188 protein-coding genes, 2 tRNA genes, 1 other RNA gene and 2 pseudogenes are annotated in these 213,930 nt (G+C 66.6%); 77 read left to right on the plus strand and 116 right to left on the minus strand.

Annotated features, from left to right (window positions below; all coding sequences use genetic code 11):
- Window positions 1-46: 46 nt before the first annotated feature.
- Window positions 47-625, plus strand: coding sequence for a YbaB/EbfC family nucleoid-associated protein (locus ACT86A_RS16375; protein WP_445093000.1), 579 nt, complete (start codon window positions 47-49; stop codon window positions 623-625).
- Between the two features lie 57 nt (window positions 626-682).
- Here the strand turns inward: ACT86A_RS16375 and ACT86A_RS16380 are convergent, their stop codons facing one another.
- Window positions 683-1,459 (minus strand): transposase family protein, encoded by a 777-nt coding sequence (locus ACT86A_RS16380; RefSeq protein WP_445093001.1) that lies wholly within the window; start codon window positions 1,457-1,459, stop codon window positions 683-685.
- A gap of 188 nt (window positions 1,460-1,647) precedes the next feature.
- Between ACT86A_RS16380 and ACT86A_RS16385 the strand changes: the two genes are divergently transcribed.
- The gene (locus ACT86A_RS16385) at window positions 1,648-2,823 is read left to right on the plus strand and encodes a coiled-coil domain-containing protein (protein ID WP_445093002.1); all 1,176 of its coding nucleotides are present in this window, start codon (window positions 1,648-1,650) and stop codon (window positions 2,821-2,823) included.
- 110 nt (window positions 2,824-2,933) lie between these two features.
- Here ACT86A_RS16385 and ACT86A_RS16390 read toward each other — a convergent pair whose 3' ends face one another.
- Entirely contained in the window at window positions 2,934-3,347 is a 414-nt protein-coding gene (locus ACT86A_RS16390; RefSeq protein ID WP_445093003.1) for a hypothetical protein, read from the minus strand.
- Window positions 3,348-3,439: 92 nt separating this feature from the next.
- Here ACT86A_RS16390 and ACT86A_RS16395 point away from each other — a divergent pair, with 92 nt between their 5' ends.
- The 4 genes from ACT86A_RS16395 (at window position 3,440) to ACT86A_RS16410 (ending at window position 8,100) form a co-directional block, all read left to right on the plus strand.
- Complete coding sequence (locus ACT86A_RS16395; protein ID WP_445093004.1) at window positions 3,440-4,441, plus strand: nucleoside hydrolase; 1,002 nt, start codon at window positions 3,440-3,442, stop codon at window positions 4,439-4,441.
- A 397-nt stretch (window positions 4,442-4,838) separates the two neighbouring features.
- Window positions 4,839-6,317: a serine/threonine-protein kinase gene (locus ACT86A_RS16400; RefSeq protein ID WP_445093005.1), complete on the plus strand. Its 1,479-nt coding sequence runs from the start codon at window positions 4,839-4,841 to the stop codon at window positions 6,315-6,317.
- Between the two features lie 357 nt (window positions 6,318-6,674).
- On the plus strand, window positions 6,675-7,421 hold the full coding sequence (locus tag ACT86A_RS16405) for a WGR domain-containing protein (protein WP_445093006.1): 747 nt from the start codon (window positions 6,675-6,677) through the stop codon (window positions 7,419-7,421).
- Complete coding sequence (locus ACT86A_RS16410) at window positions 7,303-8,100, plus strand: outer membrane protein assembly factor BamB family protein (RefSeq protein ID WP_445093178.1); 798 nt, start codon at window positions 7,303-7,305, stop codon at window positions 8,098-8,100. The genes ACT86A_RS16405 and ACT86A_RS16410 overlap by 119 nt, the downstream gene beginning before the upstream one ends.
- Before the next feature lie 203 nt (window positions 8,101-8,303).
- On the opposite strand, the gene ACT86A_RS16415 is transcribed toward ACT86A_RS16410, so the two are convergent.
- Entirely contained in the window at window positions 8,304-9,083 is a 780-nt protein-coding gene (locus tag ACT86A_RS16415; protein WP_445093007.1) for an SDR family oxidoreductase, read from the minus strand.
- Window positions 9,084-9,464: 381 nt separating this feature from the next.
- On the opposite strand from ACT86A_RS16415, the gene ACT86A_RS16420 reads away from it, so the two are divergent.
- From ACT86A_RS16420 to ACT86A_RS16430, 3 genes are all read left to right on the plus strand, one after another.
- On the plus strand, window positions 9,465-11,657 hold the full coding sequence (locus tag ACT86A_RS16420) for an elongation factor G-like protein EF-G2 (protein ID WP_445093008.1): 2,193 nt from the start codon (window positions 9,465-9,467) through the stop codon (window positions 11,655-11,657).
- Between the two features lie 2,206 nt (window positions 11,658-13,863).
- Window positions 13,864-14,649, plus strand: a complete 786-nt coding sequence (locus ACT86A_RS16425) for a hypothetical protein (protein ID WP_445093009.1) — start codon at window positions 13,864-13,866, stop codon at window positions 14,647-14,649.
- A 204-nt stretch (window positions 14,650-14,853) separates the two neighbouring features.
- Complete coding sequence (locus tag ACT86A_RS16430) at window positions 14,854-15,324, plus strand: tyrosine-type recombinase/integrase (RefSeq protein WP_445093010.1); 471 nt, start codon at window positions 14,854-14,856, stop codon at window positions 15,322-15,324.
- A gap of 33 nt (window positions 15,325-15,357) precedes the next feature.
- Here the strand turns inward: ACT86A_RS16430 and glnA are convergent, their stop codons facing one another.
- The gene (gene glnA / locus ACT86A_RS16435) at window positions 15,358-16,794 is read right to left on the minus strand and encodes a type I glutamate--ammonia ligase (RefSeq protein ID WP_445093011.1); all 1,437 of its coding nucleotides are present in this window, start codon (window positions 16,792-16,794) and stop codon (window positions 15,358-15,360) included.
- A 252-nt stretch (window positions 16,795-17,046) separates the two neighbouring features.
- Here glnA and ACT86A_RS16440 point away from each other — a divergent pair, with 252 nt between their 5' ends.
- On the plus strand, window positions 17,047-17,502 hold the full coding sequence (locus tag ACT86A_RS16440) for an RDD family protein (RefSeq protein WP_445093012.1): 456 nt from the start codon (window positions 17,047-17,049) through the stop codon (window positions 17,500-17,502).
- Between the two features lie 93 nt (window positions 17,503-17,595).
- On the opposite strand, the gene ACT86A_RS16445 is transcribed toward ACT86A_RS16440, so the two are convergent.
- A complete protein-coding gene (locus ACT86A_RS16445) occupies window positions 17,596-18,330 on the minus strand; it encodes a DUF4191 domain-containing protein (protein WP_445093013.1) in 735 nt (244 codons plus the stop codon).
- A 56-nt stretch (window positions 18,331-18,386) separates the two neighbouring features.
- On the minus strand, window positions 18,387-18,836 hold the full coding sequence (locus tag ACT86A_RS16450) for a TY-Chap domain-containing protein (RefSeq protein WP_445093014.1): 450 nt from the start codon (window positions 18,834-18,836) through the stop codon (window positions 18,387-18,389).
- A 326-nt stretch (window positions 18,837-19,162) separates the two neighbouring features.
- On the opposite strand from ACT86A_RS16450, the gene ACT86A_RS16455 reads away from it, so the two are divergent.
- The 3 genes from ACT86A_RS16455 (at window position 19,163) to ACT86A_RS16465 (ending at window position 22,640) form a co-directional block, all read left to right on the plus strand.
- Window positions 19,163-20,704 carry a serine/threonine-protein kinase gene (locus tag ACT86A_RS16455; protein ID WP_445093015.1) on the plus strand — a complete coding sequence of 514 codons (1,542 nt, stop codon included), beginning with the start codon at window positions 19,163-19,165 and terminating at the stop codon, window positions 20,702-20,704.
- Between the two features lie 83 nt (window positions 20,705-20,787).
- Window positions 20,788-21,528, plus strand: a complete 741-nt coding sequence (locus tag ACT86A_RS16460) for a DUF2334 domain-containing protein (protein WP_445093016.1) — start codon at window positions 20,788-20,790, stop codon at window positions 21,526-21,528.
- A complete protein-coding gene (locus ACT86A_RS16465) occupies window positions 21,528-22,640 on the plus strand; it encodes a glycosyltransferase (RefSeq protein WP_445093017.1) in 1,113 nt (370 codons plus the stop codon). The genes ACT86A_RS16460 and ACT86A_RS16465 overlap by 1 nt, the downstream gene beginning before the upstream one ends.
- 109 nt (window positions 22,641-22,749) lie before the next feature.
- Here ACT86A_RS16465 and ACT86A_RS16470 read toward each other — a convergent pair whose 3' ends face one another.
- Window positions 22,750-23,670 carry a DMT family transporter gene (locus tag ACT86A_RS16470; RefSeq protein WP_445093018.1) on the minus strand — a complete coding sequence of 307 codons (921 nt, stop codon included), beginning with the start codon at window positions 23,668-23,670 and terminating at the stop codon, window positions 22,750-22,752.
- Window positions 23,671-23,799: 129 nt separating this feature from the next.
- On the opposite strand from ACT86A_RS16470, the gene ACT86A_RS16475 reads away from it, so the two are divergent.
- Genes ACT86A_RS16475 through ACT86A_RS16490 form a run of 4 tightly spaced genes read left to right on the plus strand, consistent with a single transcriptional unit; the run spans window position 23,800 to window position 28,201 of the window.
- Window positions 23,800-25,500: a CocE/NonD family hydrolase gene (locus ACT86A_RS16475; RefSeq protein WP_445093179.1), complete on the plus strand. Its 1,701-nt coding sequence runs from the start codon at window positions 23,800-23,802 to the stop codon at window positions 25,498-25,500.
- Window positions 25,497-26,867 carry a M20/M25/M40 family metallo-hydrolase gene (locus ACT86A_RS16480; protein ID WP_445093019.1) on the plus strand — a complete coding sequence of 457 codons (1,371 nt, stop codon included), beginning with the start codon at window positions 25,497-25,499 and terminating at the stop codon, window positions 26,865-26,867. The genes ACT86A_RS16475 and ACT86A_RS16480 overlap by 4 nt, the downstream gene beginning before the upstream one ends.
- Window positions 26,864-27,739 carry an alpha/beta hydrolase gene (locus ACT86A_RS16485; protein WP_445093020.1) on the plus strand — a complete coding sequence of 292 codons (876 nt, stop codon included), beginning with the start codon at window positions 26,864-26,866 and terminating at the stop codon, window positions 27,737-27,739. Before ACT86A_RS16480 ends, ACT86A_RS16485 begins: the two co-directional genes overlap by 4 nt.
- A gap of 9 nt (window positions 27,740-27,748) precedes the next feature.
- Window positions 27,749-28,201, plus strand: a complete 453-nt coding sequence (locus ACT86A_RS16490) for a 6,7-dimethyl-8-ribityllumazine synthase (RefSeq protein ID WP_445093021.1) — start codon at window positions 27,749-27,751, stop codon at window positions 28,199-28,201.
- A 64-nt stretch (window positions 28,202-28,265) separates the two neighbouring features.
- On the opposite strand, the gene ACT86A_RS16495 is transcribed toward ACT86A_RS16490, so the two are convergent.
- The 21 genes from ACT86A_RS16495 to ACT86A_RS16595 all read right to left on the minus strand — a co-directional run bounded on the left by ACT86A_RS16495 (window position 28,266) and on the right by ACT86A_RS16595 (window position 54,328).
- Window positions 28,266-28,958, minus strand: a complete 693-nt coding sequence (locus ACT86A_RS16495; protein WP_445093022.1) for a class I SAM-dependent methyltransferase — start codon at window positions 28,956-28,958, stop codon at window positions 28,266-28,268.
- Window positions 28,959-29,227: 269 nt separating this feature from the next.
- Complete coding sequence (locus ACT86A_RS16500) at window positions 29,228-30,172, minus strand: endonuclease/exonuclease/phosphatase family protein (RefSeq protein ID WP_445093023.1); 945 nt, start codon at window positions 30,170-30,172, stop codon at window positions 29,228-29,230.
- Between the two features lie 69 nt (window positions 30,173-30,241).
- A complete protein-coding gene (locus ACT86A_RS16505) occupies window positions 30,242-31,819 on the minus strand; it encodes an AAA family ATPase (protein ID WP_445093024.1) in 1,578 nt (525 codons plus the stop codon).
- A 188-nt stretch (window positions 31,820-32,007) separates the two neighbouring features.
- Entirely contained in the window at window positions 32,008-32,766 is a 759-nt protein-coding gene (locus ACT86A_RS16510; RefSeq protein WP_445093025.1) for an ESX secretion-associated protein EspG, read from the minus strand.
- Window positions 32,767-32,871: 105 nt separating this feature from the next.
- A complete protein-coding gene (locus tag ACT86A_RS16515; protein WP_445093026.1) occupies window positions 32,872-34,041 on the minus strand; it encodes a WXG100 family type VII secretion target in 1,170 nt (389 codons plus the stop codon).
- 299 nt (window positions 34,042-34,340) lie between these two features.
- Window positions 34,341-36,428, minus strand: coding sequence for a BREX system Lon protease-like protein BrxL (brxL, locus tag ACT86A_RS16520; RefSeq protein ID WP_445093027.1), 2,088 nt, complete (start codon window positions 36,426-36,428; stop codon window positions 34,341-34,343).
- A complete protein-coding gene (locus ACT86A_RS16525) occupies window positions 36,425-37,204 on the minus strand; it encodes a nucleotidyl transferase AbiEii/AbiGii toxin family protein (RefSeq protein ID WP_445093028.1) in 780 nt (259 codons plus the stop codon). The genes brxL and ACT86A_RS16525 overlap by 4 nt, the downstream gene beginning before the upstream one ends.
- The gene (locus ACT86A_RS16530; RefSeq protein ID WP_445093029.1) at window positions 37,201-37,848 is read right to left on the minus strand and encodes a type IV toxin-antitoxin system AbiEi family antitoxin domain-containing protein; all 648 of its coding nucleotides are present in this window, start codon (window positions 37,846-37,848) and stop codon (window positions 37,201-37,203) included. Before ACT86A_RS16530 ends, ACT86A_RS16525 begins: the two co-directional genes overlap by 4 nt.
- Before the next feature lie 62 nt (window positions 37,849-37,910).
- Window positions 37,911-40,448 (minus strand): BREX-1 system phosphatase PglZ type A, encoded by a 2,538-nt coding sequence (pglZ, locus tag ACT86A_RS16535; RefSeq protein WP_445093030.1) that lies wholly within the window; start codon window positions 40,446-40,448, stop codon window positions 37,911-37,913.
- Window positions 40,445-43,990 (minus strand): BREX-1 system adenine-specific DNA-methyltransferase PglX, encoded by a 3,546-nt coding sequence (gene pglX / locus ACT86A_RS16540; protein ID WP_445093031.1) that lies wholly within the window; start codon window positions 43,988-43,990, stop codon window positions 40,445-40,447. Before pglX ends, pglZ begins: the two co-directional genes overlap by 4 nt.
- A 43-nt stretch (window positions 43,991-44,033) precedes the next feature.
- Window positions 44,034-47,582, minus strand: coding sequence for a BREX system P-loop protein BrxC (gene brxC, locus ACT86A_RS16545; protein ID WP_445093032.1), 3,549 nt, complete (start codon window positions 47,580-47,582; stop codon window positions 44,034-44,036).
- Window positions 47,582-48,205, minus strand: a complete 624-nt coding sequence (locus ACT86A_RS16550) for a DUF1788 domain-containing protein (RefSeq protein WP_445093033.1) — start codon at window positions 48,203-48,205, stop codon at window positions 47,582-47,584. The genes brxC and ACT86A_RS16550 overlap by 1 nt, the downstream gene beginning before the upstream one ends.
- A complete protein-coding gene (locus ACT86A_RS16555) occupies window positions 48,202-48,831 on the minus strand; it encodes a DUF1819 family protein (RefSeq protein WP_445093034.1) in 630 nt (209 codons plus the stop codon). The genes ACT86A_RS16550 and ACT86A_RS16555 overlap by 4 nt, the downstream gene beginning before the upstream one ends.
- Window positions 48,832-49,162: 331 nt before the next feature.
- Window positions 49,163-49,579: a hypothetical protein gene (locus ACT86A_RS16560; protein ID WP_445093035.1), complete on the minus strand. Its 417-nt coding sequence runs from the start codon at window positions 49,577-49,579 to the stop codon at window positions 49,163-49,165.
- Window positions 49,576-50,931 (minus strand): hypothetical protein, encoded by a 1,356-nt coding sequence (locus tag ACT86A_RS16565; RefSeq protein ID WP_445093036.1) that lies wholly within the window; start codon window positions 50,929-50,931, stop codon window positions 49,576-49,578. Before ACT86A_RS16565 ends, ACT86A_RS16560 begins: the two co-directional genes overlap by 4 nt.
- Window positions 50,928-51,233, minus strand: coding sequence for a WXG100 family type VII secretion target (locus ACT86A_RS16570; protein ID WP_445093037.1), 306 nt, complete (start codon window positions 51,231-51,233; stop codon window positions 50,928-50,930). The genes ACT86A_RS16565 and ACT86A_RS16570 overlap by 4 nt, the downstream gene beginning before the upstream one ends.
- On the minus strand, window positions 51,230-51,571 hold the full coding sequence (locus ACT86A_RS16575; RefSeq protein WP_445093038.1) for a WXG100 family type VII secretion target: 342 nt from the start codon (window positions 51,569-51,571) through the stop codon (window positions 51,230-51,232). The genes ACT86A_RS16570 and ACT86A_RS16575 overlap by 4 nt, the downstream gene beginning before the upstream one ends.
- A 10-nt stretch (window positions 51,572-51,581) precedes the next feature.
- Entirely contained in the window at window positions 51,582-52,058 is a 477-nt protein-coding gene (locus ACT86A_RS16580; RefSeq protein ID WP_445093039.1) for a hypothetical protein, read from the minus strand.
- A gap of 43 nt (window positions 52,059-52,101) precedes the next feature.
- Window positions 52,102-52,671 (minus strand): DUF3558 domain-containing protein, encoded by a 570-nt coding sequence (locus tag ACT86A_RS16585; RefSeq protein WP_445093040.1) that lies wholly within the window; start codon window positions 52,669-52,671, stop codon window positions 52,102-52,104.
- 365 nt (window positions 52,672-53,036) lie between these two features.
- The gene (locus tag ACT86A_RS16590) at window positions 53,037-53,444 is read right to left on the minus strand and encodes a DUF397 domain-containing protein (RefSeq protein WP_445093041.1); all 408 of its coding nucleotides are present in this window, start codon (window positions 53,442-53,444) and stop codon (window positions 53,037-53,039) included.
- An 8-nt stretch (window positions 53,445-53,452) separates the two neighbouring features.
- A complete protein-coding gene (locus ACT86A_RS16595; protein WP_445093042.1) occupies window positions 53,453-54,328 on the minus strand; it encodes a helix-turn-helix domain-containing protein in 876 nt (291 codons plus the stop codon).
- A gap of 226 nt (window positions 54,329-54,554) precedes the next feature.
- Here ACT86A_RS16595 and ACT86A_RS16600 point away from each other — a divergent pair, with 226 nt between their 5' ends.
- The 4 genes from ACT86A_RS16600 to ACT86A_RS16615 all read left to right on the plus strand — a co-directional run bounded on the left by ACT86A_RS16600 (window position 54,555) and on the right by ACT86A_RS16615 (window position 57,104).
- A complete protein-coding gene (locus ACT86A_RS16600) occupies window positions 54,555-54,998 on the plus strand; it encodes a hypothetical protein (RefSeq protein ID WP_445093043.1) in 444 nt (147 codons plus the stop codon).
- Entirely contained in the window at window positions 54,995-55,900 is a 906-nt protein-coding gene (locus ACT86A_RS16605) for a hypothetical protein (RefSeq protein ID WP_445093044.1), read from the plus strand. Before ACT86A_RS16600 ends, ACT86A_RS16605 begins: the two co-directional genes overlap by 4 nt.
- Window positions 55,901-56,147: 247 nt before the next feature.
- Window positions 56,148-56,384 carry a hypothetical protein gene (locus ACT86A_RS16610; RefSeq protein WP_445093045.1) on the plus strand — a complete coding sequence of 79 codons (237 nt, stop codon included), beginning with the start codon at window positions 56,148-56,150 and terminating at the stop codon, window positions 56,382-56,384.
- 129 nt (window positions 56,385-56,513) lie between these two features.
- Window positions 56,514-57,104 carry a Uma2 family endonuclease gene (locus ACT86A_RS16615; protein ID WP_445093046.1) on the plus strand — a complete coding sequence of 197 codons (591 nt, stop codon included), beginning with the start codon at window positions 56,514-56,516 and terminating at the stop codon, window positions 57,102-57,104.
- A 205-nt stretch (window positions 57,105-57,309) separates the two neighbouring features.
- Here ACT86A_RS16615 and ACT86A_RS16620 read toward each other — a convergent pair whose 3' ends face one another.
- The 3 genes from ACT86A_RS16620 to ACT86A_RS16630 all read right to left on the minus strand — a co-directional run bounded on the left by ACT86A_RS16620 (window position 57,310) and on the right by ACT86A_RS16630 (window position 63,423).
- Complete coding sequence (locus tag ACT86A_RS16620) at window positions 57,310-60,321, minus strand: bifunctional [glutamine synthetase] adenylyltransferase/[glutamine synthetase]-adenylyl-L-tyrosine phosphorylase (RefSeq protein WP_445093047.1); 3,012 nt, start codon at window positions 60,319-60,321, stop codon at window positions 57,310-57,312.
- A 57-nt stretch (window positions 60,322-60,378) separates the two neighbouring features.
- Window positions 60,379-61,719, minus strand: coding sequence for a glutamine synthetase family protein (locus ACT86A_RS16625; protein ID WP_445093048.1), 1,341 nt, complete (start codon window positions 61,717-61,719; stop codon window positions 60,379-60,381).
- Between the two features lie 159 nt (window positions 61,720-61,878).
- Window positions 61,879-63,423, minus strand: a complete 1,545-nt coding sequence (locus ACT86A_RS16630) for an alpha/beta hydrolase (protein WP_445093049.1) — start codon at window positions 63,421-63,423, stop codon at window positions 61,879-61,881.
- Window positions 63,424-63,610: 187 nt separating this feature from the next.
- Here ACT86A_RS16630 and panB point away from each other — a divergent pair, with 187 nt between their 5' ends.
- From panB to ACT86A_RS16660, 6 genes are all read left to right on the plus strand, one after another.
- Entirely contained in the window at window positions 63,611-64,471 is an 861-nt protein-coding gene (gene panB, locus ACT86A_RS16635; protein WP_445093050.1) for a 3-methyl-2-oxobutanoate hydroxymethyltransferase, read from the plus strand.
- A gap of 57 nt (window positions 64,472-64,528) precedes the next feature.
- Complete coding sequence (locus ACT86A_RS16640) at window positions 64,529-64,744, plus strand: type II toxin-antitoxin system VapB family antitoxin (protein ID WP_445093051.1); 216 nt, start codon at window positions 64,529-64,531, stop codon at window positions 64,742-64,744.
- Window positions 64,741-65,148 (plus strand): PIN domain nuclease, encoded by a 408-nt coding sequence (locus ACT86A_RS16645; RefSeq protein ID WP_445093052.1) that lies wholly within the window; start codon window positions 64,741-64,743, stop codon window positions 65,146-65,148. The genes ACT86A_RS16640 and ACT86A_RS16645 overlap by 4 nt, the downstream gene beginning before the upstream one ends.
- Window positions 65,149-65,280: 132 nt before the next feature.
- Entirely contained in the window at window positions 65,281-65,751 is a 471-nt protein-coding gene (locus tag ACT86A_RS16650) for a hypothetical protein (RefSeq protein ID WP_445093053.1), read from the plus strand.
- 17 nt (window positions 65,752-65,768) lie between these two features.
- On the plus strand, window positions 65,769-66,731 hold the full coding sequence (gene pip / locus ACT86A_RS16655) for a prolyl aminopeptidase (protein WP_445093054.1): 963 nt from the start codon (window positions 65,769-65,771) through the stop codon (window positions 66,729-66,731).
- On the plus strand, window positions 66,728-67,603 hold the full coding sequence (locus ACT86A_RS16660; RefSeq protein ID WP_445093055.1) for a CHAD domain-containing protein: 876 nt from the start codon (window positions 66,728-66,730) through the stop codon (window positions 67,601-67,603). The genes pip and ACT86A_RS16660 overlap by 4 nt, the downstream gene beginning before the upstream one ends.
- A gap of 172 nt (window positions 67,604-67,775) precedes the next feature.
- Here the strand turns inward: ACT86A_RS16660 and ACT86A_RS16665 are convergent, their stop codons facing one another.
- Together ACT86A_RS16665 and ACT86A_RS16670 are read right to left on the minus strand one after the other, a co-directional pair.
- Entirely contained in the window at window positions 67,776-69,227 is a 1,452-nt protein-coding gene (locus tag ACT86A_RS16665; protein ID WP_445093056.1) for an RNB domain-containing ribonuclease, read from the minus strand.
- Window positions 69,228-69,242: 15 nt separating this feature from the next.
- On the minus strand, window positions 69,243-69,575 hold the full coding sequence (locus ACT86A_RS16670) for a hypothetical protein (RefSeq protein ID WP_445093057.1): 333 nt from the start codon (window positions 69,573-69,575) through the stop codon (window positions 69,243-69,245).
- Between the two features lie 432 nt (window positions 69,576-70,007).
- Between ACT86A_RS16670 and ACT86A_RS16675 the strand changes: the two genes are divergently transcribed.
- Window positions 70,008-70,367 carry a hypothetical protein gene (locus tag ACT86A_RS16675; protein WP_445093058.1) on the plus strand — a complete coding sequence of 120 codons (360 nt, stop codon included), beginning with the start codon at window positions 70,008-70,010 and terminating at the stop codon, window positions 70,365-70,367.
- A gap of 173 nt (window positions 70,368-70,540) precedes the next feature.
- On the opposite strand, the gene rnpB is transcribed toward ACT86A_RS16675, so the two are convergent.
- Window positions 70,541-70,955: RNase P RNA component class A (gene rnpB / locus ACT86A_RS16680), an RNA gene on the minus strand.
- A gap of 36 nt (window positions 70,956-70,991) precedes the next feature.
- On the opposite strand from rnpB, the gene ACT86A_RS16685 reads away from it, so the two are divergent.
- Window positions 70,992-71,879, plus strand: a complete 888-nt coding sequence (locus ACT86A_RS16685; RefSeq protein WP_445093059.1) for an alpha/beta hydrolase — start codon at window positions 70,992-70,994, stop codon at window positions 71,877-71,879.
- Between the two features lie 61 nt (window positions 71,880-71,940).
- A complete protein-coding gene (locus tag ACT86A_RS16690; RefSeq protein ID WP_445093060.1) occupies window positions 71,941-72,507 on the plus strand; it encodes an NUDIX domain-containing protein in 567 nt (188 codons plus the stop codon).
- A gap of 217 nt (window positions 72,508-72,724) precedes the next feature.
- Here ACT86A_RS16690 and ACT86A_RS16695 read toward each other — a convergent pair whose 3' ends face one another.
- From ACT86A_RS16695 to cobC, 7 genes are all read right to left on the minus strand, one after another.
- Window positions 72,725-79,960: a non-ribosomal peptide synthetase gene (locus ACT86A_RS16695; RefSeq protein ID WP_445093061.1), complete on the minus strand. Its 7,236-nt coding sequence runs from the start codon at window positions 79,958-79,960 to the stop codon at window positions 72,725-72,727.
- A gap of 171 nt (window positions 79,961-80,131) precedes the next feature.
- Complete coding sequence (locus ACT86A_RS16700) at window positions 80,132-82,603, minus strand: FAD-dependent monooxygenase (protein ID WP_445093062.1); 2,472 nt, start codon at window positions 82,601-82,603, stop codon at window positions 80,132-80,134.
- 284 nt (window positions 82,604-82,887) lie between these two features.
- Window positions 82,888-84,108: a bifunctional RNase H/acid phosphatase gene (locus tag ACT86A_RS16705; RefSeq protein ID WP_445093063.1), complete on the minus strand. Its 1,221-nt coding sequence runs from the start codon at window positions 84,106-84,108 to the stop codon at window positions 82,888-82,890.
- 34 nt (window positions 84,109-84,142) lie between these two features.
- On the minus strand, window positions 84,143-84,880 hold the full coding sequence (locus ACT86A_RS16710; RefSeq protein ID WP_445093064.1) for a zinc ribbon domain-containing protein: 738 nt from the start codon (window positions 84,878-84,880) through the stop codon (window positions 84,143-84,145).
- A gap of 197 nt (window positions 84,881-85,077) precedes the next feature.
- Window positions 85,078-85,722, minus strand: coding sequence for a hypothetical protein (locus tag ACT86A_RS16715; protein ID WP_445093065.1), 645 nt, complete (start codon window positions 85,720-85,722; stop codon window positions 85,078-85,080).
- Window positions 85,723-86,009: 287 nt separating this feature from the next.
- The gene (locus ACT86A_RS16720; RefSeq protein ID WP_445093066.1) at window positions 86,010-87,128 is read right to left on the minus strand and encodes a Nif3-like dinuclear metal center hexameric protein; all 1,119 of its coding nucleotides are present in this window, start codon (window positions 87,126-87,128) and stop codon (window positions 86,010-86,012) included.
- 115 nt (window positions 87,129-87,243) lie between these two features.
- The gene (cobC, locus tag ACT86A_RS16725; RefSeq protein WP_445093067.1) at window positions 87,244-88,281 is read right to left on the minus strand and encodes an Rv2231c family histidinol phosphate aminotransferase CobC; all 1,038 of its coding nucleotides are present in this window, start codon (window positions 88,279-88,281) and stop codon (window positions 87,244-87,246) included.
- A gap of 44 nt (window positions 88,282-88,325) precedes the next feature.
- Between cobC and ACT86A_RS16730 the strand changes: the two genes are divergently transcribed.
- Window positions 88,326-88,847 (plus strand): low molecular weight protein-tyrosine-phosphatase, encoded by a 522-nt coding sequence (locus ACT86A_RS16730; protein ID WP_445093068.1) that lies wholly within the window; start codon window positions 88,326-88,328, stop codon window positions 88,845-88,847.
- A complete protein-coding gene (locus tag ACT86A_RS16735; RefSeq protein WP_445093069.1) occupies window positions 88,847-89,728 on the plus strand; it encodes an SURF1 family cytochrome oxidase biogenesis protein in 882 nt (293 codons plus the stop codon). Before ACT86A_RS16730 ends, ACT86A_RS16735 begins: the two co-directional genes overlap by 1 nt.
- Window positions 89,729-90,006: 278 nt before the next feature.
- On the opposite strand, the gene ACT86A_RS16740 is transcribed toward ACT86A_RS16735, so the two are convergent.
- Entirely contained in the window at window positions 90,007-90,924 is a 918-nt protein-coding gene (locus ACT86A_RS16740) for a cobalamin biosynthesis protein (protein WP_445093070.1), read from the minus strand.
- Window positions 90,925-91,056: 132 nt separating this feature from the next.
- Between ACT86A_RS16740 and sigJ the strand changes: the two genes are divergently transcribed.
- Entirely contained in the window at window positions 91,057-92,013 is a 957-nt protein-coding gene (gene sigJ / locus ACT86A_RS16745; RefSeq protein ID WP_445093071.1) for an RNA polymerase sigma factor SigJ, read from the plus strand.
- A 183-nt stretch (window positions 92,014-92,196) separates the two neighbouring features.
- Here the strand turns inward: sigJ and ald are convergent, their stop codons facing one another.
- Entirely contained in the window at window positions 92,197-93,306 is a 1,110-nt protein-coding gene (gene ald / locus ACT86A_RS16750) for an alanine dehydrogenase (protein ID WP_445093072.1), read from the minus strand.
- A 200-nt stretch (window positions 93,307-93,506) separates the two neighbouring features.
- Here ald and ACT86A_RS16755 point away from each other — a divergent pair, with 200 nt between their 5' ends.
- The 3 genes from ACT86A_RS16755 to ACT86A_RS16765 all read left to right on the plus strand — a co-directional run bounded on the left by ACT86A_RS16755 (window position 93,507) and on the right by ACT86A_RS16765 (window position 95,103).
- On the plus strand, window positions 93,507-93,734 hold the full coding sequence (locus ACT86A_RS16755; protein ID WP_445093180.1) for a helix-turn-helix domain-containing protein: 228 nt from the start codon (window positions 93,507-93,509) through the stop codon (window positions 93,732-93,734).
- Window positions 93,735-93,946: 212 nt separating this feature from the next.
- Complete coding sequence (locus ACT86A_RS16760; protein WP_445093073.1) at window positions 93,947-94,132, plus strand: hypothetical protein; 186 nt, start codon at window positions 93,947-93,949, stop codon at window positions 94,130-94,132.
- 347 nt (window positions 94,133-94,479) lie between these two features.
- On the plus strand, window positions 94,480-95,103 hold the full coding sequence (locus tag ACT86A_RS16765; protein WP_445093074.1) for a TetR/AcrR family transcriptional regulator: 624 nt from the start codon (window positions 94,480-94,482) through the stop codon (window positions 95,101-95,103).
- On the opposite strand, the gene ACT86A_RS16770 is transcribed toward ACT86A_RS16765, so the two are convergent.
- The 8 genes from ACT86A_RS16770 to aceE form a co-directional block, all read right to left on the minus strand.
- Complete coding sequence (locus tag ACT86A_RS16770) at window positions 94,996-96,891, minus strand: Eco57I restriction-modification methylase domain-containing protein (RefSeq protein WP_445093075.1); 1,896 nt, start codon at window positions 96,889-96,891, stop codon at window positions 94,996-94,998. The two genes, ACT86A_RS16765 and ACT86A_RS16770, sit on opposite strands and share 108 nt — an antisense overlap.
- 299 nt (window positions 96,892-97,190) lie before the next feature.
- Entirely contained in the window at window positions 97,191-97,676 is a 486-nt protein-coding gene (locus tag ACT86A_RS16775; RefSeq protein ID WP_445093076.1) for a winged helix-turn-helix transcriptional regulator, read from the minus strand.
- Between the two features lie 185 nt (window positions 97,677-97,861).
- On the minus strand, window positions 97,862-99,295 hold the full coding sequence (locus ACT86A_RS16780) for an acyl-CoA carboxylase subunit beta (protein WP_445093077.1): 1,434 nt from the start codon (window positions 99,293-99,295) through the stop codon (window positions 97,862-97,864).
- A gap of 141 nt (window positions 99,296-99,436) precedes the next feature.
- Window positions 99,437-100,687 carry a KasA/KasB family beta-ketoacyl-ACP synthase gene (locus ACT86A_RS16785; RefSeq protein ID WP_445093078.1) on the minus strand — a complete coding sequence of 417 codons (1,251 nt, stop codon included), beginning with the start codon at window positions 100,685-100,687 and terminating at the stop codon, window positions 99,437-99,439.
- A gap of 10 nt (window positions 100,688-100,697) precedes the next feature.
- Window positions 100,698-101,000, minus strand: a complete 303-nt coding sequence (acpM, locus tag ACT86A_RS16790) for a meromycolate extension acyl carrier protein AcpM (protein ID WP_445093079.1) — start codon at window positions 100,998-101,000, stop codon at window positions 100,698-100,700.
- A 121-nt stretch (window positions 101,001-101,121) separates the two neighbouring features.
- Complete coding sequence (locus ACT86A_RS16795) at window positions 101,122-102,036, minus strand: ACP S-malonyltransferase (RefSeq protein WP_445093080.1); 915 nt, start codon at window positions 102,034-102,036, stop codon at window positions 101,122-101,124.
- Between the two features lie 128 nt (window positions 102,037-102,164).
- A complete protein-coding gene (locus tag ACT86A_RS16800; protein ID WP_445093081.1) occupies window positions 102,165-103,499 on the minus strand; it encodes a PucR family transcriptional regulator in 1,335 nt (444 codons plus the stop codon).
- 11 nt (window positions 103,500-103,510) lie between these two features.
- Entirely contained in the window at window positions 103,511-106,339 is a 2,829-nt protein-coding gene (aceE, locus tag ACT86A_RS16805; protein ID WP_445093181.1) for a pyruvate dehydrogenase (acetyl-transferring), homodimeric type, read from the minus strand.
- A 306-nt stretch (window positions 106,340-106,645) separates the two neighbouring features.
- Between aceE and ACT86A_RS16810 the strand changes: the two genes are divergently transcribed.
- The 4 genes from ACT86A_RS16810 (at window position 106,646) to ACT86A_RS16825 (ending at window position 108,382) form a co-directional block, all read left to right on the plus strand.
- The gene (locus ACT86A_RS16810) at window positions 106,646-107,203 is read left to right on the plus strand and encodes an Rv2240c family protein (protein ID WP_445093082.1); all 558 of its coding nucleotides are present in this window, start codon (window positions 106,646-106,648) and stop codon (window positions 107,201-107,203) included.
- Window positions 107,204-107,330: 127 nt separating this feature from the next.
- Entirely contained in the window at window positions 107,331-107,753 is a 423-nt protein-coding gene (locus ACT86A_RS16815; protein ID WP_445093182.1) for a DUF3052 domain-containing protein, read from the plus strand.
- Between the two features lie 75 nt (window positions 107,754-107,828).
- Entirely contained in the window at window positions 107,829-108,293 is a 465-nt protein-coding gene (locus ACT86A_RS16820; RefSeq protein WP_445093083.1) for a peroxiredoxin, read from the plus strand.
- 17 nt (window positions 108,294-108,310) lie between these two features.
- Window positions 108,311-108,382: transfer RNA gene (locus ACT86A_RS16825), tRNA-Val, on the plus strand.
- Window positions 108,383-108,477: 95 nt separating this feature from the next.
- Here ACT86A_RS16825 and ACT86A_RS16830 read toward each other — a convergent pair.
- Together ACT86A_RS16830 and ACT86A_RS16835 are read right to left on the minus strand one after the other, a co-directional pair.
- Window positions 108,478-108,798, minus strand: a complete 321-nt coding sequence (locus ACT86A_RS16830) for a tyrosine-type recombinase/integrase (RefSeq protein WP_445093183.1) — start codon at window positions 108,796-108,798, stop codon at window positions 108,478-108,480.
- A gap of 42 nt (window positions 108,799-108,840) precedes the next feature.
- The gene (locus ACT86A_RS16835; RefSeq protein ID WP_445093084.1) at window positions 108,841-109,281 is read right to left on the minus strand and encodes a site-specific integrase; all 441 of its coding nucleotides are present in this window, start codon (window positions 109,279-109,281) and stop codon (window positions 108,841-108,843) included.
- Between the two features lie 432 nt (window positions 109,282-109,713).
- On the opposite strand from ACT86A_RS16835, the gene ACT86A_RS16840 reads away from it, so the two are divergent.
- From ACT86A_RS16840 to ACT86A_RS16850, 3 genes are all read left to right on the plus strand, one after another.
- Window positions 109,714-110,445, plus strand: a complete 732-nt coding sequence (locus tag ACT86A_RS16840) for a hypothetical protein (RefSeq protein WP_445093085.1) — start codon at window positions 109,714-109,716, stop codon at window positions 110,443-110,445.
- 42 nt (window positions 110,446-110,487) lie between these two features.
- The gene (locus ACT86A_RS16845; RefSeq protein WP_445093086.1) at window positions 110,488-111,219 is read left to right on the plus strand and encodes a hypothetical protein; all 732 of its coding nucleotides are present in this window, start codon (window positions 110,488-110,490) and stop codon (window positions 111,217-111,219) included.
- A 982-nt stretch (window positions 111,220-112,201) separates the two neighbouring features.
- Window positions 112,202-112,513, plus strand: a complete 312-nt coding sequence (locus ACT86A_RS16850) for a DUF3303 domain-containing protein (protein WP_445093087.1) — start codon at window positions 112,202-112,204, stop codon at window positions 112,511-112,513.
- Window positions 112,514-112,622: 109 nt separating this feature from the next.
- Here the strand turns inward: ACT86A_RS16850 and ACT86A_RS16855 are convergent, their stop codons facing one another.
- Window positions 112,623-113,156 carry a DUF3145 domain-containing protein gene (locus ACT86A_RS16855; RefSeq protein ID WP_445093088.1) on the minus strand — a complete coding sequence of 178 codons (534 nt, stop codon included), beginning with the start codon at window positions 113,154-113,156 and terminating at the stop codon, window positions 112,623-112,625.
- Between the two features lie 95 nt (window positions 113,157-113,251).
- Window positions 113,252-114,085 carry a serine hydrolase domain-containing protein gene (locus tag ACT86A_RS16860; RefSeq protein ID WP_445093089.1) on the minus strand — a complete coding sequence of 278 codons (834 nt, stop codon included), beginning with the start codon at window positions 114,083-114,085 and terminating at the stop codon, window positions 113,252-113,254.
- Between the two features lie 330 nt (window positions 114,086-114,415).
- Here ACT86A_RS16860 and ACT86A_RS16865 point away from each other — a divergent pair, with 330 nt between their 5' ends.
- The gene (locus ACT86A_RS16865; protein WP_445093090.1) at window positions 114,416-114,769 is read left to right on the plus strand and encodes an iron chaperone; all 354 of its coding nucleotides are present in this window, start codon (window positions 114,416-114,418) and stop codon (window positions 114,767-114,769) included.
- A 42-nt stretch (window positions 114,770-114,811) separates the two neighbouring features.
- On the opposite strand, the gene ACT86A_RS16870 is transcribed toward ACT86A_RS16865, so the two are convergent.
- Both ACT86A_RS16870 and ACT86A_RS16875 read right to left on the minus strand, forming a co-directional pair.
- Window positions 114,812-115,942 carry an NDMA-dependent alcohol dehydrogenase gene (locus ACT86A_RS16870; protein WP_445093091.1) on the minus strand — a complete coding sequence of 377 codons (1,131 nt, stop codon included), beginning with the start codon at window positions 115,940-115,942 and terminating at the stop codon, window positions 114,812-114,814.
- A gap of 83 nt (window positions 115,943-116,025) precedes the next feature.
- The gene (locus ACT86A_RS16875) at window positions 116,026-117,075 is read right to left on the minus strand and encodes a phosphotransferase family protein (protein WP_445093184.1); all 1,050 of its coding nucleotides are present in this window, start codon (window positions 117,073-117,075) and stop codon (window positions 116,026-116,028) included.
- A gap of 95 nt (window positions 117,076-117,170) precedes the next feature.
- Here ACT86A_RS16875 and pabB point away from each other — a divergent pair, with 95 nt between their 5' ends.
- Complete coding sequence (pabB, locus tag ACT86A_RS16880) at window positions 117,171-119,411, plus strand: aminodeoxychorismate synthase component I (protein ID WP_445093092.1); 2,241 nt, start codon at window positions 117,171-117,173, stop codon at window positions 119,409-119,411.
- Between the two features lie 15 nt (window positions 119,412-119,426).
- On the opposite strand, the gene ACT86A_RS16885 is transcribed toward pabB, so the two are convergent.
- Entirely contained in the window at window positions 119,427-119,906 is a 480-nt protein-coding gene (locus ACT86A_RS16885) for a hypothetical protein (protein WP_445093093.1), read from the minus strand.
- Window positions 119,907-120,067: 161 nt separating this feature from the next.
- Between ACT86A_RS16885 and ACT86A_RS16890 the strand changes: the two genes are divergently transcribed.
- The gene (locus ACT86A_RS16890; RefSeq protein WP_445093094.1) at window positions 120,068-122,119 is read left to right on the plus strand and encodes a TerD family protein; all 2,052 of its coding nucleotides are present in this window, start codon (window positions 120,068-120,070) and stop codon (window positions 122,117-122,119) included.
- Window positions 122,120-122,184: 65 nt separating this feature from the next.
- On the opposite strand, the gene ACT86A_RS16895 is transcribed toward ACT86A_RS16890, so the two are convergent.
- Window positions 122,185-123,591 (minus strand): DUF1254 domain-containing protein, encoded by a 1,407-nt coding sequence (locus ACT86A_RS16895; RefSeq protein ID WP_445093095.1) that lies wholly within the window; start codon window positions 123,589-123,591, stop codon window positions 122,185-122,187.
- 427 nt (window positions 123,592-124,018) lie between these two features.
- Window positions 124,019-124,312, minus strand: a complete 294-nt coding sequence (locus ACT86A_RS16900) for a hypothetical protein (protein WP_445093096.1) — start codon at window positions 124,310-124,312, stop codon at window positions 124,019-124,021.
- Window positions 124,313-124,733: 421 nt separating this feature from the next.
- Between ACT86A_RS16900 and ACT86A_RS16905 the strand changes: the two genes are divergently transcribed.
- Window positions 124,734-125,009, plus strand: coding sequence for a hypothetical protein (locus ACT86A_RS16905; RefSeq protein WP_445093097.1), 276 nt, complete (start codon window positions 124,734-124,736; stop codon window positions 125,007-125,009).
- 171 nt (window positions 125,010-125,180) lie between these two features.
- Here the strand turns inward: ACT86A_RS16905 and ACT86A_RS16910 are convergent, their stop codons facing one another.
- Window positions 125,181-125,567: a VWA domain-containing protein gene (locus ACT86A_RS16910; RefSeq protein ID WP_445093098.1), complete on the minus strand. Its 387-nt coding sequence runs from the start codon at window positions 125,565-125,567 to the stop codon at window positions 125,181-125,183.
- On the opposite strand from ACT86A_RS16910, the gene ACT86A_RS16915 reads away from it, so the two are divergent.
- From ACT86A_RS16915 to ACT86A_RS16925, 3 genes are all read left to right on the plus strand, one after another.
- Window positions 125,514-126,812 carry a bifunctional o-acetylhomoserine/o-acetylserine sulfhydrylase gene (locus tag ACT86A_RS16915; RefSeq protein ID WP_445093099.1) on the plus strand — a complete coding sequence of 433 codons (1,299 nt, stop codon included), beginning with the start codon at window positions 125,514-125,516 and terminating at the stop codon, window positions 126,810-126,812. The genes ACT86A_RS16910 and ACT86A_RS16915 overlap by 54 nt on opposite strands.
- 308 nt (window positions 126,813-127,120) lie before the next feature.
- Window positions 127,121-127,945: a hypothetical protein gene (locus ACT86A_RS16920; protein ID WP_445093100.1), complete on the plus strand. Its 825-nt coding sequence runs from the start codon at window positions 127,121-127,123 to the stop codon at window positions 127,943-127,945.
- A gap of 214 nt (window positions 127,946-128,159) precedes the next feature.
- Window positions 128,160-128,333 (plus strand): CsbD family protein, encoded by a 174-nt coding sequence (locus ACT86A_RS16925; protein ID WP_445093101.1) that lies wholly within the window; start codon window positions 128,160-128,162, stop codon window positions 128,331-128,333.
- A 13-nt stretch (window positions 128,334-128,346) separates the two neighbouring features.
- On the opposite strand, the gene ACT86A_RS16930 is transcribed toward ACT86A_RS16925, so the two are convergent.
- The 5 genes and pseudogenes from ACT86A_RS16930 to ACT86A_RS16950 all read right to left on the minus strand — a co-directional run bounded on the left by ACT86A_RS16930 (window position 128,347) and on the right by ACT86A_RS16950 (window position 132,944).
- A complete protein-coding gene (locus tag ACT86A_RS16930) occupies window positions 128,347-130,491 on the minus strand; it encodes an MMPL family transporter (protein WP_445093102.1) in 2,145 nt (714 codons plus the stop codon).
- A 69-nt stretch (window positions 130,492-130,560) separates the two neighbouring features.
- On the minus strand, window positions 130,561-131,370 hold the full coding sequence (locus tag ACT86A_RS16935) for an RNA polymerase sigma factor SigF (RefSeq protein WP_445093103.1): 810 nt from the start codon (window positions 131,368-131,370) through the stop codon (window positions 130,561-130,563).
- A complete protein-coding gene (locus ACT86A_RS16940) occupies window positions 131,363-131,797 on the minus strand; it encodes an ATP-binding protein (RefSeq protein ID WP_445093104.1) in 435 nt (144 codons plus the stop codon). Before ACT86A_RS16940 ends, ACT86A_RS16935 begins: the two co-directional genes overlap by 8 nt.
- Before the next feature lie 130 nt (window positions 131,798-131,927).
- Window positions 131,928-132,374: a DUF4254 domain-containing protein gene (locus ACT86A_RS16945; protein ID WP_445093105.1), complete on the minus strand. Its 447-nt coding sequence runs from the start codon at window positions 132,372-132,374 to the stop codon at window positions 131,928-131,930.
- A 148-nt stretch (window positions 132,375-132,522) separates the two neighbouring features.
- Window positions 132,523-132,944: pseudogene (locus ACT86A_RS16950) on the minus strand (VOC family protein).
- A 112-nt stretch (window positions 132,945-133,056) separates the two neighbouring features.
- On the opposite strand from ACT86A_RS16950, the gene ACT86A_RS16955 reads away from it, so the two are divergent.
- The gene (locus tag ACT86A_RS16955) at window positions 133,057-134,061 is read left to right on the plus strand and encodes a GlxA family transcriptional regulator (protein ID WP_445093106.1); all 1,005 of its coding nucleotides are present in this window, start codon (window positions 133,057-133,059) and stop codon (window positions 134,059-134,061) included.
- A gap of 524 nt (window positions 134,062-134,585) precedes the next feature.
- Window positions 134,586-136,541 (plus strand): potassium transporter Kup, encoded by a 1,956-nt coding sequence (locus ACT86A_RS16960; protein ID WP_445093107.1) that lies wholly within the window; start codon window positions 134,586-134,588, stop codon window positions 136,539-136,541.
- A gap of 243 nt (window positions 136,542-136,784) precedes the next feature.
- Here the strand turns inward: ACT86A_RS16960 and ACT86A_RS16965 are convergent, their stop codons facing one another.
- The 5 genes from ACT86A_RS16965 to ACT86A_RS16985 form a co-directional block, all read right to left on the minus strand.
- Complete coding sequence (locus ACT86A_RS16965) at window positions 136,785-138,161, minus strand: MDR family MFS transporter (protein WP_445093108.1); 1,377 nt, start codon at window positions 138,159-138,161, stop codon at window positions 136,785-136,787.
- Window positions 138,158-139,285, minus strand: coding sequence for a PLP-dependent cysteine synthase family protein (locus ACT86A_RS16970; protein WP_445093109.1), 1,128 nt, complete (start codon window positions 139,283-139,285; stop codon window positions 138,158-138,160). The genes ACT86A_RS16965 and ACT86A_RS16970 overlap by 4 nt, the downstream gene beginning before the upstream one ends.
- Before the next feature lie 101 nt (window positions 139,286-139,386).
- Entirely contained in the window at window positions 139,387-139,806 is a 420-nt protein-coding gene (gene lpqS, locus ACT86A_RS16975; RefSeq protein WP_508104365.1) for a putative copper homeostasis (lipo)protein LpqS, read from the minus strand.
- A 394-nt stretch (window positions 139,807-140,200) separates the two neighbouring features.
- Window positions 140,201-140,446 carry a heavy-metal-associated domain-containing protein gene (locus ACT86A_RS16980; RefSeq protein WP_445093111.1) on the minus strand — a complete coding sequence of 82 codons (246 nt, stop codon included), beginning with the start codon at window positions 140,444-140,446 and terminating at the stop codon, window positions 140,201-140,203.
- A gap of 245 nt (window positions 140,447-140,691) precedes the next feature.
- A complete protein-coding gene (locus ACT86A_RS16985) occupies window positions 140,692-141,882 on the minus strand; it encodes a lipase family protein (RefSeq protein ID WP_445093185.1) in 1,191 nt (396 codons plus the stop codon).
- 916 nt (window positions 141,883-142,798) lie between these two features.
- Here ACT86A_RS16985 and ACT86A_RS16990 point away from each other — a divergent pair.
- Together ACT86A_RS16990 and ACT86A_RS16995 are read left to right on the plus strand one after the other, a co-directional pair.
- Window positions 142,799-143,167, plus strand: coding sequence for a roadblock/LC7 domain-containing protein (locus ACT86A_RS16990; RefSeq protein WP_445093112.1), 369 nt, complete (start codon window positions 142,799-142,801; stop codon window positions 143,165-143,167).
- The gene (locus tag ACT86A_RS16995) at window positions 143,164-143,586 is read left to right on the plus strand and encodes a roadblock/LC7 domain-containing protein (protein ID WP_445093113.1); all 423 of its coding nucleotides are present in this window, start codon (window positions 143,164-143,166) and stop codon (window positions 143,584-143,586) included. Before ACT86A_RS16990 ends, ACT86A_RS16995 begins: the two co-directional genes overlap by 4 nt.
- Window positions 143,587-143,628: 42 nt before the next feature.
- Here the strand turns inward: ACT86A_RS16995 and ACT86A_RS17000 are convergent, their stop codons facing one another.
- The 11 genes from ACT86A_RS17000 to ACT86A_RS17050 all read right to left on the minus strand — a co-directional run bounded on the left by ACT86A_RS17000 (window position 143,629) and on the right by ACT86A_RS17050 (window position 154,109).
- Window positions 143,629-143,880 (minus strand): DUF2726 domain-containing protein, encoded by a 252-nt coding sequence (locus ACT86A_RS17000; protein ID WP_445093186.1) that lies wholly within the window; start codon window positions 143,878-143,880, stop codon window positions 143,629-143,631.
- Window positions 143,781-144,125 carry an AAA domain-containing protein gene (locus ACT86A_RS17005; RefSeq protein WP_445093114.1) on the minus strand — a complete coding sequence of 115 codons (345 nt, stop codon included), beginning with the start codon at window positions 144,123-144,125 and terminating at the stop codon, window positions 143,781-143,783. Before ACT86A_RS17005 ends, ACT86A_RS17000 begins: the two co-directional genes overlap by 100 nt.
- 57 nt (window positions 144,126-144,182) lie before the next feature.
- Complete coding sequence (locus tag ACT86A_RS17010; RefSeq protein WP_445093115.1) at window positions 144,183-144,368, minus strand: hypothetical protein; 186 nt, start codon at window positions 144,366-144,368, stop codon at window positions 144,183-144,185.
- 166 nt (window positions 144,369-144,534) lie between these two features.
- Window positions 144,535-145,548 (minus strand): hypothetical protein, encoded by a 1,014-nt coding sequence (locus tag ACT86A_RS17015; protein ID WP_445093116.1) that lies wholly within the window; start codon window positions 145,546-145,548, stop codon window positions 144,535-144,537.
- A gap of 219 nt (window positions 145,549-145,767) precedes the next feature.
- On the minus strand, window positions 145,768-146,850 hold the full coding sequence (locus ACT86A_RS17020) for a Vgb family protein (RefSeq protein WP_445093117.1): 1,083 nt from the start codon (window positions 146,848-146,850) through the stop codon (window positions 145,768-145,770).
- A 61-nt stretch (window positions 146,851-146,911) separates the two neighbouring features.
- On the minus strand, window positions 146,912-147,703 hold the full coding sequence (locus tag ACT86A_RS17025; protein WP_445093118.1) for a hypothetical protein: 792 nt from the start codon (window positions 147,701-147,703) through the stop codon (window positions 146,912-146,914).
- Window positions 147,704-148,274: 571 nt separating this feature from the next.
- Complete coding sequence (locus ACT86A_RS17030; RefSeq protein ID WP_445093119.1) at window positions 148,275-149,798, minus strand: AMP-binding protein; 1,524 nt, start codon at window positions 149,796-149,798, stop codon at window positions 148,275-148,277.
- A gap of 138 nt (window positions 149,799-149,936) precedes the next feature.
- A complete protein-coding gene (locus tag ACT86A_RS17035; RefSeq protein ID WP_445093120.1) occupies window positions 149,937-150,620 on the minus strand; it encodes a hypothetical protein in 684 nt (227 codons plus the stop codon).
- A gap of 616 nt (window positions 150,621-151,236) precedes the next feature.
- Complete coding sequence (locus ACT86A_RS17040; protein WP_445093121.1) at window positions 151,237-152,637, minus strand: aspartate aminotransferase family protein; 1,401 nt, start codon at window positions 152,635-152,637, stop codon at window positions 151,237-151,239.
- Between the two features lie 108 nt (window positions 152,638-152,745).
- Window positions 152,746-153,891 carry a Gfo/Idh/MocA family protein gene (locus tag ACT86A_RS17045; RefSeq protein ID WP_445093122.1) on the minus strand — a complete coding sequence of 382 codons (1,146 nt, stop codon included), beginning with the start codon at window positions 153,889-153,891 and terminating at the stop codon, window positions 152,746-152,748.
- The gene (locus ACT86A_RS17050; protein ID WP_445093123.1) at window positions 153,888-154,109 is read right to left on the minus strand and encodes a hypothetical protein; all 222 of its coding nucleotides are present in this window, start codon (window positions 154,107-154,109) and stop codon (window positions 153,888-153,890) included. Before ACT86A_RS17050 ends, ACT86A_RS17045 begins: the two co-directional genes overlap by 4 nt.
- A gap of 143 nt (window positions 154,110-154,252) precedes the next feature.
- On the opposite strand from ACT86A_RS17050, the pseudogene ACT86A_RS17055 reads away from it, so the two are divergent.
- Together ACT86A_RS17055 and ACT86A_RS17060 are read left to right on the plus strand one after the other, a co-directional pair.
- A pseudogene (locus ACT86A_RS17055) lies at window positions 154,253-154,923 on the plus strand (thiolase family protein).
- A 353-nt stretch (window positions 154,924-155,276) separates the two neighbouring features.
- Complete coding sequence (locus ACT86A_RS17060; RefSeq protein ID WP_445093124.1) at window positions 155,277-155,840, plus strand: MarR family winged helix-turn-helix transcriptional regulator; 564 nt, start codon at window positions 155,277-155,279, stop codon at window positions 155,838-155,840.
- A gap of 128 nt (window positions 155,841-155,968) precedes the next feature.
- Here ACT86A_RS17060 and ACT86A_RS17065 read toward each other — a convergent pair whose 3' ends face one another.
- Window positions 155,969-157,708, minus strand: coding sequence for a PEP-utilizing enzyme (locus ACT86A_RS17065; protein ID WP_445093125.1), 1,740 nt, complete (start codon window positions 157,706-157,708; stop codon window positions 155,969-155,971).
- Between the two features lie 667 nt (window positions 157,709-158,375).
- Window positions 158,376-159,734, minus strand: a complete 1,359-nt coding sequence (locus ACT86A_RS17070; RefSeq protein WP_445093126.1) for an FAD-dependent oxidoreductase — start codon at window positions 159,732-159,734, stop codon at window positions 158,376-158,378.
- Between the two features lie 107 nt (window positions 159,735-159,841).
- On the opposite strand from ACT86A_RS17070, the gene ACT86A_RS17075 reads away from it, so the two are divergent.
- The 5 genes from ACT86A_RS17075 to ACT86A_RS17095 all read left to right on the plus strand — a co-directional run bounded on the left by ACT86A_RS17075 (window position 159,842) and on the right by ACT86A_RS17095 (window position 164,060).
- Window positions 159,842-160,273 carry a limonene-1,2-epoxide hydrolase family protein gene (locus ACT86A_RS17075; protein WP_445093127.1) on the plus strand — a complete coding sequence of 144 codons (432 nt, stop codon included), beginning with the start codon at window positions 159,842-159,844 and terminating at the stop codon, window positions 160,271-160,273.
- A 39-nt stretch (window positions 160,274-160,312) separates the two neighbouring features.
- Window positions 160,313-160,783 carry a nuclear transport factor 2 family protein gene (locus ACT86A_RS17080; RefSeq protein ID WP_445093128.1) on the plus strand — a complete coding sequence of 157 codons (471 nt, stop codon included), beginning with the start codon at window positions 160,313-160,315 and terminating at the stop codon, window positions 160,781-160,783.
- Window positions 160,780-161,676: a TIGR03619 family F420-dependent LLM class oxidoreductase gene (locus ACT86A_RS17085; protein ID WP_445093129.1), complete on the plus strand. Its 897-nt coding sequence runs from the start codon at window positions 160,780-160,782 to the stop codon at window positions 161,674-161,676. Before ACT86A_RS17080 ends, ACT86A_RS17085 begins: the two co-directional genes overlap by 4 nt.
- A complete protein-coding gene (locus ACT86A_RS17090; RefSeq protein WP_445093130.1) occupies window positions 161,669-162,664 on the plus strand; it encodes a PDR/VanB family oxidoreductase in 996 nt (331 codons plus the stop codon). The genes ACT86A_RS17085 and ACT86A_RS17090 overlap by 8 nt, the downstream gene beginning before the upstream one ends.
- 97 nt (window positions 162,665-162,761) lie before the next feature.
- A complete protein-coding gene (locus ACT86A_RS17095; protein WP_445093131.1) occupies window positions 162,762-164,060 on the plus strand; it encodes a cytochrome P450 in 1,299 nt (432 codons plus the stop codon).
- A 241-nt stretch (window positions 164,061-164,301) separates the two neighbouring features.
- Here ACT86A_RS17095 and ACT86A_RS17100 read toward each other — a convergent pair whose 3' ends face one another.
- From ACT86A_RS17100 to ACT86A_RS17180, 17 genes are all read right to left on the minus strand, one after another.
- The gene (locus tag ACT86A_RS17100; RefSeq protein ID WP_445093132.1) at window positions 164,302-165,111 is read right to left on the minus strand and encodes a tyrosine-protein phosphatase; all 810 of its coding nucleotides are present in this window, start codon (window positions 165,109-165,111) and stop codon (window positions 164,302-164,304) included.
- Window positions 165,112-165,223: 112 nt separating this feature from the next.
- Window positions 165,224-166,000, minus strand: coding sequence for an enoyl-CoA hydratase/isomerase family protein (locus ACT86A_RS17105; RefSeq protein ID WP_445093133.1), 777 nt, complete (start codon window positions 165,998-166,000; stop codon window positions 165,224-165,226).
- The gene (locus tag ACT86A_RS17110; RefSeq protein WP_445093134.1) at window positions 165,993-167,123 is read right to left on the minus strand and encodes an acyl-CoA dehydrogenase family protein; all 1,131 of its coding nucleotides are present in this window, start codon (window positions 167,121-167,123) and stop codon (window positions 165,993-165,995) included. The genes ACT86A_RS17105 and ACT86A_RS17110 overlap by 8 nt, the downstream gene beginning before the upstream one ends.
- A gap of 9 nt (window positions 167,124-167,132) precedes the next feature.
- Window positions 167,133-168,356 (minus strand): FAS1-like dehydratase domain-containing protein, encoded by a 1,224-nt coding sequence (locus ACT86A_RS17115; RefSeq protein WP_445093135.1) that lies wholly within the window; start codon window positions 168,354-168,356, stop codon window positions 167,133-167,135.
- A complete protein-coding gene (locus ACT86A_RS17120) occupies window positions 168,353-169,273 on the minus strand; it encodes an SDR family oxidoreductase (RefSeq protein ID WP_445093136.1) in 921 nt (306 codons plus the stop codon). Before ACT86A_RS17120 ends, ACT86A_RS17115 begins: the two co-directional genes overlap by 4 nt.
- A gap of 73 nt (window positions 169,274-169,346) precedes the next feature.
- The gene (locus tag ACT86A_RS17125) at window positions 169,347-170,549 is read right to left on the minus strand and encodes an acyl-CoA dehydrogenase family protein (protein ID WP_445093137.1); all 1,203 of its coding nucleotides are present in this window, start codon (window positions 170,547-170,549) and stop codon (window positions 169,347-169,349) included.
- A gap of 81 nt (window positions 170,550-170,630) precedes the next feature.
- Window positions 170,631-171,014: a hypothetical protein gene (locus ACT86A_RS17130; RefSeq protein ID WP_445093138.1), complete on the minus strand. Its 384-nt coding sequence runs from the start codon at window positions 171,012-171,014 to the stop codon at window positions 170,631-170,633.
- On the minus strand, window positions 171,011-172,027 hold the full coding sequence (locus ACT86A_RS17135; RefSeq protein WP_445093139.1) for a phosphotransferase family protein: 1,017 nt from the start codon (window positions 172,025-172,027) through the stop codon (window positions 171,011-171,013). Before ACT86A_RS17135 ends, ACT86A_RS17130 begins: the two co-directional genes overlap by 4 nt.
- A complete protein-coding gene (locus tag ACT86A_RS17140; RefSeq protein ID WP_445093140.1) occupies window positions 172,024-173,160 on the minus strand; it encodes an Rv3169 family protein in 1,137 nt (378 codons plus the stop codon). The genes ACT86A_RS17135 and ACT86A_RS17140 overlap by 4 nt, the downstream gene beginning before the upstream one ends.
- 2 nt (window positions 173,161-173,162) lie before the next feature.
- Window positions 173,163-174,767 (minus strand): class I adenylate-forming enzyme family protein, encoded by a 1,605-nt coding sequence (locus tag ACT86A_RS17145; RefSeq protein ID WP_445093141.1) that lies wholly within the window; start codon window positions 174,765-174,767, stop codon window positions 173,163-173,165.
- Window positions 174,764-175,552: an enoyl-CoA hydratase/isomerase family protein gene (locus ACT86A_RS17150; RefSeq protein ID WP_445093142.1), complete on the minus strand. Its 789-nt coding sequence runs from the start codon at window positions 175,550-175,552 to the stop codon at window positions 174,764-174,766. The genes ACT86A_RS17145 and ACT86A_RS17150 overlap by 4 nt, the downstream gene beginning before the upstream one ends.
- Before the next feature lie 29 nt (window positions 175,553-175,581).
- Entirely contained in the window at window positions 175,582-176,781 is a 1,200-nt protein-coding gene (locus ACT86A_RS17155) for an acetyl-CoA C-acyltransferase (RefSeq protein WP_445093187.1), read from the minus strand.
- Between the two features lie 7 nt (window positions 176,782-176,788).
- Entirely contained in the window at window positions 176,789-177,805 is a 1,017-nt protein-coding gene (locus tag ACT86A_RS17160) for an acyl-CoA dehydrogenase family protein (protein ID WP_445093143.1), read from the minus strand.
- Window positions 177,806-177,824: 19 nt separating this feature from the next.
- Window positions 177,825-178,979 (minus strand): acyl-CoA dehydrogenase family protein, encoded by a 1,155-nt coding sequence (locus ACT86A_RS17165; RefSeq protein WP_445093144.1) that lies wholly within the window; start codon window positions 178,977-178,979, stop codon window positions 177,825-177,827.
- Entirely contained in the window at window positions 178,976-180,136 is a 1,161-nt protein-coding gene (locus tag ACT86A_RS17170; protein WP_445093145.1) for a CaiB/BaiF CoA transferase family protein, read from the minus strand. The genes ACT86A_RS17165 and ACT86A_RS17170 overlap by 4 nt, the downstream gene beginning before the upstream one ends.
- Window positions 180,133-181,335 carry a thiolase family protein gene (locus ACT86A_RS17175; protein WP_445093146.1) on the minus strand — a complete coding sequence of 401 codons (1,203 nt, stop codon included), beginning with the start codon at window positions 181,333-181,335 and terminating at the stop codon, window positions 180,133-180,135. The genes ACT86A_RS17170 and ACT86A_RS17175 overlap by 4 nt, the downstream gene beginning before the upstream one ends.
- A gap of 1 nt (window position 181,336) precedes the next feature.
- Window positions 181,337-181,729 (minus strand): Zn-ribbon domain-containing OB-fold protein, encoded by a 393-nt coding sequence (locus ACT86A_RS17180; protein ID WP_445093147.1) that lies wholly within the window; start codon window positions 181,727-181,729, stop codon window positions 181,337-181,339.
- A gap of 133 nt (window positions 181,730-181,862) precedes the next feature.
- Here ACT86A_RS17180 and ACT86A_RS17185 point away from each other — a divergent pair, with 133 nt between their 5' ends.
- The 3 genes from ACT86A_RS17185 to ACT86A_RS17195 are packed head-to-tail and all read left to right on the plus strand — an operon-like array spanning window position 181,863 to window position 183,708.
- Window positions 181,863-182,735, plus strand: coding sequence for a MaoC/PaaZ C-terminal domain-containing protein (locus ACT86A_RS17185; protein WP_445093148.1), 873 nt, complete (start codon window positions 181,863-181,865; stop codon window positions 182,733-182,735).
- Window positions 182,732-183,313 (plus strand): nuclear transport factor 2 family protein, encoded by a 582-nt coding sequence (locus tag ACT86A_RS17190; protein WP_445093149.1) that lies wholly within the window; start codon window positions 182,732-182,734, stop codon window positions 183,311-183,313. Before ACT86A_RS17185 ends, ACT86A_RS17190 begins: the two co-directional genes overlap by 4 nt.
- Complete coding sequence (locus ACT86A_RS17195; protein WP_445093150.1) at window positions 183,313-183,708, plus strand: nuclear transport factor 2 family protein; 396 nt, start codon at window positions 183,313-183,315, stop codon at window positions 183,706-183,708. Before ACT86A_RS17190 ends, ACT86A_RS17195 begins: the two co-directional genes overlap by 1 nt.
- Before the next feature lie 102 nt (window positions 183,709-183,810).
- Here the strand turns inward: ACT86A_RS17195 and ACT86A_RS17200 are convergent, their stop codons facing one another.
- The 8 genes from ACT86A_RS17200 to ACT86A_RS17235 all read right to left on the minus strand — a co-directional run bounded on the left by ACT86A_RS17200 (window position 183,811) and on the right by ACT86A_RS17235 (window position 190,992).
- The gene (locus ACT86A_RS17200; RefSeq protein WP_445093151.1) at window positions 183,811-184,791 is read right to left on the minus strand and encodes an NAD(P)H-dependent flavin oxidoreductase; all 981 of its coding nucleotides are present in this window, start codon (window positions 184,789-184,791) and stop codon (window positions 183,811-183,813) included.
- Window positions 184,792-184,881: 90 nt separating this feature from the next.
- A complete protein-coding gene (locus ACT86A_RS17205) occupies window positions 184,882-185,100 on the minus strand; it encodes a hypothetical protein (RefSeq protein WP_445093152.1) in 219 nt (72 codons plus the stop codon).
- Complete coding sequence (locus ACT86A_RS17210; protein WP_445093153.1) at window positions 185,097-186,446, minus strand: aromatic ring-hydroxylating oxygenase subunit alpha; 1,350 nt, start codon at window positions 186,444-186,446, stop codon at window positions 185,097-185,099. Before ACT86A_RS17210 ends, ACT86A_RS17205 begins: the two co-directional genes overlap by 4 nt.
- A 23-nt stretch (window positions 186,447-186,469) precedes the next feature.
- Entirely contained in the window at window positions 186,470-187,480 is a 1,011-nt protein-coding gene (locus ACT86A_RS17215; protein WP_445093154.1) for an alpha-ketoacid dehydrogenase subunit beta, read from the minus strand.
- Window positions 187,473-188,501: a thiamine pyrophosphate-dependent dehydrogenase E1 component subunit alpha gene (locus ACT86A_RS17220; RefSeq protein ID WP_445093155.1), complete on the minus strand. Its 1,029-nt coding sequence runs from the start codon at window positions 188,499-188,501 to the stop codon at window positions 187,473-187,475. The genes ACT86A_RS17215 and ACT86A_RS17220 overlap by 8 nt, the downstream gene beginning before the upstream one ends.
- Window positions 188,498-189,940, minus strand: coding sequence for an FAD-dependent oxidoreductase (locus ACT86A_RS17225; protein WP_445093156.1), 1,443 nt, complete (start codon window positions 189,938-189,940; stop codon window positions 188,498-188,500). The genes ACT86A_RS17220 and ACT86A_RS17225 overlap by 4 nt, the downstream gene beginning before the upstream one ends.
- Window positions 189,937-190,368 (minus strand): hypothetical protein, encoded by a 432-nt coding sequence (locus tag ACT86A_RS17230; RefSeq protein ID WP_445093157.1) that lies wholly within the window; start codon window positions 190,366-190,368, stop codon window positions 189,937-189,939. Before ACT86A_RS17230 ends, ACT86A_RS17225 begins: the two co-directional genes overlap by 4 nt.
- Before the next feature lie 39 nt (window positions 190,369-190,407).
- Window positions 190,408-190,992 carry a histidine phosphatase family protein gene (locus ACT86A_RS17235; RefSeq protein WP_445093158.1) on the minus strand — a complete coding sequence of 195 codons (585 nt, stop codon included), beginning with the start codon at window positions 190,990-190,992 and terminating at the stop codon, window positions 190,408-190,410.
- Between the two features lie 113 nt (window positions 190,993-191,105).
- Here ACT86A_RS17235 and ACT86A_RS17240 point away from each other — a divergent pair, with 113 nt between their 5' ends.
- Genes ACT86A_RS17240 through ACT86A_RS17255 form a run of 4 tightly spaced genes read left to right on the plus strand, consistent with a single transcriptional unit; the run spans window position 191,106 to window position 195,456 of the window.
- The gene (locus tag ACT86A_RS17240; protein WP_445093159.1) at window positions 191,106-191,714 is read left to right on the plus strand and encodes a hypothetical protein; all 609 of its coding nucleotides are present in this window, start codon (window positions 191,106-191,108) and stop codon (window positions 191,712-191,714) included.
- A gap of 12 nt (window positions 191,715-191,726) precedes the next feature.
- Complete coding sequence (locus ACT86A_RS17245) at window positions 191,727-193,160, plus strand: pyruvate, phosphate dikinase (protein WP_445093160.1); 1,434 nt, start codon at window positions 191,727-191,729, stop codon at window positions 193,158-193,160.
- Window positions 193,157-194,701: an AMP-binding protein gene (locus ACT86A_RS17250; RefSeq protein ID WP_445093161.1), complete on the plus strand. Its 1,545-nt coding sequence runs from the start codon at window positions 193,157-193,159 to the stop codon at window positions 194,699-194,701. Before ACT86A_RS17245 ends, ACT86A_RS17250 begins: the two co-directional genes overlap by 4 nt.
- Complete coding sequence (locus ACT86A_RS17255) at window positions 194,698-195,456, plus strand: SDR family NAD(P)-dependent oxidoreductase (RefSeq protein ID WP_445093162.1); 759 nt, start codon at window positions 194,698-194,700, stop codon at window positions 195,454-195,456. The genes ACT86A_RS17250 and ACT86A_RS17255 overlap by 4 nt, the downstream gene beginning before the upstream one ends.
- A gap of 87 nt (window positions 195,457-195,543) precedes the next feature.
- Here the strand turns inward: ACT86A_RS17255 and ACT86A_RS17260 are convergent, their stop codons facing one another.
- Window positions 195,544-197,175 carry a PEP-utilizing enzyme gene (locus ACT86A_RS17260; protein WP_445093163.1) on the minus strand — a complete coding sequence of 544 codons (1,632 nt, stop codon included), beginning with the start codon at window positions 197,173-197,175 and terminating at the stop codon, window positions 195,544-195,546.
- 266 nt (window positions 197,176-197,441) lie between these two features.
- Between ACT86A_RS17260 and ACT86A_RS17265 the strand changes: the two genes are divergently transcribed.
- From ACT86A_RS17265 to ACT86A_RS17280, 4 genes are all read left to right on the plus strand, one after another.
- Window positions 197,442-197,957 carry a MarR family winged helix-turn-helix transcriptional regulator gene (locus ACT86A_RS17265; RefSeq protein ID WP_445093164.1) on the plus strand — a complete coding sequence of 172 codons (516 nt, stop codon included), beginning with the start codon at window positions 197,442-197,444 and terminating at the stop codon, window positions 197,955-197,957.
- A 17-nt stretch (window positions 197,958-197,974) separates the two neighbouring features.
- Window positions 197,975-198,304 carry a hypothetical protein gene (locus tag ACT86A_RS17270; protein ID WP_445093165.1) on the plus strand — a complete coding sequence of 110 codons (330 nt, stop codon included), beginning with the start codon at window positions 197,975-197,977 and terminating at the stop codon, window positions 198,302-198,304.
- Window positions 198,305-198,503: 199 nt separating this feature from the next.
- Window positions 198,504-199,541, plus strand: a complete 1,038-nt coding sequence (locus ACT86A_RS17275; RefSeq protein ID WP_445093166.1) for a porin PorA family protein — start codon at window positions 198,504-198,506, stop codon at window positions 199,539-199,541.
- Window positions 199,542-200,231: 690 nt separating this feature from the next.
- Window positions 200,232-201,065, plus strand: coding sequence for an SDR family NAD(P)-dependent oxidoreductase (locus tag ACT86A_RS17280; protein WP_445093167.1), 834 nt, complete (start codon window positions 200,232-200,234; stop codon window positions 201,063-201,065).
- A gap of 70 nt (window positions 201,066-201,135) precedes the next feature.
- Here the strand turns inward: ACT86A_RS17280 and ACT86A_RS17285 are convergent, their stop codons facing one another.
- Window positions 201,136-202,242 carry an Rv3169 family protein gene (locus tag ACT86A_RS17285; RefSeq protein ID WP_445093168.1) on the minus strand — a complete coding sequence of 369 codons (1,107 nt, stop codon included), beginning with the start codon at window positions 202,240-202,242 and terminating at the stop codon, window positions 201,136-201,138.
- Window positions 202,239-203,633, minus strand: coding sequence for a phosphotransferase family protein (locus tag ACT86A_RS17290; protein ID WP_445093169.1), 1,395 nt, complete (start codon window positions 203,631-203,633; stop codon window positions 202,239-202,241). Before ACT86A_RS17290 ends, ACT86A_RS17285 begins: the two co-directional genes overlap by 4 nt.
- Before the next feature lie 377 nt (window positions 203,634-204,010).
- On the opposite strand from ACT86A_RS17290, the gene ACT86A_RS17295 reads away from it, so the two are divergent.
- The 3 genes from ACT86A_RS17295 (at window position 204,011) to ACT86A_RS17305 (ending at window position 206,484) form a co-directional block, all read left to right on the plus strand.
- A complete protein-coding gene (locus tag ACT86A_RS17295; protein ID WP_445093170.1) occupies window positions 204,011-204,715 on the plus strand; it encodes a histidine phosphatase family protein in 705 nt (234 codons plus the stop codon).
- Window positions 204,716-205,167: 452 nt separating this feature from the next.
- Window positions 205,168-205,926: a histidine phosphatase family protein gene (locus ACT86A_RS17300; protein WP_445093171.1), complete on the plus strand. Its 759-nt coding sequence runs from the start codon at window positions 205,168-205,170 to the stop codon at window positions 205,924-205,926.
- Window positions 205,927-206,061: 135 nt separating this feature from the next.
- A complete protein-coding gene (locus ACT86A_RS17305) occupies window positions 206,062-206,484 on the plus strand; it encodes a roadblock/LC7 domain-containing protein (protein ID WP_445093172.1) in 423 nt (140 codons plus the stop codon).
- Between the two features lie 184 nt (window positions 206,485-206,668).
- Here the strand turns inward: ACT86A_RS17305 and ACT86A_RS17310 are convergent, their stop codons facing one another.
- Both ACT86A_RS17310 and ACT86A_RS17315 read right to left on the minus strand, forming a co-directional pair.
- Complete coding sequence (locus tag ACT86A_RS17310) at window positions 206,669-209,449, minus strand: AAA domain-containing protein (RefSeq protein WP_445093173.1); 2,781 nt, start codon at window positions 209,447-209,449, stop codon at window positions 206,669-206,671.
- Window positions 209,450-209,752: 303 nt separating this feature from the next.
- Window positions 209,753-209,829, minus strand: a tRNA-Ala gene (locus ACT86A_RS17315).
- A gap of 671 nt (window positions 209,830-210,500) precedes the next feature.
- Here ACT86A_RS17315 and ACT86A_RS17320 point away from each other — a divergent pair.
- Together ACT86A_RS17320 and ACT86A_RS17325 are read left to right on the plus strand one after the other, a co-directional pair.
- Window positions 210,501-211,088, plus strand: coding sequence for a hypothetical protein (locus ACT86A_RS17320; protein ID WP_445093174.1), 588 nt, complete (start codon window positions 210,501-210,503; stop codon window positions 211,086-211,088).
- Window positions 211,085-211,519, plus strand: coding sequence for a hypothetical protein (locus ACT86A_RS17325; protein WP_445093175.1), 435 nt, complete (start codon window positions 211,085-211,087; stop codon window positions 211,517-211,519). The genes ACT86A_RS17320 and ACT86A_RS17325 overlap by 4 nt, the downstream gene beginning before the upstream one ends.
- On the opposite strand, the gene ACT86A_RS17330 is transcribed toward ACT86A_RS17325, so the two are convergent.
- Window positions 211,494-212,897 carry a cytochrome P450 gene (locus ACT86A_RS17330; protein WP_445093176.1) on the minus strand — a complete coding sequence of 468 codons (1,404 nt, stop codon included), beginning with the start codon at window positions 212,895-212,897 and terminating at the stop codon, window positions 211,494-211,496. The genes ACT86A_RS17325 and ACT86A_RS17330 overlap by 26 nt on opposite strands.
- A complete protein-coding gene (locus ACT86A_RS17335) occupies window positions 212,894-213,790 on the minus strand; it encodes a DUF6545 domain-containing protein (RefSeq protein WP_445093177.1) in 897 nt (298 codons plus the stop codon). The genes ACT86A_RS17330 and ACT86A_RS17335 overlap by 4 nt, the downstream gene beginning before the upstream one ends.
- Window positions 213,791-213,930 lie beyond the last annotated feature (140 nt).

Here is a 213,930-nt window from a genome sequence, read left to right on the forward strand (position 1 = left end):
TTGTGGCTGCCGCGCCCGCACAGCCGGTGATGGAATCTGACATTCGATGGAACCGATCGCTGGACTGCTGCGTCAGATTCAGCGACGGACCGAATTCTCGGAAGTGGGGTTGCAGGTGGAAGACCGCGGACGCGACGCGACGCAGGAACACAACAAGGCGTTACGCGACCAAATCGATTCGCTGCTGGAGGTCTTCGAGCAACAGCGCAATGATTTGGCCGAGGCACAGTCCACGCTGGCAACCACCACCGTCACGGCATGGTCCTCGAACAACCTGATACGCGTGGTCAGCAACGCCGCAGGCGTTCCGGTGGAAGTCCACGTCGAACCGGAGGCGTTCAAGCGTTCCACCCCGGAGAAGCTCGGCCACTCCATCACCGAGGCCGTCCAGGCCGCCGCCCGGCTGGCACTGGAGGCGACCCAACAGGCCGTTGCACCTGTCCAAGCGTCAGCAGGTGGAATTCCCGATCTCTCCGATCTGGTGCCCGGCGCCCCGAGCATCCGTGACCTGGTGCGCACGATGTTTCCTGAGCCTCCCGCCGCACAGGACGAACCCGAATCACCGGATGACGAATCCGAGGACGAGTACTACCGCAACCGCTCCTACCTGCGTGACCGTCCATGATCCATTCGATAAGCGCTGAAAACCTCGGCCAGGCTGTGAACGACCAGTGAGCCTTTTTCATCCTTGTCGGGCGGCTTGAAGTTCGCGGTTTTGTAGCACGTGGATCGCCTTGACGAGTCGTCCGGCCTTATCGGGGCAGCACCGGAGTTTCCGCAGTACTCGCCAGGTTTTGAGCTGGGCGTTCGCTCGTTCGCCGCGGCCACGCAGCTTCGCATGAGCACGGTTGGCGACTTTCTGCGATTCCGGCTTGTTCCTGCCCTTGTACGGGGTCAGCAGCGCGTTTGCGCCTTGATATCCTTTGTCGGCCAGGGTGATCCACCCGCCCTGCTCGAGCTCGTAGAGGATCCGCCGGATCCAGGCCGCTTTCAGATCGTGCACACTGCCGGGCAACGCGCCCGACACCCACACGATGTCACCGTCGGCAGCCGCAATGACCTGCACGTTCATTCCGTGGTGGCGGTGTTTCCCCGAGAAGTAGGGGCGGTCGGCGGCCACCCGGTCGATCGGGATCAGCGTGCCGTCGAGGATCAGGTAGGCATGCCCGTCGGTCTTCGCACGCCGCAAAGCCTTTCGCAGATCCGGTGATCGTGCGGCCAGCAGTTCGACGGCTTCTTCGACGTAGCGCCACGCGGTCGTGGTGGAGACCTCGAAACCCGCACCCAAGTCGCCGAAGGTTTCACCCTTGCGCAGGTAGGCCAGGACGAGCAGGGCTTGTCGGCCCGGGTTGAGCCGCCGCCACACCGACCCGATCGCGGCGCGGTGTCGCCGGATAACGCCGGCGACGTAGTCGAGGGTCTGGCGTGACAACGGCAGCGCGGCACGGTAGAAAAGCATCGAAGCCCTTGGTGTTCGGAGGTTGTGGTAAACACCGATCTACCAGGGGCTTCGCCATACGTCCAGCCGAACTACCCTGCAGAGCAACAGATCTCACGGCCACCCATCAAGCAGGATGAAAAAGGCTCACTGGCAGGTGGCGTATTCGAAAGATTGCGGAGCTCAATCGCCAGGAAATCGATAAAGACATGGCAAAGCTCGAGCAGGACGTGCTCGATTTGATTCGCGGGGAAGGGTTCAACCCTCATCACTATGAGGCGTGGGTGGGTGATAGCGAGAAGATACCCATTGATGTGAAGCGTGGATACCAGGAGTACGAGCGAGTCACCTTCATCCGCGGCGACCGGCCGGATGAGGGAATTTTGGCTAAAGCGTATTCTCCCGAACACGCTGTTGCGTATATTGTTCAAAACGCGAATGATGCGATGAGCGTCGAACACCTTGAGAGAGATACACTTAGTAGACTGGAGCGTGGGCGTGCTGCGATTGTTGTAAAGAGCGAAGCGGACGCTCTGGCCTTCGGTCTCGGACAGGACGTACTACCATGGGCTCCTGACGACGACAGTGTTCTTGCCGAAAGGCTTGCAGCACGCACCGACTCATCGACGGTAAGCGGCCAACGTATAACGCAAGAGCCAGAATTGGCAGTTTCTCCTCGTGCTAATCCGGACATTCCGCCGCCAACGATGTGGGATCCGCGCGAACGAGCAGAAATGACACTCGCCGGCCGCGAAGATGCGAGGAATGAAGCGGCTCGTGATCGCCAGGAGCGCAAGGAGGCAATCGAGTATCGCGAGCTGGAACGTAAACAGCGTCACCCGATAGCACGTGATGGATTCGACCGGCAGATCGACGCCCGTCAGCTCGCACGCGACGAGCTCGAGAGAAAACTGGATGTCCGCGAACATAATCGGGACCTGAGGGAGCGGAATGGACGCATTCCCGAAGAATTTGCACGCGACCATCAAGAACGTGAATGGGACGACCGGGCAAGAGCCAACTTGCAGCGAGAATGGCTTCGAGACGAGCGCGCGCAAGATCGCTACGACCGCATGGCGAACGAGCAGGACACCCCAAAGCGTGTGCACGAACTAGACGAACGCGTGCGGCAGCTGGACGAAAGAGAGGCGCTGCTCGATCGAAACGAGCTTGCGCGACTCGAGCGGGAGCGTGCACTGGCCGAAGAGGGGCGCGGTCTCGACGCTGAAGAGTTGCGTCAGAGGGAGCTCGATGACCGTGCACGTGTAGTTCTCGAGACTAGCCGGGCTCGCCTGATGCGTGTGGCGGAGTTGGGCCGCGAGGCACCCGAGCGCGTGCGGGAGCTGGATGCCCGCTTGTTGGAGCTGGAAGGCAGAGAAATATAATAGTTCGGATCGAACGCGAACGCCAGGGCCTCGAACCGACTGCCGAGCAACAGCGCGAGCGTGAACTCGATAAGCGTGAACGTGCGGCGCGTGCACGGGAGCGTGACCAGCTAATTCGAGTCGCTGAGTTGGAGCGAGACGGTCGTCGGATCCCTGACCGTGTACGATATCGAGACGCCCGTGAGCTGGAGCTCAATAATCAAGAGCTTGATCGAATCAAAGAAGGGCGTGTCATTCTTCGCGCAAGGAATGAGTTGAGCCCCTTGCAACACCAAGCGCTTGAATTGGATCGACGTCATCGAGAGGAGGAACTGGCTCGAATCGCTGAAGAGCGAGCGCGTGAAAGGGACATTCACGATCCGGTCGCTCGATTGCTGCAGGAGAGGGGACTGAATTCGCTCGCGATCGAGTACGAGAATCGGATGCGAGCAGAACGCGAGCGTTTGGCACGTGAACGCGCTGCGCGAGAACGAAACAGAGGGCGGGAGCGGGACTTTGGACGTGATTTTTGGTAAGAAAATCATGGGATATATACTATTCACTATTGCACACGCGGCAGCTCGTTTGGAGAATATCAGGACTCACCCAATGGAACGATTATCGAAAGGATATTTCTGTGGCGTATGAAACCAGTGGGGCAGTCAACTCGCTAAAGAGGATCATTCCCGGAGCGGGAATCGATGACGCATTGCCGAACGTTGAGTGGTTTCCGGAGCCATCCAGAGTCCCGTTGATCATCGATACCGATATCGGCGGCGAACCCGACGATGCAATCGCACTTATTGTTGCCGCCGGGCTCCCCAGCCTATCGCTCGTGGTCACCAGCGACGAGCACGATGGTCGGCGAGCCCGGTTGGCGCGATACGTGCTGGACCTGATCGGTCGCTCCGATGTTCCAGTCGTCGCAGGTGCACAGCTAGGTAATGAAAATAATTGGGCTGCAGAGGAATTAGTGCCCAACTACATTTCCACCCAGTCGACCGATGTCCTGACGGCAGTACGCCGCGTGGTCGACGAGCATGACGGTCTGATCAGCTGGGTCGGACTCGGGCCGATGTCGAACCTAGCCGCGGTTCTCGCCGACAATCCTGCCCTTGGCGAGCGGCTTGTCATCACTCAGCAGGAGGCCGCGGTGCGGTTCGCTTCTGACGGCGGGCAGCGGAACTTCAAGCTGGATGTGGACGCGGTGCGAAGGGTTCTCGCGGCAGGAGCCGCGCCATGGATCATACCGGCCGACATAACCTTTCAGCTGACGAACTCTTTGTCCAAAGATTCGCTGGGGTACGAAATCCTCAGGAATGGCCAGGATCCAGCTCGTGAGCTGATTCGCGATCACCTGGATCAGTGGTTCGAGGACTTCGGTCCTTTCGCCGGGCTGCATGCAGTACCGACCCTCGCACTCGGGATCGGAATGCCCTATTTAACCTCCATATCGGCCACCATCGGTCTGGACGAAGCCGGTCGCATCGTCGCCGGTGACAATGCCGTACACATTGCTCAGACCGTCGACTACAGCCGGCTGCGCGCATGGCTCGTCCGTCGCCTGGAGTTGGTTCGATCCAAGCTCGACGTCCACCCTGCCGCCGACTACACCGATTTGCGTAGCTCGGAGAGATAAACCTGCGACAAGGAGATCGACCGATGGCACTCTACGCGGAGATTCGAAAACTGGAAGAGCACGAGCAACAGATCTGATACGCATACACCGATGTGTCGGGGTTGAGCACTCCTTCGTCTCGACAAACCATCGGCGCCAGGCTTGAGTCAGTTGTTCGGTGTAGCGGCCGTCGTGGGTGACGCCGCGCCACCGCAGCACCTTCAGCGACAGGGCCCAGTGGTTGAACGGCGGGCGCACGCTCTCCGCAAGCTGGACCAGCTCTATGGATTCCCGTTAGCCCCAAACGCGGTCGTCCTGCGCGCGATCTTCCACTGCCGTGGGCTCCGCCGGTGCTGGTCGAGAAGCGGAGTTATGCTGCCCTTCGGTCCGGGTGGGTCGATCGAGAGAGGGGCCATGGGTGCTGAGGCAGCATGATTCGTTCGCCGGCTACCTGATCGAGGGCGTCCTCGGGCAAGGCGGCATGGGCACGGTTTACCTGGCCCGGCACCCGCGCCTACCGCGCCTGGTGGCGCTCAAACTGCTCAACCGCGCGGTGTCCGAGGACGAGGAATTGCGGCGGCGTTTCGAGCAGGAAGCCAATGTTGTTGCGCGCCTCGAACATCCGGGCATCGTCGGCATCTACGATCGCGGCACACAGGACGGGCACCTGTGGATCTCCATGCAGTACATTCGCGGCACCGACGCGGCGCGGCTCGATTCCCGCGCAGCGCAGCCGGGCCATATCATGCAGATCGTCACGGACACCGCGAACGCCCTCGACTACGCCCACAACCGCGGTGTGCTGCATCGTGACATCAAGCCTGCCAACATTCTGATCGCCGAGCCGCAAGCCGGACGCGAAAGACATGCCGTTCTCACTGATTTCGGCATTGCCCGACTCCTGGACGCGGACACCAAACTGACCGCCACCGGGACATTCACCGCCACACTCGCGTACGCTTCGCCGGAGCAGCTCTCCGGCCAGCCGGTCGATCACCGTGCCGATCAATATTCCCTCGGCTGCACCCTTTTCACACTCCTGGCGGGGCAACCACCGTATTCTTCGACCAATCCCGGTCAGATCGTCACCGGACACCTCGCCAAGCCGGTCCCACGGCTCAGCGATGCCCGCCCGGACCTGCCACCGCAGCTCGACAGCGTGATCGCACGCGCGATGGCCAAGCATCGGGACGAACGATTCGCTACCTGCGGCGAATTCGCGGCAGCCGCGACGGCGGCTCTGCGCGGCGAAGCCGCCGTAGCCCTACGCGGCGAAGCCGCCGTCGCGCGATCCGCTCCGGCCGCGACCGTCGTTAACCAGCGTTCCGCCCACCCCGCTACATCGGTCGCCCCGTGGCCGCTTTCAGCTCCGGCGATCCCGAATCAGCCTCCGAGCCCGATCCGGCGCTACAACCCCGAACCCGATCCGTGGCCGATAGCTCGAGTCGTCGATCAGCCACAGCCGTCCGGTGTCATCGCCAGAACCGCCGCCCTTGTCGCATTCGCTTTCGGCCTGCTCACCTCCTTGATCGCCGTCGGAACGGTTGCCGAAATGGCAAACAGGCGCGGCAGGAGCCAGATCCGAGCACCGCGCGACGTCGTCCTCGAGTTTCTCGCCCCAATTTCGATCACATCTGCGATGTCGCTGCTGCTGCTCGGTGGGTCTATCGCGCTTTTCGCGCGTCGGCGCGGCGGCCGCATCGCAGTGGCCCTGGGCACCGGAATCATCACACTGATCGCCCTGATCGCTATTGGAGCAAGCCTCGGCGACAGCAGCCGCGCCGACGTGGTGTTCTTCGGCGTGATCCTGATATTCGCCTTCACGGGACTGGCGGCCGCCATATCCCCCTCGACCGGCCGATGGCTCGCACACAGGCGTGCCAGGGGGCGGTCATGACAAGAGGCGTCTATCCGCCCCTTCGTTCACCATCGGTCGAGCCCACGAGGTGATGCGGGTGGACGTGGCCTGCCACACAAGACTCAGTCCGCTTGAAACGGCGGCAGGGCAGGTGCTGATCGACAGCGGGCAGACGGTGCCGGACAACAGCAAGCCGCGGTGAAACCCGCAGTGCGAACAGAACCACGGGACTGACGCCGAATCCGTCACATCCGTGTCGAATCCGGTGCACTGCGCGGAACCTGCCGATCACATCAGCGCCTTCGCGGCCGGTTCGCCCGTCCGAGACGCACCGAATGTCAGTGGCCCCTGCTAACTTTCGTCCCGTTCTGATCTGACGAAAACAGCGAGGCGCACATGACAATCGGGGGAACAACCTATCTCGAACTGTCCGAGGACAGTGGTTCCACGCACAAGTTCTACGAGGTTGCCGTCGCGGGGACGCAGGTGAGCGTCCGGTTCGGCCGCATCGGGGAGCATGGGCAGACGAAGGTCAGTTCGTTCGCCACCGAGGAGAAGGCGCAGGCGGCCGCGGCGAAGAAGATCGGCGAGAAGGTTCGCAAGGGCTACGCGCCCGCCGTGCTGGGTGCGCGGGCCAGGCGTCCGGTGACCCGGCGGGCGATCAGCAGCAACCGCTCCACCGCGAAGTCCGCGCCCACGCTCTGGAGCTTCGACTCCGGCGCGGCCGCCTTCGGCATCTTCGTCGACGAGCGTCGCTGCTGGGTCGGCAACGAGAACGGTGACGTGTACACCCTGAGCCCAGAGGGCACGGTCACCGGACGCTACCGTTTGCCGGATTCGGTGAAATGCATTGTCGCCGACGACTTCTGGATCTACGCCGGTTGCGACGACGGCCGGGTCTACGACCTGTCCGGCAAGGTGCCGCGGGCTGCCTACGACATCGCGGCCGATGTCGACATCTACTGGCTGGACATCCACGACGGCATTCTCGGTTGTCTCCGACCGCCAAGGCGGCATCACGGTGATCGATTACGAAGAAGAGTCGCTGTGGAGCCGCCGCAGCACCGGCGACTCCGGATGGATGGTCCGCATCGACGGAAGCGGCGTCTATCACGGACATTCCGCCGGTGTAACCACATATGACCTGGACAGCGGAAACACGTTGTGGCAAACCGATACCGGCGGCGACGTACTGTTCGGTTGGCAGGAATCCGATGCGGTATACGCCGGTACCGGCCGCCGCCAGGTCCGCATGGTCACCAAGAGCGGCCGCGCCGAGCAGACCTACCAGTGCGACGCCGCGGTGTTCTCCTGCGCCACCTCACCCGACGGGCGCTATGTCTTCGCGGGCGACAACTACTCGTCGGTGTACTGCTTCGATGCCGCCGGAAACCGGCTATGGAAGCTGGCCACCGGTTGCGGCTCGGCGTATTCCATGCAGTACCGCGATGACAAGCTCTACCTGGTGACGACCACCGGCACGCTGGCCTGTCTCGATGTCAGCGAAGCCGCGATCCGCGACGCGGAACAGGGTGTGCTGCCCGAGACGGTGTCGGTGAAGGCGCCCGAGATCTCCGCCGTACTGCCCAGCAACAGTGTCGAGGTGACGTCCGACGCCGGAACCGGTGTCATTGTGGAATGCGTGGATCACGACGGTGCCCTGCGCGTTCGGGTCGTCTCCCCCGGATTTCAGCACGGATGGAATGTGCAGTTCCCCAAGGATATTCGCCGTGTCGGCGCCCGCTATGTGGTCGACGGGGTAGCCGAGTCCGTGCGTGGCGGTTTCTACCGGGTACGGGGCGATATCCGGCAACTGAACTGACCGGGACGGCATCGAGTCGTGGCGGCGGCATGGGTAGGGCCGGCAGGAGTTCGCCCCGCTTCCTCTGTTCGGCCCTATCGAACGTCGTGTGCGGCTCGAGCGCTCTGCGCCGACTCAGCTCGAGATCGAGCCGGTGATGACGCCGTCGGCAGCACACGGAACGTGGCGCGACAGCTTCAGGAGACAACCGGCCGAACCCGGCGTTATCGATGCCGAGCCGTGCGCCGGTAGGCGTTCGCGGGATCCGAAGCGACGAACTGCGCCCATGTTTGTCCGTCGTGGACGTGATCGGGGCAGGTGTTCTCCCCGGCCCGGAAAGCGCGGCCGATCTTTCCTGGCACCGGGATCCGGAAAACCCGTCGCGGACGCTGCCGAGCGGCCCGCCAAACCTCTGCCAATTGCGCCAACGTCTGAACCTCTGGACCGCCGAAGTCAGGAGCACGACCCACGGGCCCACTCTTGACCAGCTCGGCGATCCTTCGCGCGACATCGGCGGCGGCGACGGGCTGGAAGCGAAAGTCCAACGGCAACGGCGCAACCGGCCACCCTTCGACGGTCTGCAACACGGACCCGAGCAACTCATGGAACTGCGTCGCCCGCAGGATCGTATGCGGCACACCGCTGTCGATGATCCTCTGCTCGCAGGCCAGCTTGTTGCGGTAATACCGGAACGGGATGCGATCGATCCCCACGATCGACACGTACAGCAGCTGCTCGACGCCCCGCGCGACACGAAGCAGATTCTCGGTGTGCGCGATATCGGGACCACCCCACCGTCGGACGTCGGAGGCGGCATGCACGATCACGTCGATCCCTGCGGCAGCCTCCGATATGCCCTCACCTGTCCGCAGGTCACCGACGTGTGTACCCGCCCCGGAACGCCGGGAAAGGACCCGAACGTCGTGGCCCTGTTCGCGTAACCGACCGACCACCAGCCTGCCCAACGCGCCGGTTCCGCCTGTGACGAGAATGCGATCGACCATCTGTTGCTCCTTCCACATCGGCAACCCTCAATGTCGGACACTCGAGTCGCACCGATGGTTGCGGTAATACCTCGGTGGCTACCGCATCAAAGATCCGGCAAACCCGGCCGACCGGCACCTTGCGTGCCCTTCGCTGTCGACCAGTTCACCAGAACCCCCTCGGGCGGGCTCGGTCGCCGCCACGATCTGGCTCGGCGTTGCCACCTCCTGCGGGCAGGCCGGATATCCGGCAACTGAGCCGGCCGGCCCGGGCGGCTGACCTGCGTCCGGCACCGACCGTGATCGCGTCTGCGCGCATTCTGATCTGCCGATTCGTAGACGGGAGGTGACGCCCGGTGGGAAGGTGGATGTACCGCAGGTGTCGGCAAAGGAGCGAGACGCATGGTGGACAAAACCAACGGAGCGCCCGCAGGCAACGGCGTGGTGACGGCGGAGCGTCCCGAGCAGATCCGCAACGTGGTCCTGGTCGGGCACAGCGGATCGGGAAAGACCACGCTGGTGGAGGCCATGGCGCTCACCGCGCGGGCGGTGAATCGCGCCGGACGGGTCGAGGACGGCACGTCGCTGTCGGACTACGACGAGATCGAACACCGCCAGCACCGCTCGGTGCAGCTGTCCGTGGTGCCGGTGACGTGGGCCGGAGTGAAGATCAACTTGCTGGACACGCCCGGGTACGCGGACTTCGTCGGCGAGCTGCGAGCCGGACTGCGCGCAGCGGATGCGGCGCTGTTCGTCATCTCCGCGGCCGAGGGAGCCGCCGGAATCCCGGGGGCGACCCGCGCGCTGTGGGAGGAGTGCGCCGCGGTCGGGATGCCGCGCGCGATCGTGATCACCCACCTGGACACGGCGCGCGACGAGTACGACGTGATGACCGAGGCCTGCCAAACCGCGCTGGGCGGCGGATCAACCGAAAGCATTCTGCCGCTTCATCTTCCGGTTTACGGCCCGAAGAATCCGGACGGCCACCGACCGGTCACCGGGATGGTGGAGCTGCTGCCGCACTGCGTGGGCGACTACTCCTCCGGCGCCGAGGTTCAGGGCGAGCCCTCGCCCGAGCAGGTGCCGGCGCTCGAGGAGGCACGCAACCGCCTCATCGAGGGCATCATCGCCGAGAGCGAAGACGAAAGCCTGATGGAACGCTACCTGGAGGGCGCGGAGATCAGCCTGGCGACACTGGTCGCCTCCCTGGAGCGAGCCGTCGCACGCGGGAGCTTCCATCCGGTCCTTTTCGCCGCGCCGGCGCCCGAAGGCGCCAAGCAAGGCTTGGGCACCGTCGAACTGCTCGAGCTCATCACCGGCGGGTTTCCGACGCCGGTCGAGCACGTCATCAGCGCCGGCAACGGCGCCGGGCCGCAGCCGCTGCGCTGCGACCCGAACGGGGAGTTGGCCGCCGAGGTCATCCGCACCGCGTCGGACCCGTACGTCGGCCGGGTCTGCTTGGTCCGTGTTTTCTCGGGCACGCTGCACGCCGATGACACGGTGCACGTCAGCGGTCATGGCCTGGAGGACCGGGGTCACGATAGTCACGAGGTGGACGAGCGCGCCGGCGCTATCTCCGCCCCCTTCGGCAAACAGCAACGTCCGCTCGGGCAGGCCATCGCGGGCGACATCGCCTACGTCACCAAACTCGGTCACGCCGAGACCGGCGACACCCTGTCGTCCGCCGATAATCCACTGCGGATCGAGCCATGGCCGATGCCGGACCCCTTGCTACCGATTGCGATTCGTGCTCATAGTAAGGCCGACGAGGACAAACTCTCCCAGAGCCTGGCCCGGTTGGCCGCCGAGGATCCGGCCCTGCGGCTCGAGCACAACAGGCAGACGCATCAGCTAGTGCTGTGGTGTCTCGGTGAAGCGCATCGCGATGTCGCCCTGGAGCGGTTGCGGACGCGGTTCGGGGTGCAGGTCGACGTGATAGACCACGCGGTCGCGTTGCGCGAGACGTTCGCGGGCACGGCGACCGGACGCGGAAGGCATGTGAAGCAGTCCGGCGGGCACGGGCAGTATGCCGTGTGCGAGATCGAGGTCGAACCGCTGCCGGAAGGGTCGGGGATCGAGTTCGTGGACAAAGTGGTGGGTGGAGTTGTTCCGCGCCAGTTCATTCCGTCGGTGGAGAAGGGTGTGCGCTCGCAAGCGTCGCGTGGGCTCACCGCCGGATATCCGCTCGTCGATGTCCGGGTGACCCTGTTCGACGGGAAGGCCCACTCGGTCGACTCCTCCGATGCCGCCTTCCAGACCGCGGGCGCGCTCGCCCTCCGTGAGGCGGCGGCTGCCGCCGGAATCCGAGTACTCGAGCCGCTGGCCGACATCTGGGTGCTGGTCTCCGACGAGTACGTCGGACCGGTGCTGAGCGATCTGTCCAGTCGGCGCGGGCGGGTTCTCGGCACCGAACCGCACGGCAGCGGGCGAACCCGGATTCATGCCGAAGTACCGGAACTGGAACTCAGTCGCTACGCCATCGACCTACGGTCGATCTCGCACGGCACCGGTGATTTCACGCGCGCGTACGCGCGCCATGAACCGATGCCGAATCAACTGGCGGCCGCGAGGCGCGGGGAGAAAGCGCGCGCTTAGCGGACCGCACCGCACCCGACCGCCCTCATTTCCAAGGGCGCCGACATCAAGACCGTGCCGGCGAGCGTCCGCCACGCCACCGTGAAAACCACGCTCGGCACCTATGGGCACCTGTGGCCCGGATGCAGACGAGTCCACCCGTTCGGCAATCGGTGAAGTGATCGCCGAACGGATGGACTCGCGGGAACCTGCTGCGGACGGAGGACCTTGGTTAGATGCTCCGCCGCAGGTCAGAAGCCTGGAATGGCTTACACGTCGAAGTACAGCTCGAATTGCCTGCTGGGTGTTTGTGATCGTTGACAGTGACGGCACGGTGCGCTGACCAGCGAGTTTCTGCGTTGGCAACGTTGGCAGTTGTCGGCTGCACTCTGGCCTCCTGCGGACGGGTTGCGGACGGTCGAGCCATGACCGCACTCGGTCCTACCCAAACCACTTGACCCCCAGAACAGCCCGGGCGATGAATTGCCTGTTCACAGAGGCCTTTTGAGGGTGTGCGGCAAGTCAATGACGTGGGGCTTGTTCGCCTGCGTTCCTATCATGTGGTCCCGTTCTGGTCCCGCTGGCCACCTGTACGAACCGCCCCTTCTGCTCCACACCGCTCGGCGCGGGCTGCGTCACCAACTAGGCTGTTTCGCCACTCAGGCGGTGGGTCGGGCAGGACTTCTGACAGTGGAGTCGGTCAGTCGGGCGGTCGGTCGGTCAGTCGGATTGTTGGCAGCGGCTTGAGGCGGTCCGTGCTGCATGTCATCCAGGTAGATGATTCGACGGTGGCCCGTGGTAGATAATATGTGGATTCGCTTCAGGGTAGGTGAGATGATCACCTCCACGGTTCCAGCGGCGAAAAAATTGATCAACCGAGGGGTTCAGTTAAATGTCCGATCATATATTTTGGTCGTATGCACTTAATTGCGAGATTGCATGTGAAGCGGAAGCCTCCTCGGCGATCATAGAAACAGTAATCGCAGACCGCAAAGTTTCTCTACATTTTCCTGTACTGCCGGGACTTGACGGAGGAGGTGCAGGAGCGGCGCATGACGTAATTGATTCGTGGAAACTACTTCCGCCGCAATTTGCAATTGCCGCTATGGAAAACCACGAAGCTGCGGGCTATCGAACGGATAGAACGAAGAATTGGGGCACGCTATCAAGATCCCCAGTACACGACATTCGAGTACAAAGGATAGGCTTCTCCTCGCGAGTACCGGCACACGCGTCTGAGGCGGAGATACGAGCTATTCCGCCACAGATAGAGGAATCAATTGATCATTGGTGGGATATCTTCAGTTCATGGATTGAAACTGTCACCGGCCAGTGCCTTACGGCCTTGGGTCATGACCGAGTTCGTGAATCGGAACTCTCGTTCTGGCATCTGCCCGAGGACGACTCGGCCGTACTATTTGCAGTACGAACGAGAGTTAGAGCCGGCCACTATTCCGTTCGTCCACACTTGGCCACCCTTAGCATCATAGTCAAATGTCTGAAGCTCGCAGAAGCGGGGGTCTATCCACCCGTGCCATGGATGTTGATACGAGACGCGCGCTCGCTCGTTATAGGCGGCCACCCCCGCCGAGCGGTGATTGACGCGGGAAGCGCCGCAGAGATTGCGGTGAAGGAATTGATCGCGGAGCGTCTACCGTCGACCCTTACCGAAGAGCTATGCCAGAGACTTACACGAGGAACCTTGGGGCAAAGTGGCTCCATCTTGAAAGACGCCGGGTATAGTCTATCCGCGACGTTCAGCTCCAATCTTGTCAACGTCAGAAATCGGGTAACTCACATCAACTCTGCGAGGCCATCCGTCACAGCTGAGGAAGCTAGATTGGCGATTAGCGAGGCAGCCTTCCTCGTAGATTCCGCCTTCCCTCTGCCTGATGGCTTGACGCGTCTGTGGCGATGACCCTGCGTTTGGCTCCAGCTCAATTACGAAAAAGGTCCTGAACAATTTGGGCCTCCGTAAGCCATCGCCAGGTTGGCCCTGCTGGGTGGTGGTCTGCGCATGTCAGGGCTGGCTTCCCCGCCTGTCCCATAGGGCCTGCCTTTCTCGCGTAGAGGCTCCGCGGTCAAGGGTGGCGATAGCCATCGGCGGAGCTGACGCCGCAGGCGCCCTTGAGGGTGGAGGGGCGCGGGAACACAATGCAGGCCACCAGTCAGCAGGGCCACGCGGCCGGAGGTCGCGCAACTAGATGCCATGATGTAAAAATGCTGCGTGCCAGATGATTCCGAAGATCGGAACACCGCCGAAGAGCGGGATGACGCCCTTGAGCCTTGGGCTCCCCTGAAAGCATGGGAACGTTGGCTCGCTGCTGTCCTAGGCGTGGCGACTGCGGTCTCCGGTACGGTGGCCGTCTTCTTATCGGACAATCAGGCCGGGACTGCCGCGTTGTTCATTCTGGCTGCTGCCCTGTTGCTGATGGGTATACAGGGCACGCCACTCTCCAGCTTCGGCTCGGGGGAGCATGGCATGCGATTTATGCAACGTCGACTCGGTGAGCAGTTGTTGCGGATCGGAAAGAGCCAGGACAACGAGGAGGCTGCCCGGGCCTACGTGGATGCGGCTGCGATCGTTGCGCCGAGCGTCGGGGGTAGCGCGGCAGGAAGGGCGATCCTGTACGAGGCGGCTCTAGCTGAGGCGTTAGCTCGTCTGTCGGGCGTTCCTGTGCGAAAAATCGAGGCTGATGGGCATGTCGACTTCGAGGTGGATTTCCCGGATCGGCCGGTCGGGATTATCGCGAAGTACCTGCGCAATCCCATGTCGGTTTCGATGTTCTTGAAGATCACGCGTCACGCTCCGAGGCTCGTTCCGCAGCTCGTGGTTGTTAACCGGGCGAGTCAGGCGCTACGGGCGGAGATGTCGAGACCTGATGCGGCCAACCTCTTCGGGAACGTGAGGGTTGTCGAGTGGGGAGGGCCAATGGAAGACCATGATCTTCAGGTCGCGCTGCGGGAGCTGACCGCCGATCAGGGGGAAAGCGACGGAACCACGGCCGGTTGACCGGGCAGGGCGCCGGCCGATTCGTGGGCGGCTGCGGGAGGTAGGTCGGGTACGGCTCTCGTCGTGCCCACACTTCTCGGTTATCGAAAATCAACCATCTCGGATCAGCGGCTATGGCGCCAGCCGCGCCGCTGTCGGCCGACGCGCCGCGCTGGCCAAGCCTGCGCCGGTCTGCGCGGTTGCGTGGCGGACGGCGGCGGGGGTGTGGTCCACCCGAAGCGTCAGTGGCCGGCCGAACCGTTGAAGACCGAGTGCAGCGAGACACCGATTCCGATCCCGCGTGAGCTGACTTTGCTGCTGTCGGCGGCGGTCCAGAAATGGCCGAGTGAGTACATGGTCACCAACGGGGAAGGCAAGCCCGCTCCCCCGTGGCAGATCGAACGGCGAATCCGGGAGCTCCGGACGGCGGGCACCGTGCCGGGGTTACCCGAGGCATTCACCTTCCACGATCTGCGGCACTACTTCGCGTCGCTGCTGATCGCGAAGGGCGCCGATATCAAGACGGTGCAGGCCCGGCTGCGTCATGCCAGCGCCAAGACGACCTTGGATACCTACGGGCATCTGTGGCCGGACGCAGACGAGTCCACCCGGACCGCAATCGGTGGAGTGATCGCGGAGTGGGTGGACTCGGCTACAGCTGTTGCGGACGTATTGCGGACGGAAGGCGGTTCGTGAATGCTCCGCCGCAGGTCAGGCCGCTATGGCGGCTTACACGTCGAAGTACAGCTCGAACTCGTACGGGTGCGGGCGCAGGTTCACCGGCGCGATCTCGTTTTCGCGCTTGAGGGTGATCCAGGTCTCGATCAGGTCCTCGGTGAAGACGTTGCCTTCGGTGAGGTAGTCGTGGTCCTGCTCGAGGCGGTCGATGACCGAGGCCAGGCTGGTGGGGGCCTGCGGGATGTTCTTGGCCTCCTCCGGCGGGAGCTCGTAGAGGTCCTTGTCGACCGGGGCCAACGGCTCGATCTTCTTCTTGATGCCATCCAGGCCGGCCATCATCATGGCGGCGAAGGCCAGGTACGGGTTGCCCGAGGAGTCCGGCGCGCGGAACTCGAGACGCTTGGCCTTCGGGTTGTTGCCGGTGACCGGGATGCGGACCGCGGCGGAGCGGTTGCGCTGCGAGTACACCAGGTTGATCGGGGCCTCGTAGCCGGGGACCAGGCGGTGGTAGGAGTTCACCGTCGGGTTGGTGAAGGCCAGCAGCGACGGCGCGTGGTGCAGGATGCCGCCGATGTAGTGACGCGCCAGGTCCGACAGGCCGCCGTAGCCGGCCTCGTCGTGGAACAGCGGAATGCCGTCCTTCCACAGCGACTGGTGCACGTGCATGCCCGAGCCGTTGTCACCGAAGAGCGGCTTCGGCATGAAGGTGACGGTCTTGCCCTCCTGCCACGCGGTGTTCTTGACGATGTACTTGAACAGCTGCAGGTCGTCGGCCGCGGCGAGCAGGGTGCTGAACTTGTAGTTGATCTCGGCCTGGCCCGCGGTGCCGACCTCGTGGTGGCCGCGCTCCAGCTCGAAGCCGGAGTTCTGCAGGTTGGTCGAGATCTTGTCGCGCAGGTCGACGTAGTGGTCGTACGGCGCGACGGGGAAGTAGCCGCCCTTGTTGCGGACCTTGTAGCCGCGGTTGCGGGTGCCGTCCGGGTTGAACTCCTTGCCGGTGTTCCAGGAACCCGAGACCGACTCGATCTCGTAGAACGCGCTGTTCATGCCGGAGTCGTAGCGGATCGAGTCGAAGATGTAGAACTCCGCCTCGGGACCGAAGTACGCGAGATCGGCGATACCGGTCGAGCGCAGGTACTCCTCCGCCTTGCGCGCGACGTTACGCGGGTCGCGGCTGTAGGCCTCCCGGGTGAACGGGTCGTGCACGAAGAAGTTCATGTTCAGCGTCTTGGCGGCCCGGAAGGGGTCGATCCGCGCCGTGCTGTAGTCGGGCAGCAGCAGCATGTCCGACTCGTCGATGGACTGGAAGCCACGGACGGAGGAGCCGTCGAACGCTAGCCCTTCCTCGGCGAGGTCGGTGGTGAAGGCCTTCGCCGGGATCGAGAAGTGCTGCTGCACACCGGGAAGATCGCTGAATCGGATGTCGACATACTCGATGTCCTCATCAGCGATGTACTTGATGACCTCGTCGGCCGTGCTGAACGTCACTTGTTCTCCTTACGGATCGGTTCCCAGCCAGTGTCGATTGCGTGGGTTCGTCGCGACCAGACGCTATGGATGCCGTGTTTCCCTGCCGTCAAGCCCGTGTTTCGCCAGTGTTACACGTGCGTCTGGACGGGTGGCGCTGACCACCCGGGCTCGAACAGCATGGTAGTCCTGCCCCAGTACACCGTGCCCGCCGACCTGAACTCCGCATATGCGGCATCCGGCGGCTGACGGCGCGAGCCTATTCTGGATTCCATGGCACGCATCACCGGCTCCTGGCTTTCCGGCCCGCCGGCCGACCCCGGCGATCACGCAACCTCCGAGTTCCCCGGTGAACTCCTCGGTCTGCCGAAAACCGGTGCGGGCTCGCTGGCGGGCATGGGCCGCCGGATCGCCGCCCTGTTCGTGGACTGGCTGATCGCGCTCGGTATCGCGACACTGCTCGCGCGCACTAGTTCGGCGTCGAGTCTGACCCTGCTGATCTGGTTCGTTATCGGCGTCACCGCGGTGTCACTGTTCGGCTTCACACCGGGGCAGTACTTCCTGCGGCTGCGGACGGTCCGCATCGACGGGCCGGTGCCGGTCGGCTTCGTTCGTGCGCTGGCCAGGCAGGTCTTGCTGCTGTTCGTGGTGCCCGCGTTGTTCACCGACGCCGACGGTCGCGGCATGCACGACCGGGCAACCGGCACCGCGCTGGCGAATTCGCGCTGAAGCACCCCGGCCTCGACTGACGGGTGGGCTTGGGCCGAAGAAACACGAGAGCCCGCGTCCGTCGAGAAACGCGGGCCCCACACGTAGCCGCGGTCAGCGGCGGCGGATGGTTCGCTGCACGCCACGCATCTTGGCGCCGGCCGGCATCGGCCCCTTCGGCAGCGCGGGCCCGCTGCGCGCGCTGAGCGCGGACAGGCGGCCTTCGATGAGCTCCATGCGTTTGGTGTCGATATTGCGGGGCAGCTTGGTCAGGTAGCGCTGCAGGTCCTTGATCGGAACCTGGCCCTCGTCGTTGCCGATCACGACGTCATAGATCGGCGTGTCGCCGATCAGCCGTGCGGTGCGCTTCTTCTCCTGGGCAAGCAGTGATTTCACCCGCTGCGGCGCGCCCTCGGCGACCAGCACCACACCGGGCAGGCCGACCACCCGATGCACCGCGTCCAGCTGCGTGGTGGCGGCGACACCGTTGCTCACCCGCCACTTGCCCTGCAAGTTGTCCAGGACCCACGCCGCCGCACCCGCCTGGCCCTCGGCCTTGCGGTAGACGCTCTTCTGCACCCGGCGGCCGAAGATGATGAACGCGACCAGCGCGCCGAGCACCACGCCGAGCGGCACGAGGAACCAGGTCAACCCGAAAATCAGGCCGATCACGACGGCGAGGGCGGTGATCCCGACCAGCGCGCCGATCATCAGCGGCAGCAGCAGCTTGTCTTCCTTGCGCTGCATCTGGAACGCCTGCCACAGTTGCCTGCGGCGTTCACGCGACTGCTGCTTGCGGGCCGCCTTCGCCGCGGCCTTCGCTTCCTTGGTGGGCTTACCTGCTGCCATGATTCTCAGGATAGTGCCCAGGTAGTCGCCGCTTTGCTCTGGGCGAGCGGCGTCGATCAATTCCAGCCGCGCCGGCCGATCGACCCGAGCGCAGTGAGATCCAGATCACCGGACGCCTCGGTCCAGCCCATGGCGCGCAGTTCCACCGGGGCGGCCACGCCGAGGGCTTCGTGCAGGCCGACGGCGACCGAGCGGGCGAACTCGAGCAGGCTGTTCGGCGCGATCGGCCAGAACAGGGTTCTGGTCCAGTTTCCCGCGTCGTGTCGTGGCGGCGGCTCGTGCCAGCCGAGTGCGCGCAACTCCTGCGCGGCGGTGTCCGGTATCGGCTGACTCAGGTAGTTGTTACCGGCCAGCTCAGCGGACAACTTGATGTCGTATTGGACGAATTGGACGAAGCGGTTGCCGGGCGCGGCGATGATCAGCGTGGCACGAGAAGGCAGCTCGGAAAGACAGCGAGCCAGCGCTTGCACGAACCCATCCCAGTCCGCGGTCACCTGCTCGCTCATTCCTTCCCGCGGACGTCAGCACTGGCCCGATCATACGCTGCCCCGCAAAGTACATGACGCGAATTGCATTGCGCCCCGGCCGAGTTCACCAATGTTATAGCCATCCCAAATGACAGCTTTCCGAAATTACTCTGCGGCATCGCCATTATCCGGCCGGGACCTGCGGTTTCTCGGGCGACAATCGGTGCCGGCAGAGCCCGGCGAGACGATTCGGCTCGACCGGACGCATCATCCCGGTCACGACAGCGGATGTCGGGTCCAGGATCGGGTCGATGATGTCCAGAACCGCTCGTCTTGCCGCGAGCCGTGAGCGATACGGTCGGGGTATGTCTGTGCGGAGTTCCAGCGGTTCGTTCGGGGACTATTCCCTCGAACGTCTGCTGGGTCGCGGCGGTATGGGTGAAGTGTGGCTGGCCCACGACAACACCGGCAGCACCGTTGCGCTGAAGGTGTTGTCCGCGGCGTACTCCGCTGATCCCGGCTATCGGCGGCGCTTCGAGCAGGAGGCGCGGCTGGGTGCACAGGTGCACAACGCTCACGTCGTGCCGATTCACGCTTTCGGCGAGGTCGACGGGCATCTGTTCTTGGAGATGGCCTACATCGAGGGTGTCGACCTGGCCACCCGGCTACGTGCGGGCGCTCTGGCGCCGGCCCGAGCGGTCGAGGTCATCTCCCAGGCCGCCGAAGCGCTCGACGCCGCGCATGCGGCGGGGCTCGTGCACCGGGACGTGAAGCCGGGCAATATCCTCGAGCACCGCAGCGGTTTCGTATACCTGATCGATTTCGGTATCGCCCGCGCCGCCGACGGCACCGCACTCACGCAGACCGGTGTGGTCGTCGGCACGCTGGGGTACATGGCGCCCGAGCGCTTCACCGGCGCGGCCGATGCGCGATCCGACGTCTATTCCCTGGCCTGCGTGCTCTACGAATCCCTCACCGGAAACCCGCCCTACGGCGACGGCGACCCGGCACAGCAGATGCACGCACACCTGATGTCGGATCCCCCGTGCGCCTCACAAGCCGCCCACGGCGTCCCGCCCGCGCTCGACGCCGTCATCACGCGCGGCATGGCCAAGGAACCCGAGGCACGGTACGCCAGCGCAGGAGAATTCGCCGCGGCGGCGCGTGCGGCCTCGAGTCGGCCGGCATCGGCGCAACCGACTCCAACGGTCGTGATTCCCACGGTTTCGGACACCGCGGTATCTCGTGGTGGACCGCCGACCCGCGTCCTGACCGGCGCCGGCTCCGGGGGGCCGCGACCGGCTTCGCGTCCCGCTTCCCGGCGGAACGCTCTCCTGCGCAGGTGGGTGCCGGTCGCGGCCGGGGCAGCACTTGTCGCCGTGGCGGCGCTGTGGTTGCTGGGCGGCATCGGGTCGGGCCCCGTTCCGGATACGACCACGCGCGGTGCCTCCGCCACGGCATGGACCACTTCCCCGCTGCCATCGGGCGGCGCGCAGCCCGCAGAGACGAACCATGCGATCCGCGACGGGAACTTGGCTTTCACCGTGACCGATGTGGTTTCCAACGCGCATATCACCGGCCCCGCGACCACGGGCGGTGCCTACACGATCGTGACACTGACGATCACCAACATGTCCGCCGGCAAACAAGCCTTCAGCGTCGCCGACCAACGCCTGGTCACGACCGACGGCCGAGCCGTCGCCCCCGACGCGGGCGCGACCACCGAACTCAACTCGTCCCGCAACGACTTCGGCCAGATCGATCCCGGCCACACCAGCACCGCCCGGCTGGCCTTCGGCCTGCCCGCCAAGAACAAGAAGAACGACAAGAAGCCCGATGCCGTCCCGAGCCATCTCGTCCTCCACGACAGCCCGTCGTCACCCGGCGTGATCCTCCCGATCCGCTGACCGGCCGCCGGTGTGCCGATCTTTCAGACGACCGCACCGCGCAGTTCAGCTCACGGCTACCGGGCGGTGTTACCTTCCGGAGCATGTGTGCGCGGTTGGTGGTGAGCGTCCATGACGTCGCACCGGCGAGTGCGGCGGAGACGGCGCGCTGGTGCTCCGACGCCGACCGGTTCGGAATTCCGGTCTCGCTGTTGGTGGTTCCCGGCCCGTGGCGGGGGATGCGGCTGTCCGGCGATCCGGACTACGCGGCCTTCCTGCGGGAGCGGCGGCGAAGCGGCGACGACATCCTGGTGCACGGGTGGTCGCATCGGGCGGGGCCGGAAGGCGGATGGCCCCGCCGCGTGGTCGGGCAGGTGGTGGCCCGCGGTGCGGCCGAATTCGCCGCGCTGAACGTCGCCCAGGCCACGGAAAAGCTGCGCGCCGCCACCGAGGTCATGACCGAGGCGGGGCTATCCACAACGGGTTTCACTCCGCCGGGCTGGCTTGCCTCGCCGGGCGCCGAGCAGGCGCTGCGTGCGGCGGGCTTCACCTACACCACCTCGCATTTCGGGGCGAAGCAGCTGCGCACCGGGCAGCGACACCTCGGGTTCGCGCTCTCGCACCGGCCGGGCGGCGGCTGGCCGGAGCGATTCGGCGCGACGATGGTCGACACCCTGGCGCGCCGGACCGCCGAACGTGGCGGGCTGGTCCGATTGGCGCTGCATCCGGACGACCTGCACCGGCCGAATCTGCGCGACGTCACGCTGCGCGCCATCGACGCGGTGCTGCGCACCGGTGCGCGCGCGACCACCTATGCCGAACTGGTCGGATCGGCGGTCGGCTAGTGCGGATCGTGCAGATCGCGAACTTCTACACACCCGCCTCCGGTGGCCTGCGCACCTGCCTCGACGAGATAGGGCGCGGCTATTCGGCAGCGGGACACGACCGTGTGCTCGTCGTGCCCGGCCCGCGCGACGCGGACGAGCACACTCCGTCCGGGCGTCGAATCACGGTGCGCAGCCCGAAGTTCGGCGACGCGGGTTACCACGTGCTCACCGCCCGCCGCACCCGCGCGGTGCTCGATCGCCTCACCCCGGACGTGCTCGAGTGCAGCGATAAACTCAGCGTCCGCTGGCTCGCCTCGTGGGCGCGTGGCACCGGTGTCCCGTTGGTGTTGTTCTCACACGAACGGATCGATGCCATCCTGCGCTCCCGGGTTCCGCGCGGCTTTCCGCTCACCACCGCCGCCGATCTGGCCAACCGCCGCCTCTCGGTGCGTGCCGAAAAGGTGGTGGTCACCTCGAGTTTCGCGACCGCCGAATTCGATCGCGTCGGTGCGCGCAACGTACGCCGGGTGCCGCTCGGCGTAGACCTCGCCACCTTTCACCCCGGAAACCGACGCGGCACAACGAATTCCGCTGATCCGATCCGCCTCGTGCTGGTGAGCAGGCTGTCGCGCGAGAAGCGCGCCGAACGCGCCATCGAGGCGGTACGCGTCCTGGTCGACTCCGGTCTGCGTTGTGCGCTGTCCATCGTCGGTGACGGCCCGCTGCGTGCCAGCCTGGAACAGCTGGCAACTGGGCTCCCCGTCGTCTTTCATGGTCACCTCACCGACCGGCCCGCCCTGGCCGCGCTGATCGCCGACGCCGACATCGCGGTCTTCCCGTCACCTGCCGAGACTTTCGGCCTCGCCGTCCTGGAAACGCTGGCCTGCGGCACACCCGTGGTGGTCCCCGTCGCGGGCGCCGCGCGCGAGCTCATCGACGGTCCCGGCTCCGGCGTCATCTGCGACGGTTCACCGCAGGGGCTCGCCGAGGGGGTTCGGCAACTGCTCGCCCTGCCCACGGCACAGCGCCGCCGTGCGGCCCGGGCTGCCGCGGAACGCTTTCCGTGGTCGGCGACGGTCGAGAGCATGCTGGCCCTCTACGCCGACTACGAGACCGCTCGCTCCGCCTGACATCGGCCGTGCTCCGCACAAACGGAGCCGGCAGGCACAGCGAACGGGATCACCGGGCGCGAAGTACGCGCCGGCCAGGCGACAATTGGGCCGGCACCGCGGGATGGGACTATGCGACCTTCGCCGGCATTATTTTCTCGACCCCGGACGTGTCCCGTTCGTCGTGCAGCGTCGGCGAGTTCGCCAGTAGCGCGACACCCGCGATCACCAGCGTGGCCGCGCAAGCCAGCAGCGGCAGTCGCAGTTGCACCTGCGCCGTGAAGAGGATCGTCCCGACCAGATAGCTGAGTACCGGGTCGGTGATGGTCATCGCCGTCAGCGCCGTGGGCAGCGACCCGCGGGCATATGCTTCCTGCGTCAGGACACCGCCGACGAACGTCGACACCGGGATACCCAGTAGCGCCCAGCTCGGTTCCGGCAGCCTGCTCGTCGCCAGCACGACCAGGACTGCCGTGGTGACGAAACAGCATCCGGCGGCTACCGCCACCAGCGCGGAGCGCAGCTGCGTGGAACGGACCGACCTGGACGCGCCGAACAGCAGCACGACCGCGACCACCACGCCGGCACCCGCCTGCGGCAACAGGGATGTCTTCACCTCGGAGTGCACGGAAACGCCCTGTGCGACGAGCAGTATCAGGCCCGCGCACACCGCCGTCGTCCCGGCCCAGTCCCGCGCGAGCAGCGTACGACCACGCCGCAAGGCAGCCAAGGGCAGAGCGAACAGCAATTGCACGACCAACAACGCCTGCACCACCGCGATGCCGCCGAAACTCAGCGCTACCGCGTGGACGACGAACCCCGCCACGTTCGCGCCCTGCCCCGCCAGCCAGCGCCGGTCGGTGACCACCCGACGGGCAACCGCTGCGATCAGCAGCAACCGGCCCTGCCCGGCGTGGGTTGCCGCTTGCCGCGCAGCGCCCTGTTGCAGCGCCGCGGACACCGCGAACAGAAACGCGGCGAGCAGTGCCAGAGTCACCGCCGCCACGGCGCCGCCGGACCCGGCATCGAGTTCGTCCACCGCGTCCTGCACCGTGCCGATGCTGGCCTACCTGGATGAACGCAGGATGGCGGGCGGACGACGGCTCGCCGCCGACCACCCCGGTTCCGGGGGCTGAACACCGATCGGGGCAAACTCGATAGTCCTATGGTGAGTAGTCCTATGGTGAGTGAACGATCCGTGCTGTTACGCGCCTTGTGCGGGCTGCTGCTCCTGCTGGGAGCTATCACCCCGGCAACGGCGAGCGCTGAGCCACTCGAGGTGCCCTTCCAGTGGACCCAGGCGTTCATCGACGGCACCGACGGCACCCGGCTGCACGCGGACATCTTGCGCCCGGCCGGTGTCTCCGAGGACACCCGAACTCCCGTCATCCTCACCGTCAGCCCGTATCGTGCGCATCTGGCGTACCTGAGCGAACCGCGCCCGACCGGCGGACCGTCCACCGACAACCTCAGCGCCGAATTGTTTCTCACCGCGGGCTACACCTATGTCATCGTGGACCTGCGCGGGTTCGGCGGGTCCAGCGGCTGCCCGGATTTCGGCGGCCCCGGCGAACGCGCGGACGTGGCCTCCGCGGTGGAATGGGCGGCCCGACAGCCGTGGTCCACCGGGAAGGTGGGCATGTTCGGCGTCTCATACGAAGCGTGGACCGGGCTGATGGGCCTGGCCACCAAGCCGGCGGGCCTCGCGGCGGTCGCCGCGTTCGAGCCGGTCGTCGACCCCTATTCCTACCTGTATATGCAGGGCGTCGCGTGGAAGTTCTCCGGCAAGCCGATCACCGAAAGCGGCGTACGGCCGGCCGACCTCGCCGGGCTGGAGCATCTGCTCATCGCCTCCACTCCGCCGCGACCCGAGGACAGCGGCGAATATCAGTCCAACGCAACGCAATTGCCGTGGCAGTGCTATCAGCACTACCTGACCGAGATCGCCGGGCACAACCCGGACACTGCCTTCTGGCACGATCGCGATCTCGTCGCCCCCTTGCACGGCAACACGATTCCACTGTTCCTCGGTCAAGGCTTCCTCGACGCCAACACCAGGGCCTACCGGGTATTCGACCTGTGGAACGGCCTCGGACCCGGAGCACACCGGGCCTGGTTCGGTCAGTGGGGCCACCGCACCTGTCACGACAGCTGCGGCACACCGCAGTTCGACACCGAACTGCTCGCCTTCTTCGACAAGCACGTGGCGGGCCGCGACGTCGAGATTCCCGGGCCGCGGATCACGGTCGGCCAGTTCGACGGCCGCTGGCGCGCGGAGACCGCGTGGCCGCCCGCCGACGCGCAGCGGGTCCCGGTCGAGTTGCGGCCCGGCCGGTATATCGACCGCGGGCTGGTTCCCGGACCCGACCGCGAAGTCTGGTCGGTGTCCGCGCCGCTGGACCAGGACCAGCACCTGTCCGGTATCCCGACCGCGACGCTGCGCCTGAGCGGCCCGCCCACCGCCACCGTCGTCGTCGAGCTCTACGACATCGCGCCCGACCTGCGCGCCACCGTCATCACCCGGGGCATCGCCCCCGTCGCAGACACCGCCGAGGTGCGGCTACTCGCTCAGGACTGGCCGATCTCGGCCGGACACCGGATCGGCGTGCGCGTCACCGACGTGCTCGACGACGTGTGGTCGCACTCCCCGGCCTTCGCCCCGGTCACGGTGACGGCGGCGAGTGTCGAGCTGCCGTTGCTGACCGGCGAGCGTCAACCCGACCTGACCGGCGGGCTCGCCGAGGGCATTGTGAAGTGGCGAAATGCGAAGACGATCGCCCTCGATCCCGGCATGTTGAACAATGCAATGGTGTCCAACCTGCCGAAGTCCATGAACCTGCCGGAGCCCATGGACCCGCCGAACCGCACGGCTGTCCGATGACCGAACCGGTCGACGACCCGACGGCCGAACGCCTCGCTGCCGCGTTGCGCTGCGCGACCGTGTCCACCGACGACCCGGGTGACGCCGACGATGCCGCGTTCGAGCGCCTCGACGCCCACCTGGAACGGTCCTTCCCGCGGGTACACGCCGAACTGGAACTGCAGCGCTTCGGGCACAGCAGGCTGTACCGGTGGCCGGGCAGCGAGCCCGGCCGGGTCGCCGCGATCCTGCTCGCGCATCAAGATGTGGTGCCGGTGGACGACCCGCAGCGCTGGACTCATCCGCCGTTCGCGGGCGTGGTCGATGACGAATACATCTGGGGCCGCGGCGCGATCGACGACAAGAGCCGGGTGCTCGCCATTTTGGAAGCGGTCGAGTCGGCGCTGGCCAGGGGCCTGCGGCCGCGGCACACGGTGTATCTGGCGTTCGGGCACGACGAGGAGGTTGTCGGCGGGCAGGGCGCCGAGCGCATGGCCGAGCATCTGCGCCAGGCGGGCGTGCACGCGGACCTGCTGCTCGACGAGGGCGGTGTGATCACCGCCGGCATCGTCGAGGGTGTGCGGCAACCGGTGGCCACGATCATGCTCGGCGAGAAGGGCTTCGCGACGGTGCGGCTCTCGGTCAGCGAGGTGGGCGGGCATTCATCGATGCCGGGCAAGCACACCGCGGTCGGCCGGATCGCGCGGGCGGTGGGCAGGATCCAGGACCATCCGATGCCGCTGCGCATGACGCCGGTGATCGCGGACATGCTGGCGCGGTTGCGGGACGTCCTGCCCGAGCCACGCCGTCGCCTGCTCGGGCTCGCCCGCGTCGCGGCGCCGGTGATCGCCCGGGTGATGGCGGCGCAGCCGCAGGCCGAGGCGATGGTGCGCACCACCGCCGCCCCCACCGTGATCCGCGGCGGGGTGAAGGCGAACGTCTTGCCGCAGCACGCCGAGGCGTTGGTGAACTTCCGTATCCTGCCGGGCGACTCGGTGGCAGCGGTGCTGGCACACTGCCGGAAGGTGGTGCGCGACAATGGTATTCGAATCGAATTGGTGGGCGTCTCGACAGAGCCGTCGGATATCACCGGCCCGGGTCCCGCCTTCGGCTCGATCGCCGATCTCGCGCGCGCCGTCGTCCCGGGGATCGCGGTGACCACCGGAATCGTTCCGGGCGCGACCGATTCCAGGCACTACCACGACCTGGCCGGCACCCGGTGCAACTTCGCCCCGATCGTGCTGGACAAGGGCGATCTGGCATCGATTCACGGAACCGATGAGCGGCTGTCCCGAGTCAACTACGCTCGTCTCATCGAGTTCAACCGGCGCCTGATCGAGCGCTTCGCGGCGAGCGGCGCGCCACTGACGTCAGGAGCCGATGCATGACGACCGAGCCACCCGAGCCACCCGCCGCGCTCGCGCTGCGCACCGCGTCGGGCGAATTCGACGGCATCGGCAGCGAGGTCGCGTGGCGCGCGTGGCTGCCCGACGGGCCTGCGCGTGGCGTGATCGTCCTGGTGCACGGTGTCGCCGAGCACTCCGGGCGCTACGCTCACGTCGGCCGGCGCCTGGTCACCGCCGGTTTCGCGGTCTATGCGCTGGACCACATCGGCCACGGCAAGTCGGCGGGCGGCAAGGCCAATATCGGTTCGATGGAGGGCGCCGCCGACAACGTCGCCGCCATGCTGGCCATCGCGGGCCGGGAACAGCCCGGCATCCCGCGTCTGCTGCTCGCGCATTCGATGGGCAGCCTGATCGTCCTGTATCTGGCCACCAGGGCGCCGATCGACGTGGCGGGAATCGTGCTGTCCGCGCCGCCGCTGGACATTCCGGTGGGCAACCGGCTACAGCGTATGCTCGCACCGGTGCTGAGCCGGCTCGCCCCGAACCTCGGTGTGCTGAAACTGGATTCCGCGCAGATCAGCCGTGATCCTGCGGTAGTCGCGGCCTACGACAACGATCCGCTGGTCTACCGGGGGATGCTGCCCGCCCGCACCGGCGCCGAGATGCTGAAAGCGACCGATACGGTCAAGGCTCGACTCGCGAAGCTCACCGTGCCGCTGCTGGTGCTGCACGGCACCGCCGACGCGATCGCCGCGCCGTCCAGCTCGGATCTCATCGAGCGTGGAGCGGGCTCGAAGGACCTCACCGTGATCCGCTACGAAGGTCTCTACCACGAGGTGTTCAACGAGCCCGAGCAGCAGCAGGTGCTCGACGATGTGGTCGGTTGGCTGGAAGCGCATCTTACCGAACAGTAGTATCCCGGCATGAGAACTACCGGATCCATCGCGTTCATCCGTGCCGGCTGGCACAGCTCGATCGTCGGCAAGGCGTACGAGGGCTTTCTCGCCGAATACACCGACCTCGGCTTCGACCCCGCCACCGTAGACGGGTACGAGGTGCCGGGCGCCTTCGAGATCCCCCTGCATGCCAAGCGTCTCGCCCACTCCGGCCGGTACGCCGCGATCGTAGCGGCCGCCCTGGTCGTCGATGGCGGGATCTACCGGCACGACTTCGTCGCCTCGGCGGTGATCGACGGGCTGATGCGAGTCCAACTGGACACCGACGTGCCGGTGTTCTCGGTCGTGCTCACCCCGCACCACTTCCACGAGCACAGCGAGCACATCACGTACTTCACCGAGCACTTCGTGACCAAAGGCGCCGAAGCGGCCCGGGCCCTCGCGGGGACGCTGCGCTCGCTGGGGTCCCTTCCGGTGTAAGCGGCTACCGGACACTCGTCAGGCGCGCATTCTCCCCGGCACGCGATCTCGTGGCGTGGCCGGATCAGCCCAGATGGGCCGACAGTAGCCAGGCCGGGACCGACTTGCGGCCGTTGGGCTCGTCGCGGATGCCCTCGAACCGGAAACCCGTGTCCGCAGGCAAGTCCGCGGGGATGTCGCCGTGGATTCGCGCCGGCTTGATCTCGTCGATCACCCAGTACTTCGACACCGCCGCACGCAGTTCGTCGGCGGTGACCGGCGAGGGGCCCGGTTCGGGTGCGTCGGGCAAGGCAGCCCGGTCGAACACCAGCACGAAATACGACGCGCCCGGCGCGGCGGCACGCGCGATCGACTGGAGGTAGCCCTCCCGCGAGTCGACCGGGATCGAATGGAACAGCGTGCTGTCGACGATGGTGCCGAAGCGACCGTCGTAGCCGGTGAAGGAACTGATGTCGGCGACCTCGAAGGAGGCGCTGGCCAGGCCGCGCCGGGTAGCCTCGGCGCGGGCCAGCTCGATCGCGGTCGGTGAGAGGTCCAGGCCCACGGTGGTGTAGCCCCGCTCGGCCAGATACAGCGAGATCGCCGCCTCGCCGCATCCGACATCGAGCACATCGCCATGGAATTTGCCCTGCTCGATCAATGTGGCGAGTTCCGGCTGGGGTTCCCCGATACTCCACGGCGGTTTGCCACCCGGCCCGAATGGGCCCCCTGCGCCTCGATAGATGGCGTCGAATTCGAAATCGCCCGGTGTAGTCATAACCCACGAATATCAGGGCACCCGACACATTTCTGGGACCTGGGCCGCGACGCGCCCGGCCTGCTCAGGGCCGGTGCGCCGGTGTGGGCGACGCAGGCACTGTTCCGGTCGCGACTGTCCGGCCCGACCGCTCAGTTCGTCGCCTTGCGATGGTGACCTGCCACGACTCCGCGGCATGGTGATGGACTGTGCGCTGCCCAGGGCGCCACAGGGTTTGCGGTCCTCGCGCAGATCGTCGTCTGCGCCAGGACGGGTAGCTGCGGGCCGGTTCAGTGCAGGCGGATTCGGGCGATGAGGGCTCGATGGTCGGAGCCGGGGACGGTGAGGCTGTGCAATTCTTCGGCGGTGGCGTCGGCCAGCAGGATGTGGTCGATGCCGATCACCGGGCCCCAGGCGCGGTCTTCCGGGAACGTGAGCAGCAGGCCCGCGCCGGTCTGATCGGCGGCCGAGGCGAAGCGGCCGCGCAGCAGGTCACGGTAGGCGGTGTGGTCGCGGGTCGCGTTGAAATCGGCGCCCACGATCGCGGGGCCGTGCTGCGCGTCGAGGATTTCCCGGGTCTTGCGCATCTCCGCAGACCAGGCGGGGAAATCGAACGGCGGTGGAACCGGATGGAACGCGAAGACGGCGATCGGCCCCCGTTCGGGGTGATCCATCGTCGAAGCGATGTTCGCGAGGATGTATCCGTCGTATTTCTTGTTGTCGCGCAACGGATATCGACTGTAAATCCCAGTACCACCACCGCCGTCGCGGGTGGGCTCGGTGTAGTGGTAGGGCAGTTCATCGAGCAGGCCCGCACCCGCCAGCCGCTCGACAGCCTCGTTGGTCAGTTCGTCGACGGTCAGCACGTCCACCCGGTTGTCCCGCACCGCGCGGACCACGGCAGTCGAATCCGCCTTGCCGAACAGCAGATTCGATTGCATCACCGTCATCGGCGCCCCGCTCGCGGCCCGCCCCTCCGGCACGAACGCGGGCACCAGCGTCCACAGCACCGCCACCGCCAGCGCCCCGGCCACCGCCGCACTGCGCCACCCGCGCGCGGTCAGCAACAAGACGACACCGACCACCGCCCCGATCATCAGGTACGACGCCCCGGAGGCCAGCAACACCAGCCACCGGCGCTCCCACGCTCCGAAATGCAACACGATCCCGACGGCGCCCACGACAACAGCGCACCACCCCACACCGAGCAAAGCCCGGTCCATCCAATTACGCATGCGGCCGAGCCTAGGCAACACCGGCGCAGCCCTGGCGTCCGGCATGTGTGGACGTTCTCGCCGCGCCGATCAGGCGCGGAGAAGGGTTATTCGGTGTCCGGCCGGGCTGGTGGTGTCACCGAATCGGGTGCGTTCGGTGATAGGGGCGGCTTCGGTGCGGCAGTCGAAGATCACCAAAACCCCGGTGGACAAACCGATACGGTCGAGATATCCGTCCAACTGGACCAGCCCCTCCTCCAGTGGATCCGCGCGGCTATCTCGCCACACCTTCAATTCGAGGGCTTCCCGCTGCTCGGCGCGGTGCCCGTCCGCATCGGTGTAGGGCTGCCGGACCAGCAGGTCTATTCGACCTCGCCCCACCCCGTATTCACGGTCGACATACCCGCCACCGTTCACGATCCGGTGCAGGAACGCCATCAACACCAATTGGGGCGCGACCTCGCGATAACTCTGTTTCGACGCCAGGATCTCCCCGTGCAGCTTCCAGAACGAAGCGAACTCCTCCAATAGCCGGGGAAAATCCAGTCGGCCGTCATCGAACCGGAAACGGTGCGGCTCGGCGGTGATGTTCTCCTCGATCCCCGAACCCAACCCCCGGACGATCACCTCGTTATAGATCGGGTTCGCCACCCGCACCGGCTTGTCCCGCGCGATCAACCCCAGATCCCGGACATAGGACAACGCATCGGTGAATTCGATATCACCGTCCACATCTCTGCCCGCCAGCAGTGGTTCGATCACTTGACGCACCCGGGGCTCGGTGAGCTTGTCCACCAGCGAATCCAGATGGGTGGCACGAGCCACGATCAACCGCTCCTTGGCCTGGTCGATGTGCTCGTCGGTGATGGTGGTCTCGACTCCCATCTTGTCGATGACCTCGGCGGCAAGGGCATTGACCAGCCACGGCTGGCCCTGCGTGTAGTGGTAGGCCAGGTCCAGCGCGCGGGAGCTGAATTCCTGCCGGGTTTCGGCAGTGTGCTGGGCATACAGGGCGGTTACTTCGTCGCGGGTGAAATCGCCGAGGCGGATGGATTCGATCTTGATATTGAAGGGGCTCGCGGTGCCGAGCCGGGTGGGATCTACCCCGGAGGCAACCTTGTAGTCACGCACATCCCGCAGCCCGCACAGAATGATGGAGTGCACGAAGCCGTCTCGGTTGGTGGTGAAACCGTCCCGCAATTGACGCAACACACTGACCAAACTCGCATCCCGAAGTGCATCGATCTCGTCGAAGAACAGCACTAACGGTCGAGGACACTGGTCGACCCACGCACTGAGGGCATTGCCCAGCATGGTCCCCGGTGCGGCATCCGGCCAGGATGACGGGGGAAGCAGATCCGAAGGAAGCTCCGCGATCCTAGCGGCATTTCGAATCCGGTCCAGGATCGCCCGCTCCGCGGCGGCGATATCGTCGCCGAACGGGCTGGCCACCTCACACGAGAAATGCAGTGCCAGATACTCACCTTCTGCGGTGAGCCGTCGAGCGAGTTCGGCTAAGACAGTGGTTTTTCCGGTCTGCCGTGGGGCATATACCACGAAGTACTGGCCGCGGGCGATATACCGATAGGCTCCAGGAAGTCGGTCGCTCGTGGGCACCATATAGTGCATATCCGGATCGCACGGTCCGGTGGTGTTGAAGTACTTCATGTGTCCCTCCCTGACTTACTGCAAGCAGCCCGATGCGAGCTCTCCGGCAGCCTACTCAGGACGTAACTACTCAGGAGGGCACGCCGAGCCGACGACTCACGATGTTCGCCACGACCCGCGTCGCGTCCGTGTGTCCAACGGAAGCCGAACGAGCATCCGATACCACTGCACCCGGCCGAACCATACGGCTACCAGGTGTCCACTTCCAATCGCTGGAGGGCGGCGTCGACCCACGTGGTGAATCGGGTCACGAGGTCGGTAGGGGTTGCGGGATAGATCGAGATGTGCCGACCCCGGACTTCGGTGTAGCGACCGTCGTCGGCGATGTCGTACCACTGGAGGACGTTCCACGGGCGGGACATGGTGTTGATCGAGCCGGTGAGCAAGCCGGCGCTGCCGCCGCCGTCGGCTGGGCGCTGTAGGAGGCGCTGATATCGCTCGCGCGGGGTGTTGCGGGCGACGTCTTCGAAGTAGTCGCCGCGAGGGCGCAGGTCGTCGGGGTGGAAAGTGGCGGGCGATTGGGTGCCCGGCGGCCGGGCGGGGATCGATTTCACCAGACGGGTAGGCAGGTTCTCAGGACTGTGCAGCTGCAGTCTGATGGCACCGTCTCGAGCGAGGGTAGCGGACTGGAACAGGGTCACCGCGTGATACGAAGTACGCGCGCCGAGGATGCGATACATGCGGACGCTGCCGTCGCCGCCTTTGTGTTTCGTTGTGCCACCGAGTATTTCGATCCTCAAATCCGAGGTGGACAGCGTGTGTAAGGCGAGCTGGATTCGTTCGAGCTCATCGACCGGGTAGCGTGCGCGCACCGTGTTCCGGTGCGCGTCGAACTCGTCGCGTAGCGCGAATCTGCTGCGGTAATGCAGCGGATTCGGGAAGCGGTCGTTGGCGTCGCCGTACCAGAGGGCGGCGAAATCGTCAGGGTCGAACGTCCATTCATCCATTCCAAGGTCCGATCGGTTCGTGCCGAAGGCCGATAAGTAAGGCCGGTAACTTTCTGCTGCGCTGCAAGGCAATTCATGCAGCAGCGAGCCGACATGCGCGGTTGATCAGGTGGGGTTGCGGTCTCCGCCGATCACGCCGCCCGGCACCGTTCTCGGCATCTCCCCGATCAGTTCGTCGGTGTTCTCCTGGGTGATCAGGTAGTCGGGAATCTTGTGCCCGGACTCGTCCTCGGACTTGCCGCCCCTGGCCCCACCCATCCCCGGAGCCATCATGCCCGGCATACCGGACGCGGCGCGACTCGCTGACGCGGCCGCCGCGGCGGGTGCGCCGCTGGGTGTGCCCGGCACGCCGGGAACACTGCGTCCCGGTGCGCCGCTGCGGTTTTCGGGGCTACCCGGAACTCCCGGACCGTGCGGGGCGCCGGGGTTCGTCCCGGTCGGTGCCATGCCTGCCGGTGCCGTCTTGGCCGGGTCTGTCGGGCTGGGCGTGCCCGGGTCGGCGGCCATGGGGTTGTAGCCGGTCGGTGTGGTCTGCGGACCGGCCGGGCTCTGCTGTGTGGACTGGTCTCCCTGGTTTTCCGCGGGCTTGTCTCCCGGGTTTTCCGCTGGCTGGTCCGGCTTGCCCGCAGCGTTCTTGTCGTCCAAATCCAGCGGGCTCGATGGCGCACCGAGACTCGCGCCCGTCGGATTACCGCTGGTACTGATACCCGGGCTACCCGGACCCGGCGCCGAAGCATCCAGCGGCTGGGTCGGATTCACACCAACCGGCAGCACCGGAACTTTCGCATCAAAGTCGGAGAAGCGCGTCACGTAGATGTTGTTCATGGCGTCCCGCGCGCCCTGCTCGGCCTCGTTGCGGGAGCGCTCCTCCTCCGTGGCGCGCGGCGGCCAGAAATTCGCCGTCCACGAATGCGCAGCGTAGCCCGGAATCGCATTGCGGGTGTCCACGATCGCGCCCGCGGACTCGTTGATCTGGTTGGACAACTGCGTCAGCCTCGGCTCGAGCTTCCGCGCGTCATCGGTGTACCGCTTGATCGCGTCCTTCGCCGCCTCCGCAGCCACACCCTCCCACGCCTGCGAAATCGAAGCGATCACCGACCGCGCGAACGTCTCCACCCCCTGATCCCACAGCGTGGCGGCATTCGAGTACTGCACGGCAGCGTTGTAGGTGTTGTGGGTATTCAGCCCCTCGAAGGCATTCTTGATCTCCACATGCGACCACGCCCCCACATACTCCCCGCTGCCAGGAATCTGCTTCGGTTCGTTCTCCTGCATCCGGCCGCCTTCATTCCTTCGCGAACGGCATTCCCGCTGGTCGCCATACCGTCCCTCGTAGCCGGTGCGCCTGCGATGAAGATCAGGGCCGGACCGGCTCCCCCGCCCCCTTCAGCTGCTACCGACCGTATCCTGAAGCCCGGTCCGCAAGCAACGTGAACGGAACGCCTACGTCTTCCATCCCACCGGGCTCCGCAACCCTCTTGTCGACCTGGCGAAAGCCTGCACATGTCCGCCTCGAGATACCCCACCCGCCGACTTACACGGACGCCACCACAACCACAACATTCAGTTCCGGGTCAATTCGACCTCAGGTACGTGATTGTGCATGCTCTCATCCGTCGTCGGTCCTGCCGTTTCAGCCGGACGTCGAAATTGTTCTTCTTCGTGAACGGCTGGAAGATATCGAGACCGCGCCCGAGCTGGATGCGCCATCCGGTATCGGTGGTGATTTGACGATCGTGCAGGCCCTTTTCGAAGACGCACGTGAACTCTACGCCGACCTCCTCGACGGCGTCCTTGATGTCGGACAGCCCTAGGAGCTGAACCTTCCGAACTTCCGCTCGGTCGGGTTCTTCGGCCGTGCGTAGGCGCACCGCGACTGTCTCCTCCGCGGGCTTAGCAGCGACGATCTCGACGAGTAATTCATAGAAGTTGCGCAGCTGGTGTGATGTGCGAATGTACGGGTCGACGATCTCGATGGACTTGGCTCCCTTGAGATGTGGAATGAGCAGCGTCTCGAAGGAATAGCCCAACGCATTGTCCGGAATGTCAAGTGCGCCAGTACGCAGCGGCTCTACCGGTGGTCGGGTGTCGGACAAGGGCTGCGTTCCGCCCGGCAATTCGGTTGCATTCGGCTCCGGTGCGGCACCGTCTCCTGTCGTGCGGTGGTACAGGTGCGGAAAATCGAGTTCCTCCTGGGTGGGCACGGCCTTCCAGGTGCCCGCAACATCCTTGTACCCGAAGCGGACGGCGTCCATGGTCCGGTCGATGCGCAGGATCTGGTCCTTGACTCGCTTGCGTCCTTCGATCGCGAACCGGAGCAACTCCTCTACCTCGGCAGTCGTCGCGTTACGATGCGGATGAATCAGCTTCATCAGGCCTGAGAACGTCTTGCGGACGCCGTCGCGGTCACGGGTCGAGATGTCCTCGGACAGCACGAAGTGAGGCGTGTACGCGTCGGAGAAGTCTTGGGTCCGCAGGTGGCGCAACGCCTCGGCGAGGTAGTCGACGACAAATCCGTACCCGTCGGTGAACAGTTCTCGCCGGATGATCTCGACCTCCCAGCCAGGAAGGTAGCAATGGAGTCGATCGAGATATGCGGCGTCGTAATAGGACTCCGGCAGCACCTCGAACAGATCCGAGTGCGCGAGCATCGTCGGTGCCGGCCGGGAGGTGTTACCGATGAACACCATCGACGCCTCCGCGGGAATGGTTTCGACGCCGCGAGAGAACGTCTTGTTCGCCATGTAGTTCTTCATGATGTCGACGAGTGCCTTGTCGACGCGCTTCTGCCCGGCGAACTCGTCGAACGCCACTACGTCCCAGAACCCCACGAGACCGATGCGTCCGTTGGCATTGTTGACGAACAGCTTCGGAACGGTGACCTCACCGCCGGAGATGAGCATTCCGTGCGGGGAGAACTCCGAATAGACGTGCGATTTGCCGGTGCCCTTGGGGCCGAGCTCGACCAGGTTGTAGTTGCGCTCGACAAAGGGAATCAGCCGGATCAGCTGCAGCAGCTTGCCGCGCGGCGAGAGCCGGTCCGGGTCGAACCCGATGCTCTGCACGAGTAGGTCGATCCATTCCTCGGTGGTGAAACGAGCGCGGGCGGCGAGGTAGCGGTCGACATCGAATTGGCCGAGCTGAATCGGCTTGAGCCCCGCGATGATCCAGCGGTCATCGTGCGAATCGCCGGATGAATACTCGATGTCGACCATGCACCACACACCGCCGGTGAGGAGCTTGCGATGCTGTTTGACTGTCCGGTCGTCGATGGGCACCGCCTTCAAGCCCAGGTTGGAGAAGGATGCGGTGTGGATGTCCTTACGGTCGTCGAGAACGACCGAAACCTTGTCGATCACTCTGTGCCTGCCACGGTCGCGGATCGTCGACTTCACGAGCTCCGCTTCGCCGCGATGCACATAGTGCTGGGCGAGGATGTTGCGCACGCTCTCGATGCCGGCGTCGATCGTCGCATCGTCATCGGTGGCGCAGTACTGGGCGAGGAGGAACTCGAGTACGTAGCCGGGGACGACGGCGTTGCCGCGCACACGGCCTACCAGGTCTTTACGGACCACCAGTCCGGGGAACTCGGTGTTGGCCTTGCTGTCCAGAGCGGTGAACCGGGGCTGCGCGGCTGGTGTGTCCTCTGCGGGGTCGGTCACAGTTCTTCATCTTCCTGCTTGAAATCGCGGTCGGTTACGCGTGCCCACGCCTCCCGGACCGTCGTGAGTGCCGTTATCGCTGTCACTGTCAGGCGGGTTTGACCGGCCAGCTGTGAAACCCAGTCGTCCTCGCTCGGCGGCCGATCGAACAGGTAACCACCGGGCGGCCTGTTGGTCGGCCCGTATCGCTTGTACAGGTGAGAGGCCTCCGTGTCGATGGCCCCGATTCCGGCGAGCGCCCACAGGTCCCACAAGTCACGCGACGCGCGCCGATCGTGCCACGTCGCGGTCTTCGCGGCGGCGAAGGCGGGCAGCGTGGGCACCAGCAACCGTGCCGGTGGAGCGCCGCTGTAGCGCTGTTCAACTGCGCGAAGCTCGGTGGGCCACACCGATCTATCCCGAGAGGACAGCAACTGAATTTTGACGGAGAGCCCACTGCCGGTGCGGAGGTTGGCTGGCTCGGTGTCACGAACAGCAGCAAGCCTCGGCTCCCATGACAACCGACCGTGACTGCGCGCAACCGCTCTGGGGAGCGCAGCGTCGATTTCGGCGGCCAGCTCGATACGGTTACCGAGGGCGACGAGGTCGATGTCCTCGCTGAGGCGGCCGTCCGCAAGGTGGGTGCGTGCGAGCGCGGTGCCACCGATGAAGTGGAGTCGATCCGCGAAGCGGTCGGAGAGCGCCGCGAGAAGGTGGGAGATGAGGTGGTCACGTTCCACCTGCTCCGGCGATACCCCGAACCGTGCGGCGGCGGTGTCTCGTTCGTCGAGATTCACGACTGCACTCCCGCCCAGGTCTCGGCTCGGCGCAACGCGGCGACGAGACGCTGCGGCTCCGCAAGCTCAGCCAGCCGTTCCGGGTCACTACGACGGTAGAGAGCAGCGACCGCGGCGGGGACCTCCGTCTCCGCATTGCCGAGAAGCGGCCGTCGAGCAAGGTCGAGCACGGTTTGTTCGGGTGTCGTGGCCAAAACAGGGCCCAACGATGTCTCCACGCGTTCGGCATCGAGCGCCTCGGTGTCGCGTTGCACAAACCGAACGGAGGCGCGGCGGTCGGACAATGCGATCGGTTTGTGCTGACTGGGAACCGCGACCACTGCGGTGGCCAGTGCCCGGGGGATCGCACCGAGCAGGCGGGCCGCACTGACGCCCATCACTACTGCACGGTCGACCCCATAGATCGCCGACGCAATCCCCGCAGCAGCAGCTTCGAGGCCGGGCAGCCACGGGCGCCCCACCTGAGCCTGCGGTACGACGATGTAGTAGCCGTGGGCCACTCGGTGCAGGATGCCCCGGTCGGCGAGTCGCGACAGCTCGGGACGAGGATAGGCGTACACGTGGGCAGCGTCCTGTGGGCGGACCGTCCGCAGCGGTAACCGCGCCAGCTCGGCTGGCAATGGTGTCCCGCGCGTCTGCTCCACAACTCCCCTTTACTACGCATTTCGTAGGCCCCTACCCTACGAACCGAGTACTGAATCGGCAATCATAGCGGGTCGAAGAAGCCGCCGAACCCGCGCTGCAGGGACGCGGTGGTGTGGCGGTACTCGGTTCGGGTGCCGTTGGTGAGTTCGTCGGCGCGGACGTACACCGGCTTTCCGTTGAACTGCTCGGCGGCCTCGTTCAGCACGAGCTCGACGGTGAAGTTCCGATCCCGAAGGTCCTCGGCTGTGCTGTCCACAATTACCGTCCGCTCCCCCGACAGCGCCGTGCCGTCCTGGCCATACACGCCAACGATCAGAGACCGCCCTCGACGCTTGCCCGTGACCACTTCCCGCTGCAGCAGCGTAACGAGCACGGTGCTGGAAGTGATGGTGGGGCTGCTGACGTTGACGTCGACGGTGACCTTGCTGGTTTCCTTACTGCGGGACTGGGTCAGTGTCACCAGCGGCACCACAATCTCCTGCAGAGTGGCACCACCGTGCACGTACTGATAGCCGGCGCCCTGCATCCGTAGCCGGTGCACCGCCCGCGGCACCTGCACCTGCAGGTCGCCGTCCAGTCCGAGTTGCGCGGCAGACCACGTCGTGAACGCTGGGTGCTCCCGCAGGCCGCGGCCGAGGACGTAGCGACGGGCCCGGGCGACGATCTGCTCGCCGTGCGCAGCTTCGCTGAGATAGTCGCCGGGTTCGAGGTCCGAGTCCTGGTAAAGGAAGCCGTGATCGGCAGTGACAAGCACGCGGCTGGCCCGGGACTTGCCACTTCCGAAACGTTTGATCACTCGCACGATCTCGTCGATGGCGCGATCGCACGCCTCCGGTGTCTGGTACGGCGCCTTGTGGCCGACCGCATCGATGGCGTCGTGGTAAACGACGACAGAGTCGTGAGCGGACCACAAAGCAGCCCGGTCGGCGGCGGTCATCGACATCACGGCCGCGTAGTCGACAGCCGCTGCGTTCACGCTTGCCCACCGTGCGTTACGTGCGGGCAGCCCGGAAGTCTGGGCCCCGTCGGCTCGCACCGTACCGTCGTCATCCAACTCGAGCCGGGCGTGCGGCAGCATCGCTGCCATACCAAGTTGGGTGTAGGACGGAAGCGGAGCGAGCCGAGGTTCGATGGTCGCGCTGAACCAGTCGTCGCCGTTCATGCGGGCGGCGAGTTCGGCGCCGACCTCGTAGCGCAGTGCGTCGGAGACGACGACGAGGGTCTTCGCCTTGGCGGGCAGGTCGTAGCGGGCGAACCCGCGGAGCCGCTCGATGCCGGGGACGTCCCAGCTGTCGAGGGTGTCGAGCTGTTGTTGCCAGGCTTGCGCGAGGGGGCGCTGGTAGTCGTGGACGTACCGGTGCTCGACGTGGTCGGCGAGGCCCGCGGGCAGATCGGTCTCGGCACGGTTGAGATGGTGGCGGAACCTCCGGTAGGCGCCGTCGACGCTCGACCAGGTGTCGGCGTAGCTGCGGATGCCGTCGGCGGGGTCGGCGATGATGGGCGCGAATGTTTCGATCTGGCTGAGGCAGTCGGACGCCGCGGCAAGCGCCAGGTAGCCGTGCCGGTGTTCGTCGTACCAGGTGGCGGTCGAGCGAATACGGACCAGTTCGGCAATCCGATCGGGAGGAAGTCCACGGTCGAGAATGGCGGCGGCGAGGGAATGGATGACGGCCTCGTCGACGAGCGGAAACACGTCGCGAGCGGCGAGGTCCTCGACGGGCGGCGGGTCGGCGCGGAGTCGTTCGCCGATGTTGAGATCGGCCTGGGCGCGCTGGGCGAGCTCGGTGAAGATACGGCGCAGCTGGCGGTCGTCGCGGAGGCGTTCGAAGTCGATGCGCGCAGGGTTGCGCGCATCGGGCCAGTCACGCCATGCCTGGTCGAACAGCCAGGTGACGAGGCCGGCGACGGAAGGTTCGGCGGCGGTGTAGCCGTAGATCTTCGCGCACCCCGTCCACAGGTAGTCGGTGAGCCCATGCTTCCGCAGTGCCTCGTATCCCTCGGACCGGTCGGCGACGTGCTCGTCGAGCAAGTCCTCGACGATGCGGTGCAATCGGTGCCCACCTGGGCCGTCGAGGTCGAGGACAGCGGCACTCATGAAGGCTCGCAGCACATCGGACAGCTTGTCCACCGACAGATCCTGTGGCAAGCCCGCGAGTTGCTCGCGGATGCGGTCGGCCCGGCGAGTGTCGTCGAAGACGCTCAGGTGAGCGGCGATGACATCTGTGACGCCGCGGTCGGCGAGCCCGAGGTCGTGGACAAGGATCGCGGTGGTGTCGGCGGTGAAAATGCCGTAGCCGACTTCGAGGTCGAGCAGCCAATTCTCGCGTAGTTCCGGTGGCCAGCCGGTGCGGTATACGAGGTGGCGCACAGTTTCGGACGTTCTGGTGTCGAGCGCGGTGTAAACGCTGTGTTTGACACCGAGCTCGTTGCCTTCAACGCGGTGCACGCTCAGGTCGAGACCGTGTTCGGCGATCGCGTCGGCGATCGTATCGAGGTGAGGTGCGTAGTCGCCGTCGATGTCACGCCAGGTGAGCACCGGGGTGTTGGTGAAGCGATCGACGAGCAGTTCGGCGATGCGCGCTGCGGATGCGGCGCTCACAGTCCGCTGACCTTCCGCAGCACGTCCTGCAACTTCGGGTAGTTCTTCTTCACGCCGTCGTCGAGGTCGAGCTCCACTTCCGCGGTCGACAGCGGAAACAGCTTGGTGTTGATCCATTCCCGGATCTCGCGGCGCTGGGTGGTGAGCAGGTCCCGTTCCTTGCTCAGCTTCGTCGCCTCTGCCTTGCCGGCGGTGGGCAGGGCGTGCTCGATGGTTTCGAGGCGGGCCTGCTGTTTGTCGGTCATCTGGTTGGCGTAGTTCTCACGGATCAAGCCGAGAGTGGCGGGCGTATAGCGATGCAGGTAGAAGAGAGCGTTGAAGCCCTTCTCAGTCTTGCTGTTCGACGACACCTGCCAGTAGATGGGCCGCTTGGAGTACATCTTGACGTGGTCGTTGTAGAAGTCCTTGAGAAAGTAGTCGCGCAGCAACTTTCGCTTCCCGGAGCCGAGTGCGTACTCGAGCCATGCAACGTTCGCTTCGACGTTCTCCTTGCCGAATGCGACGGCGAGGAACTCGCGCATCCGGGCGACGATATCGTCCTCGAAGTAGTGCTCGGCGGTGATGGGGATGATGCCGTCGGCGTCGGGCCGGAACCGCGCGGTCGGCACAATCTCATCGAAGTCGGCTATGGTCGCGCCGGCGTCAGCGAGAATCAGGCCGGGCTTGTCGAGGCTGTAGCGGCCCATCATGCAGCCCACCGCGTAGGAGACGAGCTCACGCGCGAGGTCGAGGTCGAACAGTGTCCGATACTCGTCCTCGGTGCGCGTCGCGCCCTTCGTCGGCGCGTACCGGAAATACGGGTTCTGGATCAAAGAGATGCGACTGAGGGGAACCTCGCACTCAACCTCGTCTTCGAGTTTGTAGAGCTCCGCGAAGTAGCGGTTGTTCGCCACCTCCAGTTCTTTGGCGCGCTTCGTGTTTGCAAGGGCATCGTCCCAACGGGACTTGGCGTGAGCTTCGAGAGCGCCTGGGCCTATTGCGACCATCGGGCTGGCTTCAAAGTCCCAGGAGTGCACGAAATCGTTCCAGTCTATTCGGAACAGCGATATGAGCTCGCTGACGATTGGTTCAACCAATGCCGAGTCAGATGGAACTACCGGAAGGTTCGAGATGTGCCCCACCTCGAAGTGCATCGCTGGCGACAGCACCCCCAACAATCGCTCGCTCACTGCTGAGTTCAAGAAGCCAATCAGCGCGGGCAGTTCATGCTGGTGAGCGAAGGCAGCCTGCCCGACATGACTAAAGATAAACTGCGAACCATAGAAGCGAAACGCTGGCGCCCCGGTCGATACGTTTGACCATGACACACATGGCTTGAAGAAAAAATCCGGGTTACGGATCACGGATCGTGGACGGAAATCCCACAATTCCTTACCATCATCCTCCCAGTTGACGACGTAGTCCTGGTTTCCATGCCATTTGCGGAATGATCCACCCTTGTTGTGCGGGAACCACTTTCGGCCTGACTCGCTGGCTTCCTCACGGCTGGACATGCCAAAGCCCGTGCGGTCCCCCGACACCTCGAACCACTGCCGGAGGAAGCGATCATTATCGGCGGTCGCAGGCCCCTGCCGCGGCGCCGCTACCTCCGCCAGTCGCGTTCCCTTCGAGAACGCAGCCTTCATCCCGCTTGACAGCCAGTAGACGATGGGCGAGTCCGGTACTACCGCAAAGTCGTCCATCGATGCCGTGAAGAGCAGTGGCTCTCGGACCGAGCACACGAGACTTCTAAGCCGGTCAGCTTTCTCCAGCTCGTTTCGTCCCTCGACGAGTCGCACGAAGCGACCCAACTGGGTGGTACGCGCTTCGACATCGATTACGAAGGCCGTCGTCTGTACCACCTCGCCCCCGATCGAGTCGAATCCCCGGGTGCCGAGGTGTGCCATTGAGGAGAGGTGGCCCCACTCAGGGAGATTCGCCCGGAACTTCTTGTAGGAGGTCAGGAACATCCACGAGTGCATGGTCACCATCGCGACAGATCCGGTCGGCGTCGCGAGTTCGGTGTTGCGTTCGATGAACATGGCGTACAGGTCGGGCTTGGTGTCGGGAAACTGCTTCTGCGCGAACGAGGCCAGTTCCGCGCCCATATTGTTGTAGCCCAAGTACGGCGGGTTGGCCACCACCACGTGGTATTGATTGTCCGCCAGTGCCCTCGCCTGACGTCCAAGTACACGAGTCTTCTCCATCAGTTCAAATTCGAGCTCGCTGGCGATCCCCTGCTCAGCGTCAGGCTCTTCGTAGCCCTCGATAGCGTCGACGAGGAAGGCTAGCGCATCTGGGTCGACGCGGATGAGTGAGCCGCAGGTGTCCGCATACTTGAAAGAGTGGACCAGTCGTGCCAGCTTGTCCCGCTTTTCGGGCGCAACAGCGCCGGTGATCAACTTCGCCTCCAGCTCGTCGAATTCGAGCGGCGTGACTCGCACGATGTCTGGCTGCACTGGCTGATCATCGCTATTACGGCGAGCGAAAAACCGGCGATCCTTGTCTCGCGCTTTTATCGCCAGTGCGAAAGATGCGAGTTGTGCCGCGCGTTCGTCGATCTCAAGTCCGCGCAGGTTGTGAGTGAGAATTAGCTGCGGGATGGAGCTCGGGGTGTAGCCCTCCTCCTCGTAGATCCGGAACAGCAGATCGAACGCATAGGTGAGCATGTGGCCAGACCCGCATGCGGGGTCTAGCACCCGGATCTCCTCCGGTGACGAGACAGTGACGCCGGTGTCCTCCTGTCCCGCAACGGGTTCGATGTAATACTCCATGTGTTCGCGTAGGCCGCTGGAGGGGCGCGAGCGCAGCCACAGCCGACCAAGGGAGTTCTGCACCAGGTACCGCACGATGTACTCGGGCGTGAACAGCTGTGTGACGGCTGGCAGTTCCGCGGCATCGATCGCGACGTTGGAGTCGTTGATCTGGTCCTTGAGTTCGGAGTTGTAAAACTGGTACAGCCAGCCCACCACTTCCACGTTCTCACAGGCGGCGGCATCCATCACCTCGACGGCGCGGGCGCGCACCGATGTCGGCGCCAGCATGTCCAGCGGCGTGAGCAGCCGAATCCAGTCCACTGCGGCCGGGAACACCTCCGGCATCGGCTTGTGCCACGACGCGAACATTGCACTCAGCAACAGCGCGTACGCCTCAGCGTCCGGGTCGGTGGACGTCCGCCTCCCGGTCAGCAGATCCACCACAGACGCTTGCACGTGCGGCGCCACCTCGTCTGGGAACTCCCCCGCCTGTGCACGGGTGAGGATCTCCGGCAGCGTGGACGCGGACCCAGCGGCCGGGGATACGACCCCGAACGGCCCCGAGAATCCGTTCGCGTCCATATAGCGAGCGGCGGTCAGTCGGTTGAACCAGGTGTAGGCAGCAGTGTCCGCCACCCAGGCCAGCCCGTGCTCGTTGACGGCATTCCGCAACGCCCGCACGTCGTGCGGGTACTCGGCCTCGGCCTTCGGGTTGTCGAGGAGCTGTTTGACCCGTCCCCGCATCTGCTCGATCAGCGTGGTTCGCGACGAGGTGGCGAAGGTCTTCAATGCGGCGGTGTTCTTCATCGTGTGCTTTCTCGAGCAGTAAGGGGTGTCTCTGGTGCGCGGGTCACAGGACGATGGTCTTTCCGTCGTCGAGCGCAGCCAGCAAGCTGGCCCGCAGCCGCTGCACGTACAGGTCGACCTGGTCAGGGCTGGTGAGCATCGCTGGAACACCGTCGACTTCCACCGCGCTCAGCCGCACCGTCGCCTTCGCAGTGCTCTTCGCGCTGGTCGTTCCAGCGCCACTGATACCGCTGGAAGCGTGACCGCCTTCCTGCTCGCCTTCTGCTGTGCCCTCCGGCGCCGCTGCGGGCGAGTTGATCAGCACCTCGATCGCCGACTGGTACGCGGTGTCGAACGACCTTCGCGCCAGTGCCACCTGCCCTCGGGTCGTATGTGCCCCGAGGCCGTCCAGAACGGACCGCAGCGCGTTTCGGGCCTGCTCCTGCGCCTTGTCCGTGGAGTCGAGGAACACCTGCTCCCGCAGCAGCGATTTCAGGCGTTCCTCGACGAGGCTGCGCAACGCGTCCCGATCAGACGTGACCGCAGTATCGAGGCGCTCGACCAGACGCAGATGCAGCTGCTTGATCTGCGGGACACCGCGGTAGAACGTGGGACTGTCGAGTGCAGACCGCAGGGCGTCGATATCGCTACTATCGACATCGTCGACCTCTGCGCCACGACGTTCCAGGAACATGCGGGCATCGTCGACGATGCCGCATTGCTGTCCGCGCAGGAAGCCGCGGATCGGGTCCAGCAAGTCTTCCTTGAGGTCGAGCAGCTTGTCGGAGTCGGTTAGGAAGCCGCCGAGGTACCAGTCCTCATCGTTGCCTATCGCGGACCGGATGGCAGCCGAGGCGTCCGCGACGGCTGCGGCGAACGGGTAGGGAAGCTTCGCCCAGTCGTCGAGTTCGGCCACGTCCTCATTGAGCGCTGCCCGCACGCGGCTCACCAATTCCTCGGGTGTGGAGGGCGTTTCGGAGGTGTCGCGGTAGTCGCCCAGGAACGCCTGGAGTTTGCGCACCTTCGCCGGATCCTGTGCACGCACTTCCTCCACCGCGATCAGGCGGTGCTTCTTGGTGTTGCGCAACTCCTCAGCGATCTCGGTGCGCACCAGGAGCCGGCTGTCGAGTTTCAGGCGCGCCGAACCGGTCTTCGTCCCGTGCGCGATCGCGGCCAGGACTGTTGTCATCGACCAACCGAACGGCGGGCCTGCGAAATCGTCCACGAGAGAGCCGACCGTCGATGCGGTCTGACGCACCTTCGCGTTGCGCACGGACACCACGATCGACCCGGCGAGGGTGTCGAGCGTCGAGATGACGTCGAAATCGAGGGTGACCTCATCCCGGAGTATTCGCCCGAGATCGGTCTCCTTGAGGGTGGAAACTCCCCGCGCCTCGTTGATCCGCGTGTACCGGCACTCGATGGCCACCTGCAGCGCCGCATGGACACGCTCCTTCGCGGGTCCGCCGCCGATGTCGAGCACGCTTCCGTTGTGTACCAGATCTGCGGCCGCGACGGCTTTCCGTATCTCACCGAGCACCTCGCGCTGGCGTTCCACGTTGGCGCGCTCGTGGGAGTCCAGAATCCGCCTACGCGACTCCGGCAGCGTCGATTTCATCTGCAGCCGCACGTAGTCACGTGTCCGCACGTACAGGTCGATGTCGTCGCGGGTGCGCTGGCTCAGGTCCAGCACCACGAACACCGCCCCGGCATGGCCGATCGAGTGGTGTTTGACGTCCTCGAGCGGATGCCCGCTGTACGGGGTGACGAAACGAACGCTCAACTCCTCCGAGCGTCCCTGCCGCTCCCCATCGAGCATCCGTTCCAGGCCCAGATCGACGCCCGTGGCCTCGTGCCGCACCTTCGCGCCGACGCCCGACACGTTCACGATTTCTTCGTTGAGCAGCTTCCTGATCGCGGAGTCGTTGCGCTCATGGTTCTTGATCGCCTTCTCGACGTCCTGTTCCTCGTTGGTGAGATAGGCGTAGGTCGAGCCAGTGCGCTGGACGTAGGTATTGGACTCGAGCAGCCGCAGGGCCCGCTCGATGTCCTCGTGGAGTGCCGCGACGTTCGTCTCGATCGCCGATGTGAGCAGCACCGACAGGGACTCCGGGGTGGCATCGAACTGCTCGATGTACTTGGTCATCAGCAGTGCCTTGAGTACGCGCAGTGCGAGGTCCCTGTCCGGCCCATCCAGGTTGCGGGCTGCGGTGGCGACGTTCTGTTTGACAGATGCGTTCACCGACTTCTCGATGCCGTCGTAGAACATGTCGAACGTGGCGAGCGCACCGACGTCGGTTGCTTTCATCACCGAACCGATGTCCCTTGTCACGCCGAGCAGCGATCTCTCACCCACCGATGCGTGCCGACCGGTGAAGGCGTTGAAGTCCGACAGTCCCCGCATCGCGTCGTGGAAGAGTTCGAACTGGTAGTCGACGAACGGGTAGGTGCCGACGAAGTCCTCGACGGTCGAGTAGTTCTTGTAGGTCCGCTGATCCTGGAAGGCGAACAGCGAACGGAAACGGTCCTCGTTGGCCGCGTAGACCTTACCGAGCCGGGTGACCCCATCCGGGGTCTTTTCGAGCAGGCGCTTCGAGACCACCTCACGCACGTTCTTCGAATCCAGCTTCAGCTGAATCGCGAAGCGCGCCTGAATCTTCGAGAAGTCCTGCTGCTGCTCCTTAGTACGGTCCCCGATGATCGAATCCATAACCTCCTGCGAGGTAACCATCACCCATGCGCGGCCTCGGCATTTGACGTAGAGAGACTCGGCGATCGTCTGCAAACTCAACATCAGCTTCGTGTCCTGGCCGATGAACTGACCGATCTCGTCCACATAGAAGCCCATCCTGGCCAGCGGTTCGGGCTGCTTGTCGAGCCACTCTGCGACCTCTTCCGCGAAGGACTCGATCGACACGCTGTAGTTCTCCCGGTAGGCCGTCAGTGGTCGCTCGAGCGACGTGCCGGTGGCTTCCGCGTATGCCTTCTCCACTGCGGGCTCGACGAGGACCGCGAGCTCGCGTCCCTGCTCCCACGGCTTTCCATAGATGCCCGCGAACGCCTCCTTGAACCGATCGAACACACCCAGCCCGGCGAGGTCCCGCTCGAAACGCGCGATGTACGGCGTTTTACCGAAGTAGCCAGCAGCCTCGTAGAAGACCTGCACGAACACCTTCAACAGCGCGTCGGGCTGGTTCTTCTCGTTCTTGTCGACCTTCTCGTCGATATTGAACAGTAGTGACCGGGCCGGGATCGCCGCAGAGCGCTCCAGCGCTCCCCGCAGGATCGCCGCGTGCGTCGGTACCTTGTCGAGGAAGGCCGCGACTACATCCGTCCGGGCGATCCCGGCGCCGTCCACATCACCGAGCAGATAAGCCAGCATTTTGAGCAGATGCGACTTACCGGAGCCGAAGAAACCGGCAATCCACACGCCGTTGGACTCCGGTTCGCCCGGATACGTGTACGCCTCCAGCAGGTCGGTCAGGTGCTTCGCCACTTCATCGGTGACGACGTACTCACGCACTTCGGTCTCGAGCTGAGCGGAACTCGACGCCTTGACGACACCATCGAGCGGCCGATCGATGTCCCTCGCGAGGATCTGCTCGATGTGCATCAGGAGTTCTCCAATTCCAGTAGATCGAAAGCGCGGTAGTAATCGTCATCGGTGAGCCGATCGAACAGGACCAGCGATGACCCCTGCGTGGGTGACTGCCGGTAGGTGCCCGGGAACACGAGAACCACGGGTAGGTCGGCCAGCAGGGGTTGCAGGGTGTTCAGAACGGTGTGCGCCCGTACCAGCGGGTACAGTCGGCCGACATTCGACAGCATGACGACCTGCGGCCGAGGCTGCTGCTCCTCGACGACCCGGGTGATGCGGGGTGACAGGTGCTCCCGCGGTGAGATCACATTGCCGACCGCCTCGCCGAACATCTCCTTCGGCAGTGCGGTCTCCTGTTCGATGATCTGCGCCCATACACCGGTCTCGGACCACAATTCGGTCGCCAAGTGCCACAGATCGATGTCACAGACCTCGATGCCGTCCTTGCGCAGCCGCGTCACCAGCCGACGGTGTTCACCAGCGACATTCGGCTCGTCGGACGGCCGATACGCCAGTACGAAGTAAGGTACCTCGCCGATTTGTCCCTTCATCTCCAGGAAGCTCGGCGTCCGCATCACCCGGTATGCGAGTTCGAACCGCTCTGTGAGCGAAAGTTGATCCGACAGTCGAGTGGTCACCGTGCTCCGTCCCGGCCGGCGAGCGCGGCCACCTGTGCATCATGGATCGGGAAGCTCAGCAGAAGTTCGTCACCCACGGCGGCGACTACTGCCGACACTCCCGGCGCGGGATTTATCGGCAGCACCCGATCTTCGTTATCGAGCAGTCCGGCCTCACGCAGCATTCGGAACGTGTTCTGACGCAACTTGCCTCTCGTGGAGTCGGCCGCGTCCCGAAGCGCGTCCACCCAGGACGACTGCAGGTTCCAAAAGGTGTCGAAATCGGCATAGCCGACGACATCGCGTCCCGACACAAGTCGGTCGCGGACCACCTCCCGACCAAAGTCGCGCAGGAAGCGATAGCGCAGGCATGCCGCCAGCCACATCAGTTGCCGTGAATCGTCTACCGATCCGTGCGCTATCAGTTCCACGCCCGCAGGAGGCAGTTCGCCGAGCCTCTGCACGACTTCACGCGTCACCCGTAGGGTCGATGCCATGGTGCGTTGTTGAACGAGATTCAACTCGACCGCCTGAGCGCGCGCAGTCGCCGCGTCAGGCGTCGTGACCAGCAGTCCCGCCATCGCAACTGCTTCAGCGCGCAGCAAGCCGCCCGTCGTGAACGACAAGCGGTAAGTGCCGTTGGTCACGAACACCCTTCCAATCGACTGGTCACGGCCGCGTCGCGGAGACGCGCCGCAGCATGATCGTAGGCAGCACAGGAACCTGATTCTGCCGAGCCGTACGACACTAGTCGATAGGACTGACGAGTCCCGATCGACCGTGCCATCGTGGAACAGGTCGAACGGCGGGAAGGACGCCATCCACGAGCAGATGACATTCCCTCGGGATCGAGAAGGACGCTCTCACCGGAAGCGGTGTCTTTGTCGACCTCATCCCAGTGAACGCTTCGTGCGCCTGCGTGCTACCCGAACACCTCATTGACCATGGGAAGGCGTCAACGTCCCGAGGTTCGATCATTCAATTACGGACACGCCTGGGTGTATCGGCCCACGGATCGCCATATTTTTCGTACGGGTTACCGAGTTCAGCTAGCCGCTGCTCACCTCGCTCTACGAGATCAGCACGGAAAACCTCATTGGATCCGATTTCATTCTCAGATATATCGAGGTAGCCGACGATATGGTTATGTCCGTGAGCGACTCGCTGAAGTGCTTCATCGATCGTAACGTACCAGGGTTCCCATGACCGCCCGCGACCAGGGAAAGCGCCGAACCGGATATAACCCTTGGTGGCAAGCTCCCGGATTACATCGAGGACAAATCCGCGCGAATAACTCGCGGGGACAATTTTGGCCACCATTCCATCGAAGGTGCCGATTGGGGTCCAATCATCGGACAGCTCATGCAGGAGGAAGTGCTCAAGTTTCTCGTTCATCGCTTCGGCAGATGCACTTTCACTGGTTCGGGGTTTCCGGGATACTTGATGTCGATCGTAACACCACCCGACTTGCTGCCGTCTCTGATTCTGATCTCCGTGCCATCGGGAAGCCTACTACCTTTTCCTGGATAATTTCCGACATCCATCGGCTCACCCTTTTTACTGAGGTCTTCGTAGAGCTGACGAATTTCCTTATCAGTTTCCACCTGTCGGTGCGGCTCAGTATTGCCAGGTTGCGTGCGGGAATTGACAAGAGATTCGACCTCAGCGGCTTTGCTCGGCCCACTTGCGCCTGCACTTGCGGTGTCGTTGGAGTTGCTCGTACCTGCGTTTGAATCGCCATCGATGAGGACCCGCATGGCAATGATGGTGGCGAGGGAGGTGGAGATGGAGGTGAGGTCAGGGACCTTGTCGAAGGCGCTGATGACGCCGATGGCGCCGGCTGCGGCGGCGGTGAGGCCGACGACTCGGATGAGGTTGCTGGCCTGGTAGAGACTGCGGATGGTTGTGATGGTTTCGGCGACAGCGACGGCGACGCCTCCTCCGCCTGCGGCGAGGCTGCCACCGAAGCTGAGCAAGGCGGTGGCAGCCGCCGCTACCACGATGAGTCCGATCGCCCACTCAGCGGTGGTGATCGCGGACTGGATGCCTCGGCTGACGTCAAGGGTTCCGGTGTGGTAGCTCGAGACAGGTGCGGCGACGTTGAGCGATGCCGCAGCGACCTGGTCGGCGCCGGTCCGCAAGACATTCAACTGGTCTTGGATCATTTGCCGATTCAGCGGATCGTCCATGCCGTCGAACATGTCGGCGATCGCGCTGATACGGGCAGCTGCACCAGTGATGGTTTCGTTCTTGGCGAAGGTATCCCAGGTGCTGGACGCCTTGGCCAGTTTATCGACATCTCCGTTGGGCAGCTTGCCGAATTCTTCCAGGATCTTCGAAACGAGCACAGCGAAGAATTCCTCGACACCCCCGCGGTGTTTCACACCGGTCCCGTTGTCGTGCACCGATGTCGGGATCGTGACCTTGTATTCGGTCATCGCACGCACATCTGGCCGCGGCGGCGGTGGCTTGCTCTTGTTCCTTATCCCGTAGTTGTAGCCGTTCGCGGCGAGGACGTAACCGTAGTTGGTGAGCGCGTCGGCCAGATTCGTGCACGTCTGCATCGTGCTTTGCGCGACGTGATCGTATCTTTCGCCCCACTGCTTGCAGCCGGGTGCGTCACCGGCCATACCCGCGTATTCGCCTTTCACGGCATCGTGCACCGGTTTGTCGGCTCGTCGGAGGTCGGCGGCGAGATCATGGCATTTCTTGGCCGCGTCGTAGTAGACCTGCCAGTCGACGTTCACGGCTGTCCGCCGCGCAGCATCTTGCGGTTGAGCTCGATGGCGTGCGTGTAATCTTCGTGCGCTCGGCGGGCGGCGTCGCTCAGGTCGCGGACGCCTTCGGCGAACTCTCGTGCACCAGTGAGCCATTGGCGGTGGGCGTCGGCGTACGCCTGTGCGGCAACGCCTTCCCAGCCACTGCCTCGGAGGGTGGCCACTTTGTCATCGATCTCGTCGAGGTGGTCGGCGACGAATCCGGCCAGGCCGGAGAGGCGGGCGACGATCTGGTCGAGATGGTCGAGGTCGACCGAGAACTCCGAACTCATGGCAGGTCCAGGCTGGAGGTACGGAGGGCGGCGGCAGTATTCTCGTCGCGGGCTCGGTAGGTGTCGGCGGTTATGCCGAGTTTTTCGGCCATACCGGTAAGTGCGGTGATGATCCGGATTCCGCCGTCGCGGACTTCGGTCCATCCGTGACCGAACTCGGTTGACGAGTCGCCGGTCCAACTGCCGTTGACCAGCGAATCCACGTCTTTAGCTGCGGAATCCAGTGCCGAGCGCAGTGCTTCGGCCAAGTCGTAGACGTACTGTCCGACCTCGCGCACCTGCTCTGGCACCACCGAAATGGCATTACCTGAGGTGTTTTTCGGTTCGTTCTCCGACATCTGTCTGCCCTCAGTCTTTCGCGAACGGCATCGAGAAGACTCGTTGCTGGGCCGGGGGCTGCTGCGGCAGAGACGCCTCCAGATCGCGATACCGCGCAGCCCATTCGGCGTCCTGCTGGGCGTAGCGGTCGCGGATCGTACGGAACAGGTTCTGGATGTCCTCTACGACCTGGTAGTGCGACTCCATCACCTCGTAGACGCCGTTCTGCGAACCACGGGCCTTCTCGCGGTAACGCTTCACCATCGTCTTTCCAGAGACGAGTTCCTTGCCGTCCTTGCCCCTGTAGTCTTCACCCATACCCCAGTAGGGTTGCTGCGAAATCTCAGTCATAGTTCGCTGAATATTCCGGATCTGATCCTTGAAGAACTCGCAGTCACGGTCGACATAGACGAACTGCTCTGGATCCATCCGCACCCTCAGTCGGCCCTCTTTCGCCTCGTTGATCAGATTCGTCATCGGACGGGGTGAGTCGTTGCCCTCACTCATAATGCCTCTCCCTCCCAGTGAGATTCGCCAGATGCCGTCTTGGTCATGCAGTAGGCGGAATCGTGGGCACGACTTTCTCCGCTAGTGCCCGTGCAAGCTCACATGAATCGATGCTTCCGGTGTCCCGGTTCGACGGCGGATTGTTCAGATTGAATTCGAGGCTGCCGCCCTTCATCTCCACATCGACCGTACATGCTTCCTTGATGTGGGGACCCTCGAACTGACGCGTGGAGATCGCGCGGCGCGTGCCGACAGTGAATTCCTGAGAATCCGGAAATTTCTTGGCCCGCACAACGTCAACTGTCAAATTCGTGGTTCGGATACTCACTGCGTATCCGTTCGAGCGGACCCAGGCACAGCCGCGCCACTTGACGCCACCATCCGCATCGCTGTTCGCCGTCTGCTGGCCGTGCAACTTCTCCGAGGCCAAAACGCTCTCCGGCACGTCCCTACACGGGTCGTACGTGCGCGGCACATCAGCTGGCAGCGAGGGTCCCGACTTGCTAGTGGTAGAGCCCGAAGAGTTGTTATCGCCCGACCCACACCCAGTCAGTAGAATAACGGCACCGAAAGTCAAGCCGACAGCACGAAACACGTTGCTGCTGGGCAGCATGCGATCCCCTCACAGCCGGTGCCACGAAACTTCGGGGCCGGACCGGCGCCTCCGCCCCTGCTCATTTGGTGACCGTACCGGGCCGGTGATCGGGCCCGCAAGCTGGTGAAGTTGCGCTCGCTGTCCGCCGCGCCCGCGATGAAGGCCGCCGATTCTCCACTGTTGAACCGAAGATCGCCGCGCTTTCGTGGACTTGATGAGGATGCCGGCGCCCTTCGACGGCGGCCGCGGAACCTATAGCGCCGCGCCCGGCCGAGCGGCGTGGGGGATGTTGCCCCAGCCCAGAAGGCCGAACGCGATCGTGGTTGCGTCGGGCCACCCATGTGTCCGCCGCTCCCAGCGATCGGCAGTGGTGCTGATCACTCCTATTTCGCCGCAGCGGAACGGAAGGCGAACTCGCCGTCGTCTGCTCCGGCGAGGAAGGCTGTCCACTCGGCTTCGTTGAAACGGAGCTGGACGTCGGGGGACGTGACAAGAGTGTCCGTGCCGTCCTGCGCGACTACGACAGAGCCGACGTTGCCCATGGCCTTAGCGTGGGCAGCGTCGACGAAGCATGCCCACTCAGCGAGATCGAATGCAATCGTCCCCGCATCGGGGTGCTTGCTGTGCCTAACGTAGACAACGGTGCTGCTCGGGACCAGTTCGACGCACCCCTCCCCATTGCTGCTGTGGCTCGATGTTCGCCAACCGGCGGAAGGCGCAACCTCCACGCATTGCTCGCTGTTGCCGCTGTAGCTGGATTTCCGCCACTCGAGGCGGTCGCCGGTTGTCACCGATACTCCTAGTCTGCGTGGAAGCTGTTGATACGGCCTCTGATGAGTTCAGCAGAGTCAGAGATTGACAGTGCTGCATCACAGAGCCGATCTGCAGCCATCTTATACAGTGCGACCTGATCCTGTTCCTGCACGTAGAGTGCCCCAGCTGGGTACTCGATGTATCCGATCGACTGTGCCTGATCGAAATGCAGCAGCATGAAATCGCCGTCGAGACCATCATGGACTGTGACGCCCACAGGCATCACGTGCAACTCGACGTTCTCGAGTTCCATCAACACCAGCAGGTGTTCGAGTTGTGATCGCATCACTGCCGGACCGCCGACGATCCGATCGAGCACATATTGCTCGATCACGGCGCGGAAGGGTAAGGGGTTCGAGTCCCAGACAATTCGCTGGCGGGCCATCCGAGCGGCGACTACCTGCGGGGCGTCCATCGGCGGTACCCGCAGATGTCCCTCAAGAAGCGCGGTCGCGTACTCCGCTGTCTGAAGTTGTCCCGGCAAGAGCATGGAGTCGTATGTGAAAACGGAAGCCGCTAATCCCTCCAGTCCCACAAAGATCTTGAACCAGTTCGGGAAAACCTCACCGAACGGTGCCCACCAAGTGGACTGATCCGCCTGACCCGCAAGGGATGCTACTCGCTCGATGTGGACCGGATCAGCGCCGTAGAACTTGAGCAGGGCCGTCACCTCGGCCCGCTGCTGTTGGTTTCGTCCTGATTCGAGGTAGTTGATCTTCGTCTGCGTGCAGTCGAGTTCTCCGGCCGCCTCGCGCTGCGACTTCTTCGCACGTTCGCGGGCATCGCGCAGCTCACGACCGATGAGGAACCGCAAGGCATTTGGGTCGGCTCTGCGGTCGATGTCGGCGCGGCGGTCAGTCATATCGGCCTCCCTGTCTACCACCTGCCGCAGCACTCTATCCCTTGCACCCATGCACATTGCGATCGGTATTGCACCTGGTATGTATACCGACTATTGTTCCTTCAAGCTTCGAGGCACGGCATACATGATTACCAACCACTCGGGGTAGCCCGAGGTCACCAGGGGGTGATGACCATGCTCGTTCTCAGGTCGAATCCAGGTCACGCGATCGACAGGCGGGTGCGCCATGTCGGATGACACCACCAGCCCGGTGGAAACCGCTGTTCAGCGCTGTCATCGCTATCGGCGGGAGTTGGGCTTGCCTGCCGTGCTCACGCCGAATTCGCGACGGATCGTCCTGCACGCGGACCTGATCGGCGCGGTGGTGATGCCCGAGCAGCTCGGCACGCGAGTGGCCGAACGGCTGACAGGGCGCGGGTTGCTCGGCCCCGTGATCGCGCATCGGGAGTCTGGTCGGACGACGGTGTTGTGTGGCCCGCCGGACGGGTACGAGCACGAGGTGTCCGGTGTTCTGCTGCGGCTGAATGTCGGTGTCGCGACGCGATGCATCGTGCTGCCGTCTCCCGCTGACGAGCGGACCGGGTACCGGCAATGGAGTTATCTGCCCCGCAACAGTTTTCGGCCCTCGATGCGTGTTGTGCTCGACGCGGTTGTGGAGGACGCGCGGTGACAGCTCAGATGTACGCCTATCTGCGGCTGCCGCTGGTGGGTAATCGGCGGAACGAGATCGTTCGGGAGATAACAGAGTTCGCGGCCGGTCATGGGTTCGGTGTGCGGCGGGTGTTCTGTGAGGCCGGGCCGCCCGCGAGCGTGCTGTGGTCGCTGGTGCAGGAGCTGGATCGCAGGTCAGGGAATCATCTCGTCTCGGAGCTGACGATGTCCGCGCATCAGGAAGGCATCGACTTGGATCGGCTGCTGGCCGCGACCCCGACGCCGAACGGCGCGCTCCGGGCGCTGTTCGCCGAGTTGGACAGCAACGGCGGGTATGTGGTCGTGCCGTCACCGGAACATCTCGACGGCCTGGATGTGCCGAGACATGTTCCGCTGCGGCGCTTGTCGGAGCTGCGGCCGGCCGCGAGCGTGCTGTACCTGCGTCCCGGACCCGGCCCGCGGGAAAGACGGCCGGACATCGCCCCGCGCAGCGGCGGCGTCCTCGGTGAGTTCAAGGTCAATGCGTTCGGGCTGGCGGTCGAGGTCGCGCGGTCGAACACCCATGTCTACTTGTCGCGGGCCGGACTGGGTGAGCTGATCGAGCAATGCGACGCGGTGGTCAGCGAATTCGTGCGCGACGCGATCTGTGCCGCGGAGGCGTCGGGTGCGGCGAACGAACTGCGAGTGCGGCTGATCTGTCACCCGGAAGCGCTGGCGGTGGAGTTCGACGAGACACGGGAACATGCCGACGAACCGGTCAGCGAGGAGATCCGCGCCCGCTGCGCTCGCGTGCATCGGTCGCCTTCGGCCGCTGGGGGAACTGTCACGTGGTGCGAACTTCCCTTGCCGCGAGTCGATCCGGGCGTCGCGGAGCTGGCACAGGCCATTCGCGACTACCAAAGCCGGATCGAGCGCCGATGAGGCCGAGGGCATACGGGATCGTCCGGTGTGATCGTTCTGGTCGGCGGACCTCAGCGCACGTGGTGAAGATCCGCGCGTTGGCCCGGCGTCACGGCTTCGACCTGCATGGGGTCGTCGTCCGGGATTCCGACGCGCGGTTCGGGACGCTGCTGGCGATACTGAGCGCGTCAGGTGTCCGGGCTTTGGTGATCCCCTCGGTCGGGGATGTCACCGGCTGGTTGGATGCGCTACGCCAGGGCGCGGATGTGTGGACGCTGATTCCGCCGGGCTGCCGGCCTCGTCGCCCAGTTCCGGAGTCGTGATGGAATGCCGCCTGACCATCGAGTTCGCGCACGGCGTGGTGCTGCGCTATTGCGCCGAAGAGTGCGTCGCATACGCTTTCGCGCGGGCGGCGCACTCGCACCAGCTGGCACAAGTGACGATCGACCATCTGGTGGATCCGGATCTGCCGCCGCTCCCCTGCGCTCGACTGTGGCTGCCATGACCGGGAGCTTGTGGCCGCACCGAATCGAGGTCGGCGAGGATCTCCGCCACGTTGCGCAACGGCGGCCTACCTGGCCCGCCACAAGCTACCCTGTGGGTGTCGGCGAGTCGGCTGGGAAGGAAGGATGCCGTGAGTGTTGCGCACGACCACACCTTCGGGCCGTACACGATCTATGACCTCGACGCGCTGCCGGATGAGGGCAAGGGCTACGAGCTGGCTGACGGGTGGCTGATCCCGTTGTCACCGAGCCCCCGGCACGATATGGCCGCCGATATCCTCCGGGATCGACTCCGCGAAGCAGCCCGCGCGGCAGCGGCCAAGGTCCATGTTCAGGCGCCGATGGATATGTCGACTCCCGCTGGGGTACGCAAGCCTGACGTGGGCGTGATCGATCGAGACGCCGCCCGCGCCGCGCATGAGGCGAACATGCGCACCTTCTATGGACGCGATGTCCTGCTGGTTGCCGAGGTGGTGTCCCGTCGTAGCGGCAGCGAACCCGTCGACCGTGTCGACAAACTGTATGACTACGCGGCCGCCGGAATCCCGCAGTACTGGATCATCGACCTCGAGCCCCACCCGCAGATCGCGGTCCACACGCTCATCGACGGCGTCTATGTGTGCACGGCGAGGGCACATGCCGGCGAGGTTGTCCGAATCAAGTCGCCGTTCCCCTTCGACATCGATCCCGCAGATCTGCTGGACCCGGACAACGCCTGGTGATCACCCTCAGTCCCGAGCTCGACTCAGCGCGATGAGCACGCCGAGCGGTGGCCTGGCGAAAGGGCGGCGGGCCCTGCTGTGGGCCGAGGACGGGGCCGAACGCCGCCGCGTACTGATCGAAGCGCGGGCGCCAGGGCGCGGGCTCGAGACTCGCGAGCTGATCCAGACAAGCGTCCACAGCGAGGCCCGTGCGAGAAAAGCCGCGTCAGGCGCCGAAGACGCGTTCGACCACCGCTTTGGCGCGGCGGGTGACGCGCAGGTAGTGGTCGAGGAATTCGCTGCCGGCACCCAACGGCCAGCCCGCGACGCGCGCGACTGCGGAGAGGAGGCGGCCGGGGCCGGGGAGTTGATCGGTGGGCTTGCCGCGCACCAGAACCAAGGCATTACGCGCCCCGGTCGCGGTCAGCCATGCGTCGCGCAGCAGCGCCACATCGGCCGCGTCCAGCAGTTCGGTCTGCTCGATCACGTCCAGCGACTCCAGGGTGGAGGTGTTGTGCAGGCCGGGTACCTCGTGGGCGTGGCGCAGCTGCATCAGCTGGACTGTCCATTCGATGTCGGTCAGACCGCCGCGCCCCAGCTTGGTGTGGGTGGCCGGGTCCGCGCCGCGGGGCAGGCGCTCCGCGTCCACCCGGGCCTTGATCCGCCGGATCTCGCGCACCGCGTCGGCGGATACGCCGCCCTCCGGATACCGCACTTTGTCGATGACGTGCAGGAAGCGCACCCCGAGGTCCTGATCGCCCGCCACCTGGTGGGCCCGCAGCAACGCCTGTACCTCCCAAGGCTGCGCCCACTGCTCGTAATAGGCGGCGTAGGCGGCCAGCGTGCGCACCAGTGCCCCGTTGCGGCCCTCCGGGCGCAACCCGGCGTCGACCAGCAGCGGCGGATCGGTACTCGGCGCCCCGAGTAGCTGCTGCACCCGGTCGGCCACTCCGATCGCCCATTTGACGGCCTTGGTCTCGTCTTCACCCGGGCGCGGGTCGCAGACGAACAGTACGTCGGCGTCGGAGCCGTAGCCGAGCTCCATGCCGCCGAGCCTACCCATACCGATCACCGCCATGTCGGCCGGGGCAGCCGATCCACGCTCGGCTTCACTCGCCCGGATCACGGCCCGCAACGACGCCTCCAGCACCGCCACCCACACCGACGACAACGCCCGGCACACCTGCGGCACGTCGAGCATCCCGAGCAGATCGGCCGACGCCACCCGCGCCAGTTCGTGCCTGCGCAGCGAACGCGCCGCGGCCACAGCGCGTTTCGGGTCCTCGTAGCGGGCCGCAGCGGTGAGGATGCCGCGGGCCACCTCCTCGGGCTGCGGACCGAGCAACTGCGGCCCGCCGGGTCCGTCGGCATACATCCGAATCGTCTCGGGTGCGTTGATCAGCAGGTCGGGCAGATACTGCGAGGAGCCGAGCACGATCATGAGCCGCTGCGCGATGGCCCCCTCGTCGCGCAACTCACGCAGGAACCAGGTCTGGTCGGTGAGCCCCTCCGAGACCCGCCGGTAGGCCAGCAGGCCCGCGTCAGGATCCGGTGTGTCGCTGAGCCATTCGAGCAGCGTCGGCAGCAGCAGAGCTTGGATGCGCCCCTTGCGGGAGACCCCGCCGGTCAGCGCCTTCAGATGTCCGAGCGCGTGTTCCGGCGCCGCGTAGCCGAGCGCGGCCAGCTGCCGGATCGCGGCTTCCGGGCTCAGCCGCAGCGCGTCGGGCTCCAGCCGGACCACCGATTCCAGCAGCGGGCGGTAGAACAGTTTGGCGTGTAACCGCCGCACCCGCACCGCGTTGCGGCGGATTTCGCTGGTCAGCACGCCCACCGCGTCCTGCCTGCCGTCGGGGCGGATATGTGCGGCGCGGGCCAGCCAGCGCATCCCCTCCTCGTCATCGGCGGCGGGCAACGTGTGCGTGCGACGCAGCCGCTGCAGTTGCAACCGATGCTCGAGCAGCCGCAAAAACTCGTACGACGCGGTGAGATTCGCCGCGTCGTCGCGGCCGACGTATCCGCCCGCGGCCAGGGCGGTCAACGCCTCGACGGTTTCCTGCACGTGCAAGGTCTCGTCCACCCGCCCGTGCACCAATTGCAGTAGCTGCACGGCGAATTCGACGTCGCGCAGGCTGCCGTGCCCGAGTTTGAGTTCGCGTTCACGCAGGTCGGCGGGCACCAGATCCTCAACCCGCCGCCGCATCGCCTGGACATCGGCGACGAAATCAGGGCGCTGCGAGGCCGACCAGACCAGCGGCATCAGCGCGTCGCGGTACTGCCGGCCGAGCCCGAGATCACCGGTCGCCGGACGGTTCTTCAGCAGCGCCTGGAACTCCCAGGTGCGTGCCCAGCGCTTGTAGTAGGCGAGGTGCGAATCCAGCGTGCGGACCAGGGCACCGGCCTTGCCCTCCGGCCGCAACGCCGCGTCGACCTCGAAGAACGCTTGATTGGCCACGGTCATCAGCTCGGCCGCCAACCGTGTGGCGCAGGCGTCGGCGGGCTCGGCGACGAACACCACGTCGACATCGCTGACGTAGTTCAGCTCGTACGCACCGCATTTGCCCATCGCGATCACACCGAGACGCACCGGCACCGGCCCGTCTTTGCACACCCGTGCGACCGCGACCGCCAGCGCCGCGGTCAATGCGGCATCGGCCAGGTCGGTGAGTTGTCTGCCGACCACCCGATACGGCAGCACCGGCTCGTTCTCCACGGTGGCCGCCAGGTCGAGCGCGGCCAGCAGCATCAACTGGTCGCGGTACCGCTGACGCAGCAGCGCAACCGCCTCGGAACCCGGGATCCCGGCGCGAAACAGCATCGGCCCCGCATGGGGTCCCTGCTCGGGTTCGGCGTCGATGACCGACAGCAGGTCGGCGATCAACTCGTCACGATGCGGCAAATCCTTGCGGCGCAAGATCTCCCACACCGACGGCCGGGCCACCAGGTGATCGCCGAACGCGCTGGACGAGCCGACCAACGCGAACAGCCTGCCGCGCAACGACGTGTCCGTGCGAATCGCCGAATCGACCGCGTCCCAACCGTCTCCGATGCTCTCGCGCAGCCGCATGAGCGTGGACAGCGCGAGATCGGCGTCCGGTGCGCGCGACAGCGCCCACAGCACGGGAATACTCTCGATGTTGTCCCAGCCCAGCTCGCGCAGTGACGCGGCAGCGGACGGCTCGAGCAACCCGAGCCGACCGACACCTGGGACAGCGGAGCGGGCAGACGGTGGCCGGACCATGGTTCTCAAATTACATGGCCCGGACCGCGGGCACGCCGCCGAAGGACCTACCGCGGGCTACAACCCCAGGTATTCCTTGAGCTCGAACGGCGTCACCTGGCTGCGGTAGTCCGCCCACTCCCGGCGCTTGTTGCGCAAGAAGAAGTCGAACACGTGCTCGCCGAGCGTCTCGGCGACCAACTCGGAGCGCTCCATCGCGTGCAACGCCTCGTCCAGCGTGCCGGGCAGCTCACGGAAGCCCATCGCGCGCCGCTCGGCGGTGGTCAGCGACCACACGTCGTCCTCCGCCTCCGGCGGCAGGGTGTAGCCCTTCTCGACGCCCCGCAGACCGGCGGCGAGCAGCACGGCGAAGGCCAGGTAGGGATTGCACGCGGAATCGGGGCTGCGGATCTCGACGCGGCGCGAGGACGACTTGTTCGGCGTGTACATGGGCACCCGTACCAGAGCGGAGCGGTTGGACCGGCCCCAGGAGGCCGCCGTGGGCGCCTCGCCGCCGTGGATGAGGCGCTTGTAGGAGTTCACCCATTGGTTGGTGACCGCGCTGATCTCGGGGGCGTGCTCGAGAATGCCCGCGATGAACGCCCGCGCCGTCTCCGACAGGTTGATCGGGTCGTCCGGGTCGTGGAAGGCGTTCGTCTCGCCCTCGAACAGGCTCATATGCGTGTGCATCGCCGAGCCGGGATACTGGGCGAACGGCTTGGGCATGAACGTCGCGCGCACGCCCTCGTCGATGGCGACTTCCTTGATCAGGTAGCGGAAGGTCATCACGTTGTCGGCCATGGACAGCGCGTCGGCGTAGCGCAGGTCGATCTCCTGCTGCCCAGGGGCGCCCTCGTGGTGGCTGAACTCGACCGAGATGCCCATGGACTCCAGCGCATCGATGGCGTGGCGACGGAAGTTCGGCGCCGAATCGTGCACCGCCTGGTCGAAGAAGCCACCGGTGTCGGCCGGAATCGGCGGGGTGCCGTCGTGCGGACCGTTCTCCAGCAGGAAAAACTCGATCTCGGGGTGCACATAGCAGCTGAAACCGACATCGCCGGCCTTGTTCAACTGGCGGCGCAGCACGTGGCGCGGGTCGGCCCAGGATGGCGAGCCGTCGGGCATGGTGATGTCGCAGAACATGCGCGCGGAGTGCTGGTGTCCCTTGCTGGTGGCCCAGGGCAGCACCTGGAAGGTCGACGGATCCGGCCGGGCGACCATGTCGGCCTCCGACACGCGCGCGAAGCCCTCGATGGCCGAGCCGTCGAAGCCGATACCCTCCTCGAACGCGCCTTCCAGCTCTGCCGGAGCGATCGCCACGGACTTCAGATAGCCCAAGACGTCGGTGAACCAGAGACGTACGAAGCGGATGTCCCGCTCTTCGAGCGTCCGCAGCACGAATTCCTTCTGGCGATCCATGCCCGCGAGCGTAAGCATGCGGCGTTAAATCCGTGTTACATACACGCTTAAGATCCTGAGCAGGTTTTTTTCGGAAGACACCGCACCGCCGGATAGTCCGGTTTGTGAGCTTTCCCGGCGCGGACCGTCCAAGGGCCACCGGTCAGGAACCGGTCGAGCTCAGCAGGTGAGTCCCGGCGCGGGTTCGGTCACGTCGACCAGATAGTTGATCACCGCGTCGTCCACGCATTGCACGCCACCCGCCAGCGCCACCGTGTGCCGGTTTCCCCGGTAGGTGATGAGCGCGGCGCCCAATTGGTCGGCCAAATCGACACCGGCCCGGTACGGCGTCGCCGGGTCATCGGTGGTGGAGACCACCACCGTCTTCGGCAGGTCGGTCACCGAAATCCGATGCGGTTCGATCGTATTCGGTACGGGCCAGGCAGAGCACAGCTCCAACGGCGCCGCACCTGTGCCGCGGCCGTCATCCAGGAACGGCGCCGCTTTGCGATACTCGGCGTCCTGCCGTCCGGTCACGGCGCGGTCGGTGATGCGCGGATCGTCGACGCATCGAATGGCGTTGAACGCGTCGGTGGTGTTGCTGTAGCTGCCGTCGTCGCGGCGACCGTCATACAGGTCGGCCAGCAGCAGGAGCGTGTCACCGTGTCCGTCGCGCAGTTCGGACAACCCGACGGTCAGCGCCTTCCACAGCTCGTCGGTGTAGAGCGCTTGGCGCACGCCCGTGAGCGCGTCCTCGTAGTTCAGCCCGCGCGGGTCGGTGGTCGGCGCGGGCTTGTCCCACAGCGGGTTCACCAGCTGACGGAACCGCGGCACAGCCTGCGCCGGATCGGTGCCCAGCGGGCAATCCGCCTGCTGGGCGCATTTCACGGCGTAGGCGTCGAAAACCTTCTGAAAGCCCGCCGCCTGCCGCAACGACTCCTGTACCGGATCCTGCGAGGAATCGATGGCGCCATCGAGCACGAGGGCGCGCACATGGGTGGGGAATTTCTCCGCATACGCGGAGCCGATCTTGGTGCCGTAGGAATAACCGACATAGCTGAGCTTGGCGTCGCCCAATGCGGCACGTATGACATCGAGGTCCTGTACCACCTCGCGAGTACCCACGTGTGCGAGGAAGTCCTTGCCGGTCCGTTCGGAGCAGCGGTCGGCGTAGCGGCGGTTTTCCGCCTCGGCGTCGGCGATTCCCTCGGGTGAGTACTCCTGCTGCGGCTCCGCGCGCTCGGCGTCTTGCTCCTGCGCGGTTTGGCAGACGATCGACGGGGTCGAGGAGCCGACACCGCGCGGGTCGAAACCGACCCGGTCGAAGCGCTCGGCCAGCGGTGTCTTGTTACCCAGCGACGACATGCCGAGCCCCGACTCCCCCGGCCCGCCCGGATTCATCACCAGCGAACCGATGCGGCGACCGGTCGCGCGGACCCGGGACAGCGCGAGTTGCGCGGTCGGCCCGTCCGGTGCCGCGTAGTCCACCGGAACGGTGATCCGCGCGCATTCGGTGTTGGGTGGAAGGTGATCGTCCGGGCCCCCGAATCCGGTGCAGTCGCCCCACCGAACAGCCTGTCCGTAGAACTTTTCCAGTCCGGCGGGCGGTGTGGGCATCGGTTGCCCCGATTCGGTGCGGGTGACAGCGCACCCCCCGACCAGCACCGCGACCACAGCAAGCACCGCCACCACGAGCGCACCGCGCCCACTCCGCACCGTCGACATCCCTCGATATTGCCAGCAAACATCGACACCCCCGCGGGCAAACCCCGCTCGCTGTCGTGACCAGTCGCGCTGTGACCAATCGCACCGGTCGGCGGCCTCGATCCGCCCTGGCAGGTGGCACACTGGGGTTCGTCAAACAATCCCGGGGACCCGGACGGGCCCCGAGGCGACACAGACGAAAGGGACGATGATGTCCGTATCCGGTTCGGAAACCCCTGCCTACGGTGCGGCGCCCGCCGAGTCCGAGAAGCTCACACGCAAGATCCGGGTGCACCATCTGCAGCAGATGAAAGCCGATGGCGAGCGCTGGGCGATGCTCACCGCCTACGACTACTCCACGGCGCGCTTGTTCGAAGCGGCAGGCATTCCCGTGCTGCTGGTCGGCGACTCGGCGGCCAACGTCGTGTACGGCTACGACACCACCGTGCCGATCACCGTGGACGAGCTCATCCCACTGGTACGCGGTGTGGTCCGCGGCGCACCGCACGCGCTGGTGGTGGCCGACCTGCCGTTCGGCACCTACGAATCCTCGCCGCAGCAGGCGCTGGCCACGGCGACCCAGTTCCTGAAAGAGGGCGCGGCGCACGCGGTGAAGCTGGAAGGCGGTGAGCGCGTCGCCGAGCAGATCGCGGTGGTCACCGCGGCGGGTATCCCGGTGATGGCGCACATCGGCTTCACTCCGCAGAGCGTGAACAACTTGGGCGGTTTCCGCGTGCAGGGCCGCGGCGACGGCGCCGAGCAGCTGATCGCCGACGCGATCGCGGTTCAGGAGGCGGGCGCGTTCTCCGTGGTCCTGGAGATGGTGCCAGCCGAGCTGGCCGGACAGGTCACCCGGAAGCTGACCATCCCGACCATCGGCATCGGCGCGGGCGCCGACACCGACGCCCAGGTCCTGGTCTGGCAGGACATGGCCGGCTTCAGCATCGGCAAGACCGCGAAGTTCGTCAAGCGCTTCGGCCACATCGGGGACGAATTGCGCTCCGCGGCAGCCACTTACGCACACGAAGTGCGCCAAGGCACCTTCCCCGGACCCGAGCACAGCTTCTGACGCCCACAGTTCTTGATATACTGACGTATATCTGTATATCAAGAAAGGTATGGGGCCATGGCGCGAACCGTAATCGATGTAGACGATGCCACGCTGGCCCTTGCTCAGCAGCAGTTGGGCACTGGGACCAAACGTGACACGATCAATCGCGCATTGGCGATCGCGGCAGGTCTGAGCGCGGACGATCGTGCCCGCGGTTTGGCGTGGCTGCAGGCCAATGCCGAAGAAATCCTGGACTTCGATGTACTGGCGGATGGGGAACGGGCCGAGTGACCTACCTCGCCGACACCTCAGCCGTGTGGCGACTGCTTCGCGATCAGGCGGATAACCCGTGGCCACGCGAGGTGGCGCGGGGACTGGTCGCGATCTGCCCGCCGGTCGAATCCGAGCTCATGGTTTCCGTTAGGTCGGGCAAGGACTTCGAACCGTTCTTCGCGGTTCTCGGACGCACGTTCGGCTGGTACCCCGCGCCCGAAGATCCGTGGCGCCACGTACTGGCGGTGCAGCGTGACCTGATTCGAATCGGTCATCACCGTGGGCCGTCGCCGATGGACATCATCATTGCCGTCACCGCCCTCGAACACCGCCTGACGCTCATCCACGCGGACGCCGACTTCGACTCCATCGCCAAAGTGCGACCCGAGATCCCGATGATTCGCGTCGATCGATCGGCCTGAGTGGCACCGAGCGTCCCGCAACATAAGAGAACCTCGGCGCGATCGCGGGATCTCGCGCCGATGACCGGCGGCCAAGCGCTGGGAATAATGGCAGACTCGATGCCGACAATACCGACACGAGCAGAGGTACCGATGCCGTACAGCCGTTGGATTTCACGCAGCTCCCTGCTGATCGCGGGCGTTTTCGCCGCCGCGGCCCTGACCGCGTGCGGCACGGGGTCGAGCCCCGCCCCCACCGGCACCTCGACCTCGACCTCGACCTCGGCGTCGACTTCGGCCACCGCATCCGCGACGCCGGGCGCGACCGCCGGCCGCACTACGCCCCCCGCCGCCCCGGAGATCTCCGCCGCCGCCGCGACCCGGCTGTGCGACATGATCCGGCCGGAGCTGTCCAACTGGCGGGTGCAGGGACCGACGTTGGGCAAGATCGGGCTCAACGCACTCGTGCACGAGTGGGCACTGCGCAACGGCGGCATCAATGCCGCGGTGCTGGCCGACAAACCGATCATCGATCGCACCACCATCAAGAGCTGCCCCGATGTGCATCAGCAGGCCGTGGAGGCTCTGGAGATCCCGGATCTGGCCTCCGGGCTCGCATTCTGATCCCGGAGCGGTCGGCGATGCGCACTCTCTACCCCGAGATCGAACCGTACGCCTGCGGCATGCTGGCGGTCGGCGACGGCCAGTCGGTGTATTGGGAAGTCAGCGGTAATCCGGATGGCAAGCCGGTGGTGTTCCTGCACGGCGGTCCCGGCGGCGGCACCGCGCCGGCGCACCGGCGGTTCTTCGACCCGGCCGCGTACCGGATCGTGCTGTTCGACCAGCGCGGCTGCGGCCGCTCCACCCCGCACCTGGCCGACGGCGCCGGCCTGGAGCACAACACCACCTGGCACCTGATCGCCGACATGGAGGCGCTGCGCGAGCATCTCGACATCCAGCGGTGGCAGGTGTTCGGCGGGTCGTGGGGTTCCACGCTGGCGCTGGCCTACGCGCAGCGGTATCCCGACCGCGTGACCGAATTGGTGTTGCGCGGCATCTTCCTGTTGCGCCGCAAGGAAATCGACTGGTACTACAACGGCAGCGCCGGTTACGTCTACCCGGACGAGTGGGCGAAGTTCCTCGCGCCGGTGCCGCAGGACGAACGCGACCAGGATCTCGTCGAGGTCTATCACCGGCTGCTGCACTCGCCCGACGAGCAGCTCGCCCGCGCCGCCGCGATCGCCTGGTCCACCTGGGAGGGCGCGACCAGTTCGCTGCTGCCGCAACCGGATCGGGTCGCCGAAACGGCCGAGCCCCGGTTCGCACTGGCCTTCGCCAGGATCGAGAACCACTACTTCCGCCACGGCGGATTCCTGGACGAGGGCCAGCTGTTGCGCGACATCGGCGCCATCACGCACATTCCCGCCGTGATCGTGCAGGGCCGCCACGACATCGTCTGCCCGGCGGTGAGCGCGTGGCAGTTGCATCAGGCGTGGCCCGGCTCCGTCCTGCACATCGTCGACGACGCCGGGCACTCGGCGAACGAGCCCGGCATCACCCATCACCTGGTCGAAGCCACCGACCGGTTCGCGAAGGAAGGATGAGTACGGTGACCAAGGCCGAAGACGCCCTTATCGCCGCACTGCGCGACGACATCGACCGGCTACTGGCCGCAGAGCCCGAGGTCCGTTCCGACGCACCGGATTCCGTGCATCAGATGCGGGTGGCCACCCGGAGGTTGCGCAGCGTGCTGCGGTCCTATCGCAGGCTTTTCGCCAAGGGGCCGGGCGCCGCGATGGGCACCGAGCTCAAGTGGCTGGCCGGACTGCTGGGGGAAGCCCGCGACGCGGAAGTACGCGCCGACCGGTTCGCCACCCTCGTGGCCGACCATGCCGGGCGGACCTCGCCCGCCGACCTCGGCCCCGTCACCGCTCGGCTGGTAATCGCCGAGCGCGAGCGCTACCGCCTCGCCCACGACGAGATCCTCTCCGCCTTGGACGGCGAACGCTACCGCACGCTGCGTGACGAACTGTCCGCCTGGCGAACCGCTCCCCCGCTGCGGCACTCCCGCGTCGCGGCGGACGCAGCCGACGTCTTCGCCGCGGTGCTGCACGGCGACCTGGCCCGGGTGGAATCCCTCGTCCGCGCCGAGCCGACCGTCGCCGCCGGCGAACGCATCGAGCTGCTGCACGATATCCGCAAGAGCGCCAAGCGTTTACGGTACTCCTGCGAGGCGGCGGCGCCAGAAGTGAGCGACGCCGCCGATCTGGGCAGTCGCGCGAAGAAGTTGCAGACGGTGCTCGGCGATCACCGGGACGCGGTGGAATCCCACCGGGCGATCCTCGATCGAGCGGCCGAGGCCACCGCCGCGGGCGAACATACGGCCCTCTACGAGATCCTGGCCGACGCCGAGGACGCCGCGGCCGGTCGCGAACTGAGCCGCTATCCGGCCACCGCCGCGGCACTGTTCGGGTAGCTCACCGCTGGTCAGCCAGCGCGTGCCCAGCGGCGCGCAGCCCACCCGATCCAGCGGCCGGCGTTGCGAATTGAGCGCGCCCACCCGTTCGGGTCGACCATTGCGGCGGCTCGGCCGGGTAGCCGATTCGCCCGGGCGCGCCGCGCTCAGGGCCGCGTGGAACGCCTCATATTCACGCCGGATACGTGAAGCTCACGCGCCGCTGCCTCGGGTCCGCCGACAACAGGCGCACCCGCACCGCCGCCCCTTCCGGCGGCTCGCCCAGGCACGGCCCGAGCACTGGTGGATCGGCGATGAAGATCACGGCGGGGCGGCTGCCGTTGGCCTCGCGTACCACAATGGCGGCGAATTCGGTGCCGGTCCGCCGGGCCAGCAGCGTCGACTCGGTCAGATCGATGCAGGCACGCTCGATCTTGCTCGCGATGCCATCGCTGCGCCGCATGGTGTCGGCCGCGCGCACCAGCCCGTCCGGTACCCACCGCGGTATCGTCGTGCCCGCGCACCGGGCCAGGCAGATCTCGGTCGCGAACCGGTCCGACAGCCGCCGCAGCGGAGCGGTGACGTGCGCGTACGGCGCGCCGATACCACTGTGCCGCAAAGCCTCCGGCGTGGGCGGCAGCTCGGCGCCGCCGGCGACCACGGTGTAGGACGCGCCGCGCAGCAGTGTTGTCGCCTCGGACATCAGCACCAGCGCGGCAGGCGTGCTGGGGTCCAGCCGCGCCAGCATCCGCCCGACCGCCTCCTCGGCGGGCCAGGTCACCCCCAGGGCGTGCGCGGTCCGGCGCATGGAATCGATCGCGGATTCGGCCGGGGGCGGCATGGTGCGCAGCAGCGCGACCCGCTGCTCGGCGGGTGTGTTCCCGTCCAGCATGATCCGCGCCGCGCACATGCCGGTCAGCAGCGAGACCTGCTCGTTCCAGTCGTCGGCGGCGGTGCGCGGTTCGAGGGCCAATCGCCAGTGTCCGTCGGCGCGCCGGTCCTGGACGACGGTTTGCACCGGCAACCGCAACCCGATCGCGCCGCGCGCCAGTCCCGCCTCGATGCGCCGCGCGCCGAACTCCGGCAGGGCCGCGATCGAGGGATGCAGCCGCCCGGCCTCGGCGTCGGCCTGCACGCCGGAATAGTCGAGCCGGGCGCGGGAACGCACCAAGGCCCGCGCCACCGTGAAACGCTGCGGTTCGGCGTGCTCGTCCAGCTCGATGGTCCACAACGCGGCCGGGCGGGTTCGCTCGGGCAGCAGACTCGCGGCCCCTTCCGACAGACTCGGCGGGTGCAGCGGCACCGTGCCGTCGGGGAGATAGAACGTCTGCCCCCTGGCCCCGGACTCCTGGGCGAGCGCGCCGTCGGGGGCGATCACGGCACCGATGTCGGCGATGGCGTAGTGCAGGAGGAAGCCGCTGGGGGTACGCACGAGATGCAGGGCTTGGTCCAGATCCATGGCCCCGGGCGGGTCGATCGTCACGAACGGGATGTCCGTGCGATCGACCCGGCTGCCCGCGAACGCGTCGACCGCGTCGCGGGCCTCGGCGCTGGCCTCGGCGGGATACGCCGAGGCCAGGCCGAATTCGGAACGAACGGCGCCGAAATCTACCGGTGCCGAGACGATCCGCTGGTGGAGTTCCACGCTGTGGCGCCGGTCCTACTGCAGGGCCAGCATCGTGCCGTTCAGCTGATCGAACGGACCGTAGACGGTGAAGGTGACCCGGCCACCAGGCACCGCGGACGACACCTGTGCCGCGGCGTCCAGCGCCTCGCCGAAGGAGGCGGCGGACGGATGCGGCAGCCCGGCGACAGCCAGGCCGACATGATTCTGATGCACCCACACGGTGTCGGCGGGGCTCAGGTCGACCTGGATCCCACCCGGCAGCGGCGTCACCGCGACCGCATTGGCGGAACCGGCGCCCAGCACCGCGCAAACCGAGGCGGCGCCCGCGACCAATGCGCCGGCGACTATGGAGCGAATTACTCGCATGTGTGTTGAGACCTGCTTTCCCGCGATCGAAGTGTGAATGGCCCGGCGCTGCCCCGCACCGGGCCTTGCCAACGGCGACTACTTTATGACGTCGATCACGGCTACGGCCAGTGCCGCACGAATCGGGTCGGTGAAATCTCGCACAGCGACACGGCCGCGCCGAGCGCTGCTGACGGGACCCGCCAGACGGGCGTCGATATTCGCCCGCTTTCGGAAATATATCCTGTACGTCGACAATTGGGAGCTCCGCAGGTATGTCATCGATTCTGTTCGACCACCTCCTGCCGCTGCTCGGTCCTGAGCAGTCCGCCTACTGGGCTCGGGTCCTGCTGATCAACCCGCCCTGACCGCGCGCTTGTTCTCTCCCACTCGTTGCCTCCCGTTAACCTGACTGGGGGCGGCAGTGGATCATGGGCCGCTACCATCCCGCGCGTGAAAAGAACTACCGCCGCGCTCGCGGCCAGCGTCACCCTCCTCGCCCTGCTCCTCACCGGTTGCGGGGACGACAAGTCCAGCAGCGCCACCTCGTCCACCACCACGGCCGCCGCCCCGGTCGACACGGTGAAGGCGGGCGCATTCGTCGTCAGCTTCCGCGGCGCGTTCCCGAAACTCGCCGAAGGCAAGGACGACGCGAAGATCGCGAGCATCCTGTCCGAGACCTGCGCGGACACCAAGGCGGGCAAGTCCGAGGACGACGTGGTCAAGAGCATCACCAAGCGGGCGGGCGGCAACGTCCAGCCCACCGCGGAGGAAGCCAAGGCCATCTATCAGATGGCCAAGTTGCTGTGCTGATGTTGCTGCGCTGATCCTGCTGCGCTGAGGACGCACACTCGTCGAAGTCGGCGGCGGTAGCCGCGCCCGCTACCCGGCGGCGATGCGCTGGCCGGATCACGAGATCCGGTATGCCGCCGACGACGGGAACATCTCGCGAACGCGAACTCGGCGAGGGCGCTGATTGCTTGCGGCGGACGAGTTGGTCTGTAAGCCGGATCCTGTCCCCGGTTCGCACCGGGGGGCGGCCATCCATCTGGGCACTCCGTTGCCGGGTACCTCGAGCGGTCCACCCGCAGGCTCGGGCGAGCAGCCCTCGAACGCCTCCGCAGCCGCACCGCGAACGGTGCGGCCTTCGACCTTGCTCCGGGCGGGGTTTACCGAGCCGCCCCGGTCACCCGGGGCGCTGGTGCGCTCTTACCGCACCGTTTCACCCTCACCGCACGGCCTCGACGGCCGTGGGCGGTCTGTTTTCTGTGGCACTTTCCCGCGGGTCACCCCGGGTTGCCGTTAGCAACCGCCCTGCTCTGTGGAGTCCGGACTTTCCTCGGCGCCGGGCGGCAGCACAACCGTGCCCGTTCCCTGCGCCGCGGCCGCCCGACCAACTCGTCCGCGACAACAGGATACTAGGTACGGTTAGTGGCCATGGAACGTGTCGAGGTCGGCTTCTCTTCCGGAAGTGAGCAGTGCGCGGCGTGGCTCTATCGCCCGGACGGCGCACCCAAACCCCGCCCGCTGGTGGTGCTGGGGCACGGCCTCGGGGCCAATCGAGAAATGGGATTGGACCGGTACGCGCGGCGTTTCGCGGCCGCGGGCATCGCGGCCCTGGTGTTCGACTATCGGCATTTCGGCGCCAGTCAGGGCACGCCGCGCCAACTGCTGAGCATCGCGCGCCAGCGTGCGGACTGGCATGCCGCCATCGCGTACGCACGCACCCTGCGCGGCATCGATGCCACCCGAATCGCCTTGTGGGGCACCTCATTCGGCGGCGGGCACGTCCTCTCGGTGGCGCCGGACGACGCCTACATCGCGGCCGTGGTCGCGCAGGTGCCGTTCACCAGCGGCTTCGCCGCGGCACTGGCGAAGGGACCGATCAGTGTGACCAAGGTCGCCACCATCGCGGCCACCGATCTGCTGCTGGGGACCATCCGGCGCAATCCCGTCCGCATCCGGCTGTCCGGAGGCAAGCACGCCGCTGCGCTGATGAGCGCGCCCGATGTACCCGAGGGTTACCGCAGGCTGACCGACGAGAGCGAGACCTACGAGCCGAAGGTAGCTGCGCGCGTGGCGCTGTCGGCGCTGTTCGACGCGCCGGGCCGACGCGCGAAGGCGCTGAAGATGCCGGTGCTGTACGCACTGTGCGACGACGACTCCATCGCTCCGGTCGCATCGGCGCTGCGTGCCGCCGAACGCACCAAACATGCGGTCGTAAAGCGCTATCCCGCCCGACATTTCGACATCTACTTCGATGAAGTCTTCGAAAAGGCGGTGTCCGACCAGACCGAATTCCTGGTATCGGTGCTGCGGCCCTGAACGGATCGCCTCCGCAGGCGGGCACGGATCCTGTCGGTGGGCGCCGCTACAGTCCGGTGCCATGAATTCCGCTGCCGTCGCAGAAATCGTGCAAGGGATCGCGCCGCTCGACGGGCTCGAGCAGGAGCACATCGATACGACGCTGGCCTGGCTCGCGTCGACCGAGGACGTATTCCGGCGCGTCAAACCGGCGACGCCGCCGCGGCACCTGGTCGCCTACGTCGTGCTGGTCGATCCGCAGGCGCGCGTGGTGCTCCTCGGCAGGCATCGCCTCGCCGGGCTGTGGCTGCCGGCCGGAGGGCACGTCGATCCGGGTGAGCATCCGCACGATACCGCGCGGCGCGAGGCGGCCGAAGAACTGGCGATCGAGGCGCGGTTCGACGTCGTCGGCACCGCTCCGCTGTTCCTCACCGTCACCACCACTGTCGGCACCGGCGCCGGCCACGAGGACGTGAGCCTTTGGTATGTCGTCCGTGGCGACCGCGCGCACCACTACACCCTCGACCCGCGCGAGTTCGACGGGGAACGGTGGTGGGATATCGACAGATTCGCCCACCCCGACTCCGACCCCCATTTCGGCCGCTTCCTCACGAAACTCGACATCGCCCTGCAAGTGGCCGCCGATTGAGGCCGAGGTCAGGAGTCGATCGCCGGTGACCTACGAACGATCGGACCAACCGGACCCGGATGGACGCCACTCCATCTCGAATTCCCTGCGCGGGTCGCCGAGCGCCATGGGCCCGCTCACGCCTGTCCGGACGAAGCCGTTACGCAGGTACAGCCCCTCGGCATAGGTATTGCGGCCGCAACGCGGGGGTGGCGGCCGTGGCGAATTCGCGTGTTGCTCAGGCGTCCAGCATGGATTCGTCCCACTCCCGGTCCAGGTCTGGATCGGCGGCGGTCAGCACCTCGTCCAGGCGTAGCCCCACCTCGCCGATGTTCGGTTCGGTCATCATGTTCAGGTGATCGCCGGGCACCGTGATCAGCGTGAACCGGCGGGCCGCGTACTGCTTCCAGCCGTTGTCCGCGCTGTCGAACATGGTGCCGATGGTCTGGTGTGCCAGGTCGATGCCCGGCGGCAGTCCCTCGGTGGCCCGCAACAGCGTGATATCCCGCTCGTAGGGCTCGAGCTCGTAGTCCAGCATCGCCGCGTAGTTGGCGTAGAACACCTCGTAGAGCCGCCGGATCGCCTGCGGCGAGCTAGCGGCCGGCAGGATCTCCGATCGCACCGCCTCGGCGAGCATCGCCGCGAACAGCTCCTCGGAGCCGTGCACGTCGGGCTCGAAATCGACCAGAGCGGATTGGCTTCCGCGCGCATACCACAGCAGCTCGAGGAAGAACCACCGGATCAGTTTCTCCTCGGGGATCGGCGTGCGCGCCTGCGCGCGCAGCGCCATGGTGTCCAGCAGCGTCACGCTGGCAGCTTCGGGTTCGGGGAGCCGGCGTGCCATCTCCAGGGCCACATAGCCGCCGAACGACCAGCCCGCCAGGTGATACGGACCGTTCGGATGCACGCGGCGTATCGCTTCCAGATACGACTCGGTCATCGCGGCTATCGACTTCTCCGGCGTGCTGCCCGGGTCCGCGCCCGCCGCCTGCAGTCCGTACACCGGGCGATCCGGATCCAGATACCGCACCAGGGTCAAGTAGCACAGCACATTTCCGCCGATCGGATGCACCAGGAACAGCGGCGGCTTGGTGCCACCCGCATTGAGCGGCACCAGCGGGTCGAAGGTGCGGCGGGCATCGCCGCCCGCTCGCACCAGGGTGGCCAGCCCGGCCGCGGTGGGCGCGCTGATGAACGCGTCCAGCGGCACTTCGACGCCCCAGCGCCGCGACAGCGCCATCACCACGCGCATCGCCCCGATCGATGTCCCGCCCGCGGCGAAGAAATCGTCGTCCACCCCGATCGCGCGCAGACCAGCGTATTCGGCGAGCAACTGCACCGCGGACCGTTCGTACTCGTCGGTCGGTTCGCGCTGCGCCGCAACCGAATCCGCGACTCGCTCACCATGAGCGCGCAAGGCCGCGTCGTCGCGTTTGCCGCTGGGCGTGCGGGGCAGCTCATCGAGCCAGACGAATCGTGCCGGCACCATGTGCGCGGGCAGCGCGGCGCGCAAGTCGTGCCGCAGCGCGGCCAGGTCGGTCTGTTCCGCCGAGCCGACCAGGAACGCGATCAGCGACCCGTCGATACCGCCGAAGCCGCGGGCCACCACGGCCGCTTCGGTGATGCCGGGAAACTTCTCCACCAGGCTCAGGATGCACAATTCCACTTCGGCCGGCTCGACCCGGAAGCCCCGGATCTTCACCTGGCTGTCGCTGCGGCCCAGGCAAACGATATCGCCGGAGAACAGCCGGACGCCCAGATCGCCGGTGCGGTAGCGGATTGCGCCCGCATGGGTGGCCACGAACCGCGCAGCGGTGAGCGCGGGCCTGCCCTCGTAACCGCGCGCGAGGGAGGGTCCGCCGAGGTAGATCTCGCCGATCACGCCGTCCGGCACCGGACGCAACGCGCCGTCGAGCAACTCCACGATGCCGCCGTCAATGGCTCGGCCGATAGGCGGCAGCGCGGGAAACTCGTCCGCCCGTCCGCGCAGGGTGAATGCGGTAGCGACATGGGATTCCGTGGGACCGTACTGGTTTTCCAGCACCAAACCCGGCACCACCTTGCACAGCGCGCGGATCTCGTCGGTGATGCGCAGCTGCTCACCCGAGGAGATCAGTACTTTGAGCTCGGTGGGGAACACCCGCCGCGCCACGACCGCCTCGGCGAATGCCTGCAACGCGACATACGGCAGGAACAGTCGTTCGATGCCTTCGTCCACCACGGTGCTGAGTAACTGCTCGACATTCGACCGCAGGTCGGCCGAACTCACCCGCAGGGTCGATCCGGCCGCCAGCGTGGTGAAGATCTCTTGAAACGACACGTCGAAGCTCAACGGCGCCAATTGCAGCGTGCTGCGCAGGCCGGTGCCGGTCGCCGCGCGGATCTGCCAATCCACCAGCGCGGTCAAACCACGACGCGGCATCGCGACGCCCTTGGGCTCGCCGGTCGACCCGGAGGTGAACAGCACGTAGGCCACCGCGTCCGGCGAAACATGGTCGGGTAGCGCGACATCCGCGTCATCCGTCGAATCGTCGAAGAGCGAAGTGGTGTCGAGGATCAAAGCCGCGTCGTCGACGATGTCGCGATAGTCGGCGTCGGCGACCACACGGTGCGGGCGGGCGCGCTCGATCATCAGGTTCAGTCGTGCCCGGGGGTAGCTGACGTCCAAGGGAACGCACGCGGCACCGATTCTGGTCAGCGCCAGCACGAGCAGCACGAGTCCCGGGCGGCGTCCCATCAGGATGCCGATCCGATCGCCCGGCGCGACCCCGAGCCCGACCAGGCGACGCGCCAGCAGATCGGATCGTTCGATCAGTTCGTCGTAGGTGACCGACTCGTCGTCGCCCGCCACGGCGATGCCCGCCGGGTTGAGCGCGGCGGCCTCGGCCACCAGCGTGCTCACATCGCGGGCGGCCGCCGGGCCGACGCCGCCGTCGATCTGCCCGTCGGCGTCGGCCACGATCTCGGCGAGCATGCGTAACTGCGTGAGCGCCACGGTCTCGCACTGCTCGGCGGTCAGCGTCTGATCGCCATTGACCCGCAGCCACATCCGGCCATCGCGCGGATCGGTCGCCGCGGTCACCAGCAGCTGGAAGTTGGTCTCCTCGCGTACTTCGAAGTCCAGCAGCCGCACGCCGTCCAACCTCAGCATCGGCTGGAAGACGTGGTAGTTGACATAGTTGAACGCCGTCTCGAACACCGGCCCGCCGTCGGCGAGGATCGACCGCAGCGGGTAGCGGCGGTGGGGGTAGGCGGCACGCTCCCAGCGCGCGATCTGCTCCACCGCCGCGCGCCATGTGGTCGCGGTGCCGTCCAGCCGTACGGGCAGAGTATTGAGGAACAGCCCGGCCACCTGCTCAGCGCCCGCGCGGTCCGGCCGACCGTGGGTGACCACACCGGTGGTGACGTCCGTGCGCCCGGTCAGCACCCGCAGCGCCAGGCAATGCGCGGCCAGGTAGACCGACTTCTCCGGAAGCTGGTGGCGGGTGGCGAAAGCCGTAACCCGCTGGGCCAAGCGTCGCGGCACGAGCGCTTTCGCTTGCGGGACCTCGGCGACCACCGGCCGGTGCGCGCCGAGCGCGGTGAGCGCGGTCGGTTCCGCTCCGGCGAGCGCGGTCAGCCAGTACTCGCGAGCCGCGGTGTCGTGCGTGCTGCGCTGTTCGAGCTGCGCGTACTCGGCCAGCACGGTCGCGGAGTTCGGGGTGGGTTCGATCCGGGTGTGTGTCACGCCGAGGTGGCTCAGATAGTCCAGCAGCAGTTCCAGTACCGACGTAGCGACACTCCAGCCGTCCAGGATGGCGTGGTGGAAGCTCAGGACCAGGTCCACGGTGCCCACCGCGTCCGGAGAGCCCGGGCGGACGAACACCCGGATGGCGAACAGCGCGGCGACCGAGATGTCGTACTGGGCGTGCGTACGGTCCTGGAGATAGCACTCGATCAGTTCCGCGCCGTCCCATTCGTCGGTATCGCCGAGATCGACGACGTCCAGCTGGTAGAGCGGTTCGGCGTGCACGATCTGCAGCGGAATCGAGTACTTGCTCAGTTCGAACGACGACCGCAGCGTCGGCTGGCGTCGCACCAGCCGGGCCACGGCGGCGCGGAATTCCGGCTCATCCCAAGGTATTTCGAGCCGGTACCGGAACACGTCCTGGTAGGTGACGGAGTCGGCGCGCTCGATGCTGTGGTAGAGCATGCCCAGTTGCAGCGCCGTGGCCGGGAACGCGTCTTCCACTTGGTGCAGCGCGGCGCGGTCGATCAGCGGCACCGTCTCCAGCGCCGCCACGACGCGTTCGCGCTCGCCGCCCCGGCCGTCGCGCACGACGCGCGCCAGTTCGGCGATGGTCGGTGCCTGATAGAAGACGTCCACATCGAAGGCGAGGCCGGCACGCTCGGCGGCCGTACGCACGGCCAGCGCGAGAATGGAATCGCCGCCGTGGGTGAAGAAGTTGTCGTAGATGCCGATCGACTCGACACCCAGCACAGCGCTCCAGACTCGCACCAGCCGCGCCTCGATGTCGCTGCGCGGTTCACCACTGGCGACCTGCTGCCCGCCGTCTCCGCGGACGAGCTGTTCGGCGAGCGCGCGCCGGTCGAGTTTGCCGTTGCGGGTCAGCGGGATGCGGTCGACCCGGATCAGCCGGGTGGGCACCATGTAGCGCGGCAGCCTGGCCGCGATCTGCTCGGCGATCTCCTCGCCGGTCACCTCGGTTCCGACGAAATAGCCCACCAGCTGTACGCCGTGCGCCTCGGACCGTTCGTCCACCACCGCCGCCGCGCGCACCCCGGGGCAACCGAGCATGGCGTTGTGCACCTCGCCGAGCGTGATCCGGTTGCCGCGGATCTTCACCTGGTCGTCGAAGCGGCCCAGATATTCCAGGTTGCCGTCGGGCAACCAGCGCGCGAGGTCGCCGGTGCGGTAGCGCCGTCGGCCGGGCACCGCGCGATCGTCGACAAAGGCTGCCGCGGTCAGCTCGGGCCTGCCGTAGTATCCGCGGGCCACGCCGACACCCGCGATGTTCAACTCGCCCGGTACCCCGACCGGCACGCGGCGGCCGGTTTCATCCAGCACGAGCAGGTCGATGTTGTCGATCGGGCGACCGATCGGCACCAGGTCGAGCGCACCGTCGCGGGGGCAGTCGAAATAGGAGACGTCGACCGTGGCCTCGGTCGGACCGTAGAGGTTCACCAGTTCCGGCGCCGTCGCTCCGGCGGCGGTGAAGGCCGCGTGGAATCGGCGTACCAGTGCCGGAGGCAGTGCCTCGCCGCTGCAGAACACCCGGCGCAGGCTGCCGATTCGCGCGACTGTCGCGGTATCGGTGGCCAACTCGTCGACGAAGGCAGCCAGCATGGACGGCACGAAGTGCAGCACGGTCACCGTGTGCGCGGCGATCGCGTCGACGATGCGGCGCGGATCGCGCTCCCCGCCCGGCTCCAGCAACGCCAACCTGGCGCCCGTGATCGCCCACCAGAACAGCTCCCACACCGAGACGTCGAAGGTGACCGGCGTCTTCTGCAGGATCACGTCGTCGGCGTGCAACGGGTAGCGCCGCTGCATCCAGGTCAGCCGGTTCACTACCGACCGATGCTCGATCATGACGCCTTTGGGCACGCCGGTGGAACCGGAGGTGTAGATGAGATAGCTCAGATCCGCCGGGTGCGAGACGTTTTCGATGCCGTGAGCGGGCTCGAGGTCGGCCACCGTGATTCGGGTGACGCCCAGCTTGTCGAACACCGGTTGGTGCTGCGTCCCGGCCACCACGAAGCGCGCCCCACAGTCGGCGAGCACGGTTTCGATGCGCGTGGCCGGAAAGTCCGGGTCCAACGGCACATACGCGCAACCCGCGCGCAGCGTGCCGAAAATCGCGATGAGCAGCTCCGTCGAGCGCGTCAGCACCACCGGGACGCATTCGTTGCCGGAGACGCCCAGCGCGTGCAGCTGGGCGGCGAATGCGTCGGCCAGGGCGGACAGTTCGCGGTAGCTCAGCGTCTGCTCCCCCGAGTCCGCGGCCGGCTCGATCGCCACCCGGTTCGGGTGCCCGGCGGCCGTCTCGGCGAACAAGCGGTCGATCGTGGTGTACGGGAACTGTTCGCGCGGACCGGCTTCGAAAGCGGCGATGGCGGCGAGCTCTCGGGCGGGCATCAGCGGTAGCGCCGAGATCGGGGTATCCGGCAGATCCAGCGCCGCCACCAAGAGCGCGCTGATACTGCGCACGACCGATTCGAACGGAAAGTTTTCGTCGAAGACGTCTCGGTCGTAGTAGAGCTGCAAATTCAGCGAGCCGTCGCGCGCGTGCTCGACGGCGAGGATGTTCAGCGCCTCGAGTACCGTGCCCGGATTGGCGATATCGATGGTGCCGAGAATCTTGTCGAGGTGATCCGACGACGGCATCTTGATGTAGGAATACGCCACGTCGAACAGCGGCGGCGCCGTAGGGTCGCTGCTGAGCGCGCGAGCCAGGTCACCGTACGGAAAGCGCTCGTAGCGTTTGAGTTCCCGGATCTGTGCGGTCACCTCGGCCGCGACCGCCGACAGTGGCGCGGACGGATCGACCCGGATGCGCAGCGGCACCACATTCGTCCGGTGTCCGGCGGTGCGGAAAGTTTCGGCGCTGTGCCGATTCAGCATCGGGACCCCGATCACCACTTCCGCGCAGCGATGGACGGAGGTCAGGTAGGCGGCCAGCGCCGAGACGCTGAACGCGAAGACGGAGAAGCCGGTCCCGCGAATCCGGTCCAGGAATGCGGGTTCCACCACCACGCGCCGGCGTCCGCGATCCACGTTCGGGGTGCTCGCCCGGCCCGGGAAGAGCGCCGGAACCACGCCTTCGAACCGGCGCACGAGCGCGTCGCGGTCGGCGACCCACTGCGGAGACGACAGATATTCCTCGTCCTCGGCCGCGATCTTGCGGTAGGTGGCTACGCCGCGGTCGGTGTGGTCGGTGACCGGCTCCGGTTCGGCGAGCAGTTCGAGCGGCAGATCCGAGCGGCTGTAGTTGTCCACGAGGGCGGCCCACAGCGCGTTGACACCCCACCCGTCGATCATCGCGTGGTGCATCGCCACGTACAGGTAGAAGTGGTCGGGTCGGTCGACCAGCGCGGCGATCCGGAACGGCTGACCCGGCGGGGAGGGCGTCAGGTTGGCCCGGTTCACCCATTCCCGGCGCGCCGCGGCCGGGTCCGATGCCCAGCTCAGGTCGATCAGCTCGACGTCGGGCAGTTCGTCGGAAATCCATTGCCAGAAGCGTCCTTCGGAGAACTCGAAACGCAGCCGCAACGCGTCGTCACCGAGCAGTGCCCGACGAACCACCGCTCGCAACCGGGCCATATCGAAGGGTTCGTTTATGAACGTGCAATAGGCGTTCCTGGTGACCGGCGCGGGCGCGTACCGGAAGGCCACGGACAACACATCTCGTTGATACGCGCTGACCGGCCACGCCTCGGGCCTATCGGGAGTGGCACTCGGTTCGGATGTCACAGTAACTCCTATCCGACACCCGCGGCACCGGCTGTGCGCGGATCTAACCAAGCCCACCCTGATCTGTGACACGCAAAGCTGCTACCGCAGTTATCCGGTTATCGATATCGCGAATCACGGCATCGACTTTGTCGATGCCGGGATTCCGCTGTTGTCTTGTGGTGTAGGGGGTCAGCAGGCCGACAGCAGTGCGCGCACACTCTCATCGGCGAGACGTTCGGCTCGATCCCTCGACACTGCGGGTTCGACGTAGCCGACGTTCAGGGACAACTCGTTGTGGGTCGCATTGGCCGTGGCCATGATGAAACCGCTCACCGACATGCCGGAGACGAATTGCGCGCCTTCCAACTGCCAGGCGCCGATCTTGTCCGGGAACCGATAGCTGCCCAGGTAGGTCATACAGAGATGACCGGGACCGCGGGTATCCATCAGTTTGACGGTCGACGCGCTGGCGGCCACCGACTTCGGCGCGGCCACCTTCAGCAGGTTGAGGGCGGAGAGATGATCGCGCCGATCCATCCGCGCGCCGTATTCGCGCTCGATCTCCGTGGCGATCTCCCACAGCGCGGCCCACGGGGCATACTTCGCCGGCGTGGCGATCATGCCCTGATAGGTGCCGACCTCGGTGTCGGCGACGGCGCCGTCGAGGTGGTCACGGAAGTTGACCGAACTGCCCACGGTGTACCAGGTCGCCTTGTCGGTGCCGGCCTCCCTGGCCGCCGCCATCAGCAGCGCCGCGGACAGGGCGGCCTGCAGACCGACGCCGTGGCGGGCGCAGCCCGCGGTGAGCGCCTCGAGCTGGTCGGTGCCGAGGCTGCGATGCACCACCCGGCTGCGCCGCTCGGCGGGCGGGGCCAGCGAGGTGGGCTCCAGTCTGCGCGGCCTGCGCAGCTGCGACTTCTGGTCGCGCAGCAGCGAACCCGCGGTGCGCACAGCGCCGCCGCCACCCTGGAAGCGCGGTGGGAAGAGATCTTCCGGACCTGGGCGAACCGGGGCGGGCGGGAACTCGCCCGCTTCCCCGGCGGCCGCGTACAGCACCTGCTTCGCCACCGACAACGCGCTCTCGCCATCCGCGATGGCGTAGTGCAGCGTGACGATCAGCTCATTGGTGCCGTCGGTCTCCTTGATCAACACCGCCCGGGCCAGCGGCCCGGTGCGCCAGTCGAAGGGCTCGCGCAGCTCGACCTCATCGACCTCGGTCAACCACGTTGTGCTGTCCTCGGATTCGATCACGCGCAGCGGGATCTGCGCCTGCACCGGAACGAAACGTGGTGCACTGCCATCGGATTCGGCGGCCACGGCGACCCGCAACAGCGGATGCCTGCGCTGCACTTCGTCCAGACCGGCCCGGATCTGTTCGACCTCGACCGGACCGCGGATCCGTACGCGGGACAGGATGTGCAGCGGCGCAAGCTGATCGGCGATCCAGTGCCAGCGTTCGACCGGCGACAGTGGGCGCGGCAGCGCGGCGGTCGGCCCCTCCAGCGGCGGGAACGACATCGGCTTGGCGAGCTCGCGCAGGAAGAATTCGGTGGGCGCGTGCCGGAAGTAGGTGTCGCGCACCCGTACCAAACGTGGGTCGGTGGCCTGTTCGACCTTGGCGAGCGACGCCGAACCGTTGACGAACATGGCGGTGCGATCGGCTCGCAGCTGTTCGTAACGGCGCAGGCCCGCAACCGGATCCAGGGCCGTGCGCAGCGTGTCGGCCAGCACCACCGCATCTTCGATCGCGGCGTTGGCGCCCTGGCCGAGGCTGGGCAGCATCGGGTGCGCCGCGTCACCGAGCAGCGTCACCCGCCCGCGGCCCCACCCCGCCAGCGGCGGCCGGTCCTGGGCGGGCACGGCGAGGATCGCGGACTCGTCGGTCAGCTCGATGCAGGCGCGCACCTCCGGCGCCCAGTCGGCGTACAGGCGCAGCAGATCTTCCTTGCCGCCCTGCCAGTTCGCGGCCTCGTCGGCGGGCAAAGTCCGGGTGCCCCACCAGTACACCCGGCCGTGACCGATGTCGTGGATGCCGAAACGCATTCCGGTGCCCCAGAAGTGCGCCGACAGACCGCGCGTGACATTGCGATGCTCGAACGGAATGCAGGCCAGCCAGCACACGAAGTTGCCCGGGCGCGGTTCGGCCCGACCGTGCAGTTGGGCGCGCACGATGGAGTGGATACCGTCGGCGCCGACGAGGAGATCGCCCTCGGCGACGCGGCCGTCGGCGAATTCCACCCGCACGTGCTCCCCGTCATCGACGAACCGAGTGGCCTGCGCGGCAACGAAAGTCGGCGTATCGCCGATCGCGTGCAGCAGTACGTCGTGCAGATCGGTGCGGTGCAACGCCACAGCGGGCGCGCCGAGCTGGGCATCGAGCCGGTGCACCGGAAGCACCCGGATCACGGTGCCGTCCGGGTCGCAGAAGCGGAAGGTCTCCACCCGGCCACCGCGTTCGAGCAGCTGCTCATCGATGCCGAGGCCGAGGGTGCGCAACGCGTTGATGCCGTTGGCCTGCACCGAAAGACCGAAACCTTGCCCACGCAGCTCGGGGCCCGCTTCGTACAGCTCGACGGCGAAACCCGCCTGCCGCAGCGCGGCCGCGGTGGTGAGTCCTCCGATCCCCGCCCCCAGAACGACAACCTTGATCGGACTGCTCATCGAACCTGCACTCTCTCGAACTACCCGACAGCACAGACGCTGCCCGCGAACCACCGTCCCCCTGGGTTATCCCGATCGAGGACACTGCGTCGGCTTCGACCGGACAGGGGAGGGTAGGACGCCTGTGCCTGACCGTCCGGAAGCCTACCGCTACTCGGCACGCTGGGCCGAGTCGAAGTGAGATTCACCGCATCCGGCGAATGTGAAACGCAAACATGTTGCAATGAGGCATAATTCGTCCTTCGCGCATCGCATTCGCCCTCGTCGCCGGGTCCGCGGCGAGCTCACAGATAGGACGTGTCGTTCACCAGGCGCACAGATGCTCCGCCATCGGGATAGAACTCCGCTATGGATAGCGACGCCAGATCCAGATGTAACCGGTACAGCAGCGACGGCCCGCAGTCGAGCGCCAGTTGCAGCAGCGTCTTGATCGGGGTCACGTGACTGACCACAACCACATTCGCGCCGGGATACCGTTCGATCAGATCGCGACGGGCCGCGTCCACGCGGTCCCGGACCTGATCGAAGCTTTCCCCGCCGGGGGCGGGGGTGGTCGTGTCACCGATCCAGCGGGCGTGCAGATCGGGGTCGCGCCGCGCCGCCTCGGCGAAGGTCAGGCCCTCCCACGCGCCGAAATCGGTCTCGATCAGACCGTCGTGTATCTCGACCTGCACATCGAGCGCGGTCGCCGCGGCCTCCGCCGTCTCCTTGGCCCGACCGAGCGGGGAGCAGACCACAGCGGCGATATCACCTTTGACGGCAAGCATTTTCGCGGCCCGTGCCGCCTGCTCCCGGCCCAGCGTGGTGAGCGGGGGATTGCCGCGACCGGAGTAGCGGCGCTCCACCGACAGCTCGGTCTGGCCGTGACGCAACAGCAACAGCCGGGTGGGCCGGCCGATAGCACGGGTCCAGCCGGGAGCCTGCGGCGCTGATTCGGGCCGCTGGGCGGCCGGCCCGACTTCATCGATCCCACTCGATCGATCGTGCTCGGCGACCACGAGTGCCGGATCGGCGGCCTCGGTCGACCGCGCGGACTCGGATGTCGCCCGTGCCGCGCCGACCAGGGTGCCGTCATCCATGGCCTCGTTCGCCAGCCGATCGGCGTGCGCGTTCTGAGCACGGGGGATCCAGGTGAAGCGCACCCGCCCGAACCCGGCAGCCAGCCTGCGCGCCCGGTCGGCGAGCGGAATCATGGACGCGTGCTTGACTTTCCAGCGGCCGCTCATCTGCTCGATGACCAGCTTGGAATCCATCCGCACGTCGACCGATTCGGCGCCGAGCTCCGCCGCCGCCTCCAATCCAGCGATCAGGCCGCGGTATTCGGCGACGTTGTTGGTGGCGGTGCCGAGGAACTCCCGGCGCTCGGCGAGCAACCGGATGTGGTCGGCGTCGTAGACCACCGCGCCATAGCCGGCCGGACCTGGATTGCCGCGCGAGCCACCGTCGGCCTCGACGATCACCTCAGGAACGATCCCCTCCGGGACGATCACCTCGGGAGAGCTCATCGCCGCACTCGTTCGACGCCCGGCCGGCGTGCGCTCACAGTCCCGATTCCTTCGTCCGGACCAGAATGGCCCCGCACTCCGGGCAGCGCACGACCACATCAGGGGCGGTCTTGGCGATCCGCGCGATCTCGCCGCGGTCGAGTTCGATGCGGCACGCGCCGCAGCGGCGGGCCTGCAACAGCGCGGCGCCCACACCGTGCTGCGCGCGCTGGCGGTCGTAGATCGCGAGCACGTCGTCGGGCAACTTCGCGACCACCCCGTCGCGATCGGTGTCGCAGCGGGCCTGCGCCACATCCAGATCCGCGAGCGCCTCGTCACGTTGCCGCAGCGCGGCAGCCAGATCTTCCTCGGACTTGCTCAGCCGGGCCCCCGCGTGGTCGTGGTCGGCAGCGGATGCCTCGCGCCGCTCCATCACCTCGAGCAGTTCGTCCTCCAGCACCGAGCGGCGGCGCTCCAGACTGCCCAGTTCGTGCTGGATCTCCGAAAGCTGTTTGGCGTTCACCGTTCCCGCGGTGAGCATTCCTTGGTCGCGGTCCTCGCGCTTGCGCACCGATTCGATCTCGCCCTCCAGCTTTCGGATATCGCGGTCGAGGTCGTCCAGCACGATCTCCACGGCGACTGCGGCGTCGGAGTGGGTGTTGCGCTCGGCCTCCAGCCGAACGACCTCCTGCTGCTCGGGCAGCACGGTGCGGCGGTGCGCGATCCGGGTCAGCTCGGCATCGATGGCGGCGAGCCGGAGCAGCCCGGCTTGGATCGTGGGTTCGACATTCAACGCGGACAAACTCCTGGATGGGTGGGCGGGACTGGCGTTCAACCGTACCGCGCCGTACCGGCGCCCACGCGTAATGGGCGTCGGCCGGACGAAGTCCGTCCCGCCCGCACACCGCACGGGCAGCCGCATACCGAGGCGCAGCGGGTCGAGGTTCGCCCACGGCCGACGCCTGCGGGAGCGGAAGCCGAGGTAACCGATCAGCGGCCGACGGCGCGGGACTTGATGGCGTCCCGGGAGATGTAGACGTCGTATTCGCCGGGCAGCGAAATGGTCGCGTTGCCGTACGCGGACCGCACAAATGGCTGGGTCCACCAGCGGCCCGCGCGCATATCGGCGAAGAAGTCCTGGTCGCCACCGTTGAGGAAGATTTGGTTCTGCCTGGTGGCGATGCCGTCGAGGCGCTGTCCGTACAAACGGCTGATCCGGTAGCCGGAGTGGAAGCCGAGGGCGTTCACCCACGGCTGCAGCTCGACGATGCCCGCCTGCAGCACCCACATGTCCCCCTCGACCCGATAGGTACTGCGCTGTTCGGCGTGGTCGTCGTCACCGTAGAGGGTGAGCTGGACGTCCAGTTGGTGCTCCTGCCCCGCCACCGGCTCGGCCACCACATGCGCCGCCTTGATCTCCCCGGTCAGTCCCAGATACGTCTGCAGCAGGGTCGCGATCCACAGCAGCAACGCCGCGACCAGCACCAGCGCGAGCCCGCCTGCCCCGCGCGCGAGCAGGGCCCGCATCCCCACCCGGCGCACCCCGATCAGACCGGAAACGATCAGCGCGACACCGACCACCAGCAACAGGATCAGGCCGATCTGCACGAGCCCGAAATCAACCGGGAAGTTCATGAGGAAGTTGTACCCCGGGCGAACTGTCCGGTTCACCCGAACCGGCCGGCACATTCCGCATCGGCGCCGACACGCCCCGACACGCTGGGATCGTGGCCGTTTCATCGCCGGGACAACGACATTGGATGCGAGCGTGCCGAGCAGGTTGGACAGAGCTGCTGGTCCTTGGGTGACGAGGCGAGCTACAGCATCCGGGAAGGTCGCTTACGGCCACAGGCGTTGGACCGCGCCCCTGGCCGTTCAGTGCCGCTGCGAGCTATCGTCCCCGGACCGCCACTCGCAGTGGGTCAGCCGGACGCGCCCACCGTCCACGGGTCGGTACGCAGGGTGGACACCCTCGTCTCGAGGTCGGGCAGCGCGGCGCGGACCAGGGATTGCGCCTGTGCGCACCAAGGGAATTCGGTCGCCCAATGCGCGGCGTCGATCAGCGCGGGACCGCCCCGGCGCAGATGTTCGTCCACCGGGTGGTGCCGCAGGTCGGCCGTGACGTAGGCATCGACGCCGAGGCGGGTGGCTGCGTCCAGATAGGAGTCGCCCGCCCCGCCGCACACCGCGACGGTATAGATGGTGCGGTCCGGGTCGCCCGCGGCGCGCACACCCCACGCGGTGGGCGGGAGCGCGCCGGCCACACGATCGGTGAAGGCGCGCAACGATTCCGGCTCCGGCAGCGTGCCGATCCGGCCGATGCCCAGCGACGAGGGCAGCGAGGCCCGTTCGCTGATGTGATAGGCCGGGTCCGCATCAGGATAGGCTGCCAGCAGCGCGGCGAGCACCGCCGAGCGCGCCGCGGGCGGGGCGAGCACCTCGACGCGGTCCTGCTCGAGGCTCTGGAGTTCACCGACCGCACCGGGTGCCGCAGACACCTCGGCCATCGGGCGGAAATCTGTCGCAGGTACCCGCAGCGCGCGATCGCGATGGTTCCCGCTACCGCCCGCGCCTGCGGCGAACAGCGCGGCAAGCACGGCGTCGGTATGCGTGCGCGGCACCTGGACCACCCAGTTGTCCACGGCAGGCTCTGGTTTGGCGTCCAGCGGCCCGGTGACCGTGAGCCCGAGTGCCGCGGCGAGCGCGTCGGAGACGCCGGGGGCGGCGGAGTCGGCGTTGGTGTGCGCGGTGAACAGCGCGCACCCGGAACGGATGAGCCGGTGCAGCAGCGCGCCCTTCGGCGTGTTCGCCGCTACGGTGTCGACACCGCGAAGCAGCAGCGGATGGTGCACCACCAGGGCTCGCGCGCGCCACTCGATCGCCTCGTCGACAACCGCCGCGGTCGCGTCGACCGCGAACAGCACGCGGGTCAGTTCCTCGGCCGGATCGCCGCAGACCAGACCCACCGAGTCCCACGACTCGGCCAGTGCGGGCGGGTAGGCCGCGTCGAGCACCGCGATGAGATCCGCGAGCGTGGTCATCGTCCACCTTCCTTCGCTTCGGTCATCCCCTGCCGAATTCGGTTTCGTTCCCGGTCGAGCGGTTCGGGCCCGGCCAGGCGTTCACGCCACCGCCCGCGCCCGCGCGTCGCGCACATCACACACATGCCGATCGGATCGCGGCGACCAGCCGGTCGACCTCCTCGGCGCCGCGGACGGCGACACGCAGGTGGTTGCGCCCCAAACCGGGAAATGTGTCGGCCCGGCGCACCGCGATCTGCCAGCCGGCCAGCAGATCGCGAAGCAGTTCGCCGTCCTTGACGCGCAGCAGCAGGAACGGGCCGGCAGCCGGAGTATGGACGTGGACACCGACGCGGGTCAGCCGTTCGATCATCGCGGTACGGGCCACAACCAGCGCCTCCGCCCGCCGGCCGGCCTCGGCCACGGCCGCGGGGCCGGCGGTCGCGGTGATCGCCTCCAGCTGCAAGGTACCCAGCGGCCAGTGGGCGCGGCCCTGGTCCAGGCGCGCCAGGAGAGTGGGCGCGCCGAGGAAATAGCCGCAGCGCAGGCCCGCCAGTGCCCACGTTTTGGTCAAGCTGCGCAGCACGAGCAGATCCGGTGCGGGTTCCGCGGCGAGGGACTCGGGTTCGCCGGGCACCGCGTCGGCGAAGGCTTCATCGACGACGATGACGCGGCCCGGTCTGCGCAGGGCCTGGATGACTTCGGCCGGGTGCAGCACGGAGGTGGGGTTCGTCGGGTTGCCGAGCACCACCAAGTCGGCGTCGCTGGGCACCGCGGCGGGATCGAGTTGGTAGGGCGGCTCCAGCAGCACCCTGGTCACCGGGACACCCGCCTCCCGCAGCGCGAGTTCGGGCTCGGTGAAGGACGGATGCACCACCGCCGCCAGACGCGGCGCGAGACGGGGCAGCATCGCGAACCCCTCCGCGGCGCCCGCCAACAGCAGCACCTCGTCGGGAGTTCTCCGGTGCCGGGACGCGACCGCGCGACGGGCGGCCGCACCATCCGCGGCGCTCGGGTAGCGGCCCAGGTCGGACAGCCGAGCCGCCAGCCGTTGCCGCAGCCACTGCGGCGGGGCGAGGCCCTGAACGTTCACCGCGAAATCGAGCATGCCCGGGCGCGCGTCCACGTCACCGTGGTGGCGTAGTTTCGCGCGGTCGACGTGGTCTTCGGGCACGAAATCACACCCTACGTGGCGGACTCGTGGCGGCACCGGCCAGAATGGCAGTCGTGGGTCAGCTGCACATCTCCTTTGTCTGTACCGGCAACATCTGCCGCTCTCCGATGGCGGAAAAGATCTTGGGTGTGCATTTGTACCGGGCCGGACTGGCCAATCGGGTGCGGGTGACCAGCGCGGGGACCGGATCGTGGCATGTGGGTGCCGACGCGGACCCGCGGACAACCGCGACGCTGCGCAAGTTCGGCTACCCGACCGGCCACGTGGCCGCCGTGTTCGGCGCCGAGCACGGCGCCGCCGATCTGGTGGTCGCGCTGGACCGCTCGCACCAGCGGGAACTCGCCCACCTCGGCGTACCCGCACCGCGGCTGCGGTTGCTGCGCACCTTCGATCCCGCCGCCGACGGCCCGGACGTGGCCGACCCCTACTACGGCGATGCGGCGGACTTCGAACTCGTGCGCGACCAGATCGAGGCAGCGGTCCCCGGCCTGCTCGACTGGGTGCGCGCCGAGCTGAGCGCCATCGAGCCACCCGATCTGCACCCGGTCCCCGACGGACGAGCCTGATGCGCAGGCTCGCTTTCCTGCTGCGTCCCAGCTGGCTGATTCTGGCCATGCTGGTCGTCGCGTTCGCCTACCTGTGTTTCACCGTGCTCGCGCCGTGGCAACTCGGCAAGAACACGGCCACCTCGCATCGCAATCAGCTGATCGCCGACTCGGTGAAAGCCGACCCCGTGGACATCACCGCGGTGATCTCCACCGCCGATGACACCGCCATCGAGTGGCGGCGTGTTACCGCCGCGGGCAGTTACGTGCCGGACTCGACGGTTCTGGTGCGGCTGCGCCACCTCGACGGGGCCCCCGGTTACGCGGTGCTGACCACCTTCCGGCTGGCCGACGGGCGCGTGCTGCTGGTCGATCGCGGGCTGGTGTCGGCGGTCGACGGCTCGCGCCCACCGCCGGTCCCCGAGCCGCCCACGGGACCACAGCGGATCGAAGCCCGGGTACGGATGTCCGAGGGAGTCACACCCGGCAAGGATCCGAGCGTCCAGGACGGCTACCGCCAGGTGTATTCCATCGACACCGCGCAGGAATCCGCTGTCCTGCAACAACCTCTCACTCCCCTCCCGACCGGGGAACGCGGCGGCTACTTGCAGCTGAGCGAGAACCAACCCGGCGCCTTCACCCCTACCCCCCTCCCTCAGCTCGACGCAGGTCCCTATTTGTCCTACGGCCTGCAATGGCTGGCCTTCGGCATCATGGCGCCCCTCGGCCTCGGTTACTTCGTCTACGCCGAGATCCGGGAGCGAAGGAAGGAAAAGGCCGCCGCCGCGACAACGCTCGCCGAATCGGCCCCGACCCGGACAACTCCGTCCGCCCGGACCGAACCCACCGCACCCACCGCCGAGGCACGCCTTGCCGACCGGTACGGCCGCGGACGGGCTTGATCGCGACCGGATAGCCCCTTCTTCCAGCTGCCCCTCCCCGTCCTGCGCCGACCCGGCGCCCCGGCTCGGCGCCTCGCCACCGCTCGTTCTCAGCGGAGTCGAGCGGAAGCTCATCATCCGGGCTGGCGCACTGCCGTTGCGGGGCGGTCCAGGAAACTGTTGCCGCGCTGGGTCCCGTTCACGGCCACGATCTGCTGCCGGATCCGAATCCGTGCTGGTGTGCGGGGCTCATGGGCGGGCGGCGGTCCCGCCGCCGAACCCGGGAATCGGTCGATCGGTCAGCGCTTCGCCGCGGCAATGACGGCGGCGAGCAGTGCGGCGGCGAGTTGCACCGCCTCGGAGAGGCGGACCGCACGGCGCAGATCGTCAACGGTTGGCGCTGGGCCGTCACCGAGGATCGGGCGCAGTTCTACGCCGTGCGGGTACTGCGTGCGGCCGCCCAACTGCACCCCGAGCGCACCCGCCATCGATGCTTCGACCACTCCGGCGTTGGGGCTGGGATGCCCGGCGGCGTCGCGGCGCCACGCGCGGACTGCCGCCGCGGGGTGTCCACCGACCACCGGCGCGAGCGCTGCCGTGAGCAGGCCGGTCAGGCGGGCCGGGAGCAGATTGACCAGGTCGTCGGTGCGCGCGGCGGCCCAGCCGAAGCGCCGGTAGCGCTGGTTGCGGTAGCCGACCATCGCATCGAGGGTGTTGATCGCGCGATACCCCAGCAAACCGGGCACACCGGCCACCGCGCCCCAGACCACCGGAGCAACGGCCGCGTCGGAAGTGTTCTCCGCGATGGACTCGCACGCGGCGCGGGCGAGCCCGTCCGCGTCGAGCACGTCCGGGTCACGGCCGCACAGGGCGGGCAGCAGCGCGCGCGCACCGTCCAGATCGCCGTCCGCCAGTCGGTCGGCCACCGCGCGCCCGGTGCGGGCCAGGCTGCGGCCGCCGAGAACGGTCCAGGTCGCGACTGCGGTCGCGGTTATCCCGCCGCGCCGTGCCGCCGCACCGATCCCCACCACCACACCGACCGCGAGAGCCTCGTGCACCAGTCCCGCCGCGCGCCGATCAGCATACGTGACCGTCTCCAAAGCGGCTGCTGCCGAACCGAATCCGGCCACCGGATGCCACCGCCCTGGATCGCCGAACACCCGATCCAGGGTGAATCCGAGCAGTAGCCCGACTGCGGTGGAGGTCCCCTTCTGCATCCGGTGAGGTTATCGCGTGGCTCGCGCACGTTGTCGTCAGCCGTCTGTCACACTCAGGGCCCCTTGGTCGTCGATCTGGTGACGCATCCATAGACTCGCCCTGCGGGGCGGAACGACGAACGGCGAACAGCGATGACTTCCGACCAGCCTTACGGGCCGCTCGACCAGGCCGAGCTGGCCCGGCGGTTCGAGGAGCACCGGCCGTATCTGCGCCGACTCGCCTACAGCACGCTCGGCAGCCTCACCGACGCCGACGACGTGGTGCAGGAGGCGTGGTTGCGATTGCAGCGCCGGCACGAGGCCGACGCCGCGGACGAGATCGACAACCTGCGCGCCTGGTTGTCGACCGTGACCGGGCGGCTCGCGCTCGACTATCTCGGCTCCGCCCGCGTGCGCCGCGAGCAGTATGTGGGCGAATGGCTGCCGGAGCCGGAGGTCACCAGTGGGGACGACCCGGCCGACCGGATCGCCCAGGACGAGCGGGTCACCACCGCACTGCTGGTGGTGCTGGAATCCCTCTCCCCGGCCGAGCGCACCGCGTTCGTCCTGCACGACGTGTTCGGCATGAGCGGCCCGGAAGTGGCCGAGGTGGTCGGCCGCACGCCCGCCGCGGTGCGACAGCTCGCCTCCCGAGCCCGCAAGCGAGTCGAGGACGGCACCCCGCGCTTCCCCGCGTCACCGGACGAGCAGCGGAAGGTGGTGTCGGCCTTCGCGCTGGCGTGGCGTTGCGGCGACCTCAGTGCGCTGCTCGGCGTGCTCGACACCGACGTGAGCCTGACCGCCGACGGCGGCGGCAAGGTCCCCGCGATCCGGCGGCCCGCCCACGGCGCCGAACTGGTGGCCAAATTGCTGCTCGGCTGGTACCACGCGCCGTCCGCCGCGGGCGGCTGGGGACGCGCGGTCCTGGTCAACGGCCGACCCGGCCTTGTGGTCTTCGACGGCACGCATATCGGCGTCTTCGCCTTCACCATCGACGACGGCCGCATCGTCGCGATCGACGTGGTCCGCAACCCGGACAAGCTGCACGGCCTGCCCCACACCGGCGAGCCCGACTGGTACCTGGGCGAGGGCCGGACCGAGCAGCTATAGCCGCCCGGCACACCGGGCACGAATACCCGGGTGCGGGCGATGGCTCGGCCCGCCGGGAACCAACCGGCGTCCGCGGCGGATCGACTCGGGTTGCCTAGCCCGCTATTTCCGGCCCGCCGACTCAGTGCCCGCCCGGTCGAGGACCGACCCGAGCGGCCGCCCGGCGACGATTCCGGTACGGGCTCAGCCCGCGACGCCGATCCGACGCGAATACCCGTGCGCGGCAGCGACTTCCACCGACAACAGCCGCCCGGCGTCGGCGGTGAGCCCGTGCGCCAGGTCAGGGTTCGCGGAGCACGCCTCCGACCAGCCGAGATCGGCGATCGCCCGCACATAGGGCAGGGTCGCGTTGGTGAGCGCGGTCGTCGAGGTGTGCGGCACCGCGCCGGGCATGTTGGCGACGCAGTAGAACAGAGCATCCGCCACCCGGAAGGTCGGATCGGCGTGTGTGGTCGGATGTGCGGCGGCGAAGCAGCCGCCCTGGTCGATGGAGATGTCTACCAGCACCGCACCGGGGCGCATACCCGCGACAAGATCATCGGAGACCAGTTGCGGCGCACGCGCGCCCGGGACCAGCACCGCGCCGATCACCAGATCGGCCGACAACACCGCGTGCTGGATCTCCGCGGCGTTCGAGGCGATTGTCGTGACCCGGCCGCCGAAGCGGGCGTCGAGCTCGCGCAGCCGCCGCAAGTTGGTGTCGAGCACGCTCACCTGGGCGCCCATGCCGACCGCGACGGCGGCCGCGTTCGAGCCCGCGACGCCCCCGCCGAGCACGACCACCTGCGCGGGACGCACCCCCGGGACCCCACCGGGTAGCAGTCCGGCGCCGCCGAACGGAGCCATCAGGTGGTACGCGCCGACCTGCGTGCCGAGTTTGCCCGCGATCTCACTCATCGGGGCCAGCAGCGGCAGTGATCCGTCGGCGGCGCGGACCGTCTCGTAGGCGATGGCGGTGATCCCGGAACGCAGTACGGCGTCGGTGCACTCGCGCGACGCGGCCAGATGCAGGAAGGTGAACAGCACCTGCCCGCTGCGCATCCGCGGATACTCCTCGGCGATCGGCTCCTTCACCTTCAAGACCAATTCGGCGTCCCACCACACCTGGTCGGCATCCGGGACCAGCCGTGCGCCGGCCGCGACGTATTCGGCATCGGGGAATCCGGAGCCGATGCCCGCGCCCGCCTGCAGCAGCACCTCGTGTCCGATCCCGGTCAGCTCCCCGGCGCCGGCCGGGGTCAGCGCCACCCGGAATTCTTGCTCCTTGACCTCCCGCGGTACTCCGATCCTCATACCGTCATCGTCGCCCCGGCGACCGGCTGACGCCATCACCGACGCGCCGATCGCACAGGGCGACCAGCCGATCGGCGTCTTTCGGGCGGATTTCTCGGCACGTTGCCCAGCAGCGCGGGGCGAACGCGACCTCGTCAGATGGTCGCCGCGAGCCCCGCTTCCGCGATCGCACCGGCACCAGCCCGCAGCAGTGGCTCCTGCTGCAACGCACCGACCGCGCACGACTGCTGCTGGAATCCACCGCCGATTCGGTGGAACGCGTCGCTGCCGACACCGGCTTCGGCACCGCGGTGAGCCTGCGTCACCACTTCCACCGCATCCTCGGTATCAGCCCGGCGGCCCACCGGGCGAGCTTCCAAGGGCATGACCAGGCGGCTTACCCCAGCGCCGAGAAACAAGATCGCATTCGCCCGAATGCGATTGCCTGACTAGCAAATACCGCCCAGTACCGCACGGCGAACCGTATGTGACATGAGGCACACTTACCAAAAGTCCCCCAGGATGCGCTGATAACATTCAGCCAGTGCGCCCGGCGATCCGGGCTCTCCTGTCGACCCGGTTGTCGTACGGCGTGTAGCGCAGCGGGGAACCCACCCGGGTCGGTCGGTGGGTGGGTGAACATGCTCGCAGGAGGTATACGATGTCGTACACGCAGTCGGGTGTGCATCGGCCCAAAGGCCGAATCAGCGTCGCCGACATCGCAGCCCAGCCGGGCGGGGTAGAGGCACTTCAGCGCCGGGTTCATGAATTACGTTCGCGCGGTGTCGATTTCGCCGCAAATGCGATCGAGAAGGAAATGGCCGAGCTGGACCTGCCGCACCGATGACTTCGTCACCGCGGTCACAGTGCCGCGGTGTCGGTGGCGAATCCCGCCGTGGTGCACTGCTCCAGCGTCATCGGCCCGCACCCGACCGGTAGCCAACCACCATCCAGCGAGCGGATACGTACTCCACCGAATCAGCCGCAATGAGCGCGGATTCGCGGCAACCCGAGAATTGCCGGGCTCCGTCAGAGGCTTCCCGACCGGGTGGGTCCGGTTTACCGCCGCACAGGTTCGGCAATGCGGGCCATGCGGCGCCGACCCAGTGAAATAATGACCTTCCGTCCGTACCCGTCGCGATGCCGTGCTCGTGGCCACGGCGTGGCCGATGCGCCGAACCTACTGGAGATCCGATGCCCACCGTCTCGCCCATGCTGCAGCGCATCCTGGAGAAACCGCTCGCCGACGGCGAAAAACTGCTGGAAAGCGCACTCGCGGCATTCCTGGACTTCGGCATCAAGCGGACCAGCATGGGCGAAATCGCCCGCCGTGCGGGGATCAGCCCCGCCACACTGTACCGGCGCTACGAATCGAAGAACGACATCATCGAGGCGGTGAGCGTGCGGGAGGCGCAGCGCTTCGTCGCCGCCATCGAAAAGCAGGTGCACACCGATTCCGGCAGCCACGACCAGCTGGTGGATATCTTCGTGGCATTCATCACCGCCATCGCGGGCAATGAACTGCTGCGGCGGCTGCTGCGGACCGAGCCCGACCTGATCCTGCCCCGCCTGACCACCGACGCGGGACCGATCCTCGCCGTCGGCCGCGACTATCTGGCCGAGAAGCTGCGCGGACTACCGGATACCGATGGCCCGCGGGACTTCGACCCCGACCTGGTCGCCGAGATCATGGCCCGGCTGGCGCTGTCGCTAGCGCTCACACCCGACGGCCTGATCCCGGTCACCGACCAGGAGGCCGCACGCGAGTTCGCCCGCCGCACCCTGCTGCCGATGGTCGGCATCCGGGTCGGCACGTAACCGGATACCGAAGGCTGCCGCCACCCGTTCGTCCAGCTCCGCCTGCGCCGCCGAATCGAACACGCGGCCCTCGACGAACTCGGCGACCAGGTCGATGACGCCCGCGGAACGGGCGCCCGCCGGATCGGGCACCGGCAGCCGCGATACGTACTGCGTGATCCAGCGCCGCCGGCCCGAGTACAGCCGATTGCCACAAACCGCGTCGTAGTAGCGCAGTCCGAGCGCCGAATTCGCCACGCCCATCAGCAGATACGCCAGCTCTGTCGCGTCGGCCGACGCGCGGGCCAGATCGGGCAGCGATATCCAGTAGCAGTCGCCGTTGACCACCGCGCCGGACCGGTCCAATGCGAAACGGGGGCGCTCGCTGATATCCGGGAAGACCAGCTTCGGCTCCCGCCACAGGTGCGGACGCTGCGGGACCCAGATCTCGAACCACTCCCGACCACTCTCGGTGACGTAGCGGCGCCCGGCCAGCGTTTGCTTATTGGCCAGCAGATAGGCTGCGGCGCTGGGAAATTCGGCGAGATCTATCGGGGTGCGGCGGGGACGCGCCACATCGTAGGGGTACAGCACGCGGACATCGCGGCCCCGCGTGGCCCGCCAGGGTTCGAGGTCGTGGTGGGTGATCAGCGCGAGCAACAGTTCGGCCTCGGGACACGGGTTCGCCTCGGCCCAGCGGTCGGAAATGAACACGCGGTCGGCGGTTGTCTTGATGCCGACGCGGATGCGCGCCACGTCGCCGAAGCTACGCCAGGTGGCCATGCCGATGCGCGTCAGCCAGGAGTCGACCACGTCATGCGACATGCGCCACGCCGCCTCCGGTTCGCGCTGTCCACGACGCGGACTCCGTCCCGCGCCGGGTCCGAGCTCTCCGTCGTCGACGTCCGTGATTTCCGCACCACTGTCCAGGACAGCGCTACGGGTCGCCAGCGGTTCACGGCCGGTCGCCAACCTGCCGACCTCGATGGCGAAGGTTCGTCCATTGTGCTCGACAATCGAGCGGTTCTCCGCAGTGAGGGCCTCGAAAAGCTGCTTTCCACACGGCGTTTCGCCGTCTGCCTGGTAGGCGGAGACATAGCGGCAGTCGGCGCGGTAGCCGGCGCGCCGCGCGATGGCGATCGCGGGCAGCACGGCGGCGGTGAAGAGTTTGGTGTCGCCGAGGTCGTACAGCTCGACGGGCGTCAGTTCGGTGAGCAACAGGCGGCGAATGTTCGCACCGGCGTTGGTGGTGAGAAAGCGGTTGGCGCACAGCAGGCCGAGCGCGCCCCCGGCAGTCAGCAACCGCGGCAGCGTCGCGACGAACGGATGGGTGAGGTCGATCCGTCCGCGTAGGCCGAACCGCTTGCTCAGCAGTTGCGCGGTCGATCCGCCCAACTGCTGGGTGCGCACGTACGGCGGGTTGGTGATCACGGCATCGAACGAACCGTCCGCCAGCTCGGCCTCGACCGCGAGAAAGTCGGCCTCGACCGCGAGAAACTCAGCGCTGTGCCAGGTCGCGGCAGTCCCTGCCCTACCGGCGCGTTCGCGAGCCATCGCGAGCGCGGCCGCGTCGAGGTCATAGCCGGTCAGCACCAGCCGGACGCCCGGGAACCGCACCGCCGCCTCGGCATGCAACGCGAACAGCAGCTCACCGTCGCCGCACGCCGGATCGAGCACGCGCAGGACCCCCGAGGCCGACGGCGCGACGTGCCGCAGCAGCCGCTGTGCGAGGAACCGGGCCAGCGCGGGCGGCGTGTAGTGCCTGCCATGCCGCTTGCGGTCTCGCGCGGCGGTAGCTTCGGACGCCATATCCGGATTCTGCCCGGTTCGGACGTCCCGACCGCGGCAACTCGGACAACCCGGTTCCGGCCGGGCGCGTCGCGCCTCGGCCAATCCGCCGAGAGCGGCGATTGCGGTGTCGCCCGGCGGACGCCGTCCTGGCGCAACCCGCAACGTGGCAGGTCATGGTCACCACGTCCGAGTTGGGCGAGGTCATCACTCGGTTCGCCGACCGAGATCCGAAGCGGACGATCGCGCACCGCCGGAGACGGCCTCGCCGGTACCCGCTGCGGCGAGCCTGGCGGATCAGTCATGCCCGCGCCGCCGCTCTAGCGCGCGGAGCCTGCGGACACCTCGGCTTCCACGGCGTCGAGCAGACCAGGTCCCGGCTCGCGGGTGACGTCCTCCGCGCTGAGCTCGCTTCCGCACGAATCGCATTCGAGCCGCACATGGGCCTCGCCGGTGCACTCGTGGTGGCGGTAGCGCACCGGAGGTCCCTCGGGCGCCATGTAGGCGTCGCCCCAATCGCGGATGGCCAGCAGAATCGGGTAGATGTCGTGGCCTTTGGCAGTGAGGCGGTATTCCTCATGCGCACCGACGGCGGCCTTCTGTTTGACCAGGATGCCGTAGCTGATCAGCCGGTCCAGACGGTCCTGCAACCTGCTGCGGGAAATGCCCAGCGCGCTCTGAAAAGCGTTGAAACGCCGGATGCCGGAGAAGCTGGACGTAAGAATCAGCAGGGTCCAGCGATCACCGAAGACCACGAGTGGGCGCGTAATCGAGCACGGCACGTCAGCCAGTTCTTCGTAGCGCACCTACCGATGCTACCCAGGGCCGCACCGCGTCAATCCTCCCGAGATCTCACTATGCCTCGGCTCAGTGGTGGACGTATTCCACCATCCGCATGCCTGCGCAGACGCAATAGCCTTGCGAAGAACGAGCGAGCCCGAGAACGCGACGCGGGCCCAAGGTGTCCTGGGGCCCGCCGCGGTGAGCTGGGTCAGAGGGGGATGTTCTTGTGGTGACTCGCCCGCGCAGGCGCTGCCGCGAGCGCCGCGGCGATGATGCTGCGGGTCTTGGCCGGGTCGATGACCTGGTCGACGACACCGATCGCGACGGCGCGGTCCACGCCGCCCGCGATGCGCTCGTGCTCAGCGGTGAGCCGCTCGTGCAGAGCTTCGCGCTCTTGCTCCGGCGCGGCCGCGAGGGCCTTCTTGTGCAGGATGCCGACCGCGGCCTTGGCACCCATCACAGCCACCTCGGAACCCGGCCACGCGTAGACCGCCGTCGCGCCGAGCGAGCGGGCGTTCATCGCGATGTAGGCGCCACCGTAGATCTTGCGGGTGACCAGCGTGACCCGCGGAACGCGCGCCTCGGCGAACGCGTGCAGCAGCTTCGCACCGCGGCGAACGACACCTTCCCACTCCTGGCCGACACCGGGTAGATAACCCGGCACGTCGGTGACGACGACCAGTGGGATACCGAACGCATCGCACAACCGCACGAAACGCGCGGCCTTCTCGGCACTTTCGGAGTTCAGGCAGCCGCCCAGCCGGATCGGATTGTTCGCCAGCACACCGATGGTGCGGCCGCCGAGGCGACCGAGGCCGGTGACGATACTGCGCGCGTACAGCCCCTGCAATTCCTCGAACGTCGACTCACCGTCGACGTTGTCGAGCAGTTCGTGGATGATCGGCTTCACGTCGTAGGCACGCTTGGCCGACTCCGGCAGCATCGCCTTCAGATCGACGTCGCCGTGCGCGGCCGCGACCAGGTCGAATTCACCCTGCTCGGCGAACATCGACACCAGGCGACGGGCGCGGTGCAGCGCGTCGGACTCGTCGTGCGCGACGATGTGGGTGACCCCGGACTTCTTGCCGTGCGTCTGCGGGCCGCCGAGGGTCGCCATATCGACCTGCTCGCCGGTCACGCTGCGCACCACGTCCGGACCGGTCACGAAGACGCGGCCTTCCGGAGCCATGATCACGATGTCGGTCAGCGCCGGTCCATAGGCGGCGCCACCGGCGGCGAAGCCGAGCACCACGGAGATCTGCGGAACCAGGCCGGACGCGCGGACCATGGCCTCGAAGACCTGACCAACCGCGTGCAGCGCCTCCACACCCTCGGCCAAACGGGCGCCGCCGGAGTGCCACAGGCCGACCACCGGGAGGCCGGAGTCGATAGCGGCGTCGATGGCATCGACGATGTGCTTGCAGCCCTCGACACCCATCGCGCCGCCCATGACAGTGGCGTCGGAGCAATAGGCCACGGCGCGAACGCCGTCCACCTCGCCGATCGCAGCGAGCACGCCCGACTTGTCACGCGGATGCAGCGGAAGAACGGTGCCGGCATCGAAGAAACGCTGAAGCCGGCCCAGTGGATCCCGCGGATCGGTCGCGATCTCTTGGTGCAACGCGGGAGCGATGATCGTCATCGCGGTTGTCTCCTCCGTCGATGGGTGTGCCGTTGCCGCAGCTGAAGTGTGCCGCGGCTGGGTATGGAAAAGATCCAGGCGGGGTCGCGCCGGTTCAACCGGGCGACCCCGCCTGGATCGTTATGCAGTCGATCGTGCCGGCTAGGCCCGACCGAAGGCGAGCGCCACGTTGTGCCCACCGAACCCGAAGGAGTTGTTGATCGCGTACTCGATCTCCTGGCGGCGGGCTTCGCCCTTCACCACGTCGAGATCGATCTCCGGATCCTGGTTCTCCAGGTTCAGCGTCGGCGGGACGATGCCGTCCCGGATGCTGAGCACGGTCAGCACGGACTCCAGGGCGCCGACGGCGCCGATCGAGTGACCGAGTGCCGATTTGGGCGCGTACACCGAGGCATGGTTGCCGACCGCCTTGTTGATCGCGTTCGCCTCGGCGGTGTCGCCGATCGGCGTCGCGGTCGCATGCGCGTTGATGTGCGTGATGTCCTGTTTGGTCAATCCCGCGGATTGCATCGCCCTGGTCATGGCCCGCGCCGCGCCGTCGCCCGTAGGGTCGGGAGCGACGAGGTGGAAACCGTCGGAGGTGATGCCCGCGCCGAGCAGGCGCGCGTGGATCGTGGCACCACGTGCCTTGGCGTGCTCTTCGGTCTCGATGACCATGAGCGCGCCCGCCTCGCCGAAGACGAAGCCGTCGCGAGCGGAGTCGAACGGACGCGACGCGCCCTTCGGATCGTCGTTGCGGGTGCTCATGGCGCGCATCATGGTGAACGCCGCGATCGGCACCGCGTCGATGAAGCCTTCGACGCCACCGGTGACGACGATGTCGGCGTCACCCATGACGATCATCCGCCAGGCATTGGCGATGCCCTCGGAGCCGGACGAGCATGCCGAGACCGGAGTGACCACTCCTGCCTTGGCCTTCAGTTCGAGACCGACAACGGCCGACGGGCCGTTCGGCATGACCATCTGCACAGCCAACGGCGAAATCTTGCGGTAGCCGCCGTTCTTCAGCTTGTCCACCGAATCGATGAGGGCATCGCCGCCACCCAATCCGGTGCCGATGGCCACACCCAGCCGCTCCGGATCGACTTCCGGGCTGCCCGCGTTGCGCCAGACCTCGCGACCGAGCACGGTCGCGAGCTGCTCGACGTAGGCCATGCGCCGGCATTCGACACGAGACAGCAGGGTGTCGGGCCGGACCTTCAGGTGGCCGCCGATGCGGACCGGAAGGTCGTATTCCTCGATGAAGGAATCCTCGAGAACGTCGATGCCGCTCTCGCCGTTGAGGAGTCCCTTCCACGTCGCATCGACGTCACCCGCGATCGACGTGGTCGCCGCCAGGCTAGTTACGACGACGTTGGGGAAGTTCCCGTTCAAGGTGGAAGGAGTGGTCACAGTGTCGGCCCTACTCGGCGTTGTCGAACTTGGCCTTGAGCTCGGCGGCCGCGTCAGCGTTCTCCGCCTCGAGCTTCTGGATGTAGTTCACGGCGTCGCCGACGGTCTTGAGGCTGGCCAGATCCTCGTCCGGGATCTTCACGCCGTACTTGTCCTCGGTCTGCACCGCGATCTCGACCATGGACAGCGAGTCGATGTCCAGGTCATCGACGAAAGACTTCTCGATCGTCACCTCGGAGGGCTCGATGCCGGTCACCTCTTCGATGATCTTGCCGAGTTCCTCGACGATTTGTTCCTGGGTCAGAGCGGCCACTTCGTGGCTCCCTTCTTGATACTTTGTAGGGCTCTACTGGTTCTTTTCGGATCGAGCAGGCAAATAGTTACCGCCTACTCGGTCACGACCTCGCATCTGGATGCGTGGTCGCGGTGGAAAGCTAGCCGGAGGTAGCCGGCTCAGCCAACGCGGGGAGGTCTTGCGGGGTCTTCAGGGCCACTGTCGGCGTACCCTTCAGCTCCCGTTTCGCGATGCCGACGAGGGTGCCCGCCGGTGGCAGCTCCGCCACCGCCGACACGCCGGCCGCGCGGACTGTTTCGGTGCACAGATCCCACCGGACAGGCCGGGTGACCTGCGCGGCGAGCTTGTCGATCGCATCCTGTCCGGACACGACGGGCTTACCGTCGAAGTTCGAGAGCAGGGTCCTGGTCGGCTCGCTCGGCGCAATCTTCGTTATCGCCTCGGTCACCGCATCCTGTGCCGGGGCCATGAACGCGGTGTGGAACGCGCCCGCGACGGGCAACGCACGAACCCGGGCCTTCTCCGGCGGGTTCGCGGCGAGCTCGGCGAGAGCGTCCAGCCGACCCGCGGCCACGATCTGGCCGACCGCGTTGCGGTTGGCCGGGACGAGGTCGAGTTCGGCGAGCCGTTCGAGCACGGCGGCCTCATCGCCGCCGAGCACCGCGGACATGCCGGTCGGCTCCAGCGCGCACGCCTTGGCCATCTCCGCTCCGCGGATCGCGGCCAACCGGACCGCGTCGTCGGCGCAGAGGACTCCGGCGACCGCCGCGGCGGCGAGCTCGCCGACCGAATGTCCGGCGACGATAGTAGCGGCCGGCAGCGCGTCCTGCGACATTTCCGAGAACGCGAGCAGCGCCGCGGCTACCACCAATGGCTGGGTGACGGCGGTATCGGTGATCTCCTCGGCTGTCGCGGTGGTGCCGAGCCGAACCAGGTCCAGACCGGAAGCCTTGGACCACAGCGTGAGGCGCTCACTCGCGCCGGGAAGGTCGAGCCAGGGCACGAGCATGCCGGGTGTTTGAGACCCCTGTCCAGGGGCGAACAACGCGATCACGCCTCTAAGAAAACACTGTGCGGCGGGCCGGGCGAGATGTCGACGCGAATGAAGGTTCGGATGGGCTTTTGTGGAGGTTCCACAAAAGCCCACCTGGCCTGTCCGGATCGACTGATTCAGCAAATCCGTTACAGGTCGCTGGTGCCGTATGCGACTGGCGTGACCTCTGGGGCAGATGTTGACGATTCGTTACGGATTCGTGTCAAACGACCCACTGTTGCAGCGATCCGTAGTACGTACGCATCGCGTGGATTCATCGGATCACGGCCTGTGACCTCCGCGATGCGCTTGAGGCGATACCGGACCGTATTTGGATGTACGTACAGCTGACGTGCACATGTCTCGACCGCTCCGCCGCAATCCAGATAGGCGTCGAGAGTGTTCGCCAGCGAGGACCCCGCCGCGGCCAACGGTAGGACAAGGTACTCGTTCAGCGCGTCGGTCGCAGCCCGATCACCCAACAGAGCGCGTTCCGGCAACAATTCGGCCGCGTGCACCGGTCGCGGCGCCCCGCGCCAACCGACCACGGCCTCCATGCCCGCCAGCGCCTCGACCGCACTGGCGTGTGCCGTGCCCAGGGTCCGCGTGGTCGGCCCGATCACTACCGGGCCGTCCGAGAACACATCGGCGAGCAGGTCGGCCAGGAACGGGGAGATATACGCGGTGTCACCGAGATGCCCGGAGACCACCATCACCAGCCTGGTGCCTTGCACCACGGCCAGCGCGGCCCGGCCGTGCCGAGCCGCGATGGAATGCACCGCGCCCACCGACGAGACACCCTGCTCGCCCGGCGGGGTACCCACCAGCACCGTCGCCGGCGCGGTGGCGTCCCAGTTCAGCGTCGCGGCCCGGGAGAGCATGTCCGGGCCGGTGTCGCCGCGCACCACGGCGTCGACGACGAGTGCTTCGAGCCGGGTGTCCCACGCACCGCGCGACTCGGCGGCGCTGGCGTACACCGACGCGGCGGCGAAGCCGAGCTCACGCCCGTAGCGCAGCACCGCCTCGGTCAGGGCCACCAGCTGCCGGTCGTTGCGCGCGAGCGCGGGCAACCACTGCTCGAAGAACTCCATGGCGACGCGGACCATGTCCACGGTCTGGCGCAACGTCAGCCGCCGCGCCAGGTCGTGCGGGATCACTTGGAAGGCATCCAGGCTGAACCGGATGTCACTGTCCGGGTCCTGCAGCCATTCCAGGAAGTTCACCACCGCGGTCTGCACCAGCATCTGGACGCCGGCTCGCTGCGCGGCGTCCAGATCGGCGAAGAACGGCAACCGATCCTGCATCGACCCCACCGCCTCGGTGGAGAGGCGGCCGGAGAACTGCTTCACGCGTTTGAGCAGCGTGTCCGGAAGGGGGTCGCGGGTCTGCCGGTTCGGAGAGAGCGCGCCCGTCGGCAGATACACCTCGTGCTCGGAGGAGCCTTCGGAGATCCGTCGCGGCCGCGGCGGTTTACGGTCCACCATCCAATATTCCGCTACGCGAGGTCTTCGTCCGAACTCACCGCCGCCTTCGGCGCGGCGTGCACGTCCGCGATCCGGTACTTCGCGGCCGCCTCGACGGCCTTGGCGGCGTCGATCTTGCCGGTGCGCGCCAGACCGGCCAGTGCGGCGACCACGATGGACTGCGCGTCGACGTTGAACACCCGTCGAGCGGCGGGGCGGGTGTCGGAGAAGCCGAAACCATCCGTGCCGAGCGTGGTGAAGTCGCCCGGAACCCACTTGCGGACCTGATCGGGCACTGCGCGCAGCCAGTCGGTCGCGGCGACATACGGGCCTTCGACCCGGGACAGCGCCTCGGTCACGTACGGGACGCCCGGCTCCACATCCGGGTGGCGCAGTGCGGCGATCTCCTTGTCCAGCGCCTCCTTACGGAGTTCGCCCCACGAAGTCACCGACCAGACATCCGCCTGCACGCCCCATTCCTCGGCGAGCACCGCCTGCGCGCGCAGACCGTCCGGCACGGTGACGCCGGAGACCAGGATCTGGGCGCGCACCGCGCCTTCTCCCCCGCGCTGGTACAGGTAGATGCCCTTGAGCAGACCCGCGACATCCAGGTCCTGCGGCTCGGCCGGCTGCTGGTACGGCTCGTTGTAGAGGGTGATGTAGTAGAAGACGTCCTCGCCGCCGAACTCACCCGCGCTGCCGTGCGGGTGAGTGCCCGGCAGGGCCGCCGCGCTCTGCGGCGCGGTGCCGCCGCCGTACATCCGCCGCAGGCCGTCGCGGACGATGTGGGCGATCTCGAACGCGAACGCCGGGTCGTAGGTCACCACGGCCGGATTGGTCGAGGCGAGCAGCAGCGAGTGCCCGTCGTTGTGCTGCAGCCCCTCACCGGTCAGCGTGGTGCGTCCCGCGGTAGCACCGAGCACGAAACCGCGAGCCAGTTGGTCGGCGGCCGCCCAGAGTCCGTCGCCGGTGCGCTGGAAGCCGAACATCGAGTAGAAGATGTACAGCGGGATCATCGGCTCGCCGTGCGTCGCGTACGAGGTGCCCGCGGCAGTGAACGACGCGGTCGAGCCCGCTTCGTTGATGCCCTCGTGCAGGATCTGCCCGACGGCGCTCTCTTTGTAGGCAAGCATCAATTCCGCGTCGACCGATGTGTACAGCTGGCCGTTGCGGTTGTAGATCTTCAACGAAGGGAACCACGAGTCCATACCGAAGGTACGGGCCTCGTCGGGGATGATCGGCACGATCCGCTTGCCGATCTCCTTGTCCCGCAACAGCTCCTTCATCAGCCGCACCAGCGCCATCGTGGTGGCCACGTTCTGCTTGCCGGAGCCCTTGCGCACCGAGCGATACGCCTCGTCGCCGGGAAGCGTCAGCGGCTTCGCCGCCGCGCGCCGCTCGGGCAGGAATCCGCCCAGCGCCTTGCGCCGGTCGAGCATGTACTGGATCTCCTGAGCCGCCATCCCGGGGTGGTAGTACGGCGGCAGGTACGGATCCCGCTCCAGCTCGGCGTCGCTGATCGGGATCCGCTGCAGGTCGCGGAAGTCCTTGAGGTCCTGCAGGGTCAGCTTCTTCATCTGGTGCGTGGCGTTGCGGCCCTCGAAGTGCTTGCCGAGGGTGTAGCCCTTGATGGTCTTGGCCAGGATCACGGTGGGCTGGCCTTTGTGCGCCATCGCGGCCGCGTAGGCCGCATACACCTTGCGGTAGTCGTGGCCGCCGCGCTTGAGATTCCAGATCTCCGGATCGGTGAGGTCCTGCACCAGCGCCTTGGTGCGCGGATCGCGGCCGAAGAAGTGATCGCGGACGTAGGCGCCGTCGTTGGCCTTATAGGTCTGGTAGTCGCCGTCGGGCGTGCTGTTCATCAGGTTCACCAGCGCCCCGTCGCGGTCGGCGCCCAGTAGCGCGTCCCATTCGCGACCCCAGATCACCTTGATGACGTTCCAGCCCGCGCCCCGGAAGAACGACTCCAGTTCCTGGATGATCTTGCCGTTGCCGCGCACCGGGCCGTCCAGGCGCTGCAGGTTGCAGTTGACCACGAAGGTCAGGTTGTCCAGTCCCTCCATGGCCGCGACGTGCGCGAGACCACGCGACTCCGGCTCGTCCATCTCGCCGTCGCCGAGGAACGCCCACACGTGCTGGTCGGAGGTGTCCTTGATACCGCGGTCGTGCAGGTAGTGGTTGAACCGGGCCTGATAGATCGCGTTCATCGGGCCCAGACCCATGGACACCGTGGGGAACTCCCAGAAGGTGTTCAGCAACCGCGGATGCGGATAGGACGGCAGTCCGTGACCGGGGCCGCCGTGGCTGTACTCCTGCCGGAAGCCGTCGAGCTGGTCGGCCGAGAGCCGGCCCTCCAGGTACGCGCGGGCGTAGATGCCCGGCGAGGCGTGACCCTGGATGAAGATCGAATCGCCGCCCCCGGAATGATCCTTGCCACGGAAGAAGTGGTTGAAACCGACCTCGTAGAGCGCCGCCGAGGACGCATAGGTCGAAATGTGCCCGCCGACGCCGATGCCCGGTCGCTGGGCGCGATGCACCATGATGGCGGCATTCCAGCGGATCCAGGCACGGAAGCGCCGCTCCACCTCTTCGTCGCCGGGGAACCAGGGCTCGTTCTCGGTGGGGATGGTGTTGACATAGTCGGTGGAGGTCAGCGACGGGATGGCGACACGACGTTCACCGGCCCGCTCCAACAGGCGGAGCATGAGGTAACGCGCACGGCCGGGGCCTTCCCGGTCGAGCATTTCATCGAATGACTCGAGCCATTCGCTGGTTTCCTCCGGGTCGATGTCCGGTAGATAGGACGCCACCCCCTCGCGGATCACCCGCACCCGGCCACCCTGCTGCGGCGCCTGCGACAGGTTCGGATCGCGGCTCTCGGCGGGAGCGGGGGCGGGGCTGGCTCCGGCGGATTTCGCCGGTGCTGGAGAGTGGATCAGGTCGGTCAAATCTGCTCCTCGTACAGGGGTGGACATGCTGATGGCGTCTTTATCCCCGGGCGGCTCGCGTGGTTGGCGGACCGCCCGCTTGCGTAAGGTTCGGGCACACTATCCATCCTTGCCGATAGCGCCGCCCAGGTCATCATCTCAGCCGTAAATCCAGTACCGTTCGACAGGCAAGGTGAGCATGGGAACGAGCCGCGGCCGCCGTGAGGAGCGGGGAGGACGATGAAGCTGCTGAACCCACGCGGGTTCGGGATGGTGTGCGCTACCGGTGCCGTCGCCATCGGATTGATCGTGGCCGGCTGCGCCAACCGAGTCGAGGGCACGGCGAGCCCGAACGCCGGCGATCTCGCGGCGTACAAGACCGAGGCGGCGTCCTCATCGGCGGCGGCGACCTCATCGCGGCGCGCGGCGGCGCAAGCCAAGGCCATCACCGACAACTGCGGCCAGTTCCCCCTCACCACGGGCATCGGCGTCACCCGGTACAACGAATTCGTCGGCGCGCACGATTCGAACGCGCCCGACTACACCGCCAAGCGGGACGCGGCCGCCCAGACTCTGGAGGACGCCGCGAACACGGTGGAGAGCGGCGTGCGCGCTGCCAAGGAAGATCTGCCGCCGGACTTGGCCGCAAAATTCACCGAGTACGTCAACGCGGCGCGCGCACTGGCCGCCGAGACGCGCACGATGACCTACACCGCCCCGGTCGGGGCGCTCAACGACGCCAGCAGACGGGTCAACGACGCGCGCAACGTCGTCCGGGACTCCTGCCCGAAACGATGAGAACGCCCACCGACACATCATCGCAACACGACATTCGGCAGCAATTTCGCCGGATCAGCTTGCGCTGAAGCCCGTAACCATGTTCGCTTGCATCTATCTATTGTCGGGAGTTGAGGAGGACACCACCGTGGTCGCCGCGGCGGACGCGCAGAACTACGCTCAGAAGCTTGGCATTGCACACGGCTTGGTTGTCCAGGAATTGGGCTGGGACGAGGACGTCGACGACGACCTGAGGGCCGATGTCGAAGACGCGGTCGGCGGCGAACTCGTCGACGAGGACTCCGACGAGGTGATCGACGTGGTGCTGCTGTGGTGGCGCGACGGCGACGGTGACCTGGTGGATGCGTTGATGGACGCGATCGGCCCGCTGGCCGACGACGGTTTCGTCTGGGTGCTCACGCCCAAGACCGGGCAGCCGGGACATGTCGAGCCGAGTGAGATTGCCGAATCGGCACCGACCGCCGGTCTGACCCAGACTTCGGCGATCAGTTTGGGCGCGTGGACCGGTAGTCGTCTGGTGCAGCCGAAGGCTCCCTCGAAGCAACGCTGACCCGCCGCGCTATGGTTTCCACCAGGCGGTGTCGCATGCCCGCCCGGTGGAACCCGACATGATGGAGGACTCGCTATGCCACTCGAGGTTGGCACCGTGGCGCCGGATTTCACGCTGAAAGACCAGAACAACCAGGCAGTCTCCCTGTCGGACTACCGCGGGAAGAAGAACGTGCTGATCGTCTTCTACCCGCTCGCCTTCACCGGGATCTGCCAGGGCGAGCTGTGCAAGGTCCGTGACGAACTGCCCAAGTTCCAGAACGACGGCGCGGAGATCCTCGCGATCTCGGTCGGCCCACCGCCGACCCACAAGATCTGGGCCGCCGAGCAGGGTTACACCTTCCCGCTGCTGTCGGATTTCTGGCCGCACGGTGCGGTGGCCCAGACCTACGGGGTGTTCAACGAGAAGTCCGGCTTCCCCAACCGCGGCACGTTCGTCGTCGACCGCGAGGGCTACGTCCGTTTCGCCGAGATGAACGGCCCCGGCGAGCCCCGTGACCAGGCGGCTTGGGAGAAAGCGCTCGCCGCGCTAGATTCATAGTCCGTCGGTAACGATCGGGGCGTATAGCTCAGCGGTAGAGCACTGGTTTTACACACCAGCGGTCGGGGGTTCGATCCCCTCTGCGCCCACTATGTTCAAGCCCAGGTCAGAGGCTATTTCTGATCATCTGGCGGTGTTCCCGCCAGCGGCCCGAAACGGGCCAGTGTTCCTACGGGCGGTCGAGCTAGGTGCCGGTCGCCTCGGTGTCCCCGCCGAACAGGGTCGCGCCGGTCGCTTCCAGAATCTCGGGCCGCACGTGGGCATAGACCCGTGCCAGCACCGCCGGATCATGGCCCAGCCACTTCGCCACCGCGATGATCGACGCACCCGAATCAATCAGGATGGTCGCGGCGGTGTGCCGGGTGTCGTGCAGCCGGATCACCGGCAGCCCGGCCGTTTTCGCCTGGCGCTGAAACTCGTCGGTGTACCACTCCGGCCGGATCGGCTCGCCATCCTCGCGGACGGCGAGGAGACATTCGTCGGTCCACTGCTGCCCTAGGGCCAGCGCCTCGGCCTTCTGGGCGAACCTTCAACCGGCCGAGAGCCTTCACCACGTCGGCCGGAAGCGGCAGGCTGCGGCGGGACCGCCGCGACTTCGGGTCGTCCTCCTCCACGTCCTTGCCCACGGCCACCCGGCCCCGGCGGACGTGCAGGGTGCGTTCTTCGATGCGAGACCACCGCAGCCCATGATTTCCGAGCGCCGCAGCCCGCACAGCGACAGCAGGAACAGCGCGTAGAGGCGGTGCTCGCGGACGTGTTCCCGGAATGCCCGGCTCTGGGTTTGCGTCCAGAACTCCATCTCGGCGTCCTCCACGTCGGGCCGCTTCACCAGCCGGGCGACATTGCGCGCGACCATGCCCTGTTTCATCGCGTCATCGAGCGCGGCCGAGAGCTGGATCAGGCCAGCCGTCCGCGCCGACCACCTCCCAGGTTCCATCGCTGTGCTGGAGGTAGCGCCGGTATACCAGGAACGGGCTGCTAACCTCACGGACGCAACATAATTCGAACAGTCAAAGGGGGGCTCAGTGACTGACTTCACGGTTGACGTGTCCAAGCTCGCCGGTTTCAAGTTGGATCTGAACGATGTCAGCGCCAACTTCACCTCCAACGCAAACCGACTACTACCGCGAGTAGCGCTAGCCGGGGCAAGCGGTCGAATGGCTGAGCTGACATCAGCGGTCCAGAAGCTCCAGAGCACGCTCTCCAGCGCACATCAACGCGACCTCGGGTTCTCGACACCCTGGCCACCAACCTGGGCACCGCCGCCACCCAGTTTCAAGACAGCGACGACCAGCACGCCACCGCCCTCACCCAGGCGACAACCACCATCGATGGACAAGCCGCCGCACCAACGAGCCCAACGACCGGGGTCACCCGATACAGCGGAATTCAGCTGCCCTCACTGCAGGACACGCAGGACGTGCAATGCACAGTTCGTCAGACCGTCACCGCGAGCATCGAAGTCCTGACTCCCTACGACGAACCCCTGAGCCAGGCCATCGGCATCAAACCCGTCGCCGACTATCTCACGCCGCTCGTCGCCGACTGGGAACACTTCCAAGAAATCGGCAAACGGATCGCCGTCCTGGGGCTCAACGATTTCGTCACCGCGCAAGACATCACAGGCGGTAATAACTGGTTACAGACCAGCTGGACCGGCTCGGCGGCGACCTCGTTCGGAACTACCGCGACGAGCCTCGCGACCGGGATCAATCAACGCAGCGAAGACCTCGACGCAATCGGCAAGATCGTCGAGAACGGTGGGCTGCTCCTAGAACGCCTCGTTTACAACCAAGCTGCTGGCCTACTGGCGGCCATCACCCAATCCATGAACTATCTCAACTTCACCCTGCCCCTCGGCGTGTGGGCACTACTGGGCGATAGCGATATGCAGGGCGCGATGCGGTCTCGAGTCTTCGGTGCCGTCGACACTCTCAAACGTGATGTCACAACCCGCAACGACGCAATCACGAGCGTCATCAACCGAATTGCTGGTGTCCTCGACTATCAACCCGGCCAAGCTGCGCCCAGCTACAACCCCAGCGAATTCGAACTCCCCACCAAAATCACCACCGACCTGGGCCCCAAACGCTACGGATACGGCGACAACGTCTGGTGGGAAGACACCCCCGCGCCTGATTCACGAGTTTAACCAGCGGCCACATTCGAGAGATGGCGAGCGAACAGAGACCCCATGGCATCGATACCCGATCCCCTTCCGTACCCACCCGACGACCCAGGACAAGGCGCTTGGCGTTCTCAACCGATCTACAGTCGCGGCGACGACATACTTTTTGCCAAAGTCGCCGCAGAAGCAGTGATCGCAGCCGACAGCAAAGGATGGACGCACGCTGCCGGGCACCTAAACCATTACCTCGAAAACAAGGGCACCGGCCTGGACCCCAAGGTCGACGAACTACTCCGAGACGTACCTGATGCCGACAGGGCTGCCAACAAATCGGCGGAAACCGAGATTCGGCGGATAGCCTCGGAAGCTTCGACTGCGAATAACTATGAGAATCCGGTGCAGTTTCAGTCGCAATGGTTGCCGAAGGGATTTTATATCCTCCAGTCGGTGAACCCCGACTGGTTTTTCGCGATGGGCGGCATCCAAATGTGCACCACCGGTGTTGTCACCGTTCGCAAGCCAGCTGATGACTCAGAGCCTCGGGTGACTGTCGAGTACAAGGTTTGGGTGCACGACCGATACAACTGGGATGGTAAAAAAAGCGTCGAAATCGCTGGCGTCACCGTGACGGACAAGCGTATGGGCGCGCTGCACACTGCAGGTTTGGCGCGCGAATATGACATGGATGGAACCAGCGGCGTTCGACATTACGAGGGAACAGTGCCTGCGGCGCAGGGCATCAACCTGCCCGGCGCACATGATAACCGAGATGGGAACAGGAGTGTCCCCACCCGATGACGCATCTAGTTAGCAGAGCCCGGACTTCGAAACTTGCTGGCCTAATCGCCGGGTTGATTGCCGCCACTGTCAGCGCTACGGGCTGTGGTGGCGAACATGAGACCACCGACTCACGTTCATCTCGAAACCCGACCGAGACAGTCGCCGAAATCACCACAGAGGCCGCCGAGTTTGGCGGAATTATCATCCCCGATGGGGTCACCGTCCTGGCCGCCCACACCGAAAGTGCCCTAGACACGGCGTACCAGCTCGCGCTACGTACCGATCCGCAGGGGCTCAGTAGATTTCTGACCGCATCGAACTTCTCGACACCCCTTACCAAGACGTACACGGTCACCGAACGAACAATCGCGGGACCACCGTTAGAGACTTCGCCCGCACTCTTGGAAACTGGAGACCGTATCCAGCGGCCGGGCGGTCGATATGTCAACAGGTCAGTCACGGTCGACGAGCGCGACGCGACAACCCGCTACGTCCACGTACAGCTGTTCACCACCTAACCGGCGGGGGTGGTTCTGGCTTACGCAGGCCAGGCCAGAGACGGTTTTCAGTGTCCCGTCAGTGTTCCCAAACGGGGCGATACGGGCCGGACACCGCGACACCAGCCGGACACGAAAAAGCCTCTGACCTGGGCAGTGCGGACGGGACGGGACGGTACCCGCCGGACGGTTCGGCGCAGCACAGGAGACGGCGCTGTATCGACCGGGGCCGTTCGTTGTTCGCCGAGCATGACCTGGTGGGTAAAGGCGTTTCTCCGGGCCGCGCGAGGGGTGACAGATTTCGACCCCGGGGTTGATGTTCACCGGCGCGTGCGGCGAGCAGAGTTGAGGATGTTCACCTGTGCGAGCCCGCGATGGTGGAAGGCATTCCGTAGGCAGTGATCCGTGCTGCGTGACCCGCTCGGCGATGCGCGGGTTGGCCTGCTTCGACGCGGGTATTCGCACGAAACCCAACAGCTTCGGTCCATCCCTAGGAGGATGCAATGAAGTACGTCGTTTCCTGGACATACCGTTGGAATGGCTCGGCGACCGAGAATGAAGACAGTATGCGGCGCGCGTTGGAAGTGTTCGCGAATTGGAAGCCGTCCGAAACCACGACATACCATCAATTCGTCGGCAGGCTCGACGGGAGGGGCGGGTTCGCGGTAATCGAGACCGACAACCCCTTGGACCTGGCCGATGGTCCGAACAAGTTCGGCTTCTTCGCCGAGTACGAGGTCTACCCGGTCGTGGAGATGGCCGAGGCCGCGCAAACCTTCCAGGAGGGCCTGGAATTCAGGGCGTCGATCGGCTGAACTGGGCGCGTTCAACTGGGTCGCAGTGGTGCCGTCGGCTGCAGGCGTGTGCGGTGATCACACGCCGCAGCCAACGTCGGGCCTCGAGCCTGGTCGCACGCAACGCGAACTACCCCACGTCGCGGCGCAGCCAGGTGACCTCGGCGCCGGATTCCGTGCCATAGCGGTAGATTTCGAGGTCCTCGTCCCAGGCGGTGCCGAGGGCGTGGTCGATTTCGTCGGCCAGGTCGTACGTGGAGTGCTTGCCGCGCTCGCGGGTCGCCTGGAGCATGGCGCGCAGGCGCATCTCGCCGATCATGATGTCGCCGTTGGCGCTGGTGGAGGCGTGCCAGAGGCCGAGGCCCGGGACGAAGCTGTAGCGCTCGCCGTCCACGCCGTCACTGGGTTCCTCGGTCACCTCGAAGCGCAGCACCGGCCAGGAACGCAACGATTGGGCGATCCGGGCGGCGGTGCCGACGGGGCCGATCCACTCGCTGGTCGCGCGTAGTTGTCCGTCGGCCGGTTGCGCGGTCCAGCGCATCTTCGCCGGAGCACCCAGCGCTGAGGTCAGCGCCCACTCGACATGCGGGCACAGCGCGGCAGGCGACGAGTGGATGTAGACAACACCCGCCGTCACGTCCGCGAACTGACTCGATGCGCGCACCACCAATACCTCCAGCTTCGACGAGGAACGTCTTCCCCAACGACTCGACGAACTGGCGTTGCCCGAGTGTACTGGAGTGCCCGAAGTTACACGTGTTACTTCGCAGCCGTGTTGCGTCCGGCCGACCTCTCCGCGATGACCGCATCGCTGAGCGGCGGCCAGGCCGCTCGCGCCCAGTCGCCGAAATTCTCGTCGCTCAGGGCGAGACACGCCAAACCGGTTTGCGGGTCAACCCATAAAAATGTCCCGGATTGGCCGAAATGTCCATAGGTTCGCGGTGAATTCGTGGCACCGGTCCAGTGCGGCGTCTTGCCGTCGCGGATCTCGAAGCCGAGCCCCCAGTCGTTGGGACGCTGCGAGCCGTAGCCGGGCAGCACGCCGTTGCGGCCGGGAAATTGCACGGAGGTGGCCTCGGCGTGCGTCTGCGCGGAGATCAACTGCGGGTTCAGCAATTCGGCGGCGAAGCGGGCCAGATCCGCGGCGGTGGAGCGTCCCGCGTGCCCGGCCGAACCAGCGAGCACCGACGCCGCCATCCCCAGCGGCTCGAACACCGCTTCGCGCAGGTACTCGTCGAACGCGATACCGGTCTGCTCGGTGACGAACTCCGCGAGCACCTCGAATCCCGCACTCGAATAGATCCGTTTGGCGCCGGGAGCCGCCTGAACATCGGTGGTGTCGAACGCTAGTCCGGAGGTGTGTGCCAGCAGATGACGCACTGTGGCGCCGGATGGCCCCGCGGGCTGGTCGAGTTCCACCGCCCCCTCTTCCAGGGCGACCAGTACCGCGTAGGCGACCAACGGTTTGGTCACCGACGCGAGCGGGAACACGCGGTCGACATCGCCCTCGCTCGCGGATTCGCCGTCCGCAGTGACCATCGCCGCCGCCGCGTGACGAACCGGCCATTCCCGAATCTGTTCGAGTGATCGCACGCTGAGAGCCTACGAGAGCATCGTCGGTGCTGTTGCGGCGCCATGACCGAAAAGCCCACGGCGCACGGCGACGTCGCGGCCCGGTCGCCGACGTTTTGCACCACGACTTCGACCGGCACCGCGAAATGCGGGCGACCGCCCAGTGGTGAACCCGGGGCCGGCTTCCGCGATCGGCGTCGCACGCTGCGATGGGACACGCCACGGTCGTGCCGGTTTCTCCGCTACCAAGCGCATGGCGGCATTCACCGTGGCCGGTCGACGGCTTACACTCGCGGCGCCTGGCTCAGCGAGCTATCCACCGGTGAACCGATCGTGGAATCGAAGGACCTCATGGCAGAACCGCCGCTCACCATCGACGCCTACCTCGCCGCGTTACCCGAGGACGTACGAGTCATCCTCGACGCGATCCGGCGCACTATCCGGGCAGCGCTACCGGACGCGACCGAGGCGATCAGTTATGGCATCCCCACATTCCGGCTGCGGGGTCACGACATCGTTCATTTCGCGGGCTGGAAGCGGCACGTCAGCCTCTACCCGGTCCCCGAAGGCGACCCGGCATTGGCGCGCGCGGTCGAGCCGTACCGGGCGGGAAAGGGGACGCTGAGATTTCCGCTCGACGAACCGGTCCCGCACGACTTGATCGGACGCATCGCGACCGCACTCGCCGCGCGCCGCGAAAACTGACATTTCACGCACGGCCAGCCTCGCGAGTCGACCGGTCGGCGGTTACCAGTCGGCTTCGGTGTACTTGATGATGCCGCGAATGTTCTTGCCGTCCAGCATGTCCTGGTATCCCTGGTTGATCTCGGCCAGGCGGTAGCTGCGGGTCACCATGGCGTCCAGCTCGAGCTGGCCGGATTTGTACAACGCGAGCAGGCGCGGCGCGTCCTGGCGGGCGTTGCCGCCGCCGAAGATGCAGCCCTTCACTGTCTTCTGCAGCATGGACAGCAGGAAGCTGTTCAGCTTGACGTCGTCGGAGTCCATCCGGCCCATCGAGGTGACCACCAGGGTGCCCGCCTTCGCGGTGAGGATCAGGCCCTGCTCGATGTATTCGCCGTGCATCTCTCCCATGGTCAGGATGACCTTCTCCGCCATCCGGCCCTCGGTGGCCTCCATCAGCGGCATGATCGCGGCGGCCATGCTCTCGTAGGTGTGTGTGGCGCCGAACTTCTGGGCCTGTTCCCGCTTCCACGGATTCGGGTCGATGGCGACGACTTTCGAGGCCCCCGCCAGCGCCGCGCCTTGCAGAGCGCTGATGCCGACGCCGCCGATGCCCGCGATCACCACGGTCTCCCCCGGCGACACCTGGGCGACGTGGGTGGACGAGCCGAAGCCGGTGGGCACGCCGCAGCCGACCAGGCAGGCGACCTCGAAGGGAATGCTGGGATCGATCTTCACCACCGAGGTGTGGTGCACCGTCATGTACGGCGCGAAGGTGCCCAGTAGGCACATCGGGATGACGTTCTCGCCACGGGCGCGGACGCGGTAGGTGCCGTCGCTGATCGCCTGGCCGAGCAGCAGTCCCGCGCCGAGGTCACAGAGCGCCATGTGTCCGGCGACGCAGGCCGGGCAGCGGCCGCAGGCCGGGATGAACGACAGGATCACGTGATCGCCGACCTGCAGATCGGCCGGACAGTCCGGACCGAGTTCGGTGATCACGCCCGCCCCCTCGTGCCCGCCCAGCACCGGGAAGGACGGCATCGGGGTCGCGCCCGTCACGATGTGGTGGTCGGAGTGGCACATGCCCGCGGTCTCCAGGCGGATCCGCACCTCGCCGGCGACCGGGTCGCCGAGCTCGATCTCCTCCACCGACCACGGCTGGTCGATCCCCCACAGGATCGCGCCCTTCGTCTTCATTCCGTCGACCCTCTCGCATGCACGTGCTCACCTGTGACTGCACCTACAGTACGAGAAAATGTAACACGTTCTAGTAACGGCAGTCACTCCATGAGTCGGTGTGCCCGCTCGAACAACTCCAGCGCGATCGTGTGGAGGAAATCGCCGACCTGCTCGGGCGCCTTGCCCGCGAACGCGCGGGCGTGCGTGCCCTCCAGAACGATGCCGAGTTTGAAGCAGGCCAGCACCGTGTACCACGGCATGGCGGTCAGATCCCGATCGGAGAACTGCGCGTAGTGCGCGATCATTTCCGCCGGGGTCGGCAGCCCACCCACCGCGCCGAGCTTGCCGACCAGCGCCGCGATGGCGCTACCCGGCACCGGCCGGGTAGCGACCTGCCAGCCGAGGTCGAGCAGCGGGTCGCCGATGGTGGACATCTCCCAATCCACCATCGCCGCCACCTGCGGGCTGTCGAAGGAGAACATCATGTTCGCCAGATGGCAGTCACCATGCAGGATGCCGGGGGCCCACTGGGCGGGACGATTGCGGTCCAGCCAGTCGCCCACCGCCTGCACCCCGGGAATCTCCGGGCCCGGGTAACCCTCGTTGGCCGAGTAGGACTCCAGCTCGCCGAGCCAGCGCGGCACCTGACGTTCCAGGAAGCCCTCCGGCTTGCCGTAATCGGCCAGACCGAGCGCCCGGTAATCCAGCGCGCCGAGCCGCGCGATGGCCTCGACCGCGGACAGCCCCATCTGCCGGCGCATCTGCGGATCGCCGGCGTACGCCTGCGGCAGTTCGTTCTGCGGGTTGAAACCCTCGATCGGCTCCATCAGGTAGAAAGCCGCCCCCAACACCGATTCGTCGGGACAGGCCGCGATCACCCTAGGCGCGCGCACCTGCGTGCCGCCCAGCGCACCGAGCAGACGAGCCTCGCGCCGGATCACCTCGTTGCTCTTGACTCGCAGGTGCCTCGGCCCGCGGCGCAGCACATACGACCGGCCGCCGCGGGTGAATCGGAGCATGACGTTCTGCGTGCCGCCCCCCAGCGCGGTCACGTCCTCGAAATCACCGGCAGGCAGACCTCGGTCTGCCATCCACGCGCCGACGACGGCGAAGTCGACAATCGCGGGATCCACATCGGCCGGTTGCGCGATAGCCATGCCCCACATTGTGCACCGGCCGTCGAGCGGAACTGAAGGCAGATGACTACAGTCTGATACGACTGGCGCGGCGTAGGGTTTCCCACACCATGCACACGCTGTTGATCGACAATTACGACTCGTTCACCTACAACCTGTATCAACTGATCAGCGAGGTGAATCGCGTCGAGCCGACGGTCGTGCGCAACGATGACGCGCACACGGTCGCCGAACTCGACCTCGGGCGTTTCGACAACGTGGTCGTCTCGCCGGGACCGGGACGTCCGGACGTGCCGCGCGACGTGGGAATCTCGGCGGCGGTGATCCGAGAGACCGAGCTACCCCTACTCGGCGTGTGCCTCGGCCATCAAGGCGTCGTGGTCGCCGCGGGCGGCGTGGTCGCCGCGGCCCCCGCCGCCAGACATGGCTACCTCGATCGGATCGAGCACGACGACCGGGATCTGTTCGACGGAATCCCGCAGGGCTTCACGGCTGTGCGCTATCACTCGCTGTGCGCGTTGCGGCCGCTGCCGGACGATCTCGAGATCACGGCGGTAGCCGCGGACGGCGTGATCATGGGCGTGCGGCACCGCACCCGGCCGCAGTGGGGGGTGCAATTCCATCCGGAATCGATCGCCAGCGAGTTCGGTGCGAAACTGCTGCGTAACTTCGCGAAACTCACGGTGGCGCGCCGGGTTCGGCCGAACCGTCCCGACTCCCGCGAATCGGTCGTCGCGCAGCGCGAAGTCACACCGGAGCGGGTGGCGGCGGGTTCTTCGCAGCCCGAGCCGGGCGCGAGGTCCGGCGCGCGCGTTCCGCAGACACCCGCGCAGTTCGCGGCCCCCGCGGGCGGATTCGATCGCCCCCGCGGAACATCCACCGCGCGGACGGATTCGACTCGCCGAGAACAACCACCACAGCGGATCTTCCAGCTGCGACAGGACGTGATCGAGCGTGCCATCGACGCCGAGAGCGCTTTCGTGCGGCTGTATGCCGACTCCCCTACGGCCTTCTGGCTGGACAGCGAGTATGTGGAGCCAGGAGTGGATCGATTCTCCTTCCTGGGCGATGCGAACGGTCCGCTGGCGGAGGTGGTGCGTTACCGCGTCGGCGACGGCGAGGTCACCATCGAATCGTCCGACGGGCATCGGCGCATCCGCCACGGCGGCATCCTCGACATCCTGGCCGCCGAACTGCGGACGCGCCGGCTCGAACCACCGGATCTGCCCTTCGATTTCGTCGGCGGATACGTCGGCTACCTCGGCTACGAGGTCAAGGCCGATTGCGGCGGCGAGGCGGTCCACCGCGCGCCCACGCCGGACGCGCAATGGATCTTCGCCGACCGACTGGTGGTGGTCGACCATGTGGCCGGGCGCACGTATCTGCTCGCGCTGAGCGAGACACCGGATACCGCCCTTTCCGGCGCGGACTGGCTGCGCGCTACCCGCGAGATCTTGGAAACCCTTCCGACCTGGTCGAATCCTTCGGCACTGGAGGTGGAGCCGGACAGCGCCGCCGTCGCGCCGCTGCTCACCCGCGGCCGCGAGCGCTACCTCGCCGACATCGCGGTTTGCCAGGAGCGCCTGCACGCGGGCGAGTCCTATGAGATCTGCCTCACCGACAGCGCGACGGTCCCCGCCGCCACGGCCGACGGTCTCGATTTCTATCGCACACTGCGCCGCTGCAATCCGGCGCCCTATGCCGCGTACCTGCGTTTCGATGATCTCGATATCGCCTGCTCGTCACCAGAGCGCTTCCTGAAGATCAATCGTCACCGCATCGTGGAGAGCAAGCCGATCAAGGGCACCGCGCCCCGCGGCGCCACGCCCGAAGAGGATGAGCGCCTGCGCCGCGAATTGGCCGACAGCCCGAAGACCAGGGCAGAGAACCTGATGATCGTCGACCTGTTGCGCAACGATCTCGGCCGGGTCTGCGAGATCGGCAGCGTGTACGTGCCGAAGCTGATGGCGACCGAGCAGTACGCCACGGTACATCAGCTGGTGTCGACCGTTCGCGGCAAGCTGCGGCCGGACGTCGACGTAGTCGATTGCCTGCGCGCGTGCTTTCCCGGTGGCTCGATGACCGGTGCACCGAAGCTGCGCACCTGCGAGATCATCGATGGGCTGGAAACCGAAGCGCGCGGGGTTTATTCGGGCACCATCGGCTTCCTCGGACTGGGCGGCACCGCCGATCTGAACATCGTGATCCGCACCGCCGTGCGCTACGACGGTCGCTGGCGGATCGGAGCGGGCGGCGCCATCGTGCTCGACTCGGACCCGACGGAGGAGTATCACGAAGTGCTCCTGAAGGCGGCCGCCACCGTGCGCGCCGCCGACCGGGCGCGCCGCTGACCTGGAGCATCGTTCCTATCTGCGCCGCTCGGTCGGGTTTCGCCGCGGCGCGTCGGACGCCTGCGGCGGCGGCGTGCTCGAGCCGGTCAGCCTGCCCAGCAGCGAGATGCCCGGCAACTCGGCCAACTTCCCGAGCACATCCTCGCCGCGCGTGATCACCGCCTCCAGTCCGGGCAGCAGCCGGTCGTAGGCGGCGAAGGCCGGGTCGGCGAGCGCCAGGGTGCGGTCGAGGCGATCGATGGTGGAATTCAGCCGCTCGATCGTGATCGAGAGACTCTCGACCAGGTCGGGCAGCTGCGCGGCCAGCTGAGCCGACGCCGGCGGCAGCCGCACCGCCGCGTCGAACGCTGAGGTCGCGGTCAGCTGGGCGGCTTCCAGCGCCTGGCCCGCCGCCTTCTGGGCCGCTTCGACCGCGGCCTGCGCGGCGCCGCGGACGTCGGCGGCGGGCAGCTTCGGGGTCGGCGGCTTACGACCCGGGCGTTTCGGGTTCGTCATGAGAACACTGTGCCGCACCGGACGGCGCACCGGCGGTATTGCCCGAGCAGCCGGTTTGTGTCGGATCCCGTCGGCGGCTTCGACGGACGCGGGCGCGCCCCGCCGAAAGACCTCCCTCTGCGGTTCGGCGTGTCGGAGGGTCGTGGCATAGTTCGAGCACCATGAAACTCAGCAAGGGCGCGAACGCAGCGGTACCGACATCCCTTCTAGCCGTGGTTGTTTCATGGCGATCGGAGCATTCGGTGGACGCGCACGCCTTGCTGCTGGACGCGTCCGGTGCGGTGCGCTCGGACCGGGACCTGGTGTTCTACAACGCGCCGCGACATGTCTCCCAGGCGGTCACGCTCGATCAGGAACCCGCCCCGCGAACCGCGCGATTGAGCGTCTCGCTGCCGCGCACCGAATCCGACGTCGATCGCATCGTCGTCTCCGGCTCGGTGGACGAGGGAACCTTCGACGACATCCTCGGGTTGACCGTCGCCGTGCACGCCGTCGACGGCGCCGTCGTATCGTTCGACATCGATGACGTGGACGCGGTGCCCGCCTTGATGTTCGGCGAGTTCTATCGCCGTGCCGGACAGTGGCGGTTCCGCGCGATCGGCCAGGGCTGGTCCAGCGGACTGGCCGGATTGGTGGCGGAGTTCGGCGTCCAAGTCAACAATCCGTCCGAGCCGGCCCGCACCACACATCCGACCAACCCATTCCGCGTGCACCGGTCCACGCGCACTTCACCAACGCAGGAACGGCTTTCGACGCGGCAAACAACCGGGTCGCAGCTCGGGCCCGCCTCCGCCCGGCACGATTCCGCAGCTCGGCATCGTCCACCCGGACCGGGCCCGTCACCAGGGAACGGGGCGGGCGCCACCGCGCCGCTGGAGCGACCGGATGGGACAAGCGGCGTCTCGGAGAATACGTCGGTGCTACGGATCTCCGACGACGGCGGCCCTGTCGATGTCGAGGCGGTGCCGAGCGAGCAAGCCGGAATACGCGGTCGGTCGACGCAGCAAGAGCACGACGAATCCGCACGGTCACGCACACCCCTGCTCGATCGTGCGGAGACGTCGGTCATGCCCCGGACGAACTCGCACCGTCCGGTCGAGCTGACTCGATACCTGCCGGGAACCGAATCGGTCACTCCCCCACCGCCCGCGAATCCCGAACGCGCCGACTGGCATCCGGATCCGGAGAACCCGCAACGCATGCGTTGGTGGGACGGCACCGAGTGGACCGCGGACGCCTACCTCCGCCCCGCGCCCGACGGGCGGCATTGCGGGCGCTGCGCAAGCCCATTGCGCCGCAAGATGTTCGGCGGTCTCGCGCCTTGCGGCCGGTGCGAGCCGGAGATCGAGGAGTACCTCACCCACTGGCACCCGCGAGCCTGGCGGGTACTCACCACACACGGTCCGCGCGGCCCCGAGTGGGCGGCCCTCTGGGCGTCGTTGCGCTATCAGCGCATCGACGCGGACGCGGGTCGCGTGGCGCTGCGTGATCTGGCGCAGACCTACGTGGAGCGGCTGGTCACCTTCGCCTTCGCCGATGGCGAGGTCCGGTCGGCGGAGCTCGAACTGTTCGAGCAGGCCGTCACCGAACTCGCACTCGGCGGCCCGCTGATCGAGGACCTGCGCAGGCGGATGAACCGCGGCAATACGCTGTACCGGCTGCGCTCGGGCGACCTGCCGCTGGTTCGCACGCCGGGCCTGCACCTGGACCCCGAGGAGACAGTGCACGTGGATCTGCCCGCGACCCATGTGCGTCAGCTCGCCCGCGGACCGAAACTGACCGAAGGCAGGCTGATCGGCAGCAACAAGAAGCTGCGCTTCGTCGGCGACGGCACGGGCACCGAAATGCCGTGGTCCCGCGTCGTTTCGGTGCATGCGGAACAGGGTGCGGTGGTGATCGCGGCGACTTCCGCGCGCGGTGGCGCGACCTTCGCCGTCGCCGATCCCGACTACGTCGCGGCCGCGCTGGAGGGCGCCCTGCGGGTATCCAAGCGCCTGGTGCTCACCCCGGGCCAGCGTGACACCCGCAGCATCCCGCAGGACGTGAAAGCCCAGGTGTGGCAGCGGGACGGCGGCAAGTGCGTCGAATGCGGCGACGGGCACTACCTGGAGTTCGACCACATCATCCCGCTCAGCCGAGGCGGCGCGACCAGTGCCGCCAATCTCCAGATCCTGTGCCGCTCATGCAACCGCGCCAAGGGTGCCCGAATCTAGCGCTCCCTGGCCTCGGCCGACCGTCCGTCACCCGAGACCAGGCTCTTTGGTGCGCCAGGACCAGTTCACCGCAACGGCAGCAGCCGCGGCGGCGACCAAAGCCCTCGCATCACCTCGGCGTCCGGCTCGTACCAACGCAGGGTCAACGAAAACTGGCCCGATGCCGGGATAGGCAGCCAGTTTCCAGCCGGAACGCTCGGCCCGGGATCGGTGGACTGAACCGCGACATCCACGGAGCCATCGAGGTTGGGCACCACTGGAACTCGGTCACCCACCGCGTAGATTCCCGCCGGATTGGGCACCAGGTAGTTGTCGGCGTCGTATGCGGTCAGCGACCAGAACGCGCCGGCCGGCGGCAGTTGGCCCGGCGCGAAGTGCAACCCGAAACGGCCCTCGTTATGGTGGGCGTCAACCGAGGCGAACACGGTCGGAAACCAGACGTCCTCGGGCAGGCCGGCGCCGAGAGCCACCCGCGCGATGCTGGCACGCAGCAGGTAGTTGGTGCCGTACCTACCGAACTCGGGGTCGACGAGCCAGCCGTACTCGTTGGCCGATCGTTCCCCCATGTACACCGGGATCTGCTGCTGCGCCATCCGCGCGACGGCGGCCAGTTCGGCATCCGAGAGCCCCTCGACCGCACCCCCTGGCCGGATGCCGATGGTCGCGAAGTGGCGCAGGGCGGGCGCGTCCTGCGGCGCGGGCGGATTGATCGACATCACCGCGCACATCCGGTCGAAAAAGACGCGCGCGTCCATCTCCGCGACCTGCTCGGGAGGCGGCTGCGCCGGCTGCTCGCCGGGCGGGGCGGCGCTCGGCGCGGCGGCGCCCCCGATCCACGCGCTCAGCGGAACCAGTTTCAGCTCCTGCTGCAACGCCCGCACGACCGGCAGGTCGTCGTCTGCGCCGACCTGAATTCGCACGGTCAACCAGACCGTCGGTGTCGGCACCGGCAGCTGTGTGAGGTCGTCGGGTAGCGCACCCGACCAACCGGGGCCGGTCACCACGTAGGTATACGGCGGCGACGCCGCCTTCGCCTGGGGCCGCGCGCTGCTCGGGTTGTGCACGTTGTTCGTCCACGCGTCGAGCAGCTGCGCCAACCAGAACCGCCGCCCGCCTATCGCGGGTATTTGCAGCACCATCGGCTCTGCTCGCAGATCCAGCCAGGCGGTCGAACGCAGGGTGTCCCGGTCCAGCCGCACCACGTCGCGCTGCGCCGGGGTGGGCAAGGATGCGGCGTGCTGGAATCGGTTGGCGGGTGCGCTCTTCTCCGCCGCCGCGCGGGTGCGGTCCATCAAGATCAAGGGGTAGCCGAATACATAGGCATCTTTGGCGATCGAGGCGGCGTCGCCGACCACGACAGTGGAGTCGTCGTCGCCGGATCCGCCGCACGACGCCAATCCCAGCGCCGCGACCGATGACGCCGCGATACCCAGCGCCGCTCGCCGCGATACCGCGAACTTGCCGTGATCCATGATCCTGCTCCGCCTCCGATCCGGTCGGGCACCGCGCGAGATCCGCACCGGAGTATAGCCGCCGAGGACGGTGAAAATCCGAGGTCAGCGCCCGAGTGGTGGAACTGGTCCGGGCCGCGGAGTGATCGGCGGGCGGGCCCGCCGACCGCGCGTGTGCAGGGGCCGATGATCCAACGGCCGAAGCGCCGGGGATCGACATCCGACGCTGCGGGATCCAGCCGAGCGGTTTCGACCGTGACGATCATCTGCGCGCCTGCGCCCGCCCACACCCCGGCACGTCGTGCGGGCGGCGACCGGCGCGTGGTCTTTCGACTTCGCTCGCCGGCGGGTCCGCCGCTCCCCTCGGACTGTCACCTTCGGCAGACGCGTCCGGCCGTTGCCGCCGCGCGCAGCGCCCGGACCGATGATCGGGTATGGGGTTCGCGGTTCAGATCTGCAGGATGGTGTTCATGATGGTGCCTGCACTGGTGGCGACCACCCCGCCGAGCATCGCCCCCGCGATCATCTTCGGCGACTGCAACGAGCCGCCGCTCCATTTCTCCCAGGCGAAGCGACCGCCCGCGTAGATGATGCTGACGATGCCCGACAGCAGCGCGAACCAGGTGAAATAGCGGACGAACTGTAAGAGCTTGTCCGCCAATGGCGGCGCCTCCGGGGTCGGGTTGCCGATCTGCGCCAAGGTCGTGAATGAATCGCCGACCGACGCCAGAATATTGCTCACCGTCTACTCCCTATACTCGATTACAATCCCGCCGCAGCCGACCGCCTTCACGAAAGCTGTTCGGCCACCGATAAATTCAGTCATGGATGAGGATACGGGCCCCGGGCGGCAGATGGTGCGCGCACTGCGCGGAGCACTGGCGGACCCTGCGAAGACATCGATCACAACCCCGCCCCAACCCCACTGCCACAACCCCACCGCCCCGTGGTCGTGACGAGCCCCGTCGGCGGATCCGGCGCCACGCGACAGCCAGAGGTCCGTACCCAGCCCATCATCCAGAGCTACGGCCGGCCCGGCAAGGACGGAAAGACTCGAACTTCCCTGTGCTGCACCGACCCGACTGCATCACGTTCGGCGAACGGATACCATCGTCACAGCGAATCACTTTCCCCTGTCCCGAATCCAGAATGAGCGAACGACGATGATCCTGGCCGCCGCTTTTGACACCCTGGCGCAGATCGGCAACCCGACTCCAGAAGCACCGCCGATCTCCGACAAGTTCCTCCAACTGGTCCGCTACCTGACGTGGTTCGTACTCCTGTCGGGCATCTGCGGAATCATCTACGCCGGTGGCCGCTTCGCCTGGGAGAAGTGGACCGGCGGCGGACTCGAGTCGCCGAAGATGGTGGCCGGAGCCATGATCGGCGGCGTAGTCGCCACCAGCGCCGGCACCATCATGAACGCGGTCATCGGCTGACGAGGCCCGTCCCGAAATCCAGGTCCGCCATAGCATCTCGCTATCAAACCTGGACAGGCCGGATCCGCGCTGTTCGACGCACACCTGCCGCCGGTGCGGCCCGCGACGACACCATGCTGGAGCGCGGCAAGGTGCAGGCATGACCGGGAACTCTTGGCCTGCGACGGCCCGTCAACACAGGATGCCCGCGGCGCGCAGCCGGTCCGGGACGCGCCGAGCAGTCGCGCATTCGACCTGATCGATGTCGTCGAGGGCGAAGAATCCCCCGTTGTCCACCGCCCGGTCGGACAGCGCGTCCAAAGTCCGCAGCAGTCCGCGGTCGGCGCGGCCGAGGCCGATGAACTGCCAGAAGGCCGGTAGCCTCGCGCATGAGCGCCGCGATCTTCGCGCAGACCATCGTTGGAATCGGACCGAGTGTAACCATCGCTTTCGCACGGTGTCGTTCCTAGATTGGATGCCGCTGTTCCATGTCGATCGATCACCCCCCGAAGGAGAGCCTTCCCGATGACCGAACCCGACCTGTCCAAGGACTGGAGCTTCGAGACGAAGCAGATCCACATCGGACAGATTCCGGATGGCGCTACGAACGCCCGCGCGCTGCCGATCTACCAGACCACCTCCTACACCTTCCGCGACACCGCGCACGCGGCGGCGCTGTTCGGCCTGACCGAGCCGGGCAACATCTACACCCGGATCATGAACCCCACCCAGGACGCCGTGGAACAGCGCATCGCCGCCCTGGAAGGTGGTGTCGCCGCACTCCTGCTGGCCTCCGGACAAGCCGCGGAGACCTTCGCGATCCTCAACATCGCCGGAGCGGGCGACCACATCGTGTCCAGCCCGCGGCTCTACGGCGGCACCTACAACCTCTTCCACTACTCGCTGCCCAAGCTCGGCATCGAGGTCTCTTTCGTCGACGATCCCGACGATCTGGACCAGTGGAGGGCCGCGATCCGCCCGAACACCAAGGCGCTCTACGGCGAAACGGTGTCCAACCCGCAGAACCACATCCTGGACATCCCGGGCATCGCGGATGTCGCCCACGACAATGGTGTTCCGCTGATCGTGGACAACACCGTCGCCACCCCGTACCTGATTCAGCCGCTCGTGCACGGCGCGGACATCGTGGTGCACTCGGCCACCAAATACCTCGGCGGCCATGGCGCGGCCATCGCGGGCGTGATCGTCGACGGCGGTCGTTTCGACTGGACCGGCGGCCGGTTCCCCGGCTTCACCGAGCCCGACCCGAGCTACCACGGCGTCGTGTACGCCGAGCTCGGCGCCCCCGCCTACGCGCTCAAGGCGCGGGTGCAGTTGCTGCGCGACCTCGGCGCGGCGGTTTCACCGTTCAACGCCTTCCTGATCAGCCAGGGTCTGGAGACGCTCAGTCTGCGGATCGAGCGACACGTGCAGAACGCCGAGGCGGTGGCGGAGTTCCTGACCACGCGCCCGGAGGTGACCTCGGTGTCCTACGCCGGTCTGCCGTCGTCGCCGTGGTACGAGCGGGGCCGCGCCCTCGCGCCGAAGGGCACTGGCGCCGTGATCGGCTTCGAGCTGGCCGGCGGTGTGGACGCGGGCAAGCGCTTCGTCGAAGCGCTGCGGCTGCACAGCCACGTCGCCAATATCGGTGACGTGCGCTCGCTGGTGATCCACCCGGCCTCGACCACCCACTCCCAGCTGACGCCCGAGCAACAGCTGGCCGCGGGCGTGACGCCGGGCTTGGTCCGGCTCGCCGTCGGCATCGAGGGCATCGACGATATCCTCGCCGACCTGCGCGCCGGCTTCACCGCGGTAGATTCCTGACGCGGATTGCCCCGGGTCACGCGATCCGGGGCAATCGCCATTTCCAGATCAGGGGATTTCGCCGACATCGGGGCGGAAGCCCGTTTCTCGCTTGATTTCGTGATTACCGTCGAAAAAGACGTGGAAACAGCTGACATCGGCAACCCTGCGCTGCCGCCGATATCCATGGCTCCGCGGGAATTCGGGCTGCAATTACTACCGCGAACCGAGCTATCGAATGAAGTTCGACTTTCACGCATCCGAAAGGGGCAGCGGACCGAACTAGAAAGGTAGCTATATGTCCTCTTCAGAATGAGGTGGGTAACTCCATGGGCATAGAAACCCCTGAAACTCCAGCACACCCCTTCTTTCGCCGCGCCGCCACCCTGATCGTGGCGGGCGCGATCCCGCTGTCGGTGGTCGGTGCCGCGACCGCCACCGCCGACCCACTGGTGCCCGAGATCTCCATTCGGATCCCCTTCGCACAGATTCCCTTCGCACCGACACCCGCGGTCGGCGCGGTAGCTCCGGTCACCGATCTCGTCGGCCCCGATGCCGTTGCACCCGACGTCGCCCCCGCACCACCGGTTTCCACCGGACGCAACGACTTGACCACCAACCGGCCGATGCCGGACCCGAACGTGCTCGCCCCCGTCGTGCCGCAGCGCCTGCACTTCCCCGGCGCGCCGGCCCCCAGGGTCGCACCGATTGAAGCGCCGCCCGGCACGCTGCGAGTTGGTTCCATTGTGATCGGCCGGCCCGACTTCCTGACTCCCGACCAGGGCAAGCTGGTCAACGATGCGATCGCCGGCTCGGAGGCCGGCATGGCGCAAACCTTCGATTCGGCGGGGTTCGAGCCGTCCCGCTCCGACCGGATGGCCGCGGACATCATCGGCTCCACCGCGGTCGGCGCCTCGGTGGGCAGCATGGTGGCGGCTCCTGTGGCCTCCATCGGAGCGGTCATCGGCGCGGTCTGCGGTGCCATCGCCGGCCTGCCGATGTTCCCGACCGGGACAGTTGCCGTCATGGGCTTCGGCGCCGCCATCGGCTACGGGTTCGTCGCCTCCCCCGCCATCGCTCTCGGCGCGGCCATCGGCGCAGGTGTCGGCGTTGCGCAAGGCCTGCTCGCCCCGCCCACCGTTCCCGCCTCGTAATCCGGCTGCCCGGCAATTCTGGCGCGCGACGCGGTTCGCGCCGCGCAGAGTGGATCGCGGCCGGATCAATTTCATCTGCGCGCAATTCAGACGGAAGGCCCGGTTGCGACCGGGTCTTCTTGGTCGCGAACAGATGTTTGGCTGCGCGGTGACCGGCTATCGCGTTGAAGACCGGCGGATACCACTGGCCGGTCGCCGCACAAGGAGGTATGACATGAGCACCACCGATAAGGCGAAGAACAAGGCCGAGAAAGTCGCCGGTCAAGCGAAGGAAAAGTTCGGTACGGCCACCGGCGACCGCAAGAAGAGGGATGAAGGCCGGACCGATCAGATCAAGTCCGACGTGAAGGACGCGGGCGAGAAGGTCAAGGACGCCTTCCGGCACTGACACCGCGTCGCGGTCACCGACTGCTATCCGCTCCCGGCCCATGCTGGTCACGCGACTGGTCTGCGCTCGTGGGCCGGTCGGCGGTGCCCCCGCCGGTCGCCTGCTCGTCCGTCACGAGCCGCAATTGGCTCGGCCACCAGATTCCACGCCCGATCAGGCTGAACAACGCGGGAATGACCACGGTGCGCACCACGAACGTGTCGAGCAGGATGCCGAGACCGACCACGATTCCGACCTGGGTGAGCGTGATCAGCGGGAGCACGCCGAGCACACAGAACACCGCGGCGAGCACGATACCGGCACTGGTGATCACCGCGCCGGTCACCGACACCGCGCGCACCATGCCCTGCGTGGTGCCGTGCCCAGGGGTCTCCTCGCGCGCCCTGGTCACCAGGAAGATCGTGTAGTCGACCCCGAGCGCGACCAGGAACAGGAACGCGAACAAGGGAACGCTGATGTCCAGCGCGGGAAACCCGAACACGTGTTCGCTCATCCAGCTGCCGAGCCCGAGCGCGGCCAGCGCGCTGAGGACGGTCACCGCGACCAGGACCACGGCGGCGGGAATGGCGCGCAGCAGCACCAGCAGGACCACCAGAACGACGACCAGGATCAGGGGAATGATCACCTTTCGGTCCGCGGACGCGGCGGTCTGGATGTCCAGCACCTGGGCGTCGGTGCCGCCGACGAGCGCGTTCGCCCCGGATACCGGAGTCAGCGACGCGCGCAGCGCCGCGACCGTGTCGAAGGCCCGTGTGGAGGCCGGTGGCGCGTCGATCACCACCGACCATCGGGTGAGCCCGGCCGGGGAGGTTCCGGTCTGCCAGGTCAGCACGACTCCCTCGGTGTGCCGCAACGCCGCCTCGACTGCCGCGGCCGCGCCGCTGTCGGCGACCACGATCGCGGGATCGGACGCTCCGGACGGGAAATGCTGCGCGAGCGCGTCGAATCCCGCCACCGACTCGGCGCGGACCCGGAACTGCTCGGTCTGCGAGAGCCCGACTCGCACTGTCAGCAAACCGGTGGCGCAGATCGCGAGCACCGCGATCGCGCATCCGGCGATCAGTGCGGGCCTGCGTACCACGCGCGCGGCGATCGCATGCCAGATTCCCTCCCCGGTGGCATCGCGGGCGTCCGCGCGCGGCACCAACGGCCAGAACACATTGCGCCCGCACAGCGCGAGCGCGGCAGGCAGCGCGAGCAGCACGAACACCACCGCGACCAGCAAGCCGAGCGCGGCCATCACGCCGAGACTGCGTGTACTCGGCACCGACGCGAGCAGCAGCACCAGCAGCGCGGCGACCACGGTCACGTTGCTCGCCAGGATCGCGGGACCGGCCCGCCGCACCGCCTGCCGCAGCGCCGCCCGGTGATCCGACTCCCGGTGCAGCTCGTCGCGGTAGCGCGAGACCAGCAGCAGCGCGTAGTTGGTGCCCGCGCCGAACACCAGCACACTGGTGACGCCGGAGGTCGAGCCGTCGAAGGCCAGCGGCGTCACGCGCGCCAGGGCGGTCGCGGCACTGGTGGCGACCCGGTCGGCCGCGCCGACCACCGCCAGTGGCACCAACCACAGCACCGGGGAGCGATAGGTCGCGATCAGCAGCACCGCCACCACGGTCGCGGTCACCGCGAGCAGGGTGACATTGGCGCCGGAGAACGAATCGGCGATGTCGGCGCCGAACGCGGGACCGCCGGTGACCTGGAGGGTCAACCCGTCGGGCAGCCCGTCGCGCGCGGCGGAACGGATGTCCCGGATGCGGGCGGTCAGCGCGAGGCCACTCAGGTCGGTAGGCACCGGCACCTGTCCGATCACCGCCTTCCGATCCGGTGACGTGATCAGATCACCGGTCTCGGGCGAACGCGCCGCGGCACGGGTCACCGCCGCGGAGGTGGCGTTGCGATCGTCGGCGGTCAGCATGCCGCCGTCGGCGCGGGTCACCACGAGAATCGCGGCCGCCCACCCGGCGTCCGGAAACTCTGCCAAAGCCTGTTCGACCTGCGCGGAATCCGCCGACGGCGGCAGAGCGTCCGGCGCCCGGTCGGCCGCCTCGTTCGCCCCGACCGCTGCGATCAGCCCGACCGAGGCCGCGGCGAGCACGAGCAGCAGCACCCACGATCCGCGGGCGGTCACCAGCGACGCGTAGCGATCCCAAGCGCTCACCTGGCAACTCTCTCAGATCTTCGCCGGCAAGCAACCCGGACACCCCGCCGGCACCGCCGGCCGGCCCGATCAGTCTCGTAAAGCCTGCTCGCGCAATGATTTCAAGGTCTTCGACAGAATCCGCGAGACCTGCATCTGCGAACAGCCGATGCGCTGGGCGATCTGCTCCTGGGACAGGGAATCGAAAAAGCGCAGGACGAGCACCTGCTTCTCGCGCTCCGGCAACGCTGCCAGCAGTGGTTTCACCGCCACATAGTTCTCCACGGTGCCGAAATCGGGGTCCTCGGCGCCCAGCGAATCCAGCAGCGAGGGACCTGCGGACTCGGCGTCGCCGGATTCGGCGACAGCATCGATCGAGGAGGTCTGATAGGCGTTGCGCGCGATGAGCGCCTGGGTCACCTCGGTCAGGTCGACTCCGAGCTCCTCGGCGATCTCCCGTGCCCGCGGCATCCGGCCCAGCCGCTGCGACAGCGTCTCCACCGCGGGACCGATGGTGGACTGAATTTCCTTGAGCCGCCTTGGCACCCGCACCGACCAGGCGTGGTCGCGGAAATGCCGGCGCACCTCCCCCATGATCGTCGGCACCGCGAACGACAGAAACGTCGCGCCGTGTGCGGGATCGAAGCGATCGACCGCGGCGAGCATGCCCACTCGAGCGATCTGCAGCAGGTCCTCGAAGCTCTCGCCGCGTCCGCTGAATTTGCGCGCGATGTGTTCGGCGAGCGGCAGGCAGCGGTCGATCAACTCCGCGCGCAGCGCGGCGCGGCGCGGGTCGTCGGTGGCCACCGCGGCGAGCTCCGCGAACAGCGGCTCGATATTCTCGTAGCTGTCCGGCCCGGACTTGCGCGCGGGAGTGGTCCGATTCGACCCGCTACGCATCCGAGCCGCCGCGCACCCAGCGGAAGTCGACGGTGGTGGGGTAGCCGCCCGCGGCGGGGTCGGGTGTTTCCTGGGACGCGGAAACCGAATCGGTCAGCGTCGCAACGACGTGCCAGCCGAATCCGGACTGATCCGGTGTGGCATCCGACATCGTGACCGCGGCAACGCGCACGTCCACGGCATCGCCGTCGAAGCTGAACGCGCAGTCGAGCTCCGACCCCGGCACCGCGTCCAGCACCAGCGCGCTGGCGACCTCGTCGAGAGCCAGCCGGATATCGGTCACCTCATCGATACCGAAATCGGCCATCAGCACGATGGTCTCGGCCAACGCACGCAGCATCGCCAGCTGCTCGGACTCCGCGGGCACCCGCACGCTGATCGTGCCGGTCCGCGTCGTCGCGGGAGAAGTCCCCTCGCCCTTGCTCATGCACCACTCCCAGAAGTCGCGCCGTCGGTCGGAGCGATCAGCCTACGCCCTGTTGTCCACTCGTTTCGACACGCCATGCGCTGGTGGCCGAATTCGAGCCGCCCAGGTGGGCGACAGGCCGGACGGCCGGTCAGCCGTCCGCGCCCAACCGCATCGGCGGCAGCCGGCGACGGCCGTCCCCGACCTCGCACACCAGTTCCGCGTAGGCGATCTCCAATTCGGCCAGCCGGGTCCACGCCGTGTGCATGCGTTCGCCACCCGGATCGTCGTGCATCAACAGATGGAATGCCTGTTCCGCGACGGCGGCGATCCGGTCGATCACTTCACCCAGACTCGCGTCGTGCAGCCGAACGTCCGCCGCGGCGCTGGGCAGGTGCACCAGTGCCCAGGTATTGATCCGATCGACCAGTTCGACGCGGCGTGCGTCGATCTCTGTCGGCTGCCTGATCCCTTCACGGCGGCACCGGTGCAGCTCGGTCAGCTCTTGCGCCCATCCGCTCACCAGCCCGTGCACATGCTGACCGCCCAGCGCGCACAGCAAAGTACTCGGGCTCGGCAACACCGAACCTGTGATCACTTTTCTCAGCCGCGCACGCTGGACGAGCATCGGCCTACCTCCTCGGCACAACCACACCGATTCCGCGACGGTCGTCGAAGCATTCATCGGGACAACGATCTTTCCGGGTGGGCCCGGTGTGCGTCGGCGCAACGCGGTGGCGCCGACGTCACAGGGGCGCAGTCAGTTCGAGATGGATGCCGTCCGGGTCGGTGAACGACAGGATCGCGATCCCGAAGTCGCCCATCTCGGTGATCTCACCGTGTTCGATGCCTGCCTCGGTCAGTCGGGCGGCGCCGCGACCAGGTGCTCTCGCGCCGGGACGGTGAAGCTGAGATGGTCCAGGCCCACCCGATCGGCGTCGAAGCGGTCCGTCGCGGGCGCGACCGGGCGCAGACCGAGCAGGATTCCATTGGCCTGGAACACCACTCCACCGAAAAGCCGGTACGGATCGGCACGCACTGCCGGGTCGTCCGGGCTGCCCGGCGATTCGGCGGCGATCGGAAACCCGAGAACATCGTGATAGAAGGCACGAGACCGAGCGATATCCGTCACAGTCAGCCGGATGTGGTGTTTTCCGGTCGTTTCCACGCGAACTCCCCAGGTGAAAGGTCGGCGGGCTCGACCGACTGCCGTCGGCGACTACCGGTGGCACGTCGTGTCGAGATGAGAGTAAGACAGAATTTCGGCCGAAAAGAGTGTCGTGAACGACATTTTCGGTACTGTTTCCGACATGGACGTGGCCGTCTTCGTCGTGGACGACGTCGCCGATTTCGGATACGCCGCTCTGCTGGAGACCTTCGATACCGCGAACGCGGTGCGCGCCGAATTCGCCGACCCGCCGCAACCGTGGTCGGTACGCAGCGTCTCGCTCGGCACCACCGTCCGGTCGGGCCACGGCCACACCGTGCCGACGATTCCACTCGATGACCTCGGCGACGACATCGAGCTGATGATCGTCCCCGCGGTGAACGTGGGCGCCGCCGAGGCGCTCATCGAACTCGTCTCGTCCTGCGCCAGCCGTTCCGTCCTGAACCGTCTGGTCGCGGCGCGCGAACGAGGGGTGCATCTCGCCGCCGCCTGCACCGGAACGTTCTACCTGGCCGAGGCCGGTGTGCTGGACGGTTCACCAGCCACCACGAGTTGGTGGCTCGGCCCGAGTTTCCGGCATCGCTATCCCCGCGTCGAGTTGGACGAAGGCCGCACACTGTGCCGGGGCCAGGGCGTCACCACCGCGGGCGCGGCGCTGTCACACATGGATCTCGCGCTGTCGCTGATCGCGACCAAGAGTCCCGCGTTGGCCGAGCGCGCCATGCGCTATCTGGCGGTGGGCGCGGGAAGACAACAGCGCGACTTCATCATTCCCGAGATCATCGCCAGGGGCGATTCCGTCACAGCGGCATTCGAACGCTGGGTCCGCGACCACATCGCCGAAAATTTCCGAATCTCGCAGGCCGCCAAGGCAATCGGTGTCACCGAGCGCAGCCTGCAACGTGCCACCCATGCCGAACTCGCCATGTCCCCCACCGAATTCGTGCACGACATACGCCTGGAACGAGCGATGCACCTGTTGCGCACCACACCCCTGACCGTGGACGCGGTGGCCGCCAAAGTCGGCTACCTCAACGCGGGAACCCTCCGTGGGCTGTTCCGCCGTCGCCGGGGAACGTCGATCTCCGAAATCCGCACGAGCCGCTGGTCATACTGAATTCTCTTCCGGCACTGCGGAATAGACGCGCCCGCACCGCCTCTTGTCGACGGCGAATCATGCGCATGCTCATCGACCAGGGCGACCGGCCCTACGACAGGTTCGGCCTCGGCTCTGCGCAACGCCGGGTTCGATCAGCCGGCTCGCTCATGGCTGCCGGCGCATGAACACCCAACGGCTCGCCGAACCGGACACTCACGTCCCCGTCCTTGGTCGCCTCGGTCTTCGCCCAACCCGAGCACGACCATCTCGGATATCGGACCACGCCGACACAGCCGGCCGCAGACGAACAGCCGCCGCGGGGTCACATCATCATCGGCATGCCGGGAAACATCCGATCCAACCAGTCCCGGACCATTGTCATCATCTGATCCCACATCATCATCGTCGTTCACCTCTTTTCGAGTGAGACCCAAGATCAGGGGTACCCTGCGCAATCATTTCTAACGGCAGGAATGCGCAGCTTCTGCGTCCGGCACGAATCGCCGGGTGCGAACCGGTAGCCCGCACGAAGGAGGACCGTCATGACCGACCACCGGCAGGAAACCACGTCGGACGAGCAACGGCCGACTTCCCACGGGAGCACGCGCGACACCGTGCGACTCGCGGCGGTGATCGCGGCGCTGGGGGTGGTGTTCGGTGATATCGGAACCAGCCCGATCTACACGATTCAGACAGTGTTCAACCCGCACGACCCGCACCCGGTACCGGTCAGCGTCGACAATGTGTACGGCGTGGTGTCGCTGATCTTCTGGTCGGTGACGATCATCGTCACGATCACCTACGTACTTCTGGCCTTGCGCGCCGACAACGATGGCGAGGGCGGCATCATGGCGCTGATCACGCTGTTGCGGCGGTGGGGCGCCCAGCGCGGCCGCCGCGAAGCCGTCCTGCTTGCGGCATTGGGCATCTTCGGTGCATCGCTGTTCTTCGGTGACAGCATGATCACTCCGGCGATCTCGGTGCTGTCCGCAGTCGAAGGAATCCGCGTGGTCGAACCGTCGCTGCACGAGTTCGTCGTGCCGATCACGGCGGTGATCATCGTGGCGTTGTTCTTGCTGCAGCGGCATGGAACCGCGGCGGTGGGCCGCGTGTTCGGGCCGGTGATGATCGCGTGGTTCGTGACCATCGGCGTGGCCGGGGCGGCGGGCATCGCCAACCACCCGGAGATCCTGAAGGCGCTCTCGCCGACCTACGCGCTGGGCTTCCTGACCGGCCATTTCGGCACGGCGTTCTTCGCCTTGGCCGCGGTTGTGCTCGCGGTCACCGGGGCCGAGGCACTCTACGCCGACTTGGGGCATTTCGGCCGCCGCGCGATCACCCGCGCTTGGCTGTTCCTCGCGTTCCCCGCGTGCATTCTCAGTTACTTCGGCCAGGGCGCGCTGATCCTCGATGACCCCGGCAACATCAGCGGCCCGTTCTTCTTGCTCGTGCCCGGCTGGGGCCGACTACCGCTGGTCCTGTTGGCCACCGCGGCGACGGTGATCGCCTCCCAGGCGGTGATCACCGGCGCGTACTCGGTGGCCTCGCAGGCGGCCCGGCTCGGCTATCTGCCCCGGCTGCGGATCGCGCACACCTCGGAGTCGGAGATCGGACAGATCTACGTCCCGTGGATCAACTGGCTGTTGATGGTCTCGGTGCTCACCCTGGTGTTCGCCTTCCGCAGTTCGGCAGCACTGGCCTATGCGTTCGGCATGGCGGTGACCGGGACCATCACGATCACCACCCTGTTGTTCTTCTACGTCGCCCGCGCCAGGTGGGGCACGCCGCTGTGGTTGATCGCTCTCGGCGCCGTGCCGCTGATGCTGGTCGACCTGCTTTTCGTCGCGGCCAACCTGACCAAGCTCGTTCATGGTGCGTGGCTGCCGCTGTTGCTCGCTCTCACCGCGTTCACCGTGATGACCACCTGGCAGCGCGGACGCAAGATCGTCAGCGCGGAACGGGAGCGGCGCGAGGGATCGCTGCGCGAATTCGTCCGACAACTGCACGAAGGGAAACCTCCGATTCGCCAGGTTCCCGGCACTGCCGTCTTCCTCAATCGCGGCAAGCGGACCGCGCCGCTGGCGATGCGGGCCAATGTCGAGCACAACCATGTGCGGCACGAGCATGTGGTGATCATGTCCATCGAAACCGAGCCGGTCCCCCGGGTTGCGCCAGAAGACCGAATCGTCGTCGACTCCCTCGGTTACGCCGAGGACGGGATCATCCAAGTCAACGCCCGCTTCGGCTACCTGGAGCACCAGGATGTGCCCGGCGCACTGGCGATGCTGGGTCCCGCCGACACCGAAGGGCCGTTGCGGCTCGACGATGCCTCCTACTTCCTGTCCAAGATCGAACTCCGGCGGGGGGCCGCGCCCACCATGGCCCTGTGGCGCAAGCGGCTGTTCATCGCCACCTCCTACCTGACCGCCGACGCCGCCGAACAGTTCGGACTGCCTCGTGAGCGGACCGTCATCATGGGCTCACATATCGAGATATAGGCAGTTTCTCCCGCGCGGAGAGTCGCCACATCGGCGTCCGGGTCGGACGCGCGCCCCCTGGTGGACGCGATAGCCGCCCTCGATCGAGCACCGCCACCGGCACATCCGAACTTTGCGTATGCGGACAGCTACGGCTAGGAGGGCTTCTCGACAACATCTTCAGACCGAACGATGCAGTCAGCAGAGACCCTCGTGTCGCCGCGTTCATCTGGGGTTGGTCGGGCCGGCCGGTGTGCCCACGTGTCAGCGTCGTGTTGTCCTCGCCGGTTCGCGGTCCTGACGGTCGATGCCATCGGGTGGGCGGTGGGGGGCGGCCTTTTCCGGCTGTGTGGTCCCCGGGACCCGAGGGCGGGTTTCGGCGGGGGTGGGGTGGGTGTCCGGCCCGCCGGGCGTGGCCTGTTGTGGTTGTGATCGGTCGAGTCGGTGTAGCGCGAAGGTCGAGGTTGCGCCGATGAGGCCGAGTCCGGCCCATACCGCCCAGTCCGCGCCGGCGGCTCGGGCGGCACCGACGACGGCGCCGGTGGCGAGGTTGCCGGCCAGGATGCCGATTCCGACGATGGTGTTGTAGAAGCCGTAGTGGGTTGCCACCAGTTTCCCGCCGGCGAGTGAGACGACAGTGTCCATTTCGAAGGGGAACACCGCGGCGGTGCCGACCGCGAGCACTGCCGTGGACAGCAGTAGCGCGATGATCGCGGCGGTGACGCCGAACGGTCCGGGTCCGGGTACCGCGAGCAACGGCAGGAACGCTGCGGCCAGTATCGCCATACCCACCGCGAGGCTGCGTCCGGTTCCCCAGCGGGCCTCGAACCACCCGGTGATCCGCAGTTGTCCGGCCACGGCGACGACCCCGGAGATCACGAACAGTGCCGAGACCAGCACCTGGGAGTGCACGCCGGCAAGGTATTCGGCCTGCAGCGGTAGGGCCAGGTACACCTGGAACGACAGCACATAGGAGCCGATCATCGTCAGTGCGAACCACAGGAAGCGGCGGTTGGCCGCCACCGCGCGCCAGTCCTGCAGAACCGAAGTGGGTTCCGCGGGCTTCTGCTCGCGGCGGGCCGGGAGGGCGAACAACTGTGCGACGGTCAGGATCGCGAACACCACCGCCGCGGCCGCGGCAGTCACGCGGAAGTCTGAGAACATCAAGGCCAGGCCCACCAGCGGTCCGGCCAGGATCCCGGCCTGGTAGAAGATATTGAACACCGCGAACGCTTCGACGCGGCGCTCGCCGGTATCGGCGGCCAGATAGGCGCGCACGGCCGGGTTGAACAATGCGCCGGCGAACCCAGTGGCGGCGGAGGCGATCAGCAGCCACGGCAGGGAGGTCGCGAACACCAGCAATGCGAAGCCGCCGGTGCGTAGCAGACAGCCCGCGACGATCAGGGGTTTGTAGCCGAGCCGGTCGGCCAGCGTGCCGCCGATGAGGAACATGCCTTGCTGGGAGAAGTTGCGCACCCCGAGGACCAGCCCGACCGCCCATGCCGCCAGCCCCAGTGGGCCGGCGAGGTAGCCGGCCAGGTACGGCATCAGCATGTAGAAGCCGAGGTTGATGCCGAACTGGTTGATCATCAGCAGCCGCGCGGCGAGGTCGAAACTGCGGAAGCTCCTCAGTACGGTCACGATGCGCCCTCTCCTGCCGGATTGCTGGTGTGCGGGTCGATGATGGTGGTGGTGCGGGTCCATGAGTGCACCACCCGCTGGCCCGGGTGCGCGATGACGTCGGGTTCGATCGGCGGGGCGGTGTCGAGCAGTCCGTGCTCGCGGCAGTAGTCGTCGTTGTAGATGGTGTCGAAATAGCGTTGTGGGCCGTCGGGGAACACTGCCGCGATCCGGGTATCGGCCGGGAAGGTGCGCGCGGCCCATCCGGCGACCAGCGCGACGGCCCCCACACTCCAGCCGCCGGTCGCGTAATGCGTACCCGCCAAGGCACGGCAGGCCCAGACCGCTTCCGCCGGTGCCACCCAGTGCACTTCGTGGAAGGCCGGGTAGTCGACGTTGCGGGGAAAGATGCTGGAGCCGAGCCCACGCATGACCCGCGGGCCGGCAGGCTGGCCGAAGATCGTGGAGGCGATCGTGTCCACGCCGATCAGCTTCAACTCCGGATTGGATCGGCGCAGTACCCGCGCCACACCGGCCGAGTGACCGCCGGTGCCGACGGCACACACCAGGACGTCGACTTCGCGCAACTGTTGCTTCAGTTCGAGTCCGAGAGATTCGTATCCGTCGACGTTGTCGGTGTTGTTGTACTGGTCGGGGCACCACGCACCGGGCTCGGCCGCCATGAGTTCGGTGACACGGTCGCGGCGGGACTGCTGCCAGCCCCCGCGGGGATGCGGCTCGGCCACCAGCTCGACGCGCGCGCCGTAGGAAGCGAGCATGCGCTCCACGATCGGTTCCAGCCCCGGATCGGTGACCACGGTGACAGGATGGTGGAATACCGCTCCCGCCAGCGCCAACCCCAGCCCCAGTGTGCCGCTGGTGGATTCGATGATCCGGGCCCCGGGCGCCAGGTCACCGCGCTGTTTCGCACACCGGACCATGTGCAGGGCGGGGCGATCCTTCAGCCCGCCGGGGTTGAACCCCTCCAGTTTCGCCCAGAATCCGCGGCCGGTAGGCGCCAGCGGCGCCCCCACCCACAGAACAGGGGTATTGCCGACCAACGAACTCGGATCCCGCACCGGAGCGGGTGCGGTGAGCACACCCGCAGAGGACGCAGCGGACTTGCCGGACACGACGTTGTTCATGGTTGTCGCTTTCTGTATCCGAACCGCCACACAGGGCGGTCGTGACGGTGAGCAGGCAGCGAACACCGGCCGACGGCATACGACGGCCTGGCGCTGACCTGTCAGCGTCGGGAGATACAGAAATTCGTGAGAATGGCTTGCCCGTTCAACATGAGCGGGCCCGAACCCGGCGGCCCACGGATCCCCTGGTCACCGGCGGTGAACATCAAGGTCATCGTGGCCACGATGGCCATGCCGATCAGGATCACCCACAGCAACGGCAGCACGGTCACACCGCCGGGCAGCACAGATTTCTCGATGCAGAAAATCATGTGATGTTGGTCACCGCGGTGGCCGACGGGACCGCTCATATCGTGCAGATGATCGGTCTGCGAGCTACCGATCGACAGCGCCGCCACCGTAGCGGCGGGGTGGGTGTGCTCGTCGATCTGGTGCAGGCTGCAGTGCAGGATCGGGGCAATCAGTAACACCGCCATCAGCGCTGCTACCGATGCGCGTCGCAGACGAGCGGAAACGGTCACCGCGGATCACTCGGATCCGGGTAGCGATGGTGGTCACGTGGCAGCATCCCCGTCGTCGGAGGTGGTACACAGGCGTCACGGTGTCGAATGCGATCTCCGCGTTTGCACTGCATATCGGCATGTTCGACCAGTCGGATCACCTGCACAACCTCCTTTCACCTACTCATTGTTCTCGTGTCGAAGCCCTATCGGCGAAGCAACACTGCAACGGTCGCGACACAACCTCTTCGCCGCACTCATCCTCCTCTGCCATCCTGTGACGAGCTCCACCGACGGCTGCGAACACGGGAAGAACTCACCGTATATCCGGCGCCTCCTCGGCGCACCGACCGGACCGACCGGCGCGCCGTTCACCAGAGCCTCTGACACGGTGGCGCGCTCCGGGGCCGAAGCCTCAGGTCACTATTCGGTAACCGGCGGCTTCGACGGCACTCTCGAGGGTGTCGAGGTCGAGGGCATTCGCTGATTCGACGGTGACTCGACCGGTGGCTGGATCGGCGTCGACGCCGGTCACACCGTCGAGCGCACCGACCTGGGCCCGGACCTTGGAAGCGCAACCGCCGCAGGTCATTCCCGCGATGGTGATGATCGAGGTGCTGATGTCGTTTCCTGTCGATCGAGTGCGGGTCCGCAGGCCCATCCGGAATCATGATCGCCGGGCCGCAAGCAAGTACACTTCAACCTATACACTACCCCCGTGGGGTATTCAAGCCGGAGGCGCGACGAGTGCGTTCACGGCTAGTCCACCCGCTCTGAGCCGGGGGAATCTCCGATCCGGGCCCTCGCCGCCGTGGCGACCGTGCGCCGTTACCTCAGGGGGTATGTTTCACAACTACTTGACTACATACCCTATAGGGGTATTCTCGCCAGAGAAGTCCACATTCGTCAACAGGCGATCGGCGCGGGCTCTCCGCGCACGCGCGCTTCGAGCCACCACAAGACCGCGGGGGCGCCCAGCACCGCCGCGGACAGGTGCTCCACTCCGGGCACCTGCATCGTTTGCAACCGCACCCCGGCAGCGCACCAGTGGCGATCGGTGTTGTCGATGGCGGCCACCGGAATCAGCGGATCGCTCGGCGAATGCCATTCGAATATCGGTGCTTCCGGCGCTCCGGGGTACAGTTCCAGGCTGTTCTCCTCGACCACCGACCTGGCCTCGGGCCGGTCGAAGACCGAGACGTTGGTGACGTACTCGCGTGCACTGCCATTGGCGCCGACGGCAAGGATGTCGTTGGTGCAACTGTTGGCCATGGCGTCACGAATCTCGAGGCCACGCGCGTTGAGGTACGCGCTGACCGGCATCCGGTCCGGGTACTCCCGCTCCAAGCCGATCGCCGCCGCCATGGCCAGGCCGAAAGCCGGGTGCGGGTCCAAACCCAGCCCCTCCGCCATCGCCACCAGGCTCATCGGGGCGCCGCCGATGGCCGCGCCCGCGAGCTGCAGTTCAGGCGCGTACGTGGGCTGCAGCGCGGCGGCCCATGCGGTGGCCAGGCCGCCGCCGGAGTAGCCGGTCAGCGCCACTGGGCTGTGCTGCAGCCCGAGTTGGGGCAGCTGTTTCACCGCTCGGATGCCGTCCAGTGTGATCTGGCCACCCAAGCGCGCGGCCCCGAGAGCGAACCGTGGCCCGAGGTGATCCGGCAGCGCGACACTCCAGCCCTGCTGCAGCACCACGTTCAGCATCGGCGTCGTCGTCACCAAATTCGTATCGCTGGTGTACAGCATGTGCGAAACCGCGCAGCCCGTGCCGAGCGCATTGATGAAGTGCTGATACGACAGCAGCGGTCCATTGGGCGGGTGGTTGAAGGGGGTGAGGATCGTGGTCGTCGCCGCGATCGGCTCGCCACCGGAGTTGGTCGACCGGAATTCGATCAGTTTCACCGAGGCGCCGGGAAACAGTGCCAGCGGTGGCAATTCCCGGACTTCGAGCACGTCACCGGGTCGGTGTGCGGCCAGATCCGGCGGGGCGGCGTAGAACGGGTCCGGATCGGGCTGCGGATACAGCGGCTCCGCGAGCGCCGGCGTCACCAGCAGCAGCGCGAGTACCGCACCACCGAGCACACCGAAGACCCGAGCCAAACCGCTACGCCTGCTGCTGAGGATGAGAACAAACGGACGAGTCACGACCTTGACCTCCACGAGTAGTTCGCGGCATTCGTCGACCAGCCAGCCTGCCGTTGAGACCTTCAGCAAATTTATCGCAACCATCTGAGCGGTTGCTCACTTTTCCGAAAATTGCCCTTCTACATTGGATTTACCAGCAGTAAGCACCAGTATCCAAGCCCACTGCCGCGCAAGCAGAGTGAATTCAGCACACCAATAGCAATCAAAACGAGATACGAGTCCGTAGCTGTCCGAGCGGGACGGGCAGCATCCGACCGGAGCCCTCGCCGCCGCCGGGCCGCTCTGCACGGGAAGAGCCACCGCCCCGGATGGGCAGGGCGAACAGGGAACGCGCACCGGCGAGTCGGTCAGGGTCCACCACCGCACACCCGACCTGCTGTCCCGCGATCCGTTCGGCTATCAGCCCTGCGAGCGATCGACGCGCTCAGAGGCCAGTTCGCATCAGCGATTTCATGCGGTCTTCGTGCACCCGTTCGCCCGACTTCACGATGGCAACACAAGGCTCGGTCCTGGATCGAGATGCGGCTACCGGACAGCATTGTCGCGTGGTGCAGCCCGCACCACAGCTGCCCGCACCCACCAGAGCGTGCCTACCGCGGACGCGACTCACGTTGAACCGCAAGGTAGTTGACCGAATGCCAACTACATGCCGCTCGATTTACAACTAGCTCTGCGCGAGTAGGTTTGCTAGGCTTTCACCGCCTTCGGGCAACAAATCAGTTTGTTCCGTTGGCGTGGTGCATTTTGTGGAAATTCTCTGTCTCACGATCTCACAGCGAGGCTTTCTCGCGCGATGAGGCGGATCTATCAATGGGTATCCCACCTGCGAAGGCGAACGCCTTCCCCGCGTGGGGGTTACCGGGAGTCTCAAATGAAGCTTGATGACGCGTTGCGCGACGGTATGAGCGTGGATGGCGCAATCGGTATCGCACTGGTCGATCTCAGGAGTGGCATGCTGCTGGCCAAACAGGGCGGCAGTTCGCTACTCGACCTCGAATTGGCCGGAGCACTGAACACCGAAGTACTGCGCGCGAAGCAGCGCGCGATCGAGGGCCTGCAGCTCGACGAGACGGTACAAGACATCCTGGTCACGCTCGGAGGGCAGTATCACATCATCATGCCGCTGGCGAAGCGCAACGACGAGGAACTCTTCCTGTACCTGGTCCTCGACAAGGCGAGGGCAAATCTGGCACTGGCCCGTCATCAGCTTCGCCGCATCGAGCAGGCAGTCAGAGTATGAGCGTCGGCGCCGACCGCCACGACGTCGTACTGCACGATCCCACCCTCGTCGAAGCCCTGCTACAGCGCGCCTGCGACGAGATCGACGATGTGCAGCATGCTGTCATCACCAGCCGTGATGGGCTCGTAGTCGCGGCGAACAAAGAATCCGGCGGCAGTGGCGATGAGGGTGACACCATCGCCCTGCGCGGCTCCGCGATGGCGGCGGCAGCGGCGGGAATCGGAGACCACTTCGCAAGGCTTGTCTCCCAAGGCAAATTGCATTCCGCGACGTTCGAAGCCGACCGTGGCTGCGTGGGAGTGTTCCCGATTACCAGCACCTTGCTGCTGATCGTGACCAGCCAACCCACCGTCACCTTAGGGCGGTTCAGCGCAGCCGCGAAGAAAGTGCTGGCGATTCTCCAGTCCCCCCAGTCATGAACAACCAACCTCCAGGTACCTCCAGGAGCAGGCGGCACCGGATCAGCAGCCACCGACGGCATCTTCCCAGCCGAAGCGACGACCCTTGGGACTCGGATCCGGCGCCCACCGGTCACGGACCTCGTCGGCTTCGCCGCTTCCGGTAGTCGGTAGGCGCGGCAGCGGAAAGGCATAGCGACGGCAGATCTCGTTCTTCAATGCGTCGCGGGCGAGCTGCTTCGGGTTAGCTTCATGGGTGCTGTGGCCGTCCACTTCGATGGCGCGCACGTTCGCGTTGGTGATCCGGTTGTAGATGACGAATCTGACGGGTGGGTGACCAGGACGAACAAGCGCATCGCCCGGGATACCGACACATTGATCAATTTTGGATCGTCGGCGAACTCCAGAGCTGCCCGGCTGCTCAGCGTGTCGTCCAGCACTCTGGTCATGACGACCGCGTCCTTTTCCCTCCCTTGGAATTTGTGCACGGTATCGGATTCGATGGAATCGATCAGGGCGTCGGTCACCTTGTCGGCCTGACGGCGGTACGGGGTGGTCACCCCGACCTCATGGTGCAGTCTCGAGCCAGGGCCCGGTCTCTTCTCAGAATCTGTTGCCTAGTAACGGTTTCCGTGCCTCACGATGTCGGCCGAGCCTGCCTGGGTGAACCCCAGCCGCTTCCGCTCCTCCGCAAGCTGGTAACCCCACTGCTCGGCCATGATCGCGCGACGACGCCGCGCGGCCTCCCCCTCACCTACCCGGCGACGAAAGCCGTCACGATCCCACTTGGTGAAGCCGCTCATCGCCCTTCCTCCTCTGCCCGTTCCTTCAGATACACCGCATACAGCTCCTCTACATCTTCCCATTTTCGCCCCGCGGCAGCGCGTCGACCATGAACGTGACCCAGCGCTGAAACCCCGGGCGCTACTCCGCCGGTTTGTCTACCACCTTTGAGGAACGCAGCATTAGCTAGGCCCGGCCGGCGTCCGCCGTGCTCGCGAGCCCTTGTTCGTCCATCTGGCCGACATCATCGACGATCTCCTGCTCGGCGTTCGGTGCGTGGCCCAGTTCGAACGGCTTGCGTCCCAGCACGAGCTGGAGAATCAGTGCGTAGACCGCGATCCCCAGCGCGATCGTCACCAGGCCGAGAAGCTGAGTCGGCAGCCAGGGGTAGTCACTGTTCACCGCGATCCACGACGGCAGAGCGATGGCGCCGTAGACGGTCGCTACGGACATCGGCGTGATGATCAGCATCAGCAGTGCCCGCCACCCCTGAAGCGAGGAGCGGAAGCGGTAGGCCAGCGACGCAGCGAGGAAGACGCCGACCGAGTTGCAGGGGATCCACCACCAGGGCAGTTCTGAAACGAGGACCAGCGGCTGATTTCCGTAGTAGTGGTAAACGTCGAACTTCAGCAGGAGCTCCTCGAACACGACGTCGCCGACCGCAGCAGCGCCCAACGTGAGCCAGAGAATCCGGGTAGTCGGCCGTGTCGTCAGCAGAGCGTAGATGCTGAAGCTGAAGACGCCGTACCCGAACCATCCGGCCACGATCCACCACGGCATGTGCCGGCCGAGGATCGCGTATGCATCACCGAACGCCGCGGTCGGGCTCCATGGGAAGTACACCGCGCCCATGACGTCGAAGAACACCTCGGGTATGCAGATCAACGCGCCACTCAGCGCGATCGCCAGCGGCAGCACCGATTTCGTCCGCATCCACCACCCGAGGCCGAGGACCACGCCGATGAGCCCGATGCAGGTCATGACGATCATGCATCCGATGTTGTTGGCGACTTCGTACGGTAGGTCCGGTGGAGGGGGCGTGCCATAGGTCGGGTCGAGTGGCACCTGTTCGTGGCCTTTCGAGGCCGTGATCACAAGTGCTGCAGCGGCGAACAGCACCGCCGCGATCCCGATCCGTATCGCCGCTCCGCCGGAGCTCGCTCCGGCGGAGTTCTTCCGCGCGTTCATCTCCGTTGACATGGGCTACTCACTTCCACACATCGGCGACCGCCGGCCACGGCCGCCACATTCGCCACGGTGCTGCACACCAGAGCACTAATATCATTATGTTAGATCAATATATAATTTGCTTCTAGAATATCGACTATTCTGCAATTACCGCGTACGAGCAGTTTGCGCTGAAAAGCAGCACGGTCGGCCGGTCGCAAGCGGATCAGCCGACCATGACAAGCTGACCCCCTACTTGATGGCGTTCAGATCGGCGATCTCCGCGACAGCCACCGCGCCCCCGGTCGTCTGACCGATGACGAGCTTGCCGTTCGCCGCCGCCACCGAATCGATGTCGCAGGGGCCCGAAGCCGGGCGCGGCAGAGCGAAATAGTCGATCTTGTGGGTGGTCGTGTTGAACCTGCCGACGGTGCTGCCCCCGGTGAACCCGCCGTTCGCGGACCACAGGTTGCCGTCGGCACCCAGCACAAGAGGCCCCATCGATGGCGCCGGTACCTCTGGCGTGGCGATCGGATATTCCGTGATCGCGCCGGAATCGGGATCAATCCGTCCGATCTTGGCACCGAAGGACTCACTGAACCAGATCGCGCCGTCCGATCCGATGGTCAGACCCTGGGGTACCGCGTTCGGCGTCGGAACCCGGTGAACGGTGAATTCGTGTGTGACCGTGTCGTACTCGATAATGCTGTTGGTCAGCGCGGCCGAGACCATCATCTTGTTCCCGCGGCCGGGCATCATGATGGTGGTCGGCACGTTCAGTCCTCCTCCGGGTATCGGGGTTTCGGAGATCGCGTGCGATCCCAAGTCGATTCGCCCGATACGCTGACCGATCGACTCCGCGAAGTACATCGCGTTGTCGGGGCCCGGCCAGATATCCGTGGGCGTGGAGGCTGGATCCGGAGTCGGGAAGATGGAGAACTCCATCGTCGCGGGGTTCAAGAAGGCGACGCCGCTGCTGGCCCCGAAGTAGGTGAACCATAGATTTCCGTCACCGCCGAACGCGGCACCGCCCGCGGTCGTGCCGGCAACCGGTAGCGGGTAGCGCAGGATCGCCCCGGTCGCCGGGTCGAGCACGCCGATCGCTCCGATGTTGCCGTTCTGCCCTGGATTGACGATCTCTTCGACGAATATCCGGCCGCTGGCCTCGTGGTATATCCCTTCACACGGCGCGCGGCCCGGGTCGGGATACTCGACGAATCCGCCGGTCGGCGCCGCGGAGACGGAGGGGGCAGTCAACAAGCCCAGGGCCGCCACTGCGGTCGCAGTGCACGTAGCGGCTCGGTTGAGCGCAGACTTCCATCGAAGCCCGGTCATGTATTCACCTCTCTGATCCGATCGGGCTGTGCCCGACCGTTCGACATTGTGGTTCGAACGCCTATCGCGCTTGGACGCCGACGGTGGGCGCCGTGTTTCGGCCACCGACGCCACTGGATTCACCGGCACCCGGAGTCGGAGAGACGGCGTTGAAGATGGCGTATGCCGTGCCGATGCTCAACACGATCGTGCAGATCGCCCCGAGATAGGTCCAGAAGAGCGATGCGCCCATGGTGAGCGCGACGAAAGTCGGCCAACCGGCCCACATCTCCCACGCGCCGAACGCGCACGGAATCAACGGCACGGCGAGCAACGTGGCGCGCATTCCGTAGCGCTCCACCGCGAGGGCGATCAGGACGCCGGAGAAAATGCCGCCGAGGTTGGTGAACAGCCACCAGAACGGGAAGCCACCATTGTAGAACTGGAAGGGCTGGTTGCCGTAGTAGTCGTAGAGCTTCAGAGCGGTCACCGGAATCTCGATGATCAGGTTCGACACGATAATGACCCCGATGCCGCGCCAGTACTGCTTCCTGGGCGCCCTCCGCCTCCGCAGGTCGTAGAACAGGTAGGCGCTTCCACCCGCGAAGACCGAGTACAGCAGCGTCGACCACAGCGGATCACCCCGGAAGTTGAACTGAATCCACGACATGAGGTTGCCCTCGCGGTAGTTCAACAGGCCCAGGACACCCCAGAAGGTCTCCATCAGCGCGCACACCAGACCGCCGACGGCGCACAGCAACAGGATGGGCGACTTGCTGCGGATGAAGTCGATCACGCCGTAGAGCACCCACAACCCGAATACCACGGCCGCGATGGCCAGCACGACCTGATGAGCACCCGCCGGGGCAGTCACATCGGGAGGCGAAGGATATAAGCCCGCCAGAAACATTAGTTCGCTCCTTGTGGTCGGCAACGACGGATCCGCCGAGCCTCGCCCCGGCGCGCCGTTACGCCTCCTCAAAGGCTAAGGCCCAACGAGCAACTTTGTCTATGGATGGACTATTTTGTCACCAAATATTTCGGGCTATCCACATAGTGCTGTGGCACAACGCATTTCATCTGATCGGCCCACGACCGGCTCATTCTGCCACCACAGATCCAGTACAGCCCTGCACTCCGGCGTGTAGCCGGTCAGCTAAACCGCTGGCAGTTCCCTACCCACCATCTAATCGCCACAGCCGCCAGGGCGATGATGGCCGCCGCCCTCGTGGGCCTCGGACTGCTCCTGGGTGGCGTGATCTCCTGATACCTGGTGCGCCGGTGTCAGGTCGCGCTTCACTGTTCGGGTCGCGCTGACCTCGGCTTCTTTGGACCGATCATGAACCTACCGCAGTGGATCCATGCACCTGTCGCCGTTCCAGCACATCGGCCGCATCCTCATTCTGAACTGATCTCGAGATCGGAACCTGAGGCCTGTTGGCCTGCTACCGTTGAAGCAACCTCTTGTACATCTTCCCATTTTCGCCCCGCGGCAGCGCATCGACCATGAACACGACCTTCGGGCATTTGAAATGGGCGATTTTACTGCGGCAGTAGCGGATCAGCTCGTTCGCGAGACCCTCCCGCGGGACGCCGTCACGCGGGATGACGTACGCCGCCACGATCTCACCGAACTCGGCGTCAGGTCGGCCGACGACGGTGACGTCGGCCACCGCGGGATGGAGGCCGAGCAGGTTTTCCGCTTCCTGCGGGTGTATGTTGACGCCTCCCGAGATGATCATCTGGTTCGCGCGACCGGTGAGGTACAGGTAGCCATCCTCGTCCACGTGGCCCACGTCGCCGACCGACCTCCACCCGGATCTCCCGGCTTCTACTGGTGCCTCGGCGTCTCGCTCCAGAGCCGAAGCTCCCGCGAACCAGATGATTCCGTCCTCTCCGGCCGGCAGCTCGGTTCCCTCGGAATCGGTGATGTGGATGGTTCCCCGCAGCGCCCGACCGACCGAGTCCGGGCGTTCCAGCGCCTCGCCGGGACCGATATGGCAGTTCCCATATCCTTCGGAAGCACCGTAGAGCTCGTGGACAACCGGCCCCCACCACTCGATCATCCGCTTCTTCAATTCGTGCGGACAGGGTGCGGCCCCGGTGAGCGCCACCTGGATACTCGACACATCGAACGCATTCTTGACCGGTTCTGCCAGATTGTGCATACGTTTCAGCATCGTGGGCACGAATTGCGCGTGGGTCACCCGAAAGCGTTGGATCGCCTCCAGCGCGAGCACCGCGTCGAAGGACTCCAAACAGACCACGGTGCCGCCGAGTTGCGTCACGCCGAAGACGAAGCGGAACGGCGCGGTGTGATATACCGGCGCCGGCGAGAGGTAGACCGTATCGGCGCTGAGGCTCAGGAGCTGCGTGTACTCACCGAGATGCGGCGACGCATCTTTCGGATGCGTCGGCGCAGCTGTATGGCGGACCGCCTTCGGAGCCCCGGTTGTTCCGGAGCTGAACATCACCCGCCCGCCCATGAGCTCGCGTTCGAGCGAAACCGCCTGGTTCACACTCGCCAGCGCCGGTTCGTACTCCTCGACTGCCCCGGCGCACCAGACGACATCATCGCGCAGCGCGCCGATGACCAGGACGAGTTCGATATCGGCCAGCTCCGCGCACGCGCGGCTCACCACCGGTGCGCGGAGGCCGGAGGTGATGACCACCCGGGCTTCGCAGGCCCGCAATGCGGCCTCGATCTCGTCCGGTCCCAGGTGCCAGTTGACCGGCGCCGAGTCGAGCCCCGACCGCGCCGCAGCCCACATCACCTCCGCCCACTCCAGCCGGTTCTCGCTGATCACCGCGACCGTCGCCCCGGCCGGGATACCGCGATCTTGGAGAAACCTCGCCAGCCGGAACGACCGTTCATCGAGTTCCCGATAGGTGATCGACGCTCCGGACGGCATCATGATCAGCGCCGCCTTCGCGGGCGTGGCCGCCGCGAATTCTGCCGGATAGCCCACGGTTCATTCCTCGCTTCAACTCACTGTGCCGAACGGCTACTGCCCGCTTCGGTCGTTACGCCTCCGACGTCACGTGACATTCGGCAAGTCCCTCTGGTACGCCGACAGGAGGGACTTGCCGAATGCATTCGAGAACATTCAGACCGCGGGGACCTCGACCGACGCGGAATCGTCATCCGCATCCGGAACATAATTCATATCGAACGGCTCACGGCCCAGTATGTATTTCAACAGCAGCGCGAACGTCGCGATTCCGAGCGCGATGGTCGCCAGGCCCAGCAATTGGGTCGGCAGCCAGGGATAGTCACTGTTCACAGCAATCCATGAAGGCAGCGCGACCGCACCGTACACCGTGGCCACCGACATCGGCGTGATCACCAGCATCCACAGCGAACGCCAGCCTTGCAGTCCGTTTCGGAGCCGGTATGCCAGTGCGGCCGCCAGGAATACGCCGATCGAATTGGCCGGCAGCCACCACCATGGGTAAAGGTGGAACAGAACGAGCGGCTGGTTTCCGTAGTAGTGGTAGACACCGGCGGCGAGCAATGCCTCTTCGAAGATCGCTGAACTCAGCCCTGCGACAGCGAGCAGTTTCCACAAACTTTTCGTAGACGGCCGCTTCGCTATTGCGTCATAGATGAACAGCGCGAACATCCCGTATCCGAACCAGCCTGCGACAATCCACACTGGCATATCACGGCCCATAAGCGTGAACGCGTGCCCGAACGGCTCGGTATCACTTACGGGAAAATAGACGCCACCCATGATGTCGAAGAAGACTTCCGGGATACAGATCAGTGCGGTGCTGAGCGCGATCACCACCGGAAGTACCGAGCGGGTGGACCACCCGCCGCGGATACCCTGAACGACACCGATCAGACCGAACAAGGTCATCACGACGGTGCACACGACATGCGGAACCGTCTCATAGGGAACGTCCGGCATGAGCGGGAGCCGGAAGTGGTCATCGACCTCCACCGATGGCCTCGATCGCCATGCGGTGAGCAATAGCGCGATCACAGCGAAGGCGCCGAAGCCGATCAGGATGGAACGCCAGGGCGTAGCGGACGGAACGGACGTTCGAGCGTGCGAATAGCCTTGCGACCTTTGATCTTCGGTCATCATCGACTCCAATCTTCCACATCTACTCTAGTTCTCAACTTATATGTCCACAATCATTCACTTATAAATTAATGCGGGACCGGGACGATGCGACGCCGCCCGGGCCACCGAGCTGCGGAACTCGGAAACTGCCGACGCACAGTTCACCTGATTTCCACCGTCGACATGCGACAGCGGCCGCCACCGGTTCGGGAACGTCGACCTGTTCCAGTGCCGAACCGCACCGAGTGAGTTGCCGTGCTCTCATGCCATTCTCCTGCCCGGGTGCCGGCATCCGTCTTCGCCGTGGTGGGCGGCCGCGACCCGATTCGAGTGCTCATCCCCGCGCCAGCCCGCTCTGCACGAGAGCGGTGTCGACCGCGGAAAGGAACATGTCCACGTCCGACTCCTCCATCGGCGCGGTGACGGCGCCGAGGGCGGACTTGAACATGAGGATTCCCTGGTTGTACAAGCTGGTGGTCAACAGTGCGATAATCTTCCGGTCCGAGGTCGAGGCGGTGTCGAAATCGACCACCGGCTCGGGTGTCCAGTGCAGACCGAAGAAATGCGCCAGCCCGGTCACCTGCAGTGGCACCTGGCGGCGTTGCGCGATATCGCGCATCCCAGTGCGCAGGTACTCGCCGAGCGTCGACAGGTGTGCGTGGACCGCGGGAGTGAGTGCCCGCAACTGCGCGAGGCCTGCAGCAAGTGTGACCGGAATACCGCCGAGTGTGGTGGCGTGCCGCATCTGGGTGACCGGGTCCAGTACGGGATCGACCAAGTCCATGATGTCCGCGCGGCCGCCGTACGCGCCCAAGGGGAGTCCGCCGCCGATCGCCTTGCCGAGCGTGGTCAGGTCCGGCCGGATCCCGAACAGTCCTTGCGCACCAGCAGGACTTACGGGAAAGGTGACGACCTCGTCGAAGATCAAAAGAATCCCGTGCCGCTGCGTAACAGATCGTAGGCGAGTAAGGAATTCCTGGGTGGCGGCCACCATTCCACTACCACCGAGAACCGGCTCGACGATCACGGCGGCGAGGTCCCGCGCCTGCCGGGTGATGATTTCCTCGGCGCCGTCGGGATCGTTGTAGGGCAGGATGATGACAGCGTCCGCCGCGCCGGGAATCAGCCCGGGCGGAACGAGGTCGGGGTCGGCGAAGCGTCCGTTGGCGATGAGCGACAGATCGTGTGTCCCGTGGTATCCGCCGCACATTTTCGCGATCTTCCCGCGACCCGTGAACGCCCGCGCCAGCCGGAGCGCGGTCATCGTCGCCTCGGTTCCGGAGGCGGTGAAGCGGATGCGTTCCAGCGAGGGGATTCGCGCGTTCAGCTCGGCCGCCAGCTCGTACCCGAGGGAGGTGTGCGGTGAACAGTACGTGGTGCCGGCACCGAGCTGTCGCACGGTCGCGCGGAAAACGTCCGGATGGACGTGGCCCAGCGGGAGCAGCCAGTCACCGGACATGACATCGAGGTATTTGTTGCCGTCGGCATCCCACACATAGGCGCCCTCGGCCCGCTCGAAGTAGACCGGATACGGGCTCAGGAAACCGAGCCCGCCCGGCACACCTCCCGGAATCAGATCCCGCGAACGTTCGAATGCCGCCTTCGAGCCGGGCGTCCGCCGTAGGAACTCCTGCTCGACCTCGGCCGCCCACGCGTCCAGTGTCCGTGGCTTCTCGTTCGGGGTATTTGCTGCGCGTTCCGACAGTGCGCCCAGTTCGCCGACAACGTCGGTCATGGTACCTCCAGAATTTGCGGCCCCGTACAGATGGAGTCGACGCTTCACCCAGTTAATTTATGTATCTAATATTCAGTTGTCATGGAAATGGGCAGGCGGCAACGGCGGCTACCCAGCGGCGACCGCACCCAGAGTCCGGTGCTCCCCCGTGCGCGCGGATTCGACGATCGCGTCCAGCAGTCGATGTCGCCGCACACCGTGATCGAAATCGGGCAACCGCGTCGTGCCGCCGTCAATTTCGGCCAGCAGTTGCGCGTAGGCATTCGCGAGGTTGGCCGCGGAATCGCCCGGACGGTCGCGGAACTGCGGGACCAGGTGGTACTCCGCCGGGACGGGAAGTTCGACCGGTTCGGCGTCCGACCCCCGGGCGCCGTACAGCGTGACCGGGGCCAGTTGCAGGTGGCCGTGGTTTCCGGACAGGATCAGATCGCCCTCGGTACCGTTGATCTCCCAGTGGAAGTTGGTGGCCCGGGAGCGCCCACCCCGGAAATGCACCGATGCGACAGCACCGCCCTCCAGCACACCGTGTACCGCTACCTGATCGTCGGTACTCTTCGGCAGCACGGCGCCCGATCCCGAGTCTTGCACTGTGGGGCGCCGATTCGCGAGCACGGCACCGACCTCGGCGAACTCACCGAGGCACATGGTCAGTGCGTCGACCGAATGGCCGAACGGAATCGCGAGCATGGTCGATCCACCGTCACGATCGAGCAGATAGTTCGCGCGCGGATCCGTTCGTGCGCCCCAGGCCATACCCGACGCGACCATGGTGCTGGACAGGATTTCACCGGCCCAACCGTCGCGGACGAGGTCGCGGAGATAGCGGATCACCGGGGCCGAGCGGGCCTGCAGACCCACTGTGGCACGCACGCCGTGCGCACGGGCGGCAGCCGCGAGCTCACCGGCTTCGGGTTCCGAAACAGCCAGCGGCCATTCACAATAAACATCTTTCCCCGCCTCGATCACCGGCAGCAGAGCCCCGCGATGTTCGGCGGCTCGCACAGCGATCACCACCAGGTCGACATCATCGCAGCGGGCCAGCTCTGCGGCCGAGGAAAAACAGTGCGGCACACCGTAACGGGCACCGGCCGCGGCGGCGGATTCGGCCGAACTCGCGCACAGCGCCGTGACGCGGTAACGGTCCAGGGCGGCCAGCGCCGGGAGGTGACCTTTTGCGGCCCACCCGCCCGAGGCGCTCAGTCCGATCACACCCACCCGCACGTCCGCGTGCCCGGATTCGATCCGTTTCGTCACAACACCTCCACCATCAGAGATTCGGGAACGCTCAGGAAAGCCCGAGCGGGGCATACGGGCCCGTCGAGGAAGGGTCCGGTCTGCCCGGCTCCGTGCCACTCCCGGCCATCCGAGGCGACCGTGCGCGTGTCGAACCCGGCATTCGTGTCCGCGACCACCGACAGCGGCCGGCCGGTCTGACGGACGGGGAACTCGTCGTAAGGACTGAGCACGGTCATGGCCTCCCGTGGCCTTCGCAGCACTGCACTTCCACGGCCGGCGCTTGATCCCGGCCTATTCACCAAATACTCTACCTATAAATATTCTACGTATCTCAGTTTTGACCCGAGCGGTCGGACGCAGCTGACAAGATTGGACCTCCATGGCTTCCCCAGAACGGATCGTCCTCCTCGACGGAGCCCGCACCCCCATCGGCCGCTTCGGTGGCGCGCTGCGCACCGTGCCGGCCCACGAACTGGGCGCGATCGCCACCACCGCGGCCCTGAGCAGGTCCGGGGTGGGCCGCGACGAAATCGACGAGGTCGTCATGGGCTGCATCGGACAGGTAGGGCCGGACGCCTACAACGCCCGGCGAGTCACCCTGGCGGCAGGACTGCCGGTGACCACCCCCGCGTATACGGTGAACCGGTTGTGCGGGTCAGGCCTGCAAGCGGTGTGGTCGGCGGCGATGCAGATCCGCTGGGGCGGTGTGGACTTCGCCGTCGCAGGTGGTGACGAGCGCCGGTACCCGCGCTTATCGAACTCTTCGCCCGGACCGGCAGCGGCCCCGCCGATATCGGCATCGTGGAGCTGAACGAGGCGTTCGCCGCCCAGGCGGTCGCGGTGATCCGGGACGCGAAACTACCTCCGGAACGGACCAACCCCTACGGCGGTGCGATCGCACTCGGGCATCCGGTCGGGGCGACGGGCGCCATCCTCACCCTCCGGGTCGTCAAGGAACTGCTGCGCAGCGAGAGTGAACTCGGCATCGTCACCATGTGCATCGGTGGCGGCCAGGCACTGGCCGCCCTGTTGCGCCGGGTCGAGCTATGACCTTGGTGATCGGGCTGTACGTGACGACGGTGCTGATGTTCACCGCCCTTGCGGTCGACCGGGTGGCGCGATACCGCCGACGAATTCGGCAGACATCCGCAGCCCGCGCCACGTGTGCTACCGCCTTTGCGCCGCCGAACAGGATGCATGGGGCCGTATCGACCGTGCGGCACTGACCGGACGAGCACCATTCCGGAGCCTGCCACCGGTACCGACGAGCGTGCTTCGTGCCCAACCGGTTGCCGGCCGGACACGAAGCACGCGCCGACCGCCGGATCCCACCTCGCTGATCAACTACCCGTAGACTATTGAGTCAACGATCATCGATGTGACGACTCGAGCGGGGGAACCCCATGCCCACTCCGAAAACGCCGAACACCATGCCCGACACCACCGATCCCGTGGAGTGGGCGCACCACTACTGGACCGAACAGGGTCTGGAGGGCGACGAGCAGCGTTTCCTCGCCATGTCGTCACTGCTGCGCTACCAGCGTCTGGTAATCGACCCGGTCGAGGCGAGCCTGCGCAAACACCGCTTGAATCTCACCGACTACCTGGTGCTGATGACCCTTCAACTGAGCGATAACGGCACCCGGCTCGTCAGCAATCTGGCCCGCAGTCTCATGGTCCACGCAACCACTGCGACCCTGGCCACCGACAGGCTGCAGAAGCGCCGGCTGATCAGCCGCAAACCGCATCCCACCGATCGGCGCGCCACCCTGGTGTCCATCACGCCGACCGGCCGCAAACTCGTGCTCAAAGCCAACGCCTCGCTCACCGAGATCGGCTTCGGACTGGGTAACGCCGACCCCGCGGACATCGGCCGGCTCATCGAACTGTTGAGCGAACTGCGTACCAGCGCCGGGGACGCCCAGGCTGCCAATGGGAAGTCCCGCAGCACCCCCAAGGCCAGCTGACCCGGATCACCGTCTCCAGCTGACCCGGATCACCTGATCCAGCGCCCGACGGGTGACCGATCGCCCCGTACGCGTGACCTCCGGGAAGCCGCCGGAGGTCACGCGTCAACGTTCAGTGAACAGCGGTGTCAGTGCACGGTGACCGTGCCGGCGCCGCCGTCCACGGTCAGCATCGTCCCGTCGGCGATCCGCTTCGTCGCGTCGGTAACCCCGAGCACGCAGGGAATACCCAGTTCCCGGCTGACGATCGCGGCATGGCTCATCGACGAGCCGACGTTCACCACGACGGCCTCGGCGGAGGTGAACAGCGGCGTCCACCCCGGATCGGTCCACGGCGCAACGAGGATCTCGCCCGGTTGCAGGTCCACGCCGTCTTCCGGGTCCTCGATGATTCTCGCCCGTCCGGTCGCTGTACCGGCACAGGCCGACAGACCCTTCAGGACCTCGCCGGCAGCGGCCGGTTCGACACCGGGCTCTTGGCGCTTACGCCACTCGGTCACCGGCGGGATCTTGCCCTTCTCGATGATCACCGGAGGTTCCAGCTCGGACAGCGCACGCCACCATTCCCAGCGTTCGGCTATGGTGCCGGCGAAGGAACCGGGATCGTCCGTTAGCGCGTCGAGTTCGTCCTCGCGCACCATCACGATGTCCTCCGGCTGCTGGAAGACGCCCCGGCGGGCGTAGCGCGCGCCCAGCTCCACCATGCACATCCGTGCCTCGTGCAAGACCCGGATGGTGTTGGTCTTGCTCTGCTCACGGGCCTGGGAGTACACCGCCACCGAGTGCAGTACTTTTTCCACCGCTGCGAGCTGATCGGGCAGGCTCGCGAGCCGGGACCGGATATCGGCGAGCACAGCTTCCCGCTCGGCACGCAGGCGCGCACCCTGGACGGCCGGGCTCTTGTCCTCCGGTTGCAGGCGCATCCGGTCGATCATGCCCAGTGGGATCGCCGGGTGGGTCTCCCACGTCTTGGCGTTGACCTCCCATTCCTGCGTCGACCGGGATCCGAACCGGTAGAGGAAATCGTCGAATTCCTTCACGAACGCGGTGGCGTCGGCATCCGCGCTCGACCGCAGCCGCCCGTCGAGGCCGGACACCCCGCGGTCGAACTCGGCGGTCAGCGTCCCGCTGTCGGCGACCCACCGGCCGAGCTTCCACATCGCCTCGTTGGGGGCAGCCGAAGCGATATTGCCGAGACCGCCCATGAGGGCGACGGCCCGCGACGGATCCCCGAGCGGGGAGAGCGCATCGTCGAGCGACCCGGTCACGACCGACCCCTCGTAGACCATCCGGAGATGGGTACGGATGATGGGCGGGTACACCTCGTTCATCACTTTCCGGCTCAATGCGACGAGTTCACGCTCGGTCAGCGCACTCAGGTCCGGCCGACGGGAGCGAAGATCCTCGGCGACCGCGCGATGGGCCTCCACATCCGGGCGCGCGGTCTCGCCGAGCACCCGCTGCACAGTGGCAAGGATGCGCTCGGTGTACTCGGGCTTGTCGTCGTCGGGATGCGGGACGTAGGGGGGCGCCGCACGGTCTCCAAGATAGGTGCGGTCCATGAGATCCGGGGTCGCGCCCGGCATCCGGGCTCCGAAGGTTCGCATATTCGACAGGTTCAGGTATACGTACCCGTGCACCAGGCCCTGGATATCGATCACATCCGGCCGGAACTCGTCCAGGTCGAAGGCACCGAACTCGGCCAGCGCCTGCTTCCATTCCCGTTCCGCCGGGCGCCCGCCGACCATGCTCCAGAACAGCGGGGTGGCCGCGGTGGACGAAACCTCGCCGACGTTGCCGCGGGTGTAGACCGGCCACCGATCGCTGAGCTCATTGTCCACGACCCAAGGGCGGGTAATGTCGACCATGACGAATTGTCCTCTCTTGCTTGACTTCTCACCGGAAATCGGCATACGACACCGAGACGGTCCGCTTCGGATCGAAGCCTTCATGCCACTACAGGACGGGCATGCTGTGATGTATATTACGCCACGATAGTCTAATAAGCGACTATCGACTATACGACTTTGAGGAGCGCACCTGGCCACTGCTCGAAACGACAAGGAACAGTTCGTCCTGGACTTCTTCGCGGGCATGGGCCCGGATCTGGAGGCGTTCAAACAGACCTACAACAAGTACCTCGCCGATGACGTCGAATGGGAGAGCGTCGGCTTCGACCACCACCCGAACCTGGCGGATTCGCTGAAATATCTGGACACCCTGGCCGAGCAGACCGGTATGGCCTACTGCGATATCAACGTCATCAATATCGCTTTGGCCGGAGATCTCGTTTTCACCGAGCGCATCGACACCATGCGGCGGGCGGACGATTCGAAGATCATGGACTTCCGGGTGGCCGTCTCGTACTGGAAGTACGAGACGGCAAGATCCACCGTTACACCGACTACCTGGACAGCCTGGGAACCGCGACCCAACTCCAGTCCCTGGCGCAGGAGATGGGGCACACCACAGCCGGCTGACGGTGCGCGGTCCGGGCCGGCGAATACCGCCGGCCCAGACCAGGCCGATCGACCCTCAGCCGATCAAGCCCGGAATCGTGGCCGGATCATTGTTCACCACCGTGCGACCCTGTTCCCGCCATGCGGCGATCTTGGCAGCAATTGCCGGGGTGCGCAGCGCCTCGCTGTCGAAATAATGGGCGTAGCGTTTCGCTGCCAGCGCCACCTCGGCGTCTTCGGTGGCCAGTTGGGACACCAGCGCGCCGGTCGCGGCTTGGTCGGCCGTGGGCCGCCGCACGCCGATGAGCTCGGCGCCCTCGTAGGCCCCGTCGGTGGAAACGGCCATCGCGAAAACCGTGTCGATCACGTCGGTCATAGCACGTTGCGCGCGGCGGGCCACTGTTGCGAGCGAGCCGTCCTCGTCGAGAGTGCGCGCCAGCGCCAGCACCTCGCAGGCGGCCACCGACATCCCTTGCCCGTACAGCGGATTGAACGCCATCACGGCGTCGCCGATCACAAGGTACCCCTCAGGCATCGGGTCCAACTCTTCCCACATCCGGCGGCGGCTGCCGCGGATCCGGTAAGGCACCACGGGCCCCAGGAACTCGGCCTTGCGTGCGATCTCCCCCACGATCGGACTGGGCGCCGCGTCCAGATGTGCCAGGAATCCCTCCACCTCCCCGGGCGGGTCCCGATCGAGCATGCCCAGGCCGGCGATCAGGTACACGCCATTGTCGGCCGGTACCACCGCCGCACCATGACAGTTGCCCGGATGCGGGTGGGCCAGGACCCCGGCGACCCCCTCGGGCAGCGCACCCTCCGGTAACCGCACTTCCACGGTGGCGTAGCCGATCCGGGAGCGCATCTCCTTCTCCTCCGGCGCCGCGTAGCCGAATGCGCGTAACCACTCCGGCGACCGCGAGACCCGGCCGGTGGCATCGATGACCAGATCGGCCTCGAGCGTCTCGCCGCCGAGCAGGCCCACACCCGTGATCCGCGACCGGTCAGCCGATGCGGTGAGTCCGGTGACCGACGCGGTGATCACCTCGACGTTCGACAACCCCAGGACCCGGGAACGCACCACATGCTCGAGCTGCGGGCGCCGCATCATGACGGTGCGGGTACCGCTGCGTACCCGGCCCGCCCAGCCCTGACTTCCGAACACGGCGAGATCAGCCGGGGAATCGACCAGCCGGGCGCCGGCCGCCGCGAAGTCGTCGACGATACCGGGTAACAACCGCGCCATTGCGTCCTGGCCGGCGGCCAGTAACGCGTGGACCTGCCGCCCCTGTGGTACGCCCCGGCGCGGTTCGGGGCGCTCCGGCACCTGGTCCTTCTCCACGATCAGCACTCGGTCCACATGAAGACTCACTGCCGCGGCGGCCAGCAAACCCGACATGCCACCACCCGCCACAACCACGGAACCTCGACCCATCCGGCCGCCTCCTCAGGATCGGCATTATCAGCCGTTTACATTGACTCTAAATAGTAGACCATGCGACTATTTATTACGCAGGTGTTTGAGACGAGGAGGTCGCAGCTATGCACATTCACCCTGGCGCCGAGCCCCGCACGGAGGCAGAGAAGGCGGTGGTCGGATTCCTCGACGATTGGGGTCCCGGCGCCTGGCCGCATATGCGTGACTGCTACGACCGCTGGATGACCGACGATGTGTCGTGGGAGAACACCGGGTCGCCCGCGACCAAGGGCAAGCAGCAGGCCATGCAGTTCCTGACAACCCTGCACGACACCCTCGAGATGGAATATTGCACCGCGGAACTGCGCACCATCGCCTCCCGGGACAACGTTGTGCTCACCGAACGGGTGGACCGGGTGCACGCCGCCGACGGCACCGTACTGATCGAGATCCCGATCATGGGCACCTTCGTGGTCGAGGACGGACGTATCGCGCGATACGCGGACTACAACGCCGACTCTCCCATCAAAGAACGGTTCCCGCGGCACCGGCACTGACCCCCGCCCGGACACCCGATATCGAACGGTAGGACGCATGTGAGCGACAACGACCTGGAGAAGACCGTACGCAGGCTGGCCGCGATCGAGGACATCCGGCAAGTGAAAGCCCGCTACTTCCGATGCGTCGACCTGCGGCTGTGGGAGGAGTTCGCGGACCTGTTCACCGACGACCTGGAGGTGGACTTCGCGGAATCGACCTCGCTGCCGAAGGGCAAGCAGGAGTTCCTGACCAGTGTCGCGAACCATTTCCGGTCCGGCTGGTCGGTTCACCACGGCCATATCCCGGAGATCGAGATCCTCGACGACACCACCGCCACCGCGATCTGGCCGATGTACGACCGGGTGGAGTCACCGGCGGACAGTGGCTACGTCTCGCACGAGGGCTGGGGTCACTACACCGAGCACTACCGGCGGTGCGCGGACGGGAAGTGGCGCATCTACCGGAGCCGGCTGACCCGTATCCAGCGCAACGTCCTGCCCAAACCGGACCGGGTGGAATCAGCATGACGACGATCGGGCTCACCCTCCCGCAACTGGGCCCCGTCGTCTCGGCCTCGCTGATCCGGGATTTCGTTCAGCAGGCCGACGAGATGGGCTTCGACGATCTGTGGGTGCAGGACCACTTCCTCTACGCGCTGCAGCAGGACGGCGAGTACGGCGGCAGCGCGCAGCGCCAGCCCGAGATCTACCGGTCGGTGTGGGCGCCGACCGAGTTGCTCGCCGCGGTGGCCGGCTGGACCGAACGCATGCACCTGGGTACCAGCATCCTGGTCGGCGGGAACCACTGGCCCGCGCAGCTGGCCAACCGGCTGGCGACGATCGACCGGCTCAGCGGCGGCCGGCTGTCGGTTGTCGGCCTCAGCGTCGGATGGTCCGTAGCGGAACATCGCGCTGTCGGCGTCGACCCGAGAACCCGGGGCCGGCGGATGGACGATTTCGTCCCGGCGTTGCTCGCCTGCTGGGGCGAGGACCCGGTCGAGCACCATGGACCGTTTTTCGATATCGGCCCGGCGATCATGCAGCCGAAACCGATCACCCGGCCACGGCTCATGTCGGGCATGTATTCCGAAGCAGGCCTGGCCCGCACGGCACGCGACTTCGACCTGTGGAACCCGGGTTCCATTCCGGTAGCCGCGGTACAAGAGACGCTCGGCCGCCTGAACGATCGACGACCGGACGGAAAGCCTGAGATCGGCGCGGTCTACCGGATGGCGCAACAATCCACCGCGGGCAAACGCATGACCGTCGACGACATGACCACCCGAGTGGCGGAATGCGTTTCCGCCGGTCTCGACGGCGTTGTCGTCGAGACCAACTTCTGTTCCGAGATCACTTCCTCCGCAGCGTGGCTCGACGTACTCGGCAACCTGAAGCCGCTGGTCGACGCCGCCCGTGGATGAACTACCCGCCACCAGCCCGGAGAGCCGAGCCTTGACCACGACAACAGCCGAACGTCTCACCCTGCGGACCTCGACGGTGCGCCCGGTCGCCGACGACATCATCGAGATCACCTTCGCCAACCCCGACGCGGCCCCGTTGCCCGCCTGGGAACCGGGCGCGCACATCGAGCTGACCTTGCCCTCGGGGCTGACCCGCCAGTACTCCCTGTGCGGTGACCCGGCAGACCGGTCGTCCTATGTCATCGCGGTGCTCTGCGAGGAGAACGGTCGCGGTGGCTCCCGAGAGGTGCACGCGATCGCGCGAGAAGGTGTGGATTTCGATATCCGTGTCCCCAAGAACAACTTCCCGTTCGTCGAGGCCGACTCCTACCTGTTCATCGGCGGCGGTATCGGCATCACTCCGCTGATCCCGATGATCGCCAGGGCACGCACCAGCGGGGCGAGCTGGCAGCTCGTCTACGGCGGTCGCACCGTCACCTCCATGGCCTACCGCGAAACACTCGCCGCTCACGGTGAGCAGGTGGACGTGTGGGTCGAAGCCGAGCGCGGCTACCCGGACCTGCCACGAATCCTGAGCGCAGCGGCGCCCGGAACGCAGGTGTATGTCTGCGGACCGAACGCGATGATCGATGCGGTCGCGGCCGAGTACCCCGGTCACCCACAACTGGGTGGGCTGCACTTCGAGCGGTTCGGTGCCACCGGGCCGGCCGACACCGGCGGCGACGCCTTCGAGGTGGAACTGCGGCAGACCGGCGTCACCTTCACCGTGGGCGAAGGCTGCACGATCCTGGAAGAAGTACAGAAGGTCCTGCCCGATCATCCCAGTTCGTGCGAGGAGGGCTACTGCGGTGAGTGCGAGACCCGTGTGCTGGAAGGGACGCCGGACCACCGCGACGACTACCTCACCGCGGACGAGCAGGAAAACGGCGACCTGATGATGATCTGCGTCAGCCGCTGCAAGGGTGCGCGGCTGGTTCTGGATCTGTAGGCGCCGTCCGCGCATCTTGCCACGGTGGACACCGCCCCCCACCTTAAATACTCTAGTCTTAGATGATTTAGACATCACCCATCGATGAGGAGTTGTGATGACTCGGACAGCGGAAGCCGGGACCTGCCCGGTTGCCACGTTCGACGATCTGCTGGCACTGCGGCCCGATGTGGTGCGCTGCCCCTACGGCGCCTACGAAGCGCAGCGGACCGGCGAACCGGTGGCGTACAACGAACGGCTCGGCGGATGGGTCGTCACGCAGTACAACGATATTCTCGCGGTGCTCCGGGACGCCGAGACGTACTCCAACCGTCTGGCCAGTGGTCCGAGTTCGGTGTCCGGGCTCGCCCAGCGGGTCATCGAGGACACCACCCTGCCCGAGCGCACTCGTGCGGCCGCCGCCCGGCGCATCGAGCTCAGCAAGTCCCGGATCATGCTGTTCGCCGATCCGCCGCTGCACAAGCGTCAGCGTGCACTGGTCAACGCCGGTTTCACCCCCAAGCGGGTAGCCGAAATGGATCAGGCCGTGGTCGCCCTGGTCGAAAGCCTCATCGAGCGGTTCCCCACCGATGAACCCTTCGACATCGTCCCCGCCTTCAGCCACCCGATTCCGATGACGATCATCGCCCGGCTGCTCGGCGTGCCGCCGGAGAAGATGAATGTCTTCAAGCAGTGGTCCGACGCTTTCACCCGCGGGGTCGGCGCATTGGAGCAGGACCGGGACGCCGTGGTGGAGATGTTCGACCGGGTGAACGAGTTCTACGACTACTTCACCGAGGAGCTCGACAAGCGCCGCACCGCCCCGGTCGACGATATGTTGAGCGATCTGCTCGCCGCGCGCCTGGACGGCGAGGAGCCGCTGAGCGAAGCCGAACTGCTGCAGATGCTGGTGCAGTTCCTGGTCGCCGGCAACGAGACGACCACGAACCTGCTCACCACCTCGGTCTGGAAGCTCGCCACGGATCCCGAACTCCAGGACAGACTCCGGCAGAACCCGGCCGAAATCCCCGATTTCGTCGAGGAAGTGCTGCGGCTCGAACCGCCGGTGCAGGGTATCTGGCGGGTCGCCACCACCGATGTGGAAATCGGCGGCGTGCCCATTCCCGCGGACAGCCTGATCTACCTCGTCACCGGCGCGGCGAACCGGGATCCGGAGGCATACCCGGAGCCGGACGCGCTCCAACTGGACCGCGGGCGGGCCCGGCACCTGTCGTTCGGCCGCGGCGAGCACGCCTGCCTCGGCATGAATCTGGCCAAGCTGGAGGCCAAAGTGGCCCTTGGCACGCTGCTGGCCCGCTGCCCGAATATCGCGCTGGCCGTATCCGATGCCGAGCTCGGCTTCCACCGCAGCTTCGTGCTGCACGGTATCTCGTCGTTGCGGGTGACTGTTCGCTGAAACGGCTGGGGAGCGGGGCGCCGTTCCAGGCGGCACCCCGCTCGCCACTGCTTCAGCGGCATCGAAAATCCGAAATCCGCCCTTCGTACGACACTCGTCTGCCCTTGCGCGACTCCTCGGAACGACCGCTCGAGCACAGACGTCGAGCTTTGAGTCGAAATGAGCGGCTGATCATATTCCTCGAGGGGGCACCGCCAACTGTGAGCGGTGCCCCCTCGTCGTTCCACGAACCCGTTCCCGATCAGGCCCCGGGATCGATGTACTTCGCTCGGAGCGCGGCCACCGTTGCGTGCTCCAGACCGGCTGCGAAGAGCGGGACCAGCGGACCGCCGTGCCACTCGTCGAGCAGCTCGAGGCAGCGCGACATGGCCTTGGCCGGCGCCCGTCGGAATACCTCCGGAATGTTCTCGACGCCCAGCGAGATCTGCTGACGGCGGGCCAGTTCGTACATCAGTGGAAGATTCTCGCCGGTACGGGCGAAATCGGCGATGACGGCGTTGCGATCGACCTCGAGCGCGGCCAGCGTCAGCGCGATCACCACACCGGTGCGATCCTTTCCGTGACTGCAGTGGACGAGGATCGGTTCCTCGAGCTCGGCGATGCGCCGCAGTGCGGCGACGAGTGTGGTGGCCCACACCTCGACCGCGCGCGCGTACACCTCCGCCAGCTCCGGCACGGTATTCGGGACTCCCCGGGGTCCGAGTGCATCGGTGAGTGTCACCGGAAACCAGTGGTGCGTGATCCCGGGCATCGACCGGACGGTGTCGGTGGCATCACCGACCTCCGACGGCAGGCGCAGGTCGATCAGGTGACGGATTCCGAACTCACGGATCAGCCGATAGCCGGCCGCCACATCGCCACGCCCGGGATCGTCACCGCGGAACAGCACCCCGCCCCGAACTTCTCTGCCACCCGGGATGGGCAGGCCGCCCAGATCGCGGATATTGCAGGGGAAACCGCGTTCGAGCGCAAGCGGATCGAACGACGGGAGCGGTGCGTCACGTGCGCATTCGGTGCTCACGGTCGGCGTTTCCGGTAGCGGCTGGGACATAGGCCTGCTCTCATCTCACATCGACTACTACTGGCGCGCGAAGCGGTCAGGTGAAATCCGGCGACGGTTCGCGCGCCGCTCTGACGAAGTTTTCGATCCGTGTGCTCGCTGCTCAGCAGGACCGGAAATCCGGCGCCCGCTTCTCGAAGTACGCACGCGCACCCTCGCGCGATTCTTTCGACCGAAACGCCAGTGACTGCCCCAGCACTTCGGCTTCGATCGCCTCGGCGAAGGAACGCTCGAACGAAGCATTGAGTTGCTGTTTGATCACCGACAGTGCGCGGCGCGGCCCGTCGGCCAGCCGTGTGGCCCACTCCGACACCGTCGCGTCGAGATCGGCATCGGGTACGCACCTGCTGACGAGCCCGAGCCGGGCGGCCTCCTCGCCGGAGACCCGGGCGGCGAGCAGCATGATCTCCTTGGCCCGGCCGAGGCCGACCAGCCGTGGCACCAGCCAGGACCCGCCACCGTCGATCGACAGCCCGCGTTCGGCGAAGATCTCCCCGAACACCGCGCTCTCGCCGGCCAGGACGAGGTCCGCGCACAGCGCCAGATTGGCGCCGAAACCGACAGCGCCGCCGCGCACCCGCGCGATCACCGGCAACGGCAACCGGTGGATCAGATCGCACAGGCGACCGACCCGCCGCATGAAGGTCAGCTCGTCCGGTTCGATGCGCTCGGCCAGGTCCATTCCCGAACAGAACGACGAGCCCGCACCGGTGAGCACGACCACCCGGCAGGCGTCGTCGCCCGCGATCCGTTCGAGGGCCGCGATCGCCTCGTCGACCATGGCCTTGTTCAGGCCGTTCTTGCGAGCCGGGCGGTTCAAGGTGAGCGTCGCGATACCGGCGTCGTCGATCTCGAGCAGTACCGGGTTTTCCTCAGGCATGGGCGGCCTCTTGGAGCAGCAGGTTCGCGAAGCGTGCCCGGTGCGTCGCTGGTGCCCCGAAGAGCACCTCGAGGGATTTCGCCCGGCGCAGGTAGAGATGGGCGTCGTGTTCCCAGGTGAAACCGATACCGCCCAGGATGTGCAGGGACTCGTCGGCCACCGTGGTCGCCGCCGCACCGCACTGCGCCTTGGCCATGCTTGCGGCAACGGCCAGCGCCCGGGCGTGCTCGGGGGTCGGCTCGGCCAGGTAGTCGTCACCGGCTCGGGTGGCGACGTCGAGAGCCGAGCGGGCCAGTTCCAGCGCCATCAGCAGATCGACCAGGCGATGTTTGACGGCCTGGAACTGGCCGATGGGGCGATCGAACTGGATTCGCTCCTTGGCCCACTGCACCGCGGCGTCGTGGCACTGCTGTGCGATACCGACCTGCTCGGCGGCGATCAGGACCAGGGTGAGGTCGAGCGCGGCCGGTAGATCGACGCCGGAGCCGAGCACGGTGCCGGGCGCCTGCGCGAGGTCCACCGCCGCCAGGCCGCGGGTCAGGTCCAAGCCGTTCCTGGCCGCGCAGGTCACCTCCGGCCCGTGCGCCTCGACCGCCACGACAACGGCCTGGATGCCGTTGCGGGCGGGGACCAGGAGCACATCGGCATCGGCGGCATCCAGGACGATCTCGGCCCGGCCGGTGACGCGGCTGTCCGCACCCGCGGCCACCGGACCGTCGGCGACGACCTCAGGGACCACGCTGGGTGCGGCGAGGTCGGGCCACATCACGGTCGCGGTCACCTCTCCCTCCGCCATACGTTCCATCAGGGCGAGGGCGGGCTCGGTTCCGGTCAACCGCAGCAGAGTCGCCGCGCTGCCCAGCGACGACAGTCCCGGTACGACGGCCAGCGAGCGCGCCAGTTGTTCGAGGACCAGCGCCACTTCGGTGACCCCGGCACCGCCGTCGGCATCGGGTTCGGGCAACAGCAGGCCGGCGAGCCCCATCTGTTCGGTCAGCACTTTCCACAGCCGGGTGTCCCGGCGCGGGTGTCCTGCTTCGTCGAGGAATCCCCGGGGGCCGGACGCCGCCGCGTCCCGGACCGCGGCGGCCAGTTCTCGGCGCTCGCGCGCGTCGATGCCCATATCGTCTCCCTATTTCGTCCGGGCGCGCGCGGCGACGGGCGAGGGGCCCTCCCGGGTCGGTAGCGCGATGGTGGCGGTGCCGGGCATGACGTCGGCGCCGCGCTGGTTGCGCGCGTAGGTGGTCAGCTCGACGACATGTTCGCCGGACTCGGTCACCGATTTCCCGGTCACTTCGCCGCCCAGGGTCACCACATCGGAGAGATAGACGAAGCCCCGGTACTGCGAGTCGCAGGCGACCACCCAGCCGTTGTCTCCGCACCAGTGCGTCAGCAACTGCACCTGCCAGCACTGCCGCTGGAAGCCGACGTCGTACTGGAAGGCGACGCCCATGGCGTTCGCGGCGGCTTTGTTGTAGTGCACCGCGTAGATCGGTTCGCTCGACCCCATCACCGGGTCGCGGAAGGACCACGCCGGATGCGCCTGGTAGTCGGCGAGCGCGGCGGCATGGGCCTTCAACCGAGGGATCGGGGTGCCACCGCCGGCGATGAACGCCACCTCGTCGGTGAGCCCGATCGGGCCTTTGGTGAGCGTCTGGATCTGCTCGCCGACCTTTACGTCCTCCCAATAGCGCGGCTCGGCACCCTGGGGTTGCTCGGCGAGCACCTGTCGCTCGACCTCGCGGATCTCGTCCTCGGTCCACGGGTGCGGTAGTTCCAGCCCGGGTTTGCCGGTGTCACCTGCCGCTTGCTTCGAGCGCGACTTGGCCGATCTGCGTTCGAAGTTGACCACCTGCCAGTCGATTTCGGCGACGAGCTCGCCGCGCTGGTTGCGGTAGCTGTTGACGAAATGATCGGTGACCATGCGGCCGGCGAATTTGCTCGGCCGCGGACCGGTGAATCCGTCGTACCGGCAGGTCGCGGTGATCTTGTCACCCCAATACACCGGCTGGTGGAAGCGAGCCTGGGTGGCGTTGTGGAAGGCGCCGAGGCCGGGCCAGCCGAACTGGATCCCGGAGAAACACCCGATCACGAACGACGGCGGCGCCACTGGCGCGCCGTAGTCGGAGGCGGTGGCCCGGTCGGCATCGGTCCACAGTGCGTTGACATCACCGATACCGCCGGCGAATTTGATCACCGCGATACGCGTGGCCTCTTCGTTGTTGACCGAATGGTCGATCCGCAGGTCGACACCGGCGCGCGCCTGCATCGAGGCGATCATCTCGTCGGTGATGACCGCCTCGGGCATCTTGGCCTCGGTCGTGCGATCGACCGGGGCCGACTCCACGGCCGTCATTTCGCGCCCTTCCCCGGGTTGGCGGTCCAGCTGTTGCCACCCGCGGGCACACCGGCGTCGGCCACGGCCTTCTCCAGCGCGTCCAGGGTCCAGCGGCCCTCGGCCATCAGTTTCCACTCCGGGTCCTTGGTCCAGGGGCGGATACGCTGCACCCGCGAACCGCCGACCAGGAAGACCTCACCGCTCAGCGCGCAACTCGGGGAGAGCAGGTATCCCACGAAGGGCGATACATTGGCCGGGTCCATCCGGTCGAACTGGCCTTCCTTGGCGGCCAGCGCGTCGCCGAAGGCGCTTTCGGTCAGCCGGGTCCGTGCCTGCGGCAGGATGGCGTTGACGCGCACGCCGTAGCGTTGCAGTTCCTTGCTCGCGACCTGGGTCAGCGAGGCCACCGCGGCCTTGGCCGCCGCGTAGTTGGCCTGGCCGGGATTGCCGAAGACACCGGATTCGCTGCTGGTGTTCACCACCGAACCCGCCACCGGCGCACCGGCTTTGCTCTGTTCGCGCCAGTACCGCCCGACTTCGCGGGTCATCACGAAGGTGCCGCGCAGATTCACCCGCAGCACCAGATCCCAATCGTCGTCGTCGATGTTCACCAGCACGCGGTCACGCAGGATGCCCGCATTGTTCACCAGGCCGTCCACACCACCGAATGTGTCCACGGCGGTCGCCACGATCCGCGCGGCGCCGGCCGAATCGGCGACATCGTCACCGTTGGCGACCGCCCGGCCACCCGCCGCGGCGATCTCCTCCACGACCTGCTGGGCAGGGCCGAGCGCGGCGCCGCTCCCATCCTGGGCGCCACCCAGGTCGTTCACCACCACATTGGCGCCCTCCCGGGCGAACAACAGCGCGTGTTCCCGCCCGATACCGCGACCGGCGCCGGTCACGATGATGGTCCTACCGTCCAGATGTCCCATTGATTCCGTCCTTGTGCTCGTCAGCGGCCCGCCGGGGCCTGCTGTGGTTGCCTGTGTTGTGCCCGCCCGGCGTTCATGCCGGCACCGGCTTGTCCTTGGGTAGTCCCAGCGACCTCTCGGCGACGGTGTTGCGGTGGATTTCGTCGGTACCGCCGCCGATCCGCATCCCGGGCACGCTCAGCACGAACTCCGACCATGCGAACGACGCGGGTGTCCCGGTATCCACCACGAGCCGGGGACCGAGGACCACCGTGACCAGGTCACTGAGCGCCTGCAGATTCGCGGTGAGCGCCAGCTTGCCCAGCGACATCTCCGGTCCGGGTACGCCGTTGGCCTCGAGGTTGGCATCCGCCCGTTTCCGCATCGCCTTGGCGGCGGTGACCCCCGCGTAGACCCGGGCGAAGGCTTCCACGACGGCCGGATCGTCGTGCCTGCCCAGATCGGTGATCCACGCGGCGAGATCGTCCATCCGGAACAGACCGCTACCGCCGCTGGCCGAACCGCCGATCGCACCTCGTTCGTGCATGAGCATCGCGATCGCCACCGACCAGCCCTGCCCGACCTCACCGAGCCGGCACGAATCCGGGATCCGCACGTCGGTGAGGAAGACCTCGTTGAAGTCGGCGGCACCGGTGATCTGCCGCAGCGGGCGCACCTCTACCCCCGCGCTGCTCATATCGACCACGAACGCGGTCATATTGCGATGCCGGGGCCCGTCGGCGGTGCGGGTGAGCACGATTCCGATCTGGGAGTAGTGCGCTCCCGAGGTCCATACCTTCTGGCCGTTGACGATCCAGTCGCCGCCGACGCCGTCCTGCTCGGCCTTGGTACGGACCGCGGCGAGATCGGAGCCGGCGGCCGGTTCGCTGAACAACTGGCAGCCCACGATATCGGCACGCCGCAGACCCAGCAGCCAGCGCTGTTCGGCCTCGGCCGAACCGAACTGCGCCAGCGTCGGTGCGACCATCCCCAGACTCACCGACAGCGGGCCCTTGGAGGGGATGGCGTACTCGCGCTCGACCGCGGCGAAAGCCTTCTCGTAGGCGGTCGGCAGACCTGCTCCGCCGTTCTCGGCCGGGCCGCTGATCCAGCCGTAGCCGTGATCGAACGCCAACCGCTGATACTCGATCGCCGCGGTGATCTCCTCCTCGGTCGAACCGGAGAAGAGCGCATACCGCGACTTGCCGGAGCCGGACTGTCCACGGGTTCGCCCCGCGGATACCGACTCCAGGAATTCGCGTGCTCCGCTCACGAACTCCTCGATGGTGGGAGTCACAGGGTCACCGCCTCAAATAGTCTAGTACTCGACTTTTCTAAGAATATAATATTCATGTCCAGAGCACCAAGCATTGGTAGGTCAGAGCGCTTCGAGGATCGCCCGATAGGCCACGCGCGCCTCGTCGTCCGGCCGATCGGCCGCGGGGGTGCGCAGCGCGGCAAGCACCGAGGTCGCACAGGCCGCGAGATCCTCGTGGTACCGCTGGTAGGCGGCGGCGTTCTTTTCCATCGGGGCATCCGGCAGCTCGACCCCGGCGAACGGGCGGGCGTCCCGCAGCGCCCCGGACAGCCGTTCGGTCTGCGAAATCAGTTCGAATCCACTGTTGTCCCAGTCGATCTGGGCCAGCACCGCGCGGATCTCGGCAAGCCGCGATCGGGCGTGCTCCGTGGTCAATTCGGGTGCGATGGTCTCGGCGAGTACGGCCCGCACACCGGCGATGATTTCGGACGGCAGGGGTCTCACGGCAACCTCCGGGTGGCCTCGGACGGGGCGTCGAGCAGCCCGGTTTCCCGGAGGGCCAGACGCTCGATCATTCCGGCGGGCCCCGCCGGGCGATCGGTGGTCCGGTCGCAGAACGCCCGGACCGCGGTCAGTGCGATCACAGCCAGCCGGAAGGCCGACATGACCTGCCAGAAATGCAACCGCGCGGGATCGATGTCCAACCCGCTGCATTCCGACCAGCTGTTCAGGAAATCGGCCGGTGTCCAGCGGCCGTCCAGGAAATGCTCGCGGCGATAGACAGAACACGTGTACCAGCCGAGGTCGTCGTGCGGGTCACCCAGATGGGCGAGCTCCCAGTCCAGCAGGGCGGCGATCTCGCCGCCCTCGACCAGAACGTTCGCCGGCCGGAAGTCCCCGTGGACAAGCCGCACCGGTCCGGGTCCCGGAATCCGCTCGCGCAACCAGGCGATCACTTCCCGTAACCCCGGGTGCGGTTCGAGCTCGACCCGGTTCAGTTCGCCTTCCCACCGGTCCAGTTCGGCACGCGCCGGATCCGTCACGGCCGGAAGGATTCCGGTGAGACCGTGGGCGTCGATATCCAGGGAGTGCACGGCGGCGAGCAGTACCGGTAGCCGGCCCGCGAGCGCCCGCCGGGATTCCTCCCCGAGACCGAGCGGATCGGTATCGCGCAGGACACCGCGATGTGCCCGGCCGGGTAGCCGATCGACGATCATGGCGCCACGTTCGAGCCGGGTGCCGTCATCGAGCAGATGGACCCGGGCAGTCGGCAGATCGGTCTCGCCCAGTGCGCGCAACAGCGCGAATTCCACGTCCCGGGCCGTATCGACGACCCCGCCGGCCGGCTCGCGCCGCATCAGCAGCGGGCGGCGTACCGGGCCGTCCAGGGTGTCCAGCTCGGCGTCGAAAGCCCAATTCTCCTGGGAACTTCCCCCACCGAGCCGGGTCGGCTCGGTGATATCGCGGACGCCCATATCGGCGAGCAACGCCAGTAATGCGTCCCGCAGCGCGCTCATCGGGGCCGCACCTGGGCATCCCGCGGAGGCGGCAGCGCCTCGCCGTATCGCCCATATCCGGGCAGCACCATGTATTCGACGATGCCGTGCCCTTCCGCGCCGTCGCAGCGCACGCGCACCAGGTGATCGGAGCCGGCCTTGGCATAGCGATAGAAGCTGGTCCGATCGCTGAGGTCCCATTCGTCGTGCTCGGCGGTCAGCTCGTCGCGCCACTGGCCCTGTTTCCAGCCGTTCCAGCCCTCGTAACCCCCACCACGCAGATGCGCCCGGCCCGGACGGGCCTCGAGTTCCAGCCGCAGCCGCTCACCGCCGTGCAGCGACAGCGTCACCGTGCCGCCGCGCAAGGTGGGAGCCGCCGCGTCCTTCTCCCATTCGAGGTCGTGCTCGACGCCGACGATCACCGGCGGCTCCCGATCGTCGCCGGGCGGGTAGGCGATACCCGCGGACAGGTGCACCGGGCGGCCGGGTTCGGACTCCTGCAGGTACAGGTGCACCCCGAAATCGGGCAGTTGCAGCGGCGCGAACAGCAGCATCCGCCATTCCGGCCGTTCGCCGGGCGGCTGGCCTTCGGCCCGCGGTAGCGGCCGGGTCCCCCACGAGTGGTCCCGTTCGGCCCACCATTGCTGCGGTGTGACCTCGATCGTCGTGCCGTCCGGCGTGCGGATCCGGCCCGCGGCCCGGCCGTGCTGGACGTAGCGGATGGCGTCGTAAGTGGTGCGCGCTCGGCTGATCTGGAAGAACTTGCCCTCCAGGATCGGTTCGAAGGACGCGGTGAAGGTGACCTCGAAGGTGAGGCCGGAATCGTTGTCGCCCAGCGTGAACACCAGCTCGCGCATCGGTTCCCGGACATCACAGCGGAACGGGCCGACGTGCATACCGTGGCTGTCCGGAAGCAGCGTGCGCGACAATCGCACGTTGGTCTGGCGGCCCCGGTGCGACAGGCAGGCGAACGCCTCCATGACGTCCTGATTGGGGTAACGGCCCAGCCCCACCGTCAGAACGGTCTCGCCGCTGCCGGTGTCCTGGAAGCTGACCCAGTACCGTTCCCGCCACGAGGGGTCGCTGGTGGCGACCATGGCGTGCGTGAGGGCGGTCTGGTGGGTGAAGTACTCGTCCGCGGCACTGAGGTGCATGGTCATCCCTTCCGCACGGATTCGGTGAACGCGGCCTTGATCGACTTCTTGTCGAGTTTCTCCCCCGCCAGAGTCGGCAGCGGCTTGTCATCGATCTGCCACAACGTCGGCACCTCGAAATAGGCGAGGGTGCCCTGCACATGGGCGCGCAGTTCCTCGGGGTCCACCGGACTACCGGCACGGTGCGTGATCGCCGCCGCCAGTTCCTCGCCGAGATCCTCGTGCGGTACACCGAAAACCGCGGCCTCGACCACCGCGGGGTGGGTCAGCAGTGCCTTTTCGACGTGTGCGCAGGCGATGTTCTCGCCGCCGCGGATCACGATGTCCTTGCTGCGGCCGTCGAGGTAGAGATAGCCGTCGGCATCGACGTGGCCGAGATCGCCGGTGTGCAACCACCCCTCGGCATCGACCGGGCCGTCGTCGATGCCCAGGTAGCCGAGCATGACGGTGGGCGCCCGCACCAGCACCTCACCGGAACCGGTCTCGTCGGGATCGGCGATCCGCAGTTCGACCACCGGATAGGGACGTCCGACGGTGCCCGGCCGGCTCTCCAGGTCGGCGTTGCCCGCGACCGTCATGAACCCGCCGGTCTCGGTCATACCCCAGGTGTTGGCCAGGCCTCGCTTGCGCAGCTGCGGCAACGTCGCCGTCATCCGCTCGAGCAGCGTCGCCGGCAGTGGCGCCCCGCCAAGGGGGAAGGAGCGCAGGCTCGACAGGTCGTGCGCGTCGAACTCCGGATGCTCCAGCAGCCGGACAGCCATGGTAGGAACACCACCCCAGGTCTGGACCCGTTCGACCTCGATCAGCCGCAGGATCTCACCGGCGTCGAAACGCCCGGTGGTCAGTACCAGTTTGCCGCCGATGATCAGGTTGGTCAGGATGTTGGAGATGCCGCCGATATGGAACAGTGGCGTACAGACGAGCGCGACCGGCTGCGGCGCGGCCGGGTCGAGGTGCTGTGGTAACCGCCGGGACCTCGCCAGCAGACTGTGCTGGTTGGTGATGACCGACCGCACCGACAGCTCTACTGCCTTCGGCGCGCCGGAACTGCCCGAGGTGAACAGGATCAGCGCCGGATCGTCGAGGTCGCCGTCGCGGACCGGCGGGTGTTCCCGGGCGGGCTGATCCCACAGTTCGGCCAGATCCGCGATCGGTTCCAGCCGGCAGTGGGTGCCGAGCAGGTCGGGTCCGAACAGCTCGGGCGCGTCGGTGAGCACCATGGCCGGGGTGGTCAGGCGCAGGGCGTGCTCGATCTCGTGACCGCTCCACCAGCGGTTGGCGTAGACCGGTACCGCGCCCAGCCACCAGGCCGCCCAGGTCGCCAGCACGAACTCAGGGCGGTTGTAGCAGTGCAGCACCACGCGGTCACCGCGCCGGACACCGAGCTTGGCCAGGTACCGCGCCGCGGTGGGGATGGCGTCCCGGAATTCCGGATGGAAGATCCGCCGCTCGCCCTGCACGAGAAAGTCACGGCCTTCCCAGCGTCCCACCGAGTCGAGTACGGCGGCCAGGGAAGCCGGCGAGTGCTCGTACACCCGCCCCGGATGACCGGCGTAGTAACCGTCGACGACGCTCTCGCCCCAGATGATCTCGGTCGTGGCGTTCATGAGCCCGTCCATTGTCCCTCTCGTTTCTCGATGAATGCGTTCACGGCTTCCACCGCGTCCGCGCTGCGATTGGACAGCGCCTCGAGGTAGAAACCGGTATCGAGCACTTGGTCTGTGGCCGCGGCGAGCACCCGGTTCAGGGCGCGTTTGGTCAATTGCGTGGCGATCGGCGGGATCGCGGCGACGCGCTGCGCGAGCTCGAACGCGACCTCCCGCACTGCCTCCGGGTCCGGCGCAAGATCGGTGACCAGGCCGAGGTCGTAGGCCTCCTGCCCGGTCAGTGCTTCGCCCCAGAGCAGTTTCCGTTTGGCCCGTGCCAGTCCCGCACTGAGCGGCCACGCGACGCAGCCGCCGTCGCCGGCGACCAGGCCCATGTGCACGTGCGGGTCCGAGAGTTTCGTCGCCGGGGTGGTCACCACCGCGTCCGCGGTGAACACCAGGCTGGTGGCCACCCCGAAACTGCTGCCGTGTACGGCGGCGACGAGTGGTTTCGGGAAGTCCGCGAAAGCGCGAAACAGCCGGCGGCCGTCGTCGACCCCGCGCAGCAACGTATTGAGGTCGGCATGCCCGGCCAGGATGGTCTGCATATCCCCGCCCGCGGAGAAGTGCTTCCCGGTCGACGTCCACACCACCGCGCGCACACCGGTATTCCGGGCCAGCTCCACGAGTACGCCCGGGAGTTCGTTGACGAGCCGGTCGTCGAAGGCGTTCAGTTTCTCCGGCCGGTTCAGCCGTAGTTCGGCGATGTGGCCGTCGGTGACGACGTCCACCGTGTCGTAGGTCATGACCCTCCTCGCACTCGAACCGCTGTCGGTCAGATCCGCTCGACGATTGTCGCGGTTGCCATCCCGCCGCCGGTGCACATCGTGACCAGGCCGGTGTTCAGGTCACGTCGTTCGAGTTCGTCGATGACTGTCTGGAAGAGCATCGCGCCGGTGGCGCCGATCGGATGCCCCAGCGCGATGGCCCCACCGTTGACGTTGACCCGGTCGGGGTCGAGCGCCAGGTCTCGGATGACCTTCAGCGGTACCGCCGCGAAGGCTTCGTTGATCTCCCACAGGTCGATATCGGCCGCGGTCATCCCAGCTTTGGCCAGGCAGAGTTCGGCGGCGGGCCCGGGAGCGGTGAGCATGATGACCGGTTCGGCACCGCGCACGGCGCCGGCCAGGATACGGGCCCGCGGGGTGAGCCCGTGGGCTCGCGCGTATTCGTCGGAGGCGACGGCCACCGCGGCGGCACCATCGACCACGCCGGAGGAGTTGCCCGCGTGGTGGACGTGCTGGATCGGCCCGGCCTGCGGGTAGGCCGCGCGGCACATGTCGTCGTAGGACCGTCCGCCCTCGCGTGGCTTGGCGCCGGACCGCTCGAATGAGGCGGGCAGGCCGGCCAGCGATTCCACCGTGGTACCGGGGCGCGGGTGCTCGTCCCGTTCGAGCAGGACTTCGCCGGATTCGGCGCGTACCGCTACGACGCTGCGTTCGAAGCGTCCCGCTTTGATCGCCGCCGCCGCGCGTTCCTGGCTGCGCACCGCGAATTCGTCGACGGTCGCTCGGTCGAACCCTTCGAGTGTGGCGATCAGGTCGGCGGCGACACCCTGCGGGACCAGCGGGTAGCGGGCCCGCAGGGCGGCGTTCCCGGCGTCCAGCGGTTGTCCGTAGCTGTGCCGCGACATCGACTCGACCCCGCCGGCGACAACCAGGTCCTGCCAGCCGGCCAGCACGCCGGTGGCGGCCTGCATGACGGCCTGCTGACCGCCACCGCAGAACCGGTTCAGCGTGAGTCCGGGTACGGTGACCGGCCAGCCCGCGGTCAGCACCGCCGATCGGGCGATATCGTTGGCGTGATCGCCGGCGTGCTCGCCGTTGCCCATCACCACGTCGTCGACATCGGCCGGGTCGATACCGCGCGCGGCCAGCTCCCGCAGCAGGCCGCCGAGCAATTCCTGCGGATGGACGTCGTGCAATCCTCCCGAGGGTTTGCCTTTGCCGCGCGGGGTGCGAACGCCGTCGATGATCCATGCTTCACGCACGGGTTACCTCCTCGGATTCGGATCGGGGGTGTCCGGGGCGGCTCAGCGCGGCCACGGAGTCGCCGAGCCGGCCCGCGCGCACCGCGGCACCGATCTCGGTATGTAGCGCCGCGCGATCCCCGAGCAGTGGCTCGAGGGTCAGGGCGCGGCGGAGGTAGCGGTGGAAGTCGTGCTCCCAAGTGAAACCCATACCGCCGAGCAACTGCTGGCACACCGCGCGGGCGGTCCGGCTGGCGCGCAGCGCGGCGGCCTTGGCCAGGGCGGCGCTCTCCGGGCCGCCGTCCTCCCATGCGGACTCCGCCGAGAGGGTGGCGACCTGACGCCACAGGTGCACGTCGGCGAGCTGGTGTTTGACCGCCTGGAACCGGCCGAGCGGTTGCCCGAACTGGGTTCTGGTGCGCACGTGCTCGACCGTCATGGTCTCCATGGCGGCCGCTACCGCGCCCAGTTCGTGCGCCAGAGCGCGGCGACCGGCGGTCAGCATCCGCTGCCAGAGATCAGCCGGATCGGCACCGAGCGCGTCGGTGCCGAGCAGCTTCTCGGGGGTGACCGTGCCGACGACCCGAGTCCAGCCCGCGGCCGGGTCCAGCGGTTCGCCGGCGCGGACCGGTGCCGACGGGCATACCGCCAGCGACCACTGTCCGGCGTCGTCGAGGCAGGCGGCCAGTAGCGGTCCGTCGCCGGCTTGGACCACCCCGTCGAGGCAGACCGTACCGTCGGCATAGCGCAGTCCCGGGGCTTTGGCCCCACCCGGTGCGGGCAGGACCACCCGGGTGTCCGCGCCGATGTCGATCTGACCCGCGGCGTGCAGCAGCACATGGTCGAGCAGCGAGCCCGCGGCGAGCAGTTCACCGTAGAGCGGGAACAGCGTGGTGATCGCGACCTGTGGTTCGTCGGCCAGAATCTCGGCCCAGCCGAAGTCCAGCACGGCGGCGCGGGCCCGGTTGGGGTCCGCACTCAGCGCCCGGCGCAGGGTCGCGGTGATCTGGGCGACGTCCTCGGCGTCCATGTCGTCGTCTCCTCCGTACTCACCGGGGTAGGCCGAGCAACCGCTCGGCGATGATATTGCGCTGGATCTCGGCCGCACCGCCGTAGATGGAGGACGCGCGGCTGTACAGGTAGTCGTTACGCCACTGCGCGGCATCCGCGCCGCCACCGAAGACGATTTGGTCGCCCAGACCGGCCAGTGCGGCATCGAAAAGGAATTTCTCGGCGGTGGACATCGCGAGTTTGTCCAGCGAGGTGGTCGATCCGACGGGTTCGCCCGCCGACAGCGCGCGCACCGTCCGGCGCGAGAGCAGCCGCAGTGCCATCAGCATTTCGGCGCCTTCCCCGATCACACTGTCGCCGACCGTCGCCGCGCTCGCCGCGGCCAGGTCGTCCAGTCGCGACCGCAACCAGATCTGGCGCTGCCAGGCGGCGGCGCCGCGCTCACCGGCCAGTACGTGCATGGCGACGGACCAGCCGCCGTCCACCGCCCCGAGCAGCCGCGCCTCCGGTATGAAGACGTCGTCGAAATACAGCGAACAGAATTCGTCGTCGCCGTTCATGCTCCGCAGCGGGCTCACCTCGATCCCGTCGGAATCCATGTCCAGCAGGAACGCCGAGATCCCGCGGTGCCCGGAGTCGGGCGCCCCGGTGCGCGCCAGGAGCACGCAGCGGTCGGCGAACTGGGCCCAGCTGGTCCAGACTTTCTCGCCGGATACCCGCCATCCGCCGTCGGTCGCGGTGGCCTTGAGCCGCAGGGCGGCCAGATCGCTGCCCGCCCCGGGTTCCGAGAAACCCTGGCACCAGGTTTCGTCGCCGCGCAGCAGCCGGGGCAGGGCCTCGGCCGCGAGTTCGGGGCGGGCGAACTCGGCCACCGCGGGCCCGAGGACCTCCTGGGTGGCGAACGAGAACGGCGGCGGATAACCGGCCGCGGCCAGTTCCGCACTGATGATGCTGCGCAGGATGGGCCGGCCGCCCAGACCACCGATGTCCACCGGCCAGCCGAGCCGGATCCAGCCTGCGTCGTAGAGCACCCGCTGCAGCAGGCGCAACCGGTCGAAGATCTCGGTCACCTCACCGGCGGGTTCCCGGAACCGTTCCAGCTCCTCGCGATTGCCCTGTACCCAGGCCCGGAATCCGGCACGGACCTCATCCAGCGATGCCGCCGGGTCCGCGATCGGCGCCACGGTGGTCACGAGGCCGCCTCCGCGGTGAGCTGCCGGCCGCCGCCATTCGCCACCGCATCAGTGGCTCCCTCCCCGCCGCACCATTCGGCGAGCACCGCGTCGGTGTCCTCACCCGGCAGCCGCGGCGGTGTCGGCACCCGCGCCGGAGTCCGGCTGAACCGGGGCGCGGGCGCGGGCTGCGCCACCCCGGCGACGGCGACGAAGCCGGACCGCGCCCGGGCGTGATCGGAATCGGCGACCTCCCCCGGCGCGAGTACCGGGGATACGCAGGCGTCGAGCTCGGCGAAGACCTTCGTCCATTCGGCCCGGGTGCGCGTACGGAATACCGCGGTGAAGCGTTCCCGCAGTTCATCCCAGCGTTCGCGGTCCATCTGCGCGGGCAGGAGCGGGTCGGCATCCAGCCCCAGTCCGCCCAGCAGCTCACGATAGAACCGTCGTTCGAGCGCACCGACGGCCATGTATCCACCGTCGGCGGTCTCGTAGGTGTCGTAGAACGGTGCTCCGCTGTCGAGCAGATTGGTACCGCGCTCATCGGACCACTGCCCGTCGGCGCGCACGCCATGGACGAACGCGGTCAGCAATGCGGCGCCGTCGACCATCGCGGCGTCGATCACTTGGCCCCGGCCGGACCGGGTCCGCTCGTGCAATGCCGCGAGAATGCCGACGGCCAGCAGCATCCCGCCACCGCCGAAGTCGCCGACCAAGTTCAACGGCGGCAGTGGACGTTCCCCGCTACGCCCGATCGGTTCCAGCGCCCCGGCCACCGCGATGTAGTTGATGTCATGACCCGCGCGCGGAGCCAGCGGACCCGCCTGCCCGTAACCGGTCATCCGTGCGAAAACTAGTCCGGGATTGTCCGTCAGCAGCAGGTCGGGACCGAGTCCCAGCCGTTCCATCACCCCGGGGCGGAAACCTTCGACCAGCACGTCGGCCTCGGCCGCGAGCCGGCGTACCAGGGCGACGCCCGCGTCGGTCTTGAGGTCGGCGGTCACCGACCGGCGGCCGCGAACCAGCGGATCGTTCGAACGCCGTGGTACGCCCCGCTTCGGCTCCCGGTCCACGGTGACCACATCGGCGCCCAGATCCGACAACATCATGCAGGCGAACGGCGCGGGCGCGGCACTGGCGATCTCCAGTACCCGCACGCCTTCCAGCGGTCCTGTCATGCGACCGGTGCTTCCAGGATGTGCACGGCACAGGCCGAGGCCAGCCCGATCACATGGGTCAATCCGACGCGGGCACCGTCGATCTGCCGGTCGCCGGCCTCGCCGCGCAGGTGGCTGGCCACCTCGTAGAGGTTGGCGATACCGGTCGCGCCGATCGGGTGCCCCTTGGACAGCAAGCCGCCGGAAACATTGACCGGCAGCGTTCCGTCCCGCATCGGGGCACCGGAATCGATGAAATCGCCGGCACCGCCGGGCGCACACAGCCGCAGGTTGTCGTAATGGATGAGTTCGGCGGTGGCGAAGCAGTCGTGCAGCTCCACCAGGTCGAGGTCCTCCGGGCCGATTCCGGCGGCCTCGTAGGCCTGGTCGGCGGCCATCCGGGTGAGGGTGTTGACGTCGGGCTGCACCTGGCCGCTCTCGATCCACGGGTCCGAGGTCATCACCGATGCCGAGACCTTCACCGCCCGGCGGCGCACGTCCGGGTCGAGGGTCTTCAGTTTCGCGTCCGACACCAGGACCACCGCGGCGGCACCGTCACCGGTGGGGCAGCACATCGGCAGCGTATTGGGGTAGCTGATCACCTCGGCGCCCAATACTTCTTCGAGCGAGAATTCCTTTCGGTACTGAGCCAGCGGATTCAGCGTGGAATGCAGATGGTTCTTCACCGCGACCTTGGCGAACTGTTCCGCGGTGACTCCGTGCGCCAGCGCGTACTCGGTGCCGGCCTGGGCGAACACACCGGGCATCAGGCCGGTGCCGAGCAGCCCTTCGGTCTTGACCACCGAGCCGTACCGGCCCTTGGGCGTGAACACCTTCTTCTCACCGGCGCCGCGAGCGGCGCCGCCGAGCATGCCCATCTTGCCCATCTTCTCGACACCCACGGCCAGCGCGATATCGCACTCCCCCGCCTTGATACCCATCATCGCCACCCGTACCGCGGTGGCACCGGTCGCGCAGGCATTGACGACGTTGTAGACCGGGATCCCGGTCTGGCCGATCTGCTTCTGCAGGCGCTGGCCGTTGTGCGAGTTGGCCTCGTACACGTTGCCGAGCGCGAGCAGGCCGACCTCGGCCATGCTCTGACCGGAGTCGGCCAGGGCGTCGAGTGTCGCGGTGGCGGCCAGGTCCAGCAGATCCTGGTCCGGGAACCGGCCGAACTTCGTCATCGCGGTTCCGATGATCCAGACGTTGTCGCTCATCTCAGGCTCCGATCGGCTCGTATCCGAAGGCCACGGCCACCGTGCCCTCGTCGTCGGTTCCGGCCTCGAAGGTGACCAGCCGGACCTTGGTGTGCGGCTGGATGCGGTCCGGATCGGTGATCCCGACCAGGTTCGCCTTGACCACGCCGCCGCCGTCCAGGTCCACCACCACCGAGGTGAACGGCCCGGACTTGGCTCCGCGTTGCACGATCGTGAAGGCCCGTACGACGCCTTCGTTGGACAGCGGACGGGGAGCGAACGTCGTCTGCGAGCACTTCGCGCACGCATTGCGGCGATCGAAGTACAGGGCACCGCAGTTTCCGCATTCCCGAGCCACCAGGTGCGGGTTGTCGCCCAGCACCAGGTAGTCGACAGCGGGCACGGTTTGCGTCATCGAATTCCTCCGACCTCTCCACGGCGGCCAAGAAGGCCGCTAGATAAATGCTATAGTACTAGAGTATTTATAACTCGACAATCTTGGGGTGGAACCCCCGGCCCGGTGACCGGGCACCGACCGAGGAGGCATCGTGACCGATTCCGCGCCTTTCGATCCCAGCGCCGTCGGAGCGCGCTCCAATCCCAAACGGGTCTCGTGGAATGCCCGCGACTGCATGCTCTATGCCCTCGGCGTCGGGGCCGGAGTCGACGATCTCGCCTATACGACGAACAACACCAAGGGCGTCGAACAGCGGATGGTCCCGACCATGCCGGTCACCCTCGGCGTGGACTTCAGCGTGCTGAAGCGCGCCGGAAAGTTCGACTGGGCCAAATTGCTGCACGCCGAACAGCGCGTCGAGATCCTCGCTGATATTCCGGTGGCGGGCGAGGCCGAGGCGGTCACCGAGATCACCGAGATGTGGGACAAGGGCAAAGCCGCGCTGATCGTCGCCCGGACCACCGGCACCGCGCTCGACGGCACCACCCTGTGGCGCAGCTCGGCCGGTCTGTTCATCCGCGGGGTCGGCGGCTGGGGCGGTGAGCGCGGACCAGCCGGCACGGAAGAAGCAGCCGAGCCCACGACCGGGCCCACCAAGACCGTCACCTATACCACCCGCCCGGACCAGGCGCTGATCTACCGGCTCTCCGGCGATTACAACCCGCTGCACTCCGATCCGGCCTTCGCGGCCCGCGCCGGCCTGGACAAACCGATCCTGCACGGGCTGTGCACCTTTGGTTTCGCCGGCCGCGCCGTCCTGGAAGTGGCCGGCCCGGACCGCACCCTCGCCGCCATGTCCGCCCGCTTCGCCGGACCGGTGTGGCCGGGTGACACGCTCGACGTCGATCTGTCCCAGCCCGACGAGCACACGGTCCGCTTCGATATGCGCGGCCGGGACGGCAAAGAGGTCCTCACCGGCGGCGTCGCGACGCTGCGGCGTCGTGACACTACGGCGACACCATGACACCGGGCTGGCAACCGCTGCTCGACCGGGTCGCGGCCGAACGCGATCCGCGTCGACGCGCGAATCTGGAAGTGGTCGCCCGCCACGTCGTCGAGGAGGTGGCCGGCAATATGCCGGCGCTGATGGCGACGCTGGTGGACGATCCGCAGTATCACGTCTGGGGAGCCTCCGACAGTACCGGGCCGTCGGGCCACGACGAGGTGGTCGAGTGGTATCGGCGGCTGCAGGCCGCCGGCCGCAACCGCCTCGATTACCGGATCGTGCGGGTCGTGGTCGACGAATACTGTGTGGTCACCGAGGGCGACTTCCAGTACGCCATCGCCGGCCGCCGGCTGGGCGGGGTCACCTGCACCGAAGCCGGCGAGGAGGTCCGCCCGGACGACTACCATCTGGTCAGCCATCGCGCGACGGTGCTCTGGCCGATAACCCCTGAGGGGCTGATCGAGGGCGAGCACATCTACTCCGGTGAACGGCACCGCGTTCTCCGGCGGCTGGCCGACGGGGAGCTTCCGCATCTCGGCCCACCCGAACGAGCCCGCCTCGATTCCACTGCCCACCCCGAATCACCGGAGAACTAGTGACCGTAAGCACCGAATTACCCACGCCCATCGCCGCATTCCTCGAGGCGATCAACGCCGGTGACGCCACGGCCGCCGGTCGCACGTTCACCGAGGACGTCTCCTACCAGCTGCTCGTACCGTATCCGGCGGTGGTCGGCCGTGCGGCGGCCGTAACGGCACTGCGCGACGCGCTGGGCGAAGCCGACCGGGTGCGCTGGGACGTGGTGAGTTTCGCCGTCGGCGACCGCGTGGCGCATGTAGAACGAATCGACCGATTCTGGTTCGGCGAACGGGAGGCCGCGATCGAGTGCACCGGGGTGTTCGAGCTCAGGGACGGACTGATCGCAGCTGTCCGGGATTACGCCGACCTCGGCACTTGGCGCGAACGCAAGGCCGCCGCACTCGGGCAGTAGCACTGTGCCGGGGTGCTCTGGCAACAGTGATCTACCAGAGCACTCCGGCAGCAGCGACCTGCGAACCGTTCTTCCCGCCGCGCGCCTCGACGGGAACGACGATCACGGTGTCCGCATCTCCGCCAGGCGTTTGCCGATGATCTGCTCGGCGGTGGTGACGATGCTGTCCACCACCTCCCGGCAGGGCAACACCTCGTCGATCAAGCCCTGCGCCTGACCGGCCCACCACAGACCGCCGTCCATATCACCGCCGGCCAGCACTTCGCGACGCCCCCGCTCGCCCGACGCCAGATGAGCGACGTCGTCGAACACCGCACCCGGACGGCGTGAGATCTCGGCGATCTCTTCCGACACCGCATTTCGCGCCACCCGCGCGGTGTTGCGGAATTCCCGGAACACCAGCACGGTCGCCCGCTCGTCGTTGGCCACGATCTGCTGCTTCACGTTCTCGTGCACCGGTGCCTCGGTGGTGGCGACGAACCGCGTGCCCATATTGATCGCGTCGGCGCCGAGAGCCAGCGCGGCGGCCAAGCCGGCACCGTCGGCGAAACCACCCGACGCGATGATCGGGATACTCAGTTTCCGGGCGGCCGCGGGGATCAGCACCAGACCCGGGATATCGTCCTCACCCGGATGACCCGCGCATTCGAAGCCATCGATACTGATCGCGTCCACCCCCAAACGCTCGGCTTTGAGCGCGTGCCGCACCGCAACCGCCTTGTGGATCACCTTCACCCCGGCGGCCTTGAAGGCCGGTAGATGTGGTTCTGGATTGGCGCCGGCGGTCTCCACGATCTTCACACCGCTGTCCACGATCGCGTCGCGGTATTCGTCGTAGGGAACCGGTGTGAGGGTGGGCAGGATGGTCAGGTTGACACCGAACGGCTTGTCGGTCATCTCCCGGACCCGCGCTATCTCCTGCACCAGGGCTTCAGGTGTGGGCTGGGTCAGCGCGGTGAGGAATCCCAGCGCCCCGGCTTCCGCGACCGCGGCGATCAGTTCGGCGCGGCCCACCGCGGTCATCCCGCCGCAGACGATGGGGTGGTCGATTCCGAAGGTTTCGGTGAACCTGGTCTTCAGCACAACAGGTACCTTTCCGGGGCCCGCACAGGCGCAGCCCCGATCGTCAGGCGAAACACAGACCAGCCGATTCGGCGGTGGGTCCCGGCGTATTCACTGAGTGGGGGGTTGAGAGACCAGCCGATGCGCGTGCCGCGGCGACATGATCCAGCCGCACAGGTGGAGATCGGCCTCGAACCGCTCGCCGGCGAGCCACCGGCCGTCGCTCGCGAAATACCCGACCGCCCCGTCGCTGCGGGTGACCTTCACCCGGTCGCCTTCGGTGTCCCGCTCGTAGAGGTCTTTGCTGTACGGGTGGACGATCCCGTTCACTGCTCCACCTCGGTGACGTAGCGGTCCATCAGACGGTGCATCCATTTGAGATTGTTCTCCTGATAGGACGCGAAGGTCACCGTCCGCTTCTTGGCACTCTCCATACCTCGCTGCACTTTTTCCATATTGCCGCAGTCCTGGTCGAGCACGTTGCCGAGAATTCCCAGCGGCGCACTGCTGAACGGGGTGTCGGCGTCCAGCGCGATCTCCGCGGCCGGCGCGGGTCGTTCGCCGACCACCGGCGCGAGCATGATGACCTCCATGATGCACGTCCGGTGGTCGTCCCCGTTGGGACGGAAGCGGTACACGATCTTGTGCACCCCGCCCCACGGCATCAGGTTGGGAAAGACCGTATAGGTGAAGTTGTCGACCAGCTCGGCATCCGACCATTTCTCGACGTCCTCGCCGATCAGGCCACGCCATTTCTCCCGGGTGGTGCGCACGACGTATTCACGCGCGGTTTCCCCGGTCTCGGGGCGCACCGGCAGATCCTCGTCGACGCGTACGTCCATGGTGGAGCGCAGCATCTCCTCGGTACTCGGATCCCACGGCATCATCGGCCCGACGACCTCCGAGGGCGTGATGAATCGCGCGAAGTTCTCGTACACGTCCACCTGGCAGGCACCGAATGCCGCGTACGGGACGGTCTGCGGATGCGTCGCGGGTGCGTGCCAGCACTCCATGAACGCTTCCTGCGCGACCTTCCAGTTGGCGCGGATGATCTTGGAGACGTGGGCCTCCACATAGCGCTCATGGCCATACCACAGCGAGAACTGCTCGACCAGCTCGCCGAGATAGCTCTCCAGCGGTTCGGCGCCGGGGTCGGGATTGATGAACACGAAACCCGCCCAGACCCCGACCCGGCATTGCGGAAGGGCGAACTCGTTCGCGTCGACGTGCTCGAATTCCCAGGGCGCCGGGATCCGCTGCAGTTCGCCGTCCAGATTCCAGGTGATGCCGTGGAACGGGCACCGGATCTCGCTGCATCGGCCGGCGAAATCCTTCAGTTGCCGGCCGCGATGCAGGCAGGAATTCGGATAGGCGCGGATGGTGTCCGGTGCCGAGCGGATAACGATATAGGAGGCCCCGGCTATCTCGTAGACGATGTGGTCGCCGACCTCGGGAATGTGTTCCTCACGGCAGGCGAACTGCCACACCCGGTTCCAGAGCTGTTCCTTCTCGGCCTCGTGGTAATTCCTGGACACATACCGGTCGATCGTGGCCTCGTGGAAGTCGAACTCGCCGGGGGCGGGCTGGAGCAGGTGCTTGGGCACCGTCCTGCGGTCCAGGGCGAGTACGTCCTGGTATGTGACGCGGCGGTCGCCGACGTCGAGGCGTTCACCCATGTCGATCTCCTGGTTCGGGTGGGTCAGAACAGTCCGCGGACCTTGGCGACGACCTTGTCCACAGTCGGGTAGCCGGACAGCGATTTCGAGAACGGCACCGGTGTGAACGCCGCGCCCAGGCGCGTGACAGGCGCCAGCAGTTCGGCGAACAGTTTTTCGTTCAGCCGAGCCGCGATCTCGGCGCCGGGGCCCGCGAACTCGGTGGCCTCGTGCACCACCAGCGCCCGCCGCGTGCGTTCCACCGAGGCCTCGATGGTCGCGAAATCCAGTGGCACCAGCGTACGCAGGTCGATCACATCGGCCTCGACACCCGATTCCGCCAGCGTCTGCGCCGCCTGCAAGCACACCCCGAGCTGGGTGCCATAGGTGATCAGAGTGACGTCGCCGCCGGAGCGAACGGTGTTGGCCACTCCGAACGGTATCTTGTGCACCCCGGCGGGCACCGGTTCCTTCACGCTGTAGAGCAATCCCGAGTGCTGAATGAGCAGGCTCGGGTCCGGCGCTTCGAGGGCTGTCGCGATGAGTCCCTTGGCGTCCGATGGGGTAGCCGGGTAGAGCACGTTGATGCCGGGAGTGTGCATGAACCACGCCTCCAGCGACTGCGCGTGCTGGGCGCCGAAGTGGCTGCTGCCGATCGTGGTCGTCACGGTGATCGGGGCGGGCGTGGTCCCGCCGGTCATATACCGGAACTTCGCGGCGTGGTTGAGGATCTGGTCCATCGCCAGGGTGATGAAATCGAAGAACATGATCTCGGCGACGGGGCGGTAGCCACCCAGCGCCAGGCCCACCGCGGCACCGGCGATCGCCTGCTCCGAAATCGGGGTCGCCCGGACCCGCTGTTCACCGAACTTGGTGGACAGGCCCTTGCTCGTCTTGAACACCCCGCCGATCGGATCGGCGACATCCTCACCGAGCACGACGATCCGGTCGTTGCGCTCCATGGCCAGATGGAACGCCGAGTTGAGGGCGGCCGCCATGGTCATCGTGGGGTTCCCGGACTCCTCCGGGGTGGCGTTGGACTTCGGGTCAGTCATTGTGCAGGCTCCTCACCCAGCTGTCGTCGGCGAAGACGTCGGTGTAGATATCGGACGCGGCGGGCAGTTCACACCCCGCGGCGTAGCTGAAGGCGTCGTCCACGGTGGCGCGGGCCTGCACCTCGATCTCGTCCAGTTGTGCTGCTGCCATATGCCCGTGTTCGAGCAGCCAGGTGCGGAAAGTCGGGGCCGGATCACGTTGCATGGCGGCCTTCAGCTCGTCCTCGGGGACGTAGCTGAAGTCCGCGGTGCCGGTGTGCCCGGTCAGCCGGTAGTGGCGGAACTCGAGGAAGGACGGGCCCTCGCCGGCCCTCGCCCGGGCGACCGCGGCCGCGAGCGCTTCGCGGGCCGCGAGGGGATCGAAACCGTCCACCGTCTCCGCGGGCACGTTGTAGACCGTGGCCCGCGCGGCCAGGTCGGTATTCGCCGCGTAGCGCGCGATCGGGGTGTGTTCGCCCCACTGGTTGTTCTGGCAGACGAAGACGAGGGGAAGCTGCCACAGTCCGGCGAAGTTCATCGCCTCGTGCCAGGCCCCGATCGAGGTGGCGCCGTCACCGAATGTCACCACGGTCGCGGTGCCGTCGTCGTCGAGCTGCGCGGCCATCGCCAGGCCGGCCGCGATCGGCAGGCCGGATCCGACAATGCCGGTGGTCGCGCTGAATCCGAGAGCGGGATCCTGCAGGTGCATGGGCCCGCCTTTACCGCGGGAGAGCCCGGCCCGGCGGCCGTACAGTTCGGCCATGATCGAGCGCAGGGAGACGCCCTTGGCCAGCGCGTCACCAAGGTTCCGGTAGGTGGAGACCAGCCGGTCACGCGGCCCCAGCACCTCGCCCAGTGCAGCGCATACCGCTTCCATACCGCGAATGGGGTAGAAAGCGGCTTGCAGACGACCGGCCTTGGATTCGGCCACCGACTTCTGGTCGGCCAGTGCCGTCACGCACATGAGCGTGTACATCCGGCGGTAGGCCTCGGCATCGAGCCCCTTGGTCGCGGTGCCGGCCGCGCCGCTGACGGTGGTCATGCTCCGAGTTCCTCTCGAGTAGGGACGCCGGCGGCCCGGCGGGCCGCCTCCGCACCGGCGATCCGGCCGAATCCACAGGCGTTTGCCAGTGAATTCCCGCTGCCGATATACGTTTTGATGATTCCGCCGGTGCACTCCCCGGCCGCGAACAGGCCGCCGATCGGTGCCCCGTCCTCCCCCACCACCCGGGCGTGGTCGTCGATGCGCAGGCCGCAGGCGGTCAGGTTGATCGTCAGCGGCCGCACCTCGATGCCGTAGAACGGTGGCGTCGCGAGCGGCAGCAGGAACTTACCGGCCTTGCCGTGGTCCCGGTCGCTGCCCTCGGCCGCGAACCGGTTGTAACGGGCGATCTCGCCGGTGAGCCCGTGCGGGTCCACACCGAGCGCGCCGGCCAGTTCGGCGAGCGAGCCCGCCCGATGTACCCGGTCCCCGCCGTCGCGGAGATGGGTGTCGATGATGTCGGCGTTGTAGTTCTTGGTGCGGAAGGGCGGGTGGTTGGGCCATACCTGCTTGTAGGCGTCTCGATACCGGGGAGCGATCTCGGCGGGCGGGCGCAGGGCCGCCTCGTCGAACACCACGAACGCCCGGTCTCCGTGTGCACGCACCACTTGGTCCAGCAGACCGTAAGGGGCGGTCTCGTCGACCAGGCGTCGCCCGTGCGGACCGACCAGGACCATCCAGCCCGGCAGAAACGCTTCGTTGAGCCGGGCGAGCCCGGGGTCGAGTGTGCGCAGACCACGATCGAATCCGGTGATCTGAGCACCAACGGCATCGGCAAAGGCGAAGTGATCGCCACGCGCGGAGTCTGCGCCGATGTACCAGCTCCAGCCCGGAACCCACGCGGAGGGGAAATACTGCCGCAGCAGTTCCGGCGCGGCCCCGAACCCTCCGGTCGCGACCACCACCGCGTCCGCGGTGAGCGTCTCGCCGGCGGATTCTATGCCGACGACCTCGCCACCGGAGACGACCAGCTGTGCCACCCGGCGTCCGAACGCGAACTCGATACCGGCGGCACGGGCCGCCGAGTAGAGCGCGTCCACCAAGCTCTGCCCGCCGCCGTCGACGCAGTGCGAGCGGGCCTGTCGTTCGTCACCACCGAAGATCAGCCGATCGAAGAACCGGACACCGTGGTCGGCCAGCCAGTCGATGGTCGCACCGGTCCGCAACGCCCAGCGGCGCACCGGCCCCGCCGTCACATCCCAGCCGTTCAGTGCCAGGTACTCGTGGACCAGATCCTCCGGTTCGTCCTCGATCCCCGCCGCGCGTTGCGCCCGGCTGCCGCTGCCCATGATCACCCCGCCGGCGAGCCGGCTCGATCCACCTGGCTGCCCTTCGGCCTCCACCACCAGCACCGATCGGGCGCCGTCCTCGGTTGCTGCCACGGCGGCGCAGAGCCCTGCGGCTCCCGAGCCGATCACGATGACATCGAAATCACTCATTCGGTCAGCTGGTCCTCTCTCCGACGTGCACCGGCCACGGCGACGGTCAGGTGCAGGGTGTCGTTCACACAGATCACGCTCCGGACGCCGGTCCGGGAGGCGCGGAAGCGGGTGATCGACCCGCTCTCCGGCAGCGGCACGACCGCCGTGCGCACTCCGAGGACCTGCGCCGCCAGCGCGCGGGCACATTCCGATTCGCACAGCACGAGGACGTGGCCGCCCGGGTTGTCGGCGATCAGCGGATCGAGCAGGACGGTCTCGACGACCTCGGCCGGTACCCCGGAAACCTCGTGCACACCCACCTGCCCGGCGATGGTGCGCTGTATCCGCAGGCCGGTCCATTCCGTATCCGCGAGTCGCTCGAAAGCCTTCCGGAACGGACCGGGCGGGCCGCCGTCACGGCCGACCACGACCACCGTTATCTCCATCTTCGCTCCTCAGACTCAGCTGGCCGATTTAGTCTATTACTAGACTATATGACCCCGAGGCAGCCCGTGAGCAACTTCGTTGAGACCGAGCAGATTCCAGTTCGCGCCGGACCGGGCAAAGTGATGCATCGAGACGTAGCCGGGTTCGAACATCCGGAGCCGGTCGGGTACGCCGAGCACCTGACACGTCCACGCATTCACGACCCCGCCGTGACACACAGCGAGCACCCGCTGACCCGCATGCGATCCCGACAGCCGCTCCATCGTCGCCACGATCCGGCCACAGAATTCCGCGCGAGTCAGACCCCAGGGGCTCAGGTCGCCGGCCCGGTAACGTTGCCACCGGTCATCGTCGGGATTGTCGTAGTGCACATAGTCCGACCCGTAGTCGAATTCCGCGAGACCTTCATCCACGATCACGGGGAGCCCCAGCGCCCCGGCGACCACCTCCGCCGTCTGAGCCGCCCGCAACTGGGGTGATGCATAGACCGCGTCGAAACCCCTTGCGCAGGCGTACGGCACCACCGCCCGCACTTGCGTGAACCCCTCCGGGGAAAGGCCGGGATCCATCCGGTCGCCGTCGCCGCGCACGGGCAGGCCGTGGCGCATCAAGGTCAGCAGCACGCAGGACTCCTTGTGGACATGTGATCGGGCTCTCAGCTAAGCTCCAATTAGTCTATCACTAGACGATCGAAGACTAGATTAAGTTCGACGAGAGAGAAGGAGGGGGGAACTCCGTGACCCACGAGTTCGCCATCCTGCAAGCCGCCCGTCTCAAGGGGCGCTTGTCCCCCCAGCTCGCCGCCGATTCCTGCGGCATCGCCGCCGAGACCGCCGAGGCCGAAATCGCAGCCCTGCGAACGGCCGGCTACCTCAAGGGTGAGCCCAATGTACGCCTCACGCCCGAGGGGCGGGAGCGGCTGTCCGCCCTGGTGGAAGCCGAGCGCTCCGGGGTCGACCAGCAGGCGCTCACCGCGTTGTACGAGGAGTTCGACCGGCACAACACCGCCCTCAAACAAATCGTCAGCGACTGGCAGATGAAGGACGGCGCCCCCAACGACCACACCGACAAGTCCTACGACAGCGGAGTGATCGAGCGGCTGGCGGGTCTCGACTGCGACTTCCAGCCCCTCGTGGCACGGATCGCGCAGCTCGCGCCACGCCTCGCCCGGTACGCGGACCGCTTCGGCCACGCGATCGAGCAGATCCGCGGCGGTGACACCAGCTATGTCGCCCGGCCCATCGCGGACAGCTATCACACGGTGTGGTTCGAGTTCCACGAGGAGCTGATCGGCCTGCTCGGCCGGACCCGTGCGGAAGAAGCGGCCGCCGGCCGTGCTGTCTAGGAGGAATGTGCAATGACGCTCATCTGGCTGGGCGACAGCCCCGATCTGGATCCGGTGCTCGTCGGCGGTAAGGCCCGCAGCATCAACCGGATGCGTTCACTCGGGATGCCGGTCCCGCCCGGGTTCGTCCTCACCACCCAGTTCTGCTCCGAGGTCAATACCAACCGCGGCCGGCTGACCGATCCGGCGCTGGACTGTCTCAAACGCGGCATCGCACTACTCGAAACCGATCTGGAGCGCCGGCTCGGCAGCACCGAGCAGCCACTGCTGGTTTCGGTACGCTCCGGTGGCGCGAAGAGTATGCCCGGGATGATGGACACCGTTCTCAACCTGGGCATGAACGATGCCGTGGAAAAGCGACTCGCCGAGGTCACCGGTGACCCGGCCTTCGCCGCCGATACCCACCGGAGGTTCCAGGAACAGTTCGAGCGCGTAGTCGGCGTGGCCGCCACCGGCGACCCGTGGGAGGACCTGGTGCTCGCCGCCGAGGCGGTTTTCGCCTCCTGGAACTCTCCGCGCGCGCGGGCATACCGCAACCACCACGGGATCGGTCACGACGGTGGCACCGCCGTGACCGTACAGGGAATGGTCTTCGGTAACTACGACGACAACTCCGGGACCGGCGTGCTCTTCACCCGAAACCCGCTGACGGGTGATCCGCAGCCGTACGGCGAATGGCTCCCGCGCGGCCAAGGAGAGGACGTGGTTTCCGGCCGGTTCGATGCATTGCACCTGCGGGAACTGGCCGATCAACTGCCCGGCGTACATGCCCAGCTGCTGGAAGCCGCGGCTGTTCTGGAACAGCACGGCCGCGACGTCCAGGACATCGAATTCACAGTCGAAGCCGGCCGGCTGTGGCTGCTGCAAACCCGCGCCGCCAAGCGCTCGCCGCAGGCCGCCGTCCGGATCGCTGTGCACCTCGCCGATCAAAGGATCATCGACCGAGCCGAGGCCGTGGAGCTGGTCACCGACGCGCAGATGACCGCGGCGCTGGCACCCCATGTCGACCCGGTCGCCCGCGAAACGGCCGAACTGCTGGTCAGTGGGCTGCCCGCGTGCCCCGGGGTGGCGACCGGCCGCGTCGTCACGTCCTGTGAAGAGGCCGAGGACCTCGCGGACGAAGGTGTCGAGGTCATCCTTGCGCGACCCACCACCGATCCCGACGATGTCAGCGGCATGGTGGTGTCGGTCGCCGTCATCACCGAGATCGGCGGATCCACCAGCCACGCCGCCGTGGTCAGCCGGGAACTCGGCACCCCCTGCGTCGTCGGCTGCGGCCAGGGGACACTCGAGGCTCTCAACGGGCGAATCGTCACCGTCGACGGCACGAACGGCGAGGTATTCGCCGGCCGGCTCCCGCTGGCCGACGTACACGGTGCCGAGCGGGAGGCGGTCGAACAGCTGCGGGAGTGGGCCGCGGGATCCGCTGTGCGGGTGGCGCAGTGACGTTCGCCGCAGTACTCGCCCGCTCCAGACCCGGCGAGATCGGCGTCCGTGATACCACCAGCGCGTTCACCTGGGAACAGGTGGACGAATGGTTACGTCCCACCGTCAACGCCCTTCAGGCGCTGGACCTCGGGCCCGCCGGACGGGTGGCGGTCCTCGCCTGGAATTCGGCGCAGACCTTGCTCGGATACGTCGCGTGCACGCTCGCCGGTGCCTCCGCGGTCGCGGTCAACTCGCATCTCACGGTGCCGGAAACGGCCTACATCCTGGAGGATTCGGGGGCCCGAGCGGTGTTGTGCGACGACCGGACCGCGGGGGTCGCCTGCGCGGCCGCCCGCGCCGCCGGGATCACCACCGTCGTCGCGTGGGGAGAAAGACCCCTGCCCGACGGCGTGACGGCGTGGCACGACTGGGCACTCGACACCGGCGAGCCACGCACCGATCTGGCGCCTCGCCGGACCCTGGTCTACACCTCCGGTACCACCGGCAGACCCAAAGGTGTCGAGTTGCCGTACACCTCCTGGGTCGGCGGCGACACCATCGACGTACATCTGCAGCGCCTCACCGAGAACCGGATGATTCCCTTCGGCCGCCATCTCGTCGTGGGACCGATGTACCACTCCGGTCCGCTGACCTCCACCCGACTGCTGGCCGGTGGCGCGCCGGTCACCGTGCTCGGCAAGTTCGACGCACAGACGCTGTTACAGGTGATCGAGCGGGACCGGATCGGCTCATCCATCATGGTTCCCACTCATTTCCAGCGGTTGCTCGCGCTGCCGGAAGAGATACGGGCCGCGGCCGATCTCTCCTCGCTCCGGTATGTACTCCAAGTGGGCGCCAAATGTCCCGCACCCGTCAAACGCGCCATGATCGACTGGTTCGGGCCGATCGTCTGGGAAAGCTACGGCGCCAGCGAGGTCGGCACCACCTGCATGATCAGCGCCGCCGAATGGCTGGAAAGACCCGGTTCGGTCGGCCGGGCGGTACCACCGTTCGAGGCATATATCCGCGGCGACGACGGCACACCGGCAACACCGGACACCGAGGGCCCACTATGGTTCCGCGACACCAGCGGGCACGGCATCACCTACATCACCGGCGCCCGCAGCGGCACCGATTTCACCCTCGGTGAGATCGGCCGGATGGACGCCGACGGATACGTTTGGATCACCGACCGCCAGTCGGACATGGTGGTCTCCGGCGGTGTCAACATCTACCCCGCCGAAGTGGAGAGCGCCCTGATCCAGAACCCGGCGATCGGCGACGTAGCCTGTTTCGGCCTCCCGGACGAGGAGATGGGCGAGACGCTCGTCGCCCTCGTGGTGGCCGCCGACCCCGGACATCCACCGACCCGCGCCGAGATCGAGCAGCACGGACGATCCCTGCTGGCGGGCTACAAGATTCCCAAGCGTATGTATCTCGTCGACGCCCTGCCCCGCACCGCGGTCGGCAAATTGGACAAACGCGCCATGAAAGCGATACCGGCCGACGGCACGGTCGCCATCACCCCTCTCGACCCGGAAGTGAGCACAGCACGATGACCACCGAAACACCCGTCGCCGTCGTCACCGGAGCAGGGCGCGGTATCGGCGCAGCCATCGCCCGGCGGCTCCACCGCGATGGCTACCACGTGGTCGTCGCCGACCTGGACAGCGCAGCGGCCGAGCATGTTGCCGACGAGGTCCACGGGACGGCCGCCCCGCTGGATATCACCGATAACGTCGCAGCCGCTCGGCTGTCGGCCTCGCTGCCCCGGGTGGACGTCCTGGTCAACAACGCGGGAATCTTTCCGCCGGACCCGATCGCCACGGTCGCACCGGACCGGTTCCGGAAGGTGATGGACGTGAACGTCACCGGGACGCTGATCATGACCCAGGCATTCGTCCCGCAGCTGACTGCGGCACCGGACGCGGCGGTGGTCAATGTCGCTTCGATCGCGGCGAAGGTACCGACCCCCGGCACCGCCGCGTACTCGCCGTCGAAGGCCGCGGTGGTGGCGCTGACGAAGCTGTGCGCGGTGGAACTGGCCGAGTTCGGTATCCGGGTCAATGCCGTCGCCCCCGGCGGCGTGCTCACCGAGGGTACGGCGAATGTGTCCGCCGACGAGGAACGGGAGGCGCGGTTCAACGCCGTGATTCCGCTGGGCCGCCGCGGCCGGCCCGAGGATATCGCCGACGCCGTGCCGTTCTTCCTAGGTGCGGACTCCCGGTACGTGACCGGACAGGTCCTCTATGTCGACGGTGGTCTCACCGAGGCAACCATCAACTTTCTGCGGGCCGCACAGAGTCCACGCTGATTCCGAGCGGAACCGGTTCTCCGGATTCCGGACTCGGTACCGGCGGGCGAGCACACTGTCGTGCTCGCCCGTTGTTTTTTGTCTCCGTCAGGCCGTCGCGGTCCGAGCGGCCGCCCCGCGCCGCAGCACCCGCACTGTGTTCCCGGCGCCGTCGACCCGGATATGGTCGCCGTCGCGTAGGACCCTGGTGCCGCTCTCGGTGCCGATCACATACGGAATGCCCAGTTCCCGGGCTACGACCGCGCCGTGACTGGCCGATCCGCCGATATCGATCACCAGCGCTTCCGCCAGCGCCATCAGCGGCGCCCAGCTGGGGTCGGTGAACCGGCAGACCAGAATGTCGCCCGGATCGAGGTCGACATCCTGCACCGGATCCACAACGACCCGGGCCCGGCCTTCCACCACACCACCGCCACTCGCGGCGCCGGTCAGTTCCGTGGCCACGTCCCTGTCTATATCCGGGTCGACGACGATCAGTTCCGGCATACCATGAAAGGACAGCGGCAAAACCATCGCCTTGTATTCGGCCCGGGTCGCCTTGCGCGCGTCGACCACGGCCTGCGGGTCGGCCAGGTCACCCGCGGCGAGCTGCCGACACTCCTCGATCGTGAAGAAGAAGATGTCGTCGGCCGCCTGCAACCGGCCGAGGCGAACCTGCTCGGCGCCGAATTTCCTGGCTGCCCAGCGGCATTCGTCTATGGCCATGAGGTAGGCGGCCTTACCGACCTGCAAGGTGCGCACGATATTGCGCATCCGGCGAAGCAGCCAGCGCACGCCGGCCCGTTTGATCGCGGGTGTGGCAGCCAGGACTGTCCGCTCGGCCTCCTGCCCGGCAGCCTGGGCCCGCGCGGCGCGGTCGGCGGGCCGTTCCCGATCCGCCGACGCACGAGCCAGCGCGCGGATGGGTGCCGGGTTCTCCCGCCACACCGTGGTGTAGGGGTTGCCTTCGTTGGGGCCGTGATATCCCCAGATACTCAGGAATTCCTCCTCGGACAACTGCCCACGGCCCAGCCGCCACAGGTCGTCCGCCATGCGGGTTTCGTTGACGTCTCCGACGCCGGATAGCAAAGCCGTGGCGAGCGCTGGATCGCCCGCGGCCGCCGCGGCACCGGCTACCGCGCTCTGTCCCCCTTGGAACATGAAGCGCACCACGCAGTGCACCGAGAAGACCCTGATGAAATCCTCTCGGGCGGCCACCAGCAGGTCGATCGGTCGCTGCCCGGTGTCGACGGCCTCGCCCCGGTACACGGTGCTCAGCCACTTGTCGTACATCCGGTCGTGCAATTTCCGCAGCCGCTTGCCGGTCCGCAGCAGGGCCCACGGCGCCTTCACCATCAGCACCGGCAAGCGCGCGTAACTGGTCGGGAACTGCGGGGCATCGGCGCGGACACTGCCCATCAGGTCTCGCTCGAAATCGTCGGCACTGACCCCTGGCAGGGCCGCCATGATCTGCTTGATCGCATCGACGTTGAGGGCCTGCCTGCCGTAGAAGCACGACAGCCCCCGTTCGTTCACATCCGGGGATACAACGACCTTCTTCCGCGGGATCACGCCGAATGCGGACATCGAGTAGAGCCAGCCCAACTCGGCCGATCCCTCCCAGACACTCCAGCACATCGGGGTCATCACCTCGGGGCATGCCTCACCCAGATTGGTACTGGTCCAGTACCGGTCCGGCTCCGATGTCCCCCGGATGGGATCGCTGACGATGGTTGACACGACGCATCTCCTTGCTCAGGCGCGGTGCGCCTCGGTCGCTGCTCGTTGAACGGCCGGAACCGTGGTACCGCTGTGGTCCACGACTCCATCGACATGGCCTGTGACATGCGCCACCATTAAACTCTATGAAGCGACTATTGTGAAGTAGATGACCCCTCCTGCCTGGCGATTACCGTTCGAACTAACAGCCATAGCGTGGTTATATATATATTGGCAAATAATCGTCTAGTAGACTTTCAGTGGTCTTACCAACAGAGGAGGCCGGCGTGACGAGCACCCACAGGACGCCTGACACCATCACCGACCCGGTCGACTGGGCGCGGCACTATTGGGAGCAGCAAGGCCTGGACGGCGACGAGCAGCGGTTCCTCGCCCTCACCTCGCTGCTGCGCTACCAGCGGATCGTCGCGGACTGCGTGGACACGGAGTTGCGCGGCCACGGCTTGAACATGACCGACTATCTACTCCTCATGACCCTGCAGCTTTCCGAAACCGGCACCCGCCTGATCTCCAGCCTCGCGCGGAATCTGCTGGTACACGCGACAACCGCCACCCTGGCCACCGACCGCCTGGAGGGCAGGGGCATGTTGCAACGTAGCCCGCATCCGACCGATCGGCGAGCCACCTGCGTCACCATCACCGACCTCGGACGAGAAACCGCGAACAAGGCCACACGCGGCCTCACCGCAGTTGATTTCGGCATGCGCGGCAGCACCGCCGACGACGTGGCGCAGCTTCGCGCGGCACTCACCGCCATGCGCCAGTCCGCCGGCGACGCCTGAAATCCGAAGGAATATCCATGCCCCGCCACATCCTGCTGGTCCACTCCGCTCCGGTAGGCAACCGCGACGACGAGTACAACACCTGGTACGACAGCATCCACCTACCGGACGTACTACAAGTGGACGGTTTCGTCGCGGCCCGCCGCTTCGTCGCATCGCCCAGCGTGCACGGCGAGCTGCCCGCACTGCCCTATCTGGCGATCTACGAGATCGAGACCGACGACCTGCCCACCGCACTGGCCGCCCTGTCAGCCGCCGCCAAGAACATGAAACTCCATCCGGCTTTCGACAGGTCCACTCAGCAGACTTTCGCCTTCAGCGAGCTGGAAACCGCAGCACATAGCTAGTTCGCTACAGCGTTTTTCGCCGAATTCCCTTGTTCTATCACTAAATAGTCGATGATTAGATACCGTGTGTTCCGTCACACGACCCCGCCGACCCACACTCCGGGACCCGCCTCGTGGCGCTCATCCACATTCGGCCGGCGGTCCGTCTGCGCACTCCGCTCGGTTGAGTTGCGCCATCGATAATCAAGGGAGTTCATCGATGTCTGTTCGAAAATCCTCAGTGGTGTGGTCGCTACTGGGGATCTTGCTCATCGTCGGTGCGGTAATCATCAGATTCGCTGTGTTACCGGCATTGACGAAACTGCCCGACGATCTCAGTCAGTCACAAAAATACGAAGGAACGATGCAGGCGGTCGACCCGCGGGCCTTCGCGGCCGGCGATCTGGCCCATCTGCTCACGCCGGAGATGCCGATCACGGCCGACCGTTCCTTGACCGTGGACGCGGTCGACGGCGATAGCGCGATCATCACCAGCAAAGCCGTGCTCGCCCTGCCGGATGGCTCGACCCAGAACGACGTGCACACCTACGCCGTCAACCGGGTCGACTACTCGCCGGTTCAGCTCGATGCGGATCAGCGCAGCGCACTGGTGCCGGCGGACAAACAGGCCACGTTCGAATCGCACTCGGGCCTGGCCTTCAGCTGGCCTATGGATCCGCCGCGCGACGGCACCGCACTCTACGATTCGGTGACTCGCACAGCCCAGCCCGCGACCTTCGTCGGCGAATCCGAGCTGCAGGGTCGCGCGGTTTACAACTACCGGATCGACGCCGCGGGCCCGATCACCAGTCCCACCGTTACGGCCCAGTTCAAGGACTTCCCCGCACAATTGCCCAAGGCGATCCTCGGCGGACTGCTGCAGGCCGGTCTGGTCCCCGAACGGTCCAGGTCCGCTCTCACCGCCGCGCTGCCGGCCATGCCGGACACGGTCCCGATCTCTTTCGGGAGCACGAACGCGATCGACGCCGCCGTGGACGCGGAGTTCGGCGCACCGCTGCGGGTCAGCCAAAGCCAGGGCATGTACGTGACAGCCACCGTGGACGGCCGGGATCTGCCCGTCCTCCCGCTCTCGCTGGTGCGGCTGCACACCGCGGACTCCGAGGTGACCGCCGCGGCCGACACCATGGCGAAGAACTCGACCATGCTGTCGCTGCTCAGGCTGTGGCTGCCCCTGGTAATGGCCGTGATCGGTATCGGACTGCTGGTTCTGGGTATCGTGCGCCGCCGGGCAGACTGAGTGACATCGGATACGCAGCGGGGCCGGTCCCCTCGACAGAGGGGACCGGCCCCGTGCTCGCGCAGCACCGTGCGTTGGCGTTCGAGCAGCTCCGCGTCGCTCAACGAGGTGAGGGCGGGGCGTTCGGCCCGGAGTTTCTCCGCCAGCTGCCGGTGGACCTCGAGATCCGGCCGGCTCGTCTCGGACATGATCCGGCCGATGGTGGCGAGGATCCGCTGGGCGTATTCCGGCTTGTCGTCGTCGGGATGCGGGACATAGGGCGGCGCGGCCGTGTCACCGAGGTACGTGCGATCCATCAGGTCCGGGCTGGCGCCGGGCATACGCGCGCCGAAGGTTCGCGAATGGGACAGATTCAGATACACGTACCCGTGCACCAAGCCTTGGATATCGAGCGTATCCGGCCGGAACTCCGCCGGATCGAAGGCACCGAACTCCACCAGCGCCTGTTTCCACTGCACTTCGTTCGGCGGGCCGCCGATCATCGTCCAGAACAGGGGCGTTGCTACCGTTCCGGCTACTTCGCCCACGTTCGCCCGGGTATAGACCGGCCATCGCGTGCTCAGTTCATTGTCCCCGACCCACGGCTGTGTGATGTCGACCAAGACCAGCTCCTCTGCGTATCGAGCGCCGAACACGGTTGACCATAACAGATATCCCGACTATTGATTTATAGACCTTTAGGAGGTACGCATGACCGACCCGTTCCGGCTCGACGGCAAGACCGCGCTGGTCACCGGGGGTACCAAGGGTATCGGGCTGGCGATCGCCCAGTTGTTCCGCGCGCGTGGCGCGACGGTCGTCGTCTGCGGACGCAGCCCGGAATCCGGCGCGGCCGTCGCCGCGCAGCACGATCTCGACTTCCAGCGCGCCGACGTCACCGACGAGGACCAGGTAAGGGCGTTGATCGCCCGGTGCGAAACCGCGCACGGCGGGCTGGACGTGCTGGTGAACAACGCCGGTCCCACCGACCTACTGCACACCCGCGACGTCGACGGACCGATCGGCGAGATCGGCGTACAGGCGTGGCGACAGCTGCTGGAGCGCACATTGACCTGCAGTTACCTGGTTACCCATCACGCTCTGGACGCGCTGGGGCGGGCGGGCTCGGGCTCGGTGATCAATATTTCCTCGATCGCCGCCGCCCAGGCGATGCCGGGCTTCGACGCTTACGCGGCGGGCAAGGCGGGCCTGGAGGCGATGACCCGTTCGGTGGCCATCGGTTACGCCCATCTCGGCGTGCGGTGCAACGCGATCCGGGTCGGCGCCATCGCCGTCGATCATGGTGACAACAACCGGCGGCTGCTCCCCTCTGCCGACACCGCACCCGACGCCTGGCGCCGCGCGGTGCCACCTTCGGCCGGCGCGGCCGAGGATGTCGCCAATGCCGCCCTGTTCCTCGCGGCTCCTGCCGCCGCCTACGTCACCGGGGTTGTGCTCCCGGTGGACGGCGGGCTCGGTGCGCGCTCGCTGATGCCCTGGCAGACGCCCCGGCCCGAGCGGCGCGATATCGGCACCCGAGAGTGAGAAGACTCGGGGGTGGTACGGAACCGGACCGCCCCCGAGTTCCGGGCAAGCCTGTTACCGGGACAAAGTCTCAGGCGAGCCCGTACCGTGGCAGCGCACCGCGGGGCATCACGGTGCAGTACCCGGTAGTCCGAGTGCCGTCGATGGTGACGACGGCGAACTGTTCCCGGTGGCCACTCGGGGTGGGCGCGCCGTCGAGCAGCACCCGTTCCGGCGGGACGAGTTCGTACTCGTCGTACTCGGTGAGCGTGCCGCGGGGGAACCCGAGGCCCCGGCCGTCGGTGTACCCGCCGTCGTAACCGGTTCCGGCATAGGCCCACGGTTGCAGCAGCGGCTCGGCGACGATCTCGACCGACCGCCCGTCGGCCAGCTCGATCCCGAATCGCACGGACTCGTAGGTGCGCGCCCCGGGCACGAAGTGCGGCTCGATATCCACGCTGCTCAGCAGCACGTGGTTTCCGTCCGCGGAAATCGCCTCACCGTCCAGGTAGGTCACCCGGCCCGCCGCGTCCTCACGCCGCGACACGCAGAACGACTCGGTGTCGGTCGCGCAATACAACACGGTGTGCATCATCGGTGCGCTACGGGCCGCGGGATCGGCGACGGAGCGGTCCAGCCCGCCGACCCCGGGCCGCACACCCCACGAGTGATCCCGCACCGCCCACCAGTCCACGACATCGATGCGCTCGTCGCGTAGCCCCAGCCACCCGTTCCAACGGCCGATCTGGTTGTAGCGGGTGATCTCCTGGGTGATCCGCCCGGTGGCGGCGTCGAGATAGTGCTCCTCGACATACGGTTCGAAGGACGCGGTGAATTCCAGATCGGCCGAGAGCGCAGTACTCGCACCCGACCAGCGGACCCGCAGCCTGCGGTACGGTTGCGTCACCTCGACCGACAGGTCACCGACGGTGGAGTTCTCCATATCCTCGGCCAGCGGTCGCGACCACCGCGCGTTGTGCTGCCGCCCTGATCGCTGGATCACGCCGTAGCCGTCGCAGACATGCATGTTCTTGTAGAAGGCCATCCCCGACAGAAAACCGCCGCCGCCGGCGGGATCCACGCCGGAAAACCAGTACCGATCGAAGAACCGATGATCCGAGGTACCGGTGAACCGGAACGGCCACGGCACCTGATGCATCAGTGTTTCGTCGAGCGAATGCAGTGATCGGGTACTCACAACTTCACCTCGAAGGCGTTCTCCAGGCCGGCGAGCAGGAACCGGGGCGCATGCAGGAGCCCGAGGACACCGTCCAGCAGCGACCGCGGCTGCGACAGCAACCGGCCCAGCCCGCGATACGCGCCGACGAACCGCCATGTTTCGTGCCAGACACTGTAGAAGCGCATCCGCTCCTCGTCGGGTCGCTCGCCACCGGCCGCACAGTAGGCCGCCACGAAGTCTTCCCACGGCTGCACCCGGCTGACGTGCGGGCGCACGTAGGCGAGGTCCTGCGCCGCTTCGCCGACGCGGGCGCGTTCCCAGTCCAGCAGCGCGGTGAGGGACCCGTCGTGGACCAGGATGTTGTGAAAGCCGGGGTCACCGTGCAGTAGGACCGGGGTGGCGAGCGTATCCGGCACATGGGCGCGCAGCCACGCGAACAACAGCGCCGGCAACGGCTCCGCGCCGGCACCCGCCGCCCGCGCGGCCGCCGCGACGAGCTGCTCCTGTTCCTCGATCGCCGCCAGTAATTCGGCCGGCGAAGACATGGCGGGTACCGGGGTGGCGGGCAGTCCCGTCAGCTCGATGGCATGGAGCTTGCCCAACGCGCGCGCCAGCTCCAGACCCGCGCTCGCGTCGGTCCCTTCCTCGGGGCCGAAGACGTCACCGAGATTGCCGCCCGCGGCCCGCCGCGACGCGAAGAAGGGCTGCCCGAGCGGGTTCTGCTCGGGTTCGATCCACAGCGGCTCGGCCACATCGGTGCCGCGCTTCCACGCGAATTCGAGCACGTTGTACTCATGAACCAGGGTGTGTGAGTCACGCCCCGGGGTGATCTGCCGGAGCACGATCTCCTCCCGCGTACCCGCGCGGTCGAAGTCCACCAGGATGGTCGTCTTGGAGAACCCGCCGGAGAGCTGGGTGGCGGCCCGTACCGTCACCTCGTCGCCGAAGCGGCTCCGCAGATACTTCTCGATATCGGCCTCGGTGATCTCGGCGCTGGAACTCGTGCCCAGCCAATTCATTGCCACCGATTCACGAGCCGCCTGCTCCGGCGCGGCCGCCGAACCCAGCTCGGGCAGGTCGGTGCCGGCCAGTAGGCGCAGGATCGCGGCCGTATCCACGCTTTCCGCTCCCCCGGCGGCGATCACCGCCGGCGCCTGCTCCGCAACGGCGCGGAAAGGGTCCGCCGGCATATCCGGAACCATGGGTCGCAGCAGCTCGGCGAGCCGCTCCTGGGTGTCGGCGCGACGAATCGGTGTCAGGTCACGCAGGACGGCGCGGTGGAAGAGCACGTCGATCACCCCGAGCACATGTTCCAGGTGCGCCCGGTCACCGGTTCTGCCGTCCAGCTCCACGTCGAGAATGCGGTCCACCGCGTCGATGGTCGCCGCGGCCTCGGTTGCAGGAGACACGAGCGGGCACCTCCCTCCAAAGCCTTCCGGCCACTCGTCGCTAATAGTCTGATATCCAACTATCTATTCCTCAGCAAGTCAACGGAACGGATCGGAATCATGGTGGCGACTGACCTTTCGGAGGTCCTCGGACTTCTGACACTGACCCCGGAGGGCCACGACTGCTTCGTGGGAGGCGAAGGATTCCTGCACCAGCAGGACGGCCGCCTCGTGCGCTCGGTGGCCCAGGAGGGGTTCCTCGGAGGACCACGTAGGGAGCGCCCGGTATCGCCTCGGCCCTTCCTTCCGACCCTCCCCGATCGCCACTCACAATTCTGTCGCTTCCTATACTATTTGTGAATGGAGTTTAATTGTGCGGCAGGATCCGGAGAACGAGCATGAACGCGGCGCTACCCACCCCGGACGACGATGCGCTCCGGACCACGCGAGGCTGGATGGAGCGCGCGCTGCTCGTCGCCGGCCCCCGCACGGAGCTGATCCTGATTCGGCACGGAATGCAGCGGCACAGCCTGGCCGAGGAATCACGGCCGGGCGGGCCGCGCCTGTCGGAGCTGGGCGTACGCCAGGCGCGGGCGGTCGCCGAATATCTCGCCGAGCTCGAGATCGCCGCCCTCTACTGCAGCACCATCACCCGGGCTCACGACACGGCCCGGGCCATTGCCGACCGGCATCCGGCGGGCCTGGTCCCCGACGTGTGGCCAGACCTACGCGAGATCGACGTCTACGGAAAGTCGGAAAACCGTATCCCGCCGGCCGACATCCAGGCCACCGCGGCCGAAGAGTTCCACCGGACCCGCCGCTGGGATGCTTTCCCGAACACCGAGAGCAGCGCAGAGTTCCGCCGGCGCATCCTCGACACCGTCACCGCCATCGCGGATAAGCATCCCGGCGAACGCGTCGCCGTTGTCAGTCACGGTGGCGCGATCAGCTCCCTGCTGTCCGCCGTGCTCGGTATCGAGGAAGACATGTGGGTCTACTCGGCACATACCGGCATCACCCGCCTGCTGCGGGGCGAGGACCGGTGGGCCGTCGGAGCCGTGAACGAAACCCCCCACCTGGACAACGAGTTGCGCTCGTTCTGAGCACGTCCACAGCACGAAGACCTGGACCGAAAGGCGCCCGATGCGAGTCGCCACCGATTACGCCGGAAATCTGCTGGCGGAGGCAGTCGCATCGAGAGTGTGCTCGATCACTGGGAAAGCCCGGGAGACGGCGTGCGCGGATGGCTGCGAGCAGGCGGTTTGCCCGACCACATCAGCGACGCATGGCACGCGCGATTCACCGCTGCGGGAAACGACTGAGCGGAGGTTCCGGATACACTGCGCCGGCACCGTGTCCGTGTCCGGCGAGCGGTATCTCGGCCCGCCCGGGCCCGTTCTGCGGGCACCATTTCGCAGGCCACCGTTGCGCGGGCCCTTCGGCCTCGGCATCCTCCCCCAGCGGGAGCGACGCGGATACCAACATCCAAATATTTTTCTAATACATAATATTCTATTTGTAGACTATTTTCGTTGCTCTCTCTAACCTCCCCACCATGAGAACTGCTCGTCTTCACCGGACACGGACCCTCGTCGGCGCGGCCACCACACTCATGACACTCGTCGCGCTCACCGCATGCGGTTCGGACACCACCGGCTCCGGCACCACCGCGACAACCACCGGCACGGAGCGCGTACCGGCAACGATCACCATCACGTTGATGCGCCATGCCGAATCCGCGGGCAACGCATCCGGACTCATCGACACTTCGACACCCGGCCCCGAACTGACCCCCAAGGGCCGCGCCGAAGCACAGGCCGCAGCCGAGGCTCAGGGCCACAAGGATTTCGACGGGGTATTCGCGTCGACGATGGTGCGGACACAGCAGACCGCGAGCTACATGGCCGCCGCCGTAGCGGAACCGGTCGAGGTACTCGCCGGTCTACGCGAGATCGAGGCCGGCCGGTTCGAAGGACAACCCGAGTCCGCCGCCCAGTCCGGCTATCTGCAGGCTCCCCTCGCTTGGATCCAAGGTCGCCGCGACGAACGGATTCCCGGCTCGATCGACGGCAACGAATTCGACCATCGCTTCGACGTTGCCATCCAGCAGATCTACGACAGCGGAGACACCCACCCGATCGCCTTCGCCCACGGCGGTTCCATCATGATCTGGACCCTGATGAACGTCAAAAATCCGGACCCGGACAAGCTGAAGACCGCTCCGCTCAGGAACACCGGCTACGTCACGATCCAGGGAAGCCCCGCTTCCGGATGGTCCCTCATCGATTGGAACGGAACTCCGGTACCGCGGTGACAGGCTGTCTCCGGAGCGCACTGCGCATACGCATCGCCGGCGTTCGGTCCTACCTTTGCGCAAGGCGAGCTCTCCGGGAACTATTCTGTCGCTATTGCGTCATCAGCTTCGCCGCATCGAGCAGGCAGTCAGAGTATGAGCGTCGGCGCCGACCGCCACGACGTCGTACTGCACGATCCCACCCTCGTCGAAGCCCTGCTACAGCGCGCCTGCGACGAGATCGATGATGTGCAGCATGCTGTCATCACCAGCCGTGATGGGCTCGTAGTCGCGGCGAACAAAGAATCCGGCGGCAGTGGCGATGAGGGTGACACCATCGCCCTGCGCGGCTCCGCGATGGCGGCGGCAGCGGTGGGAATCGGAGACCACTTCGCAAGGCTTGTCTCCCAAGGCAAATTGCATTCCGCGACGTTCGAAGCCGACCGTGGCTGCGTGGGAGTGTTCCCGATTACCAGCACCTTGCTGTTGATCGTGACCAGCCAACCCACGGTCACCTTAGGGCGGTTCAGCGCAGCCGCGAAGAAAGTGCTGGCGATTCTCCAGTCCCCCCAGTCATGAACAACCAACCCCCAGGTACCTCCAGGAGCAGGCGGCACCGGATCAGCAGCCACCGACGGCATCTTCCCAGCCGAAGCGACGACCCTTGGGACTCGGATCCGGCACCCACCGGTCGCCTTTGGGCGAGATGAATCCTTCCGCCTCGCCAGGGCGGCCCGGACCCGGTGTGCGGCCGCGTTCGCGTTCAGTGCCGCCGATCGAGGAACCTGCGGACCTCGGCGGCTTCGCCGCTTCCAGTGGTCGGCAGGCGCAACAGCGGAAAGGCATAGCGACGGCAGATCTCGTTCTTCAACGCGTCGCGGGCGAGCTGCTTCGGGTTAGCTTCATGGGTGCTGTGGCCGTCCACTTCGATGGCGCACACGTTCGCGTTGGTGATCCGGTTGTAGATGACGAAATCGAACGACGCTCGGCGCCGGACGAACTCGCGGTGCTGATCATCGAGCCGGTCCAGACCGCGCGGGAACACATGCTGCAGCGAAACCTGTAGGTGTATAGCCAGATGGCTGTAATGGGGTTCAGCGAGCACCGCCTCCAGCAGTGTGAGTGCGATGTCCTCCGACGGAAACTCGGTACGCCCCCAGCCGATATGCGGGTGTGAGCGCTGCCGCTCCCTGCGGTCGGTGTACAGCAGATCGAAGATCGACACCACATCGCTGTCGACGACGGCGTTGTCCGGATCTCGGTATCGGATGTAGCCGATCAGATCGCGCAGATGTCGACTCTTCGGTAGCTCTGACGGGTGGGTGACCAGGATGAACAAGCGCATCGCCCGGGATACGGCCACATTGATCAATTTCGGATCGTCGGCGAACTCCAGAGCTGCCCGGCTGCTCAGCGTGTCGTCCAGCACCGTGGTCATGACGACCGCGTCCTTTTCCCTCCCTTGGAATTTGTGCACGGTATCGGATTCGATGGAATCGATCAGGGCGTCGGTCACCTTGTCGGCCTGACGGCGATACGGAGTAGTCACCCCGACCTCGTGTGGCTGGATATCGGCGGATATCCAGGGGAGGACCTCATGCTGGATCACGTCGATCTCGCGCTCGTTGCTGCGTCCCTTCGACTTCGAGTCGTCGTCGCCGTAGATATGGCGCATGTGATTGCCGGGGGCGGTCCGCACCACTGTCATCGGAGCGAACTTCGTTGCGCTGCGCGTATAGGGAATCAGCTTGCCGCCGTAGAACTTTCGATTGCAGAACTCGATGATGTCCGGATCGCATCGATAGTGTTCACGCAGCATCACCCGGGGCACCTGATTGCTGTAGCGATCGATGATCGAGGACAGGACGCTGCGCCGGTAGTCGAAGACCGGATCGGGCGCCGGAGGCGCATCGGTCAGGACCTTCGTGACCGGCGGGAGCTGTTCCAGATCACCGACGACGATGAGGTTCCGCGCACATGCCAGGACCGGGCCCACTGTCACCAGATCCACCTGTGATGCTTCGTCGATGATCAGATAGTCCAGGAGGGCCGAACGTCCGATGCTGTCCTGGAGCGAATGGCAGGTGCTCAGGATGAGCGGGTAGTCGTGGGTGAACTGCCCGAACTTCTGCCGATACCGTGAGTTGTAGACCGTGCGGGACATCGGGGCATACCTGGCGCGCAGTGCGTCATGGAGCAGCTGCCTGGACAGCTGCTCCTGGTCGGCCGACAGTACGTCGAACTTCTTGCCCGCCAACGTTTTGCTCAGCTGCTCGACTTGTTGCTCGAGTACAGCGATCTTCTTCTCGTAGTAGAGGCGCTCGATCCGCAACACGACGTCGATGTCGCCGGCATCGACCTTGCGAAGCGCCCGGTACTTGAAGTAGCGATTCATTATGTCGACCATCCGACCCAAGCCACCGTCGCGGATCCAGCGCGGATCGGTGTCATCGATGAAATCGAGCAGTTTGCCCGCACTGTAGCGACGCAACAGCGGTAGGTTGTCGACGTTCGGTACCTCGCCGCGGTCGAAGAACGACTGAAAGTGCCTTTGCTCCAACAGATATCCGTGCAACTGATGCCGTAGCTCGGCGCGGCGGCGATCCTGCTCCCGCAGCGCGGCGAGACGCCGATTCACCTTGCTGAGCTGGTCCGCGGCATCCAGGACAGGTGCCGAACCGGCGCGCAACATCGCATCGACCGCAGTGTTGCGTGGTCCCTGCCCGGCAAAGAACTCCTCCCGCTTCACGGCGCGCCCCAGATTGGCCGCCACCATCCCGAAGCCTTCCTTGGTCAGCTTCTCGAAAACGTTGTCGACGGCGGAGTTGCTGAACGACACCACCCCCACCGTCGCGCCGGGCCGGCAGATCACCGAGGCGATGATGTTGAGGATCGTCTGCGTCTTCCCGGTTCCGGGCGGGCCGTCGATCACCGAGATCGGATACCGCAACGCATTGAGCACCGCCTCGCTCTGGCTGATGTTGGTGCGGAACGGGTATACCGGCAGCGGTATCTCGTCGTCCGGCCGGGGCTCGATCGGTGCCTGCTCGAGAATCCGGGTCAACGCACTTTCGGGGTGAATGAAATCCAGGCGCTTGTGGTTTCGGAGCAGTACGCCGGAATCACCGGTGAGTTCCTCCGCTACCGTGCGCCAGTACGTCAGCACATCCCGGGAGCGGGGCGCGATGACGGCATTCGACAGCACCTCCACCCGATCCGCGACGTAGGCGTTCCATCCGCCCGTTCTGTTCAGCACATGCCACCACGATCCGACCTCCGGCGGGCCGGTGAACAGGTAGGCATCGGTCGCGTCCGCCGAGGATCCGTCGACGAAAAGCAGCGCGCGCGAACCCAAGGACACCGACGCAGCCCGGTCGAGGATCGTCACTCGCTCCCACCCGAACGGGTAGTCCTTAGACCCGCCGAACCGCACCCGGACCCGGTCCGGTCGTGGTTCGTATTCGCTGACCTCCAAGGTCCTGTCCTCCGGGACCCAGTCCTCCTTCCGGCGGATGACGACCGCAACAACCCGTGGATCAAGCATCGGACCCCCTCGCCTCCGCACGGCAGCGCGCCACGTCTGGTTTCGGGCCGTTCCGGCTACAGCCGGTGGCTCGACGTCGGCACAGCGAAAAGGCTACCTACTTCGGCTGAAAACGTCTGCCCAGAAGCAATATTCGTGGCTCGGAGCAGATCTGCGGCGGTAGTCCGGGTAGCCGACCCGCAGAACGAACCCGCCGACCGAAGTGGGGAGTACGCGCTGCGGCTCGAGGCCGACAGTGTCGTTCTCGCTTCCTGTCCGATCGCAAGCCGCTGAAGGCGCACGCAGTCCCGTAGAGTCGCCGGGAGCCATGGAGGCTGGAATCGAACCAGCGACCTCCGACTTGCAGGGGCGGCACTCTACCAACTGAGCTACACCATGGCCGAGGGGGACCGTATCAGTCGAGCCCGATGTCTGCAAGTTTCTGCTGATTACACTGTGCCACAGTGCATCTCGACATCTATTGGATTTCGAAGTACGTGACTGTCCGATGAGATCGGCAGACGCCGACTGACAGGGTTCGGTCGACCCATCGGCCGGTATGTGGTACGCCGCCTGGAGGGAAGTGGACCTCGAGCCGATGGATTCTTCCGAACGGTCAGGACCTCAACGACGTCGTTCAAACCACAACAGTCGTGCACGGTGACGACCTCGAAGGCTGGTCCGAGGCCCGAACCCCCCTTCGGTTCGGGCCTCAGACCAGCGCGGGAGAGATTCCCGGGGTGCGTCCTTGCACTCCGGAATCCGTGTGGTCATGGATCGCCGTGGTGGGCTCCCCGCTCCGTTCGTTGGGGTCAGGTCCCGACGATGTACGCAAATATTGCTAAAATAAATACGAAAGTCAAGTCGCCAATCCGGTGGCCATCGCCGACCGAAGAACGATAACGGATCGCCACCACTGTTCATCTAGGCAGGTTAAGGCCTATCCCGACACGGCAAGTTGGCAACTTTCTGCATGTCGCACTAGAGGACGCTTCCGCTATGATTTCGTACATGTGCGCAAATTTCGGTGCCTCCTATGGATAGGGACACCGCGCGACAGCTAGGGAGAACCGTGGTAGCGCGGCGCGAACAGCTGAACCGCAGTCGCCGCCAGGTCACGCTGATGGGCGGGCCGACCGAGCCGACCCTGCTCAAGATCGAGCGTGGTGAAGCCGGGCGGCTCAGCACCAACACCATGCACAAACTTGACGTGGGTCTGGCGTGGGAGCCGGGGTCAGCCCAGCAGGTGATCGTCGGCGGTGATCCAATTCCGTTGCGGCGCAACGCCAGTATCGAAGTCGCACCCTCATACATCGTCGTACCGGCCGAGACCATCGCCGGACTGGTCGTCGTGGCTCGCGAGATTTCCGAACTTGCGACGCCCAACTCGGCGTTGAACGAGGCCTCTCAACGGCTCGATAAGTGCATACAGCCGCTGTACGCCCGGTACGTCACCCAACTGTTGGAAACCAATCGCCTGCACGGTGGAGCGCTCGGTCCGGTTGTGGCGCTGCTGGGCCCATTCTTGGACCGCCCGGCCCATCCCGACGACGCCGATTGGGAGGACGCACGATATCGACGCTGGCTCGCGGGCATCCATGTCGATATGGATGACGCGACCTGCGCTCGGTTCGAGGCAAGACTGGAGGCCGCCAGATGAGTGGATTGCTGTCCCTGGCCGAACGTATCGACATGCTCTTTCGCGCATTGCACAGCAGCACCGACGCCGAGCCCACCGCGGAGGCCATCGCCGAGGCTCTGCGCGGTTCGAATGTCGAGGTCACCCCGGAGACACTCACGGCCCTACGTTCCGGAGCGCTCGATTGCGCACCGCCACAACTGCTTACGGCGTTGGCGACGCACTTCAGTCAACCGGGCTGGTACCTCACCGGCCCAGCCGACGATGAACAGGTGATCGGGGTCCACGTCCAGCTCAGCTTGCTCCGCGCACTGCGCGATTCCGGCGTCAGCCGGGTGCGTCTGAGGGGTCGGCCCACCAGCTCCGACCGCGAGGCGCTGATCGAAGGCCTGCTCGCACGCGGGGCGCGGAGCAGGCGCGAGACCATCAATCCTGACGGCGAGACATCTTGAGCCGCAAGCCATCCGGTTTGAGCGTGATCGTCTCCTTTACCTTCAGCTCGTAACCAGGATCCGCGGTCAGATCGAAATTGCGCAGGATCGTCGCCAAGACGAGCACGATCTCGTGGTAGGCGAACTGCCGTCCGATGCAGGCGCGCATTCCGACACCGAAGGGCCTATACAGCTCGGGATGGCGTGCGCGGACCCGATCGGGCAGGAAACGGTCCGGATTGAAGGTTTCGGGATCACCACCCCACAGTTCGTGGCGATGCAGCTGCAGCAACACGACGAAAACCCATTCGTTCTTCTCGAACGGATACTGGCCGCCCAGGATCGTGTTCGCGCGTGCCTTGCGGAAGTAGCCCGGGGCCGTGGGCCAAAGTCGCAGCGACTCGTCGACGATGCGCCGTACGTATCGCAACTTGGCGACCTGCTCGACCTCGAGCTCATCACCGGTCCATACCTGGGCGATCTCGGTCCGCGCCTGTTCGGCGATCTCGGGATGGCGCGACAGATAATGCAGCGCGAACGCCATCACTCCCGCCGAGGTTTCATGCCCGGCTGCGAGGAACGTCAGGATCTGATGGCGGATGTTCTTCTCGTCCAGCAGTTCCCCGGTCTCTGGGTCCGCCGCGGTCAGCATCCGGTCCAGCAGATCGCTGTGCTCGCCGGCACCCTCACGGCGCCGGCGCGCGATCACTTCGTCGATCGTCTCGTTCACCATCGCGACATCGGCTCGGTGCTGGGCTCGTTGCTGGCGGAACACCGTACGCTCGATCAGTGGATGCGAGTACGCGGACCTGTTGATGTAGGTCAGCGCACGCAGCATCGCCGAGACTACCGGATGCGGATCAGTACGGATGAAGGACTCGAATTCGTAGCCGAACCCGGTGCGGCCGATCACTTCGAGGGCAACCTTGTTCGTGTCGGAGGGCACATCGACCCACTCGCCGGCCCGCCCGGTCCAATGCTCGACCAGCTCGCCCGCACACCGCTGCATGGCCGCGTGGTAGCCCTTCATTGCCGCCGCGGTGAACGACGGTGCCAGAATCGCGTGCGCCTTCGCCCAGTTCGGCTCGGAGTTGTGCGCGGTGAACAGTCCATCACCCGCCACGCTACGCAGATCCCGGATCGGCACCCCCAGGAACTTCGACCACAACTCATCGTCGTTGATCTCCCGCAACAGGTCCGGATCCGACACATAGGTGACCCGAGCGCCGAAGATGTTGCGCTCGTAGATCCCGCCGAATTTCTGCGCGCCGCGCATTCCCCACTGACTCGAGTCGGTGACATGCAGATCCCACACATCACCGAGTACAGGCAGACGGTAGGGCGGATGCGGTAGCTCCCGATCCTGTGCCCGGATCGGCCTCGGCGTGGTCGTGGTCATCGTGCTCCATCCAGTAGTCCGGCACCGTCCACGTGGGCGGATGCCTCGTCCCAATGCGCGGCTATGCTGCGCAGCGTACGACGTTCGTCAACGATGTCGCGCCCCGGAGCTGAGGCGTGCAAGCGAACATGGCGCCCCGGTGTCGCCCCGGATGTTTTGCGCCGTAACGCCTGCACGATCTGCACGGCCTCCGCCAGAGCCTCGGGCAAATCGTCCGGTGGCTGCTCGGAGTAGCGGCCCAGCACCAGCAGACAGTCGCGAATCTCAACGGTCATGCGATGCAAGCGCCGCTCCGGGCCGACAGCGGGATCCTGCTGCGAGGGGCGCGGGATCTCCGCCGCGCATACCGTCATCAGCGCCATCCACAGCGGCGTCAAGTGCCGCACGGCGCGGGAGGCCGGATCCATACGAAGCCGACGGGCGATCTCCACCATCACCTGTGCCGAGGCGGGAATCGCGCCCAACAGCAGCAGATAGATGAAGTTGCGCTCGTTGGCAGCGAATCGGAAGTCGACGAACGCGCGCCCGATTCCGGTCGCCGCACACACCGCACTGACCAGGATCGAGATGGCTTCCTCGATAGCCCACACGCCGACAACCAGAATCAGAACATATGTCAGGCGATGACTCGGGCGCAGGTCACCGGCACGCACGTCACGGATGCTCGCCCAGGTGATCACGACGCCCGTTGCCGCGCACCACGCCGAGAACAGTGCGAAATACAGCACCGTCTGCCAGCCCTCGGTGCGATCGATGTACTGCCCAAGGTTCCGCGCGTGGGTCCCCGCCGACAACATCACCGCGGCCGACAGGTACACCGCCACCCACACCATCCGACGGGTACGCACCGCGCGGTCGGGCCAGGTCTCCGACCAGGACAACGCTAACAGCACTAGCCTCAATCCCTCACGCCCAATTCCGGCACAAGGTGCCGGAATTGGCGAAAAGGTGCTCTGAACTGCAATAATCCGGCTTGTCTAAGGTCGAATCGCGCAGTTTCAGGAGCACCTTTTCGGTGAGTGAGTCTATGTCG

Source organism: Nocardia glycosmidis, assembly GCF_052545115.1.

Coding starts and splice junctions, on each gene's coding strand:
- ACT86A_RS16375 (WP_445093000.1), top strand. CDS start 47: ATGGAACCGATCGCTGGACTGCTGCGTCAGATTCAGCGACGGACCGAA.
- ACT86A_RS16380 (WP_445093001.1), bottom strand. CDS start 1,459: ATGCTTTTCTACCGTGCCGCGCTGCCGTTGTCACGCCAGACCCTCGAC.
- ACT86A_RS16385 (WP_445093002.1), top strand. CDS start 1,648: ATGGCAAAGCTCGAGCAGGACGTGCTCGATTTGATTCGCGGGGAAGGG.
- ACT86A_RS16390 (WP_445093003.1), bottom strand. CDS start 3,347: ATGATTTTCTTACCAAAAATCACGTCCAAAGTCCCGCTCCCGCCCTCT.
- ACT86A_RS16405 (WP_445093006.1), top strand. CDS start 6,675: ATGACAATCGGGGGAACAACCTATCTCGAACTGTCCGAGGACAGTGGT.
- ACT86A_RS16415 (WP_445093007.1), bottom strand. CDS start 9,083: ATGGTCGATCGCATTCTCGTCACAGGCGGAACCGGCGCGTTGGGCAGG.
- ACT86A_RS16420 (WP_445093008.1), top strand. CDS start 9,465: ATGGTGGACAAAACCAACGGAGCGCCCGCAGGCAACGGCGTGGTGACG.
- ACT86A_RS16440 (WP_445093012.1), top strand. CDS start 17,047: ATGGCACGCATCACCGGCTCCTGGCTTTCCGGCCCGCCGGCCGACCCC.
- ACT86A_RS16445 (WP_445093013.1), bottom strand. CDS start 18,330: ATGGCAGCAGGTAAGCCCACCAAGGAAGCGAAGGCCGCGGCGAAGGCG.
- ACT86A_RS16450 (WP_445093014.1), bottom strand. CDS start 18,836: ATGAGCGAGCAGGTGACCGCGGACTGGGATGGGTTCGTGCAAGCGCTG.
- ACT86A_RS16455 (WP_445093015.1), top strand. CDS start 19,163: ATGTCTGTGCGGAGTTCCAGCGGTTCGTTCGGGGACTATTCCCTCGAA.
- ACT86A_RS16460 (WP_445093016.1), top strand. CDS start 20,788: ATGTGTGCGCGGTTGGTGGTGAGCGTCCATGACGTCGCACCGGCGAGT.
- ACT86A_RS16475 (WP_445093179.1), top strand. CDS start 23,800: ATGGTGAGTGAACGATCCGTGCTGTTACGCGCCTTGTGCGGGCTGCTG.
- ACT86A_RS16480 (WP_445093019.1), top strand. CDS start 25,497: ATGACCGAACCGGTCGACGACCCGACGGCCGAACGCCTCGCTGCCGCG.
- ACT86A_RS16485 (WP_445093020.1), top strand. CDS start 26,864: ATGACGACCGAGCCACCCGAGCCACCCGCCGCGCTCGCGCTGCGCACC.
- ACT86A_RS16490 (WP_445093021.1), top strand. CDS start 27,749: ATGAGAACTACCGGATCCATCGCGTTCATCCGTGCCGGCTGGCACAGC.
- ACT86A_RS16495 (WP_445093022.1), bottom strand. CDS start 28,958: ATGACTACACCGGGCGATTTCGAATTCGACGCCATCTATCGAGGCGCA.
- ACT86A_RS16500 (WP_445093023.1), bottom strand. CDS start 30,172: ATGCGTAATTGGATGGACCGGGCTTTGCTCGGTGTGGGGTGGTGCGCT.
- ACT86A_RS16505 (WP_445093024.1), bottom strand. CDS start 31,819: ATGAAGTACTTCAACACCACCGGACCGTGCGATCCGGATATGCACTAT.
- ACT86A_RS16510 (WP_445093025.1), bottom strand. CDS start 32,766: ATGGATGAATGGACGTTCGACCCTGACGATTTCGCCGCCCTCTGGTAC.
- ACT86A_RS16515 (WP_445093026.1), bottom strand. CDS start 34,041: ATGCAGGAGAACGAACCGAAGCAGATTCCTGGCAGCGGGGAGTATGTG.
- pglX (WP_445093031.1), bottom strand. CDS start 43,990: ATGAAGAACACCGCCGCATTGAAGACCTTCGCCACCTCGTCGCGAACC.
- brxC (WP_445093032.1), bottom strand. CDS start 47,582: ATGCACATCGAGCAGATCCTCGCGAGGGACATCGATCGGCCGCTCGAT.
- ACT86A_RS16560 (WP_445093035.1), bottom strand. CDS start 49,579: ATGAACGAGAAACTTGAGCACTTCCTCCTGCATGAGCTGTCCGATGAT.
- ACT86A_RS16570 (WP_445093037.1), bottom strand. CDS start 51,233: ATGAGTTCGGAGTTCTCGGTCGACCTCGACCATCTCGACCAGATCGTC.
- ACT86A_RS16575 (WP_445093038.1), bottom strand. CDS start 51,571: ATGTCGGAGAACGAACCGAAAAACACCTCAGGTAATGCCATTTCGGTG.
- ACT86A_RS16580 (WP_445093039.1), bottom strand. CDS start 52,058: ATGAGTGAGGGCAACGACTCACCCCGTCCGATGACGAATCTGATCAAC.
- ACT86A_RS16585 (WP_445093040.1), bottom strand. CDS start 52,671: ATGCTGCCCAGCAGCAACGTGTTTCGTGCTGTCGGCTTGACTTTCGGT.
- ACT86A_RS16595 (WP_445093042.1), bottom strand. CDS start 54,328: ATGACTGACCGCCGCGCCGACATCGACCGCAGAGCCGACCCAAATGCC.
- ACT86A_RS16600 (WP_445093043.1), top strand. CDS start 54,555: ATGTCGGATGACACCACCAGCCCGGTGGAAACCGCTGTTCAGCGCTGT.
- ACT86A_RS16620 (WP_445093047.1), bottom strand. CDS start 60,321: ATGGTCCGGCCACCGTCTGCCCGCTCCGCTGTCCCAGGTGTCGGTCGG.
- ACT86A_RS16625 (WP_445093048.1), bottom strand. CDS start 61,719: ATGGATCGCCAGAAGGAATTCGTGCTGCGGACGCTCGAAGAGCGGGAC.
- ACT86A_RS16630 (WP_445093049.1), bottom strand. CDS start 63,423: ATGTCGACGGTGCGGAGTGGGCGCGGTGCGCTCGTGGTGGCGGTGCTT.
- panB (WP_445093050.1), top strand. CDS start 63,611: ATGATGTCCGTATCCGGTTCGGAAACCCCTGCCTACGGTGCGGCGCCC.
- ACT86A_RS16640 (WP_445093051.1), top strand. CDS start 64,529: ATGGCGCGAACCGTAATCGATGTAGACGATGCCACGCTGGCCCTTGCT.
- ACT86A_RS16650 (WP_445093053.1), top strand. CDS start 65,281: ATGCCGTACAGCCGTTGGATTTCACGCAGCTCCCTGCTGATCGCGGGC.
- pip (WP_445093054.1), top strand. CDS start 65,769: ATGCGCACTCTCTACCCCGAGATCGAACCGTACGCCTGCGGCATGCTG.
- ACT86A_RS16660 (WP_445093055.1), top strand. CDS start 66,728: ATGAGTACGGTGACCAAGGCCGAAGACGCCCTTATCGCCGCACTGCGC.
- ACT86A_RS16670 (WP_445093057.1), bottom strand. CDS start 69,575: ATGCGAGTAATTCGCTCCATAGTCGCCGGCGCATTGGTCGCGGGCGCC.
- ACT86A_RS16685 (WP_445093059.1), top strand. CDS start 70,992: ATGGAACGTGTCGAGGTCGGCTTCTCTTCCGGAAGTGAGCAGTGCGCG.
- ACT86A_RS16690 (WP_445093060.1), top strand. CDS start 71,941: ATGAATTCCGCTGCCGTCGCAGAAATCGTGCAAGGGATCGCGCCGCTC.
- ACT86A_RS16700 (WP_445093062.1), bottom strand. CDS start 82,603: ATGAGCAGTCCGATCAAGGTTGTCGTTCTGGGGGCGGGGATCGGAGGA.
- ACT86A_RS16705 (WP_445093063.1), bottom strand. CDS start 84,108: ATGAGCTCTCCCGAGGTGATCGTCCCGGAGGGGATCGTTCCTGAGGTG.
- ACT86A_RS16715 (WP_445093065.1), bottom strand. CDS start 85,722: ATGAACTTCCCGGTTGATTTCGGGCTCGTGCAGATCGGCCTGATCCTG.
- ACT86A_RS16720 (WP_445093066.1), bottom strand. CDS start 87,128: ATGACCACGCTCGCGGATCTCATCGCGGTGCTCGACGCGGCCTACCCG.
- ACT86A_RS16730 (WP_445093068.1), top strand. CDS start 88,326: ATGGCAGTCGTGGGTCAGCTGCACATCTCCTTTGTCTGTACCGGCAAC.
- ACT86A_RS16735 (WP_445093069.1), top strand. CDS start 88,847: ATGCGCAGGCTCGCTTTCCTGCTGCGTCCCAGCTGGCTGATTCTGGCC.
- ACT86A_RS16740 (WP_445093070.1), bottom strand. CDS start 90,924: ATGCAGAAGGGGACCTCCACCGCAGTCGGGCTACTGCTCGGATTCACC.
- sigJ (WP_445093071.1), top strand. CDS start 91,057: ATGACTTCCGACCAGCCTTACGGGCCGCTCGACCAGGCCGAGCTGGCC.
- ald (WP_445093072.1), bottom strand. CDS start 93,306: ATGAGGATCGGAGTACCGCGGGAGGTCAAGGAGCAAGAATTCCGGGTG.
- ACT86A_RS16760 (WP_445093073.1), top strand. CDS start 93,947: ATGTCGTACACGCAGTCGGGTGTGCATCGGCCCAAAGGCCGAATCAGC.
- ACT86A_RS16765 (WP_445093074.1), top strand. CDS start 94,480: ATGCCCACCGTCTCGCCCATGCTGCAGCGCATCCTGGAGAAACCGCTC.
- ACT86A_RS16770 (WP_445093075.1), bottom strand. CDS start 96,891: ATGGCGTCCGAAGCTACCGCCGCGCGAGACCGCAAGCGGCATGGCAGG.
- ACT86A_RS16780 (WP_445093077.1), bottom strand. CDS start 99,295: ATGACGATCATCGCTCCCGCGTTGCACCAAGAGATCGCGACCGATCCG.
- ACT86A_RS16800 (WP_445093081.1), bottom strand. CDS start 103,499: ATGGTGGACCGTAAACCGCCGCGGCCGCGACGGATCTCCGAAGGCTCC.
- ACT86A_RS16810 (WP_445093082.1), top strand. CDS start 106,646: ATGAAGCTGCTGAACCCACGCGGGTTCGGGATGGTGTGCGCTACCGGT.
- ACT86A_RS16820 (WP_445093083.1), top strand. CDS start 107,829: ATGCCACTCGAGGTTGGCACCGTGGCGCCGGATTTCACGCTGAAAGAC.
- ACT86A_RS16845 (WP_445093086.1), top strand. CDS start 110,488: ATGGCATCGATACCCGATCCCCTTCCGTACCCACCCGACGACCCAGGA.
- ACT86A_RS16850 (WP_445093087.1), top strand. CDS start 112,202: ATGAAGTACGTCGTTTCCTGGACATACCGTTGGAATGGCTCGGCGACC.
- ACT86A_RS16865 (WP_445093090.1), top strand. CDS start 114,416: ATGGCAGAACCGCCGCTCACCATCGACGCCTACCTCGCCGCGTTACCC.
- ACT86A_RS16870 (WP_445093091.1), bottom strand. CDS start 115,942: ATGAAGACGAAGGGCGCGATCCTGTGGGGGATCGACCAGCCGTGGTCG.
- pabB (WP_445093092.1), top strand. CDS start 117,171: ATGCACACGCTGTTGATCGACAATTACGACTCGTTCACCTACAACCTG.
- ACT86A_RS16885 (WP_445093093.1), bottom strand. CDS start 119,906: ATGACGAACCCGAAACGCCCGGGTCGTAAGCCGCCGACCCCGAAGCTG.
- ACT86A_RS16890 (WP_445093094.1), top strand. CDS start 120,068: ATGAAACTCAGCAAGGGCGCGAACGCAGCGGTACCGACATCCCTTCTA.
- ACT86A_RS16895 (WP_445093095.1), bottom strand. CDS start 123,591: ATGGATCACGGCAAGTTCGCGGTATCGCGGCGAGCGGCGCTGGGTATC.
- ACT86A_RS16905 (WP_445093097.1), top strand. CDS start 124,734: ATGATCCTGGCCGCCGCTTTTGACACCCTGGCGCAGATCGGCAACCCG.
- ACT86A_RS16915 (WP_445093099.1), top strand. CDS start 125,514: ATGACCGAACCCGACCTGTCCAAGGACTGGAGCTTCGAGACGAAGCAG.
- ACT86A_RS16920 (WP_445093100.1), top strand. CDS start 127,121: ATGGGCATAGAAACCCCTGAAACTCCAGCACACCCCTTCTTTCGCCGC.
- ACT86A_RS16925 (WP_445093101.1), top strand. CDS start 128,160: ATGAGCACCACCGATAAGGCGAAGAACAAGGCCGAGAAAGTCGCCGGT.
- ACT86A_RS16935 (WP_445093103.1), bottom strand. CDS start 131,370: ATGCGTAGCGGGTCGAATCGGACCACTCCCGCGCGCAAGTCCGGGCCG.
- ACT86A_RS16940 (WP_445093104.1), bottom strand. CDS start 131,797: ATGAGCAAGGGCGAGGGGACTTCTCCCGCGACGACGCGGACCGGCACG.
- ACT86A_RS16960 (WP_445093107.1), top strand. CDS start 134,586: ATGACCGACCACCGGCAGGAAACCACGTCGGACGAGCAACGGCCGACT.
- ACT86A_RS16970 (WP_445093109.1), bottom strand. CDS start 139,285: ATGAACAACGTCGTGTCCGGCAAGTCCGCTGCGTCCTCTGCGGGTGTG.
- ACT86A_RS16980 (WP_445093111.1), bottom strand. CDS start 140,446: ATGGGCCTGCGGACCCGCACTCGATCGACAGGAAACGACATCAGCACC.
- ACT86A_RS16990 (WP_445093112.1), top strand. CDS start 142,799: ATGAAGCTTGATGACGCGTTGCGCGACGGTATGAGCGTGGATGGCGCA.
- ACT86A_RS16995 (WP_445093113.1), top strand. CDS start 143,164: ATGAGCGTCGGCGCCGACCGCCACGACGTCGTACTGCACGATCCCACC.
- ACT86A_RS17010 (WP_445093115.1), bottom strand. CDS start 144,368: ATGAGCGGCTTCACCAAGTGGGATCGTGACGGCTTTCGTCGCCGGGTA.
- ACT86A_RS17015 (WP_445093116.1), bottom strand. CDS start 145,548: ATGTCAACGGAGATGAACGCGCGGAAGAACTCCGCCGGAGCGAGCTCC.
- ACT86A_RS17020 (WP_445093117.1), bottom strand. CDS start 146,850: ATGACCGGGCTTCGATGGAAGTCTGCGCTCAACCGAGCCGCTACGTGC.
- ACT86A_RS17040 (WP_445093121.1), bottom strand. CDS start 152,637: ATGACCGACGTTGTCGGCGAACTGGGCGCACTGTCGGAACGCGCAGCA.
- ACT86A_RS17050 (WP_445093123.1), bottom strand. CDS start 154,109: ATGACCGTGCTCAGTCCTTACGACGAGTTCCCCGTCCGTCAGACCGGC.
- ACT86A_RS17060 (WP_445093124.1), top strand. CDS start 155,277: ATGCCCACTCCGAAAACGCCGAACACCATGCCCGACACCACCGATCCC.
- ACT86A_RS17065 (WP_445093125.1), bottom strand. CDS start 157,708: ATGGTCGACATTACCCGCCCTTGGGTCGTGGACAATGAGCTCAGCGAT.
- ACT86A_RS17070 (WP_445093126.1), bottom strand. CDS start 159,734: ATGGGTCGAGGTTCCGTGGTTGTGGCGGGTGGTGGCATGTCGGGTTTG.
- ACT86A_RS17075 (WP_445093127.1), top strand. CDS start 159,842: ATGCACATTCACCCTGGCGCCGAGCCCCGCACGGAGGCAGAGAAGGCG.
- ACT86A_RS17085 (WP_445093129.1), top strand. CDS start 160,780: ATGACGACGATCGGGCTCACCCTCCCGCAACTGGGCCCCGTCGTCTCG.
- ACT86A_RS17095 (WP_445093131.1), top strand. CDS start 162,762: ATGACTCGGACAGCGGAAGCCGGGACCTGCCCGGTTGCCACGTTCGAC.
- ACT86A_RS17100 (WP_445093132.1), bottom strand. CDS start 165,111: ATGTCCCAGCCGCTACCGGAAACGCCGACCGTGAGCACCGAATGCGCA.
- ACT86A_RS17105 (WP_445093133.1), bottom strand. CDS start 166,000: ATGCCTGAGGAAAACCCGGTACTGCTCGAGATCGACGACGCCGGTATC.
- ACT86A_RS17110 (WP_445093134.1), bottom strand. CDS start 167,123: ATGGGCATCGACGCGCGCGAGCGCCGAGAACTGGCCGCCGCGGTCCGG.
- ACT86A_RS17115 (WP_445093135.1), bottom strand. CDS start 168,356: ATGACGGCCGTGGAGTCGGCCCCGGTCGATCGCACGACCGAGGCCAAG.
- ACT86A_RS17120 (WP_445093136.1), bottom strand. CDS start 169,273: ATGGGACATCTGGACGGTAGGACCATCATCGTGACCGGCGCCGGTCGC.
- ACT86A_RS17135 (WP_445093139.1), bottom strand. CDS start 172,027: ATGAGCGCGCTGCGGGACGCATTACTGGCGTTGCTCGCCGATATGGGC.
- ACT86A_RS17140 (WP_445093140.1), bottom strand. CDS start 173,160: ATGCACCTCAGTGCCGCGGACGAGTACTTCACCCACCAGACCGCCCTC.
- ACT86A_RS17145 (WP_445093141.1), bottom strand. CDS start 174,767: ATGAACGCCACGACCGAGATCATCTGGGGCGAGAGCGTCGTCGACGGT.
- ACT86A_RS17150 (WP_445093142.1), bottom strand. CDS start 175,552: ATGACCTACGACACGGTGGACGTCGTCACCGACGGCCACATCGCCGAA.
- ACT86A_RS17160 (WP_445093143.1), bottom strand. CDS start 177,805: ATGGACGCCGAGGACGTCGCCCAGATCACCGCGACCCTGCGCCGGGCG.
- ACT86A_RS17170 (WP_445093145.1), bottom strand. CDS start 180,136: ATGACAGGACCGCTGGAAGGCGTGCGGGTACTGGAGATCGCCAGTGCC.
- ACT86A_RS17175 (WP_445093146.1), bottom strand. CDS start 181,335: ATGAGCGACAACGTCTGGATCATCGGAACCGCGATGACGAAGTTCGGC.
- ACT86A_RS17180 (WP_445093147.1), bottom strand. CDS start 181,729: ATGACGCAAACCGTGCCCGCTGTCGACTACCTGGTGCTGGGCGACAAC.
- ACT86A_RS17190 (WP_445093149.1), top strand. CDS start 182,732: ATGACACCGGGCTGGCAACCGCTGCTCGACCGGGTCGCGGCCGAACGC.
- ACT86A_RS17210 (WP_445093153.1), bottom strand. CDS start 186,446: ATGGGTGAACGCCTCGACGTCGGCGACCGCCGCGTCACATACCAGGAC.
- ACT86A_RS17215 (WP_445093154.1), bottom strand. CDS start 187,480: ATGACTGACCCGAAGTCCAACGCCACCCCGGAGGAGTCCGGGAACCCC.
- ACT86A_RS17220 (WP_445093155.1), bottom strand. CDS start 188,501: ATGACCACCGTCAGCGGCGCGGCCGGCACCGCGACCAAGGGGCTCGAT.
- ACT86A_RS17225 (WP_445093156.1), bottom strand. CDS start 189,940: ATGAGTGATTTCGATGTCATCGTGATCGGCTCGGGAGCCGCAGGGCTC.
- ACT86A_RS17230 (WP_445093157.1), bottom strand. CDS start 190,368: ATGGAGATAACGGTGGTCGTGGTCGGCCGTGACGGCGGCCCGCCCGGT.
- ACT86A_RS17245 (WP_445093160.1), top strand. CDS start 191,727: ATGACGCTCATCTGGCTGGGCGACAGCCCCGATCTGGATCCGGTGCTC.
- ACT86A_RS17255 (WP_445093162.1), top strand. CDS start 194,698: ATGACCACCGAAACACCCGTCGCCGTCGTCACCGGAGCAGGGCGCGGT.
- ACT86A_RS17270 (WP_445093165.1), top strand. CDS start 197,975: ATGCCCCGCCACATCCTGCTGGTCCACTCCGCTCCGGTAGGCAACCGC.
- ACT86A_RS17275 (WP_445093166.1), top strand. CDS start 198,504: ATGTCTGTTCGAAAATCCTCAGTGGTGTGGTCGCTACTGGGGATCTTG.
- ACT86A_RS17280 (WP_445093167.1), top strand. CDS start 200,232: ATGACCGACCCGTTCCGGCTCGACGGCAAGACCGCGCTGGTCACCGGG.
- ACT86A_RS17295 (WP_445093170.1), top strand. CDS start 204,011: ATGAACGCGGCGCTACCCACCCCGGACGACGATGCGCTCCGGACCACG.
- ACT86A_RS17300 (WP_445093171.1), top strand. CDS start 205,168: ATGAGAACTGCTCGTCTTCACCGGACACGGACCCTCGTCGGCGCGGCC.
- ACT86A_RS17305 (WP_445093172.1), top strand. CDS start 206,062: ATGAGCGTCGGCGCCGACCGCCACGACGTCGTACTGCACGATCCCACC.
- ACT86A_RS17310 (WP_445093173.1), bottom strand. CDS start 209,449: ATGCTTGATCCACGGGTTGTTGCGGTCGTCATCCGCCGGAAGGAGGAC.
- ACT86A_RS17325 (WP_445093175.1), top strand. CDS start 211,085: ATGAGTGGATTGCTGTCCCTGGCCGAACGTATCGACATGCTCTTTCGC.
- ACT86A_RS17330 (WP_445093176.1), bottom strand. CDS start 212,897: ATGACCACGACCACGCCGAGGCCGATCCGGGCACAGGATCGGGAGCTA.